The sequence below is a fragment of the Glycomyces rhizosphaerae genome, from assembly GCF_042647865.1.
Lineage (GTDB): Bacteria > Actinomycetota > Actinomycetes > Mycobacteriales > Micromonosporaceae > Glycomyces > Glycomyces rhizosphaerae.
Genome location: NZ_JBHRWO010000010.1, coordinates 643,826 through 841,600, shown reverse-complemented (window position 1 = coordinate 841,600; position 197,775 = coordinate 643,826). Strand labels below are relative to the sequence as shown.

Sequence of the window (197,775 nt, the reverse complement as noted above, 5' to 3'; positions counted from 1 at the left end):
CGGGCCCCCGCCGCCGGTCCCCCACCACCCTCCCCCCGGGGCGGACGCCGCCAAGCAGGCGGACACCCCGACAACCGAAGGAGTTCCGTCTTGTCAACGGCAGGAACGAAACGGCGCATTCGAGCCGCAGCCGCGATCGCCATCGCGGGCGCGGCCGCCGGAGGCTCGCTCGTCGCGGCCTCCACATTCGCCAACGCTGAAGAGACCCCGGCACCCGCCGCCAGTGACCTCATCATCGGCGCCGACTCCCCCGACGCGATCGCCGGCGAGTACATCGTCGTCCTCGAAGACCAGGCCGCAGGCGCCACCGACGGCCTGAACGCCCTCGCCGACGACCTCGGTGTGAGCGTCGACGTCGAGGACACCCTCGGCATCGTCGACGGCTACGTCGCGGAGATGAGCGAGTCCGAGGCCATCGAGCTCGCCTCCGACGACGCGGTCGCCTACGTCGAGCAGAACCAGTACGCGCACGCCTCCGAGGTGCAGGCCGACCCGCCGTCGTGGGGCCTCGACCGCGTCGACCAGGACGCGCTGCCGCTCGACGCGTCCTACGAGTACACCCAGTCCGGCACGGGCGTCGAGGCGTTCGTGCTCGACACGGGCGTGAACGTCACCCACCAGGAGTTCGAGGGCCGCATCGGTGAAGGCTACGACTTCATCGACGACGACGCGGACCCGAGCGACTGCCACGGCCACGGCACCCACGTCGCCGGCACCATCGGCGGCTCGACGTACGGCCTCGCCAAGGACGTCACGATCCGTCCGGTCCGCGTCCTCGACTGCGAGGGCTCCGGCTCGTACGCCGCGATCATCGGCGGCATCGACTGGGTCGCCGAGAACGCCGGCGAGTCGGCCGTCGCCAACATGAGCCTCGGCGGTTCGTTCAGCCAGGCCCTCAACGACGCGATCGCCGGTGCGGTCGAGTCGGGCGTGACCTTCGCGATCGCCGCGGGCAACGAGGGCCAGGACGCGTGCAACGTGTCCCCGGGCTCGGAGCCGACCGCGATCACCGTGGGCGCCACCGATGAGCTCGACGCGGCCGCCTCGTTCTCGAACTTCGGCGAGTGCGTCGACATCCTCGCCCCGGGCGTGGACATCACCTCCGCGTGGATCGACGGCGACGACGCCGAGAACACCATCTCGGGCACCTCGATGGCCACCCCGCACGTCGCGGGCGTTGCCGCGCTGTTCCTCGAGGCCAACCCCGGCGCCACCCCCGATGAGGTCGCCACCGCCCTCACCGAAGGCGCCCTTCCGGACGCCGTGAGCGACGTCAACGGCAGCCCGAACCTGCTGCTGAACACCGCCTTCCTGGGTTAATCCCCAAAGAAGACGACAGGGGCCGGAGCCGAAAGGCTTCGGCCCCTTCGGCGTGCCGTCCCGGTCTGTCAGATACCGGACAGGGATGCGGAAACGCCTGAGTCGCAACGGCACCAGTGATGTCATGAGTCCGGGAACCGCACGGCGGCCTCCCGAGTTCAGGCCGGTGTGGGAGTCCGATTCCGCACCGCCGAAACGACCATCAGGGGGAACGTTCGATGAAGCGCGTCAAACAAACGACCGCGGCCGCTGCGATGACGGCCGCGCTGCTGTTCGGCGGTGCCGGCGCCGCGCAGGCCGCGATCGAGTGCGGCCCAGCCGGGGCGCACGACCGCGTGATCGTCAAGGAGATCACCGAGAACGGCTGCGAGGAGGTCGGCGGCGGCACCTGGTGCTACGGCATGGGAACCGACTCGGCGACGGGCTTGAAGAGCTGCTTCTCGGACTACTTCCATCCGAGCAGCAGGCACAGCGCCACCGCGAGCATCGCGAATGTGCAGAGCCGCGACGTCCAGGACGGCGGGGCGTGGGCGAAGGCCTACGCCGTCGGCGACCACGATTTCACCTGCTACACCCGCTACAACCCGGACGCGAGCTGACCCGCGCAAACCCGAGCCCTGGCAGGCGAACCGGCTTCGACTGCCAGGGCTCAGTCGCGCCCCGCCGAGACCCCGCTCACAGATCGCCGCCAAACCAACCAACCGGTCGGTATCTGGGCCGCGACCGGCGTGGCCCTCACCGCGATCGGCAGCCGCGTCCTGTTCAGAGAGCCGCTGACCCCGGTCATGGGCGCGGGCATGGCCCTCATCGCGGCGGGCGTCCTCCTCATCGAGCTCGGCGGTGCCCACTGATCGACGCAAGTCGATGCGATCGGTCGCATCGCCCTTGATCAATCCGCTGGTTTTCCGGTAATAATGGCTCAGACCACGCCCACCCCCGCGATCGCAATCCGGAGGCCCCGCGATGACTGTGCTCTTGGTGCCCTATCACCTCGACGAACGCCTGCCCGAAGACGAGTTCCCGGTCGCCGCAGATCGCGTCGTCACCAAAGAGCTGCACGGCGAAAGCCTCTGGCCCCGGGTCGCCGGCCTGTACGACCTGGTCGGCGACGCGGTCGCCACCGCGAAGCACCCCGTCGTGGTCACCGCCGACTGCTCGGTCGCCCTCGGCGTCGTCGCCGGGCTCCAGCGGCTCGGGGTCGAGCCCTCGGTCGTGTGGTTCGACGCCCACGGCGACCTCCACACGCCCGCGAGCAGCGCTTCCGGTTACCCCGGCGGCATGATCGTGCGCATGCTCCTTGGCGAAGGCGACCTCACGGTCGCCGAAACCACTGGCCTGACCCCGATTCCGCCCGATCGGGTGGTCCTGGTCGACGCCCGCGACCTCGATGCTCCGGAAGCCGAATACCTGTCCCACAGTGCAGTCAAGCGCTTCCCGGTCGAAGCCGCGACCGCCCCAGACGGACCCGTCTACCTCCACATCGACCTCGACGTACTCGACGCCGATCTGGTTCCGGGCCTGCGATACCCGGTCACCCCCGGCCCCACCCCGGACCAGATCCGCGATGCCGCCCAGCGCATCCTCGCCACAGGCCGAGTCGCCGCAATGACCATCGCCTGCACCTGGCGCCCGGGCGAAGGCGCCCCGGCTGCGGCGAAGAAGGTCGTGGACGAATTGCTCACCGCCGCAAAGGCCTCTACGCACGAGCCCTAAGAGCTGATTTCAAGTTTGCTCATGGGCGCACTGGTTGTGTGGATCGGAGTCTCAGGTTTGCTCGTTGAACAGGCATGGCGAAGCCCTGGGAGATTGATGAGGAACTCTGGTTCCGAGTATCGGCGCCGCTGCCGGTTCACCGGCCTGGTAAGCGCGGGCCGGTTCCGCTGGACGACCGGAAGTGCCCGCAAGGCATCCTATTCGTGCTCTACACGGGCATCAACTGGCAGCATCTGCCAAACGAGCTCGGGTTCGGCTCCGGCATTACCTGCTGGCGGCGTTTCCGGCGGTGGTGTGAGGCCGGGGTCTGGGACCGCCTCCATCGACTGCTGCTGTCCGAGTTGCATGCACTCGGCGCGATCGATTGGTCCGCGGTCTCTCTGGACGGCTCCCATGTGCGGCCTAAAAAGGCGACGGGACCGGTCGGTCGCCGGTAGACCGCGGTCGGCCCGGCTCAAAGCACCACATCGCCTGTAACTCCTCGGGCATCCCGCTCGCGATCATCACGACCGCGGGCAATGTGCCCGACATCAAGGCCGCGCCCGACCTGGTCGAGGCGATCCCGCCGGTAGCGGGGCGTACCGGCCGCCCGCGCCGCAGGCCCGACACGATCCTGGCGGACGGCGGCTACGACTCGGCCGCCTTCCGCGATTGGCTGCGTCCCAAACGGATCGAGCCGATCATCTCCCGCAACGGAGTCGCAAGAAGATCATCGGTTTTGGCACCATCCGGTGGGTGGTCGAACAAGCCATTGCCCACCTCCACCAGTTCAAGCGCCTCGCTCTCCGATGGGAACGTTGTCTGGACCTGCATGAGGACTTCATCAAGCTCGCGGCATCGCTGATCTGCTGGAGGCGCTTGGCGCGCAACGTCATTCGGACCTGCTAACACGATTCCAAGCGGGAATTCCCTGGCCCGACCCACCTCCGATTGCTACATTCAGGCGATGGAGGACACGACACCCGTGATCACGATTCGCCCGGCTACCGGCGCTGATGCGGCCGAACTGGCTCGGCTGCGGTGGGAATTCAAACTCGAAGAGGAGCCGGTGGCACCGGAGGTCGGAGCGCAGCAGGCGTTCCTCTCCAACTGCGAGGCATGGCTGCGCACCCGGCTTGCCGGCACCTGGAAGGCGTGGGTCGCCGAGACGGCCGACCAAATCATCGGTCATGTCTTCGTTTCGGTCGTCGAGCGGATGCCGTCACCCACCGGTATCGATGCACCGATCGGATACCTCACCAACTTCTTTGTCGTACAACAGCATCGCGGTCGAGGCGTTGGCGCCAGTCTGCTGGAAGCGGTCAACGACCACGCCAGGAAGGTACCGCTATGCACCATGATCGTCTGGCCATCGGAACGCAGCGATCCCCTCTACCGGCGCCACGGGTATGCGGTCAGCGACGAGCTACTGGAACAACACCTCATCCACGACTGACAACTGGAAATACGTTCAAAGAGCTCGTTTCAAGTTGCTTGGGTGAGGCGTCGCCAGCAGATGAGGGCGAGGGTCCAGAACGGGCTTGAACCCGCTGCTTGAAAACGGTTCCGGCTGGGGCCAGAACACACGCGAATCAGACCGCAGCGACCGCGCCGGACGGGCACGTCGACGCTCCCACCAAACCTGGCTGCCCGGTTAGGATCACGGCATGCCCCACACCATTCAAGACGCCTTCAGTGACTGCTGACAAGGCCACACGCTACAGACGCGTCCACTTCAACCCCGGCCCGTTCGTCATCGTGTGCTCGCTGATGTTCCTGGCGGTCTTCTTCAGCACGGTGTTCCGGGACTTCGACAAGCCCGACGTCGCGCCGATCATGGGGTGGCTCCTCGGCACCTCCGCAATCGTCATGAACTTCCAGGTCATTCTGAGGATTCCCGCGGTCGAGACCAGCGAAGAGGGCATCACGCTGCGGCCCGCACTCGGGTGGGGTCGAGTGTTCGTGAAGTGGGAGGACGTCAAGGGCGTCGTGATCTGGCACAGCCAGACCGGCGGGAAGCGATCGACCATGGTCGCCGTCGACACCAGGGAAGGCTTCCCATACGACAACTACGGGCTCTATCACCCGATCCACCCCACCAGGAATCCTCCCGTCGGCTCAAAGGTGAAGCGACGTCTCCGATCATGGTCGGTGAACACGGGCAAGACCAGTCCGCGGAAGATCGCCAACCTGGTGAACGCGAGCGGCAGGAGCATCCCTGTCGTTGAAAAGCGGCCTGCAGGCGACACCTGGAACCACTCAGGAACACAGTGAGACCGAGCGGCCGCTCAGCTTCATCTCTCAAACGATGCGGGCAACAAATCCACCCGCTCAAGGCAGACCGCTTCCGAGTGGAGCCACATCTCCTTCAGACCCGAGATTGAGAACCGCGCCTATCCAGGGCCACTTCACTCTCGAATTCGGGGCCAACTCACGCTGGCGAAGCCACACCGCTCTCTCGCTGCTGCCGGCCCTGTCCGCGAGCGGTTCACGCCCTCGCATGAACCGCTCGCGGTGCGCCAGGGTCAGTTGACGGGCAGACCGGTGAGGCCGAGCGCGGCGACGACGCCGAGAACGCGCAGGGCCGACCATTTCAGGGCGGAGACGAGGACGGGCGCGATGGCGGTGATGGCCAGGGAGACCGGCTGGAGGTCGCGGCTTCAGGCGAGGTAGTCGAGCACTGTCTGGAAGTTGGCCTCGACGGGGTCGACCGCGTCGATCTGGAGGCGTTCGACGGTGATCGCCGGGAACTCGTCGCGCATGCGCTCGACGTGCGCCCAGTCGATCTCGTGCCAGCCGGGCCGTCGGTGATGGCGGATTGGTCGAGCAGGAGCTGGCGGACGACGAGGGTCTCGAGGATGCTGTTGTGCAGCGCAAGGCAGGCGGCGCGGTCGAGGTCACCGAGGATGCGGTAGGGCGTGAGGGCGCCCAGCATCCAATCGCCGGCGAACGCGGGGGTGCGCAGGGCGCGCGCGAGTCGTTCGGCGAAGACCGCCTTCACCGTCTGCTGCTCTCCGAGCTGCACGCACTCAATGAGTTCGACTGGTCGGCGATCTGCCTCGACGGCTCCCACATCAGGGCTGGGGGCGAGGGCACCGGGCCATCGCCGGTAGATCGTGGCCGCGCCGGCACGAAGCACCACATCGCTTGCGACTCGGCCGGCATCCCACTTGCGATCATCACCACCGCAGGGAATGTGCCCGACATCAAGGCCGCCCATGACCTGGTCGAAGCGATCCCGCCCGTAGCCGGACGGGTCGGCCGCCCGCGTCGCAGACCCGATGCCATCCTGGCCGACGGCGGCTACGACTCCCGAGCATTCCGCGACTGGCTGCGCTCCAAGCGGATCGAGACGATCATCCCGCAGCGCGGCCGCAAGAAGATTATCGGTCTCGGGACCATCCGGTGGTCGTCGAGCAGACCGTCGCCCACTTTCACCAGTTCAAACGCCTTGTCATCCGCTGGGACCGGCACCTGTTCATGCATGAAGGCTTCACCGAACTCGCCGCCGCACTCATCTGCTGGAGACGACTTGCACGGTGCGGATAGCGTTTGACATGATGGCCTGCGGCAGTGCAGCATCTGTTGTCGACTAGGAGGAGGCATGTTCAGGATCGAGTGGACCACCCACGAACCGAAGCCCCAGGCTGAGATCGATGAACTCTACGGGGAACTCCTCGAATCGATCGAGATCGACGGTCCCTACGAGTTCTCCACCCTGGTATGCGCTGCCCGGCTCCTGGAGACGCGATACACCATGGCCCGCCTCCTCGGGTACACCGATCGCGAACCGACCCTGGACTACACGGACATCGTCGACCTCTTCGAGAGCATGGATGAAGCGCTTGAAGCACTGGAGGGACACCGAACGGGAGTCCTCGAGTTTTACCCGGCATCCGCCGCTGAGTACATCGTCTTCGATGCCAGCCGCGACCCGGTCCGGCTCTTCCGGGTGCCCTGGCCCGAAGCGACCCAGATCGAGATCGAGGATTCGCTGCCCCCGCACATCACTGCACGCCCAGAGGCTGTCTGCAAGCACAGCGTGCTCACCGGCCACCTCAGGGACCTTCGCCGAGAGTTCGCCCAGGCCGCAATCGGGAACGACCCTCGACTCGCAGCCCACGAACCCCTCCGCCGATGGTCGCTCAACGAACGACCCGGCAGCAAACCGTCTGCATAACGTTCGCCGAAGAACTTGAAACCAGTTCTATGATCCGCAGCATGACCGAAACCGAGGATCGCTCCCCTGAAGACATCGAGAGCGCCTGGATCCGAGTCGAAGCGGCCTTGAGCCGTGTCCTGCCCGATTCCCTGCCGCTGCTCGCGGGGCCGGCCGAGGCGTCGGAGATCGATGCGATCGAGGCGGCGTTGGGGGTGAGCCTGCCGCCGGATTTCCGGGCCAGTCTCCGCATCCACAACGGATCGAATTACGGCAACCCCACTCCGGTGCCACTCGAATGCCTGTTCAGCACAGGCGAAATCGTCAAGCTGACGCGGGCATGGGACTCCGAAGAAGACCCGGACATCGACAATCCTCCCGTCATGGCCTGCCTGATCGATGAGGGCATGATCCACGTGAGCGGGCCGGTGCGACCGACCTCGAGCCTCAAGAACAGGGTGGTCGTGGGCGACATGAACGGCGATGTCACCTGGATCATCGACCTTGACCCGCCGGAGGGAGGCACTCCCGGACAAGTGGTTCGGGTCGACCTCGAATGCGGCCAGTGGGACGTCCTGGCCCCGTCGTGGACAGCACTGCTGGTCCGCTACGCCGAGGATCTGGAACGGTTCGCCGATGATCCCGAAAGTTCCACGCTCGAAATCGATGAGGAATACGGCCCCATGAGCGAATGGGGCATCGATCCCGTCGATGAGCCCCCGCGTCCGGCATGGCTACGAGACGTGCAGGCGCGCCAGCCGAATACCTGGACCCGATGACCGCGGGCGGCGGATCCGCCACCGCAAGGTGGGTCGAGCGGCTTCTAAGAGGAGCAGATCTTCCATAACCTGGATACATGCGCCTCCCCCTCCCGCGACCCCTCGCCAGGCTGAACGCCCTCATCGGGTTCCGGTCCCGCTGGCGACGCATGACCGGCTACCCCGCTTCCCGCCGACACCGCTCGCTGGATGCCCAACCCCGCGCGCCCTGGAGGCCGCGCCCGATTCGGACTTCGTTGCTGTACTTCGTATTCGCCTCGATCGTCCTTGGCGGATGGTGGTACTACTCCTTGCAGGCAAATCAGATCGACGCGGCACGCATCCCGGGCGACCCCCAGGCCGAACTCGAGATCACCAAGATGCGGCTCGACACGATCCGCAACACCCTCACGGTCGCAGCCGGACTCGGCGGCGCTGCGGCACTGATCCTGAGCTTCCGCAGGCAGCAGCACGAGGAGTACCACTCGACGCAGCAGCGCATCACCGAGCTGCGCATCCAGGCGGTCGCCCAGCTCGGATCGGAGAACGCCACGGTCCGCATCGGCGGACTGCACAATCTCGAGCGACTGGGCGAGCAGCACGACGAGCTCCGGCAGATCGTGCTCGACGAGATCTGCTCGTACCTCCGTTTGCCTTATCTCCCGATACAACCTGCGGCGAGAGACGAAGACAGCGCGGACCGAGGCATCGCCATCTCCGAAGTTCAGGCGAATCGCGCGGAGCGCGAAGTGCGGCTCATCGCGCAGGAGATCCTTCAACGCCACTTGAACACCGCAACCGCCTCCCGCAGGTACTGGTCACATGCCCGCCTCAATCTCAGGAACGCCTTCCTGGACGGCATCGACTTCAGCGCTTGCCGCCTGAATGCGGCGGACTTCCACAGCGCGACCTTCTCCGGTCCCGCATCGTTCAAGGAGACTTCGTTCGAAGGTCCGGTGACCTTCGACGAATCGATCTTCCAGGGTAACGCCGACTTCGCACGGGCGAACTTCGGAGACGGCGCGAGCCTGGCTGCAGTGACCTTCAACCAAGTTGCGAACTTCGAGCACACTTCGTTCGCCATGGGGCTGGACTTCACCACCACGGTTTTCAAGGCTTTCGCGAGCTTCGAGTACGCGGCGTTCATCAAAGGAGTCGCATTCCGCAACACGCGATTCGAGAGCCACGCCGAATTCTCCGGCGCCATCTTCAACCGCAATGCGAGTTTCACCAGTTCGATTTTCGGCAAAGTCACCGCATTCTCGTCCGCCCGCTTCCGGAAGTTCGCCGATTTCGAGAATGCCCGATTCGAAGGACTGGTGTTCTTCTCGGACACGGTGTTCGACGCCTCGACCGGGTTCTACAAAGCCACCTTCCGGATGTGGAGCGAGCCCGGGGAGCTACTGGAGGGCTGGACGATGGTGCCGACCCTCGATGACGCCGCCCGCTGGCAACTGGTCCCAGACGACGCCGTACCGCAAGTGCCGTCTACCAGCCAGGTCAGCCACGGCGACGAGGACAAGGAAGCGAGTTCCACTGGATAACTTAGAGGCCGGTCGAGGTCCCACCTGACCTCGACCGGCCCTTCGGAGCTCCACGATCCTCCTGGGGCAGGTTGACCGGATCGCGGAGCGGTACTTGTGCCGCAGCCCTTAGGCGGCTGTTATTTGCTGGCAGCCTTGGCGATCAGGGCCTTGGCCTGCTTTAGGATCGCCGGGCACCACGGGTCGCCGCGCCAGGAGCCGTTCCACTCCGGGACGTCGTCGGGCCCCTCGGTGAAGCGGCAGCACTCGCGGGCGCCCACGCCGTCATCCACGTCGATCAGGTAGAAGCCGGGCAAGTTCGGGTAGCAGCCCTGGTCCGGCGGGATCTTGTAGACCGTGAACAGCGCTGGGCCCCTGGCGAAGTCACCCAAGTAGCCGTGAGTGCTGGAGCTGCCGTCGGAACGCAGGCCATGGCGACGGTTGGCTGGAGGTTCAGCGGGGCCGGCCGGGGTAGCCGTCTTAGCCATTGCAGAACCTCACCGAGGGCGGGGTCGAGCCGACCGGCGTCTGGGCGCGATGGAAGACCCGGAAGGCCGACTCCTCGACCCAGATCTTCCAGTTGGGTTTGAAGGACCGCCAGAACGGACCCCAAGTTGCCTTCAGCTCCTGGGAATTGAGCCCGGAGACAATCAGCACGATGTCTTCACGGTCCCCGGTGAGCACCTGGAACGAGTCCGGCGCATCGGCGCTTGAGACGCGGACTTTGTAGGTGCGGTAGTCATCGCGGAACGACCCACGCACAAGGGCCGCAGGATCATTCGCGCCCGGTTGATTCGGACTGCTCATCGCCTCTCCTCCACTTTCGGGTATCGGATTTCCGACAGAAGTGACGCCCGGGGCCGCCGCGAGCGGGAGACGCCCTGCGGCCCGAGGCTGCCACTTCGATCGCGGCCCAGCTCTTCTGGAACACGACACCCATGAATCTAGGCGATGTTTTCGCAGGTCACAAGATGAAAATCGCTGCGCCACAACAAGACCGTGAGAATCGAGCCGTAGACTTCCAGCAGGGCAAATTGCACGGTCGTTCTCCCACACCGCGATTCTCACACATGTCGGATCGTTGTGGACTGTGCGATAGTGAGAGTTCGTTTGCAGGATCGCGAAACGTGGGGGGCACGTATGGCGAGGACCGAACTCGGTGCCTGGTTCATCCAGATGATGATGAGGAAGGGTCGCATCAGGCAGGATTTGACTCAGCGGGAAATCGCGGAGGAAGTGCACATCGCGACCGACACCTACCGGGCTTACGAGGCCGGTCGAAGCTGCCCGACTCCCGCAAGCATCAAGGCGCTGGCGAAGGCCTGCGGCATCAGCGATGAGATTGCCGAGTACATGGTGAACGTCGCCGTCGCACGCAGGAAGGGGCACGCCATCGAAGCCGATACTCGATTCAACACGTTGTTCATCGCCCTGGCCGAGGCTCACTACGGGTTCTTCTTCAAATTCGACGCTTCCATGATTCCCGGACCACTCCAACTGCAGGAGTACCACTACATCGTTGTGCGGCTGTCCGAGCCACTCGCCACCGAGCACTTCCTCGATGGCGGTTGGAAATTCAAGGATGAGCGCCAGCAAACCATCGAAGCTCGTACCGACCGACCGGTGATGCAGTTCCTCATCGGCGAGACCGCGCTCCTCCAGCTCCGGGCGATTTCCGAGGAGCTCTACCAGGATCAGATGGCCCACCTGCGCCGATGGGCGCGCAGGCCGGGGGTCTTCATCCGCGTCCTCCGAGGTCCTGTGCCTGCTCAGCGAAGCAACTTCAGCATCTATATGGAAGGCGAAAGCGATCTCGCCGGCCCCTCGATCGCATACACCGAGACCATCGACTCGAGCTGGGTGATCGACGACTCGCTCCGTATCGCGCGTTACGATGAGTTCCGCAAGGCCCTTTGGAAAAAGGCGATCCGGATCGAGGTCTACCACGATGACGACAGGCGTGACCGTTTGGCGTAAGAGCACCCGCAGCGCTGGCGGCAACAACTCTGACTGCGTTGAGATTCGCCGTGCCTGGCGCAAGAGTGCCCGCAGTGGTGGGGGGAACAACACCAACTGCGTCGAGGTCGCCTTCTGCTCCGACGACGATGGCTTCCACCTGCGGGACTCGAAGCTCGACACCGCATCCCCGGTGTTCGACCTGTCCCCCAAGGACTTCACGGCCCTGATCAGCGCCGCAGGCTGACAACTCAGACTCCAGAACACCAAGGGGCGCCGTCCATGTGGACGGCGCCCGTTGGTTACTCAGAAGTTGTTACAGCGAGGTGTAGCCGAGGGAGATGGCGATGATGCCGATGACCGTGGCCAGGGCCGCCGAACCTGGGTGCATGCCGATCGAGATGCGGATGTCCTGCTTCTTGTAGGCGAGCCAGATGCCGGGGAAGAGGAAGATCAGCTTCGACACGACCGTCCAGGGCGCCCAGAAGTGGTAGACCGAGAACAGGAACATGTTGAAGATCGGCGCCCAGTTGCCCAACTGCGGCAAGCGGGGCAGCAGGAAGCCGCGGAAGTAGTACTCCTCGATGAGCGGCAGGATGAAGCCGGTGAACGGCCCGCAGATCAGGAGGGTCGTGAGCAGCATCTGCTGGGAGTAGCCGTCGAGGTAGCCAACGCCCGAGGGGTCGGCGCCTTCGTACTGGACCCAGGTGAAGAACGCGTTGTAGATGGGCGTGTCCAGGACGGGCAGCAGCGCGAGCGACACGATGAACATCCACAGGAGACAGAAGATGATCATCCCGGTGACCTTGCCGCGGGTGACGGGCCGGTCCATGTAGCTCAGGGCACCGCGCAGCGAGTATTTCCCGGTGCGGTACTTGCCCAGCCAGAGCAGCCCGAACTGGATCGGGAACAAGATCACGCACAGGGCGATGGCCCAGGCGAGGAACGGCGGGTATTCGATCGCACGGACCAGGGGCGCGGCGACGAACGCGTACACGGCGACGATCAGGGCGCCGGGGACGAGGTGGAGGGCGATGGACAGCGGGATCGAGTGCTTCTCGGCGAGAAGCAGTTCGGCGAATCGGTTGGGGCGGCGGTTCGAGTGGGCGGCTTTCCCAGCGGCCAAGGGGTTCTGCGTCGTGTTCATGTGGGAAAGCTTCGTCGGGTGCCCTGTCGCGGGCCTGTCGTCGCGCTGACGCCGCTCCTGACACGCGACAGGGCCGACGCTTGTAGCGTCGGCCCTGTCGGATCTCGTTGCGCGGTATTACATGTCGCGGTAGCGCTTGGCCGCCTTGAGCAGCGGTTCGATGTCGGCTGCGGTGACCTGGCCGCCCGGGGAGTTGAAGCCGGCATTCGGGTCCGAGAAGTACGGCACCGCGTAGGCCGGGGTGTCCCGCTGGAAGCGCCAGCCTTCGGCTAGCGGGCCGACATCGTAGGCGTCCCAACCGATCGAGTCGAGGAAGATCGCGACGGTCTGCTTCGCTGCCTCGTCGTCACCGGCGATCGCGAGGACCGAGCGTCCGGCGTCGCCGCTCGGGCGGGCCAGCTCGACAATGTGCTTGAAGTAGATGTTGTTGAAGCCCTTGACGACCGACGACTCCGGGAGGTGGGCCTGCAGGAGTTCGCTCGTGGTGGTGGACTCGTCGTCGAGCTCGGCGATCTGCTCATCGCGCTGCGGGTAGTAGTTGTTGGTGTCGACGACGACCTTGCCGCGCAGCTCCTCGACCGGGACGGTCTTGTAGGCGTGGAGCGGCACGGTCACGATGACGAAGTCGCCGGCGGCGGCGGCCTCGGCGGGCGTCGCGGCGCGGGCCTTCGGCCCGAGTTCGGCGACGAGGTCGGCGAGCGAGTCGGGCCCGCGCCGGTTGCTGAGGACGACCTCATGCCCTGCCGCCACCGCGAGGCGCGCGATCGTGCCGCCGATATTGCCACTGCCGATGAATCCGATGGTGCTCATGCCTGGTCACAACGAGCGACCGGTCGGGACCATTCCCTCAGTTTGCGGTGATACGGGCCATCCCCCGGCGGTCCGGGGGTCGGGCGTGTCGATGCTTCGGGCCCCCGATACCAGGGTGGCACCGGGGTACGACATTTTCGATCGGGCTCGAAGACGGGGAGAGCCGGCCGGTCCCCGGGGGGAGGACAGGCCGGCTCGGCTTCGGTGGCGGGGGCGCTAGCCGCGCTTGTACTTCTCCCACCAGGTGAAGGTGCCCTTGTAGGCCGCCGGGGTGTTGTCGGCGGCGTGGCTCGCGAGGCCGTTCTTGCCGTAGAAGTAGTCGTGCACCTGGGCTTGCGCGACTCCGGCCATGTCCGTGTCGCCCACGGCGTTCGCGTGGATGTGGTAGCTGAAGCCCTGCTCGGGGGTGCGCAGCCAGGCCGCGAAGCCGACGTCGCGCAGGGCCTTCACAGTCTGCCAGCGCTGCGTGGTCGTCATGGAGTTGACGGCGATGTCGACTACGCCGCCGCCGTCATGCGTGCCGGCGGAGTCCGGATTGCCGATGGTGTACGAGCCCTGGCTGAGGGTGAGGCTCCAGGAGAGTTTGCCGTCGGCGGCGGCGAGCATGTTCCTGGTGCGGGTGTTGACCCGCTTGCCGCCGTAGGAATCGGTGGAGGAGCCGACGCTGACGGGGCGGGTGACGGTGAACAGACCGGTGTCGGTGCCGAGCTTCGTGAGCGAGGTGGGTCCGGGGATGCCGTTGGCGTCAAGTCCGGTGTAGCCGAGGGATTTCTGGTACGCGGAGTAGGCGCTGATGGTGGTGGTGCCGTAGTGGCCGTCCACTGAGGATGCGGCGAGGAAGTTCTTGGCGTCGAGCGCCTGTTCCACGATCTTGACGTGGGGTCCGGCGGTGAGGGTGGTGCCGGTGCCGGTTTTGGGCGGGTCGACCATGGCGGCGACGAGCACGAGTTCCATGTCGATGGCCGTGGCGGCGTTGGCCGATCCCATGGCGAAGACGGTGGTGGCGGTGGCGGCGGTGGCGGCGCCGATGCCTCCGGCGGCCATGATCGCGCGGCGCAGGAGCCAGCGTCGTGAGCGGGTTCCGGGCATTGCTTGGTCGGTCATGTACTTGGGTCCCTTCCAGGAGCGTCGCACCGAGGGGTGATGTACGCGACATTCAAGCCGTGTCACGAAACCATATCGGAGAAATCTTTCGTTGAGAAGTCCTCTGGTGAAACAAATCTCCACTTTCGGCGGCTAGGTCTCGGATCGGCGGTCCGACCGGGAGCGTCGCTGGTCAGGCCGCCGATCCCGCCCCGGGTAGGGCTGCGATTCGTCGCTAATCGGTTGGGAGCGAGGCGATCTGGTCGGCGCCGCCGTCCTTCAGCCAGGTGTCGAAGGTCCGCAGTCGGGGGTGGATTTCGCGGAGCGCGGGAAGGTCGGCGGCCCACGATCGGTCGCCGTTCAGGACTTCCCGGATCGCGCTGATCTCCGGTCCGAGGGCGTCCGCCTCGTCTTGCGGGACCTGCTCGTAGTGGACGGTACGGTTCGTGGCGCCGGTGATGGCCGCCGCCGCTGCCGTAGGTGTCAGTTCATCTCCTGCCAGTTCGAGTGTCAGGCCGTGGAAGCGGTCGCGGTCGGCGAAGGCCAGCGCGGCGAACGCGCCGATGTCGTCGACGGCGATGACCTGCATCGGATGCTGCGGGTGGAAGAGGTGGCGGTGGAGGCCGCCGTGGATGCCGTCGATCGGCGAGTCGCGGAGCAGGTAGTTCTCCATGAAGCGGACCGGGCGGAGGTGGGTCCAGTCCATGCCGCTGGCTTCAATGCGCTTTTCGATGCGGCGCTTGCCTTCTTCGCCTCTGAAGATGTGGCCGGGCATGGACGCGATCGAGGTGAAGACGACGTGCCGGACGCCGGCCGCGGTCGAGGCGTCGACGAGGGCGGCGCCTCGAGTGAACTCGAGTTCGAGGTCCCAGCCGTTCGCGCCGTAGCTGGCTGGCGGGACGAGGAAGACGCCGTGCACGTCTTTCACTGCGGCCGTGATGGTCTCGGGATCGTCGAAGTCACCGCGGACGAGGCCGGCGCCGGCCTCGGCCAGTGCCCGGGCGGCTTCGGAATCGGTGTCGCGGACCAGTGCGCGCACGGTCCGGCCGTGGTGGAGCAGGTGTCGGGCGGCGGCGGCGCCCTGTTTGCCGGTGGCGCCGGTGACCAGGATGGTGCCGTTGGGTGCGGTGCTGTCGTGACGGGTCATGTCGTCCTTCGGTGGTGGTTCGGTTGGGTGCGGGCCGATAGAATCGGGTTGAGCCACCCGCTTGGCCACGATAGGAACGGGGTCGCGCGGCCGTCCAGGACCGGAATCGAGGATTCGTAACATGCAGCGCACCGATGCCCCGTCCCGAACGGCCGCAACGCAAGGTGGTTCTCAGCCGATGCCCCAGGTCGGCGGCGAGTTGTCGCGGGCGGACGCGCGCCGGAACCGGGCGAAGGTCCTGGCCGCCGCCCAGGCGGCGTTCGCCAAGGAGGGCACGGGCGTGTCGTTGGGCGAGATCGCCCGCCGGGCGGGCGTCGGCGCGGGCACGGTCTACCGGCACTTCCCGACCAAGGACGTCCTGCTCGAAGCGGTGATGGCGCAACGGGTCGAGCGGCTGACACGTCTGGCCGTCGAGTACGCGGCTTCGAGCGACCCGGGCGCGGCCTTCTTCGACTTCGTGACCGAGGTCGTCACCTCCACCCCCGGCAACCAGGACATGTGCGACCTGCTGGAATCCGAGGACGGCTGGCCGCGTTCCGTTCTGCTCTCCACGGGCCGCCGGTTCGCCGAAGCCTTGGAAGCCCTGCTCAGTTCCGCCCAGGAACGCGGCGAGGTACGGGCAGACCTCGACGTCGAAGGCGTCAAGGCGATCTTCACCGGCTGCGTCGCCATCCAACGGCTGCAACAGGACCCGCGGACGCTGGCACCCATGAGCGCCCTGGTGATCGACGCGCTGCGACCGAACGGCGGCGCCGTTACGGATACCGACAAAGCCCGAAAGATCCGTGACGAAAACCCATCAGCGACAGGAAAGCGTAACGACGAGTCGGCCGCCTGCGGCGTCTGCGGATCCCCGCTCGCCCGCACCGGCCCCGGCCGCCCACCCCGCTTCTGCGGCCCCGCATGCCGCCAGAAGGCCTACCGCCAGCGCCGCACCATCGCCGCTATTCGATGACCAGTCCCCTGCCGTCGCCCTCCGAGCAGAACGGCACGGACAGCCACGGCGAGACCCGTTGCGGTTTCAATGGACCGGTGATCGATACCGAAACCGTCGCAACTGACGCGGAGGGCGACCCCTCGCTGCCGCGATCGATCCTCCTCGCGCCCCACGATTGCGGGCCTTCACGCTGAGCGTCCGGCAAATATCATTGAGCGACACTCGTCTGAGAGGTGGACATGTCCTCGACCGTCGACGTCGTGATCTCCACGGAGACCGCCAAATACGCCCCCGACAGCCCCCAGTGGCGACGCGAGACCGCCGCCCTCCACTCTGAACTGCAGCGCGAGACCGGCGCTGTCACAACGCAAACCACGCCCGCGCCCGGCACGAAGGGCGGCATTGCAGAGATCATTCTGGCGCTCGGCACTTCGGGTGCCCTCGTCTCCGCCGTGCAAGTCTTCCGAGCCTGGCTCGGACGCGACAAGACCCGCTCGATCACGGCCACCTGGACCGACGAGGACGGCAAGGAACGGCGATTCACCCTGACAGGTGAGAACGTCGACCAGCAGTCGCTCAACACCCTGAGCGAATCGATCGGCCGAATGATCGAAGGCCCCTGATGCCCGAACGCCGATACCGCGCGCTCCTCATCGGCAATGCCGTCTTCAGGCGAGACCCGCAGGGACTCCCAAGGCTGCAGGGGCCTCGCGCAGATGTGGACGCCCTCAGTGAGGCGCTGGCCGACCCCGAGTCGGGCATGTTCGCCGCAGAAGACATCAGCATGGAGATCGACCGACCCCTCCAAGGACTTCGCGAAGAGCTGTACCGCTTCCTCATCACGGATGTCGAGCCCAGCGACGTGTTGCTCCTCTACTACAGCGGCCACGGCAAGCTCGACCTCATGGGACGACTTCACCTGTGCACCAGCGATACTCTGCTCAGTGCATTGCCGGTGACCGCGCTTCAGTACAAGGAGCACATCGACGCCCTCATCAAGGAATCACCGGCGGACTCGATAGTCACGGTCCTCGACTGCTGCCACAGCGGCGCATTCCGAGGCGGCGAGCTGAAGGTCAAAGCGACCGGCAGCGGCCGATGCGTCATCACCAGTGCCAGCGCGAACGAACTCGCTCTCGACGCAATCGGACCGGGCGGCACGAGCCCCTTCACGAACGCATTGGTCACCGGTCTCCGGTTCGGTGCAGCGGACGGCCAACTGACCGCCCAGGGCCTGTACGACTACCTGGAAACCGAACTGAGCCTGCCGGGCAACGCCAGCCCCCAGTTCTACTTCGACGGCGAGGGCTCGATCGCCCTCGCCCGCAGGCAACATCGCCCCTCCCCCGCGAAGGCACCAGAGGAACCGGTCGCCGACCGGCCCGCTGACGCACCTGACGTCGACCAAGCGGAAGCCGCGCCTTCCGGATTGATACTGCCCGAACCCCGGACGCTCCTCTGGAAGCTGCTCAACGAAGCGGCGACCTCCAGGCGGTCCGACGTCTCGGACCAGGAGAGGAGCGAGCTCTTGAGCGAAGTCGTGGAAGAGGCGGCCCAGATCGATGTGCGGTGGCCCAAGGCAGTGCTGAAGCGGCTCGCCAAGGGTCCCGAACAACAGGTGGTCCTCGAGGCCCTGGCCGCCGGACTCGCAAAGCGCGACCCCGCCCAGGCGATCGAGTTCACCGAAGAATTCGAGTTGGGAAGCTTGGAGCGCACCGGTGCCAACCTCGCCATCGCCGCGGCACTGCCCGAATCCGATCAGGCACTGGCACAGCAGGTACTGCAGGAGGCGATCTCCTACTTCACGCCGTGGGGAAGCGAGCAGGCGGCACAGATGGCCGTGCGGCTCTTGGAGATCCGGTCCTACGTTGACCTGCCGGAGCCTCCGGAGGCCGATGCGGCATTGGCCCGTCTCGCGAACAGAATCACCCAAACCGACCCGAGGGCCTGGGGCGACCTTGTCGAAGAGTTGAGCTCCTACCTGCAGCAGGAGCAGGATCGGGTGGTGAGGGCCCCGATCCAGGCCGGCGTCGCTCTGCGACTGGCGAGGTTCAACCCCGAGGTCGCACGGGCTTTCTTCATTCTAGAAGGTCACTTTCTCTTCCAGTCCGATTTCGAACGGCTGCCGATCGCGGACATCACCAGGGGCGCTATGGCGATGCTCGCGGCCGATCCGTCGACAGGCCACCGCCTCCTCGAAATCGCCGAGCGACGCTGCCACTCCCCATCGGAATGGACCGAGTTCTTCGACACTCTGATTGAGCTGCTCCAGACATCGCCCGGGCTCTCACCGGCGAACGCCGAACACCTGATCAACAGTGCGGAGCGGGCCGTCGACCGAGGAGTGCCGGACGACGAATGGCGGCAGCTGTCGTACGCCGCCGAACAGCTGGTCGCCTCCGCCCCAGCGGCAGCTGGGCGCCTCCTGCGGCTCGATCCCGACGAAGACCGGATGCGCCGGAGCTTGATCAGGGTCGCGAAGAAGGCCGCCGCGGTCGATGCGGCCTCGGCCGGGGACATCGCCACGGCGGCAGAACGACTGGTCCTGTCGATCTTTGACGAATCCGAGCAGTCCAATGAGCTCATTGGCCTCGCCGAGGCCTTCGCCGCGTTCGACCCCGAACACGCGATCCGGCTGCTCAAGTCGATGCCTGCGACCGGCGTCCTCCGGTCGATCGCGATCTCGAGGGTCGCTGCGGTGTTCGCATCGGCATTCCCGGATCGGATCGGGATGCTCATCGACACACTCGACACCGGCGACGGAACAGCGAGTCTGATGACCGACGTATTTGAGGGAGTCGCGAAGGTCGATCCCGATCGGGCGATGCGGCTCGTGGCGCCACTGCCGGATTCACCGCATAAGAACTTGGTCATTGCGAGTGCCGCCGAGACCATGGCCGAAACAGCGCCGGGCCGATCTGCGGAGCTCGCGTTCGAAATCGATGACGAGTTTCAACGCGCCAATGCTCTGGAAACGATCGTGCGCAAGATCGTGGCGGACGATCCCGAACAAGCGGCGGCACTCGCCCGCCGCATTCCGGACAACGACCGTGGCGACTACGCCCGGATCTCCGCACTCTGCGCGGCAAGCGAGGCTTTCATCGCGCAAGATCCGAACCAGGCCGAGGAACTGCTCGTGCTGGCGGAGCGAACGGCCGACTCGATGGACGACGGCTGTCTCAAGGGCTCCCTGCTGCACGACATCGCCAGCGCCTATATCGAGATCGGTACCGCGCCACTGCGAGTCTCCAAGCTGCTCACCCGCGCTGAAGCCTGCGCTTCGGCGAGCGGCGACGACGACGCCGACCGGCGGACATCGCTGCTGGCCGAAGTCATGATCGGCTGGGCCGCGATCGCGCCCAAGAGAGCTGAGCGGATCGCCGAGTCACTGCCCGACCAGTGGAGCGGTCGCGACGCGGACCTCGGCAGCGCCGCAATAGCCATGGCGGCCGCCGATCCCCGCCGAGCAGAGCAGTTCGCTGCGATGATCGGCGATAAGTGGGAGCTGCTGCGGACGCAGAGCGCGCTCGTCGAAGAGTTCTGCAAGTCCGCGCCAGCGCGTGCCGAGCGGTTGGCCCTTTCGATGGCGCCCGGCTCATATCGGACCCGGGCACTGCTCAAGGTCGCTGACGCGGAGGTTCGACGGCAGTCCTGGTAGCCGGGGACATGCCAAGGGCGGCACCGCTGTTCGCGGTGCCGCCCTGATGTGTCTCAAGCTCGGTCAGGCGATGAGGAACCCTTGCCAGCCCGTGCTCAGTTGCGCCCAGAAATCCACCCCGCCCTTGCCGTCACCGCGGAACGAGAAGAGCTTGCCGTCGGACGGGTCGCGTGCGACGAAGTCAAGGTGCCCGTCATCGTCGACGTCGCCTGAATCGGCGAGGGCGTTCCAGTTGGAGGACCAATCGCAGGTGAGCTCCACGCCCTTCTTGAAGTAGTCGGCGCCTCCCTGGCCGGCGACGAATACCAGGCAGTCGTTCGCATTGACGGCGAGCAGGTCGGCGACGCCGTCATGGTTGAAGTCGCCGATCGAGGAGAACCGCCCCAGACCCGCGATGTCGACGGTGTCGAGGGCACTTCGCGCGCCGATCTTCCCCTCGCCCAAGCCTGGATAGAGCCACAGGGTGCCGCCGCCCTTTTCGCGGGCGAGGATGTCGGTCTTGCCGTCGTAGTTGTAGTCGTATCCGCCAAGGATGGCGTCCATGGCGTTCCAGCCGGTCCCGATGCGCACCCGCGGTTCGTAGTCGACACCATTGCCGGAGTACAGGTAGAGCGCTCCGGTCGAGGGGACGCGGCCGATCAGGTCCGGGCGGCTGTCCCCGGTGAAGTCCCCGGCGTTCTCGACCAAGTCCAGGTCGTCGAACGCCGAACCCCACGGCTGCCTGTCGAAGAACGAGCTGTACATGAAGGAGGTGTCGTTCGAGCGGCGGACTGCGACCCCGTCTGAGTCCCCGTCCATGTCGTAGTCGTACGTGCGCTCGGGGACCACCGCGGGCAGGCGGTACGCGTTCCAGCCCGAGGTCTTCACGGTCGTGAAGCCTCCCACCGAACCGGAATCGTCGAACGACTGCCGATACAGTGCGCCGGTCAGCGCATCGGTGGTGAGCAGGTCGAATGAGCCGTTGCCATCGACGTCGCCGGCGCTCACGACCTGGCGGTAGTGCCGGCTCTGCGTCGGGTCGCCCAGCCACTGGCCGAGCTCCACCCGTTCTTCATTGTGGCTCAGATGAAGCCGGTATTCCTGGGTCGGTCCGATTCGGACCAGGAAGTCGCCGAAGCCGTCACGGTCGACGTCCCCAGGGGAGACGAGCATGTCGACCAGGCCGAGATCGTCGGCGATCTGCACACCCGTGTCGAATGTGCCGTCGCCCTTGCCCGGATAGTGGATCAGCGTGCCGCCGGACCACTTTCCGCCGTCTGCGGACAGCAGGTCCGGGTTCCCGTCGCCGTCGTAGTCGAGCACTGTGAAGACGCTCACGTGGTAGAAGGCGAACCCGGCGTAGATCCGGGTGCCGAACCCGCCCGCGCCGTCGCCCGGATAGGTGTACAGGTTCCCGTTCTTGTTGTCGCGGGTGAGCAGATCGGCGAACCCGTCACTGTTCAGGTCCCCGGCCATGACGACGTCCATCTTGCCGAAACCGGAGAGGACGGCCTGCGCCGAGCCGTAGTTCCCGGAGCCGTCGCCCGCGCGGAAGTACAGCTTGCCGCCCTCCTTGCGGACGTAGACGAGGTCGTTGAAACCGTCACCGTTGTAGTCGAACCGGCGGGACTGGGCCAGCGATTCGACGCTGTCGGGGTCTTCGGCGGAGGCGGGGGCCGTGAACGCGCCGGCGATCATCAAGCCGATCGCCGCACCGGCCACGACGCGAGCGCGTATGCGCTTGAGGGATTCGGGAGGCATGGAACTCCTGTTCAGGTCGGGATGTGGTGCTGCGAGCCGGTTATGCGACGAGGAAGCCTTGCCAGCCGGTGCTGACTTGCACGGGCGCGGCGAACCCGCCCTTGCCGTCTCCCTTGTAGAAGAAGACATTGCCGTCGGACTCCCGGCGGGCCATGAAGTCGTTGTGGCCGTCGCTGTCGGCGTCGCCCATGTCGAACATCAAATCCATGGCGTCCGCGGAACCCATCCCGAACCAGTCGCAGGAGAGCTCCGTGCCGTTCTTGAAGTAGTCGGCGCCGCCTTGACCGAGGACGAGCTGCAGGCAGCCGTTGTCATGGACGGCGAGCAGGTCGGGGTAGCCGTCATGGTTGAGGTCGCCGGCCGAGGTGATCCGCCCCAGCTCCGCGATGGCGACGGCGTCGAGGGCGGTTCGCGCGCCGAGCCTCCCATTGCCCAAGCCCGGGTAGAGCCACAGCGTGCTGCCGTCGGTTTCGCGGGCGAGGATGTCAGGTTTGCCGTCGTAGTTGTAGTCGTATCCGCCCAGGATGGTGTCCATGACGTTCCAGCCGGTCCCTATGCGCTCCCGCGTGAGATGGTTGATGCCGTTGTTGGGGTATACGTACAGCCACCCGGTCGCGGGGGCGCGGCCGATCACGTCCGGGATGGCGTCGCCGCCGGTGAAGTCCCCGCCGTTCTCGATCAGGTTCAAGTCGTCGAAATCGCCTCCATACGACGTCCGGCCGAATCCGCCGCGCCCATTGCCGTTGTAGTCGAACGAAGTGTCGTTCGAGCGGTGGACCGTGATCGCGTCGCTGAAACTGTCCAAGTCGTAGTCGTACGTGCGGTCGACGACCACCGCGGGCAGGCGGTAGGCGTTCCAGCCCGAGGCCTTCAAGGTCGTGAAGCCACCCAGCTCACCGGTGGAGTCGATCGACTGGCGGTACAGGGCGCCGGTCAGCGAATCGGTCGTGAGCAGGTCGTAGGTGCCGTTCCCGTCGAGGTCGCCGACGCTCACGACCTGCATGTGGCTGTGGGTCATGCTGGGGTCGCCCAGCCAATGGCGATACTCGATCTCTCTGCCGCCGCTGAGATGGAGCACGTACATGTCCGATACGCGGCGGACCAGGAAGTCACCCAAGCCGTCCCCGTTGACGTCCCCGGGGGAGACGAGCATGTCGGTGTGGCCGAAGCCTTCGGCGACCTGAACGCCCGCACCGAACGTGCCGTCGCCGTTGCCCGGATAGTGGCTCAGAATGCCGCTCCGCTGGCCCACGGCAAGCAGATCCGGGTTCCCGTCGCCGTCGTAGTCGAGCACGGCGAAGACGCTCTTCCCGCCGAAGTCCAGACCGACGCTGGACCGGGTGCCGAACCCGCCCGCCCCATTGCCCGGGTAGGTGTACATGCTCCCGTTCCTGTTGTCGCGGGCGACCAGGTCGGCGAACCCGTCACCGGTGACGTCCCCGGCCATGACGACGTCCATCTTGGCGAATCCGGAGAGCAGATACCGGGGTGCGCCGAGGTTCCCCGAACCATCGCCCGCGCGGAGGTACAGCTTGCCGCCGTTGTTGTGGATGTAGACGAGGTCGTTGAAGCCGTCGCCGTTGTAGTCGAACCGGCGAGACTGGGCCAGCGATTCGACGCTGTCGGGGTCCTCGGCGGCGGCGGGGACCGCGATCGCACCGGCGAACATCAGACCGATCGCCGCGCCGGCCACGACGCGAGCGCTAACGCGCTGAAGGGATTCGAGTGGCATGGGGCTCCTGTCCGGTTCTCGCGCGCAGGGGTTCATGGGTTCGTTGGAATCCGACATGGACAACACGAATCGTAATCGGAAACGGTTGCGCCATGGGGTCCTCGGCATCGTCCGGAACGGACAGACAGAGACGAAGGAGGGCGGCACCGCATTCGCGGTGCCGCCCTCCTGGTTCGTTTGGGTTTAGACGATGCGGTCGAGGATGATCGGGCCGCGCTTGGCGGGCTCCGCTCCGACCTTCCACTGGCCCGCAAGGGTCTCCATCGCGGCGGGGAAGCGCGCCGGGGTGTCGGTGTGTAGGCGGAAGACCGCCTCGCCCGCCTCGACCCGCTCGCCGACGGTCTTGAGGATCTCGATGCCCGCGCCCGCCTGGACCGGCTCGCCCTGGCGTTCGCGGCCGGCGCCGAGGCGCCAGGCGGCCACGCCGACCGCGTAGGCGTCCATCTCCGAGACATAGCCGCCGACTTCGGCCTTGATCTCCTCGGACTCGAGGCCGGACGGCAGCGGCGCGTCGACCTCGCCGCCCTGGGAGGCGATCATCTCGCGCCACTTGTCCATCGCGCGGCCGTCCTTCAGAGCGGCCGCCGGGTCGACGTCCATGCGGCCCGCGGCGGCGAGCATCTCCTTGGCGAGCGCGACCGTGAGCTCCACGACGTCTTCGGGGCCGCCGCCGGCGAGGACCTCGATGGACTCGCGCACTTCGAGGGCGTTGCCCGCGGTGCGGCCCAAGGGGATCGACATGTCGGTGAGGAGCGCGCGGGTGTCGACGTCGTGGTCTCTGCCCAGGCGCACCATCGTCTCGGCGAGTTCCCTCGCCTGCTCGAAGTCCTTCATGAACGCGCCCGAGCCGACCTTGACGTCGAGCACGATCGCGTCGGCGCCCTCGGCGATCTTCTTGCACATGATGGAGGAGGCGATGAGCGGGATCGCCTCCACAGTGGAGGTGATGTCGCGCAGGGCGTACAGCTTCTTGTCCGCGGGCGCGAGGTCGCCGGTGGCGGCGCAGATGACCGCGCCGATGCGCTTGAGCTGGTCGATGACCTGGGATTCGGACATGTCGACCTGGAAGCCGGGGATCGACTCGAGCTTGTCGAGCGTGCCGCCGGTGTGGCCGAGGCCGCGCCCCGAGAGCTGCGGGACCGCGACGTCGAAGACGGCGACGAGCGGCGCCAGCGGCAGGGTGATCTTGTCGCCGACGCCGCCCGTGGAGTGCTTGTCGACGCAGGGCTTCCCGACCTCGGAGAGGTCGAGGGTGATTCCCGAGTGGATCATCGCGGCGGTCCAGTCGGCGATCTCGCGCGGCTTCGCTCCGTTGAGGAAGATCGCCATGGCGAGGGCGGACATCTGCTCGTCGGCGACGACACCCTTGGTGTAGGCGTCGATGACCCAGTCGATCTGGGCGGTCGAGAGTTCGCCGCCGTCCCGCTTGGTGCGGATGACGTCTACAGCGGTGATCATTGGGTTTCCCTCACAGACAATGGAATTCGAGAACCGGACGAGTGAGGGCGAACCTTTCGGCCCGCCCTCTCCCTACAGGTATTCCGGGCCGAACGCCCCCGGGAGCAGTGCTCCCACGGTGGTCGGCTCGGGCGCGGCGTCCACAAGGCACTCGGCGCCGCCGTGCTCGTAGAGGAGCTGTCGGCACCGGCCGCAAGGAGTGAGGGGTTCGCCCGCGCGGTCGACGCAGGCGATGGCGACCAGTCGCCCGCCGCCGGTGGCGGCGAGGTCGGAGACCATGCCGCACTCGGCGCACAGGGTCAGGCCGTAAGAGGCGTTCTCGACGTTGCAGCCGGAGACGATCCGGCCGTCGTCGACGAGTCCGGCGACACCGACCGGGAAGTTCGAATAGGGGGCGTAAGCGCGGCCCATGGCCTCGCGAGCCTTGTTCCGCAACGCTTCCCAGTCGATGTCGCGCATTACTTGTCCCCCGGGTTGTACGGCACGCCGTCCGCGGCAGGGGCCTTCGCCTTGCCGATGAGGCCGGCGACGACCACGAGCGTGACCGCGTACGGCAGCATCTGCAGGAACTCGCCGGGCACCACCGAGCCGCCCGAGGCGTCAAGGTCGCGAGCGACCTGCGTGGTGAAGCCGAAGATGAGCGCGCCCGCGAGGACGCCGAGCGGGTTCCAGCGGCCCACGATCATGACGGCGAGCGCCACGAAGCCGAGCCCGGCCGTCATGTTCTTGCTGAACGCCAGGGAGTTCGCGATGGTGAACCAGGCTCCGCCGAAACCGGAGATGAGGCCCGCGAGCGTGACGTTCCAGTACCGCAGGCGGTTCACGTTGACGCCCATGGAGTCCGCCGCCGCCGGGTGCTCGCCGACCGCGCGGGTCCGCAGACCCCAGCGGGTGCGGTAGAGCAGGAACCAGATCACGAACACCAGAACGAGTCCGATGTAGACGAAGATCTTCTGATTGAACAGGACCGGGCCGATCACCGGGATGTCCGCCAGCGGACCCCACGTCAGGGTCGGCACCGAGAAGGCGCTGTTGAGGCCCTCGGCCTTCTTCAACTGGTCGTACATGAAGCTGGTGAAGCCCAGCGCCAGCAGGTTGAGGATGACGCCCACGACGACCTGGTTGACCTGGTACTTCGTGGCGAGCAGCGCCAGCAGCATCGTCGAGAGGAGCCCCGCGACCATCGCGCCGACCATGCCGGCGTAGACGTTCCCGGTGATGTTCGCGACCAGGACACCGGTGAAGGCGCCCATGAGGAACTGGCCCTCGATGCCGATGTTGATCACGCCGGAGCGCTCGCACACCACGCCCGAGAGCGCACCGAACAGGTAAGGGAGCGAGAGGAACAGCGCACCGGCGAGGATCGACTCCGCCCGGAACACCGTGCCCGGCTGCGAGTACGCCCAGAACAGCAGGCCCAGCACGAACGCGGTCACCGCGATCGCCGAGACCGGCTTGAGGCGGCGCTTCTGCAGGCCGACGAGCATCCAGACGCCCGCCGCGGCAGTGAGCGCGCCGAGGCCCGCCACGACGACCGAGGTGGGCAGCGCCCAGTCGACGTCGGTGAGGGTCCGGTCGAACGCGATCGTGGTGGTGTCCCCGCCGCCGACCACCGCGAACGCGATGACGACCAGGAGCAGGCCGAGCAGCGTGAACGCGATGCCGGGCTTCAGGAAGCGGGCCGGGGCCCTCTCGTCCACGACCGCCGGAGCGGGCGCTGACATGGTGTCCACTGCCATGGGGCTCACCAGCCTTTCGCTTCGAGGGTGACCAGGCCGCCGCGCGGCGTGCGCAGATGCAGGATCGCCTTGACCAGTGCGGGAGCGGCGATGAAGAGCACGATCGTCGCCTGGAGCAGCGTCGAGATGTCCACGGGCACATCGGGCTGGGCCGACAGGGCCCCGGCCTTCAGCGCGCCGAACAGGAGCGCGGCCCCGACGATGCCGCCGGGGTTGGCGCGGCCCAGGAGGGCGACGGTGATGCCGTCGAACCCGTACTCCAGGGCCGTGTTCGTGGTGATGCCCGCGGAGCCGACGCCCAGCGACAGCGCCGCGCCGGCGAGGCCCGCGAGGCCACCCGCGACGGCCATCGTGGTCGTGTACGTCGAGCCGATGCGCATGCCCGCGGTCGCCGAGGCGTGCTCGTTGAAGCCGACCGCGCGGATGCGGAACCCGAACGTGGACCGCGAGAGCAGCCACCAGGTGAAGACCGCCGCGGCGATGCCGAGCAGGAGCGCCCAGTTCACGCGCAGGCTCTCACTGAGCCCGGAGAGCAGCTTCGGCATGACCGCCGAGGCGTCCACCGGCTTGGTGATGAGGTCGGTCTTCGTCTCCGAGTGCAGGAAGCCGGTGCCGATGGCCCACACCAGGAACAGGCCCGCGATGTTGTTGAGCATGATCGAGGAGATGACCTCGTGCGCGCCCGTCGTCGCCTTGAGGACACCGGGCACGGCGCCGAACGCGGCGCCCGCGACCGCACCGGCGATGATCGCCAGCGGCAGGTGGATCACGGCCGGCAGGTCCAGGGCGAAGCCGACGATCAGCGCGCCGAGCATGCCGAAGATCATCTGGCCCTGAGCACCGATGTTGAACAGCCCCGCGCGGAACGCCAGGCCGACGGCGAGGCCGGTGAAGATCAGCGGCGTCGCGTACGTCAGCGTCTCCGACAAGGGCCGGAGCAGGTCGCCGAACTCGGCGGTCCCGGTCGAGTACCGGTCGAGGGTGTTCAGGTTGAGGATCGCGCCCTCGAACAGCGCGAGGTAGGAGTCGCGCACCAGGTACCAGGAGGCCGAGAGGGCGTCTTGGGGGCGGGCGAAGAAGTACGTGTAGGTGGAGCGCACGTACTCGTCCGAGACGATGAGGAGGATCGCGCCGATGAGGAAGGCCAGCAGCAGCGAGTAGACCGTGACCATGACCGAGTTCGCCTCGGTCAGGTAGCGGCCGAAGAGCCGCATGAAGTTCGGCTTCGCTTCGGGGGAATCGCCCGTGTCGTTCGAAGACTCAGCAGGCTGGTCTGCGTTCGGGGCAGTCGTATCCGTGCTCATCGGTCACCTCCATTGGCTTCCTCGTCGGCGTCGGTCTCGGTGGTCTCGGGGGCATGCGCGGCGATGTCGGCGCCGACCATCAGGCGGCCGATCACCTCGCGCGGTGTGTCCGGAGCGACCTCGCCGACGATGCGGCCGTTGTAGATCACGGCGATCCGGTCGGCCAGCGCGTAGATCTCGTCCAGTTCGGACGAGATGAGCAGGACCCCGGTGCCGGTGTCGCGCTCGGCGATCAGGCGCGAGTGAATGAACTCGGTCGCGCCGACGTCCACGCCGCGGGTCGGCTGCGCCGCGACGAGGAACCGGCGGGGCCGGGAGAACTCGCGGGCGATGATGACCTTCTGCTGGTTGCCGCCCGAGAGCGACGAGACGGACTCGTCCGGGGACTGCGTGCGGATGTCGAACTCGGCGATCGAGTCGACCGCGCGCTTGCGCACTGCCCCGGCGTTGACCGCGCCGCGCTTGGAGAACGGGGCCTCGCGGTACTGGTTGAGCACGATGTTCTCGGAGACCGTGAACTCGGCGACCAGGCCGTCGCGGCCGCGGTCCTCGGGGATGTAGCCGAGGCCGTCGGCGATGCGGTGGGCCGGGCCGATGCCGTGCACGTCCTTGCCGTCGATCGCGATGTGGCCCTCGTCGGGCTTGATGAGGCCGAGGATCGAGCGGGCCAGTTCGGTCTGGCCGTTGCCCTCCACACCCGCGAGACCGACGATCTCGCCGGAGTGGACGGTGAGTCCGAGTCCGTCGAGGACCTTCACGCCGGCGTCGGAGACGACGGTGAGGTCCTCGACTTCGAGGCGCGCCTCGCCCGGCTCGGCCGGGGTCTTGTCGACTTGGAGCGTGACGGCGCGGCCGACCATCGCCGAGGCCATCTCGGCCTCCGAAGCGGTCGGCTCAAGCTCGGCGACGACCGTGCCGCGCCGGATCACCGTGATGGTGTCGGCGACGGCCTGGACCTCTTTGAGCTTGTGGGAGATGAACAGGATCGACGTGCCCGCTGCGGCGAGGTTCCGCATGATCTGCAGGAGCTCGGTGATCTCCGCGGGTGTGAGCACCGCGGTCGGCTCGTCGAGGATGAGCAGTTCCGTCTTCGGCCCCGAGAGGGCCTTGACGATCTCGACGCGCTGCTGGACGCCCACGGGCAGGTCCTCGCAGATCGCGTCGGGGTCGAGCTTGAGGCCGTACTCCTCGGAGACCGACTGCACGGCCTTGCGCGCGGCCTTGGCCGAGAGCACGCCCATTCCCTGGGTGTGCTCCCGGCCCAGCTGCACGTTGTCAGCGACGCTGAAAGGCCCGACGAGCTTGAAGTGCTGGTGCACCATCCCGATCCCGGCGGCGATCGCGTCGCCGGGGCCGGTGAAGGTCACCGGCACGTCGTCGATGAGGATCTCGCCGCTGGTGGGCGTCAGGATCCCGTAGAGCATGTTCATGAGCGTCGACTTGCCCGCGCCGTTCTCGCCGAGGATGGCGTGGATCTGGCCGGGCTCGACCACGAGGTCGATGTCGTCGTCAGCGGTGAACGAGCCGAACTTCTTCGTCAGGCCCTTCAGTTCGAGTCGCAATGCGTGTCCTTAGCTTCGATCCACTCGCTTACGAGGCGGCAGGGCTGGCCGGCGATTCGACGACGAGCGAGCCGTCGATGATCTGCTGGGTCAGCGCGTCCAGCTCGGCCTTGGTCTCGTCGGAGACGGCCGAGTCGAAGTCGTGGAACGGCGCGAGCGAGACACCGTCGTTGGCGAGCGTGCCCACGTAGGAGCCCGAGATGGCCTCCCCGCCGTTGGCGGCGTCGTAAGCGGCGAGCACCGAGTCCTTGACCGCGGTCGCGAGACCCTTCTCGGCCGAGGTGATGAGCTCGGCGCCGTACTCGGTGGACTCGTAGCCGTCGGTGTCGACCCAGATCGCGTTGACCGCGTCGTTCTCCTGGGCGGCCGTCAGAGCGCCGAGGCCGGCGGGGCCGGCGACCGGGAAGATGATGTCCGCGTTCTGCGTGATGAAGGTGTCAGTGGTGCTCTTGCCCGCGGCGGTGTCCTCGAAGCTGTTGAGGAAGGTGCCTTCCTGGGTCTCGGCGTTCCAGCCGAGGAGCTGGACGTCGGTGCCCTTGTCGGCGTTGTGCTTCTCGATGCCCTCGGCGAAGCCGTCCATGAAGATGGTGACCGGCGGGATCTGCATGCCGCCCCAAGTGGCGACGGTGCCGGTCTTGGTCTGGGACGCGGCGACGTAACCGGCGAGGAAGGCCGACTGGGCGGTGTCGAACTGGATCGAGTAGACGTTCGCGACCTCGGAGAAGCCGTCGACCGTGGCGAAGGGGATATCGGGGTTCGCGGTGGCGGCGGTGTTCACGTTCTCGGTCATGAGGCCGCCGACGCCGATGATGAAGTTGCAGCCGTCGTCGACCGAGGCCTGCAGGTTCGGGTCGTAGTCGGTCTCAGAGGAGGACTCTTTGAAGTCGACCTTGATGTCGGAGTTCTCTTCGGCGGCGGCTTCCATGCCGGCCCAGGAGGACTCGTTGAACGACTTGTCGTCCACGCCACCGGAGTCGGTGACCATGCAGGCGAGGAACGACGCGTCGGCATTGTCGTCGCCGCCGTTCTCGGACGGGGCCTCGCCGCAAGCGGCGAGAGCGGCAAGGCCGACGGCGGAGAAGCCCGCCAGGGCCATCTTGAACGGCTTGACAGCCATCTCGGTCTCCTTTGACAATTCCAAGGGGTAAGTCGATACCCGCATAATCATGGCCGCAGTAGATGGCCTTTGACACCGACCTTGATGATTTCGTTACCGAAACATCCTATGACTGAGACCAGCGGTGAACAGGTGTTTCGTTCGCACTACGGCGCGATTGCAGCTCGCAGGCCCTCGAACGGTCACAATTCGGTCCTGCGGAGGGGCCTGTCCGGCCTCGGCGAAGCTTGCGAGCCGTAAATGTGTCAGACCCAGAAAACGGCCACGCCCGCGGTGACCGCGATGAGCGCGCCGGTCGCGTAGAAGTGCCCGGCTGCGACCTTCTCACGCTTCTTCCACACCGGAATCGCGATCATGACGGCGAGCATGAGCGCGAGCAGGAACTTCACGCCGAGCTTGGCGTGGTTCGCGTCGCCGTCCGCGGCGACGATCCCGTACAGGACGATGCCGGTGGCGAGCTGGGTGGCGATGCCCCAGAGCATCGCGGCGTTGAAGTTGAACTTCTTGGAGAGCAAGGAGACCAGCCATCCGCCGAAGACGGCGGCGAAACCGAGCAGGTGGAGATAGCGCAGCAGCAAGTGGACGAATTCCATGCTCAGGAGTATTGCAGAGCAAAGGACCGGCTCCGCTCTGGCGCAGCCGGTCCTCTGTTCGCTGTCACAGCAGTGGCATCAGGCCACTCGGTGCGCTCCCGCAGCGGCGCGGGCGACGAAGATCCGCGGGGTCGGGAGGCCCTTCGCGGCGGCGGCCTCGAGCACGGCGGCCTCCACCTTCGCGACCGCGGCCGACTCGACGAGGGCGATGGCGCTGCCGCCGAACCCGCCGCCGGTCATGCGCGCGCCCAAGGCCCCGGCTCCGAGCGCGGCGTCGACGGCCGAGTCGAGTTCGACCGAGGAGACCTCGTAGTCGTCGCGCAGCGACACGTGCGAGGCCGTGAGCAGGTCGCCGATCCCGGCCACCGATCCGCCTTTGAGGATCGCCACGGTCTCCAGGACGCGCTCGTTCTCGGTAAGGATGTGGTGCATCCGCCGGTTCAGGCGTTCGTCGTCGAGCTTCGCGTCCCTCGGGGCGTCCCGCAGGAACGGCACCCCGAGTCGGCGGGCCGCCTCCTCGCAGTCGGCGCGGCGCAGGCCGTACTCGCCGTCGACGTGCCGGTGCGGGGCCTGCGTGTCGATCACGAGCATCGTCAGGTTCTCGGAGGCGAGGTCGAACGGCACCTGCTCGCGGGAGAAGTCCCGGCAGTCCAGGAACATGACGTTGCCTTCGGTGCACAGCAGCGAGGCCGACTGGTCGAGCACGCCCGTGGGCGCGCCGACGTACTCGTTCTCCGCCTTCTGCGCGATGCGCGCGGCCTCGGCCCGGTCGATCTCGTGGCCGTAGAGGTCGGCCAGCGCGATCAGCGTCGCGCATTCGAGCGCGGCGGAGGAGGAGAGGCCCGCGCCGTGCGGCACATCGGAGTTGATCGCGATGCGCGCCGGTGCGACCGGGTAGCCCGACTCGTTCATGGCCCAGGCGACGCCGGCGATGTACGCGGCCCATCCTTCGACGCCCTCGAGCGAGTCGGCGCGGACGGTGTCGCCCTCGCCGTACGTCGAATAGAACTCCCAGGCCTCGGACTTGGCGACGGCCACCGCGGCGTAGAACGGCAGCGCGAAGGGCATCACGAAGCCCTCGTTGTAGTCGGTGTGCTCACCGATGAGGTTCACGCGGCCGGGTGCGGCCCACAGGCCTTCGGGCTCGGCGCCGAACACGTCGCGGAAGGCGGCCGCGGCGGCCTCGGCGAGTTCGATGGCGTGGAGGTCAGGCGTGGGCATGCTGGTAGTACTCCCAGGCGTCGGCGACCATGCGGTCGAGGGTGTCGCGGCTGGGCTTCCAGCCGAGTTCGGTCTTGGCGCGCTCCGAGGAGGCGACGAGTTCGGCCGGGTCCCCGGGGCGGCGAGGCCCGATCTCCACCGGGAAGTCCACCCCGGTGACCTGCTTGACGGTGGCGACGACCTCTTTGTTGGAGAAGCCGTTGCCGTTGCCGAGGTTGTAGATCTTGTGCTCGCCGGCTTCGGCGGCCTTGAGGGCGAGCAGGTGGGCGTCGGCGAGGTCGGCGACGTGGATGTAGTCGCGGATGCAGGTGCCGTCGGGGGTCGGGTAGTCGTCCCCGAAGAGCCCGAAGGAGGCGCGCTTCCCGGCGGCCGCGTCGAACGCGATCGGGATGATGTGCGTTTCGGGCTCGTGGTTCTCGCCGTGCCAGATCCCGGACTGGTCCTTGTAGGCGCCGACGACGTTGAAGTAGCGCAGGGAGACCGCGGCGAGGCCGTAGGCGGTGACCTCGGAGGCGATCGCCATGTCGCTGGCGAGCTTGGTGGCGCCGTAGGTGGAGGTCGGGGCCTTGGCGGCGTCCTCCTTGATGGGGACCTCGGTCGGGTTGCCGTAGACGGCGGCGGTCGAGGAGAAGACGAGGGTCTTCACGTTCGCTTCGCGCATGGCGGCGAGGAGCGCGAACGTCCCGGCGGTGTTGTCGCGCCAGTAGATCTCGGGCTTGGCCATCGATTCGCCCGCGGCGATGAGGCCGGCGAAGTGCAGGACCCCGTCGAAGGTGCCGTCGAGGACCTCGGCGGACTCCTGGACGGTCTTGCGGATGTGGACGGCCCCGGCCGGGACGCGCTCGGCGGCGCCGGTCGAGCAGTCGTCGAGCACGACGACCTCGTGGCCCGCTTCGAGCAGCATCGTGGCGACGATCGAACCGATGTAACCGGCGCCGCCGGTGACGAGGTATTTCACTTTGCTCCCTTGAGGATTGCGGCAGAGGCCTCGGGGCCCAAGTCGTGGACCCAGCCGCCCATGACGGACTCCGACGAGGCCAGGAACTTGACGCGGCCGGGGCCGCGGCGGATCGAGACGAGCTCCAGGCGCAGTCGGCCGAACTCGCGGTCCTCGCCGATCGGGGCCTGGTGCCATCCGGACATGTACGGCATCGGCTCGCCGGGGTAGGCCGCGTCGCAGCGCTTGAGCAGGTCGAGGTAGAGCGGCGCGAAGGAGTCGATGTACTCCTCGGGCAGCTCGGTGAGGTCGGCGAAGCGGGCCTTCGGGTAGACCTGGACCTCGAAGGGCCAGCGCGCGGCGAAGGGCGTGAAGGCGATCCAGTGGTCGCTCTCGGCGATGACGCGCTCGCTCCTGCTCTCCGACTCGATGATGTCGTCGAAGAGGTCGCGGCCGGTGGTCTCCTTGTGGCGCTTGGCCGCCGAGAGGTACTTCTGGGTCTGCGGGGTGACGTACGGGTAGCCGTAGATCTGGCCGTGCGGGTGGTGGAGCGTCACGCCGATCTCGACGCCGCGGTTCTCGAAGCAGAAGACCTGGGCGATGTCACCGCGGGCGTACAGGTCGGCGGTGCGCTGGGCCTGGGCCCGGACGACGAGGGCGACGCGTTCGGGGCTGAGGTGGACGAGCGAGGAGTCGTGGTCGTCGGAGAAGACGACGACCTCGCAGCGGCCGGACGCGGGGACGGCGGTCTCCATGGCGGCGCCGTCGACCTGCGGTGCGAGCGTTCCGGGAAGCTCGGTGCCGCCGAAGCTCGGGAAGCGGTTCTCGAAGATCGCGACCTCGTAGTCGGGGGCCGGGATCTCGGTGAGCTCGCCGTCCTCGGACGGGCACAGCGGGCAGGCGACGGGCAGCTGCGGGCGGCCGGAGCGGCCGGCGGAGACGGCCACCCATTCGTCGCGGAGCACGTCGTAGCGGATCTCTCCGGCTTGGACGCGGTCGCCGAGGTCGCGCTTGTCGGCGAAGCTGGCGCGGCCGGTCGCGGGACCGGTGCTGTAGTAGAGGATCTGGCGGCCGTCGGCGAGGCTGCCCGACTCCATGTGGAACGCGGTCATGGTCTCTTCTCGGTGTGGTTGCGCTTGACCTGGTCGGACACCGGTGCGAGCACGACCTGGTCGACGTGCTCGCGCAGTTGGCGCCGGGCCTCCTCGTCGAGGAGGGAGTCGGTGACGATGACGTCGGCTTCGTCGAGGGAGGCGACCGTGGCGATGCCGACGACGTCGAATTTGGTGTGGTCGGCGACGACCACGAGGCGGCGGCCCTTGGCGGCGAGGGTCGCGACGGTCTCGGCCTCGAGGAGGTTCGGGGTGGTGAATCCGGCGCGGACGGACATGCCGTGGACGCCGAGGAAGACGGTGTCGACGTTGACGCGTTCGAGGGAGGCGACCGCGAAGGGGCCGACGAGTGCGTCGGAGGGGGTGCGGACGCCGCCGGTGAGGATGACGGTCTGGTCGCCTCGTCCGGCGCGGTAGAAGACGTCGGCGACGGGGACCGAGTTGGTGACGACGGTGAGGTCGGGGACGTCGGTGAGGCGGTGGGCGAGGGTCCAGGTGGTGGTGCCGGCGGAGAGGGCGATGGCCTGGCCGGGGCCGACGAGTGTGGCGGCGGCGTCGGCGATGGCCTGCTTCTCGGCCTCTTGGCGGACCTGCTTGACGGCGAAGCCGGGCTCGGTGGTGGAGCCGAAGTCGACGGCGGTGGCGCCGCCGTGGACCTTGGCGACGAGGCCGCGGTCGGCGAGGGTTTCGAGGTCGCGGCGGATGGTCATGTCGGACACGCCGAACTCTTCGACCAGTTCTGCCACGCGGACCGCGCCGGTCCGGTGGACTCGTTCGGCGATCCGGCTCTGTCGCTGCTGCGCCAGCATGCCGCCTCCTAGTGTTCCCAGAGCAGAGTGCTCAAGATCCAACACAATTAAACATCAGGATCGGCGGCGCCGCAATACCGGGTGGTCGGCCTCGCATCCCGGATGTCAGAATCGGTCCATGACCACTGCCGACCGCAAGCCCCGTGTCCTGTCGGGCATTCAGCCGACCTCGGACTCTTTCCATCTCGGGAACTATCTGGGCGCGCTGCGGCAGTGGGTGGCCCTGCAGGACACCGCGGACGCGTTCTACATGGTCGTCGACCTCCACGCGATCACCGTCGATCACGATCCAAAGGTATTGCACGAACGCTCACGTGTCAGCGCCGCGCAGCTCCTGGCGCTGGGTGTCGACCCCGACAGGTCGGACCTGTTCATCCAGTCGCAGGTCCCCGAGCACGCGATGCTCGCATGGATCCTCGGGTCGGAGACCGGGTTCGGCGAGGCCAGCCGCATGACCCAGTTCAAGGACAAGTCGGCCAAACAAGAACGCACAACCGTGGGCTTGTTCACCTACCCGATCCTCCAGGCCGCGGACATCCTGCTGTACCAGACCGACCAGGTCCCGGTCGGCGAGGACCAGCGCCAGCACCTGGAGCTGACCCGCGACCTCGCGATCCGGTTCAACACCACGTACGGCCAGACCTTCAAGGTGCCGGACCCCTTCATCGTCAAGGAGACCGCGACGATCAAGGACCTCACCGAGCCCGAGAAGAAGATGTCGAAGTCCTCTTCGGGCCCGCGCGGCGTCCTGTACCTCCTCGACGAGCCGAACCAGATGCGCAAGAAGATCAAGAGCGCCGTCACCGACTCCGAGGCCGAGGTCCGCTACGACCCCGAGAAGAAGCCGGGCGTGTCGAACCTGCTGAACATCTACGCGGCGCTCGGGCACACCACGATCGAGAAGCTCGAGGCCGAGTACGCCGGGAAGGGCTACGGCGACTTCAAGGGCGACCTCGCCGAGGTCGTGACCGACTACCTGGGCCCGATCGCGGCGCGCACCAAGGAGTACCTGGCCGACAAGGCCGAGCTGGACCGCACCCTCGTCAAGGGCGCGGAGAAGGCCCGGCAGGTCGCCTCGCGCACGCTCGCCAAGGCGTACAAGAAGATCGGCTTCTACCCGCCGGTGGCGCTTTAGTGGTGCAGCCTGGTCCGGCCGAGCGGGTGATCACCGTCGGCGTGGCGATCCCCGTGCCCTCGCCTTGGCGCGAGGTCCTCGACGCGGCCCGCGCCGCCTCCGGCGACCCGCTGGGCTGGATCGTCCCGGCGCATCTCACCTTGCTGGGGCCCACCGAGATCCCCGCGTCCTCGCTCGAGGAGTACCGCGCGCATCTCGAGGGTGTGGCCGCGGCCTGCCCCGTGTTCGACCTACACTTGCGGGGCACCGGCTCGTTCCGGCCGGTGACGGAAGTGGTGTTCGTGGCGGTCGTTGACGGAATCGCGATCTGCGAGCAGCTGGAGTCGGCGATCCGCCAGGGCCCGGCCCGCCGGGAGCGGACCTTCCCGTACCACCCGCACGTGACGATCGCCCAGAACGTCGGCACCGCCGCACTCGACCGAGCCTTCGGCGACCTCGCCGCGTTCGAGGCGAAGTTCCGCGTGGACTCCTTCACCCTGTACACGCACCCGAGCCCCGGCGACTGGACCTCCGAGACCCTCACCGGCGCACCGGTTCCGTGGACCCCGAGAGCGGTCTACCGCCTCGCCGGCTGAACGAACCACCCCGCATACCAAAGCGGCCGCCGGGCTTCGCCCGGCGGCGCGTGTCGCTGCGACCGCTAGAAGTCGAAGAGGTCTTCGAAGACGCTCTTCTTTTTCTTCTTCTTGTAGTAGTAGTCGTCGTTCCGCCGGTGGTCGTCGTAGTGATCGCGGCGGTGATCGTCGTCGCGGCGACGGTCGTCGTAGCGGCGGTCATCGTGACGGCGGTCGTCGTAGCGCGGGTCGCGCGGCGGCGGACCCGAAGGCACGCCCGGGGCGACGGCGGCGGGGCCGGCGTGGAAGGACTGCTCGAACTTCATCAGGTGCTCGAGTTCACCGCGGTCGAGGAAAATGCCCTTGCACTCGGAGCACTGCTCCACTACTACGCCGTTGCGCTCGTACTGGTGCATGGGGTTCTGACATTTCGGACAGAGCATCTGCATCATGACAACAACCTATCGTGGATTGCGCATGGATGCCCAACCGCAAACGGCCACTCCACCTGTGAGTTCTCTCAGCTGGAACACCTCCGGTAAGAAACCCGACAAACGGTGTTCACCCGTCGAGAGCACCACCGGTTCATGCCAGCGCCGCCTGATGCGGGCAATCCCCGCATAACGACAGCATTGGAGTTGGACCGTGAATATACGCCCCGAGTACTTGTCTGACCTGGGCTCCCTAGCGGGAAGGGCCGGCCGCCGGAGGCTTCCGGCGGCCGGACCGGCACTAGCCGAGGAAGCCGGGGATGTACCCGTGGGTGCGGTCCATGGTGTGCTCGGGCTGCTCGAAGGGGCCGGTCACCCACCACTCGGTGAAGTACCCGTTCTGGACGTTGAAGAGGGTGACGGTGACGTTCTCGTAGCTGTCGTCGTCGATCCACAGGGCGTGGAGGTTCCCGGTCGCGATGGCGACATCGGGGCCCCACTGGACCCATTCGAGCTGGACGCCGGTGCTGTACTCGCCCAGGATCAGGTTGACCGGCTCGATGTCGTAGTGGACCTCGCCGCCGGGACCGTAGGTGTTGGTGACGACCGGCGTGTCCGTGGCCTGGAGGTCCGGGCCGCCGCCGGTCGGCGGGGCCGGGAAGCTGTTGTTGGCGGAGGCCGAGGACGCGGCGGCGATACCGCCGACGACCCCTGCGACGGCGGCGGCCGAAGCCGTGGCGAACGCTCTTCTGCGCATGGGAACACCTTTCGGTTGTGCGAAGGTTCTCGGTCTCCATACGCCGAAGGCCGTCCACAAAGATGCCGAAGGCGGGCAGGGAATCATGGTAATTCCTTGCCCGCCAACGAGTCTCACGTCACCGGTGAATATTGCGGTTAGTGCGTGAAGTGCCTGGTTCCGGTCAGGTACATCGTGATCCCGGCTTCCTTCGCCGCGGCGATGACCTCTTCGTCGCGGACCGAACCGCCAGGCTGCACGACCGCCTTGACGCCGCCGTCGATGAGGATCTGGAGTCCGTCGGCGAACGGGAAGAACGCGTCGGAGGACGCGACCGAACCCGTGGCGCGCTCACCCGCGCGCTCGACGGCGAGCTTCGCGGAGTCGACCCGGTTGACCTGGCCCATGCCGACACCGACCGAAGCGCCGCCGGAAGCGAGCAGGATCGCGTTCGACTTCACCGAACGCACCGCGCGCCAAGCGAAGGCGAGATCGGCGAGCGTCGCGTCGTCGGCGGCCTCGCCGGTCGCGAGCGTCCAGTTGGCCGGGTCGTCGCCGTCTGCGTCGATCCGGTCGGGCCGCTGCGCGAGCACGCCGCCCGAGATCGGCTTGAGCTCGAGGTCGGCCGGGACCCATTCGGGCGCGCGCAGCAGGCGGATGTTCTTCTTCGCCGTGAGAATTTCGATCGCTTGATCGGTGAACGAGGGCGCCACGATGACCTCGGTGAAGATCTCGGCGATCTGACCGGCGGCCTCGGCGTCGACCTCGCCGTTCGCGGCGATCACGCCGCCGAAGGCGCTCACCGGGTCGCACTCGTGGGCCCGGCGGTGGGCCTCGGCGATCGAGGTGCCGACGGCGATGCCGCACGGGTTGGCGTGCTTGATGATCGCGACGCACGGCTCGGTGAAGTCGTGCGCGGCCCGCCAGGCGGCGTCCGCGTCGGTGTAGTTGTTGAAGCTCATGGCCTTGCCGTGCAGCTGCTCGGCCTGCGCGAGTCCGGCGGCGCCGGGGGCCGCGTAGACGGCGGCGGCCTGGTGCGGGTTCTCGCCGTAGCGGAGGTCCGCGAGCTTGGTCATCGGGACGGCCTGGAAGTCGGGGAGCTCAGCCTCGGCGGACTGTTCGGCGAGCCAGGTGGCGACGGCCGCGTCATAGGTCGCGAGGTGCGCGAAAGCCTTGGCGGCCAGGCGAAGGCGCTCGGCGGCGGTGGTGCCTTCGATAGCGGCGGTCCGCACGAGGTCGTAATCGGCGGGGTCGACCACGACCGCGACGTTGGCGTGGTTCTTGGCCGCTCCGCGGGTCATGGAGGGTCCGCCGACGTCGATCTTCTCGACGATGTCGTCGAAGCCGGCGCCGGACGCGACGGTGTCCTGGAACGGGTAGAGGTTGCCGACGAAGAGGTCGAAGGCCTCGATGCCGAGCTCGGCGAGCTGCTCGCGGTGGGATTCGCGGCGCACGTCCGCGAGCATCCCGGCGTGGACCTTCGGGTGCAGGGTCTTCACGCGGTCGTCGAGGATCTCCGGGAAGCCGGTGAGGTCTTCGACCTTGGTGACGGGAATGCCGGCCTCACTGATACGCGCGGCGGTCGAGCCGGTCGAGACGAGTTCGACGCCCGCTTTGTGGAGGTCTGAGGCGAGTTCGACGACGCCGGTCTTGTCGAAGACAGAGATGAGGGCTCGTTTGATGAGCTTCCGCTCGGACATGAATGCACTGCTCCTGATCGAGTAATGACTGCGGCCCAGGCGTTCGACCGCAGTAACAGGTTCAGCAGTGCCGCTCCCTGGTGGTGCTCCACCTGCGAACGTCTTGAGAAGGCTCCCCCTCAACAACGAGCTGCCCGGTCCGTGCCACGGGAAACCTCGAAAGACGTCACTCGCCAGTCGCGACCAGCCGAGCGTAACACGGTCGGTTCGGGTTCCGGTTCCGCCACTGCACGCGCGCGCGAGCGCCGCCACCAGGGGCGGGACGCGAGCGCCGCCAGCACCGCTCCCAGCGCGTTCATGAGCGCGTCGTCGACGGAGACGACCCGACCGGTCAGGAGCGTGTACTGGAGCACCTCCAACGTCACTGCGGCCGCGGCGGCCCCGATCGCGATCGCGCCGAGTCCGATCCTGAACCGGAGCGGCAGGAAGAACCCCGCGGCGGCGAAGACGAGCAGGTTGCCGGCCAACTGCTCGACGATGACGCGCGGTTCCGCGGCGGCCAGGTCGGCGAGGTCGACCAGCGGGACGAGCTGGAGCGCGTTCGCGCCCTCCCGCGAGGTGAGGCCGAGGAACAGCAACGGCACGGAACCGACGACCGCGCCGACCTCGGCGAGGGAGTCCAGCCAGGCGTCCCGGCGTGGCCGGCCGCTGCGGATGCGCCGCGCGGCGAGCGCCCATGCCGCGGCGAACGCGAGTGGCAGCAGGGCGAAGGTGATGTAGAGCGTGTTCGCTTCGAGGGCGTTGACGGCGAGGGGAGCGATCATGCCCGAACCCTAACCGGACCCGGCACGTCGCTGCCGCCGTGCTCGCGCGGGGTTCGACACTCTCCAAACGCTAGGCCGTGCGGTAGCCGATCGGTTGGACCAGGCGGTTGACCGCCCGGTGCAGGTCGCTCAGCTTCAACGTCACGGTCTCGTCGCCCGCCTCCGCGGTCTTGGCTTCGACCAGGGCATCGCGGATGACGAGGCTCGGACTCACGCCGCGCCGGTCGGACTCGGCCGCGATCCACTCGGAGAGCTCCTGGTCGACGCGGACCGAGTACACGATCGAAGTCGACCGCTTGGCGTCGTCGACCACGGCCCCGGTCCAGTCGCGGGATTCGAGCGCCCGCAGCGCCTCTTCTCGGCTGGTCATGACTCGGTTCCTTCCCGGAAGACCCGCACGATCCCGGCGATCTCGGCGGCGTCCATCAGCCTGGCGGACACCACGAGAAACTCGTTGTCGCGCTCTTCCTCGATGAGTGCGACCGCGATCCACCGGTGACGACGATCCTGCGCGCCGACGCGCAGCACCGCCCCGATGTGCTCGCGCACCTTCGGCTTGCCGTGCAGGACATCCTGCACGTCCCGCCAATGGAGCCCGGCTGCCGTGATGGCGTCGTACGACGCCTCGTCGAATCGGTATCGTTCTTCCACGCTATCGATGTTTACAAGTGTAAACGCAAATCGGGCGCAGCGGAACCCTCGCCGCCGAAGCGCTGCGCGGGCCCCGAGGCGGGGCGCAGACTGATGCCATGGACCTCGACGAGCTGGTGTTCCATCCCTGGGTCGCCCAGGGGCCGCGGCAGGTGCCGACGTTCGTCCGCGGCAGCGGCAGCCACGTCGTCGACACCGACGGGCGGCACTATCTGGACTTCAGTTCGCAACTGGTCTTCGCCAACCTCGGCCATCAGCACCCGCGGATCGTCGAGGCCATCAAGGCGCAGGCCGACCGGCTCTGCACCCTCGCGCCCTCCCATGCGTCCGACATCCGCGGCGAGGCGGCGCGCCTGATCGTGGACGTCGCGCCGGAGGGGCTCGGGCACGTCCTGTTCACCACCAGCGGCACCGAGGCCATCGAGCACGCGGTGCGCATGGCACGCCTGTCCACCGGTCGGCCGAAGGTCCTCGCCGCCTACCGCTCGTACCACGGCTCGACGACGACCTCCATCCATCTCACCGGCGACCCGCGCCGCTGGGCCTCGGACACCGGCGCGGCCGGGGTCGTCCACTTCTTCGGGCCGTTCACGTACCGCTCGGCGTTCGGGTCGCGCACACCCGAGGAGGAATGCGAACGGGCGCTCGATCATCTCGAGCAGGTGATCCTGCTGGAGGGGCCGTCCACGATCGCGGCGCTGGTCCTGGAATCGGTGACCGGCAGTTCCGGGGTCATCGTGCCGCCGCCGGGCTACCTGCGGGGCGTCCGCGACCTGTGCACGCGCCACGGCATCGTCTACATCGCCGACGAGGTGCTGGTCGGGTTCGGCCGCACCGGCGCCTGGTTCGCGGTGGACCACGACGGGACGGCCCCGGACCTGCTGGCCTTCGCGAAGGGCGTGAACTCCGGGTACGTGCCGCTCGGCGGCGTGCTCGTGGGCGAGCGGATCTACGGGGCGTTCACCGAGAAGCCCTACCCGGCGGGCCTGACCTACAGCGGCAATCCGCTCGCGTGCGCCGCCGCGGTCGGCGCGATCAGCGCCATGCACGACGAGGGCACCGTAGCGGCGGCCGCCCGGCTCGGGACGGCGATCCTCGGGCCCGGCCTCGCGAAACTCGCCGCCAAGCATCCCTCTGTCGGTGACGTGCGCGGGATCGGCGCGCTCTGGACGCTCGAACTCGTACGCGACCGGGCGACCAAGGAGCCGCTCGTGCCGACGGGGGCGACGGGGTTGGCGAACGCTCCGATGGCGGCGTTCATGAAGGCCTGCCGCCACCGCGATCTGCTCACGTTGGTGCTCGGCAACCGGGTTCATGTCGCGCCGCCGCTCAATATCGACGATGCGGACGCGGCGACCGGCCTCTCAGTGCTCGACGAGGCTTTGACGGAGTCCGACGAGTTCGCGGACTAGCCGAGACGGACTCGGCGGCCTTCGACCTTCCAGCCGCCTTTGACCATGCGGCCCACGGACTCGACCAGTTGGGCGCGTTCGGCTTCCTTGATGCGTTCGGTGAGGGTGTCGACGGTGTCGTCGTCCTCCACGGGGACCGCGCACTGGGCGATGATCGGGCCGGTGTCGACGCCGGAGTCGCAGATGAAGAGGGTCGCGCCCGCGAGCTTCACGCCCGAGGCGAGGGCCTCGCCGGGACCGTTCATGCCCGGGAAGGCCGGGAGCAGCGAGTTGTGGGTGTTGATGTAGCGGCCGGGGAAGGCCGCGAGGAAGCGCGGGCCGCAGAGCTTGAGGAACCCGGCGGAGATCACGATGTCGGGCTCGTACGAGGCGACGTCCTCGGTGAGGGCCTGGTCCCAGGCGTCGCGAGTCGGGTAGTCCTTGACGCGGTGGACGAACGTCGGGATGCCGGCCTTCTCGGCGCGCTCGACACCGTACGTGCCTTCGCGGTCGGCGCCGACGGCGGCGATCTCGGCCCCGTATGCGGGGTCGGCGCAGGCGTCGATGAGGGCCTGGAGATTCGAGCCGGAGCCGGAGACGAGGACGACAAGCCTCCTCGGCGAAGCTTGCGAGCCGTAATTTGGCGCAGTGGTCACGTGAGTACGGTAACGCGTCGTCGCGGTTCGGCGCGGGTTCGGGGATGACCACCGTGTCCCTCCGCACCAGCTCGGCCTCGGCCGCGCGGCGGTGGACGGCGAACAGGCGCGCGACGAGCGCGGCCCCGACGAGGCCGATGAGGAGCTGCACCGCGCCGACGCCGGCGACGGCGAGCGGGTCGGGTCCGAGGTCGGCCAGGAGGTTCACGCCGGCGTCGCCGCCCGAGAGGTAGGCGAGGGCGCCGAGGACGACGGCGGCGGTCCCGGCGGCCACGGTCGCGGCCGTGGTGACGCGCGGGACGCGCAGGTCCGGGGACCGGTAGGTGAGGATGACGCCGAAGACCGCCGCGATCATCAGCGGGAGTCCGATGAGGATGGTGGCGTAGGTGGGCAGCGGCGCGTTCGGGACGGCGGCGAAGACCGGGAAGGCCGGGAGCGGACCGAGTTCGATCATCGAGGACTGCACGGCGGTGCCGGCGCCGACGGCGAAACCGGGACCGACGATGTACGCGGTGGCCCACACGGCGCAGTTCGGCAGGTAGAGCAGGCTCAGGAGCGCGACGATCCAGGACTCGGATCCATAGAGCCCCAACGTGTCGGCCACGACCGGGCCGCGAACGGCGAAGGCGACGCCGGTGGCGGCCGCGCCGCAGGCCAGGAGCGCCGCGGCGGTGATCATCCCGGTGCGCAGGCCGCGGCGCATCCACACCGAGGCCGCGTCCCACGGGAGGACCCCGGCTTCGCGGGCGGAGCCGTACGCGGTGGCGGCGACGATGAGCGGGACGGCCTGCAGCAGCGCCTGAAGCAGGTCGACCTTGAAGGGGCCGGTGGTGCACAGGGCGGCGACGCCTGCGACGAGTCCGGTGTAGAGGATCGTGATCAGCCCGGCGGCGGCGCGCACGGCGGCGGCGTCGCGGCCGCCGATGGCGCGGGTGGTCCCGGCGGCGGCCTTGGCGAGGCGCCAGGCGATCAGGACGGTGAGCGCGAGCGGGGCGACGCTCAGGTGGATCGGTCCGATGTCGACGGGCGCGCCGTGGCCCGAGAGCCACGCGACCCCGGCCGCTGCCGCGACCGTGGCGACCGAGCCTTCGGCTCCGGCCTGCCACCAGCCGAGGATGACGGCGACGAGGATCGGCGTGAACACGACCGTGGCGCACCAGATGGTCGTCGCGAGGGCCGACGCGAAGAGCGCTCGTGGGCGCTTCGCCTTGGCGCGCCGGGCATACGCGGCGGTGTCGACCACTTCAGTGTCGGCCGTGCGGCCCTGCGCGGGAAGTGCGTCGGAACCGCCAGCGCGCCTTCTTTCGGCGGCACCTGTGGAGCCGCCAATGCGCACAGTGTCCCGCTGTACGGACCCTGCTCTGCCAGGGCGTCGGTTCGGTCGTCGCTCCACGCCGACCAGTCTGTCACAGCGGGGCACGAGGAGGACGGTTCCCGTCCACGGCTTCGGAATGCGAGGATGGCAACGGAAAGTCCGGCTGCTGGGGCCGGCTGGAGGAGGCAGCACATGGAAGGTCCGGGCGACTTCTACGCCACCGTCGACGTGGTCGACGTGGTCGACGGGGACACGTTCCGCGCGATCATCGACGGCGAGAAGGTGCGCGTGCGCATCATGGGGATCAACTCCCCCGAGTCCGGCGGCTACCGCGAAGAGGAGGACTGGGGCGCCGAGGCGAAGGCCTACGCGAAGAAGAAGCTCGAAGGCCGCACCGTGCACCTCTTCAGCGACCCCGGCGATCCGGCGACCGACCAGTTCGACCGGCTGCTCATGCACGTGGTCATGGAGAACGGCATGAACTACGCCGTGCTCGCCGTCGCCGAGGGCATGGCCCACACGTATATCCTGCGCCACCAGGAGCTCACCATCGGCGACACGCTCCGCAAGGCCGAGAAGCTCGCCAGGGCCGAACGCAAGGGCATGTGGTCTTCTGCGGCCCACGACTGAGCCGCACGGGATCGAGAACCCCCTGAACGGGGGTTCTCAACCGCCCCTCAGGCTTCCGGGATGATCGCCAGTGCCAGGCCGATCGCCGCGCCTCAGAGCAGGCCGAGCTTCAAAAGCAGGGCGCGATCGAGCGCTTCCAGTTCATCGGGGTCGAGTGCACCCATGAAGTCCCCCGAGCCGGCCGTGGTCGATCGAGAAGATCTGGTCGGTGAGGATCCGCGACCTTGATCCGAGAAATTCCACCTCAGGGCGGTACACGGCCGCGCCCGCGCCGGTCGAGGTGAGCGCCACCGTGACTGTGCTGCATGCGAACGCGTCCGACTGAATCACGACGCCGTAGCGACGGCCCTGCTGTTCGTGCCCTGTCGTGTTCTTCGCGGGCCAGACCTCGTAGATCGCGCCCTGGAAGATCACTCCGCGATTCCCATATAGCGCTGGATCGCCAGGATTTCGGCACGATCGTCCGCGTCGGCCTCGATGTGCTCGGCATCGGCCTTGGCCTGGTCGATGAGCACCTCGCGGTAGGTCCGCAGGAGCGCGTAGCGGACGGCCTCGGTCTTGGAGCGCCCGTTCGCCATCAGAGCCGCAAGCGCCTCCTCCATTGCCGCATCCATCCGAATGCCGAGTCGTGCCACCGCTACAGCGTGCCATGGACACCGTCGAACGGTCAGGCGCGTTCCAGGTAGTGGAGGACGGCCGCGACGCGGCGGTCGGTCTGGTCGTCGGGGGTCAGGTCGAGTTTGAGGAAGATGTTGCGGATGTGCTTGTGGACCGCGTTCTCGGTGATGAAGAGCCGCTGGGCGATCGCCTGGTTGCCCAGGCCCTCGGCCATGACCGACAGGACCTCCTTCTCGCGCGGGGTGAGCCGCTCGACAGGGTCGTCGGCGCGGCGCTGCGCGAACAGCTGCGCGACCACTTCGGGGTCGATCGCGGTGCCGCCCTTGGCGACGCGGTGCAGCGCCTCCACGAACGCGTCAACGCGGCCCACGCGTTCCTTCAGCAGGTACCCGATGCTCCGCGCGCCGTCCGCGAGGAGATCGGTGGCGAAGCTCTGCTCCACGTAGGCCGAGAGGACGAGCACCGCGAGGCCCGGGTGGGCGCGGCGCGCGGCCACGGCGGCCTTGATGCCCTCGTCGGTGTGGGTCGGCGGCATGCGCACGTCGACGACCGCGAGCTCGGGCCGGTGCTCCTCGACGGCGGCGAGGAACTCCTCGGGCCCGCCCACCGAGGCCACGACGTCGAAGCCCTCGCCTTGCAGGACGAGGTTCAGGCCCTCGCGCAGGAGGAAGTCGTCCTCGGCGATCACGATCCGCATGGCAGCTCCACTCTGATCTCGGTCGGCCCACCGGGTGGGCTGTTCACATGCGCCGTGCCGTCGAGCGCCTCCACGCGGCGCGCGATCCCCGCGAGCCCCGAACCGGAGGCGGCCTCGGCGCCGCCGCGGCCGTCGTCGGCCACCGTGACGGTGAGCGTATTCCCCGTGCGGCGCACCCCGACCGAGGCACTGGACGCGCGAGAGTGCTTGGCCACGTTCGTGAGCGACTCGGCGACCACGAAGTAGGCGGTGGCCTCGACGCTCGCCGGGCACCGCCCCTCCACGTCCACTTCGACGGTGCAGGGCACGGCGCAGTCCGAGGCCAGCGCGCTGAGCGCCCCGGCCAGTCCGCGGTCCTCCAGGACCGGCGGCAGGATCGAGCGGACGACGGCCCGCAGTTCGGCGAGCGCGCCTTCGACGGTGTCCTGGGCGCGTTCGAGGATCTGGTCGGCCCGGTCCGGGGCGCGGTCGATCTCGCGGCGGGCCGCGCCGATGAGCACGTTGACCGCGACGATGCGGTTCTGCGCGCCGTCGTGCAGCGCCCGTTCGATGCGGCGCAGTTCGACCGCGTGCGCATCCAGTGCGGCGGCGCGGGTGGCGGTGAGGCGCGCGACCTTCTCGGAGAGGTCCATCCCGGGGTCGGGCCCGAGGAACGCCCGGCCGGGGCGGGTCTGGAGGTCGAGGAGCTTGGTGCCGAACAGGATCCAGAGCACGAACACGGCGACGCCCGTGGCGCAGCCGAGGAGCGCGGCGGTCGCGGTCTCGGCCCTGATCAGGCCGTTGAGGATGTTCTGCTCCGAGTCGGGGGCGAAGAACCACCACAGCGGGTAGGAGACGTCGTGGACGGCGGTGAACGGCATCTGCAGCAGCAGCGCGCCGAGGACGAGGCCCCACGTGCCGTGGATGACGAGCCAGAGGAGGTCGCGGCGCGCGCTCGGGTCCGCCTTGAGCTCCCGGAAGTTGCGCGGCGCGTCGATGTAGGGCCCGAGGTAGGGCGTCTTGACCTCGTGGCCGAGGCGGCGCAGGCGCCCGCGTTCGAGGCCGGCGACCGTGCGCACCCAGCGGGACATCGGGCGGATGAGGAAGCGGCCGATGCCGAGGAACGCGAGCACGGCCGTGAGCAGCAGCAGCGGGATCGTGTAGAGCGCGAGGAACGCGAACCCGGCTCCGACGATGCCGTACCCGGTGGCGCGGAGGGAGGCGAGCAGCAGCGCCCACGTGTCGGTCGGCTCGCCTTCGGGGCGCAGCTGCGCGTCGATCCAGGATTTCGCCTGCCGCAGTCGTTCGCGGACCATGCACGCCCCCTTCCAGGCCGATCGGTCGACCATGAAAGCTACCCGCCGCATCGCGGATCGTCGGTAGAGCTGGCTGTACCACCGGGCCTGCACCAGGCCCCACCGTGAATCGGCAAGCCAGCCGCATTGGGCCGCATCGGTTTTCGCCATAGCGTTCTGGTCATCCGATCCCGTTGGGGGGAAACACCGATGAACGACCAGTACCGCATCAGCGACCAGACGCCGCCTCGGCAGACCGTCGGCCACTTCACGATCATGTCGGTCGTGCTGTGGACCGGCCTCGTCCTCGGCATCGCCTGCAACACCGGTTTCCAGGCCGTCGGGCTTCCGCTGCTCGCCATCCCGTTCGGGGCGTTGGGGTTGGCCTGCGCGGTCGCCCTCATCGTCCGCGCGGTGAAGAACCGGTCGCGCCGATGAGCACCCTCACCGCTCCTCGCCCCGACCTCCGCAGCGACACCGGCCGGCCGCCGGCGCTGCTCCTCACCGAGGTCACGAAGACCTACGACGGCGCGCACACCGCGCTGGACCGCGTCTCGCTCGAAGTGCAGCGCGGTTCGTTCCTGGCGATCATGGGGCCCTCCGGGTCCGGGAAGTCGACGCTGCTGCACTGCGCGGCCGGGCTCGACGCACCGACCTCGGGCGAGGTCCGCATCGGCGGCACCGAGATCTCGCGGCTGTCCGAGACGCAGCGGACCCGCTTGCGGCGCAGCCGCATCGGGTTCGTGTTCCAGTCGTACAACCTGCTGCCGTCGCTGACGGTGGAGGAGAACATCACGCTGCCGCTGCGCCTGGCCGGGACCCCGGCGGACCGGAAGTGGCTGCAGGGCCTGGTCGATCGCGTGGGCATCGCGGACCTGCTGCACCGGCGCCCCGCCGAGCTGTCGGGCGGGCAGCAGCAGCGGGCGGCGATCGCGCGGTCGCTCGCGGCCCGGCCGGAAGTGGTGTTCGCCGACGAGCCGACGGGCGCGCTCGACCTGGACACGGCCGCGGAGGTCCTCGACCTGTTGCGGGAGTTGGTGGACGAGTTCGGCCAGACGGTCGTCATGGTCACGCACGACCCGTACGCGGCGGCGCGCGCGCACGCCACCGTGGTCGTCGCCGACGGCCGCATCGACGCGTACCTGCGGCAGCCCGCCGCGGCCGAGCTCGCGCAGCGGCTGACCACCCTCGGGCGGCGCTGACCATGGCCTCACGCCTGCGTGCGGGCCGGCTCGGGATGGCCGGGCCGTCGCTGCACATGGCGCGGCGGCGCCTCGCCGGGCTCGTCGCGGTCGGCCTCGCCGTCGCGGGCGGGGCCGCGCTGATCACCGTCGCCGCGGTCCTCGCCGAAACCGGCCTCACCTCGCACCTCGGCCCCGAACGGCTCGAAGCCGCCGAGATCCTGGTCGCCTCCACGCAGCGCCACGCGGTGCCCGAGGACATCGATCTGCCGCTGTCCGAACGGGAATCGATCGACGCCGACCTGATCGACACGGTCACCGAGGTGCCCGGGGTCGAGGCGGCCGCCGCGGACATCACGTTCCCCGCCCGGCTCGACGAGCCGTCCACAGACGGGCCGATCGAGGGGCACGGCTGGGACACCGCCGCGCTCACCGGCGCCGTCGTGGACGGCCGCGCGCCCGCCGGGCCCGACGAGCTCGTGGTCGACACCGCGACCGCCGAGGCCGCAGGACTGGCGGTCGGCGACACCGCCGAGGTCACCACCCCCACCGGCACGGCCACGTTCCACATCGTCGGCCTCACGGACGCGCCCGGGATCCACACCGACGCGGCGACCGCCCGCGCCCTCGCCGGCCTGGACGAGCACGCCGCCGACCTCATCGCGGTCCGCGCCGAACCGGGCGCCGACGTCGAAGCGGTCGCCGAGAACCTGCGCGAAGCGCTGCCCGGCCTCGAGGTCACCACGGGCGACGCCCGCGGCGACGTCGAACGCCTCGCCGATGCGACCGCCACCGCCGACCTCGTGGCCATGGCCATCGCGATGGCCGGCACCATCGTTCTTCTCGTCGGGTTCATCACCGCCGGAGCGCTCGCCGTCAACGTCGCGAACCAGCGCCGCGACCTCGCACTCCTGCGCGCCGTCGGCGCCACCCCGCGCCAAGTGCGGCGCCTCATCGCCACACAGGCCAGCGCCGCCGCCGCGGTCGCGCTCATCCCCGGCATCGCCGCCGGGCAACACCTCGCCGGCCAGTTCACCGGATTCCTCACCGACTCCGGAATGCTCCCCGCGGGACTCCCGTTGGCGCGCACACCGATCAGCGTCCTCATAGTCGCGTTCCTGGTACTGCTCACGGTCCAGCTGGCCGCGCGGGGCGCCGCCATGCGCGTTTCGCGACTGCCCGCGACCGCCGCAGTCGCCGAAGCCCGGGTCGAACCCAAGTCCCCAGGCCGCGTCCGCACCGCCATCGGCCTCGTACTGCTCCTGCTCGCCACCGTCCAGTCGCTCCTGCCGCTCGCGATCCCCGGCGAGACCGCGTTCGTCTCCGCCGCCACCGCCACGATCACCGCCGTCATCGGCTTCGCACTCGCCGGGCCGGTCCTCATCGGCGCGCTCACACGGCGTGCCGCGCGGCGCCTCGACGACCGGACGCCCGCGCCGATCTGGTTGGCGGTCAAGAACAGCCGCGCGTTCGCGCGCCGCACCGCCGGGGCCGTCGCGGTCCTCGCGCTGGCCGTGGGCCTCACCATCACGCAGGTGTTCGCGCAGACGACTTACACGGAGGTGACCGCCGCCGAGATCGAGGACGGGGCGATCGCCGACGCCACCGCCACCGGACCCGTCAGCGCCGCCGACCTCGCCGAGCTCGAAGGGCGGCCAGGCGTGGACGCCGCCGTCGGCGTCGCGGGCACCACCGTCATGCGCGTCATCGACGACGCCGGGAGCGCGGAATCCTATGCGGCCCTGGCGTTCACGCCCGGCGTCGCAACGGTCGCCGACCTCGGTGCAGCCGAAGGCGACCTCGACGACCTGCACGGTGAAACCGTCGCGCTCAGCGCCGACGCCGCCCGCCTGTGGGGCGTCGGCCCCGGCGACCGCGTCGACCTCATCCTCGCCGACGGCACCGAAGTCAGCCCCGAGATCGCCGCAACCTACGAGCGCGGCTTCGGATTCGGCTCCGTGGTCCTCGCCGCCGACCTCCTTACCGGACCGCGGTTCTACGACGCCGCACTCGTCGCGGGCGACCCAGCGGCCGTGACCGACTGGGCCGCAAGCGTTCCAGGGATTGCGGTCGAGACCGGCGCCGCGGTGCCGCAGGCGCCCTCGGGGATGACGCCGGACCAGTGGATCAGCCTCATGGCGACACTGGCCATGACCGGGTACGTCCTGCTCGGCACCGCCAACAGCCTGGTGGCCGCCACGTCGCGCCGCCGCGGCGAGTTCGCTTCCCTGCGCGCCGTCGGCGCCACCGCCCGCCAGGTGCGGGCCATGGTCCGCCGCGAAGCGCTGATCACCGCCGCCATCGCGGTCGGCGCCGGGCTCGCGTTCTCGGTCCTGCCGATGGCGGTGCTCGGCCTCGGCTTCCTCGGCGAGCCCTGGCCGCAGGGACCCCTGTGGGTCATCCCGGCCACCTCAGGCGTCGCCGTGCTCCTGGCGTGGGCCGCCACCGCGATCCCCGCCCGCCAGGCACTGCGGATCCCGCCGCCCCGGCTGCTCGCCTCCGTGGACTGAGAGAGCAAGCGGGACGACACATGAGGGGCCGCCTTTCGGCGGCCCCTCATGTGCGGGTGTTGTTTCCTTCTATGCGGTTAGGCGGCTTCGACCGCCGGCTGGCGGCGGCCCAGCAGCGCGGTGGCGCTGGCGAGCAGGCCGACCACGGCGACCACGGTCACCATGTAGAGGCCGGGCGTGTACTGGCCGATGCCGGTGGCGGCGCCGCCGGAGATCAGGCCGGTGACGATCGCCAGGACGACCGCGCCGCCGATCTGGCCGGAGGTCTGGACCAGGCCGGAGGCCAGGCCCTGCTCGTCGTCGGCGATGCCTTCGGTGGCCTGCACCATGACGGCCGAGAAGCCGATCGCGAAGCCGAGGCCCAGCAGCAGGAACGAGGGCAGGTAGTCGGCGAAGTAGTTCGGCTCGGCGCTGCCGCCGCGCACGATGAACCACAGGTATCCGAGGACGAACGAGCCGAGCGCGGCGATGATCATCGACTTGGTGCCGTAGCGGTCGATGAACCTGCCGGCGAGCGGCGAGAGGATCGCGACGATGATCCCGGCGGGGGCCAGGGCCAGCGCCATCTGGATCGGCTCCCACTGGAGCGTGTTCTGCAGGTACAGCGACACGATCGTCTGGAAGCTGATGTAGGAGCCGAAGATCGCCAGCGCGGCCAGGTTGGCCCGCACGATCGACTTGACCTTGAAGATGCTCAGGCGGACCAGCGGGTGGGCCACCTTGTTCTCGATGACGAAGAACGCGCCGAGCAGGACGACGGCGGCGGCCGTGGTGGTGATGACCACCGGCGTGAACCCGGTCTCGGGGGCGGTCACGATCGTGTAGACGGCGGCGAGCATGCCGCCGGTGAGCGTGATGGAGCCGGCGAAGTCGATGCGGCCCTTCTCGCGTTCGGTGGTCCGGGGGACCACGAAGAAGGCGGCGATGATGACGCCCGCGACGACGACGGTCGGCACGTAGAAGGTCAGTCGCCAGTCGACGCTGGTCAGCAGGCCGGAGGCGATGAGGCCCGAGGCGTACCCGGTGGCGCCGAAGACGGTGAAGATCGACAGCGCCTTGTTGCGGTCGTGGCCTTCTTTGAAGGTGGTGGTGATGATCGAGAGCGCGGCCGGGGCGGTGAAGGCGGCGGCGACGCCCTTGACGATGCGCGAGGCGATGAGGAGGCCCTCGTTGTCGACGAGGCCGCCGACGAGGGAGGCGAGGCCGAAGACGACGAGCGCGGTCAGGAAGACCTGGCGACGGCCCAGCAGGTCGGCCATGCGTCCGCCGAGGAGGAGGAGCCCTCCGTAGCCGAGGATGTAGCCGTTGACGATCCACTGGAGCGAGCTGGTCTCGAGGCCGAGTTCGGCGCCGATGGACGGGAGCGCGACGCCGACCATGGAGACGTCGAGCGCGTCGAGGAACATCGCGAGGCCGGCGACGAACAGGACGGCCCAGAGCTTTGGCCCCCATCGGCTCGGGGCATGTGCGTCGGTATCGGGGAGTGCTTCGGTGTTGTCGGGGTGGGGTTTGGCTTCGGTGATCGTCATGCCGAGAAACTTACATGCGCGCGCATTCAATGTCAAGACATCAATTGCATGGACATTAAATGTCTTGACATGGTAATCTCCTGGTCATGGAGGCTGCATCAGACGTAGACGTGTGCACGAAGTGGTCTGAGACACTGCGTGTGTACCACAACACATCCTGCGAGCTCGAGAACGAGCTGCAGGCCCGGCACGACTTGGGGCTCAGCGAGTTCGAGGTGCTCTTGGCCTTGGGCCGCACCTGCGGCGACCAGGCCGGGGGCAAGGCGAAGATGAAGGACCTCGAGGCCGAGATGTACCTCAGCCAGAGCGCCCTCTCGCGCACCGTCACGCGGCTGGAGAAGGCCGGGCTCGTGACCCGGGCCGCCTGCGACTTCGACCGCCGCGCGAACTTCCTCATGCTCACTCCCGCGGGCAGGGAGCGCTTCGAGGCCGCGAAGCCGACCCACCGTGCCGTCCTCGTCAAGCACCTGAGCGATCCTGGTTCCTCCGAACGCGAGGAGGCGTGCCAGTAGGACGCAATATCCCTGAGCGCGTGGCGTTCACGTCCCGGGCTGGACGGCTTTCCCCGACTCCGGCCCACGGTCGGTATGGTGTGAAGACGAGAGAAGTCACGACCGGATCCGGCATGGAGCGTGGATGCAATGACTCCCCCAGACAATGAACGACCCGAAGACGAGGACGGCGGCACCTTCAAGTTGAAGCCCGGCGCCGCCGGCGCAGCCCCTTCACCGGCCCCGGCCGGCGAGGAACCCGGCCTCGACAGCACGATGAAGATCCAGCGCCAGGGCGGCGCACCGGCGGGCGCTTCGACGCCGCCGCCTCCGCCCTCGCCGCTCGGCAACCCGACCGGCCCGGCCGAACCTGGCGTCGCCTCGTTCGCCGAGACCACCGTGATGCCGCAGCAGGGCGGCTCGCAGACCGGCTTCCAGCCGTCCCAGCAGCCCCCGCCTCCGAACCCGCTCGGCAGCGGGCCGATCCCGCAGCCGCAGCAGCCTCAGCAGCAGTACGGCCAGCAGCAGCCCTACCCGGGCCCGCCGCCCGGCCAGCAGCCCCCGGGCTACCCGCAGGCCCAGACCGCCCCCCAGGGCGAGGCTCCCGCGGGCATCAAGCGCATCGGCCTCATGGTGCTGATCGCCGCCGGCGTCGGCCTGCTCGCCAACATCGTCTCCATCGCGATGAACCCGCTCGGCGCGGCCTTCGCGGTCATCGGCATCCTGTTCGCCGCCGCGTGGGGCCTGTACGGCTGGGCCCTGCCGCAGGGCAAGATCACTTCCGGCGGCCTGCGCATGACCGGCATCGTGTTCATCATGATCGGCGCGGGGTTCTCGATCATCGGCCTCTTCAGCTCGTTCGCCACCATGGCGATCTTCCCCGCCGCCGGCGCGATCGCGCTCATCCAGAGCCTCATCCTCGCCGGCGCCCTGGGCTACGCGAGCTTCATCTACTTCAAGGACCAGGCGGTCAAGGACTACATCAAGGGCGCCCCGGCCATGGCCGGCGGCTACCCGCCCGCCGGTTACCCGCAGCAGCCGCAACAGCAGTACGGGCAGCAGCCGCCGCCCGGCTACGGCCAGCCCGGTCCGCAGCAGCCCCAGCAGCAGCCGGGTGCGTACCCGCCGCCGCCTCCGGGCTACCCGCAGCAGGGCCACCAGCCGCCGCAGCCTCCCTACGGCGGTTAGGCCTTCCGCCACACGCCGGTCGCGACTAAGCTCACTCGTAAGCAACGGCCGCGGCACGCACGGTTCGCCAAGAGCGCCGTGGGTGCCGCGGCCTCCTGTACGAGGAGGTACATCAATGTCCGCAACTGGCGCACCGATCAGGGTGGTCGTGGCGAAGGTCGGGCTCGACGGGCACGACCGGGGCGCGAAGGTCGTGGCGCGCGCGCTGCGCGACGCGGGCATGGAAGTGGTCTACACCGGCCTGCACAACTCCCCCGAACAGGTCGTCGCGACCGCCCTCGCCGAGGACGCCGACGCGATCGGCCTGAGCATTCTCTCCGGCGCCCATATGACGCTCTTCCCGCGAGTGCTGCGACTACTCGATGAGGCCGATGCGCGCGACATCATCGTCTTCGGCGGCGGCATCATTCCCGATGAGGACGCCAGGGAACTGCGAGACGCCGGAGTGGCCGAGATATTCGGCCCCGGCGCCTCGACCCAGGTGATCGCCGAATGGGTGCGCGGCCATGTTCCGGCCACCGATGCCGCCTCACCCGATCAGGGCCGTCCTGCGGCCGTTTGATGGGCATCTGCCTGGGGAAACGCTTCCGGCAAAAAATTCTCTGAGAAGACCGTAACCGCCCGCGAGCGCTCTCGTTCTTATAAGTGTCGGACGCAGTGCAATACGGCGCGAGACACATCGGCAGCGGGCCGAAAGGCCGCTATTGAGAAAGGCCGCCGCGGCATCCGGAGTTCACTTCCGGTCGGGATCGCGGCAATACCGCACGGCTCATTGAGCTGTGCCACATACTGCCGATGCCCTGTCGATTGAGGGGTGGCGATAGGGCATCGTGCCTAAGGGAGTCAAGCCTTTGAGGGGTGGGCTTGATTCCCGCTAAGGGGACCGGACGCCTGAGGGGTGCGTCCGGTCCCCGCCTCTCTGCCCCCACCAGCCTCACGATCCGCCGCGCTCTTCGTGCGATCCGCGATCGCGTCACACCGGTCGCCCACCGGAAGCTTCGCCCGTCCGCTAAGGGTTACCCTGCGATAACGGGTACCTGTACGCCCTCTCCGCTCGCCGCGGGAGGGACAGGCCGCCCGGTCAAAGCAGACTAGCTAGCGGAGCGGACTCTACAGTGGATCTGTACGAATACCAGGGCCGCGCACTGTTCGCCCGGCACAACGTGCCGGTGTTGGACGGCGGCGTCGCCACCACCACGCAGGAGGCCGTGGCCCTCGCTGAGCGCCTCGGTGACCGGGTGGTCGTCAAAGCGCAGGTGAAGGTCGGCGGCCGAGGCAAGGCGGGCGGCGTCAAGCTCGCCGACAACGTCGACGAGGTCAAGACCCACGCCACGAACATCCTCGGCATGGACATCAAGGGCCACACCGTCGAGAAGGTCATGCTCACCGTGACCGCCGACATCGACGAGGAGTACTACTTCTCCTACCTGCTCGACCGGGCGAACCGCACGTTCCTGTGCATCGCCTCGACCGCGGGCGGCATGGAGATCGAAGAGGTCGCGCACACCGCGCCCGAGAAGGTCGTGAAACTCCCGATCGACGCCGGCGTCGGCGTCAACGCGGACATCGCGAACGACATCGTCACCCGCGCCGGGTTCCCCGAGGACCTGCGCACCCAGCTCGTCGACGTGTTCGTCAAGCTGTGGGACGCGTTCGTGACCGAAGACGCCACGCTCGTCGAGGTCAACCCGCTCGTGCGCACGCCCGAGGGCAAGGTCCTCGCGCTCGACGCGAAGGTCACCCTCGACGAGAACGCGGACTTCCGCCACCCCGAGAACGCCGAGTTCGAGGACAAGTCGTCCGTGGACCCGCTCGAGCAGCGCGCCAAGGACTCCGGCCTGAACTACGTGAAGCTCGACGGTTCCGTCGGCATCATCGGCAACGGCGCCGGACTCGTCATGTCGACGCTCGACGTCGTGTCGTACGCCGGTGAGAACCACGGCAACGTCAAGCCCGCGAACTTCCTCGACATCGGCGGCGGCGCCTCCGCCGCCGTGATGGCGAACGGCCTCGAAGTGGTCCTTTCGGACCCGCAGGTCAAGAGCGTGTTCGTGAACATCTTCGGTGGCATCACCGCTTGCGACGAGGTCGCCAACGGCATCCTCGGCGCCCTCAAGACCCTCGCCGACCGCGGCGAGGACGTCACGAAGCCGCTCGTCGCCCGCATCGACGGCAACAACGCCGAGGCCGGTCGCAAGATCCTCGCCGACGCGAACCACCCGCTCATCACCGTGGTCGAGACCATGGACGCCGCGGCCGACAAGGCCGCCGAGCTCGCGAACAAGGGGGCCTAGTCCAATGGCGATCTTCCTCAACGAGAACAGCAAGGTCATCGTCCAGGGCATGACCGGCTCCGAGGGCATGAAGCACACCCGCCGCATGCTCAAGGCCGGCACCGAGGTCGTGGGCGGCGTCAACCCGCGCAAGGCCGGCACCAAGGTCGACGTCGACGGCGTGAGCCTGCCGGTGTTCGCCTCCGTGGCCGAGGCCATGGCCGAGACCGGCGCGAACACCTCCGTCGTGTTCGTTCCCCCGGCGTTCTGCAAGTCCGCCGTGATCGAGGCCGTCGACGCCGAGATCGGTCTCGCGATCGTCATCACCGAGGGCATCCCGGTGCACGACTCCGTGACCTTCTGGAACTACGCCGAGTCCAAGGGCAACAAGACCCGCATCGTGGGCCCGAACTGCCCCGGCATCGCCAGCCCCGGCAAGTCGAACGCGGGCATCACCCCGGCCGACATCACCGGCACGGGGCCCATCGGCCTCGTCTCCAAGTCGGGCACGCTGACCTACCAGCTCATGTACGAGCTGCGGGACCTCGGCTTCTCGACCTCCGTCGGCATCGGCGGCGACCCGGTCATCGGGACCACCCACATCGACTGCCTCAAGGCGTTCGAAGAGGACCCCGAGACCAAGGCGATCGTCATGATCGGCGAGATCGGCGGCGACGCTGAAGAGCGCGCGGCCGAGTACATCAAGAACCACGTGACGAAGCCGGTCGTCGGCTACATCGCGGGCTTCACCGCCCCCGAGGGCAAGACGATGGGCCACGCGGGCGCCATCATCTCCGGTTCGGCCGGCACCGCCGAGTCGAAGAAGGAGGCCCTCGAGGCCGCCGGCGTCAAGGTCGGCAAGACCCCGAGCGAGACCGCGCGCCTCATGCGCGAGGTCATCGAGAACCTCTAAGGGACGCATAGCGAGACGAGGGCCGGACAGCAGTCCCAACACAGCTTGCGAGCTGCACGTTGGCACCGCCGTCCGGCCTTCGTCGTGTCCGGCGCCGGTCGTGCATGAGGTCGTTACGATCGGTGAATGCCCTCGACTCCTCCCGCCCCCGCAGTCCGGCCGCACTCGCGACCGGCCACACCGACCGGACCCGGCGCGGCCACGATCCCATGGGCGCTGCTGCCGATACTGGTCCCCGGGGCGGGCGCGCCGCTGGCGTTCGGCGTCGCCGCCGGGCGGCGCCCTTCGCCGAAGACCGTGGTGCCTGCGGTCGTCTACACCGCCGCGTTGGTCGGGATCTTCGCGTTCATGCTCCCGTTCGACGTCGGCGAGACACCGGAGTGGGCCCTCTGGTCCGCGTTCCTGTCGCTGCTGACCGGTACGTTCGGCGCCTCCGTCCACCTGTTCGCGATCCGCCGATATGTCTGGGCCCCAAGGGAGGCCACGGCGGCTCCGAAGGCGCCGAAGTCTGCCCCTCGCGAGGCGGGGCCGGACTGGGTCGCACCGGCGCTCGACCGGTCCTCGCGGCTGCGCGAGGACGCCAGGCGGCTCGCCGAAGGGGACCCGTCGCTGGCGAAGCGCAGCGGCGTCGGACGCCCCGACCAGCCGCGGAACCTCGACGACGGCGGACTGATCGATGTCAACCACGCGCCGGTGGAAGTGCTGCGGGACCTGCCGGGCTTCAACGAGTCGACCGCTCGCCAGGTCCGCGAGCGCGTGGACCGCCTGGGCCCGTTCCAGAGCCTTGACGAGGTGATCCTCGAAGTCGACGTCTCCCCCGCGTTCGAGCGGCATCTGCGCGAGTACGCGGTGCTCATCCCGTAGGGCGCTACTCCTCGATCCAGAAGTTGTCGTGGCGGGCGAAGAAGGCCCTGCGCTCCTCCTCGGACAGCTCCCCCACCGTCAGCAGGCCCTCGAAGTACTCCTCGCGCGGCGCGCCGGGGTGGAACATCAGCAGCATCGAGGCGGGCTCGCCGGACTCGTTGCGGAAGCCGTGGATCCCGCCTTCGGGGACGTGCACGAAGTCGCCGGGCTCGTGGTCGACCCACTTGGCGCCGTTGTAGATCGCGATGGTCCCCGAGAGGATGTAGAAGGACTCCGAGATGGTGCGGTGGAAGTGCGGCTCGGGACCGGAGCGGGCCCCGCTCGTGTTCCACTGGTAGAGACCGAACTGGCCGTTCGTGGTCGCACCGGTCGCGAGGTAGCCGACGGAGACGCGGTCCGGGTAGGTCAGGTCGGGCAGGGCCGACGCGGGCCGGAAATAGGCGCTCATCTCGCCGTCGTCGCCGAAGTACCTCGGTTCGGGATAGGTCACGTCGCTCGCTCTCTCATGCGCCGCAGGTGTCACCGATGTGGACGGGGCGCGGGAACTCATCGCCCGCCGGCCCGGACCCGCGTCCGACGGTACCGGGTGGTCCGGCATATTGGTACCCGGCGCTAGCCGTGCGGCAAGCGCGCGGAGCCCGCGAAGTGTTGGGAGAGGCCGATGACCGAGACCGTGCTGTTCGACCGGGCCGCCGTGCTCGATCCCGTTGCGGGCGTGCTGGTCCGGGGCCAGCGCGTGCTGGTGCGCGGAGAGGCGATCGCCGCCGTCGGTGCCGATCTCGCAGCGCCCGAAGGCGCCCGGGTGATCGACCTCGCCGGGAAGACCCTCATGCCCGGGCTCATCGACTGCCACGCGCACGTCAACGCCCACAGCGCGAATCTCGCAGGCCTGGCCGACGAGTCGCCCGCGTACGTCGCTTTGAAGGCCGCCAAGGAGATGCGGGAGATGCTGCATCGCGGCTTCACCACGGTGCGCGACCCCGGCGGCGCGGACTTCGGGCTGTACGAGGCGGTCGCCGAAGGGGTCGTCGAGGGTCCCCGCCTGTACTTCGGCGGCAAGGCGCTCTCGCAGACCGGCGGGCACGGTGACGGACGCCCGCGCGGCCGAAGTGTGCGCGAGGAACACCAGTGCTGCCCCGACCTGAGCACGGTCTGCGACGGCGTCGACGAGGTCCGCAGGGCCGCACGCGAACAGCTGCGCACCGGCGCGTTCCACGTCAAGATCATGCTCTCGGGCGGGGTGGCCTCGCCGACCGACCGGGTCGACTCGACGCAGTTCTCGATCGAGGAGATCCGCGCCATCGTCGAGGAGGCCGAGGCCGCCAACCGGTACGTCGCCGGACACGCCTACACCGCGCGGGCCATCAACCGGGGCCTCGCGGCGGGCGTGCGGTCGATCGAGCACGGCAACCTGCTCGACGAGACGAGCCTCGAGCTGTTCCTGGAGCACGACGCGTTCCTGGTGCCCACCTTGGTGACCTACCAGCGCATGGCCGTCGAGGGCGCCGCGCACGGGCTGCCCTCGGGCAGCCTCGCGAAGAACACCGTCGTCCTCGAAGCCGGGCTGCGGGCCCTGGAATCGGCCCACAAGGCCGGGGTGAACCTCTGCTACGGCTCGGACCTGCTCGGCGGGATGCGCCGGCACCAGTTGGAGGAGTTGACGATCCGCGGTGCCGTACTGCCCGCCGCCGACGTGATCCGCTCAGCGACCGTGACCGCCGCGAGGCTCCTCGGCGAGGAAGGGCGGCTCGGCCGGATCGTCCCGGGCGCGCTCGCCGACTTGCTCGTGGTGGACGGCGATCCGCTGGCGGACCTCAACGTCCTGACCGACCCTGAACGCAACCTGAACCTGATCATGCAGGGCGGCAAGGTGAAAGCCGACCGACTCCATTCCTGAGCCCCGACACGGCACGCCTCACCTGCCGCGACTGATCGGGACGTCAGCCTCGTTTGAGCACCGCCGCACCGGTCGCCCACAGCGTTGCCGCGCTACCGAACCCGGCCACTGCGCCCGCGAGCACGACCCCGCCGGTTCCGGCGGCGACGCCCGCGAGACCCGCGGCGATCATGGCGTACCCGGTCCACCGGTACTTGGGCTCGTCGAACGCGGGCGCCAGCGGGATGAAGTGCGCGCCGACGATCACCGCGATCGTGCCCGGCAGGAAGTCGGCGAGATCCAAAGCCCGCAACAGGAACACGGCCGCGGTTATGAGCACGACCTCGAATCCGATCCAGATGCCGTAGCGCCGCTGCCAGTCCTTCGGCAGTTCGCGGGGGCGTTCACGACCGGATTCGATCCTGGGCACCAAGACGATGAGCGCGACACTCACGGCGGCGGCCACCGCGAGTCCGATCCAATAGCCGGCTCCGTCGCCGAGCACGCCGGCGCCGCCGACGAACCAGCCGAAGCCGAACAGCGCGCAGATCGTCACGCCGTTGCGGCGCATGTCCCGGCTCATCTTTGAAGGGGCGGTGAAGGTTTCCACGGATCCATTGTGACGGAACGACACCAGCGCTCACGATCCGGTGGTGCCGACTGCAGTCGCTACGCCATCGCGTTGCACTGCTTGTTGACAACCCTGTGAACGAATCGCGGACCCCCGAATTGGCGTCGATTTGTTAAATTCGAGCGGTTCCGTAGCGTCATCTCGAGCCATCGCACCCTTGAGGAGCCTCAATGAGCGCTGAACCCAACGCATCCGGCATCACCGACGCACTCGCCAAAGCGCTCCAGGTCGCGCAGGACGGCCAACGCGCGCAAGAGGAGGCCGGCAACCAGACGGTCGAGGTCGAAGTGGCCGAGGGCATGATCCGGGTCTCCGCCTCCTTGGCGGGCAAGGTCACCGTGAGACTCGTCGATCCGCGCTCGGCCCGGCTCGGCGTCGAGGTCTTGAGCGAGGAGATCACGAACGGCGTCAACGCCGCACTCGACGCCGCCCGCGAGCAGGCCGGGATGCCCGGGGCCATCGACTTGGCCGGGCTTTCGGAGAAGGTCGAGGAGATGCAGCAGCAATCGGTGCAGCGGCTGAGCTCGTTCATGTCGAGTCTGGCCGACTCGCAGGCGAAGATCGTCCGGGCCGCGGCCGAAGCCAAGGGAGTCGAGTGATGGGGAACCTGCAGATCGACCCGGACGGCCTCGACCAGGCCGGGCAGAGCATCGAAGGGACCGCTGAGAAGTTCTTCGCCGCCGTGGACCGCTTCTCCTCCAGCATCGAAGGAGTGTCCGAGGCCTGCGGCAGCGATGAGATCGGCGGCCTGATCGAGCAGGCGCACACCGAGGTGTTCGAGTGGGCCAAGGAGTGCTTCCTGGAGGCGGCGCAGTCGATGGCCGACGCCGGATTCGACGTCCGCGATTTCGCCGCCCAGCACCTGGCCGCCGACGACGAGATCGCGCAGATCTTCACCCAGCTCAGCAGCGAATTGGGGGGCGGTTCCTGATGGCGATCATGCTTCCTTCGGAGCTGGCGAGCCTGCTGGGAATTCTCGGTTTCGACTGGCCGCAGTCGAACGAGGACAACCTGATGGACTTCGGCCAGGCCTGGATGGACTTCGGCAACGAGCTGTCGGAGATCGCCGGCGAAGCGGGCGGCAACGCCGCGCAGGCCTGGACCGACCAGATCGGCAAGGACATCGACGCCTTTCAGACCTGGTGGGAGAGCGAAGACGGCCCCGCGAAGATCCTCGACACGGGCTCGATCGGCGCGATGATCGCCGGCGTCGGCCTCATCATCTGCGCAGTCATCGTCCTATGCCTGAAGATCATGGTGATCGTGCAGCTCGTGATCCTGGCGGTACAGATCGCCATCGCCATCGCCCAAGCAGCGGTGACCTTCGGTGCCTCGCTCTTGCAGGTCCCGATCTTCCAGCAGCTCGCCCGCACGGTGGTCAGCAACCTCATCCAAGAGGCCGTCTTCAAACTCCTCGAAGCTTAAGGGGCAAGCATGGGAAGGAAGAGCGGTGGCAAACTCATCGGAGCGGCACTCGACTTCTTGAAGAAGGCCCAGAAGCAGCGGCCCGCTCGTCGGTTGCAGCGCAAGATGGACGATCACGGCCTCGAGCATGTGTTCAAGGGCCACACCAGACCTGGCAGGAACAGCGGAACTGGCTACCACTATCGGCCAGGGGGCAACGATATGCCTGACCGCCGGATCAAGCCCGACACTCGAAAAGATGTCGGCGATAACGGCGTCTACCAGGCAGAATCTGAGTTCTTCGACAGCACGATGCCGCCTCCTCCCGGACAATGGAAGCCTAAGGCCGGAGAGAACGGCGTTGCGACATTCTTCCCTGATGACTGGACCCCGGATCAAGTCGACCGGAGCATTGCATCCGCTTTTAGGAAGAGCAGCCCGCACCCGGATGATCCTGATGCCTGGATCGGAGAATCAGACGGTATCAAGATCATGGGATACTATGACAGCGCCGCGCCGCACGGCTATACGCACGGATTCCCGTATAAGGTCCAATAATCCCGAAGGGCACGATTGTAATGCGATTTCGCATGGACGACTTCTTTGGTCCAGTGACCGAAGACAAGGCGCCCGGACAAGAAGTCCTGGCGGGATGGATTGCCACTGATATCGGCCCGAGTTTTCGCGTCCTCCTCGATGCCCTCGCCATGATCGATGACGTTCAATCGGGACGGCCACCGTTCGAGGAGTGGTCCAGTGACGGCTACGATGTCCAGTTCAGCCCAAATGGCGTGACAGTTCAGTCGCTTCGCGGAAGTCGTCGCCGAGCCGAGTACCCTCTTGCCGAGGCCCGGCAGGCACTGGAGGATTTCTGGAGTTTCCTGTCGGGACAACCGGAACGCTCCAATGTTCGAAGGCAGTTCCGACCTGATCTTCCCGAGTGGAAGGCAGATCTGCTCCAATGGGAGCGGACCTGGAACCTCCGGCATCCGTATCGCGGAAGGCTGGGTATCCCGGCTCAAGGCCCGGAGTAGCTTTCGGTCGGCGTTACGGTCAAGGCGCGGACGGCATGTGCCGTCCGCGCCTTTCGTTTCTTGTTAGAGGTCGAAGTGGCAGGCGACTTTGTGGCCGCTGGCCGCTTCTCTCCATTCGGGTTCGACTTCGGCGCAGATGTCCTCGGCCCAGGGGCATCGGGTGCGGAAGCGGCAGCCTGAGGGCGGGTTTGCCGGGCTCGGCAGGTCGCCCTTCAGGATGATGCGTTCACGGTTGGCCTCGACCTCCGGGTCCGGTTGGGGCACAGCTGAGAGCAGGGCCTTCGTGTACGGGTGCCGCGGGTTCTCGTAGATGGTCTCCGAGTCGGCCTCTTCGACCAGCTTGCCGAGGTACATGACGCCGACGCGCTCGGAGAGGTGGCGGACCACCGCGAGGTCGTGGGCGATCACGAGGTAGGTGAGGCCGAACTCGTCCTGGAGTTCATCGAGCAGGTTCATCACCTGCGCCTGGATCGACACGTCCAGGGCGCTCACCGGCTCGTCGCACACGATCAGGTCGGGCCGCAGCATGAGCGCCCGGGCGATGCCGAGGCGCTGGCGTTGGCCGCCCGAGAACTCGTGCGGGTAGCGCTCCAGGACCGACTTGGGCAGGCCTACCGCGTCGAGGGTCTCGACGGCGAGCTTGCGGCGCTCGGCCTTCGAGCCGACGCCGTGGACCTTGAGCGGCTCCGAGAGGAGCATGTCCACATTGTGCCGCGGGTTGAGCGAGCCGAGCGGGTCCTGGAAGACCATCTGCATCTTGGACCTGAAGCGGCGCAGCTTCTCGCCCTTCATGGCCGTCACCTCGTCGCCGCCGAGCCGCACGCGGCCGGCGGTGGGTTCTTCGAGGCGGAGCACGGCGCGGCCGAACGTCGTCTTGCCGCAACCGGACTCGCCGACGAGGCCGTACGTGTCGCCCGAGTCGATGCTCAGGCCGACGCCGTCGACCGCCTGGACGTGGCCGACGACGCGTTCGACGACCAGGCCGCGCCGGATCGGGAAGTGGACCTTGAGGTCCTCGACTTCCAGGAGCGGCGCGGTGGAAGCCGTTGCGGTGGTTGACAAGTCCGGTTCCTCAGTGCGCTGCGAGGGGACTCGCGGCTCCGGTTGCGACGTGCTCATGCGACCTCCTCGGCCATGACGCAGCGGTGGGCGTGCACGGCCCCGACCAGCGGGGGTTCCCCGTCGACGCAAGGAGCGGCGACGCGGTCGCAGCGGGGTGCGAACGCGCAGCCGTCGTGCCAGCGGATGACGTCCGCGATCGAGCCGCGGATCGGCGTGAGCGGTTCGTGGATCGGCAGGTCAAGGCGCGGAATGGAACCGAGCAGGCCCACGGTGTACGGGTGCGTCGGTGCGGCGAACAGTTCGCGCACCGGCGCGGACTCGACCACGCGGCCCGAGTAGAGCACGTTCACCTCGTCGCAGATCCCGGCCACGACGCCGAGGTCGTGCGTGATCATCAAGAGCGCCGTGCCCTCGGTCTCCACGAGGTCCTTGAGGAGCTCGAGGATCTGCGCCTGGATCGTGACGTCCAGCGCCGTGGTCGGCTCGTCCGCGATCAGGAGCCTTGGGGCGCAAGCGACCGCGATAGCGATGAGCACGCGCTGCCGCATGCCGCCCGAAAGCTGATGCGGGTACTCCTTGAGGCGCCGGGCCGGGTCGGGGATGCCGACGCGGTCGAGCAGGTGCGCGGCCTCCTTCGACGCCTTGTCGCCCTTGAGGCCCCGGTGGCGTTCGAGGACCTCGGTGATCTGCCTGCCGATCGGGACGACCGGGTTGAGGCTCGACAGCGGGTCCTGGAACACCATCGCGAGGTCCTTGCCGCGGCGGCGACGCATCGCGGCGGGCGCGAGCGAAAGGAGGTCGGTGCCGTCGAACGCCGCCCGGCCCGAGACGTCGGCGCCGCTGCCGCGGCGCCTGAGGACGGGTGCGGCGGCCGTCGCCGCAGGCGGCGGACCGCTCGGTGCGGCACCGGCGCCGTCGGCCGCCTCCACGGTCACCGGCCGGCTCGCCGTGGCGGCGGCGGCTTTGCCGTTGCGCCGCTTCGGCAGCAGCCCCATGATCGCCAGGCTCGTCACCGACTTGCCGCAGCCGGACTCGCCCACGAGCCCGACCACTTTGCCCTCGTCCACCGAGAAGGAGACGCCGTCGACCGCGGTGGACGCGCCGAAGGCGACCCGCAGGTCTTCCACTTCGAGCAGTGCCACTACTCCTGCCTCCTCAGCCTCGGGTCGAGCGATTCGCGCATGGCCTCGCCCAGGAGGGTGAAGCCGAGCGCCGTGACGATGATGCCGACGGCCGGATAGATGGCCAGTTGCGGTGCGCCCGAAAGGAACCGCTGCGCGTCGGCGAGCATGGTCCCCCATTCGGCGCTGCCCGGGTCGGGATTGCCCAGGCCCAGGTACGAGAGCGCGGCGGCCTCGATGATCGCCGTCGCCAGGACCAGGGTCGCCTGGACGATGACCGGGCCCAGCGAGTTCGGCAGGATGTGCGAGACCACGATCCGTCCCTTGGGGACGCCGATCGCGATCGCCGCGAGCACGTAGTCCGAATGGGCCTGCGCCAGCATCGAACCGCGCAGCAGCCGCGCGAAGATCGGGATCTGCGCGACCCCGACCGCGATCATCACCGTGCGCAGCGACGGACCCAGCAGGGCCGCGACGCTCAACGCCAGCAGCAGCATCGGGATCGCCAGCGCCACGTCGACCGAACGCATGATGACCGCTTCGAGGCGTTCGCCCCAGCGGCCCCCGAAGGTGCCCGCCGCGGCCGCGACGCCGCCGATGAACGCCCCCGCGATGAACCCGATGAACGTGGCCACGACACCGACCAGCAGCGTCTGGCGGGCCCCGACGATCATGCGGGAGAACATGTCCCGGCCCAGGTGGTCCAGGCCGAACCAGTTCTCCGGGCGCGGCCCGGGGAAGATGTTCTGGTTCAGGAACACCTCGCGGCCCCAGGTCTGCGCCGTCGGGTCGTGCGGCGCGACCCAGGGGCCGATGACCGCGACGACCACGAACAGGCCCACGATGACCGCGCCGATGATCGCCATCGGCGAACGGCGCATCCGCCGGATCGACTGGCGCCACAGGGAACCGGTCTGCGCGTCCCGCGCGGACGTGGTGGCCGCGACGAGCCGGTCGAGCTTCTCGATTTTCGCGATGGTCATTTGCGCACCCGCACTCTCGGGTCGAGCAGGCCGTACGACAGGTCCACGAGCAGATTGATGACCACATAGAACACGGCGATGACGAGGATGAAGCCCATGAGCGCCGGATAGTCCCGCTCGGTCGTCGCCTGGTAGACGAAGGAGCCGATCCCGCCGAACGCGAACACGCTCTCGGTCAGCACCGCGCCGGCGAACAGGCTCCCGAGCAGGAGGCCGATGATCGTGGCGATCGGCAGCATCGCGTTGCGCATCACGTGGCGGCCGCGGATCGTGGAGGGCTTGAGGCCCTTCGCGTCAGCGGTGCGCACGTAATCCTCGCCCACCACGTCGAGCACGCTCGCCCGCGTGATGCGGACGATGACCGCGAGCGGGATCGAGGAGAGCGCGATCGCCGGCAGGACGAGGTGCAGGACCGCGTCCCAGGCGATGTCGAGCTCGCCGGTGATGAGCCCGTCGAACACGCGCAGGCCCGTCACCTCCGTGAACTGGGACCCGGCGGTGAGCCGGAAGGTGGTCGGCAGCCAGCCGAGCTCTTGGGCGAACACGACTTTCAGCATCGCGGCGAGGAAGAAGATCGGGATGCAGGTGCCCAGCAGCGAGCCGGAGACCGTGCTGAAGTCGATCCAGGTGCCGCGGCGCTTCGCCGCCAGGTACCCGAGCGGGATGCCCAGGCCCACGGCGATGAGCATGGCGGCCATGGAGAGTTCGATGGTGGCGGGCAGTCGGTCGGCGAGCTCGGTGGCGATGGGACGCCCGCTCGACAACGAGGATCCGAAGTCGAGGCGGACGATCCGGCCGAGGAACTCGCCGTACTGGGTCCAGACGGGCTCGTCCAGACCCAGGGAGGCCCGCAGCGCCTCCCGCTGCTGGTCCGTGGCGTTCTCGGGAAGCAGCCGGTTCTCGGGTCCGCCCGGAAGGGCTTTGAACCACGCGAACAGCAGCAGCGAGAGTCCCAAGAGCGCCACGGACAACTGCAGGAGGCGCTTAACGGTGTAACGCAGCATGTTTCGCTGTCAGACGTTCCTGTTAGGAGGCGGTGGTGAAGTAGACCTGCGAGAAGTCCTCCCGCGTGAGCGGGGAGACGTCAGGCGGGTACACGTTCGCCGCGAACGCGATCGACGGCGGCGAGGACGAGATCGGCAGACCCGGCAGCTCCTCCATCACGGTCTCGTTCGCGGTCTTCCACAGCTCGACGCGCTTGGCCTCGTCCGGTTCGGTGTTGGCCGCGGCGATCGAGTCGAAGACCTCCTGGTTGTCGAAGCCCCACTCGGTCGAGGGAGCGGCGAACCAGGTGCCGAGGAAGTTGTACGGGTCGGCGAAGTCGCCGGTCCAGCCCAGCAGGTACAGCGGGCATTCGCCGCTGCGGGTGGTCGGGATGTAGTCGACCCACGTGATCGGCTTGGCCTCGACGGTGACGCCCGCGGCCTCGAGGTCGGAGGAGATCATGTCGAAGATGTCCTTCGGCGCCGGCATGTACGGCCGGGTCACGTCGGTCGGGTAGCAGAACGTGAGGGTCAGGTCCTCCGCGCCCGCGTCGGCGAGCATCTGCTTGGCCTTCTCGGCGTCGTACTCGTAGGTCTTGACGTCCTCCGAGTAGCCCTCCAGACTCGGCGGGATGAACTGCGTCGCCTCCATGCCGCCGGCGGGGAGCACGTTGTTCACGATGCGCTGGCGGTCGATCGCGTAGGATAGCGCCTCGCGGACCGCGTGGTCCTCAAGGGGGGCATGGCCTTGCGTGTAGGCGAGGTACAGCAGGTTGAAGACGCCGCGGACGGGGACCTGGAAGCCCGCCTCGGTGAGCCCCTGCGCGTCGGCGGGGGCGGCGAGGTCGTAGCCGTGGATGTCGCCGGCCTCGAGGGCCTGGCGGCGGGCGGTCTCGTCCGAGATGGTCTTGAAGATGACCGTCTTGACCTTGGCGGGCTCGCCGAAGTAGTCGTCGTTGCGCGTCAGGACGACCTCTTGCGAGCTGTGGTCCCAGTTCTCGAGCTTGTAGGGCCCGGTGCCGGCGAGGGTGCCGACGGTCTGGGTGTACTCCGGCAGCGGCGAGTCGGCCGCGGGGAGCGCCACGTCGGCGACCGCGTCGATCGACTGCGGGCTGATGATCGAGAGCGATTCGAGGGTGAACGCGCCCGGGAAGCTCGAGGTGTACTTGCTCAAGCTGATGGTCGCGTCAAGACCGTCTGCGGTGCAGCCCTTGTAGATCGACTCGGTCTCAACACCCATCGCCGGGTCGTTCTCGGCGAAGCCGCCGAACACCGACGAGTAGTAGTACGTGAAGTTCGGGGACTGGAAGCCGCCCTTGAAGTTCGCCCAGCGCTCGAAGTTCTTGCACACCGCGGCGCCGTCGAGGACGGCGCCGTCGTGGAAGGTCACGCCCTCACGCAGGTGGAACGTCCACTCCGTACCTTCTTCGTTCTGCTCGTAGGACTCGGCGAGACCGGGGACGGTGTCGGTGCAGTCGGCGTCGAGGAGCGTGTCGAAGACCTGGCGGTTGACACGGAAGGTCTCACCGTCGGAGGCGAGGATCGGGTCGAGGCTGGTGGGGTCGCCGGGCGTGCCGAAGACGAAGGGCTGCGACTCGTTGAGCGCCGCGTCGGCCTCGGGGGTGCCGTCGGTGCGTTCGGGACACGAGAAGTCGAAGTCCTCGGCGGTGTCGGCGTCGCCGCCGCCATCGCCGTCGGAGCCGCAGGCAGTGAACAGGCCCAAGGCCATGGCGGCGCCGGCCGCTGCGGCGAGGGCGCGCCTGATTGGGGTTGGTGACGTGCGCATAGGTTGTTCACCCGTCGGTCGTTGGGTATTCGGAGGTTTCTACAGAGTATGGTGCCGTGAGCTACGCCACCGTTGTGCGTTATCGAACCGTGATGTTATTGACGGCTATCGTTACCGAAGTGTCGGAACCGTCCCCCACCGCTGAAACGTTGCGCCACAGCGCGATCGCGTCGAATGCAAAACCGCCGGGCCGCCTGGGCGGACGACCCGGCGGGCACGCTACGACCCGGTGAAGTACACCTGCGCGAAGTCCTCCGCGGTCATCGGCGAGACGTCAGGCGGATACACGTTGGGCGCGAAAGCGATCGACGGCGGCGAGTTCGAGATCGGCAGACCCGGGAGCTCCGCCATGATCAACTCGTTGGCGGCCTTCCACAGTTCGACGCGCTTCGCCGCGTCCGGTTCGGAGTTCGCCGCGGCCACAGCCTCGAACATCTCCGCATCGCTGAAGCCCCACTCGGAACTCTCACGGGCGAACCAGTTCCCGAGGAAGTTGTACGGATCGGCGTAGTCGCCCGTCCAGCCGATGATGTACGCCGGGCACTCCCCCGCGCGGGTGCTCGTGAGGTAGTCGACCCACGTGATCGGCCGGGCCTCCACCGTGACCCCTGCAGCCTCCAGATCGGACGTGATCATGTCGAAGATGTCCTTCGGGGCGGGCATGTACGGACGCGACACATCGGTCGGATAGCAGAACTCGAGCGTCAAGTCCTCCTGGCCGGCCTCGGCCAGCAGCTCCTTGGCCTTCTCCGTGTCGTAGTCGTAGGTCGCCACGTCCTCAGACCAGCCGTCGAGACTCGGCGGGATGAACTGCGTGGCGACGCCGCCGCCGGGCGGCAGGATCGAGTCGACGATGCGCTGGCGGTCGACCGCGTGGGCGAGCGCCTCGCGGACCGCGTGGTCCTGCAGCGGTTCGTACTCCTGCTGGAACGCCATGTACAGCACGTTGAACACGCCGCGGACGGGCACCTGGTAACCGGCGTCGAGCAGCGGCTGGACGTCGGCGGGCGCGGCGAGGTCGTAGCCGTGGATGTCGCCCGCCTCCAGGGCTTGGCGGCGGGCGGTCTCGTCGGGGATCGTGCTGAAGATCAGGGTCTTGACCCCGGCCTTCTCGCCCCAGTAGGCCTCGTTGCGCGCCAAGGTGACCGAGCCCTCGGAGTGGTCCCATTCGGTGAGGGTGAACGGGCCGGTGCCGGCGAGCGCGCCGACCTCCTGCGTGTAAGCGGGGAGGGGGTCGTCGGCGGACGCGATGGCGACGTCCGCGACCGCCTCGATCGACTTGGGACTGATGATGGCCAGCGCCCGCTGCGTGAACGCGCCGGGGAAGCTGGAGGTGTACTTGCTGAGGCTGATGGTCGCGTCGAGGCCGTCGGCGGCGCAGCCCTCGTAGATCGACTCGGTCTCGATCCCGCTCTCCGGGTCGTTCTCGGCGAAGCCGCCGAACGCGTTCGAGTAGTAGTAGGTGAAGTTCGGCGATTGGAAGCCGCCCTTGAAGTTCGCCCACCGGTCGAAGTTCGCGCAGACCGCCGCGCCGTCGAGGGCCTCGCCGTCATGGAAGACGACGCCTTCGCGCAGATGGAAGGTCCAGGCGGTGCCCTCCTCGTTCTGCTCCCAGGACTCGGCCAGGCCGGGCGAGGGGGTGGTGCAGTCGGTGTCGAGGAGGGTCTCGTAGATCTGGTGGGTGACGCGGAAGGTCTCGCCGTCGCGGGCGAACACCGGGTCCATCGTGGAGGGATCGCCGGGGGTGCCGAACACGAACGGGGTCTCCTCATTCGCGGTCGCGTCGGCGGCCGGTTCGCCGTCGGTGCGCTCGGGGCAGGAGAAGTCGAAGTCCTCGGCGGTCTGGGCGCCCTCGGCGGTCCCGCCGTCGGATCCGCAGGCGGCGAGCGCTGACAAGCCGAGGACGGCCGCGGCGGCAAGAGCGGTGGCGCGCCAGGTCGCAGGGGGCGGGGAGGCGTACTGCAAGTGATCACCAACCAGTCATCGGGCTTTCGGAAGTCCGAGACTAGGGTCGGGTCGTTTCACCGCCGTTACGAACGAAGGTTCGCGCGCTATCGCGCGCTAGTCGTTACAGTTTGCACATTCGCCACAATCACGGCACTTACCGTGAACATGGCGCCGCATGATGGTGGCGGCCTTCTGAAGGCCGGGGACGGTGGGCGTTCTGAGGAAGGCCGACTCAGTCGACGTCGCGGCGGCCGGAGAAGGCGCGCCCGAGGGTCACCTCGTCGGCGTACTCGAGGTCGCCGCCGACGGGCAGGCCGCTGGCCAGGCGGGTCACCTTGAACCCCATGGGCTTCACCAGCATCGCCAGATATGTGGCAGTGGCCTCGCCCTCGGTGTTCGGGTCGGTGGCGAGGATCAGCTCCTTCGTCTCTCCCTTTTGGAGGCGAATCATGAGCTGGCGGATCCGCAGGTCGTCGGGGCCGATGCCCTCCAGCGGGTTGATCGCACCGCCGAGCACGTGGTAGCAGCCGCGGAACTCGCCGGTCCGCTCGACGGCGAGGACGTCCTTGGGCTCCTCGACGACGCAGATGAGCGTCTCGGAGCGACGGGGGTCGCGGCAGATGGCGCACTGCTCGGCCTCGGTGACGTTGCCGCAGGTCTCGCAGAACCGGACCTGCGCCTTGACGCGCTCGAGCGCGGAGGTGAGGCGCTCGACGTCCGCGCTCTCGGAGGCGAGCAGGTGGAAGGCGAGCCGCTGGGCGCTCTTCGGCCCGATGCCCGGAAGCTGCCCCAGCTCCTCGATGAGGTCGCCCAATGCCCCGTCGTACAAGGATTTCTCTTTTCCTGCGGCTCGAAAGTGGTCGGTGTGCAAGCGGTGGCTGCGCAGCGGGCCGTCTCAGGTGGTCCCGAACGCGCGATTCGCCCGGTTGTCGTTGCGGCCCTGGCGTTACCGGGCTACATGCCGGGGAGGCCGAGGCCGCCGGTCATGCCGCCGAGGGCGTCGCCGAGCGGGCCCATCTTGTCGGCGGCGAGGCGCTTGGCGTCCTCGGTGGCCGCCTGGACGGCGGCGAGGATGAGGTCTTCGAGGGTCTCGACGTCTTCGGGGTCGACGGCCTTCGGGTCGATCTTGACGCCCTTGAGCTCACCGTCGCCGGTGACCGTGGCGCTGACGAGCCCGCCGCCCGCGGAAGCGGTGACCTCGGACTCGGCCAGTTCGGCCTGGGCCTGCATCATGTCGGCCTGCATCTGCTGCGCCTGCTGCAGCAGCTTCTGCATGTCTCCGCCTGGGAACATCTCGCTCACTCCTCGCCGGTCGGCTCCGGGTTTCTTGGTGTCCCGCCAGCCTAGCCGCCTGGCCGGTGTGGGCTGTGGTGGCGGGGCGGTCGGGCTGGTGCGCCCGGCCGCCCCGCGCGATCTCCGCGGAGGGAGGCACCTGGCGGGGGCCGCGCGCGGGTGGCTTCCCGCGCGCGGCCTCGGTATGGCGACGTTCGCGAATCCCCTTGTGTCGCCGCCATCCCGCCGGTGCCGGACGGCGTTTTTTGCTATCTACTACAACACGTGGGGTAGTCGAGCGGCAACAAGAGTTTCGCGCCTGTGGATAACTCTGTGTCTGCGCAGGTGGCGGGCTTACGGTTCAGGCGATCTGCTTGGCGCCGAACGCGGTCGTCAGGAGCTTCACGGCCTGCTCCTCGCTCGTGCCGAAGCCGCCCGGGGCCACCGGGTCGTCAGGGCTCGGCTCGCCGTACTCCTCCGCCGGGGGCTCGTCGAAGACCTCGGCAGCGGGTGCGGTGGCCTGCCTGGCCGGGACGCTCTTGGACGGCGCGGGCGCGGAGCGGCTCGGCGCCGGGCTAGGCGCCGGTCCCGTCCCCGCTTTTGGGAGGCTCCCCGCCTCCCCTACCTCGCACCGGATCTTCCAGTTCCCGCCGAGCACCTCGTTGAAGACCCCCACGACGATCCCGTACGCGGGCTCCTTCTGCAGGTTCTCAGCGTGGAAAGAGTGCTTGAACGCCAGCACCACTTCGTTGTCGGTGGCGTCGGCGATCGTCGCGTCCTGCAGCAGCGCTGCGGTGGTGCGCTTCTTGTCCTTGACGGCCATCATGATCCGGTCCCACTGGCGCCGGATCGACGCGGCGGTCATCCCGCCGCCGTCGGCGGCGGGGGCGTACGTCGGCGCAGCCGGTTCGGCCGCCGGGACGGGCTCGGCGTCGGACCAGTCGTCGGCGGGCGCCGCGACCGGTTCCGGCGTGGCCGCGGGTTGCGGCGGGTTCGCTTGCGGGGCTTCGTCTTCCCAAGGCGGCACGGCCGCCGGTTCGGACGGCGCGGTGGCCTCAACGGCAGGTGCGACCACGGGTGCGGCCGGCGCGGGAGTCGGGGCGGCTTCGGCGGGCGCGGTGGCCTTGGCCAGCGCGGCTCGTGCCGCCGCCGCTCCGGTGGCGCCGGCTTGGCCGCCCGCCGCGGCTTCGCGAGCCGGTACGGCGAACGCGGCGCCGGCCGCGCGCTGTTCGAGGGTCTCCAGGCGCTGCATGAGCCCGGCCATCGACTCGTCGGAGCCGGGGAGGATCGCGCGCACGCACGCGAGTTCCAGCAGCAGGCGCGGTGCGGTCGCGCCCCGCATTCCGGCGAGTCCGGCGGCGACGACCTCGCCCATGCGCATCAGCGTGGACGTGCCCATGCGGGTGGCCTGGCTGGTCATCTTGGCGAGCTGGTCGGCGGGGGCGTCGACGAGTCCGGCCGAGCCGGCGTCGGGCACCTGGGTGAGGACGATGAGGTCGCGGAGGCGTTCGAGGAGGTCGCCGGCGAAGCGCCTGGGGTCGTGGCCGCCTTCGACGACGCGTTCGACCACTTCCATCACGGCGGCGCCGTCGGCGGCGGCGAAGGCCTCGCACATCTCGTCGAGGAGGCCCGCGTCGGTGACGCCGAGGAGCGCGGCGGCGCGCTCGTAGGTGACGCCTTCCGGGCCGGCGCCGGCGATGAGCTGGTCGAGGACGGAGAGGGTGTCGCGGGCGGAGCCGCCGCCGGCTCGTACGACCAGGGGGAGCACGTCGTCGGCGACGACCGCGCCTTCTTCGTCGCAGAGTTTGCGGCAGAGTTCGCGCATCGCGGGCGGGGGGATGAGGCGGAACGGGTAGTGGTGGGTGCGCGAGCGGATGGTCGGCAGGACCTTGTCCGGTTCGGTGGTCGCGAAGATGAAGAGGACGTAGTCCGGGGGTTCTTCGACGAGTTTGAGCAGGGCGTTGAAGCCTGCGGCGGTGACCATGTGGGCTTCGTCGATGATGTAGATCTTGTACCGGGAGTCGACGGGCGCGAAGACGGCGCGTTCGCGCAGCTCGCGGGCGTCGTCGACGCCGCCGTGGCTGGCCGCGTCGATCTCGATGACGTCGACCGAGCCGTGTCCGTCGGCGGCGAGGGCCTTGCAGGAGCGGCATTCGCCGCACGGTTCGGCGGTGGGGCCCTGGGCGCAGTTGAGCGAGCGGGCGAGGATGCGCGCCGAGGAGGTCTTGCCGCAGCCGCGCGGCCCGGAGAACAGGTAGGCGTGGTTGAGGCGCCCGGCGCGGATGGCGTTGATGAGCGGTTCGGTGACGTGCTCTTGGCCGACGACCTCGGCGAAGGTCTGCGGCCGGTATTTGCGGTACAGCGCGAGTGCCACGTCATCCTCCAGCTGGCCGGGGCTCTTCCGTCCTTGCCAGGGTACGGCGTGGGTCCGACGTTCGACGGCGCGACCGCCGGTCTCGGTGCGGGCGACACATCTCGGCGTGCTTGGTGTCGGTCGGTGTCGCGAACTCGGCGATTTCGGGCGTTCGGAGGGGTGGCCTCGCTCACGTGTAAGCGGTATCCTCAAATCGTACCAACGCATTTAAACGTTTCAATAGATTGAAGGAGTTCCCCTTGCGCACTCCCGCTCCTCCCCGCCGCAGACTCACGCGGTGGCTCGCCGCCGCCGCGGTCGCCGTCTGCGCCGCCGCGGGCCTCACCGTCTTCTCCGCCTCCCCGGCCGCCGCCGTGGAGACCAACACCTGGTACCGGATCGTCAACGACCATTCCGGGCTCGCCGTCAGCATCCAGAACAGCGGCACCGCCACCGGCACGGCCGCGGTCCTGGCCAACCAGGGCACCGCCGAGAACCAGCAGTTCCGCTTCGTCGACTCGGGAGGCGGCTACTACCGGATCCAAGCCCGGCACTCGAATCAGGTACTCGACGTCTACGCCAAGTCCACCGCCAACGGCGCCGACATCGTCCAGTGGACCGACAACAACGGCACCAACCAGCAGTGGCAGGTCAACACCCAGTCCGACGGCAGCGTCGAACTGGTGAACCGCAACTCGGGCAAGGCCCTCGACAACTGGGAGTGGGCGACCACCGCGGGCAGCCGCATCTCCCAGTACGACCGCAACAACCTCGAATCGCAGCACTGGAAGCTCGTGCCGGTCGGCTCGACCGGCGCGGCCGGGAACGGCTCCCTCAGCGACGGGAACGTCCAGTTCTACGGGCGCTGGGACAAGGACGACCCCACCTGGTACCAGATGGGCTGGGCCGGCGGCTACGTCGAGACCGCCTTCAGCGGCGCCTCGATCGGCGTGAAGCTCCGCAACACCATCGACATGTGGTACTCGATCGACGGCGGCGCGGAGACGTGGATGCGCGCGGTCTCGGGCAACGTGACCGTCCGGAGCGGCCTGAGCGGCACGCACACGATCCGCATCGGCTTCCGCGAGCGGGCGGGCTCCTACACCGGGGACCCGTCCTTCGGCGGGTTCATCCTCGCCTCCGGCGGCGCGACCAGCTCGACCGTGCGTCCTGACAAGCACATCGAGTTCATCGGCGACTCCATCACCGTCGGCCAGCCGAACGCGAACCGTCCCTTCTCGACTTACGCGTGGAACTCGGCCGAGGCCCTCGGCGCGTCCCACATGCAGGTCGCCGAAGGCGGCGCGTGCGTCTCGACCACCGACTGCCGAGGCATGGTCGACTGGTTCCTGCGCACCACCAACCAGGACGCCAACGACATGTGGGAGTTCAACACCTACGAGACCGACCTCGTCGTGATCAACCTGGGCACCAACAACAAGGTGACCGCGGCGCAGTTCCAGGCCGACTACATCCTGCTGCTGCAGCGGGTCCGCCAGTCGTACCCGAACGCGGAGATCCTCGCGATGGGGGTCTTCCGGGAGCGGCTGCTGCAGGAGGTCCAGAACGCCGTGGCGAACCGCAACAACGCCGGGGACGCGAAGGTCCACTATGTCAACACCGTCGGCTGGGTCGACCCGGCCACCGACACGAGCGACAACGTGCACCCGCACGACGCGGGCCACGCGAAGATCGCGGGTCTGCTGACGCCGGTCCTCGACCGGTACATCTAGGAGCGCGCCGCCCGGTACAGGCGGCCGCATGACGGCGGCGGTGCCCGGCTCGAACGAGCCGGGCACCGCCGGTTTCACTGGGTCGCAAGGGCTTCGGTAGGCGAAAGCCGCGAGGCCCGGATCGCCGGGTAGAGGCCGGCGACCGCGCCGATGAACAGCGTGGCGCCCACACCCCCGACGCTCGCCCAGTACGGCACCACCGCGGGCCAGCCCTGCGAGGACGCGTACCCCACGGTCACCGCCGTCCCGATGAGCACCCCGCCCAGGCCCCCGAGGGCGCTCAGCAGCAGCGACTCGGCGAGGAACTGCGTGCGCACCTGGCCCCGCGTCGCCCCGAGCGAGCGCCGCAGCCCGATCTCACTGCGCCGCTCCAGGACCGAGATCACCATCGTGTTCGCGACCCCGACCCCGCCGACGAGCAGCGCGACCGCGCCGAGCCCCAGGAGCATCCCGGTGAACGCGCTGTCGACGGCCTGCTGCGCCTCGAGCGCATCCGAGGGCCGCGACACCGACATCTCATCGGGCGCAGAGGGATCGGCCGTCGCCGCGAGCACGCCCGCCACGTCCAGGACGTACGCGTCCTCGGCACGGGTGTAGACAGTGGTCGCATGCCCGTCGAAACCGAGGTAGGCCTCGGCGGCCCCCCAGCCGATGAGGGCGGTGAGATCGAGTTCGGGCGCCAGCGCCACGGGTTCGAGCACGCCGACGACGGTGAACCATTGACCTCCCATGTAGACGTCGACTCCGGCGCCGGTGATGCCCAGTTGCTCGGCGGCGCTCGAACCGAGCACCACCGCCGGGTACTGCGACGTGGCCTCGTTGAGCCACATCCCGTCTGCCAGTTCGGCGCCCACGGTGTCGAGCATGGCGAGTTCGGCGGCCTGGACGGTCATGCCGCCGCTCTGCCCCTCGGGGATCCGGTCGGAGCGGTAGACGTTCACGTCCGGCACCTGCCCGGTCGCCGCGACCTGGGTGACCGGCCCGATCCGGGCGATCATCGGCACCGCCTCGTACGGCAGCACCCCGACCTCGCCGCTCATCATCGATGTGCCCGGCGAGACCGTGAGCAGGTTCGTGCCGAGCGCGGCGAGCTGGCGGTCGAGCTCGGCCCGGCTCGACGAGGAGATGCCGACGACCGCGATCATCGCAGCGATGCCGATGGCGATCCCCAAGGCGGACAACCAGGCCCGCAGCGGCCGCGTCCGCAGACCGGTGGCCCCGACCCGGAGCACGTCGCCCAGGCCCATCCGGGCGGCCCGCAGCGACTTCGCGGACGGTTCGGCCGGCGTCGCCGGATCGGACCGCCGCGAGGATCGCCGTCGGGCGGAGCGCTTCGGCGACGCCGGGTCGGCGTCCGGCCCCGCACCCGGCCCTTGAGGCGAAGGCGCCCTTGCGGAACGCTCCGCCGCATCGGCCTCGGCCGGATCGACCGGTGCCGCCGCCCCGGGCCGACGCGGCCGAGGCGACCTCGCCGACCGCCCCGCCGAGTCGGCCTTCGGCGCCGGTGGCGCGGGGATCGGCGGGGGCGGCCAGCCGCCCGGCGGCGGTTCGTCGCCGCCGCGCTCGGAACCCGTTGCGGCCATTCAGACCACCTCCCCGTCGCGCATCGCGACCTGCCGCGGCAGCGAGCGCGCGATGTCCTGATCGTGCGTGATGACCACGACGGTGGTGCCGGCCTCGTGCAACTCGTGCAGCAGCGCCATCACGCCGGACCCGGACACCGAGTCGAGGTTCCCGGTCGGCTCGTCCGCCAGCACGACCGCCGGCCCGCCCACGATCGCCCGCGCGACCGCGACCCGCTGCCGCTCGCCGCCCGAGAGCTCGTTCGGCAAGTGGTCCAATCGATGTGCGAGACCGACCCGGTCCAGCGCCTCCGCGGCGCGGGCGCGGCGCTCAGGCCCGCGCCGCCCCGAATACAGCAGGCCGTCGGCCACGTTGTCGAGCACCTGCTGCCCCACGGCGAGGTGGAACTGCTGGAACACGAACCCGATCCTGGTGGCGCGCAGCGCGGACAACTGCTTGTCCCGCAGTCGCGCCACATCGAACCCGTCGATCCGCACCGTGCCCTCGCTCGGCCGGTCGAGCGTGCCGATGAGATGCAGCATCGTCGACTTGCCCGATCCGGACGGGCCGACGATCGCGCACATCTCCCCCGCCTCGATCCGCAGGCTCACGCCGCGCAGCGCCCGCACCCCGCCCGGATAGGTCTTCGACACCCCGTCGAGTTCGACCACCGGCCGCGGCTCGGCGGGCCGCTCGGCTTCGACCGTCGCTTCGGCGAGGGCGCTCATGAGGGCACCACCACGGCCATGCCCGCTTCGAGGCCTTCGCCGCTGACTTCCACTGAGCCGTCGGCGAACAGGCCCGTGTCGACCGCGATCACCTCGGTCGTGTCGCCGGTGGCGATCTCCAGCCCGTACCCGCCGCCGCCGAGGCCGAGCAGCGCCTCGACCGGGACGGTGAGCACGGCCTCGGCGGTCTCCCCGGCGAACCCGACGTCCACGGCGGCCTGGTCGAGGCCGTCGAACACCGCCGGATCCTCGGCGGCCACGGTGACCTCCAAGTACGTCGTGGTCTCGCCGGTCTGGGCGTCCTCCTCGCTGACCACGGACTCGGAGTCCACGATGGATCCGGTCGCCTCGGTGCCGTCCGGGAGGGTGATCGCGACGGCGTCGCCGACGGCCACCAGCTCCTGGTCCTCCAGGTCGACTTCGGCCGTGACGACCTTGTCGAGCCCGGTGTAGTCGAGCACCGGCGAGCCCGGCCGCGCCGAGTCGCCCGGCTCGACACCGACCGCGTCGACCCGCACTTCCCCAGGGGCGTAGACGATCTGGCCGAGTTCGACCGTGCCGGTCTCGGTCAGGCCCAGGTCGTCCTGCCACTCCTCGACCGCATCGGCGGTCGCGTCCGTGTACTCGTCGTCCACAGTGAACCCGTCGTAGCCGAGCTTCGACAGGTTCTTCTCGAACTGCTCGACATCCGAGCCCTCGGTGCCCGGCGTCAGGGACCGGTACGCCGGCAGGCTCCCGTAGAGGAGGGTCACCGGCTTGTCGTCGACGGCGTACAGCCGCCCGCCGCGCTCGATCACGTCGCCCACCTTCGGCAGCGCCGTGAACGTGCCGTTCAGCAGGCAGTCGAGGCCGATCACGTCGCCGAAGCCGAGATCGCCCGAGACCGTGACCGTTTCGGTGAGCGTCTGCTGCACGACCTCGGCGGTCGCCGGAGTCTCCTGCGTCGCACCGGCCTCGGCCTCCTCGAAGAACGCCCGCGGGTCGAACCCGAGGGCCGCCGCGGTCGCGCCGGCCGCGGCGATCACCACGGCGGTCACGGCGACGACCTTCCCTGCGCCGCTGCGGCGCTTGCGGGTCTTCACTCGTCCTCGCTGGTGTTCTCGGGGCCTTCGCCCTCATCGGGCCGCAGGTCCGCGCAGGCCGCGTCCGCGGCCTGGAACGCTTCACTCTCCGGGTCGACGCCCATGTCGCCGTTCATGATGATGCCGCCGTTGGGCTGGGGGTCTGGGAACTCGGTGATCCCGTTCTCCCGCATGCACTCCGAATAGTCCAGCAGCGCCTCGTAGATCTCGGGGTCGATCGTCTCGCCCTCTTCAGGGCCGGGCATCAGGTCCTTGCAGGCGTCCTCAGCGGCTTTGAAATCCTCGTCCGCGGGGTCCATGCCCTCGGGCAGGGAGAGTCCGACGCCGCCCTCGCCTTGCTGCTCAGGGTCCGGGAAGTCCGCGATGCCGTTGTCGCGCATGCATTCGGAATAGGCCAGCGCCTCTTCGAAGCCGTCTTTCTCCTCGTCTTCCTCCGCACTGGCGGATTCGGTGGCGGTGCCGCCGACGTCGGCCACGCCGCCGCCGTCGTCCTTGTCCGAGCAGGCCGCGGCCGAGAGGGCCAAGAGGCCCAGGAGGAGTGCGATCTTGTATCGCCGCATGAAAGTTCGTCCTTTCCTCGCCGCCGGGGAGGTCCCGGCGGCACCATCAGTTCAGTCGCGGCGGCGTTGCCCGGCCGTAAGCCGAAACGGCAATGCCGCGGCAATACCGGGCGGGCCATGATGGGGAGCATGAGAATCCTGGTGGTGGAGGACGAGCCGCTGCTCGCCGACGCCGTGGCCGAATGGCTGCGCGGTGACGCGCACGCGGTCGACATCGCGCTCGACGGCGACGCGGCGCTCGAACGGTTGGGCGTCAACGACTACGACGTGGTCGTGCTCGACCGCGACCTGCCCGGCGTGCACGGCGACCAGGTGTGCCGGGCCATCACGGCCGAGGGCGGCGACACGCGGGTGCTCATGCTCACCGCCGCGTCTGACATCGACGACCGCGTCACCGGGCTCTCGCTCGGCGCGGACGACTACCTGCCGAAGCCCTTCGCGTTCCGTGAGCTCGCCGCGCGCGTCGCCGCTCTCGGGCGCCGCGCCCGGCCCGCCGCGCCGCCGGTGCTCGCGCGCGCCGGCATCACTCTCGACACGCACCTGCATCAGGTCTTCCGCGACGGCCGCTACGTCCCGTTGTCCCGCAAGGAGTTCGCCGTCCTCACCGAGCTGCTGCGCGCCGACGGCGCGCCCGTCTCGGCCGAGCAACTGCTCGAGAAGGCCTGGGACGAGCACACCGACCCGTTCACGCAGGCCGTGCGCATGACGATCCTCAAACTCAGGCGCAAACTCGGCGACCCGCCGGTGGTCCTGACCGAACCCGGAGTGGGGTACCACCTCAAATGAAGCGCCGCTTCCGACTCACGCTCCGGGCCCGGTTGACCATCGTCTACGGAGGACTGTTCATCGCCGGGGGCATCCTGCTCCTGGTGCTCACGTACAGCCTCGTCGAACAGGGCGTCCCGGACGAGAACCAGATCATCCAAGGCTCGCAGAGCAGTGTCGAGGGCCTGCCCGGCCCCACGACCGATGAGGGCGTACTCGCCCAGACGCAGGACTTCAAAGTCCTCGTCACCGGTGAGGCGTGGGCCGACGCCCTCGACACGATCCGGAACGAGGGCCCGCGGGCGCTCCTCTTGGTCAGCCTCGGCACGATCGCGATCGGCTGGTTCGCGGCCGGGCGGATGCTCCGGCCGCTGCAGCGGGTGACCGACACCGCCGCCGAGATCGCCGAGTCCCCTGCGGCCGACAAGGGCCTGCACCGGCGCATCAAGGTCAGCGGTCCGCGCGACGAGCTCCGCGAGCTCTCCGAGACCTTCAACCGGATGCTGGAGCGCCTCGATCAGTCCTTCGACGGCCAGCGCGCGTTCATCTCCAACGCCTCGCATGAACTGCGCACGCCGCTGACGGTGACCCGGGCGCTGCTGGAGGTGGCCGTGCACCGCCAGGGGGCGTCCCCTGAAGTGCGGCAGCTCGGCGAGACCCTTTTGGAGGTGAACGCCCGCCACGAGCAGCTCATCGAGGGGCTGCTCCTGCTCATGCGCTCGGACCGGGAACTCGCCGAACGCTCCTACGTCGACCTCGCCGACGTGGCCGAGCATGTACTCGCCCAGACGGCCGCAGGCGCGGTCTCGGTCACTGCCGACTGCGAGGAGGCCCCGACGAGGGGCGAGCCGGTCCTTTTGGAACGGCTGGTTCAGAATCTGGTCGAGAACGCGATCCGCTACAACACGCCCGAGAACGGCTGGGTGCGCGTGACGACTCGCATGGGCGGGGACGGGAGCGCGGTCCTGGAGGTGTCCAACTCGGGCCCGGTGGTGCCCGCGTTCGAGGTCGAGAGCCTCTTCGAGCCGTTCCGCCGGCTCGGCACGGCCCGCCTCGCGACGGCCTCCAAGGGCGCGGGGCTCGGCCTCTCGATCGTGCGGGCGGTGGCGAAGGCCCACGGCGGCGAGGCCGCGGCGAAGGCCCTCCCCGAGGGCGGCCTGCTGGTCACGGTGCGGCTCCCGGCCGCGGAGGATTGATTCGGGGCAAAGAAAAAGACCCCGGGTTTCCGGGGTCTTTCTGCTGGAGCCGCCTAACGGAATCGAACCGTTGACCTATTCATTACGAGTGAATCGCTCTACCGACTGAGCTAAGGCGGCAAGGTCCCTCACGCACCCGACAGAGCCCGCTTATCCTTGCTGCCTTCCGGCCCTGGGGAGGTTCACAAGATGACGCCGCATGAGGGACGGGCGAAAGTCTACCGCACCTCGACGCCGTCGCCGAACCGGGCGAGCCCCGAAGGTCACTGAGGTCACGGACCACCGGGACCGCGAACGGTCCACCCGTTCATGGCGTGTGCATGGCCGCCGCCTCCGCTCACCGCTGCTCCTTCGGGTCCAGATCTGCGAGCGCGGTTCCCAGGCGGCGCGCGCCTTCGGTGAGTTCGGCGTGATCGGCCGCCGCCGCGAACCCGACGCGCAGGAACGCCGCCGAAGGCTCGGCCGCGAAGTATCGGCCGCCGGGGCTCACGGCGACGCCGTGCCGCCGGGCCGCACCGGCGAGGACGGTGTCGTCGACGCCGGACGGCAGGCGGACCCACAGGTGCAGCCCGCCCGCGGGCGGCCGAACCAGGGCGGCGCCGGGGAGCTCCCGGGCGAGTGCGGCGGCCAGCCCGGCGCACCGCTCACGCAGCGCCGCACCGAGGAAGCGGACGTGCCGGTCCCAGGACGGCGAGCTGAGCATCTCCAGCGCGGCCTCCTGGAGCGGGCGCGCCACGAAGAAGTCGTCGACCAGCCGCACCGCCCGCATCCGCTCCATGACCGGCCCGCGCGCGATCAGCGCCCCGATCCGCAGGCTCGGGGCGGCGGGCTTCGTGAGCGAGGTGACGTGGACGACGGTGCCGTCGCGGTCGTCGGCGACCAGCGGCCGCGGCACCGTGCCGCCGTGTCCCAGGTGCCGCGCGAAGTCGTCTTCGAGCACGAACGCGCCGGAGGCCCGCGCCACGTCGAGGACCTGGCGGCGGCGTTCGGGCGAGAGGACGGCGCCGGTCGGGTTCTGGAATGTCGGCTGGCAGTACAGCAGTCGCGCGCCGGTCATGGCGAAGGCGTCGGCGAGCATGTCGGGCCGCAGTCCGTCGCCGTCGATCGGGACGGGGACCGGCCGCAGACCCGCGGCGCGGGCGGCGGCCAGAGCGAGGGGGTAGGTCGGGGATTCCACCAGGACGGGACTGCCGGGCCCGGCGATGGCCCGGAACGCGATCGACAGGGCGCTCTGTCCGCCGGCGGTGACGAGGACGTCCTCCGGCGCGACACCGCCGCCGACGATCCGGGCGAACACCGTGCGCAGCGCGGTCAGGCCGCTAGCGGGGGCGCGGTCCCAGGCGTCCGGGTGCCGGGCCGCCCGCGCGAGCGCCGCGCTCAGCGCCCGGCCGGGCTGGAGCGAGCGGTGCACGTAGCCGCCGTCCATGTCGATCGTCCCGGCAGGCGACGGTCCCAGCGGGTCGGTGAGCAGGTGGGTGTCGACGGCGCGGTCGGTGAGGGCGACGGTCTGCCAGTCGGTGTCCGCTTCGCGTTCGGCCTCGCCGTTCCGGGGCCGCTGCGCCACGAATGTGCCGCTGCCGGGGCGGGTCACCACGGCGCCCTCGGCGGCCAGGGCGGCGATGGCCCGTGCGACGGTCGCCGGGCCGACCCGGTACTCCTTGACGAGTTCCCGGCTGCTCGGCAGCCGGTCGCCGGGCGAGAGCCGGGCCAGCAGTGCGCGGAGCCGGTCGGCCAACTCGACAGAAGTGCTACCGTCGTACATGAGAGATCATAATAGCGCTACTGCCCTGGATTCGGAAGCACTTCAGCGCGATGTGACCCCGCGTGCCGGACGGGGGCGGCGATGACCGCCACGCAGACGCGGGCCGAGGCTCGGTCTTCAGCAAGTCTTTGGCGCAACGGCGACTTCCTCAAGTTCTGGCTCGGCGAGACCCTCTCGCTCCTCGGCAACCAGGTCACCAACCTCGCCCTGCCCCTGACCGCCATCATCGCCTTCAACGCCACCGACGAGCAGGTCGGCGTCCTGCGGTTCCTGCAGCTCGTCCCGTATCTCGGCCTCGCGCTGCTGTTCGGGGTGTGGGTGGACCGGGCCAGGCGGCGGCGGATCATGCTCGGCGCCAACCTCGTCCGGATGCTCCTGCTGGCCCTCGTGCCCGTCCTGTACTGGGCGGACGCGCTCAGCCTGGTCTCGCTCCTGACGATCGCCTGCGCCGTCGGCGTCGCCTCGGTGCTGTTCGACGTGAGCTGGATGGCGTACGTGCCCACGCTCGTGCGCGACCCGAAGCACTATGTCGAAGCGGGCGCCAAGATGGGGATGAGCTCGTCGGCGGCCGACGTGGCCGGGCCCGGGCTCGCGGGCGTCCTCATCGGCGCCCTGACCGCGCCGGTGGCGCTGATCGTCGACGCGTGCTCCTACCTGGTGTCCCTGGTCTCGCTGCTGCTCATCCGCACGCCCGAGCCCCGGCCCGAACCGCCCGCCGCCCTGCGGGAGGGCCTGCGCTGGGTGGCGGGGAACCCGGTCCTGCGGTCACTCGCACTGATCGGCTTCTGCTGCAACTTCTCCATGGTCACCGTGTGGACGATGTTCCTGCTGTACGGCACCCGCGACCTGCACTTGGACTCGACGACCCTCGGCGGGATCTTCGCCACCGCGTCCGTGGGCGGCCTGATCGGCGCGGCGATCTCCCGCAAGGTCATCCGGCGCTTCCGGCTCGGCCTCGTCTACCTCGTAGCCCAGTCGGCCCTCCTCATCGGACCGGCGCTGATCGTCCTGGCCGCCGGCCCGCGGCCGGTCATGGTGGGGATGTTCGTCCTCTCCTTCTTCACCACCTACCTCGGTCTCGGCGTCGCCGGGGTCGTCATCGTCAGCCTGCGCCAGGCCAGCACCCCGCAGTCGATGATGGGAAGGATGACGGCGGTCTTCCGCACCCTGCTGTTCGGCGGCGGCGCACTCGGCGGCCTGTTCGCGGGCCTGCTGTCGGGTCGGATCGGCGCCCACGGCGCCTTGACCGTTGCGGCGATCGGCTCCGCCGCCGTCCTGGTCGCACTGGTCCTGTCCCCGGTGATCCGTCTCCGCGACCTGCCGACGGCCCCGGAGGAACCCGCCAGGTGAGGATCCGTGTCCACCCGCTTTCCCAGCGCGCGCACCGATACCCGGCTCCCCAACCGCGCGCGTGCGCCGCACGTCACCCCGGAACACCCGGATATCGACCGCTGCGGCCGTCGGGTAAGCTTCCCGGCGGAGGATTCGCATAGTGGCCTAGTGCGCACGCTTGGAAAGCGTGTTGAGTGAAAGCTCTCAGGGGTTCGAATCCCCTATCCTCCGCCACAGGCGAGAAGAAGGAAGCCGGAGCAGGCGCTCCGGCTTTTTTCGTGCCCTCATGCGGACACGCGAAAGGGGCGGGACCGCTTGGGTCCCGCCCCTGTTTCGCTTACGACGCTCCGCCGTTAAGCGGCGCCGCCCTGGCCCACCTGGCCGCCTCGCGGCCCGGCACCCGGGCTCTTCGGCGGCATGGTGCCAGTGCCCGCTCCCGGGCTCTTGGGAGCCCGCTCGCCGGCCAGTTCGGCCGGAGGCGTGTCCGGCACGCCCGCGGGCTTGTCGGCGCCCCTGAACGTCAGGTTCGTCTTCTCGATGTCCTTCGGGTCGCCGTCGACGTCCACGATGACGATCTGACCGGGCGTGAACTCGTTGAAGAGGATCTTCTCCGAGAGCGTGTCCTCGATCTCGCGCTGGATCGTGCGACGCAGCGGCCGCGCGCCCAGGACGGGGTCGTAGCCCTTGTGCCCCAGGTACAGCTTCGCGTTGTCGGTCAGCTCCAGGGCCATGTCGCGGTTCGCGAGCTGGTCCTCGATGCGCTTGACCATGAGGTCGACGATCGCGACGATCGCTTCCTGCGTGTGCTTCGGGAACACGATCGTGTCGTCGATGCGGTTCAGGAACTCGGGGCGGAAGTGGTTCTTCAGCTCCTCGTTGACCTTCTCCTTCATCCGGTCGTAGTCGCCGCCCTCGGACGCGTCCGCCTGGAAGCCCAGCGACACGGCCTTGCCGACGTCCCTCGTACCGAGGTTCGTGGTCAGGATCAGCACGGTGTTCTTGAAGTCCACGATGCGGCCCTGGCCGTCGGTCAGGCGACCGTCCTCCAGGATCTGCAGGAGCGTGTTGAACACGTCCGGGTGGGCCTTCTCGATCTCGTCGAACAGGACCACGGAGAACGGCTTGCGGCGCACCTTCTCGGTGAGCTGCCCGCCCTCGTCGTAGCCGACGTAGCCGGGAGGCGCACCAACCAGGCGCGAGACCGTGTAGCGGTCGTGGAACTCGGACATGTCGAGCTGGATCAGCGCGTCCTCGGAGCCGAACAGGAACTCCGCGAGCGCCTTCGCCAGCTCGGTCTTACCCACACCGGACGGGCCGGCGAAGATGAACGAGCCCGACGGGCGCTTCGGGTCCTTAAGCCCGGCGCGCGTACGGCGGATCGCCTTGGAGACGGCCTTGACGGCGTCCTCCTGGCCGATGATGCGCTTGTGGATCTCCTCCTCCATGCGCAGCAGGCGGGAGGTCTCCTCCTCGGTCAGCTTGTAGACCGGGATGCCGGTCCAGTTCGCGAGGACCTCGGAGATCATCTCCTCGTCGACCTCGGTGACCTGGTCGAGGTCGCCGGCCTTCCACTCCTGCTCGCGCTTGGCGCGCTTCTCGTGCAGGCGCTTCTCGGTGTCGCGCAGGCGCGCGGCGGCCTCGAAGTCCTGGGCGTCGATCGCCGATTCCTTCTGGCGACGCGTCTCGGCGATCTCCTCGTCGATCTCGCGGAGGTCCGGCGGTGCGGTCATCCGGCGGATGCGCATTCTCGCGCCCGCCTCGTCGATGAGGTCGATGGCCTTGTCCGGCAGGAACCGGTCCGAGATGTACCGGTCCGCGAGCGTCGCGGCCTGCACCAGGGCGCCGTCCGTGATGGAGACGCGGTGGTGGGCCTCGTAGCGGTCCCGCAGGCCCTTGAGGATCTCGATGGTGTGCGCCAGGGACGGCTCGGCCACCTGAATCGGCTGGAAGCGGCGCTCGAGCGCGGCGTCCTTCTCGAGGTACTTGCGGTACTCGTCGAGCGTGGTCGCACCGATGGTCTGCAGCTCGCCGCGGGCCAGCATCGGCTTGAGGATCGAAGCCGCGTCGATCGCGCCCTCGGCGGCCCCCGCGCCGACGAGCGTGTGGATCTCGTCGATGAAGAGGATGATGTCGCCGCGGGTCTTGATCTCCTTGAGGACCTTCTTCAGGCGCTCTTCGAAGTCACCGCGGTAGCGGGAGCCGGCCACCAGGGCGCCCAGGTCAAGCGTGTACAGCTGCTTGTCCTTGAGCGTCTCGGGAACCTCGCCCTTGGTGATCGCCTGCGCGAGGCCCTCGACGGCGGCGGTCTTGCCGACGCCGGGCTCGCCGATGAGCACCGGGTTGTTCTTGGTGCGGCGGGAGAGGACCTGCATGACGCGTTCGATCTCGCGCTGGCGCCCGATCACGGGGTCGAGCTTGCCGTCGCGGGCGGCCTGCGTGAGGTTGCGTCCGAACTGGTCGAGCACGAGCGAACCGGACTGCTGCGCCTCCTGGGAGGTGCCGCCGGCGGTCGCGCCCGCGGGCTCCTTGCCCTGGTAGCCCGACAGCAGCTGCAGGACCTGCTGGCGCACGCGGTTGAGGTCCGCGCCGAGCTTGATGAGGACCTGGGCGGCGACGCCCTCGCCCTCGCGGATCAGGCCGAGCAGGATGTGCTCGGTGCCGATGTAGTTGTGGCCCAGCTGCAGCGCCTCGCGGAGGCTCAGTTCGAGCACCTTCTTCGCCCGCGGGGTGAAGGGGATGTGCCCGGACGGGGCCTGCTGGCCCTGGCCGATGATCTCCTCGACCTGCTGGCGGACGCCTTCCAAGGAAATGCCCAGGCTCTCCAGGGCCTTCGCCGCCACGCCCTCGCCCTCGTGGATGAGGCCGAGCAGGATGTGTTCCGTGCCGATGTAGTTGTGGTTGAGCATCCTGGCTTCTTCTTGAGCCAAGACGACCACGCGTCGGGCACGGTCCGTAAACCGTTCAAACATGCGCTTCTGCTCCTCGCGTCCGCCGCTACTTGTCGTCGTTACTGGTCGTGGCTTGCAAAACCCTGTGGGTACACCTTATCTCCCGGTTCTGCGGACGACGGGTGCCACGTGGGTGACAACAAGCGTGCCCCTTCGACCATTCCCGGTGATAACAGGTTCGCTGTGAGCGCAATACCCGCTGTCCCGCGCCGCAATCCAATGGATGGTGCCAGGCGGGTGTGACAGTCCTTCCGAAGTCCTACCGACTGCGTCTCGACTCGCGGGACGCGAAAACACCCGCTCCCCCAGGGGAGAGCGGGCGCGGAAGTCGGGTCGCAGGACTGCCTGACTAGTTGTGCGCGGCGTTGTATTCCTCGACGATCGCCTGCGGGATGCGCCCGCGGGGCGAAACACGCTTGCCGCTGCGCTCGGCCCACTCGCGGATGGCCTTGTTCTGCTCACGGTCCACAGTCTGGCGGCGGGGGGCGGTGGCGCCGCGGACCGGGCCGCGGGGCGCGCCCAGGCTGTAACGGCCGAGACGAGTGCCGGCCTCCTGGAATTTCTCCAGAGCGTCGCGCAGTTCCTTGGCGTGCCCGGCCGAGAGGTCGATCTCGTAGGCCTGTCCGTCGATAGCGAATTTGACGGTCTCCTCAGCCTTGCTGCCGTCGATATCGTCGATCAGGATGACCTGTGTCTTCTTCGCCATGGCAAATTCCTCTCGAACTGTAGCGACTACCGCTGCCGGGACAACCGTCTTGCTAGTGCCAGAGCATATACGAGTCCATTAGCGAAGGGAAAGAGGGTGGGCGCATCTATTTGTGAATACGTCGCTACCGTCCAGGTCACCGGCGACTTGAATGCGTCCAAGTCTCCCGCGTCCGGGCAAAAAGGGACCGCGCCGGAGGGGAGGCCCTTGAATAGGCCCCACACCCCCGGCGCGGTTTCTTTGCTTTGCTATTCCGGTTTCACCAGCGGGAAGAGGATGGTCTCTCGGATACCGAGTCCGGTGAGCGCCATAAGCAACCGGTCGATTCCCATGCCCATCCCGCACAGCGGCGGGAGGCCGTACTCCATCGCGCGCAGGAAGTCCTCGTCGACGCCCATCGCCTCATCGTCGCCCTTGGCGGCCAGTCTGGCCTGGGCCTCGAGGCGCTCGCGCTGGATAACGGGGTCGATGAGCTCCGAATAACCGGTGCCGAGTTCGAAACCGCGGACGTACAGGTCCCATTTCTCGGTGAGCCCGGGAGTGGTGCGGTGACCGCGCGTGAGCGGCGAGGTCTCCTCCGGGTAGTCGAAGACGAAGGTGGGCTCGTGGAGGTGGTCGGAGACCAGCACCTCGAACAATTCCTCCGCGAGTTTCCCGGGACCCCACTTGGGGTCGACGCCGAGTTCGACTTTCTCGGCGTAAGCGCGGAGCGTCTCGAGCGGGGTGTCGACGGTCACGGTTTCTCCGAGGGCTTCGGAAAGGGAACCGAAGACGGTGATCTCGGCCCACTCGCCGCCGAGATCGTACTGGGAGCCGTCCGCGAGTTCGACGATCTCCGAACCGAACACCGATCGGGCGACGCCCTGAATGAGCGACTTGGTGAGCCCGGCGATGGTGCGGTAGTCGCCGTAGGCCTGATAAGCCTCGAGCATCGCGAACTCCGGCGAATGCGACGAGTCGGCGCCCTCGTTGCGGAAGTTCCGGTTGATCTCGAATACGCGGTCGATGCCGCCGACGACGCACCTTTTCAGATAGAGCTCAGGGGCGATGCGCATGTACAGGTCCATGTCGTACGCGTTCATGTGCGTCACGAACGGCCGCGCCGTGGCGCCGCCGGGCTGGACCTGCATCATCGGGGTCTCGACCTCGACGTAGTCGCGGTCGTCGAGCTGGTCGCGCAGGGAGCGGACCACCTTGGCGCGGTTGCGGGCGTTCGCGCGAGCCTCGGGCCGCATGATGAGGTCGACGTAGCGCTGGCGGACGCGGGTCTCCTCGGCGAGGGGCTTGTGCGCCACGGGAAGCGGACGCAGGGCCTTGCCGGTGATCTGGAACGAGTCGGCCATGACCGACAGCTCGCCGCGCTTGGAGGTGATGACCTCGCCGGTGACACCGATGTGGTCGCCGATGTCGGCCAGGCGCTTCCAGTCCGCGAGGGCTGCTTCGCCGATCTTGCCCTGGGAGAGCATCACCTGGAACTCGGTGCCGTCGCCGTCGCGCAGGCGGGCGAAGCAGAGCTTCCCGGCGGTGCGCACGAAGATCACCCGTCCGGTGGTACCGACGGTGACGCCGGAGGATTCGCCGTCGGGGAGGCCCGCGAACTGCTCGCGCAGTTCGGCCAGGCTGTGGGTGCGCGGGTAGCCGAGCGCGTACGGCTCCTTGCCTTCCGCGAGGAGGGCGGCGCGCTTCTCACGCCGGATCTGCATCTGCTCGGGAAGGTCGTCGCCGCTGTCGGTGTTCTGCTCGTGCTCGGTCACGCCTTCAAGGGTAAATGTCCCCGCCGCGGCTCAGCATGCGAGATTCGCCTCATCGCGCCGTGTCACACCGCCCTCGCGGCCGGGTGCGGCTATAGGGCATGCCCCTTCCCACCCGCATCCGCCTCCGACCAACCGAAGAAATGAGGCGACTCTCCCACACGGGTCCGACATCCCCCGAACCCGAAGCCCGTTCGCGCTCGCCTGGCAGTGGGCTACTCGGCCAGGATCGGGCGTTCGATCGCGAAGGCCGGGTAGCCGACGACGCGGTCCGGCCTGCCGACCGTGTCCGCCGAGGTGGCCAGCGCGAGCTGCCTTGGGCGCCGTCCGGTCGCGTCGGCCCAGGCGAGGGTGGCGCGCAGGGCGTACACGCCGCAGGCGTGCTGCGGTGCGATCTCGCGCGGGCGCAGGCTGCGGATCGCCTCGGCGGTCACGGCGTCGATGCGTTCGGCGGTGGCCTGGTCGTGGAAGTGCGAGAGGTCCGTCGAGCACACCAGCACCGCGTCCTCGCCGGCCTCTTCCAGCAGGGCGGCGATGACGCGTGCGCTGTCCGGGGACTGGCTCATGCCGAACGCCACCGGCGTCACCTCGATGTCCGGACCGAGTGCGACCTGCAGGAACGGCAGTTGCACCTCGAGTGAGTGCTCGGCTTCGTGCGGCAGGCGCGAGGAGCCGACGATGTTCGACGCGGCGACCCGCACCTGCCCGAGCGGGGTCTCCCAGCGCGCGTATGGCGCGGCGGCGTGCCCGCGGAGCGGGTAGTGGTGGGAGGGTCCGACGAGGACGACGCGCTTGACGCGGCCGCGGTGGGCCGCGAGCCGGGCGTAGACCTCGGCGGCGACGGGCCCGGAGTAGCGGTAACCGGCGTGCGGCACGATGTAGGCCGCGGCGAGCGGTTCGCTCACGGGGCCGACGGCGTCGATGAGCCGCTGGATGTCGGCGCGGAGCAGCCCGGGGTCGGCCGGGTAGAAGCGTCCGGCGACGGCCGCTGGCCGTACGGTGTCTGATTTGATCGAAGGCATCGCAGGTCTTCCGGTGGTGGTTCCTGTGGTCGGTGTGGAGGCTCTGGTCGGTGAGCCGGGATGTGCTCTGGTTATGCGGGTTCTCGCCTGTGTGACGGCGCGGCGACGCGGATCGGTTGTCGTTTGGGACCCCAGTCTCCCGCCGGTCCGTCGAAAACCCCGGGAACGGGCGCGCCGCAACTGTTGCAGTGTCCGCTATCCGACACTGCATATCGGTCAATTCGGTACCAATCGCGCAGGATGAGGGCTTCCCCACAGTTCGTGCAAGTCGTGGTCTGGCCTTCGGGGTCGTGCACGTTGCCGGTGTAGACGAACCGCAGTCCCGCGTCGTGCGCGATCCGCCTGGCCCGGCGCAGCGTGGCCACCGGGGTCGGCGGCACGTCGCGCATCTTGAAGTCCGGGTGGAACGCCGTGAAGTGCAGCGGGACGTCCGGGCCCAGATGTTCGCGGATCCACGCGCACTCGGCCGCGATCTCGTCGTCCGAGTCGTTGTGCTCGGGGATGAGCAGCGTGGTGATCTCGGTCCACACGTCGGTCTCGTGCACCAGGTATTCGAGTGTATCGAGGACAGTCCTCAGTGAAGCGAACGCGATCTTGTGGTAGAACTCCTCGGTGAACGCCTTGAGGTCGATATTCGCGGCGTCCATGTGCGCGTAGAGCTCTCGTCGCGCGTCGGGCCTGATGTACCCCGCCGAGACGGCCATTGCCTTGAGACCGGCCTCGCGGGCCGCGTCTGCGCAGTCGGCCGCGTATTCGAGGAACACCGTAGGGTCATTGTATGTGAACGCGATCGATCTGCAGCCCAGGCGCTTCGCGGTCGTGGCGAGCGTCTCGGGCTCGGCTTCCGAAGCGAGCGTGTCGATCTCGCGGGACTTCGAGATGTCCCAGTTCTGGCAGAAGCGGCAGGCCAGGTTGCACCCGGCGGTCCCGAAGGAGAGCACCGGAGTGCCTGGCAGGAAGTGGTTCAGGGGCTTCTTCTCGATCGGGTCGATGCAGAACCCGGACGAGCGCCCGTACGAGGTGAGGACGATCTGGTCGCCGTGGCGCGCGCGCACGAAGCACAGGCCGCGCTGGCCTTCGCGCAGGCGGCAGGCCCGCGGGCAGACGGTGCATTCGATGCGCCCGTCGTCCAAGGCCCGGTGGAACTCGGTGCCGACGGTGAACTCGTCGGCGCCTTCGACCCGTGGCCTACAGGGAGTGAGGGTGGCCATACTCACTACCGTAGCGCCCGCTCCGTTGCCGCTGCGTTTCGGTGCGGGCACAACCGAAGGGCATGGGAAAGGGGGCCGCGTGAAATCGCGGCCCCCTTCCCTATTGCGCTAGTTCAGGCGCTCGCCCGAAGCGGCGTGGAAGACGTGCTCGTGGCCCGGTTCCGGCACGACGTACACGGTCTCGGCGAGACGCGGGACGTTGGCCGACTCGGTGCGGACGACGAAGCGCTCGGAGTCGCCGTTGTACGCGGCGTGGCCGTACACGTAGGCCTCCGAACCGAGCTCCTCGACGAGGTCGACCTCGATCGGGATGCCGCCCGAGGTCTCCGTGCCGAGCTTGCAGTGCTCGGGGCGGATGCCGACGGTGACCTTCTGGTCGCCGCCGTCCTGGGTGGCGGCGTCGCGGACCTCGCGCGCGAGCGGGAGGGTCACGTCGCCGAACAGGGCGCCGGCCTCGGTCAGGTTGACCGTCTTGAGGTTCATGGCCGGGGAGCCGATGAAGCCCGCGACGAAGGTGTTGGAGGGCTTTTCGTACAGGGTGCGCGGGGTGTCGCACTGCTGCAGGAGGCCGTCCTTCATGACCGCGATCCGGTGGCCCATGGTCATGGCCTCGATCTGGTCGTGGGTGACGTAGACCGTGGTGATGCCGAGGCGCTTCTGGAGCGAGGCGATCTGCGAGCGGGTCTGGACGCGGAGCTTGGCGTCGAGGTTCGACAGCGGCTCGTCCATGAGGAACACCTGCGGCTCGCGCACGATGGCGCGGCCCATGGCGACGCGCTGGCGCTGACCACCCGAGAGGGCCTTCGGCTTGCGGCCGAGGTAGTCGGAGAGGTCGAGGAGCTTGGCGGCGTCTTCCACCCGCTGCTTGATCTCGGACTTCGGCATGCGGCGCAGCTTGAGGGCGAACGCCATGTTGTCGAAGACGGACATGTGCGGGTAGAGCGCGTAGTTCTGGAAGACCATCGCGATGTCGCGGGACTTCGGGGGGAGGTTCGAGACGTCGGTCTCGTTGATGAAGATCGAGCCTTCGTCGACCTCTTCGAGGCCGGCGAGCATCCGGAGCGAGGTGGACTTTCCGCAGCCGGAGGGGCCGACGAGAACGAGGAACTCGCCCTCCTGGATCTCCAGGTTGAGCTTGTCGACGGCGGGCTTCTCGGTGCCCGGGTAGATGCGCGTGGCACCTGCGTACGTCACTGTGGCCATGATGTGGTCCCTTTCACTGGCAGGTACGTGCCAGACGATCCGTGGTAAAAGGCGGTTGTGGCATCACAGTGCGGGACCTCACCGGGGCGCGACCCTGCGCTGTGAATTCGGCTGCGTGATGCGGAGCACCGCACAGCGTGAGCTGAGCCTAGCCGCGAGGGAATGCCTTTGCCAAGTCGGAGCCGAACGTTTGTCCGGTTTCCCACGAACGTTTACCGAAACGTTATTCCACGCGCAGGGCCTGCAGCAGGCGCTCGTCGCCCGCCACGTCGCAGATCCCGAACGGCAGCCGGCCCCACAGCGCCAGCGCGATGTCCGAGGCCGAGCCCGCGGCGCGGGCCTGCAGCTCAGTGCGCGAATCGGGATGGTCGAGCAGCGCGACGCGGCCGTCTCTGAGGCGCACGAACCAGGTCGCGTCGGCGTCCTGGGCGAAGAGCTGCACGAGCCCGGAGGTCTCGGGATGGGCGCCGCGGCGGGCGCCGACGGGCAGGAACGCCTCGAAGACCTCGGTGATCGTCTCGGAGGCGAGGGCGGCCGGCACGGGTGCGGTGGCGCCCACGGCCATCTGCACGTCCCAGCGGGCCAGTCCGGTGGCGACGGCGACGCGCCGGTGCCAGAACTCGGCATGCCACTCCACGGGCGCCCACGTCCACGCGGGCGATTCGGGGCCGCGGGCCTCGACCGCGTCGAGCACGGCGGCGAGCGCCTGGTCGAACACGTCGAGGACGGCGGCGCCCTCGGCTCTCACCGGCGGTGGCTCGGGCAGGTCCTCGTCTTCTGTGGGGCGCGTGAACACGGCCTGGACGGCCCAGCGGTACTCGCGGGCCAGTTCGAGAAGAATGTCCGCCACCGTGGAGTCCGGCCGTGAGGGGGCGACGCGGCCGAGCACCTCGGGTCCGCAAGCCGAGCGCAGGCCCGCAGCCTCGGTCTTCAACTCGGTGAGGTAGTCGGTGATGCGCAGCTTAGCCATGGTGACCGCCGTTCCTCGTAGCCTGCGTAAAGCTTAGGCTTTCCGGTGTGACACACGCCAGCCCAACGCCGAGCGAACAGGCCGCGAACGGCCCGATTCCCGGCAAATCTCTCAGCGAATACACGACGCTGCGCCTGGGCGGACCGGCCCGGGAACTGGTCGAGGTCCACTCCTCGGAGGAAGCGGTCGCGGCACTGCGTGGGGCCGAGGGCCCGACGCTGGCGCTCGCCGGCGGCAGCAACGTGGTGATCGGCGACGGGGGCTTCGACGGCACGGTGGTGCTGCTGCGCGGCGGGGGCATCGCCGAGGCCGACGGCGCGATCCGGGTCGAGGCGGGCCAGGTCTGGGACGAGTTCGTCGCGTGGACCGTGGCGAACGGCTGCTCAGGTGTGGAGTGCCTCAGCGGCATCCCCGGCTCGGCCGGGGCGACGCCGATCCAGAACGTGGGCGCGTACGGCCAGGAGGTCGCGCAGACGATCGCGGCGGTGCAGGTCTGGGACCGGGAGCAGGACGAGATCCGCGACTGGACGCCCGAGGAATGCGCGTTCGCCTACCGCCACAGCGCCTTCAAGCACAACGACCGGTATTTCGTCATGAGCGTCGACTTCCGCTTGGAGGCCTCGCTGCTCTCGCAGCCGGTCGCGTACGCCGAACTGGCAAAGCGAGTGGGCGTCGAAGTCGGCGGGCGAGTGCCGCTGGCCGACGCGAGGGAAGCGGTCATCGAACTGCGCCGGGGCAAGGGCATGGTCCTCGACGAGCAGGACCACGACACCTGGAGCGCCGGTTCGTTCTTCACGAACCCGATCATCGACGCGCACGTCTACCACGAGCTGGAAGCGCGTGCAGGAGGCGAACCCCCGCACTGGCCCTCGGGAGAGGGAAAGGTGAAGGTCTCGGCCGCCTGGCTCATCGGAGCGGCAGGCTTCGAGAAGGGTCACCAGCGGGGAAACGTAAGCCTCTCAACCAAACACACTCTGGCCCTGACGAACCGAGGCGGGGCCACGACGGCCGAACTCCTTGCCCTCGCAACCGAAGTCGCCGACAAAGTCGAGCAGGATTTCGGCATCCGCCTCCACCCCGAACCGGTCATGGTGCTCTAGTCCCGTCACGGACCATGCGCGACGGCACAACACGCGGAGGACTCCTTAGATTCGCCGAACTCCGCCGTCACGGATATACTCTGAACTACATGCGATATCAAAGTATGGAGGCGGTCATGACCAAGACTCTCGTGGACGTCGATGACGACCTGCTGGCCGATGTCATGGCCAAGAGCGGCGCCAAGACCAAGAAGCAGGCCATCAACGAGGCGCTTTCGTTCTATGCGAAGGCCCAGGACAAGAGCCCTGAGGAGGCGTGGCGCGACCTGTTCGCGATGGCCGACGAAGGCCTGATCGATCTCGAAAGCCTTGAAGCCTCCGAGGGCTGATGTATCTCATCGACTCAAGCGCCCTTGTCCGCATCCTTCGCAAGCAGGTCGACCCGGCGTGGATCGACTACGCGATATCCCGGAAGTTCGCAATCTGCGAGCCGGTCCTTTGCGAGACCATCAAGGCAGTTGGCAAGGGCCAAGCCAAACGAGCTGAGACGAACTTGCTCGCCGGCCACCGATACGTCAAGCTTCCGGACGGTGTCTGGGACTACGTGCGCGCGATGCGGCACGGCCTGATCGAGCGGAGCATGCACAACGTGTTCGGTGTTGCGGACTACCTCATCGCGGCGACAGCGATGAAACTGAAGCTTCCCGTTCTGCATGAGGACAAGGACTACACGGCCGCCGCGACGATCTTCCCGCAGTTGAGCGAACGGCGCATCAGCATGACACTCCCCGACGAGTAACGGCCTAGCGGAGGAGGGCGGCTGCTTCCAGGGCCGCGTAGGTCGCGATGACGCCTGCTCCTGCTCGCTTGATGCTGGTCAAGCTCTCCAGGATCGCCGCGTCGCGGTTGATCCAACCCCGATCCGCCGCGGCCACGATCTGGGCGTACTCGCCGCTGATGTGGTAGGCCGCAACGGGAACCGGGCTGCGCTCGGCGGCGGCCTTCACGATGTCGAGGTACGGGAGCGCGGGCTTGACCATGACGATGTCGGCGCCCTGCTCGATGTCGAGGTCGATCTCGTGGAGCGCTTCGGTGGCGTTCGCGTTGTCCTGCTGGTAAGTGCGGCGGTCGCCCTGCAGCTGCGATTCGACGGCGTCGCGGAACGGACCGTAGAACGCGCTGGCGTACTTCGCCGCATAAGCGAGCAGGCCGGTGTCGGTGTGGCCCGCTTCGTCAAGGGCGGCACGGACGTAGCCGATCTGGCCGTCCATCATGCCCGAGGCGCCGAGCAGGTCCGCGCCCGAATCCGCAAGGGCCAGGCCCATCTCCGCATAGCGCGCGAGCGAAGCGTCGTTGTCCACAGTGCCATCAGGGCGCAGGACGCCGCAGTGGCCGTGGTCGGTGAACTCGTCGAGGCACAGGTCCGGGATGACCACGAGGTCGTCGCCGATCTCCTCGCGGATCGCCCGGGTGGTGACGTTGAGGATCCCGTTCGGATCGGTTGCGGCCGAGCCGATCGCGTCGCGCACCAACGGGATGCCGAAGGGCATGAGTCCGCCGATGCCGGCCCGTGCGGCCTCGACCGCGAGCTTGCGCACCGAGTCCACGGAGTGCTGGAAGACGCCCGGCATCGAGGCGATCTCGACCGGCTCGGTCAGGCCCTCCTTGACGAAGATCGGCAGCACGAGGTCGTTCGGATGGACACGCGTCTCGGCCACGAGACGGCGAAGGGCCGCAGTGCGGCGCAGCCTCCGAGGCCGGATCACGGGGAGTTCGGAGCTGTTCGGCACTGCGGCCACTTCCCTTCGTACGTAAGAACTTCCTAACGGAAGCGCAGAGCGGTCGGGCCCTGCACCTTCTGTCCGCGGCGGGTCTTGATCGGGCCCTCGGCCAGGCGCTGCTTCAGCTCCGTGGCGTACTCGGCGAGGGCCTCGATGAGGTCCGGCACCGAAGCGTTGTCGGGCTTGGCGTCGACGCGCAGACCGAACTCGGTCGCGGTGTCGGCCGTCGCCGGGCCGATGCAGGCCACGACCGTGCGCTGGTGCGGCTTGCCCGCGATGCCGACGAGGTTGCGGACCGTGGAGGACGAGGTGAACAGCACCGCGTCGAATCCACCGGACTTGATCGCGTCGCGGATGTCGGCGGCCGGCGGCGAAGCGCGCACGGTGCGGTAGGCAGTGACGTCGTCGACCTCCCAGCCGCGCTCGGACAGGCCCTGCACGAGCGTCTCGGTGGCGATGTCGGCGCGCGGCAGGAGCACTCGGCCGACCATGTCCAGGATCGGGTCGTGCGGCGGGAAGACCTCCAGGAGGCCCTCCGAGGACTGCTGCCCGTTCGGGATCAGCTCGGGCTCGATGCCGAACTCGCGCACCGCGTTCGCGGTGGACTCGCCGATGCACGCGATGCGCAGGCCGCCGAAGGCGCGCGCGTCGAGGCCGTGCTCCTTGAACTTCTCCCAGATGGCCTTCACCGAGTTCTGGCTGGTGAAGACGATCCACGCGTAGCGTCCGTCCACAAGGCCCTTGATGGCCCGCTCCATCTGGGCGGGCGTGCGCGGCGGTTCGACGGCGATCGTCGGCACCTCGCACGGGATCGCACCGTAGGCGCGCAGGCGCTCGGACATGATGCCGGCCTGCTCCTTGGTGCGCGGGATGAGGACCTTCCAGCCGTAGAGCGGACGTCCCTCCCACCAGGCGAGCTCGTGGCGGTCGTCGACGCCGGGGCCGATGGTGAGCACGACCTGCCCGGCATAGCCGAGGGCCGCCTCCACAAAGGTGTCCACAGAGGACGTGGTGGTGTACTCGGTCTCGCCGGTCGCGTCGCCCGTGACGGCGACGGCGGTCTCGCCCGAGACCCCGCCCGCGAGCAGGATGTCGCGCAGGGACGAGAGGTCCGAGACGTCGGCGGTGACGGTGAGGCTGCCGCGCTTGATCGCGTCGGCGATCATGAGCGGCTCGATGGAGGCGATGTCGTCGATGTCGATGACCGTGCGGATCTCCCCGGGCGGCATGCCCGCGTACACCGCGACGGCCTGCGCGTGGCTCATGCCCGGGATGACCTCGAAGCGGGCCTGCTCGGCGCTGGCGGCCTTGATCTCGGCCTTCGCGAGCCGGTTCGGGTACGCGTCGCCGACGATGAGGCGGGCGATGTTCTCGCCCTCCCGCGCGGCGGCGGCCATGAGCTTGCCCTGGTCGCTCGGGGAGGACTCGATCAGCTTGATCTTCGCGTCGTCACCGTTGAGCTCCTTGGCGGTCTCGATGAGCGACTGCGGGAGCGACCGGTCGTAGTAGACCCGGTCGGCCTCGCGGATCGCGTCGAGGGCGCGCTTGGTCAGCAGTCCCGGATCGCCTGGGCCGGTTCCGACGAAACGCACGCGGCCCACCGGCTTACGGGCACTGGTCATGTTCTCTCCATCAACAGTCGTCTAGAGCTTGGGTCTAACTTCAATAGTTCCTCGGCACCGACCTCGAGCAGGTCCTCGGCGAGCGCCACCCCCACGGCGGCGGCCCGCGCGGCCAGTTCGGCGGCACCGGTGTCGCCTTCGTCAGGGAGAGCGGCGGTGGTCGAGAGCCGCTCGATGACGGAGCCGTCCTCGGCACCGACAGCCCCCCGCAGATACAGGTCGACCTCGCCCGGTGAAGCGCCCTCGGCGACATCGGCGAGTGCGGCCACGGGGGCGCTGCATCCGGCTTCGAGTCGTTGGAGAAGGGCGCGTTCGGCGGCGACGGCGGCCTGTGCGTACCGGTCGTTGAGCTTACTTGAGATCAGCGCAGATGTCATGTCGGCTTTGCGGCATTCAACCGCCAATGCCCCTTGTGCCGGAGCGGGAAGCATCACTAGCGGGTCCAGGTATTCCGTGATCTCCGCCTGGCGTCCGATGCGCTTGAGCCCGGCCGCTGCGAGAACCACCCCATCGAGGTCGGCGCCGACGCGGCCGATGCGGGTGTCGATGTTGCCGCGGATCGGCACGCACTCGAAGCCGCGCCCCAAGGCGTTCAGCTGCGCGATGCGCCGGGGCGAACCGGTCCCGATCCTCGCGCCCGGACCCAGGTCGGAGAGGGTGCGGCCGTCGGAGGCGATGAGCACGTCGCGCGGGTCGGCGCGCGGCGGCACAAAGACGACGAGGTGCTCGGGCTGGGCCGTGGGCAGGTCCTTGTACGAGTGGACGGCGATGTCGATCTCCTCGCGCTCCAGCGCTTCTCGCAGCTGGTTGACGAAGACCCCGACGCCGAGTTGGGCGACCGGCACATTGGTCCCGTCTCCTGTGGTCTTGATCTCGACGAGTTCGACCTGCTCCCCCGTGAGGCGCGCTATCTCGTCCGCGATCATCCCGCTCTGGGCGAGCGCGAGCTTCGATCCCCTGGTCCCGACTCGGATCACAGGTGCATTCCCTTCCTAAGGCCGGCGCGGCGAAGACGCTCCGGGCGGCTCTGGGGCGGTACCGAGGGCGTCGCCGATCGGCGCTTCGGCCGGGGCGACCACAGGGTTGATCTTGAGCGCCTCCGCGAGATCGCCGCTCTGCGGCTCCGCGACGGCGGCGGCGTCGAGCGCGAACAGGTCGCGCAGGGCGCGGGCGTAATCGGGCGCACCGGGCTGGCCGGCGAGCTCCCGCACGCGCACGGTCGGTTCGTGGAGGAGGCGCTGCACCACGCGATGCACGGTGCGGGCAACCTCGGCGCGCTGGTCGTCGGTGAAGTCGCCGCGGCGGCCGACACGGGAGAGTTCGGCCTCGACGATGTCGGCCGCGGCGGAACGCAGCGCGGCGACGGTCGGGGTGACGGCGTCGGCGCGCAGGCTCTCGTTGTAGGCGGCGATCTCCTCGGCCAGCAGCGCCTCGACCTCGGCGAGCGTGTCGGCGGCGGCTCCGGCGGCGTCCGCGCGCTGGATCTCGGCGATGTCGACCACGTGCACACCGTCGAGCAGCGCCACATCCTCGGCGACGTCCTTCGGCAGGGCCAGGTCGCAGACCACGAGCGGCGCGGTGCGGCCCTCGATGTGCAGGGCGCGCAGGACCGGCTCGGGCGAAGAGGTCGCGCAGACGAGGAGATCCACTTGCGCTGCAAGGGAAGTCAGGTCGTCGTAGTCGGCGGCCTCGGCGTCCCAGACGGCGGCGAGGCGCTCGGCCTTGTCGCGGTCGCGGTTGGCGACGGCGAGGGTCTTCACGCCGGAACGGGCGAGGGTCGCGGTGGCGAGGCTGCCCATGGCGCCGGCGCCGACGACGGCGGCGCGGGCCTGGGTGAGGCCGTTCGCGAAACCGGCGCGGGCGAGCTGCCGTTCGGCGAGTTCGAGGGCGGCGGTGACGACGGAGGGCGCGGCGGCGTCGACGTCGGTCTCCGCGTGGATCCGCTTGCCGACCCGCAGGGCCTGCTGGAAGAGCTCGTGGAGGTGGCGGCCCACCTGGTCGGCCTCGCGCGCGGTCTCGTAGGCGTCGCGCAGCTGGCCGAGGATCTGGGGTTCGCCGGCGACCATCGAGTCGAGCCCGGCGGCGACCCGGAAGGCGTGGGCGGCGGCGTCGGCGCCGTGGCGCACGTACCCGCAGGACGCGAAGTCGAGGGCCGCTTCGGACTCGTTGAGGCCCCAGACGCGGTGGAGCTCGTCGACGATCGCGGAAAGGCCCCCGTGGAAGGAACTGGCGGTGGCGTAGACCTCGACGCGGTTGCAGGTCGAGAGCACGACGGCCTCACGGACCTCGCCGCCGCGCAGGAGCGAGCGCGAGAGGTCGGCGGCGGCCTCGGGGCCCACCGCGAGCCGTTCCAGGGTCTCGACCGCGGCACTGCGATGCGAGATGCCTACTACCAGGAGGTTCACTTCACCGTTCCCGTCTCTCGGCCTTTTGGCTGCCGCGTCGGAGTCGCTTGGCCGATCGTCTTGTGGTGTTCGTGGAAGGAGAGGATCTGCAGCTCGACGGCCAGGTCGACCTTGCGGACCGCCACGCCCTGCGGCACGGCGAGTACACATGGCGCGAAGTTGAGAATGCTTGTGACACCAGCATCTACGAGTAGGTCGGCCACATGTTGGGCGGCCGCGCCCGGTGTGGCGATGACCCCTATGTTGATGCCTTCGTCACGTATCGCCCCTGCAAGAAGCGCCACGTCGCGCACTCGGATCCCGTCCAAGTCCTTCCCAATGATGCCCGGGTCCGCGTCGAAGAGGCCAACGATGTCGAAGCCTCTTTCGGAGAACCCGGGGTACCTGGCCAGGGCTTGGCCCAGGTGGCCCAGGCCGATGATGGCCACGCGGGAGTCTTTGGTGAGTCCGAGCACACCTGCGATGTAGGCGGCGAGGGTGCCGACGTTGTAGCCGACGCCGCGCATCCCGGAGGCCCCGAGCTGGGAGAGGTCCTTGCGGAGCATCGCGGAGTTGACGCCGGTGGCGGCCGCCAGCGTCTCAGACGAGACGGTCTCGACCCCGGACTCCGAGAGCGCGCCGAGCGCGCGCAGATACTCGGGCAGGCGCCTGACCGTGGCGGCCGGGAGGTCGGCGGCCGTCGCGGGAGGCCCGCTGGGGACCTGTTGGTCAGTGCCTTCGCCAGTGGTCGTCAATGGTGGAACTCCAGGTCCGCTCGCCTCCGCACCGTTCGTTCACCGGCGCGCCACTCAGCTTAGGAGGTGCGTTGTGCGGGAGATCGCACAGGCAGCGCTAACGAGGGAGATCGCGCCGATTGATCGGCTCGCAAGCTTCGCCGAAAAGGACTCGGCGGCTCGCGGGACCGGTGCGGTACACCCCCGTATCACTGGGCGAAGCCCAGCTGTACCGAAACCTGGTAGTTCCCGGCGAGCCGCCGTGGAAAATGATTTTGCCCGAAAAAGCCGGTGATGCCCGCAAATCAGGGTTTTTCGGCGTGTCCTGCCCGCGATCGCGCGGGATCACGAATTCGAGGAAGCCTCGAGATCACGCTTGAGGCGAGGAACGTCCACGTCCCAGTAGCTGTGCTCGCGGCCGTCGAGGAGCACCACGGGCAGGCGGTCCCCGTATTCACGCGCCAACGCAGCGTCGTCGGCGACGTCGATCTCAGTGAAGCCCAGGCCCGTCTCGCGCGCCACCCGGTCGAGATCGGCGCGCGCCGCGCCGCACAGGTGGCACTCCCTTGTAGTCAACAGCGTCAGCCTGTTCACCCTGCTCCCTCCGGTAGACAGAAGATCGCACAGCCTGTGCGACACCCTCCGTCATTCCTCCATCACTATTGAGTCAGAACCGGTCCGCGAACGCGGACCTCCAAACATTTGGGGAGGTAATGGTGGGATTCCGCCCCCGCGAAGAAGGGTACGTCGGTGCGCCGGGCGACCGCCGACATCGCCCGGGTCGAAGCCGTCACCGAGTGCGACACGCCGATCGCAAATACGCGTCGGCGGGCCTCCTGATTTCTAGACTCAAGCGGGTCAGTCCCTGCGGGACCCGATCGCATGACTCGGCCCGACCCCTCACACGAGGAGGCCACTAGTGCCCGGTATTGCACCAGCCATGACGCTTGGCAACTGCCACGCAATACTCAACGCAGACCTCGCCCCTTTCCTGCGCGGCAGCGCTTTCGCCGAAGCCCTGTCGCACCCGACCTTCGAACGGCTCCGGCAGGCCGTCTGGACGGTCTTGAGCCTGGACACCGGCACCGCCGAGCAGCACCACGTGCGCTCGGGCAGCGGTGCCGCCGGGACCACGGGCGCCGGTGGGGCGACCGCGACCTCCGTCCCGAACGGAACGGAACAGCACGACCCGAGCACCGACCAGGTCGACGGCGACGAAGTGGCCGACCTGGTGGCCCGAGCGCAGGACGGCGACCCGAACGCCTTCGGCGAGATCTACGACCGCTACAGCGACACGGTCTACCGCTACATCTACTTCCGCGTGAACAACGCCCAGCTGGCGGAGGACCTCGCTTCAGAGACGTTCCTCCGTGCGCTGCGCCGCATCTCCAGCTTCAGCTGGCAGGGCCGGGCCTTCGGGGCCTGGCTGGTGACGATCGCGCGGAACCTGGTCGTCGACCACTTCAAGTCGGGCCGCTACCGGCTCGAGATCGTCAAACCCGATGTCCTGGGGACCGACTCCCCCGACTCCGACCCGACCACCTCCCCCGAGACCGCCGCGCTGGAGAAGCTCACCAACGCCACCCTCCTCACCGCGGTCAAGAAGCTCAACCCGGATCAGCAGGAGTGCATCGTCCTGCGGTTCCTCCAGGGGTTCACCGTCGCCGAGACGGCCCGCACCATGGGCAAGAACGAAGGCGCGGTGAAGGCCCTCCAGTACCGGGCCGTGCGCACGCTCGCGCGGCTGCTGCCGGACGGCTTCCGAGGCTGATGCACGTCTACAGCTCCGCAAGCGTTCGCCGCGGCCCATCCGCAGTTGCGAAAGCATTCGCCGCGGCCGCTCTTGGGCGGCTCCGCACGCGTCCGCCGAGATAGGTCGAGCAATCCGATCCCCTATTCCCTTTCCCTTCCGGCGGCTCAGGCTGCTGTCGGAAACCCGACAAATACCCGTCTTCGCTGGCTTCGGCCCGCGAACCCGTCATCCGCGATCGGCCGGGAGCGACCCGGTCGGATCGACACTGCCAGGTCAGGGCCGCATCGTTGGCCCTTTGCCGCCGCGAAACCGAGCCAGGAGGCGGACAAAGTGGTCCGCGTCGCAAGGTTCGCGGCGAACCGTAACCTCAGGGGCTACTCGTGCGTTGTTCTCAGTACAGGAGTTGGATCCATGCAGTGAGAGGGGGTGTGCCCGGTGACTTTGAACCCTATGGAGCGCCGTCGCGCGGAGGAATTCGCGCGGCTGCTTGACTCCGAGGAACCCGCCCTCCCTCACCCGCGCGGCCGCGCTGACGCATCGGGCGCGTCAGAAGAAGCGTTTGCCGAACTCGTCGGCGTCACCGAACGACTCGGCGGCCTCGGCGAGCAGCTCATGGCCGCAAGCCGGCCGTCACAACACTGGCAGGACGCCACGAGGCGCCGCCTCATGGCCGTCGCCACCGATGAAGGCATCGGTGTCACCGCCCGGGCCCGGGCCAGCGCCGTGGTGCCGGAGACCAAGCGCGCACCGGTGCTCGACGACATGTTCCCGCGGCGTCCGCGCGGCGGGCGCCGCCTCGCGATCGTGGCTGCGTTGCTCACCGGCACCGTCGCCGTCTCCGGGGTCTCCGCCGCCTCGGGCGACGCGCTGCCCGGCGAGACGTTGTACAACGTCAAGCGCTCCACCGAGCGGGCACAGCTCGCCTTGGCGGGCAACGACCTCGGGAAGGCGCAGCTGTACCTGGAATTCGCCCGCACGCGCATCCAGGAGGCCTCCGAGGTCACCGGTGACGACGCTGCCGTGGCGAGCGCGCTCTACGACGCGGCGGGTGAGCTGCGCAGCGGCACCGCCTTGCTGGGCGAGCTCGCGGTCGCGAACGAGGACCCTTCACCGCTCGATTACGTGGACCTGTTCACCAACGAGCACCGCTGGGTGCTCGAGGACTTGGTGAGCGGGCTCGACGGCGAGGCGCTGCCGGCCGGCGAAGAGCTGGTCGGGGTGCTGGAGGAGGCGGCGGTGCGGTCGGTGGAGCTGCGCGGCGCGCTGGACTGCACCGAGCCCGGCGGCGAGACCGACGCGCTGGGCCCGATCCCGGGCACTTGCGTGAAGGACGCCGTGGACGGCACCAGCCCGGTCGAGCCGGGCGGGACCGACGGCGCCGAGAGCGGTCTCGGGGAGACCGGCAGCGGCGAGACCGGCGAGAACTCCGGTGGCGAGTCCGAGCCCGCGATGGTGGAGAGCCCGGTCGGGGAGACGGACGCTCCGGCGTCCGAGCTGCCGTCGGGAGGCGCGAGCGATCCGGCCCAGAGCGATGAGCCCACTGAGACGACCGGGGACGACGACCCCCTCGGCGAGCTGAGCGGGATCATCTCGGACTTGTTCGATTAGCGTCGCCCCTTCGGGGGTACGACATCGCCGGGTCATCGTTGGCCCGGGAGTAATACAAGGTGTGGAGTACCGGGCCGGGAAGCCGAGAGGCTTCCCGGCCCGCCGCCGTTGAGGAGGCGCGTTGCTCGAATCGCCCATCGCGGCTCAGCGGCTGCGGACCCGCGTAGGCGCACCGATCCGTAACCAGGCGCCCCTGCATAACCAAGCCCACACTGGAAATTCACCGGGCTCGAGTCCTGGCGTTACAGGGCGTCTGCCTGAGGCTTGTAGGCTTTTAGAGTGTCTGAGATCGAGGCTTCCTTCAGCGCCTCCGCCACACCCCGTCCACGAACCGTGCGGGCCGGCGGCACCGCGCTGACCCATTCCGTCGTCGTCGAGCCGGCCGCGCCGGGGGACGACGAGCTCGCTCACCTCCCCTCCGCCGCCTTCTTCGACGTCGACAACACCCTCATGCACGGCGCCTCCACGTACTGGCTCGCCCGTGCACTCGCGAAGCACGGAGTGCTCTCCGGCCGCGACATCCTCAACTTCGCCTGGAAGCAGGCCCGCTTCAAGTTCGGGGCCGAGAACCACGGCCACATCTCGTCGGTGAAGAGCTCCGCGCTCGAACTCGTCGCCGGGTTCCCGGTCGACGAGATGCGCAAGGTGTGCGAGGAGGTCGTGGACCGCGACATCTCGCCGCGCATCCTCGCGCCCGTGCGCCGCCTGGCCGAACGCCACCTCGAGTCCGACCAGGAGGTGTGGCTCGTGACGGCCAGCCCGGTCGAGCTCGCCGGGCTCCTCGCCTCGCGCCTGGGTCTGACCGGGGCGCTCGGCACGATCGCCGAGATCGAGGACGGTTGCTACACCGGCCGTCTCGTCGGCGACCTGATGCACGGCCCCGCGAAGGCCGAGGGCATCGCGCAGCTCGCCGCCGAGCGGGGCTTGAACCTGGAGCAGTGCACCGCGTACTCGGACTCGGCGAACGACCTGCCGATGCTCCGGAAGGTCGGCCGCGCCATCGCGGTCAACCCGGACGCGCGGCTCGCCCGCCAGGCCCGCCACTACGGCTGGCCGGTCCTCGACTACCGGCGCGGGCGCCGCGCCGCGAAGCTGGCGCTGCCGGCCGCCGCGGCTGCGGGAGTGGGCATGGGCCTGCTGTATCTGCACAAGTCCCGTGAGCGGGACTAGGTGCGAGCCGGTTTTGGGCCGGTAGAACAATAGGCGCATGACCGGGCTCATGGACGACGTGGCGCAGCGGCTCACCCTCGCGGGGACGGCGGTGCTCGCCGTCGCCTGGCTCGCCTGGCCCTCACCCGATCGGCCCGAGACCGCCTCAGTGCCAGAGAACATGCCGACCGTGTGGGAGACCTGGGACGCCGAGCCGGTCGAACTTCCCGGCGTGATCGACGGCGCGGCCTGGACGCCGATCTCCGTTCTCGAGCATCCGGACCCGGATGCGCAGGCGCTGCTGGGCGCCGACGAGGCCGGGAATCTGCTCTATGTGGAGCAACCCGCTGAGGGTGAGGCGGCCGTCGAGGTCGTCGCCGAGCCCGGCGGCGTGCCCGGGGTGGTCGCCGCGGCGGCCACCGAGGACCGCCTCGCGTGGCTCCAGTCGGTCCCGGACGCGCAGGGCCGGGTCGTCTCCGAACTGTGGACCGCCGAGCGCGGCGCGGACGGCAGGCCCGGTGAGGCGGCGCTGCTGACGGCCGACACCGGCGACGTGATCACCGCCGGAAGCGCGTACGACCTCCAGTTCGCCGCCGAAGGGCTGCATTGGCTCTCGACCGCTCGCGGCGACTCGCTCGTGACCGAGCACCGGTCGATCGCGGTTGCGGGCGGCGCGGTCGAGATCGTCGGCCACCGCGGCGCGTGGCAGGCCGCCGCGTGGCCGTGGCTCGCCAGCGCCGGTTCCGATTCGCTCGGCGGGGCGCAGTTGGTGCGCACCGACACGGGCGCGGGCGTCAAGGTGTTCTCCGGTTCGGACGAGTTGACGTTGTGCTCGGCGACGTGGTGCCGCCTGATCGTGACCGGTGACGACGGCTCCCGTGTCGACCTCGCCCGTCCGGACGGGAGCGGCCGTGTCACGGTCGCTGAGGGCTTCGCTTCGGCGGTGTCGCCTGACGTGGGGCTGATCGACCGGTTCGAGCCGCTCGCAGAGTCCAAGGCGGCCACGGGGGACGGGACCACGGTGACGCTCTTCGACCTCGAGGCGCAGGCCGACTACCTGGTGGCGTCGAGCGCGGGCGAGGCCGGTGCGGACGCGCGGTGCCTGTGGTGGTCGACGGGGACGGGCGAGCTGCTGGTATGGCACGTGCTGGACCTCACGGACCTCGCTTGATGCGAGGCGTTCGCGGACCGGGCACGGGTAACGTCGATGCGGTGACCACACCGTCAGACGCAACCGCGACGCAGGAGCCCGCCCGGCCGGAGATCATGGGTGTCCTCAATGTCACCCCTGACTCCTTCTCCGACGGCGGACGCTATCTCGACTTCGACGACGCGGTGGCACACGGCGAGCAGATGGGCGCCGAGGGCGCCGACATCATCGACGTCGGCGGCGAGTCGACCCGGCCCGGTGCCGACCGCGTCGATGCCGCGACGGAGATCGCGCGCGTGGTCGACGTGGTGGCGGCGTTGTCCGAACGGGGCCTGGCGGTCTCGATCGACACGACCCGGGCGGCGGTGGCGGCGGCGGCGATCGAGGCCGGCGCGGGCATCGTCAACGACGTGTCGGGCGGCCTGGCCGACCCGGACATGGCGCGGGTCGTCGCGGACACGGGCGTGCGGTGGGTGCTCATGCACTGGCGCGGGCATTCGGCGGACATGCAGCGGCTGAAGCACTACGAGAACGTGGTCGCCGATGTGAAGGCGGAGCTGGAGGACCGGGTCGAGGCGGCGCTGGACTCCGGTGTGGACCGCTCGAAGCTGATCTTGGACCCGGGCCTGGGGTTCGCGAAGTCGGCCGAGCACAACTGGCGGCTGTCGGCGCACTTGGACGAGTTCGTGGCGCTGGGCTATCCGGTGCTGTTCGGTTCCTCGCGGAAGTCGTACCTCGGGAAGCTCCTGGAGGACGAGAGCGGGAAGCCGCGGCCGGTGGGGCAGCGGGAGGCGGCGACGCTCGCGACCTCGCTGCTGGCGTTCGAGGCGGGCGCGTGGGGCGTGCGGGTGCACGACGTGGCCGGGACGGCGGACGCTCGGGCCGTGTGGCTGGCGACGCGCCGGGCCCGCTGACCGAACCGCGCTGACAGATCAGCGACGCCTCTTGGGCGGCGTTCACTCGCTCGCGGGAGGCTGACCTGGGTCGGAGCGGCTCACCGATCGGACCGGTCGGATTGCGACCCCATCTCGAAACCTGGAACAAAGGTTGCAGGTTCGGCTTTCACACCCGTAGCATTCGGCTCGTACTTCATCCAGAGCAGCTGAGGGGTCCGGCCCTGCGAAGCTGCGGCAACCACCGTTCATCGGCAGGTGCCAATTCCGGCCCGCTGCGCGGGGAAGATGAGGGAGGAGCCTTCTCGTATGTCTAATACCCTGTTCGCTGACAGCCCGGCCAAGGGTCTGGTCTGCCGCAACTGCGACGCCACGTATGACCTGATCGCCCAGCACGCCTGTTGGCAGTGTTTCGGCCCGCTCGAAGTCGACTACGACCAGGCGGAGCTCGCGAAGGTGACGCGCGAGCAGATCGAGGCCGGCCCCCAGAACATCTGGCGCTACGCGCCGCTGCTGCCCGTCGGCGTCCACCCCGAGGACCGGGTGAGCCTGAACCCGGGCCTGACCCCGCTCATCGACGCCAAGAACCTGGCGAAGGCCCTGGGCATGAGGAAGCTCTGGGTCAAGGACGACAGCGCGAACCCGACCCACTCGTTCAAGGACCGCGTGGTGTCGACCGCGGTCTCGGCGGCGATCAAGCTCGGCTTCGACCGTTTCGCTTGCGCTTCGACGGGCAACCTCGCGAACTCGGTGGCCGCGCATGCCGCCCGCGCGGGCGTCCCGTCGATCGTGTTCATCCCGCACGACCTGGAGCCGGGGAAGATCGTGCAGTCCGCGATCTACGGCGGCAAGCTCGTCGCGGTGCAGGGCTCGTACGACGACGTGAACCGGCTGTGCTCGGAGCTGACCGAGACCGACGACTTCGAGACGACCGCGTTCGTCAACGTCAACATCCGCCCGTACTACGCCGAGGGCTCCAAGACCCTCGGGTACGAGGTCGCCGAGCAGCTCGGCTGGCGTCTGCCCGAGCAGGTCGTGGTGCCGATGGCTTCGGGCGAGCTGCTCACCAAGATCCACAAGGCGTTCGAGGAGTCGGCCGAGATCGGCCTGACCGAGCCGGGCAAGGTCCGCGTCTTCGGCGCGCAGTCGGCCGGGTGCAGCCCGATCGCCGACGCGTACGCGGAGGGGACCGATGTGATCACCCCGGTGAAGCCGACGGGGATCGCCAAGAGCCTCAACATCGGCGACCCGGCAGCGGGTCCTTACGCGATCGAGGCGTGCCGCAGCACGGGCGGCGGGATGGCGAAGGTGACCGACGACGAGATCCGCGAGGGCGTGCGGCTCCTCGCCGCGACCACCGGCGTATTCGCTGAAACGGCCGGCGGCGTGGTCGTCGCTACGCTCCGTAAGCTGCTGGAGTCGGGTCAGTTGGATCCGGAGGCTGAGACGGTCATCTATAACACCGGTGAGGGTCTCAAGACGCTTGACGCAGTGTCCTCGCTGGTCGGACCCACGCACACGGTGAAGCCTTCTTTGAAGGCGGCAAAGGAAGCGGGACTTCTGGAGTCCTGAGTGGAGGAGGGAGTTATGGAAAGTGGACTTGTCAAACGCTTTCCGAACTCCCAAAATTATCACTCAGAGTGACTGGTGTGAAGTCAAGTGTCAAGTACCCGACAAAAAGAAGCGAACTTCAGGTCTTGACCGTATTCACTGAATAGGCAAGAATTCTTCTTGCGGGAGGCCGCAGCAGTCCTGTCGCCACTAAACCCGGTTGACTGCAAGTCCTGGGGCTAGAACGTGTCGAGCAGCGCCAGCCGGTGTCAGGAGTTGCGGTCTCCCGACCAATCCTTCCCCGTGCGCGGCGACGATTGCGAGCCGCAAATCGGCAGCGCTCGTGGTTCTCACGTGGCTATCGGGTTCCCGGATCTCCAGTCCCCCAAACCATTCCGCTGCTCCCAGCAGAATGGACTTGCCCGTGTCGGTCCCCTGCGCGAGACTCGGGCCATGACGCATTTCGACATCGTGCCGGTGGACCCGAACGATCACGCGCTGGTGCAGTCCTGGCTCGCGGTCCAGGAGGCCGTCGACATCCACGACCGGCCCGGGACCCGGCCCTTGAGCCCCGTACACGCTTGGGCCGGTCTGGTCCTCGGCAGCAACGACGTCCGCCGCGAGAAGTGGGCGGCGGTCTGCGACGGCAAGGCCCTCGGCTACCTCGACATCGCCATGCCGGTCCTCGACAACACGCACCTGGCCAACTTCAACCTCGGCGTCCACCCCGAAGAGCGCCACCGCGGGGTCGGCTCGGCCCTCCTGCGGCACATGGAGGAACGCGCCGCCGCCGACGGCAGGACCACCGTCTCCTCGTGGATCCCGGTGCCCGTCGAAGGCGGCGCCCCCGTCAAACCCGACGGCGCGCACTTCGCGGTGCACAAGGGCTACAAGGCCTCTCTCGAGGGCGCCACGCGCGCCTGCGACCTCGACGCGGTCGATGACGCCGAGCTCGAGCAGCTCTGGAAGGCCGCCTGGGCGAAAGCCGAGGACTTCGAACTCGTCACCTTCACGGGCGCACCGCCCGAGGAGCTCCTCGACGGCATCGCCTACATGCACGCCCGCATGTACACCGACATGCCGTTGGGCGACTGGGACCTCCAGGAGGCCGTGGTCGACGGCGAACGGATCCTCGACGGCGAGCGCGTGCGCCGCCAGCGGGGCGAGCTCCACCTCCAGGCCGTGGTGCGCCACAAGGAGAGCGGCGCGATCGCGGGACTCACCGAGCTCATCGTCGAAGCGGGCGCGGAAGAGCACTGCTGCCAAGGGGACACGATCGTGGACCCCCAGTACCGGGGTCACCGGCTCGGCACGATCCTCAAGATCGCCAACCAGCGCGCCATCCGCGAGTGGCGCCCGAAGATGAAGTACGTGTGGACCGGCAACGCCGTGTCGAACGCGCACATGATCAGCATCAACGAGGCCGTCGGCTACCGCCTGGTCTGCCACGAGAACGTCTACCAGAAGAAGCTGGCCTAAGACGCTCAGCGGATCAGGTGCTCGTGCATGCGGCGGCGTTCGGCGTGGAGCTTCGCGATCTTCCGGCGGAGCGCCGCGTCGCCGTCGCCGTTCTGGGACATGGCCTCTCGCAGGTCGTGGATCTCCTGCTCGACGTCGAGGCCGCGCCGGTTGAGCAGGTGCAGGGTCTCTTGCGGCTCGGGTTCGGGCGTGCGCCGCAGCAGGCGCGCGCCTTCAGCGGTGATGCCGAACTGGGCGAGCGCGGCGGCGTCGAGCTCGAGGGCGTGCGGGTGGTCCGCCACTTTGGACATCCGCTCGGAGCCGTCGCGCTGCTGGTCGGAGAGCCCGGTATGGGCATAAAGCCACCAGAGGGTCTCGCCGTCGATGTGCCGGACGCTGACGCCTGTGGGCGCGAGCACCTGCGCGAGCGTGGAGTGGTTGCGGCGGTAGACCGTGGCGACGCGCGCCGCCGGTTCCAGGAGGCTGAGCCCGATCGAGGGGCTGTGGTGGTAGGCGCGGTGCCCGGCAGCCTCAGACGGAACCCAGTTGCAGCCCAACGTGGGCGAGAGGATCGCGGGCGTGGCGCGGCCTTCCTTCAGGTACCTGCCGGCCTCCTGGTGAAGGCGTCCGACGAGGTCGCGGTGGAGCGCGTCGTCGTCGTCGAGCCGCGTGGTGAGGGCCCAGCCCTTGCCGCGCGCCCGCGCCTCTTCGCGGGTCCAGGCGACGAGGTCGGGGACGAAATCGCGTTTGAGCTCGGTCTCGGCCAGGCGGATCCACGGCCGCGTGGCGGCCAGGGCGTCGAGGCGCTTCCTTGCGGCGGGCGGCATGTCGCGGTCGATCGCGATGAGCCACACGAAATCGCGGTGGGTCTGGGCGTCGAGCGAGGCGAGGGTCAGGTGCTCCAGCATGAGCTGCCGGTAGGCGAACCACTGCTCGTCGAAGACGCCGATGCCGTGGCGGGTGGCGATGACGTGCAGGACCTCCGAGGAGGCCGGAAGCGGGCCGTAGGCCGCCCGGGCGAGGGAGGCGGCGCGGAGCCTGCGGCGCAGCCTCGCGGGCAGCAGTCGCGTCAGTCGCATGGCGGTCCCTCCCGAAAGCGTGCGGCGGCGGCCGAACCGGCGCATCCTCGGGCAGGCTAGTGCGCGATGGTAACGGGCGCACCAACTCCGGACGAACAGCACGGGAATGTGCCGCTCCCCTTTGGAGGATGGATGCTCAGTGTACGGGCTCGCCGCCGGACAGGGGTTCGACGCGCGGCGCCGGCACGTCCGCGGGTTCGCCGCCCTCGGGCCGCGGCACCAGGACCGCGTGGATCTCGGCGAGCTGCCGCTCCAACCGCTCCAGTCTCGTTCGCAGTTCGATGAACTCGGCGCGCTCGGTGGTCTCCTCGGCGGCCGAGACTCGGTCGACGAACCAGGACGCGAGCGACCCGCTCACCAGGCCGACCAGGCCGATGGCCGCGAACATCAGGAACGCCGCGATGGCCTTCCCCTCGACGGTCTGAGGCACCATGTCGCCGTAGCCCACTGTGGTGGCGGTGACGACCGACCACCACAGGGCGTCGCCGAAGTCGGCCACTTGCGTGTCGACCGCGTTCCGTTCGGCGTCGAGGATCGCCAGGCTGGAGACCAGCAGGATCATGCCGGTGACGCTGACGACGTAGAAGGCGGCCTGGAAGCGTTTCGAGGCCTCCGCGTGGCGGCGGAAGACCTCGGCCAGCAGCACGACGATCCGCACGACCCGCAGCGGACGCAGCATGGGCAGCAGCACCATGACGAGGTCGAGCGGATGCGAGTAGAGGAACCGGAACCGGTTCCCCCGGCCCGACATCGCGAGCCGGACGCCGAAGTCCGCCGCGTAGAGCACCCACACCAGGACGTAGACCGCGGACGCGGCGGTGCCGACCCACGCCGGAAGCCCCGGGTAGAGGATCGGGACCGCGTAGGCGGCCAGGAACAGCAGGGCGAGGGCGAACAGCGGGAGGTTGGTCGCGCGCTCCCAGGCGGTCAACTGCGGAGGCCAGCGCGGATCGTCGGCCGGGAGCGTCGAGGAATCGGGCATGGCTCCAGGCTAGCCAGCGGCGCGGGCGGGCACGGTCCTCCGGCCGGCGCTCAGGACTCGCGGTTCTGGGCGTAGTTCTCCAGGTATTCGAGCTGCTCGGGGTCGAGGCTCGGGCGGACCCGCTCCATCGCCTGGGCCACATGGGAAGCGGTCACGATACTGGCCTCCAGGGACTCGCGCATCGCGGTGAGCGCGGCCTCGCGCACGAGCGCGGCGCAGTCGGCGGCCGAGTACAGCCACAGCTCGTCGGCGACCTCGTCGAGGTTCACGTCGTCGGCGAACGGCACGTTCTTCGCGTTGGCGCGCAGGATGTCCGCGCGGCCATGGGCGTCCGGCGGCGGCACGTACACGAGGCGTTCGAGGCGGCCGGGCCGCAGCAGCGCCGGGTCGATCATGTCCGGCCGGTTCGTCGCCCCCACCACGACGACATCGCGCAGCGATTCGGCGCCGTCGAGCTCGGTGAGCAGCGCGGCGACCACGCGGTCGGCGGTGCCGCCGTCCGTCCCGCCGCCGCGCACCGGCGCCAGGGCGTCGAGCTCGTCGAAGAACATCAGGGTCGGACTCGCCTGGCGGGCGCGGCGGAACAGCTCGCGGACGTTCTTCTCGGACTCGCCGACCCACTTGTTCAAGAGCTCGGAGCCCTTGACGCTCAGCACGTTCGCGTGGCCCTCGCCCGCGACGGCGCGCACGATGTAGGTCTTGCCGCACCCGGGCGGTCCGTATAGGAGGATGCCGCGCGGAGCCTCGATGCCCAAGCGCGTGAACGCGTCCGGGTACGTGAGCGGCCACAGCACGGTCTCGGTGAGGGTCTGCTTGAGGGGCTCCATGCCGCCGACGTCGGCGAGCGTGAGGCCGCCGAGCTCGACCGAGTCGCCGGCCATGCTGGTGGGCCGCACCGATTCGAGCGCCCCGTCGAAGTCGGTGCCCTGCAGCGCGGTCGCGCCGCCGCCCTTGGCGCGCATGGCGGCCCGGACGCCGGCCTCGCGGACCATGACGGCGAGGTCGGAGGCCACATAGCCGGGCGCGCGGTGCGCCACTGACTCCAGCTTCACGTCCTCGGCCACCTTCATGCCGCGCGTGAAGTACACGAGCAGGTCCCGGCGGGAATCGGCGTCGGGCATCGGCACGACCACCTCGTGTTCGAGGCGCGAGCGCAGCGCGGTGTCCACGTCCTCGACGCGGGCCGCAGTGCAGACGACGGCGTGCTCGCCGGGCTCGGCGAGGACCTCGTCGACGAGCCGGGTGAACATGGTGCCCAACGGGGTCCGCTTCCCGGCCGGGGCGATCGCCTCGACCCCGCGGACCAGGAGCACGCCGGGAACCGCGAGCGCGGCGACGGCGGCGCGGAGCTGATCGGCCGCCGCGTTCGCCTCGAGCGCGGCCAGGTCATGGCCGGAGACCTCGCTGACGCGGGCGCCCACGGCGGCCGCGACCGAGCGCGCCACGGTGGCCTTCCCGGCGCCCGAAGGCCCCGAGACGAGCACGCCGAGCGCCATGTCGGTGCCCACCACCGTGAGCACCTCGCGGTGGTTGAAGCCCAGGTCGAGCAGTTCCCGCAGTTCCTCGGCGGGGATCTTGGCGCCGGCGAGCTCCTCGTACGGGATCGGGGCGATGCCGGGCTGGGCCTCGGGACGGCGCGCCTCGGCCCTCACGGGCTCGCGGGTCTCGGCGCGGGGGCGGGCCGCAGCGGCCTCGCCCGCCGAATAGGACGCGGGCATCGGGGCGTGGGCGCGGCCCAGGTTCGCGACCCGGCCGGACTCCAAGGGGATCTCGATCGACGCGGGGACGTCGTGCTCCCACTCCACGCGCGTGTCCGAGGTGATCATCGCCGCGTGCGCCGGACTGGCCTCGACCACGTTGAGCACCATGGTGGTCCAGCCCATGCCGAGCGTGTTGTTGAGCGTGCGGCGGGTCGCGGCGACGATCTCGCGCTGCGCGTCCCCCAGCTCGATCGGCAGGAGCGACACGTCGTCGCCCTCCCCCACGACCTTCGACAGGAGCGCCAGGCGCAGCGTGTCCGGGTCGACCACGGCCACCGCCGAAGCGGGACCCGACAGGACCACGCGGTCGGCCGCGGCCAGCGACACGGGCGCGAGACGCACCGGGTCCCCGTCGCGGGCACCGATGTTCCCCAGCGTGAGGTCGTCGGCGTACAGCGCCCGGCGCGACGCGTACCGGTCGGCGGCCAGGGCGATCGCGGCCGTCGTGCGCCGCCCCGTCAGCTCCACCGCATCGCCGGCGCGCAGGCCGAGGGCGGTGAGGGCTTCAGGGTGCAGGCGGACGATGCCGCGCCGGGCGTCGAGCCCGGCCCGCGCGCGGGTCGCTGTCAAAGTGAGGGAACCAGAGTCGGTCACGCCGCCCAGCCTATTACGGCGCGGCCGCGAACGGCGACGCTCGCACTGCGCCAGACCTGCCACACCGGCAAGACGCGGCCTCGGCGAAGCTTGCGAGCCGTAAATGAGCGCGGCCTCGGCGAAGCTTGCGGGCCGTAAATGAGCGCAGTGCGCGAGTTCCGGAAGGCGCTACTCCTCGGCGGCCGAGAGCTCCATCCGGTAGACCTGGCGGCCGTCCTCGAACAGGATCGCGGCAGAGGCGCCCTGGTCGGCGAACTCGCGCCACCGCTCGCCCAGCCACGACTCCGCGTCGCCCTGGCTGCCCAGGTCGCTGTCCGGGGTGTCGATCGCGTTGCCGTCGGCGTCTTCGAGCTTCCAGGTCCAAGTCATGGGGGCAAGGTTACGCGATCGGGTCACCAATCGAAACGGTCGTGCGACGGAGCGGTCACCGGAGTGCGCTCGACCGGCGGCGGGTCCTCCTCGCCGCGGCGCGGACCGAACGCCAGGCTCAGCGCCAGCAGGGTCCACAAGGGCAGCAAGGCGAGCCAGAACCAGGCCGGGGAGAGCGGCAGGGGCGCGATCGTCCAGACGGCGCGGTCGACCGCGTCGAGGACGGCGAGCGCCCCGATGAGCCCGGTGAACGAACCGAGCACGCGCATCCCGCAGTGGAACCAGGACCGGCCCGCGAGCAGCCACCCCAGGCCCCACAGGCCGATCGCGAGCGCCTCGTAGTCCGCCCGGCCGGACCACACGGCGAGGACCAGGAGCAGGCCGCCCGCGCCGGTCGCCATGGCCGAGAACGTCATCCGGCCCGCCCGCGGCGGTTCGGCCGCGCGGGCCGCCGCGAGCCAGCCCGCACCGGTCAGGAACAGGAGCGAGGCCGCGAAGACCACGGCCGCCCGGAACTCGATCCGGTCGGTGAAGCGCGCGCCGAACCAGTCGCAGCCCTCGGGGACGCCCGCCGAGGCGTCGCCGATGCCGCACTGCCAGTGCTTCAAGGCCCGCAAGGGGTCTCCGTAGACCCGGGAGGTCTGGTCGACCACGCCGCAACCGGGGAGGACGGCTGGGGAGGTGCGGCCGAGGTTCGGCTCCTCGAAGCAGTTGTCGGCGCCGATGCCGTCCCACCACAGGTCGAGGCGGTTGCGCTGGCGCTGGCCGTCGTCGCGGAGACCGAAGGTGTCGTCCGCGAAGCGGTTCCCGTCGGAGCCGAGCCCGTCCTGGAGTCCGGGGGTGCCCCAGATCGCGATGGCGGCGGTCTGCTGGTTCCAGATCCGGTTGGCCTCGTACGTGCCGTTGACGCCGCCTGCGACCAGGATGCCGACGCCGGAGGGCACGGTGAGACCCGGGCACAGGATCGCCTCGTCCCAGGCCCGTGCGGCGGGACCGTCGGTGCAGGCGGCGGTGCCGAGGTTCGCGTAGTGGTCGGTGTTGTTGTCGTACAGGCGGTTCGCTTCGGCGCTGAGGGGGCCCTTTTCGAAGGCGCCGGTGACGACGATGCCGGTGGTGTTGCCGTGCACGCGGTTCGCGGTGAGGGTGATGTCGTGGTCGCCGGAGGCGTGGATGCCGACGAGGTTCCCGGTGGCCTCGCATGCGTCGACGGTGGCGGTCGAGTCCTCGATCGCGATGCCGGCGGTGTCGGCGGCTTCGGCGCGGCAGCCGGTGAGGCTGACGGTGGGCGAGTCGGCGACGCGCAGCCCGTAGGCGCCGCTCTGGACGGCGGCCACGGATTCGACCGCGGCCCCCTCGACTCCGGAGAGGAGGAGGCCGTTCTCGCGGGCCTGGCCGACGGTGAACCCCTTGAGGTACAGCATGCTCGCGTCGCGCGCTTCGAGGACGGTGTCGGCGGCGAAGCGGGCGGTGAGGAGCACGTCTTCGGGGGTGTCGCCGAGGCCTTCGATCTGGAGGTCGGCCCCGCCGTCGATGAGGATCGGCTCGTCGGTCGCGTACCGGCCGGGGAGGATGAGGATGCGCGCGCCGGGTTCGGCGGCGGCGATCGCGGAGGCGAGGTCGCGGTGGCCGCCGGCGAGGCAGTCCTCATAGGTGCGTTCGTTCTCGATGCGCTGGTTGTAGTTGACGCCCTCGTTGTGCGCGGTGAAGTTCTCGGCATCGCCAGTGCAGACGAGAAGAGTGGGGCCGGAGTCGCGGTACTCGGGCGGCGCACCCGGTCCCCATTGGACGAGATCGAAGAGGCCGGAGGGGGCGCGGCTGTCGGCGACGATGCCGCCGATGAACGCGGCCGCGCCGAGCGCGAGGAACGCGACGGCCGCGAAGGCGGCCGCCGCCAGGCGGCGTTCGGCGTGGGGCGCGGGGGGCACGGCCTCAGGGTAACGCGAGCGGCATTCGATGTGAAGGGGCGAAAACGCTGGCGCGCATGAGGGTTCGGTGCGCTTCGCGCAAGCCCGTCCACAAACCCCCACCCGCCACGAGAGGGGAAGGACTGTAGCGCCCAGCCTCCCCCGCTGGTCCGACAAGAACGGTCCCCCGCGGCCCGCTTGTCACCCGAAAGCGTGACGCAAAGACGCGGCACACCGCCCTTGGAGGGGACGGTATGCCGCGCTTGCGCAGCGGACTACGCCGTCTGCACTGTAAGCCAGTACAGAGAAAGGGAGAACCACTCACTTTACAGTGAGCGGTCCTCCCTCGCAGTACTCAGTAGGCCTGAGTAAGCAACCCTGAAGGGCTGCTTACATCATGCCGCCCATGCCGCCCATGTCGGGGGCGCCGCCGCCGGCGCCTTCCTTCTCCGGGGCGTCGGCGACGACGGCCTCGGTGGTCAGGAACAGTGCGGCGATCGACGCGGCGTTCTGCAGCGCCGAGCGGGTGACCTTGGTCGGGTCGGGAATGCCCGCGGCGAGCATGTCCACGTACTCGCCGGTCGCGGCGTTCAGGCCGTGGCCGGTGGGCAGGTCGCGGACCTTCTCCACCACGACGCCGCCTTCGAGGCCGGCGTTCTCGGCGATGGCGCGCAGCGGCGCACCGAGCGAACGGCGCACGATCTCGACACCGGTCGCCTCGTCGCCCTCGGCCTCGATCTTGTCGAAGGCGATCGCGCCGGCCTGGGCCAGCGCGGTCCCGCCACCGGCGAGGATGCCCTCTTCGACGGCGGCCTTGGCGTTGCGCACGGCGTCTTCGACGCGGTGCTTGCGCTCCTTGAGCTCGACCTCGGTGGCCGCGCCGACCTTGATGACGGCCACGCCGCCGGCGAGGCGCGCCAGGCGCTCCTGCAGCTTCTCGCGGTCGTAGTCGGAGTCGGAGTTCTCGATCTCGGCGCGGATCTGGTTGATCCGGCCCTGGATCGCCTCTTCCTCGCCGCCACCGTCGACGATGATGGTGTCGTCCTTGGTGATGACGACCTTGCGGGCCTGGCCCAGCAGGGACAGGTCGGTGTTCTCGAGCTTGAGGCCGATCTCCTCGGAGATGACCTGGCCGCCGGTGAGGATGGCGATGTCGCCGAGCATGGCCTTGCGGCGGTCGCCGAAGCCGGGGGCCTTGACGGCGGCCGACTTGAAGATGCCGCGGATCTTGTTCACGACGAGGGTCGGGAGGGCTTCGCCGTCCACGTCCTCGGCGATGATCAGGAGCGGCTTGCCGGTCTGGGTGACCTTCTCCAGGGTCGGGAGCAGGTCCTTGACCGCGGAGATCTTCTGGTTGGCGACGAGGATGTACGGGTCCTCGAGCACGGCCTCCATGCGGTCCTGGTCGGTCACGAAGTAACCGGACAGGTAGCCCTTGTCGAAGCGCATGCCCTCGGTGAGCTCGAGGTCGAGGCCGAAGGTGTTCGACTCCTCGACGGTGATGACGCCTTCCTTGCCGACCTTCTCCATCGCCTCGGCGATGATGGCGCCGACGGTGACGTCGCCCGCGGAGATCGAAGCGGTGCTGGCGATCTGCTCCTCGGTCTCCACCTCGGTGGAGGTGGCCTGCAGGTGCTCGACGACGGCCGCGACGGCCTTCTCGATGCCCTTCTTGATGGCGATCGGGTTGGCACCGGCGGCGACGGCGCGGAGGCCTTCCTTCACCAGGGCCTGCGCGAGCACGGTCGCGGTGGTGGTGCCGTCACCGGCGACGTCGTCGGTCTTCTTGGCGACTTCCTTGACCAGTTCGGCGCCGATGCGCTCGTACGGGTCTTCGAGCTCGATCTCCTTGGCGACGGACACGCCGTCGTTGGTGATCGTCGGGGCGCCCCACTTCTTGTCGAGCACCACGTTGCGGCCCTTCGGGCCGAGGGTCACCTTGACGGCTTCGGCGAGGGTGTTCATGCCTCGCTCGAGCCCGCGGCGAGCCTCCTCGTCGAATGCGATCATCTTCGCCATGGTCGATGGCTTCCTTTCGGATAACGTTCGTGGTCGACGGTGAGGCGGCATCCCCGCGACGGTGGGCCCTTGTAAAGGACCCGACCACCTCATCGCGTTCTTAGCACTCGCCAGCTGCGAGTGCCAGAATCAGGTATAGCACTCTCGCCTTGAGAGTGCCAATCCGGGGCGTGAAACACGTGGTGAAAAGCGCGGACGCCCGAGCCTCGCGGCCCGGGCGTCCGATGCGTGCCTCAGTGCTTCACGTGGTCGAGCTTCCCTGGTCGGGCATGTCGGGCCGGTCGGGGCGGCCCGGGTGGCCGGGCTCGCCGGGTTCGGCGGTCGGGATGGCCACGCCGGCGGCCTCGGCCGACAGCGAAGTGGCGGAGACCGCTTCGGTGCGGCCGCGCAGCCAGGCGTAGGTGCAAAGGGACGCGGCGAGGATCCAGATCATCGGCACGAGCAGCAGCAGCGCCATGATCGCCTCGGTGAGGACGGTGAAGACCGCGGCCAGCCACGGCGCGAAGACCGCGTGCCAGACCCCGGCCAGGAGCAGGCCGCAGAGCGAGATGACGAGGTTCGCGGCGATGGCGACCAGCACCACGATGATGATGCGGCCCAACGCGGGCCAGAACGCTGAGTGCGTCAGCTGGATCGAGCGGGCGTAGGGGCTGCGGCGGGCCTCGAAGACCGCGGCGGGGGCCATGAGGCTGAGCGCGAAGATCGCCCACAGGCCCGGCAGGACGCACAGCACCAGGCCGGCCGAGATCGTGAGCCAGGCGAGCAGCAGCCACAGGAAGAACTTCCGGCCTCGTTTGAAGCCGAAGGAGAAGGCCTCGCCGAGGGCGAGGAATCCGCCCGCGGCCTCGGCGGCGGCGGTGCGCACGGCGCCGAGCACGGCCGAGCCGGCCACGTACAGCGCGGCCAGAGCCAGGATGGCGCCGATGATCCCGACCGCGATGCCCGGCGAGTACTCGCGGACGAACGCGCCCCAGTCGGTGACGACGACGTCCTTCTCGGGGGCGCGCACATTGTTGTTGAAGGCGCCGAGGATCCAGCGGGGCAGGACCACACCGATGAGCAGGACCAGTCCGACGGTGCGCCAAGAGCGTTGGACGACGTCCATCGAGGCGTGCCACCAGCCCTCGAAGGTGTCGGTCACGAGGGGGTCGCCGCCGGAGAAGCGGCCGGAGGGCTCGCCCGACGGCCCGGTGCTCCAATAGGGATCATTGCTCATAAGCCGGATCGTAATCCAATCGCATGCGCATATCAGACAAACGGCTGCAACGCATCCGTTCGGGGATGACACGTTCGCGCATTCCCCCGCCCCGGTGCTCCCGAGCCACTACCGTACGCAGGTGTCGGCGCACGTCGCGCCGCACGAACGAGCACTTTGGGAGCGCCGATGTCCCACCGCGAAACGGGTCCCGTCCTCCGCGAGAAGACCTTCTTCGGGCATCCCCGCGGCCTCGCCGTCCTGTTCGGCACCGAGATGTGGGAGCGGTTCAGCTTCTACGGCCTCCAGGGGATCCTGCTCACGTTCCTCACCGCTTCCTTGGCGCAGAACGGACTCGGGCTCGAAGACACCGTGGCCGTCCCGATCGCCTCGCTCTACTCCGGTCTCGTGTACCTCACGGCGCTGCCCGGCGGCTGGCTCGCCGACCGCATCCTCGGACCGCGGCGCGGCGTCCTCATCGGCGGCATCGTCATCATGTGCGGCCACATCTCCATGGCCATCCCCGTCGAGAGCCCCGCCACCGTGTTCTTCGGGCTGTTCCTCGTCGTCGCCGGGTCGGGCCTTTTGAAACCGAACATCTCGGTGATGGTCGGCAAGCTCTACGACGACGACACCGACGCCCGCCGCGACGCCGGGTTCTCCGTGTTCTACATGGGCATCAACCTCGGCGCGTTCCTCGGCATCCTCATCACCCCCTACCTCGCCGGGGACGACCACTGGCACCTCGGCTTCGGCGCCGCCGCAGTCGGTATGGCCCTGGGCCTGCTCTGGTACGTGCGCGGCTGGCCGCGCCTGACGCACGCCGGGATCGGGCCCGCCCGGCCTTTGAGCGAGGACGAGAAGCGGAAGGTCGGCAGGATCCTCACCGTCTCGCTCGTCGTCGCCGCGGTCATCATCGTGATCTGGGCCTGGACCGGGACGCTCACGCTCGCGACGGTGCCCACCGCCGTCACGGGCCTGTCGATCGCCGCCGCCGTCTGGTACTTCATCTACATCTTCGGTGAGGCCAAGGACATCTCGCCCGCCGAGAAGGCCGGCCTGCGCGCGTATGTGGGCCTGTTCATCGCCTCGGTCGTGTTCTGGATGCTGTACCTCCAGATGGGCTCGGTGCTCACCGCGTTCGCCGGCAACTCGGTGGACCTCGACTCGTTGGGCTTCCACCTGCCCGCCGGCGGGGTGCAGAACTTCAACTCGATCTTCATCCTGGTCTTCTCGCCGATCTTCGGCGTGCTGTGGCTCAAGGCCGGCACGCGGTTCGGGACGGCGTACAAGTTCGCGATCGGCGTGTTCCTCGTCGGCTTCGCGTACGTGTTCCTCGGCTGGCTCCAGACCCGCGCCGACGACGGCGTGCTCGTCGGACTCGCGTGGATGGCCTGGGTGTACCTGCTGCTGACGTTCGGCGAGCTGTGCGTCTCGCCCGTGGGCTTGAGCGTCACGACGCAACTGGCGCCGCCGACCCTCAAGGGCCAGATGATGGGCGTGTGGTTCCTCGGCCCGGCCGTGGGCACACCCCTTGGCGGGCAGGCGTTCGCGTTCCTGGTGCCGAAGGTCGGCGAGGCCGCGTTCTTCTACATCCTCGCCGGGATCGCGATCCTCACCGCCGTCGTGCTCGCCGTCTTCAGCCCCGCGCTGCACCGACTCATGGGCCGCGGCGGGCACGGCCCGGACGCGACGCTGGAGACGCCGCCCGAGCCGGAGTTCAACCGCGGCGGGTGACCGCGGCTCAGTCGCGCTGGTTGAACCAGTCGCCGGCTTGGGCCACCAAGCGGCGCATGGGATTCTGGCGCGGCAGCGACTCGCTGCTCGGCCCCGGATGCAGGGCCGCGAAGCCCGGCTCGATCAGGCGGGGCTTGAGCGGATCGACCGGCTTGATCCACGAATCGGTCGGCGCCCCAGCGGGGTCGGCGACCCAGCGGCGGCCCGCGCGGTCGAGGCCGATGGGGTACACGGTGACGCCGTCTGCGGCGACCTTGATGCGCAGGAAGCACTTCTGGTCGATCACCGTGAGGCCTGCGAACAGCTCGTTCGCGTTGACGCCCAAGCGGTTCGCCAGGACCAGGTAGAGGCCCACGAGCCAGGTGCCGACGAGCCCGGCGACGGGCAGGTACGCCAGGTAGGTCCAGAGGCTCACGTCGTCGAGGGACTTGATGACCTGCGCCCCGGCCCATGAGAGGGCCACCTGCGCCGCGCCGTGCAGCCCGCCGAGCACGTAATGGCGGGTGGAGCGGCTCCCCTGGCCCGGGTGCGCGAAGGCCACGCCCGCGGCGAGGAGCACGGCCGCGGCGGCCACGAACGGACCTGTGCCCTCCAGAATGGACACCGTTCCGATGAGCGCGACGACCGCCATGACCGCCACGAAGCCCTTGTTGAACCACGGCAGCCGCCCGAGGATCCCGAAGCTGTATCCCAGGGACTTCGGCTTCGACGGATACGTGTCGGTGAGCCGGTAGCGCCGTTCGCGCGCATCGGGTTCCGAGATCGACCGGCGCGGCGCCGTCAACTGCTCCGGCAGGGTGTGCGTGGGCGAGAGGTACGCGCCGCCGCCCCCGGCCGTGACCAGGTGGCGTGAGCCGTCGACCTCCTGGTAGTGCGCGTAATGGTGCCGGTCGCCGGTGATCACCAGCGGGACGCGGGCGCCCTTCGCTGCGATCACGTCCCGGATGAAGTGGTCGATCCGGTCGAACGAGCGCGGGTCGTCCTCCGTCCACAGCCACGACGGCTGCGGCACGCACAGGATCACCTGGTCGCCCTCGCGCATCTTCTCGGCCGCGCGGTGGAAGTACTCGATCTGCTTCTGGTCCAGATGCGTGTCGAACTGGGCGTCCACCGCGAACAGCCACCAGCGGTGCGGCAGCTCCAACGCGAAATAGGAGCGCTTCTGCGCCGTCTGGTACCCGCCGACCTTGCGGCCCTCGGTGAACTGCCGGGCGAACGCGGTGAGCCCGTCGAACCAGTCGTGGTTGCCCGGGATCGCGTACAGCGCCACCGGATGCCCGGGGTTCGCGGCCTCGTACGGGCCCTTCATGCGCTGCTCGTACTCGAGCCAGTCCCCCGCCGGGTACACCTCGTCCCCGCCCATGACGAGCACCGATCCGCGCGGCAGCTTCTCGCCGCCGAGCTCGATGTGGTCCTGGGCCATGAGGTACGCGATCGAATACGTGGCGTTGAAGCCGTCGCCCACGTCGGCCACGTAGTCGAGCCACAGCTCCTCGCCGCCGGAGTGATGGAACACCCCTTGTGGACGGCCGCCGATGATCTCGCGCTTGTCGACGTACCCGCCGAAGACGCGGGCGAGCCCGAACCGCATGCTCGTGTCGAGGAGCGTGCGCGGCGACAGCCAGCGCACGGGCCCCTGCGGTTTGAACCGGAGCTGTTCGGGACTGAGATCCTTGGGGCGGTGGGACATAGACCTCATCATGGCATGTTCTGCGCGCCGAGGGAACCCGCGAAATGCCCTGGGCGGCGCCGGGTCCGCGACCGTAAACTCCCGGCATGACGATTGCACGGCACGCCGACCTCGGCGACATCGAAGAGCTCGTCCGCCTCCGCGAGGTCATGATCTCGCCCTGGTTCGACATGGCCGACGAGAGCTGGAAGGCCTCGGCCGCGGAGATCCTGCGGCGCCGGATGGGCGAGGACAAGCCCACCATCGGCGTCACGGTCGTGGACGCCCCTGACGGCTCGGGCGGCCTGGCGGCGTGCGCGGTCGGGACCATCAGCGAGCGGCTGCCCGGGCCGCACAACCCGACGGGCCGCTACGGCTGGATCTTCAACGTGGTCACCGATCCGCAGTGGCGCAAGCGCGGGTACAGCCGGGCCTGCACGAAGGCGCTCCTCGACTGGTTTGGGGACCAGAACGTGCACGTCCTCGAACTCCTGGCCTCGGAGCAGGGCGAGGGCCTCTACAAGGAGTTCGGGTTCACGGTCTCCAACGAACCGGCGATGCGGTTCAACGCCGGCCGCTGATCACTTGTCGACGTTCATGGACGGCAACGTGAACCATCCGGAGGCCGCGAGCGACAGCAGCAGGAGCACCGCGAGCGCGAGGGCCGCGAGGACCAGGACGGGCAGCGCGAACGCGATGAGTGCGAGCACGACCAGGCAGCCGAGGGCGACGATGCGCGAGACGGCGATCCGGCCGCTGATGGCGCGGTTGAACACGAGGTTGCCGACCAGGTAGATCGCGGGGCCGCCGAGGACCGTCGCGATCGTGGCGGCGTCGGCGGTGTCCCAGGGGCGGGCGAGGACGAGGTCGACGCCGACGGCGATGACGACCGCTCCGGCGACCATGAGGGCGTGCGCGTACGCGTAGGCGCTGCGCGAGACCTCGGTGGCGGCCTCGACGGCGACGCGCTCGTGCTCGGCGTTCCCGAGGCGGGCGTCGAAGTAGAGCCGCCAGAGCACGACGATGGTCGCGAAGCCGAGCACCGCGGCGGCGACCGCGCCCGCGGTGAGCTCCATGCCGGTGAGCGTCGCGCCGAGGATCACGATCGATTCGCCCAGGGCCACAATGAACACGAGCCGGTTGCGTTCGGCCAGGTGGTCCTCGCTGAGCGGCCACGTCGACATCGGCGTGCCGCCGACCCTCGGCAGCCAGAAGTTCACGCGCGGCCCGAGGTAGTCGAGGACGACCGCACCGAGCCAGACCCAGACGCGGGCCTCGTCGGGCACGAACACGCCGGCGACCCACACGACTCCGGCGATCGCACTCCACGCGAGCAGCTGGGCGTAGTTGCGGCCCATGGCCTGCCCGCGCCAGGCCCGCACCATGAACGAGGCGCGGCTCAACTGCAGGAACAGGTATGCGGCGACGAACAGCCAGGCGCGCTCCCCGTACGCCTCCGGGATCGCGACGGCCATCCCGAGCGAGGCGAACATCCACAGGGCGAAGAACCCCTGCACTGTGCGGTTGTCGGGGTCGAGCCAGTTGGCGGCCCAGGCCGTGTAGTTCCAGCCCCACCACACCGCGGCGAACAGCACCGCGAACTCGAGCGCCCCCTCGACGCCGAGATGGTGCAGCAGGAAATGCGACAGCTGCGTGATCGCGAAGACGTAGACGAGGTCGAAGAACAGCTCGACCGGGCCGACCCCAGTGGATTCCCGCTCCCGCAGCACGCCCATCCGCTGATCGTAGCCACGGTCGACCGGTTCGCGCGGCTTGCCGCGGGCCGCGATTACGATCGGGCGGTGATGGATGCGGGACAGGTCGTGGGGTTGCTCAGGGCGATCGAGCGGGCCGGGCTGTCGGTGTGGATCGGCGGCGGCTGGGGGATCGACGCGCTGCTCGGGGAGCAGACCCGTCCGCATCGCGATCTCGATCTGATGCACGTGTCCGATGAGGAGCCCGGGTTGACGGCGCTGCTCGCGGCGCTCGGGTACGGCGAGACCGTCGATTGGCGGCCGGTGCGGTTCGTGATGGCGCACCCTGACGGGCTGGAGATCGACCTGCATCCCCTGGTGTTCAAGGAGGACGGTTCTGCCGAGCAGTCGTCGCTCGAACCTGGGAAGCCGTTCCGCTACCCGGCTTCGTGCTTCACGACGGGCGCGATCGCAGGTGTCGCGGTGCCATGCCTTTCAGCGGAGCAGCAGGTCCACTTCCACCAGGGTTACGAACCCTCGGAGCGGGACCTGCACGACATGGCCCGCCTGCGCGAGGCTTTCGGCGTCACGACGCACTTCTAGCGCTTCGCTCGACGAGACGCCGTTCAGCCCGTCGAAGCGACCCCGACGTATCCACAGGCTATTGACCTGGGAGTACGCCAACTCCTTCTCGAGTCATCCACAGGTGGAAACTTTCTGTTGTCGATCGACTACCCGACATGTTGTAGTAGATGGCAAAAACGCCGTCCGGCACCGGCGGGATGGCGGCGCCATACCGAGGCCGCGCGCGGGAAGCCACCCGCGCGCGGTCCCCGCCAGGTGCCACACCCCTCCGCTTCCGCGGAGGCGCGNNNNTCGGGGCCCGGGCCCCGACCGCCACGCGACTACACCGCACACCAGCGCCGCAAAGGCAGGGGCCCCAGCCGCTTGCGCGGCTGGGGCCCCTGGTGTCGAGCAGTGCCTAGGGCTTGGTGAGTCCTTCGATCGCCGCGGCGAGGTTGTCGGCCGATTGGTCGACTTCCTCTTGCGTGGCTCCCTTGTTCTCGTCGACCGCCACAGCTGTCTCTCGGGCAGCGGTGAAGGCGGCCCACGAGTCGGCCGTCCAGTCCGCTTCGGCCAGTTCGGCCGTTTCCGTGAGGTACAGGTCGAGGCCGGTCTTGTCGATCGCCGAGGCGATGAACTGGACCTCGGCGAAGTTGGTGTATCCGTCGCCGGCGCTCACGCGCAGGGCCTCGTAACGGACCGCTTCGTCGAGGGTCACCGTGTTCCAGCCCGCCACCGCGGTCCCGGTGCTCGCGAAGGTCGTCCAGGTCGCGCCGCCGTCGTTCGAGCCCTGGAGGGACACGTTGTTCGCGCGGGAGGTCGATCCGGAGCGCGGGTGGTACTTGACGCTCTCGACCGTGAAGGTCGTGCCGTCGGACGGGATCACCGTGACCCAGCCGTTCTTCGTGGTGGTGTCGGTGAACGTGGAGGTGCTGCCGTCGAACATGGCCCACCCGTTGGCGGACGCGTTCTTCGTGCCGTCCCAGGACGCCGAGCTGGCCGTGACCCAGGACTGGTCGAGGGTCGCAGCAACCGAGGTCGCCGCCGGTTCGAGCAGATCCCAAGCGTCAAGGAGCCGGTTCGCGAGCGCGGGCTCATCCGCGCCCTCCTCGGCGGCGGCCGCGCGGACGGCCTCCACCTCGCGGGTGAACAGGATCGCCGAGCCGCGCGAGTGCGCGGTCAGGTCGACCGCGTCGGCCCGCGCGAGGATCGGGTCCAGCTCGTAGGCGACCGCGCCGTAGAGGCGGAGCTCCGCGATGTAGATCGGTGCGCTGTTCGTGACCCGCAGGTAGCGGTAGTCGCCTTCGTCGGTCGCGTCGAGGTTCTGCCACGACAGCGACTTGTACGACGCGTCGGCGACGGTCGTCCAGGTGCTGAGGTCGTTCGAGCCCTGGAGCACCTGGTCGTCCATGCGGCGAACGCCCTCGCTGTCTTGGCGCGCAAGGTAATCGAAGCGATCCGCGCTGACCTGCGCGCCAGCGCCGAAGTCCCAGACAAGGTAGTACTTGCCGTCGACGGCGGGCACGTCGCTGAAGGTGGTGTGGCTGCCGTCGAGCATCTTCGCCGACTGGGCGGCCTTCGACTGGTCGGCCGTACCGTCCACTTTGACCACGGTGGCGTCGGCGAGGTCGACGAGGTTCCGTTCGTCCGAGCCGTAGAGGGCGGTGTTGTCCGTCGCGCCGTGGATCGTCGCGGCCGTTGTTCCGTCCTCAGTGGTGTGGTCGATGGCGAGGTCGAGGCGGCCGCCGCCGGTGAGTTCGCCGAGCGTGCCGGTGGCCGTCCACGACAGCGAGTCCTCGCTGGTCGCGGCGAGCTCCTGGCCGCCGATGGTCACCGTCGCATCGCTGATCGGCTTCGCGCTGGTGAAGGTCACGTTGACTTCGTCCCCCGCGTTCACCCTGCCCGCCAAGGCGTCCGGTGAGGCCACCGACACGTCGGTGATGTCCCCGGGCACTTCCGAGCGGTCGCCGAAGACGTGGAACTCGCCGATGGACCAGATGCCCGGGTAGGCGGGGTCGATCGGCGGGGCCGGATCGTCGATCTGGAGCTTCAGGTAGCGGAACTCCTTGCCGCGGTGCTCGGCGATGACGGGGATGTTCTCCATGTCGTTGGTGTCGCCGGTCGGCCGCTCGGTCAGGAGCGTCCAGGTGATGCCGTCGTTGGAGCCGTACACGTTGGTGCCCTGCGAGCGCATCGGGAACGAGAAGCGGGCCTGGAGGCCGAACGACTCGGCCGCGACGCGGTACTGGGTGCCGAAGTCGAGCGTCACGAATCCGACGCGCAGGTCGCCGAAGTGGCTGTTGTTGTTGCCGTCGGCGAGGGCGCGGGCCTGGTCCATGGTCATGTTGCCGGGCGTGACCGCGTTGCGGTAGTCGAGCGACTCGTCCGCAATGCGGGGGTTGAGCAGTTCGAGGGCCTCGATCTTGTCGAGCAGTGCCTCGAAGGCGGTGCGGAACTCCTCGTCGGTGCCGTTCTCGGACGCGTCCCGAGCGGCGGCGAGAGCGGCCTGGTACGGCTCCTTAGAGGCCGTGGTATAGACCGCGCCTTCCTCGGTGCCGTCGGCGACGGCGGCGTCGATCATCTTGGGCCGGTTCTTGGCCACGACGAGTTCGAAGGTCCGCGCGGTCACGGCGTCGCCGTCGTCGGCGATGATCTGGACCTTGTGGGTGCCGGGGTCCTGGTCGGTCGGCTTCCACGTGACGGTGCCGGTCGCGGCGTCGAGCTCCGCGCCTTCGGGCAGGCCGGAAGCGGTGAAGGCAGGAGTCCCGCCCGTGTCGGTCGCGCCGAGCTCGAAGGTGGAGGTCGCGTCGGGCCACAGGTAGTACCGGCCCCGGGCCTGCTCGAAGGCGGGCGGGGTGAGCTGGGTCTGCGCGTTGAACATGAGCGAGTCCATGTCCACAGTGGTGCCGTCGCCCGTGATCCGGTAGAACTGGGTGTTAAGGCCGGCCGCGGGATACGTGACGTACCGCCATTCACCTTGCGTGTCAGGCAGTTCGATCCGCGACAGGACTCCCGGTTCGGGTTCGATCTCGTTGCGCGGGTCGCGTTCTTCCTTGTCGATCACTTCCATGACGGCGGGGCCGTCGGTGCGCACGAGGACGCCCATCTTGCTGTTGCCGGGGTACATCACCCGGCTGACGACGCTGACGGTGCCGTCGGCGTCCGCGGTGGCGCGGGCGAAGGTGCGGTCGCCTTCGGTGACGATCTCGGTGCCGCCGTCGAGCGGGATGCCGTAGTTGCCGAAGGTGAGCGCGGTGTCCTCCACTGGGGTCGGCTCAGTGCCGGCGATCTCGGGCGGGAACGCCACCCAGTACTCGACACTCTTGTCGCCGGCTGCCCAGAAGTTGTTGACGCCGGTCCCGTAGTTGTAGAGGGGGCCGTCCATGCGCTCGTTGAGCAGTGCCACGTTCGGAGCCTCGGCCTCCACGTCCACGCCCTCGACGTACTTGTACTGGTAGTACAACTCGTTGAGCGCGTTGAACATCCGGCCGCGGTAAGCCGGGGAGATGACCCCGCCGGTGCCTCGGTCGTCGATGTACTTGGTGGGCTGTCCCATCATGTAGCCGTCGAAGGCGTCCGCGCCCGCGAGGAGCCGGTTGTCGAGGAAGCCGTAGGCGGTGACGGCGTCATCCGCGGTCGAGACGGTGCCGTCGTCGGGGTCCACTTTGGTGCCCTGTACGTGGAGGAAGCGGGCCAGCGCGGCGAAGTTGTCGAGGTTGCACTCGGCGTGGGCCTGGTCGCGGCCCATTTCGCGGAGCTGCGTGAACTCCTCCCCGTACGGGTTGCGCGGGTCATCCGCCTCGATGACCTGGATCTGCTCCCCGAGCGAGCCATTGATGTAGTCGTCGAAGCTCGAGTTCATGGTGAACCACTCGACGCCCTTGGCGTAGCCCTCGGCGTCGTCGGCGTAGATCGCGGTTGCGATGCGGCCGTAAAGCCCGAAGTTGTGCTGGTTCATCCACTTCTCGTTGGAGTAGAGGAACGTGTCGACGAGCGGTCGGGCGAAGTTGCCGAGCAGGTTCTCGTCGTCCTCGGCGCTCCAGACGACGTCGTAGCCGTCCTGGGTGCCGGGGGTGTCGTCGTCGAGCGGTTCGGTGGCGCGAATGATCTCCGCGGCCATGAGGAACTGCGACAGCGGCTTGCCGGTGTGGATGTGGGCGTCGGGGAAGTAGACGTACCCGTCGGGGTTCATGCTCGCCCAGGTGCGAAGGGCCTGGATCGCGTTCTTGCGGTAGACCTCGTTGCCGGTCATGACCCACATGAGGGATTGGGTGAGCGCGCCGAACGAGTCGTTGGTCTCGCGGCCGCGCAGGCCCCCGTGGTCGAAGTCCGGGTCGAGCGCGACGTCGGGCTGGGCGGCCGACTTCGAGTTGGCCGCGCGGTAGCCCTTGGAGGCGGCGCCGACCTTCGTCATGGCGTCGAAGTAGGAGGCCCAGGGCTCCTGGCCGGTGCGGACCATCTCCTGGGCGTTGCGGAGGTCGTCGGCCGTGAGGCCGACGCCGGGGTGAACGAACCCGGCGTCGCTCACGGTCTCGTTGATCGCGACTACGTTCTCGGTGAGCAGGCCGTCGTAGGGGGCCGCCTGCGCGGGTGAGGGTGGGGCGGCCATCACCGCGATTCCTGCGGCTAGCGCGGCCGTCAGCGCTGTGAGGCGCGACCGCTTTCGTTGCCCGACGTGCGTCATTGCAGGCGTCCTTTCAAGGTAGGGCCTTCCGGGTCTGCCGATGCGAGGTGCGGACGCCGGGGTGGACCAGTCACGCACCGAAGCAGTCTGGATATCGGAATCCGTCTATGCGGACCATAGCGGCTCGTAGGACGAGAATCAAGGCTCAAGCAGATAACGTTCTCTGCTTGATCTGTCCGCCCCTCAGGTCTCGTGCAATTCGGTTATCAAATCGTTACTTTCTTCGATCATGTTGTCTACCTGGGCGATTGGCGCATTCATCCGCATCGTGGGTATCGACCGATGGGTATTGGTCGATGTCGGGGTCTCGACAAACCAGGAACTGAGATCTAACTTAGAAACCGATATCTATCCGGCGACCACCGAAGGACCCCGAGTGGCAGACCGACCACGAGCCCTCCTGGCCATGAGCCCCGAGTTCCTCCCCCAACTCTTCCCCGAGCCGCTGATGCGGCGGCTCGACGCCGTGCTCGACTTCGACCCGGCACTCATCGCCCGGGACTACGCCGACCCCGCCGCGAAGGCGGCACTGGGCGAGGCCGAGGTGATCGTCTCCAGTTGGGGCGCACCGCCACTGAACGACGAGGCGCTGGCCGCGGCGCCGAACCTCAAAGCCGTGCTGCACGCCGCGGGCACGGTCAAATGGATCATCTCCAAGGCCGGCTGGGAACGGGGCCTGGCGGTCTCGAGCTCGTCGGGGGCGAACGCGCTCCCGGTCGCCGAGTACACGCTCGCCTCGATCCTCATGGCGGGCAAGGGGATCTTCCAGCTGCGCGAGGACTTCCGCAAAGCGCGGAACTTCACGCTCGGCTACATCCACCCCCAGGTCGGCAACTTCGGCCGCACCATCGGCATCGTGGGCGCCTCGAAGATCGGGCGGCGCGTGGTGGAGCTGCTGCGGCCCTTCGACTTCACCGTGCTCCTGGCCGACCCGTTCGTGGAGGCCGCCGAGGCCGCCGCGCTCGGGGCCGAGCTGGTCCAGCTCGACGAGCTGGTGGCGCGGGCCGACGTGGTCAGCGTCCACGCGCCCGACCTGCCCGAGACCGAGCACCTCATCAACGCCGACCGCCTCGCGAAGATGCGGGACGGCACCGTCGTGGTCAACACCGCGCGCGGCCGCCTCGTCGACACCGAGGCGCTCACCGTCGAGCTGCTCAGCGGGAGGCTCTCGGCGGTCATCGACGTGACCGAGCCCGAGCCGCTCTCCGCGCACTCGCCGCTGTACGACCTCCCGAACGTCTTCCTCACCCCGCACGTGGCCGGCTCCCACGGCAACGAGCTGTCCCGCATGGGGCTGTTCATGGTCGAGGAGGCCGAGCGCTACGTCGCGGGCGAGCCGCTGCTCCACCGTGTGGATCCCGAGACACTCTGGAGGCAGGCCTAAAAAGGACGTTATAGAAACCGGTCTCTATCCGTTATCGAAGCGATGCGGGAGACATCGAACCTTCGCCAATGCGGCATCGCAACCGTCTCTTACTGCGGATACGTCGCGCCGCAATCGAACACAACTCGCCGAGAACCGAGATTCCAGGCCACGAAGCATTGACTCATTTCCATAGCTAGTGATACCGTTATCTCCCCGGCGACCAGGAGCAAGACCCCGGCAGGCCACCACACCGGTCGCCGCCATAATCTTCACACCAGCCTCATCCCTCACCCCTGTATCAACGTTGATTTAAGGAGGCCCCTCATGGCCGAAGTAACTCGCCGCAAGCTTCTCGGCGCGGCAGGCGCCGCAGCCGCAGTCACCGCTCTCGGCACCACCGCCGCCTGCTCGGACAACTCCGGCGGCGCCTCGGGCGGCGGCGACTACGACATGCCGACGTACCAGCCCGCACCGGAACTGGACGCCCAGCCGTTCTACTCGACCGAGACGCCCGGCATGGAGAGCGTCTACACCGAGTACCCGAAGAGCTACTTCAAATCGGTGAACCGCGAGCCGGGCTCCGGCGGCAAGGTCACGACCTTCCAGCTCACCTGGGGCGACCCCGCGACCCCGCTCGAGGAGAACCCGTACTGGCAGGAGCTGAACGAGCGCCTCGGGGTGAGCTTCGAGCCGCAGTTCGTGCCGCAGCCGGTGTTCGACCAGAAGTTCGCGACCATGCTCGCCTCGGGCGACGTCCCGGACCTGGTCTTCGTCAACGACCAGTCCGCGGGGAACCTCCAGGGCATCCGCGACGGCGCGTTCGCCGATCTCTCCGAGACCCTCTCGGGCGACAACATCCTCAAGTGGCCCAACCTGGCCGCGCGCAAAGAGGAGATCTGGCAGGCCAGCCTCAAGGACGGCCGCATCTACCAGATCCCCTCGATCGTCTGGGCCCTCACCAACCTGCCGACGATGCGCACCGACCTGGTCGACCAGACCTCGATCGGGCGCGCCCCCAAGGACGCCGACGAGCTGTTCACCATGCTCAAGGAGGTCTCGGCCCTCGGCACGGGCCCCGGCGGTCAGAAGGTCTACGGGCTCAACAAGTACGACGCCCATCCCGGAACCGCGTCGATGTTCCAGCGCCTGTTCAAGACCGGCGCCGAATGGCAGCTGAACGGCGACGGCGACCTGGTCCACATCACCCAGACCGAGAACTACAAGGCGATGCTCGAATGGCTCGCCCGCGCCTGGGCCGAGGGGATCTTCGACCCGGTCTCCATGTCCCCCACGGCTACCGACATCGTCTCCGGTGCGGCCCTGCGCTACGACGCGGTCGGCGCGGCCATCGGCGGGGCCGGCCTGTCCCAGTGGGAGGCGGACCTGCCGGGCGCGACGTACGACTTCTTCGACATGCCCGGCTTCGACGGCTCCTCTCAGGTCGTCGTGCGCAACGTGCCCTACGGCAGGTCGACCTGCGTCTCGGCCGCTGCGGCCGAGGACGAGGACCGCCTCACCGAGATCCTCAACGTCCTCGACTACCTCTCGGCCCCGTTCGGCTCCGAGGAGCAGTACTTCATCGCCAACGGCACCGAGGGCGTCCACCACACGGTCGACGCGCACGGCATCCCGATCGTCAACCCCGACAGCATGATCGACCTGTCCGTCCAGTACGTCGGCGTCACCTCCGGCGACAACGGGTACCGCATCCACCCGAACGCGGCCCCCTGGGCCGACTCGTTCGTCACCGTCATGGAGGCCCTGGCCCAGAACTCGATCGCGCGCCCCCTCGAAGGGCTCGAGGCCGCCTCGCAGACCTTCGTCACCAAGGGCGCGCAGCTCAAGCAGCTGTGGACCGACTACGAGAGCGGCGTCATCACCGGCCGCGAGAGCATCGACGATCTGCAGTCCTTCGTGGACAACTACATGTCGCAGGGAGGCACCCAGGTCCGCGACGAGTACACCCAGGCGTTGAAGGACGCGGGCAAGTGAGCGTGAGCACCACGGACGCCGGCCCCGGGACCCGCACTGAGCGGGCCCCGGGGCCGTCCGCGCGCCCGAAACGACGCAAACTGACGCTGCGCCAACGCATCTGGCGTGAACGCTGGTCCTACACCTTCATCGTCCCCGGCGCCGCGTTCTTCCTGGTCTTCATGTACGTGCCCATGGCCGGCAACGTGGTCGCGTTCCAGGACTACTCGCCGTTCCGCGGCATCGAGGGCTCGCCGTGGGTCGGCTTCGCGAACTTCAACGCGATCTGGACCGACCCCGAGATCATCACCGCGCTGCGGAACACGCTCATCATCGCGTTCCTCCAGCTGGCCTTCGCGTTCCCGGCACCGATCGCCCTCGCACTCCTGCTGCACTCGTTGCTGTCGAACAAAGTGAAGCGGCTCGTCCAGACCATCGTCTACCTGCCGAACTTCCTCTCCTGGGTCATCGTCATCTCGGTGTGGCAGCAGGTCGTGGGCGGCGGCGGTCTCGTCGCGGGGCTCCTCGACGGGATGGGCGTACACGGCTTCGACCTGATGACCGACGCCGACAACTTCAAGTTCCTCGTCGTCGCCCAGAACATCTGGAAGGACGCCGGCTGGGGCACCATCATCTTCTTCGCCGCGATCGCCGGCATCCCTTCCGAGCGTTACGAAGCCGCGGCGATCGACGGCGCGTCCGGCTGGCAGCGCACCTGGCACATCACGCTTCCGGCGCTCGTCCCCGTCGCGACGCTCCTGCTCATCCTGAACATCGGCTCGATCCTCACCGTCGGCTTCGAGCAGCTCCTGCTCCAGCAGCCGATGGTCGGCGCCGACGCCGCGCAGGTGCTCGACACGTTCGTCTACTTCAGAGGCGTCCTCGGCGGCCAATGGGGCATCGCCACCGCCGCGGGCCTGCTCAAGGGCATCATCGGCACCATCCTGGTCCTGTCGGCCAACAAGCTCGCCAAGAAGATGGGCGGAGAGGGGATCTTCTAATGGCCACCGCAACAGTAAGCCGTCCACCATGGATGAACCCGCCCTCGGTGTGGGTCAGGGCGATCAAGGCGATCGTCATCGTCTGCATCGTCATCACGATGATCTACCCGCTGGTCTACGTCATCGCGATGAGCTTCGCCGCACCCGCGCAGGCCCGGGCCGGCGTCGTCTTCCCGACGGAGTTCTCGCTCGACGCCTACCGCGCGATCTTCAACGGCGGCACCGTGGTCGACGGCCTCCGCAACTCGCTGTTCATCACCGTCGTCGGCACGCTCCTCTCCCTCGCGGCGACCTCGATGCTCGCCTGGGGCCTGGTGCGCACCCGCCAGGTCCCCGGCGCCAAGATCGTGCTCGTCGGCATCCTCGCCACGATGTTCTTCAGCGCCGGGATCATCCCGAACTTCATGCTCATCAAGTACCTCGGTCTACTGGACTCCACCTGGTCCCTGATCATCCCGGGCCTCATCTCGGCCTTCAACATGATCGTGATCCGGAACTTCTTCCAAGGCCTCCCAGAGGAACTCATCGAAGCGGCGCGCATCGACGGCGCGGGCGAATGGCGGATCTTCCTCCAGATCGTCCTGCCCCTCTCCAAACCCGTGCTCGCCGTGATGGGCCTGTTCTACGCCGTGGCCTACTGGAACACCTACTTCAACGCGCTGCTCTACATCAACGACAGCGAGAAGTGGCCCATCCAGGTCGTCCTCCAGCAGTACGTCCTCGCCGGCGTCGCGATCCCGGGAGCCGTCGTCTCCCCCGACCAGCCCCCGCCGCCGGGCGTGACCCTCCAGATGGCGGTCATCGTCCTCGCGACGATCCCCATCCTGGTGGTCTACCCGTTCCTCCAGCGCTTCTTCACCTCCGGCGTCCTCACCGGCGCCATCAAGGGCTGACTCAGCGAGTCGCGAACGACTGCACGCCATCGGGCCGGTCACCGCTGTTGCGGTGACCGGCCCGTTCGCTGCGCGCAGGCACGACCGGCGCCCCCGCGCGACACGCCATGGTCGACTGATTGATTTTTGTAGGGTTCCGCAGTCGGAGTGCTTCAACGTCGCGCTCTTGTCGCTTACGATGCAGCCGTTGCCTAGCGCTCCTCGTGCGAATTCCACAAAATTCCCAAGTCAGGCACGGATTCATCACTATTGGTATTCTTGACTTCACTGATAGTGATGAATAGATTCTTCTCCAGAACCGATCCTCCACCGATCGATTTAAGGAGCAATCATGAACTGTCGCAATGACTTCCCCGAGTCCCCGAATCGATTCTCACCTCGCCAGGCCGTTTCCTACTCGGCCTTTTTCCTGAACGTCCTCACCGGTCGGAAATCGGCCGCCGAGGCCCGGCTGCTCGCCACCGATGCGGGATGGGCGGCCTTTTCCAGGGTGCGGAGGCGGGTGCCGTCGCGGTTCCGGCAGGTGCGGGTCGTGCGGGCGAACTGCCCGACTCGCGATTCCACCGAGATCGTCGCCATGGTCGAGAACGGTGCGGCACACCAGGCGATGACCTTTACTTTCCGTGCGACACCGCACGGTTGGCGGCTCGACCACTGCGACCTCATCCATGCCAATCAACGCCACCGGCCGATGCATCGGCTTTGAGGCAGTGAGAAGGCCCCCGGCAACACCGGGGGCCTTCTCGTTGGCGGGGCTACGAGGCGACTCGGAACGTGGCGTCCGCGCGGCCGGTCGCGTCGCTGATCGGGTCGATGCGCAGAAGGTAGTTGTCATGCCGCAGATAGCGGGTCGGGAAGTTGTACGACTGGAACGAGGACCATGAGGCGTCCGCTAGACCGGCCACTTGGCGGAACGTCGCGTCCTGGGCGAACAAGGCGGTGCCGTTGTCCGGCGCCAGCACCATGTCGTAGTTCGAATGTCGCAGGTAGTGGCCCGGGAAGTTCACCGACTCGAACGAGACGTACCCCGTCCCGTCGTTCGCCAGGCCGGGAACGAGCCGGAAGCGTCCGTCCTGGGCCGGTGAGACCGCCGGGTCGATGCGCACGTCGTAGTCGGCGTGGCGCACGTAGCGGTCCTGGAAGTTGTAGGACTGCAAGCGGCTCGAAGGTGGTTCCGATTCGCCGGAAGGCACGGGGAGCACTGTGGAAGTCGAGACCGGAGTCCCGAAATTCGGTGTGCCGTCCGGGTTCCAATTGAACTCCTGGATGCGGGTGTTGCGGGTGTTGCCGCAGCCGTCGGTGGCGGAGTCGTTGGCGTGGTAAACGATCCAGTCCTCGGTGCCGTCGGGCGACTTGAAGAAGCCGTTGTGGGCGGGACCGTAGACCCCGGCCGCGTCGTTGCGTTCGAAGACCGGTTCGGGATCCTTGGTCCACGCGTTCGCGTCGAGCGGGTTCGAACCGGTCAGCTCCAGGAGCCCGAGTCTGTAGTCGGGCGTCTGGCAGTTGCTCGCGGAGTAGGTGACGAACGTGCGGCCGTCGTGCTGCAGTGCGGCGGGCCCCTCGTTCATCGGTGTGCCCACGTTCTCCCAGTCGTACTCCGGCGTCGAGATCATCGTGCGCGCACCGGTCACGGTCCAGGGATCGCTCAACCGGACGATGTAGACGCTCGGGTCGTTGCCGGTCCATCGGCCGGGCACGCCCGACCAGAGGAGGTACAGGCTCCCGTCGATGGTGACGACGTTGCCGTCGATCCCCCACCAGTTGTTCGCGCCGAAGATCATGCCTTTGTACGTGTAGGGCCCCATCGGGTCGGTGCCCGCGCTCTCGGCGACGTGAATGCGCTGGTCCTCGATGCCGGCGGCGCCGGCGGAGTAGTAGATGTACCATCGTGGACCGTTGGGGCCGTTGAGGAAGTGGAACTCGGGCGCCCAGACGTAGTGGTCGCGGTCGGCCGGGAAGTCGGTGAAGACCGGCACCGCGGCGGCGTTCTTCAACCCCGCGATGGTCGGTGCCTTCTTCATGGTGAGCGGCCCGGTCCAGGTCGTGGTCATCAGGTAGTAGTTGCCGTCGTGGTAGGTCATCCACGGATCGGAGCCGGAGCCGTTGAGCGGGTTGGTGAACGTGGCCTGCTGCGCCTGAGCGCTGGATGCGGTGATCATGGATCCGAAGAGCAGCAGGAGGATTGACGCCAGGCACAGGGCCGTCCGGCGGAACGCCGACATCACGGCCTCCTAGTAGGTGATCTTGAAGGTCGCGTCCTGGCGGTCCGTCGCGGGCGAGGCACTGGTGAGCGGGTCGATCCGCAGCACGTACCCCGAGTGGCGCAGGTACCGGTCCGGGAAGTTGAAGGACCGGAACGAGGTCCACGCGCCGTCGGCCAGGCCCGCGGCGCGGGTGAAGGTGGCGTCGGCCGCGAACTGCGCGGTGTTGTCGTTGGGGTCCAGGCGGACCGCGTAGCCGGAGTGCCGCAGGAAGCGGCCGGGGTAGTTCACCGACTCGAACGAGACGCCGGCGGCGTCGGCAAGGCCGGCACGGAGTCGCCACTGCTGGTCGGCGGGCGGCTCCATCGGGAACGGGTCGAGGCGGCCGATGCCGCCGGCGTGCCGCACGTACCGGTCGGGGAAGTTGTAGGACTTGAGGCGGTTCCATTGCGGTGCGCCCCAGCGGGTCACGAGCGCGGCCCGTTCGGCTTCCGTGATCGGAAGGATCCCGGCGTGCTTGCTGCTGATCGGCGCGGTGTAGTCGCGCTGGTTCAGGGCCGTCCAGGAGTCGCCGCCGATGTCCGTTGAACGCCAGGCGTAGAAGACGGCATTGGCGGGGCTGAAGGAGTCGCCCCAGAGCCAGAAGGCGTTGGCGCTGTTGGACTTCACGAGGATCGGCGCCTCGATCGCGCTGCCTTGGCGCAGGCCGCCGGTCAACGTGGTGAAGGTGTTCGGCTGGCCGGAGGTCGACCGGGAGACGTAGAGGTTGCCGTTCGCGAGGTTCTTGTACGCCAGGTAGAAAGCGCCGTTGTGGACGAGCACGTCCCCGTCGAGCACGTTGAATCCCGGGTCGAAGAACACCTGCGCGGCGCCCATGTTCACGAAGTCGGTCGTGTAGTTGACCATGAAGACGTCGCGGGTGCCGTTGTTGGCCGAGTAGACGACGGCGTAGCGCCCGCGGGTCGGGTCCCAGAACGCGGTGGGCGCCCAGGAGTGGGTAGCGAGGTCGTGGAGCTTGACGCGGCGGTACCCGGTGAAACTGCGCAGGTCCGCGGAGTCCCACACGTGGATGTACTGGTTGTTGAGGTTGAACACGCGTCCTTTGAGGTCGGTCGCGAGGACCGCGAACGTGCCGTCCTGCTTGCGCAGGATGAACGGGTCGCGCAGGCCCTGCATGCCGGCGGTCGGCGTGGCGACCGGGTTGTTCTGGTTGAGCGGCGTCCAGTCGAGGCCGTCGCCGCTGACGGCGAGGTGCAGCGCGTAGCTGTCGTCGGTCAGGTCCGGCGACTCTTTGAAGTAGGCCATGGCGTAGGCCGCGTAGGTCTGGGCGTGCGCGGCGTTCGGCAGACCGACGGCGCCGGCCACGGCCGAGGCCATCGCGGTGGTGAGGAGCATGCGACGTGAGGGCATCGTTCAATGCCTTTCTGCGGTGAGGAGCAAAACGGAAGATGCGGTGGCAGCCGGGGGTGACCGCTAACATGAGCGCTTCGACCCAGTGTGATCATTAACATTGAGAAAGTCAAGACCATCGATGTATTTGGCGCTCGGACACCCGGCCGCTCGGACTCAGCGGCGGGTGATCGGGGTTGGGGCGGTGAGGCGGGCGGCGTCGGCCGCTGCGAGGCCGGCGATGTGGCCCTCGTAGTTGGTGATGCGGGTGGAGCGGCCGAACTTGAGGCGGGGGAAGAGCGCTTCGGTGCGGGCGTCGACGCGCTGGTCGCGTTGGCGCATGACCGGAACGAGGTCGGTACCGGTCTCCTCGGCGACCTCGCGCTCGGTGTCTTCGGCGGATTCGCGGAGGCGTTCGCCGATGCGCATCGCGAAGGAGGCGAGGAAGGACTGGCGGAAGGAGCGGGTCTGGGACTTGCCGCGCTTGGCGGAGATCGAACCGGCCCTGGCCATCGCTCCCGTGGCTTGGACGAGGAGCGAGTTGAAGAGGAGCTCGACCGAGCGGAGGTCGCCGCGGTCCCCGATCAGTGTGGTGAAGCCGCCCTCCGGCCAGTAGACGGAGCGGCAGTGGTTGGCGTCGGCGATCTGGGCGAGGAGCTCGGACTTGGGCTGCTCGTAGGGGCGCTCGATGATGACGCGAAGGGCTTCGGGTTCGCGCTTGTCCTGGCCCGCTTCGGAAAGCAGGGCCTCGCTGATGCTGTGGCGGGCGATGAGCTGCTGCGCCTTGGCGGTGAACGCTTCGGCCTCCGCGTCGGAGTCGGTCGACTCGGCCTTCGCCAGGAGCGCGCGGATCTTCTCGTACACGCGGGAGGATTCGGCCACGCCGAGGCCGTGCGTGATCAGGAGGTCCCCGGGCAGCGGCTCGACCTTCGCGATCTTCGGGAGGCCGCTGATCAGGTGGAACGCTTCGAGCACCGCGGCCCACAGCACGATCCGGTCCCATCGGCCCAGGCCCGCGCTCGCCTTGGCGACGCCCGCGAAGGGCACGGAGGCGGCGAGTTCCTCGCGGTGCACGTTCCAGCGGTCGCTGAGTTGGGAGTCGGGGTAGCGACCCAGCTGCCCGCGCATCATGACGGCCCCGGCCCGCACGGCCTCGGCGCTGAGTGATTTCCGCAAGGCGCTCAACACCTCTCGCGGCATCCAGCCCCACTCCCAGGCACGGAGGATCGCGTCGTCGCCGAGTTCCTCGAGGACCTTGGCGAGCGCGGCGGGCCAGCCCGGGTCGCCCGAGGCGCCTTCCAGCTCGGAGGCCGCGTCGACCCAGTCGAGCCGCACGTTCTGGGCGCGCTGCATGACGCCGAGCACCGCATAGCGCGCCCGGCTCACGAGCGGCAGCCCGTTCAGCTCGTCCTGTTCCACCGTCTCCCCCGATCCCGCGTGCGCGAAAGGCCCGCGGTCACCCGTCGGACTCTATCAAAGTCGCAGGTAGCGGGGCCAACGCCGGAGCTCGGATGGGTGCAAGGTCTCCCGAAGGGCGCGAACGCCCCGCGCGGTGTCGATCCGCGCGGGGCGCCCTGTCCGAGGCCGACCGTCAGGCATAGGTCTCGAACTCGGCGATCTTCGGTGTGCCGCTCGCGCTCGTAATGACGAAGTTGATCTTGGTCAGGGAGGTCGCGGCGAAGGAGATGACCCCTGCGCCGGTGCCGGAGGCCAGGACCGCGCCGTTGGCGTTGTTCACGACCTGCCAGTTGTCGATGTTGCCTTCGGAACCGGCGGCCTCGCGGATGTTGATGGTGTCGACGGTGACGGCGGAGCCCCACTTGACGGAGACGCGGCCGGTGGTGCCGCTCGGCGACCAGTAGGTGCTCATGTTGCCGTCGAGCACGCTGCCGTAGCTGGTCCCGTCGGCCTTGCTGGATCCGTCGGCCCCGGCTCCGACGCTGAGGTTGTTCCCGGTCGGAGGGTTGGTCGGACTCGTGCCGGGGTCAGTCGGACCGGTGGTGGGGTTGGTCGGGTTCTGCGACGGGGTCTGGACGCTGCAGCTGCCGTCCGAGACCTGCAGGCCCTTGTTCGCGCCCGCCGTCTGGCTCACGACGCTCGGGACGCACGAGGCGTTGTCGAGGGCGAAGTTGTAGGGGATGCTCACCGTGGTGGTGGACGGCATGCTCGGGCCCGCTGGGTGGTTGTCGGTGCCGTCGCTGGACCAGGTCACGTTGTCGAGGATGTTCCCGCTGGTCTGCCAGGTGCCGCGTTCCTCGGTGTAGAAGGTGCCCAGCACGTCCTTCGAGTCCTCGAAGTAGTTGTTGTCCACTTTGGCCTTGCCGCCGGCGCGGGAGTTGATGCCGGACTCGACGATCCCCACGTAGTGGTTGTTGTAGACGTGCGCCGTACCGCCGCGCAGCAGCGGGACCCGGGAGTTCAGGTTCTGGTACAGGTTGTGGTGGTAGGTGATGAAGCTGTTCGTCAGGTCGGTCTCGCTGGAGCCGACCAGGCCGCCGCGCTCGGAGTTGCGCAGGATGCTGTACGAGAGCGTCACGTACTTGGTGTCGTTCTTCATGTCGAAGAGGCCGTCATAGCCCTCGGCCTCACCGCCCGAAGCCTCCAGAGTGGTGTGGTCGACCCACACGTTGCGCACCCCGGCCTCCATGCCGATGGCGTCGCCGCCGTTGGAGATCGGCGAGCCCGACTTCTTGACGTTCTTCACCGTCACGTTCTGGATGATGATGTTGCTGGCTTCGCGGATGTGGATGCCGATCTGGTCGAAGACCGCGCCGGCGCCCACGCCGATGATCGTGACGTTGCTGATCTGCTTGAGTTCGATGACGCTCGCGGCGGTGTTGCAGCTGTCGCCGGAGACCGCAGTGGTGTTGCCGTGGTTGATGGTGCCCTCGACCTGGATGGTGATCGGGGTGCTGGAACTGGCCCGGTTGCACAGGGCCGCATGGATCTGGGTTCCGGTGGTGGCCTTGACCGTGGCGCCGCCGGCGCCACCGGTGGTCCCGCCGTTCTGCGTCGCGTAACCAGTGACGCCACCGGTTGCCGCAGAAGCGTTGTTGATCGACAGTGCGACACCTGCCACGATCACGGCGGCGGTGGCGAGCACCGCCGCGAATCGACGTGCGACTGAACGTCTCATCGGCACATCTCCTAAGCATCGAGGGGAAATTGATGTATGTCGATGAGTCTAGGAAAGCCTTTTCCCTGGGTCAAGGCCTTCTCTGCAACCGTTTGCGATCAGATTCGGACATTCCTCCTTCTGACGAGGCCACTGTGGCGTGACGTCACGCGCGGGGCGTGCCGCCGAGGTCGGCGACCTCCCGGACGGCCTCGGCGATGGCGCGGAAGTCCTTGCTCAGGATCGCGCCGTGGTTGCTGGGCACCTTGGCGTGGATCTTGACGTTCGCGTTGCGGGCGGTGGCGTTGTCGAGCCCGGAGCGGATCTGCTCCTGCTCTTCCCCCTTGGAGCCCAAGGAGGTTCCCGAGGCGACCACGTAGCGCATCGGGACGTCGATGCGGTCCAGCACCGGACCGAGTTCGGCTTCGCGGGAGAGCTTGCCGAGCTCGATGTTGCTCTCGGCCTGCTGCGCGGCGTTCATCCGCGGGACCAGACCGGTGGGGCGCACGATCGGCATGAACCAGGCCATCCGCTTGAACAGCTTGCGGATCCGCGCCTCCATGGCGTCGTCGAGCCAGTCGTAGGGGAACGCGCCGTCGACCGCGACCGCGCCGATGGTGCGCTGCGGGTTCCGTTCGGCCCAATGGGCGGCGACGACCGCGCCGTAGGACCAGCCGACCACGACCGCCCGCTCCGCGCCCCTGGCCGCGAGCACGGCGTCGACGTCGCGGACGGCGGCCTCGAACGAGTAGTCGGCCGAGGTGCCGGACTTGCGTCCGCGGGCCCGCTCGTCGAAGGTGATGTGCCGCCACTGGGGGCCGAGCTCGGCGATGGTCTTGCGCCAGTAGCCCTGAGTGGCGAACTGGCCGTTGAGGTACACGATGGGTGTGCCCGAGCCGCCGGTGTCGGTGACGGCGAGCGCGGTGTCGTCGACCGGGACCATGCCGGTCCAGGCGTTGGCGTTGGCGTTGGCGTTCGAAGGCATCTCATGCTTCTTTCACTGTCGGGGCTTCGTGCGGGGGTTCCCGCTGAAGCCCCTGAAGCTTCGCCTCCCGGCCTGTCGCGCTTCTGTCGCGCCGCTGACAGCGCTGCCGACACGGAAAAGCGGCGCCGTCGGGGTGACGGCGCCGCCTGAGGGTGAAGCGTGCTGACCTTTAATCGTCCCTTCTGGTCATTCGCAGGAGGTTTCGGCGGCGAAGGCCTGCACCTCGGACTGCGCAGCGGTGTCCGCCTTCGCGTCCTCCAAGACGCTGACGAGCGCGTCGGCGCCCTGCCCGGCCAGGAGCTCTTCGACGCCCTCGTCGACGTGGACGTCGACGTCGGCCGCGAAGGCCGCCGCGTCCTGCACGGCCCCTTCGGATTCGCCGTTGCCGATGACGCCGTCGTCGAACGGGAACTGCGAGCCCTCGCCGAGCCCGCGCCACTGGGCCGGGAGATAGTCGCCCTCGGTGCACACGGCCGCTTCCCAGCGGACGGCCATGACGTACCGGTGCCCGACCTCGACTCGGGGGAAGTCCTGGAGCGCCATCTCCACGGCGTCCTCGGGGTCGCCTTCGTCGAAGGCCCAGCCGGCGGCCGGGTAGGCCCACGTCTCGGGGGCGGCCATGGGGGCGCCCTCCCGCGACCAGAGCACGTCCTCGACCTCGAGTGTGACGGTGCGGCCGATGATGCCCTCGCCGCGTTCGAGTTCCGAAGCCGCCGGCGGGACGGCCTCCTCGGCCACGGCGTCGACGACGATGACGTAGTCGGCGTAGGTGACCCAGTCAGAGGCCGTCACGCTCGGCAGGTAGTCGCTGCCGAGCGCCATCAGCGTCTCCGGTTCGGGCGCGGACCGGTCGTCGGATGCGGGCGCGGCGATCGCCGCTACTGCGATGCCGGTGGCGGAGGCGGCCGCGATGAGGCCGACCGCCGCTGCGATACGGGTGCGAATGCGCATGGGTTCCACCTCAGTACGTGCCGTTGATGTTGTCGATCTGGTTGTCCTGCAAGACCTCACCGTCGCTGGTGGGCGTCTCCATGCAACCCAGGCGCTCGTCGGTGTTGGCCACCAGGGGGTCCGATTTGTTGCCGTGCTGGAGGCCCACCGCGTGGCCGGTCTCGTGGCACGTGAGGCCCTGGACGTAGTGGCCGCCGCCGAGGATGCGGATGTACTGCTGGTCGCAGCGGAGGTCGCTCACTGCGTCATTGCAGAAGGTGACGCCGGAAGAGCCTGAGGGGACGCCGATGCCGCTCTCCTCGTAGACGATGTCGGTCTCGGCGCTGCCGGAGAACTCGGGCGAGGTGTCGAGGGAGACGGAGAAGTCGGTCGGGGCGTAGATGTCCGACATGACGTCGATGACGACCCGGCGGTCCTCGCCCTCCAGCTCGTTGGTGCCGGCGCTGTCCATGTAGTACGTCAGGGTCGCGTTGTCGGTAAGGCAGGTGACCCGCCCGTCGGGGCCGCTCTCGTCCCTGCAGGGCGCGGTCTGGTACGTCGTGGGGTAGATGTTGTCCGTGAACGCCGCCCAAGCGGCGCCTGCCGTGACCGCGATGAGCGCGAAGACGACGGCTCCGAAGACCGTCGACCTGACGCTCAATCGCCGCAATGCTTTGTTCGACATAGGAGCATTCCCTTCTGGCCGGCCAAGGGGGTGAACCGGCCTCCGTCAGCGTAGATACCCGCCTGCATAAGCGGCGCATACGGAACGCATACACGGCCACCTGACGCATGCGAACGCACTGGTCACAGAGGCTGTCGCCCACAGTGCACCGTTGGGTTCCAGGACGGATCCTGTCGACCATCCCGGAGTCGAGGGCGTCCGCACCCGGCCCGACGGTCTCGACGCGGGCGAACAGTGAGAGACGAGAGCACCGATCAGGGCCAGGCGTCCGTAAACGAACACTTGTTGTTTTACTGACACTCGTCTACGATCGTTCGCATGGAACGCGAATCCGCGAGCGAGCCCTCGTCCGACCGGCGGGTGCGGCGGTCGCGGGCCGCCTTGATGCGGGCCGCCGTCGAGTTGGTGAGCGAGCGCGGCACGTCCGGCGTGCCGGTGGCCGACATCGCCGAGGCCGCCGACGTCAGCAGGCAGGTGCTCTACCAGCACTTCGGCGACCGCGACTCACTCCTGCTGGAGGCCGCGCTCGACCTCTTGGAGCGCGCGCTGACCCCTTCGCTCCCCGACGAGCTCTCGGCCGTGAACAGCCGCGACCACGTACTGGTCCTCGCCCGGCACTTCGTCGAGCACCGGTCCTTCTACCGGGCGATGCTCACCGGTCCGAGCGGGTTCGCGCTGAACCGCGCGCTGTCCGAGTTCTTCCTCCCGATCAACCGCGCCAACGTCACACGCCACTTCGGCGACGAATTGGAGCCGCGGACCGCCGACGATCTCGCGGCCTTCATCACCGGCGGCGCGTCTGCCTTCTTCAACGTCTGGGTCGTCGAGGCCGACGACCCGCTCGATCCCGAGGCGCTCGCCGACCGGCTCATGCGTGTCACGATCGCATTGGGCGCCATCGCAACAGAGGAGTCGCACCCGTGAAGCTCATGAGCCGCATCCTGGAACGGTCGCTGAAGCTGCCGCCGCCGCAGACCCGCGACCTCGCCGTCCACCGGGACCTCCAAGTGCCGATGCGCGACGGCGCGGTGCTCCTCGCCGACCGCTGGGCGCCCCGTTCGGGCGCCGAAGACCTGCCGACCCTCCTCATCCGCACGCCGTACGGCCGGGCCGGACTGTTCGGCAAGGCCATGGTGATCCCCTTCGCCGAACGCGGATTCCAGGTCCTGGTCCAGAGCACCCGCGGCGGTTTCGGCTCCGGCGGCGTATTCGACCCGCTGCGCCAGGAGCGCGAGGACGGCCTCGACACCCTGGACTGGGTGATCGCGCAGCCCTGGTTCGGCGAGGCGATGGTGCTGTTCGGCCCCAGCTACATGGGCTTCGTGCAATGGGCGGTCGCAGACGAACTGCCGCCGCAGGTCAAGGCCATGATCCCGCAGGTGACCGAGTCCGCCCTCACCCGGGAGTTCCTGCGCGGCGACGGCTTCTCGCTGGAGACGCCGTTCGGGTGGGGCGCCATGGTCGCCACCCAGGAGCGCTCATTTCCCCTGCTGCGCCAGCATTCCCAACACCGGCGCACCGAACGTGCAATATGGACTCTTCCGCTGAAGGACGCCGACGTCAGGGCGATCGGCGAGCGGTCGCAGTACCTTCAGGACATTCTCGTGCACGACGCCGACGACCCGTTCTGGTCCCGGCTCGACCACCGCGAGCGCGTGGCGACGACCGCCGCCCCGGTGAGCTCCATCGGCGGCTGGTTCGACATCTTCCTTGACGGCCAGCTGCGCGACTTCAAAGCGCTGCAGGAGGCGGGGAAGGACGCTCGCCTGACCATCGGGCCGTGGACACACGCGGAATTCAACAACGTGTCCATGATGGAAGTCCTGGAGTTCGGGCTCGCGCACGCCCGCGGCGAGGCGCCTCCCGAGCGAGACCCGGTGCGGCTGTTCGTGATGGGCGAGGAGGCCTGGCGCGACTTCCCGTCCTGGCCCCCGCCCGGCTATGAGCCGCAGCGGTTCCACCTGCAATCCGGCGGCCGGCTCTCGGCCGCGGCGCCGCCGGAGGGCGGGCCCTCCCGGTACCGGTACGACCCGGCGGATCCGACGCCCTCGGTGGGTGGCACCAGCATGATGCAAGGCGGGCGCAAGGACAACCGCGAACTCGAGTCGCGGCCCGACGTCCTGACCTTCACCACCGCACCGCTCGACGCGGACGTCGAGGTCGTCGGCGAAGTGAGCGCCGAGGTCTGGTTCCAGTCGAGCCTGCCGTTCGCGGACGTCTTCGTCCGACTGTGCGATGTGGACGAGGAGGGCGTGTCCTCCAACGTGTGCGACGGCCTGACGAGCCTCACCGGCGCCGACGTCCCGACGCTCGCCGAGGTCAACCTGTGGGCGACGGCCCACCGCTTCAAGCGCGGCCACCGCATCCGCATCCAGGTCTCGAGCGGCGCCTTCCCCCGCTACGCCCGCAACCACGGCACCGGTGACCCGATCGCCACCGCCGTCGAACTCCGCGCCGCCGACCAGACCGTCCACCACGACCCGGAACGGCCCTCGGCGATCATCCTGCCCTGCGCCACAGCGACACCGAAGCCATGAGCATCATCCTTCGGCGAGGAGGACCTGCCGGTCGGGGTCGTCCGGCGCGATGAACTCGAGCAGGCGCGCCCCTTCGTCGAGGACGGCGGCCGCGTCGGCCTCCCGGAGCGGCCGCGTCGGTGTCACGGTGACCGTGGCGCCCTGCACCGACCAGGTCCCGGCGACGAAGCCGTCGACCAGGAACATGGGGACGCCTCCGGAGGCGCCGACCGAGTACCGCTTCCGGTCGGCGTCGCTGATGATCCTGGTGCGGTCGCGGTGGCCGAGGATCGCGTTGTCGAAGGACGGCAAGAACCGAACGGGGACAGGCCGATCGGCGTCGCCGAGGGGCGCGTCGGGCAGATCGAACAGCTCCGCGCCCTCCTCACTCCGGTACACCCGAAGGTCGGCGCGCATCGCGTCGACCGGCTCGCGCAGCCGGGTCAGGCCCGACCACGCCTGCACGTCCATGACGCTCGCAGGCCCGAACGCCGCCAGGTAGCGCCGGATCAGCGTCTCCAGATCGGGCGTCCCGCTCATCTGCAGACCGATCTGCTCCTCCGCCAAGGCGACGGCGACGTTGCTGGGGTGGCGCCACCCGCCCCACGCGCCGTTCCGCGGGGCGTGGGTCAGCGCTTCGGTGATCTCCACGGTGTCGGCGAGCCGGCTCCCATGCCGACCGGGGTAGCGCTCGGCGAGCATGCCCCCGAACGCCTTGCGGGTGAGCGTCTTTCCGGCGAGCAGTTCACGGCCGGTGCGGGACAGTTCGTCGACGTCGAGACCTTCGATCTCGTCGGCGTAGTACGCCGATTTCAACGCGTTCTGCACGACGGGCTGCACCGTCGGCCGAAGCCACGCGTAGTCGCAGCCCGCGGAGAGATGGACGGTCCGCCGCAGCGACACGGAGCGCACGACCTTCCCCTCCCGCAGCAGCACGGCGAGATCGTCATGCCCGAACGCCTCCAGCCGCGCCCAGAGCCCCACATACGGGCTGTTCGGGTGCTGCCCTTGCATCGCAACGAGATGCCTGACGGTCTCCAGCGGATCGAGCTGGACGCGCTCGGCCAGGAACTGGCGGGCGAGCAGGGTTCGGTTCAAGGTGCGGACGCTGAGTGTGGACACGCAGGCCATTAAACCGCCTGGAGGCAAGACCTAGGCGCCCCAGGGGATCTGAGCGAGCGCGGCGACTCCCGCGACGAGCCCGCCTACTGCCGCCAAGGCGATCACCGCACACCCCGGATTTCCCTTAGTCGAGGCGCTCCGGCTCCCGAAGCGCCGCAATAGGTCTTCCCGGTCAGCGTCGAGGTAGAGCGCGCCCGCCTGAGCCGGTGAAAGCAGACATGAACGCAAACAGCCCCGCCGGCCCTGCGTTCACACAGGTCAGCGGGGCTACTTGACGGCGGCTCTACTGCGCTAGGGGGTGTTGCTGGTCCAGATGCCGCCGTCGACCACGAAGCTTCCCGGGGGACAGCTCACGATCGAAGGCACGTTGGAGGTGGTCTGCCAGACGGACGGGTTGCGGGTGAACTTGGGGCCGCCGCCCTCGGTCTGGCACACCGCGAAGACCATCCAGGACCCGCCGTTGGCCTTGGTGCAGCGTGCCAGCCAGCCGTTGTAGTACTGGTAGTCGCCGCAACCCGACGGCCAGCCCATGATGGACACGTCCTCGGTGGCCCGGTCCGGTACGGGTTCCGCCGCGTTGGCGGCCCCTTGGACTCCGACCAGGACGCTTCCCGCCATCGCCATCACGGCGAGCAGGTTGAAGATCATCTTCTTCATCGGTGTCGATCCTTTCTCAGTCGATCCGCGTGGGGAGCGGGTCAGGGCGTCGGCGAGGTCCAGACATTGGCGCTCACGGCCTGGGAGCTGCCGGGGCAGAACGCCCTGGACCACCCGGTCTGGCGCCAAGTGCCGTTGACGATGAACGTGTTCCCGTTGCTGTCCTTGCAGGTCGCCACGGCCTGGTAGGAGCCGCCGTTGTGGCTGGAGCACGAGGCGACCCCGCCCCAGGTCTGCACCTGGGCGGTGCACCCCGTCGGCCAGCCCTGGGCGGACACGTCATCGGCGTTCGCAGGCGCGGCCGCGCCGAGCGCGAGTGCGACGGCGGTCATCGTTCCGATCAGCGCCGCGGCGGCGGTCCTCCGGAGGCGAGTATTCTTGAGCACCGATTTCACCTTCTTTCTCTTGCTGCGCACCGACTCGAGCCGGTGTCTGATTTCACATCCTGCCCTTGGAGAGTGGTGAAAAAGTGGTGAATCCATGGCCTCGGAGGCAACCGCCCGCCTCGGTCGCGGCGTATCGCAGGCAACCGGGTCTCCCGGTCCGCACGGAACTCTCCGATGAGGATTCGGCATGGCTGAAAACACGGTTAGGTTTCGGATCCTGGGCCCGCCCGAGCTGGACGTGGGCGGCCGGACGGTGACGCCCCGGGCGGCGAAACCGAGGGCGCTGCTGGCCCTGCTCCTCCTCGATGTGAACCGGGTGTCCGAACGCGACTGGCTCATCGACCAGCTGTGGTCGGGGACACCCCCGCAGGCGGCCGCGGCGACACTGCGGGCCTATGTCTACCAGCTGCGGAAGGAGCTGAGCGGGTTCGATAACGGTGTGGCGCTTCGTGCCCGGGCCGGCGGCTACGTTCTGGAGGCGGCACCCGAATCGGTGGACGCGCACCGTTTCGCCTCCCTCGCCGCCCGAGGACGGGCGGCACTGCGCGACCGCAGGTTCAAGGAGGCCGCCACCGCGTTTCGGGAAGGACTCGACCTGTGGCGCGGGCCCGCCTCGTTCGCCGGCATCGATGTCCCGGCGGTGCGGGACAAGGCCCGGCTGCTCGACGAGTTGCGCATGGACGTCACCGAGCAATGCCTCGGTGCGGAGCTGGAGCTGGACGCGCCCACCTCGGCGGTGGCCGAACTGGAGCAGTTGACCGCCGCATACCCGCTGCGTGAGAGCCTGTGGCGGCTGCTCATGCTCGGCCTCCACCGGGCCGGACGGTCCGGCGAGGCACTGGAGGCGTACCAGCGCCTGTATCGCCTGCTGGACGACGAACTGGGCATCGCGCCCTCGCCGGCGGTCGAACGCCTGCACCGCCAGATCCTCGACTGCGACCCGGCCCTGCAACGCCGCGCCGACGCCGCCCCTCCCCGCTCGCAACCGCCCGAGGACTGGGCGGTGCCCCGGCAGCTCCCCGCTGCCCCCGCCCATTTCACCGGACGCGCCGCCGAACTGTCCGTAATGGATGAACTGGTGTCGGGCGTCGGAGCCGACGGGATCGGAGCCGTCGCGATCTGCGGCTCCGGCGGGATCGGCAAGACCGCGCTGGCCGTTCACTGGGCGCACCGCGCCGCGGCCCGCTTTCCCGACGGGCAGCTGTACATCGACCTGCGCGGATTCGACCTCGGACCGCCGACGGCATCCGGCGAGGCCGTGCGCGCCTTCCTCTCCGCGTTCGGCGTGCCGTCCGAACGAGTCCCGAACGAATTCGACGCCCAGATCGGCCTGTACCGAAGCCTGCTGGCCGACAAGCGAGTCCTGATCATCCTGGACAACGCCCGCGACGCCGAGCAGGTCCGCCCGCTCCTGCCGGGCCAGGACGGCGCCCTGGCCGTCATCACCAGCCGCGACCAACTCTCCGGATTGATAGCCCAAGGCGCGCAACCGATCACACTCAGCCAGCTCGACGCCGACGACGCTGGTCTACTGCTGGAGCGGCGACTCCACAAGCACCGGACCGCCGCCGAACCCGACGCCACCGACCAGATCATCGACGCCTGCGCCGGACTGCCACTGGCACTGACCGTGGTCGCCGCCCGCGCCGCGGCGAACCCGACGTTCACCCTGACCGCGCTCGCCGCCGACCTGCGGAAGGCGGCCGACCGGTTCGAGGCCCTCACCGGGTTCGACCCGGCTCTCGACGTCCGCGCCGTGTTCTCCTGGTCCTACCGCGCCCTGTCCGCTGAAACGGCGCGAATGTTCCGGCTCCTCAGCGCGCACCCCGGGCCGAACCTCGCCCCCGCCGCGGCCGCCGCAGCCGCCGGGATCGCCCCGCACCAGGCCCGCCGACGGCTCGCCGAACTCGCGCGCGCCAGTCTCCTGATCGAACAGGTCCCGGGGCGGTTCGCGTTCCACGACCTTCTACGCGCCTACGCGGCCGAGCTCGCCGCCGCCGAGGACGGGCACGACGGCCTTGCAGCCGCTGGACGCCGCGTCCTCGACTACTACCTCCACACCGCATACGCAGGCCACCGGCTGATCAATCCGATCCAGGACCCGATCGAGCTCGTCCCGGCCGCCCCCGGCGTCACCCCGGAACACTCGAAGGACGGCGACGCCGCGATGACCTGGTTCGTCGCCGAAAACAGGGTGCTGCTCGCCGCCGTCCACCATGCGGCGTCGCGCGGGTTCCAGGACCACTGCTGGCAATTGGCCTGGGCCGTCACCGACAATCTGCACCGCACGGGGCACTGGCACGACCTGGTGGACTGCTGGCAGACCGTCTCGGAAGCCGTCCGAGCACACGACGACGGGACCGTGCGGGTCCGGGTGCAGCGCCGACTCGCACTGGCCTATTCCCTCATCGAACGCTTCGAGGAGGCCCACCGGCTGCTCGACGAAGTGCAGATCCTGTGCGGGGAGCTGGACGACCGCGCCGGACAGGGCCACCTCTACCAGCTCCGCGGCTACATGTGGCGCCGGCAGGAGCGGTTCGACGAGGCGATCGAATGCAACCGGCGCGCCCTCGACCTGTACAGGGACGTCGGGCACCAAGGCGGCCAAGCCGTCGCGCTCAACTCGATCGGCTGGCACCATGCCCTGGTCGACGGGGACTACGAGAAGGCGCTGGCGTGCTGTGAGGAGGCGCTGGTCCTCGCGCGAGCCACCGGCGACCGGGCCGGCCAGGCCGCCACTTTGGACAGCCTCGGATACATCCGCCTCCGTCTCGAGCACCATGAACAGGCCATCAGCCACTACCGGCACGCCGTCGACCTGAGCCGGGAGCTCAGTTTCCGCTCCGGCGAGGCCGCTTCGCTCGCCAACCTCGGGGACGCTCAGCGCACGGCCGGGGACGACGCCGCGGCCCGGGACTCATGGCGACGGGCGCTCGAGATCTTCGACGACCTCGGCCACCCCGACGCCGATCAGATCCGCGTCAAGCTCGCCGGGAAGGCCTAGACGGCGTGCTATCGCAAGGCAGTACCACCCGTAACCGACTGCAATGAGCCTCCGTTGGAGATCGGGTAGGGTGTGGCTTGGTGTGCCGGGAAGTCTGGTCGGCGGGAATTCGCCCTGCCTTCTGATCGGAGCCCCCACCCGTGCAGTCCACGAAAGAGCCCTGGACCTCGCCCCTGTGGCGTTCGCGCCCCGCGTTCCTCTACTCCCGCAGGCCGCTCGCCCGCTTCGTCGGCCGCCCGGCCGCCGCGTTCCTCCACATCGAACCCGCTTCGGGGATCGTGCTGCTGGCGTGCGCGGTCGTCGCGATGGTCTGGGCGAACTCTCCCTGGGCCGCGTCGTACGAGTGGCTGTGGGGCCTGGACATCAGCCTGCACATCGGCGGCTTCGAGCTGCACCACTCGCTGCGCGACTGGATCAACGACGGGCTCATGGCGATCTTCTTCTTCGTGGTGGGCATGGAGATCAAGAGCGAGATCGTCTCCGGTGAACTGCGAAGCATCCGCAACGCGGTCGCCCCGATCGCGGGCGCGATCGGCGGCATGGCCGTCCCCGCCCTCATCTACGCGGCCCTCAACGCCGGCGGAGAGGGCGCAGTCGGCTGGGGCATCCCCATGGCCACCGACATCGCGTTCGCCGTCGGCGTGCTGGCGCTGTTCGGTTCCCGGATCCCTTCGGCGGCACGGGTGTTCCTGCTGACCCTCGCGATCGTCGACGACCTGGGCGCGATCGCCGTCATCGCCGTCTTCTACACCGAGGAGGTGTCCCTGGGCTGGCTCACCGCCGCCGGGGTCATCCTCCTCGTCGCGATCGGGCTGCGCCTGCTCAACGTCTGGTCCGCGCCGGTCTACCTCATCGTCGGCGTCGCCCTGTGGCTGGCGATGCTCGAATCGGGGATCCACGCCACCATCGCAGGCGTCATCATGGGCCTGATCATCGCCGCCAAGCCCCTGTTCGACCCGGCCGCCGCGCACGCGCGGGCCCAGGAGCTGGCCAAGGAAGGGCTCACGGCCGAGGAGACCGAGCAGCTCGTGCGGTTGCGCCGCGACGCCCTCGCGCCGACCGACCGCCTGCAGGCGGCCAATCACCCGTTCTCCTCGTTCGTGGTGCTCCCGCTGTTCGCCCTCGCCAATGCCGGGGTCGCCCTTTCCGGCGATCTGATCGCCACTGCCGCGACCTCGGCGGTCACGCTCGGCATCGTCCTGGGGCTCGTGCTCGGCAAGACGGTCGGCATCACGCTCGCCACGTGGATCGCGGTCAAGCTCGGTGCGGGCCGCCTGCCGAACGGGACCGGCTGGCCGCTGCTGGTCGGCATCGCGGCGGTCGCCGGGATCGGGTTCACGGTGGCGCTGTTCATCACCGAGCTCGCCTTCCGCGGCGAAGGCACCGAACTGCTCACCGCTGAGGCGAAGATCGGCGTGCTCGCCGGGTCCCTGATCGCCGCGCTCCTCGGGGCGGGCCTCGTAGCCCTCACCGCCCCCAAGCACCGGCACGCCCCGGAGGGTTCCCAGGCGGCCCCCGCCGGCCCTTGAGCCGATCCGGCTATCCTGGAGGTCCTGTGTGGCGCAGGCCACGCTTACCTCAGCGGCCAGGAGGACGACCATGCAGCGCATCGACTTCCGCGTCACCGTCGACCTCGGTCCCGACGCCGACGAGCAGGAGCACAATGACGCCGTCGCGGCATTGCGGAGGATCCTGATCGCCAAGCAGGTCGGCACCGTCGTTCGTTCGCGCAGCGGCGCGGCGACCGATGATGCGAAGTCCTTCGATGCGCTCAACGACGCCGCACTGATCGCCACCGTGGCGACCTCGGCGTTCGGCATTCTCCGAGAAGCCATAAGGGCCTGGGAACGACAGCGGTCCGGGCGCACCGCCAAGGTCACCCTCGGCGAGCACTCCCTCGAACTGAACGGGATCACGCAGAAGCAGGCCGCGAAGATCGCCGAGACATTCTGGGAGAGGACCGACTCATCGCAAGGTGCCGATGGTGAACTCCCGTAAGGCCCTCCTGGTCGGCACCGCAACCTACGGGCACGACGGGCTGCGGCCGCTCAAGGCCCCGCTCAACGACCTCGACGCGCTCGCGGAGGTGCTGGGCGATCCCGACATCGGCGGCTACACGGTCATCGAAGTGCGCGATCGCCCCGTGCACCTGATCCAACGCGCGGTCCAGCGGTTCCTCGTCCATTCCGAACCCGACGACGAACTGCTGCTGTACTTCTCCTGCCACGGCCTCAAAGACGACGAGGAACTGCTCTACTTTGCCGGCACCGACACCGAACCGGAACCCGAACTGCTCGAGTCCCACGCGGTCCCAGCGGAATTCGTCAGCAAGTATCTCCAAACCGCGATCGCCCGCAGGAAGATCCTGCTGCTCGACTGCTGCTTCAGCGGAGCGTTCCGGGCCGGAGCCAAGAGCGCGAACCCGCGACTCGACATCGGCGGGACGTTCACCGAGTCCGGTACCTACGTCATCAGCGCCAGCGACCGCATCCAGCAAGCCTTCGAACTCAAGTCGACGGCTGATCCGAAACCGCTGTCGGTCTTCACCGACGCCGTCGTTCGTGGTCTGCGATCCGGCGACGCCGATCTGGACGGCGACGGCCAGGTCTCCGCCGACGACCTGTACAAATACGTCAGCGAGTCGCTGCGGGCGGCAGGATCAAGGCAGAACCCCACCCGCTCAATCGTCGGCGGCATCGGCGACCTCAAACTCACACTGCAGCGCAAACCGCAGGAGCCGACCCCCGGAGCAGTGTCAGCGAGCCCGCCATTCGATGCAGCCGCCGTTCGTCGAGTGCTTGCAGAGGCCCCCTTCGCACTCGACGCCATCATCGACCCCGCCCCCGACCACCCCGTCCGTCAGAGGTTTCACGAGCATCAAGACCAAACCCGCAGCGAGCACTTGATCGCATACGTCAATCGCGGTCACCACAATGACTGGTTCGGGTTCAAGTCGCGCGAATACGAGCCGGTCGCGTTCACCGATGGCGCCGTTTACTTCCCTGGTGCAGTGCGTATGACCTACAGCGAGCTCGCCGCCCACGACATCACCGTCGATCGGAAGTGGCACAAGGCGTATCGCGGCGGCTTCCACACCTCACACCTCGTGCTTCAGCGACCCGGCCGAACCGTCTCCGTCAACGGCGCCTTCCATCAGGGCCTGGAAGCTCTTGCCGCGGTACTGACCGAGCTCGGACGACTCGCCACCGAAGCATCGGCCTCGCCCCCGCCCACCCCTGAATGAGACCTGCAGCGCCCACGAGTCGCCGCCGACGGGTCGTCGAGCGGGCATCGCCCCAGGGCTTGTTCAAGTTCCTGAGGTGATCGCTTCCGCCTATTTGAAGCTCTTTCCGCCCCGGGCACGCAGTTCGTTGAGAATCTCGGCCGGGCCGTCGCCGGCAAGGTCGGGCCGAATCGGTCTCGCGAGTTGATGTGTGCGCGGTGATCGAGCAGGGCCTTGGAACCTGTTCAAGCTCGTGGGCGGTCGGACCGGTTGTGCGTTGCGGGCTTCGGGTTTGCTCGTTGAACGGTCATGGCGAAGCCGTAGCAGATCAACGAACTCTGTGGATGCGGATCGAGTCGCTGCTGCCGGTCCATCGTCCCGGCACGCACGGCCCGGTTCCACGCGGCGACCGGCAGTGTTTGCAAGGCATCCTGTTCGTGCTCTATACCGGGATCAGCTGGAAGCACCTGCCACCCGAGCTCGGCTTCGGATCAGGGATCACCTGCTGGCGGCGATTCCGCCGCAAGGCAATCTGCGCCGCAAGGGCCTGGTGGAGTCTCGCGCGAACGACACATCGCGGTTTGACGGGCAGGTTGTGAAATCTCGAATGCTTCCACGAGATGCAGCGGGATGTAGTCCGACTCCACATCGATGGACCAACCGGTATCGCAGCGGAGGTTTGTAATGGCCAAGAGCGGGAGGGAAACGAGCCCTTGGATCTCATTCGCTCGGTCCTCGGTCTCTGCGTAGTAGCTCTGGTGAAGTTCGAGAGCCTCGACCAGAGCGGCGTCGAACCCTTCCTCCTCGTCCAGCACGATGAACCGGTAGAAAAGGTCCATGGGCGGGTGCACGATCTTGAGGACATGCTCGGCTTCAGTGATGCGCAGGGCGTTGGGCGCGCAGCCTTCAACTGCCGCCACGAGCTTGTCGCCCAATGCCTGATCCGGATCGCCACGCCAGAACGCCTGAAGCGCTTCCACCCAGTCATAGATGTAGGGATCGCAGACTGCCCCTGAGGCGCGAAGGAGCGAGACCGGGATGTCGGCGAGCATGTCTGCATTGTTCAGGTCGCGGCAGATGACGGCAAGCCAGAAGGCATCGACCCACGTAGCCGCGTCTGCGTACGGCTGCGGTCCTGTGCTTGCGATCTCGCGCAGGCTCCCCGCAATCGCCGCGCGGATGCTGCCCTTGCTGGAATTCGCCGATCGGAACAACGCGGCGCCGACCTCGGCCGCCGTTGCATAGCTCTCCAAGGTATGTTCGCTCTCGGCCGACGGATCGATGATAGAGCGGCCCTTCGCGGCGGCCAGCGCCGAAGAGAACGCGTCGGCGAAGTCAGAGGGTGCCTCCTCCAAGCATTCGATGGCCCTCTTAGCATCCTCCGTGAGCATCTCGACATATGCATCTGGGGCGACTGTCGGGGAGGAGTGTCGAGCAACGTTGGTAATCACCGGGTAAATCGCCTCTTCCGAATGCCAACAGGGTTGCAGGGCTTGATCATGTTCCGAGCTCGTGTGGATGATCGGGCTGGGACGGTTTGGGGCGCAGAGCGAAGCAGGCACGAAGTTCGTGATCATTGTGGCGTCTTATGCCCGATGATCATGAAAGAGTGCCGTGCCTGCCGATGTATCCTCACAGGTCCCAGTCGTGCTCGCGAACCTGGGTCCCCTCAACCCCGACCGGGTCGCTGACCTGCGCCCCTACCTCGACACGGTCCCCGATCCGAGATCGCGGCGGGGCCGCTGGTACTCCCTGACCGCGATCCTGCTGGTCTGCGCCTGCGCGACGGTCTCAGGCGCGAAGAGCATCGACGAGCTTGCCGAATGGGGCGAGCGGGCCGCAGCAGAAGTGTTGGCGGCCATCGGCATCCGGCGCCACCCGCTGCGCTGGCGCCGCTCCTCCTCGCGGGCAGCTATCGGCCGCGTCCTCGAACGCCTCGACGGGGACGCGCTCGATGCCGCGGTCGGCGCCTACCTCGCCGACCAGCACCACAGCGCCACCGAGCCGGACACCGCTGAGACCGGCCAGGCCAAGAACCTGCGTGCGGTCAGCCTGGACGGCAAGGCGTTGAAAGGCTCGGCCCGGCTCGATCAGAAGCACCGCCATCTGCTCTCGGTCGTCACCCAGGGCATCGTCGCCACCATCGCTCAGGCCGAAATCGGAGCGAAAACCAACGAGACGAAGCACTTCCGGCCCCTGCTGGAAGCGCTCGACCTGGCCGGCTCGGTGGTCACCTTCGACGCCCTCCACTCGGTCAAGGCCAACATCACCTGGCTCGTCGAGGAGAAGCAAGCACTACGTCGCCGTGATCAAGTCGAACCAGCCGCTCGCCTACGCCCAGATCAGCGCCCTCCCCTGGAACGAGGTGTCGGTTGCGTATTCGGCTTCCGAGACCGGACACGGACGCCGGGAGTCTCGCTCGATCAAGACGATGGCGGTGGCGGACAACCTCGGCGGCATCGCCTTCCCCCACGCGACGCTCGCGATCCGCCTGCACCGCCGCCGCCAGGAGACCGGGAAGAAAGAGTCCCGCCGGACCGACTACGCCGTGACCAGCCTCGACGCGCACCAGGCCACACCCGCCCAGATCGCCGCGTTCATCCGCGGCGAGTGGGGCATCGAGAACTCAAGCCACCACATCAGAGACGTCACCTTCAGCGAGGACGCCTCGACCGTTCACGCCGGGACCGCGCCCCGCGCCATGGCCGCGTTCCGCAACCTCGCCATCGGCGCCCTCAAGATCCTCGGCGCGGTCAACATCGCCAAGACCACCAGAGCGATCCGGGAAGAACCCGAACGAGCCCTCCCAATCCTGGGCATCACACACAACCCGAACCCTCAGGGAACTTGATCAAGCCCTGGCATCGCCCACCTCAGGACCATCCAGGTCCTGAGGTGGGCGACGCCCGCTATGCACCGGCGTCACTCGAAAGAGGCATGAGGTTGCTGAACGATCATCCATCCCGCCAGTGCCGCAAGGTCCCCATTTGATATTCGTCGCGAATACCGGGATGCGCAAAGAAGATCACAGTCTTGATTTGGGGCCCTTCAGGCCAATCGAAGTCACATACCTTTGTGCTTCCACCGCCTGAATGGTTATAGCAAAACCAATACTTCACCTGTCCGTTGACTTCCATCTGCACCCGTGCCATGACCGAGTTCCCGTCAGCGCAGTGGTCGTTCACCGTGACGTAGTCCCCGTTGAGGGTGACCCACGCATTACCCACCGACGATCGATCCCCGTTGCACGTCATTGATGTGGCCATGCTGACAGGTCCAACATCGACACTCTTGAGCGCAGATGCATCGTCACTCTCAGATGCTGCGGCGATGCCGCCCGTAGTGAGCACCTGCGATGAAAGCACCAGCATTGCTGCCGCGATCAGCGCAAGAAGGCGTGAAATAGAAGGCATGGAATCTCCTTCGAATCGGGTATTCAGACGTTGTCCGGTTGGCGGCTTGCCCAGTGGTTGTCCTTTGGGGATGAACCCCTCTCGTTGAGTCGGACAGCGGTCGGCCAAACGAAGTCGTAGTACCCGTTCCAGACGACGCGGCCTCTGTTCAGGATCATTTTGGCAGCGAGAGACGGCCTTTACAAGGCGGGACACCGGCAGAACAGAGGCAGAAATACGGGATCAACCGGGCCGCGATTTCCCAAATCCCTTCGGGCACAGGACGTTCGTTGAAAGTGGTTGCCCTGCAGCCTCGGGCAGACCGCTTGGAGTAAACCGAGAAGAAACGAGAGCGGCGAGGGTAGAACGCAGGGACTTGAAGACGCCCGCCCGTGCAAGAGAATGGGCGACGTCTCGGCCCCTGGACGAATGTCACTGAGCGGTCCGGGGACGCCCGAAGGCGTCCCCGGTCCTGTCTCCTTGGGTCGCTTAGCGGATGCCGAACGATCGGATGGTCTCGTGCATGACGGTGTTGCCGGCCTCGTCGGCGGCAGTGAAACGCACCGAGCCGAACGCGGCCTCGGCGGGGAGTTCGACCGAGGCGTCGGCGGTGTCGCCGACGAGGCGGATCGGGACGGCGGTCCAGGTCGCCCCGTCGTCAAAGGAGATCTCGAAGGTCATCGCAGCGCAAGCCTGGTCGTCGCCGCCGGGCTGCTGTACGAACTCGAGGGCGAACTCCTGGGTCGTGCCGGCCTCGGCGTAGCCGTTCTCCAGCCCCGGGGTGCTGAACTCGACGACCGAGACCGGAAGGACCGGGTCGGCCGCAGGGTCGTACGCGAAGTCCCAGGCGGCGGTCGAGCGGGTGCCCAAAAGGGACCAGTCGACGCCGCGCTCGAAGTCGGCGGTGACGGTGAGCCGACCGGGTCGGAGCGCAGCCGACTCGACGGCGAGGCCCATGTCGTCGCCGGACGCGATGAGGGTCCCGTTGTTGGACAAGGTCATCGCGCCGTCGTAGAACTCGCCCTGGACCGCCTCGTCGCCGGACGCGGTCGAGAACATCCACGGCCCGAAGAAGACCCCTTCGTACTCGTCCCACCGGTAGAACATCGCCGGAGGGAAGTCCTGGCCGAGGTTCTCGAGGCCGACCGAGATCGGTGCGTCGTTCCAGACGGCGGTCGCGGTCTCGCCGGCTTCGAGGACGCCCGCGTCGCGGTACGCCCAGTCCGAGGCATCGCCGATCCGCCCGTAGGGGAAGACACCGCGCTGTTCCCAGTAAAGGTCCTCGTCAGCGGTGTAGAACTCGGTGCGCTCGGACGGCAGGGCGATCTCGCCGGTCCCAGTGAAGGCCCATGGCTCGTACACGGGGTGAACGGCCATGTCCATGCGCGAGAACGACGACTTCGTCCCCAGGGCCTGGTACTCGCTCTCGACCGCCGCGAGGTCCTCGTCGTGGACGGTCTCGACCATGTCGCACGGGATGCCGCCGAGCTCGGTGCGGAACAGGTTGTAGCTGTACGCCTCAGTCGCATCCGCGGGGCTCGAGTAGCCCGCGCGGATCGTGAACCCGACGTCCCGGCCGCCGGTGAGACGCCCGGTAGGCACCGCGTAGACGTCGCCGCCAGGGAAGGCCCACAACGCGATCCAGGCCCCGTCCTCAGTGTCCGGCTCGTAGCTGAAGGCCTCGAAGATGAACGCTTCGGCGACCACCTCTCGGTCGAGGTCGAAGCCGACCGGCTCGGCCCTCGTCCCGTCGACCACCACGGTCGACGGCCGGGCGCCGACGCGGATCTCCTGGATCGCGAAGAGCGAGTCGTAGTCCTCGGACTCGAAGTCGTCGTGGAGCATCGCGAGCAGCTGGTAGCGGCCGGGCGGGAGGTCGAGGGTGCCGGTGCCGCCGTCGAAGTAGTACGGACCGCCCCGTTCGCCGGTCGCCACGTTCACCGCTGAAACGCCGAGCACGTCGGGCGCGGACCCGTCGAGCCACTTCGATTCGATCGTGACCTCGGTGCCGGGCTCCGCGGGCTCCTCCGGCTCCTCTCCCGGATCATCCACATTGAACGAACCGAGTTCGAGCCCGCCCGAAGCGACCTTGTCGATCGTGTCGAGCGGGACCGCGATGCGGTCGCCGTCCACGCTGCGCGTCAGCGCGTAGCCCGGCCCGGTCCCGTCGGACACGAGCATGCCCTCCGCATCGACGGCCAGGGCGTCGCCGGTCGGCAGCGCCACCGACTCCAGCCCGACCGCGATCGCCGCCTCCGGGGCGGTCTCGGCGGCCGCGGCCCCCGGGACGAGCCCCGTGGCGGCCATGGCGACGGCCACTCCTATCAATTTCTGGCGCATGGCATCTCCAATGTCTTCGGAATCGTCTGGCAACGGTCCATACGCGCGCACCGACGCGGCCCGTTGGCATCCGGGAGGCGGCCGGTTGAGTGCGCCTATCTTGACAACGGTCGTGCCGCGGACCGCGTAGTTACGGGTGCAGGGCCTCGAGGCACCACCGCGCGGCCCGCACCCCGACCCGTCACCCGAAAGAGGCCCTAGTTGGAGAGCAAGGAGCAACGCGAGGCCGAATTCCAGTCGTTCGACCGCGAACATCGCGACCGCCTCAGGCGGTACGCGTACTACCTGAGCGGGGACTGGCACCAGGCAGACGACATCGTCCAGAAGGCGCTCACGAAACTGTTCGCCGCCTGGAACCGCGTCGATCCCGGCGGCGCGCCCGCATACGCGCGCCGCATCGTCACCAACGTGTACCTGTCCCACCGGCGGCTCGCCTGGGTGCGCCGCGAGCGCGTCACCGACAACATGCCGGTCCAGCGCATCGAAGGGCCTCAGGAGGAGGTCGAGCTGCGCCTCACGATCGCGGAGGCGCTCGACACGCTCTCGACCCGCGAGCGCGTGACGATCGTGCTCCGTTACTGGGAGCAGCTTTCGGTCGACGAGACGGCCGCCGCCATGGGCTGCTCCGCCGGGACCGTGAAAAGCCAGACCTCAAGGGGCATGGGCAAACTGCGCCGACTGCTGGACGGGACCCTCGTCCCCGTCAGCGCGTAAGGAAGGACACCGATGGAACACCACGACCACACCGAGCAACTGCTGCTGCGGGGACGTCCCGACGACCCCGCCCCGCCATCCGCAGTGGACGTCAAGCAGGTCATGCGCCGCGGCTACCGCGCTCAGGCCCGCCGCACCGCGGCGATCGGCGCCGCCTCGACCGCGGGAGTCGCCGCGATCGCCGCCGTCCTCGCCTTGTCGCTCAACGGGTTCGGCGACGGCAGTCAGGCGCCGGACGCCGCCCAGTCGTTCCCGGCCGGCGAGAGCTTCGACTTCGACCCGGCCACTGCCGCCTACCCGCCCGTCCACCCCCAGTACGACAGCCCCGACCCGGTCGGCCGGGAACTCAACAGCGCGGCCAAGGACGCGTTCGGCGAGCTCGCGGTGAACGCGGGGATCTTCGACGCGGACGCGCTCGACTACGAGTTCCCCTCCGACGAAGCCGCCCTGGAGATCATGGACGAGCACGGCGGGGACTACTACGCCGCGCTCTCCGAACTCGGATTCAACCAGGAGCAGTTCAACTTCGCGCCCCGCGCGATCGACGCCGAAGGCGGGCAGGCGTCCCTGCGCGCCTATGTCGCGCTCGACTCCAACGAAGAAGCCGAAACCCTGGCCTACCGCATCGCCGGCTACCAGCCCGGCGGCTGGACCGCCGAGCCCGGCCCCACCGGCGACGTCTCGTTCCCCCAGCACCTCATCAGCGACGAAGCGTCCTGGACCGACGAGGCCCCCGAATTCGCCACCGAGACCCTCGACGACGGCCGCACCCTCATGACAGCCGACCACGGCTGCGCGCTCGAAGCCGCCGTCGTGTACCCGAACGGATCGGCGCTCACCTCGTGGTGGGACCTCGACTGCGAGGGGCAGGGCCACGAGATGTCGCTCGAGGACCTGACCGACGCGATGCTCGCCATGCCGCAGATCGAATACGACACCGGCGAACTCGCGCCGGTCGAGTTCCTCGACATGCAGCCCGGCTGGCCCTCCGACGATTCCTGGGTCCAGTCCGCGGCCCCTGACGCGCAGGCGAGCCTCGACGCAGCGGTCACCGTGATCGAGGGCGTCTACGGCGCCACCGAGCGGCACGGCGGCAGCGCCGTCGGGCTCCACACCGACTCCGCCGAAGTCGTGCAGCGCACCTACACCACCGACGTCACGTTGCCCTTCGACGACGGCATCGGCACCCCGATCAGCATGAACGTCCGCTACTTCCTGCCGGGCGGGTGGCTCCCGGGCCTGCCGCCTGAGGGCGCCGGCACCGGCCCGTACCTGGTCGAATGCGGCGCCCCGGGCGACGACAAGGACGACCAATGCGCCCAGACCGACGTCGACGGCCGCACCGTCGCCACTCGGACCTGGTGCATCGACGAAGCGACCTGCTCCTGGACCATCGGGGTCTTCGACGACGCCGGATGGGCAGTCCTGATCGAAACCAGCGTCGACGGCGGCACGGTCGACGGCTACGGCCTCGAAGCACTCACCGCGCTGGCAGCCTCCCTGCCCGCGCCGGTCTACGACCCCGCCGAGTACGAAACCGATTGACCCACAACTGAAACCGCCAGGGCGACGTCTTAAGAGACGCCGCCCTTCGCGGCGTGAGACCAGCGGCGAGGGTGCCGCTGCACCGCGATGGCGGCCGACGGGCTGAGACGCACGAGGCCGGGACCGAGACTCGCCACGGACCGGCGAGGCCGCCGGGACCGGTCCCGGTCGGTACGCCGCATCATTCGTCGACCCCGAACGATCCGACTGCCGAGGAGATCCGATGGCTAAGCGGCTCTTGATCCTTGCGATGGCCTTGGCCGCGCTCGCCGGATGCACCGACGGCAGCGCCGAAGGCGAGAGCGGCCAGACCGCGGAGCAGGCAACGGAATCCGGGCCTGATGCCGACCTGGTCGCGTGGCTCGACGGGTTCTGCGCGGCCTACACCGCGGCGGTACCGGAGCCGTTCGACGGCACGGTCCCGGACACGACGACCGAGGAGGATCGAGCCCCCTTGCTCGAGTTCATCGGCGACACGCTGAGCCTCATCGGGACATGGGAAGGGCAGGCCGCCGCGGTCCCGGACGCCCCAGGCGATGACGCCCAGGTGATGCTGGAGCAGTACCGGACCGAGCTCGGGGAGCTGCGCGTCAAGTTCGAGGAGCACGCCGATCATGCGGCGTCCTATCCCGCAGGCGAGGGCCTCACGTCGGTCCACTTCCTGGCCGTCTGGGACCTCGCCGGGTTCAGGCCATTGAGCATCGGCGCCGACGGCACCGGGTTCACGACCTATGTGGAGCAGTATCCGGAACTCGAAGAGGCTGCCGCGCTGGCCCCGGCCTGTCCGGGCAGCGAGGCGATCGAGACCGCCTCCGATTGAAGGGCCTCAGCGAAATCCGGGACCGGTCCCGACGAGTCGTTGCTATACAGGAACTCCCCTTGGAAGGAGGCACGATGACACACAAGCGCTTGATCGCCGTCGCGGTCATCGTGGCGGCCGTGATCGTCCTGTCGGTCGTCGCGGTGATCACCGTCGTCATCGACGACTTTCGCAATCCCCCGGACTCCCATGCCCGAGCGAGTCGCAGGTGCCGCAGCGGCAGATATGCTCTCGCCTCCTGACTGAAGACCGTCCGTATGAGGCCTTGAGCGGTCGGCCCGCCAATCGGGTCGACCGCTCTATCCCAGACGCGAAGACGGCCTCACTGGAGCAGCGACTGCCCGTTGGATCGCAGGCATCAGCGCCGATCGGCGGTCACAGCCCGACGACGATCAAGGCGATGTCGTCGCGTGCAAGGCCGCTACCCACACCGAGATCGGACAGCAGCGCATCGGCCAGGAGTTCCGGGTCGTGGGTTCTGTGGCGTCCCAAAGTCGAGATGAGGCGGTCGAGCCCCACGTCGATGTCCTCCCCGCGGCGCTCGATCAACCCGTCGGTATAGAGCACGAGCGTGTCGCCGGGGATGTAGGCCTGCCCGGCCTGTGAGTAGGGGACGGGCTGGGGGCGAGCGCCCAGCGGCGGGTCGAGGGCCTGGTTCAGCAGCTCGCACTCGCCATCCGAGTGCAGGAGAATAGACGGCGGGTGCCCCGCGTTGCTGTAGGTGATCAACCGGCTGTCGGGGTCCACCAGCGCGTTGATGGATGTGGTGTTCATGGCGCCCTCGATCGAGCGGGCGAACAGGCCCAGGACCTCCAAGGCATGGGCAGGGCGCTCCAAGGTGCGGACAGCGGCGTTGAGCACACTTCGCAGCATGCCCATGACCGCGGCGGCTTCCAGTCCGTGCCCGACGACGTCGCCTATCGTCAGTGCGAAGCGGCCGCCTTTCAGGTCGATCAAGTCGTACCAGTCCCCCGACACTGCCAGCGAGTCGTCGGCGGGCAGGTAGCGCACCGCGACGTCGTCGTGGTGCTCGAAGTCCGGCGTCATCAGCATGGTCCGCTGCAGAGTGACCGTCATTTCATGCTCGCGCATGTGGGCCAGCCGCAGCTCCTGGTTGAGGTGGTTCAGCTCGAGGGCCCGCGCGTACAGTTCGGTCTCCTCCGCCGCCCTCTCGATCGACGGTCCGTCGCCGGAGGCGATGGCCTTGATGAACGGGGTCACGTCCTCCGCCCGAATGACGATCCACTCGACTGCGCGGTCCGGGCCCAGGATCGGCGTGTTGACCGGCAGCCACCAGCGCTCCTCGAACACGCCGGGCCGGCCCAAGGGGATGCCGCACTTCTGCAGCGCCATCGTGTCCGGCTCCCGCGACTGAAGAACTCTGTCCAGCGAGGCTCTCCAGTCTTCCATCCAGTCCGGCTCGGGATCGGCCCGGTTCTCCGGGGAGGAGTCGAAGATGTACCGCCCGAGCAGTTCCGCGCGAGTGCGGCCGGCGGCTTTGAGATAGGCCCGGTTGACCTCGACGATCACCAGATCCGGTCCGAGCACCGCACACGGGCTCGGTGTCGCCTCGAAGAGCGCGGCGTAATCCAGCTCCGTCGTCGCCGACCGGCTCTGCGCCCCATGCGTCCTATCCACGAGCTTTGACCCCCTTGCTTAAGCTACCCTCGCTCACCTGCGAATAAGCGCTTGATCGCACTTGAAAGGCAGCGCCGACGGCAATCGGGCCCGATCTCGATGTGATGGTCAGGGAGGCCGGCCACCAGTCACCCGACTGACCAACCTCCCTGAACACCACACCTAGCCCTGCCCGAGCGCCCGTGCGGTCGCGGTGCCTCGCATGTCCGCCACGGGGCCCTCGTACAGGACCCGCCCGCCGTGGCGGCCCGCGCCCGGGCCGAGGTCCACGATCCAGTCGGCGCGGCGGATCACCTCGACGTTGTGTTCGATGACCACGACGGTGTGGCCGCCCTCGACCAGTAGGGACAGCACCTCCATGAGCGTGTCGATGTCGCGCAGGTGCAGCCCGGTCGTCGGCTCGTCGAGCACATACAGCGACGGCTCGGCGACTTCGCGCAGCTCCCGCGCGATCTTGACGCGCTGGCACTCCCCACCCGAGAGCGTCGTCAGCGGCTGCCCGAGACGCAGGTAGCCGAGCCCGACGCGGTCGAGGTGGTGCAGACCCCTGCGAATGGCCGGATCCGCGAGACGGTGCAGCGCATCCGAGATGGTCAGGTCCCCCACATCGGCGATGGTGAGCCCGTCGACACGGTGCCGCAGCGCCTCCTCGGTGAACCGGCGCCCGCCGCACGTCTCGCACACGGCCTCGTGCCCGTCCATGAACGCGAGATCGGTGTAGACGACGCCGAGGCCTCTGCAGTCGGGGCAGGCTCCTTCGGAATTGGCGCTGAAGTACTTGGCGGGCAGGCCGCTCGCCTTCGCGAACAGCCGCCGGATCGACGCGGCGATCCCGGTGTAGGTGATCGGCGTGGACCGGCGGTTGGCGGAGACGGGGCGCTGGTCGACGACGATCGCGCCGTGCTGCTCGACGAGTTCGGCCGCCAGGCTCGACTTCCCAGACCCGGCGACGCCGGTGAGCGCGGTCAGCACCCCGGTCGGGAGGTCGACGGTGACACCATGAAGGTTGTTGCGCTCTGCCTGTTCGATGGTGATCGTCTCGGCGGCTTCTCGCGGCGCGGCGTCGGCCGGGGCGGCTTTCGCGAGCGCGAGCGCGGTCGGTGTGTCGGCCTCGCGGAGCTGGTCGAACGTCCCGTGGAAGACCACCCTGCCGCCGGCGGTCCCCCCATCCGGCCCGATCTCGACGATCTGGTCGGCGACCGCCATCACGGCCGGATCGTGTTCGACCACGAGCACCGTGTTCCCCTTGTCCCGCAGCCGCTTCAGCAGTCCGATCATGGCGTGGACGTCCTGCGGGTGCAGGCCCACCGTGGGCTCGTCGAAGATGTACAGCATCTCGATCAGGCTGCTGCCCAGGTGCTTCACGGTCTTCACCCGCTGCGACTCGCCCCCGGACAGGCTCGTCGTGGCCCGTCCCAGGTGCAGGTAGCCGAGCCCGATCGCATCCATCGCACGCAGCCGCTCCACGAGCGCCGACGCCACCGGCGCCACGGCCGCCTCCTGAACGCCCGCAACGAGGTCCGCGAGTTCGGCGACCTCCATGAGGGCCATCTCGCCGATGGTGCGGCCGAGCACGGTGACGGCCCGGGCCTCGGCGTTCAACCGGTCACCGCCGCAATCCGGGCACGTGCCCGATCTCGTGAACCGGTCGATGGCTTCCTGTTTGCGGTCCGACAGGCTGTCCGAGGTGTGCAGGTAGATCCGCTCGAACCACTCCACCAGGCCCTCGAAGTCGGCCGGCGGCGTCACGCCGAGCCGGGCGGCGTGCGCGCCGCCGTACAGCAGCGCGCTGCGCTCGTCCTCGGTCCAGGACCGCAGCGGCGCGTCGACCGGGAGCCACCCGAGGTCGGTGTACTTGGAGAGCCAGTAGCCGCCGTCCACGAAGCCGGGCAGGAGGATCGCGCCCTCCTTCAGCGACCTGCCGGGGTCGAGGAACGATGCGACGTCGATCTCCACAGCCTCGCCCAGGCCGGAGCAGGTCGGGCACATGCCCGCGGTTTCGTTGAAGGAGAAGCGGTTCGACTCGCCGAGTTGCGGCTCGCCGATCCGCGAGTAGAGCAGCCGCAGGTACGTCCACGTGTCGGTGATCGTCCCGACGGTCGACCGGGCGTTGCCGCCGAGACGGCGCTGGTCGATGACGACCACGGGAGACAGGCCCGAGATCTCGTCGGCCTCGGGCCGCGTCCACTTCGGCAGCCGGTTCCGCAGGAACGGAGGATACGTCTCATTGACCTGGTGACCGGCCTCGGCGGCGATCGTGTCGAACACCAGCGACGACTTCCCGGAACCGGACGGCCCAGCGAACACGGTCAGGCTCCCGCGCGGCACTTCCAGGTCCACCGACTTGAGGTTGTTGGACCTGGCGCCGCGAATGCGGATCATGCGTTCGTTCATGCCTCCGACGCTAGGCGCAGATGCGGCCGGTTTCTGACCGCATTTTCAGGCACACTGGGAACATGTCCGATGTCACCTCCAGGATGCTCTCGCTCCTGGCGTCACTGCAGACCGGCCGCTCGTTCGGCGGAGGTGAACTCGCCTCGCGGCTGGGAGTGAGCCCGCGGACGCTGCGGCGGGACATCGACCGCCTGCGCGAGTACGGCTACCCGGTCGAGACCCGCCCGGGCCCCGGCGGCCACTACCGGCTCACCGCCGGCACCGTGATGCCGCCGCTCATGCTCGAGGACGACGAGGCCATCGCGATCCTGCTCGGCCTCGCCGCGCTCGCGGCCGCCGGCCGCGCCGATGAAGGCTCGGTCGACGAGGCCGCCACCCGCGCTTACGGGAAGGTCGAGCAGTACCTGCCGAAACGCCTCCGCCACCGGATCGCACGGGTCCGCTCCAGCCTGGAGACCAGTGAGGTCCACGCCCCGAGCACCAGCACCGGAGACCTCGGCGAACTCGCCGACGCGATCGCGGACCGGCAGGTCGTCGCCTTCGACTACGTGCGCAAGGACGGCGCGGCCTCGTCCCGACGCGTCGAGCCCTACCGCCAGGTCCTCCACCTCCAGCGGTGGTTCCTCCTCGGCTGGGATCTCGACCGCGGCGACTGGCGCGTCTTCCGCACCGACCGCCTTTCCGGCTTGCGTCTGACCACGACCCGATTCGAACCGCGGCCCGCCCCGCCCGCCGTCGACTACCTCATCGAGGGCATCGGCAAGCACCGGCAGCCCGTCGCGTTCACCATCGAGGAACACCCCGGACCCGTCGCCGAGGCGTTCCGCCACGACACCGTGGAACTGAGCGCGCTCGACGACGGGCGCACCCGCGTGGCCCTGCGCCTCGACTCGTGGGAGTGGCCGCTCGTCACGCTCGCCTTCCTCGACGCCGACTTCACGATCGAGGCCCCTGACGCCTTCCGGGAGGGGTTCCGCCGCTTCGCCGAGCGCCTGCATGCGGCCGCCGTCTGAGCCTGACGGACACGTCGCCCGAGCCCTGCGGTGCCAGGGGCCGCAGGGCTTCGGGCTCGACGTCCTCTTGCTGCGCCGCCGGACTCGACCGCCCGACGCCCTAACCGCTGCACGCGTCAGCGGTAATTGCTGGCATCGGCCGGCTTGCCGGCGTCCTGGACTTCGGGGATGTACCGCCATGCGTCGGGCTGCGAACCGTCCAGGTCCGTGAAGCCGTACTCCTTCGCCAACTCCCCGCTCGATACCGACCGGCCGTTCCACCGCGCGCGGTCGGGGTCCCCCGCGAGCGCCGCGGCGGCGCGCCCGAGATAGCGCGGCGTCTCGGAGATCGCGAAGTGCGGTTCCCGGGCGACGGCGTCGCGCCAGTTCTCCTCGGTGACGCCGAAGACGTCGAGCATCATCTCCGACCGCATCCAGCCCGGGGTCAGCGAGACCGCTGCGGCCCCGTACTTCTCGAGGTCCTTGGCGTGCACCCAGGCCATGCGGTTGACCGCCGTCTTCGCCACGTCGTAGAACGGCGAGTTGCGGTAGTGCCGGGCGTTGTACTCCGTCGTCCCGTCGGTGACCTCGATCAGGAGGCCGCCCGGACGTTCGATGAGCAGCGGGAGCGCGTGGTGGGCGGTGACCAGGTGAGTGTCGACCGCCAGGCGGAGCAGGCGCAGGCCCTTGTCGAGATCGTGCTCCCAGACGGTCTTGTCGAACTCGAACAGGTGCTCGCCGCCCCAGATGTTGTTGACCAGCACGTCGAGGCGGCCCCGCTCGTCGCGGATGCGGTCGACCAGCGCCCTCACCTCCTCCGAAACGAGATGGTCGACGGAGACGGGAATGCCGACACCGCCGGCCCGCTCGACCAGTTCGGCGGTGTCCTCGATGGTCTCCGGTCGGCCGTACTCGGAGGTTCGGTCGCGCGTCGTGCGGCCGGTCACGTACACCGTGGCTCCCGCCGCGCCGAGCTCGACGGCGATGCCTCGGCCGCCGCCTCGCGTTGCACCGGCAACCAGTGCGGTCTTTCCCTTGAGATGCAAGGCAAGTCTCCTCTCGAGTTTATAAACGTACGTTCGGTTATAGTATATGCATGACTCGACCGAAGACCCAGACCGACGCCCGAGTGCTCGACGCCGCCCTCCTGCTCGTTCGCACAGGCGGCGTCGCCGGCTTGACCTTCGCGGCACTCGCGAACCGATGCGGGCTCTCTGCGGCGACCCTCGTCCAGCGCTTCGGGAACAAGGCGGCGCTCACTCAGCGCACCCTGCTGCACGCGTGGGACGAACTCGACGCCCGAACCCGGGAACTGGCGTCGAGTACGCCGCTCACCCCCAGCGGCGCAGTCGAACTCCTTATCGGACTGCCGGAGGGCTACGAGGGCGTCGATTCCTACGCGGAGGGCCTGCTCCTCCTGCGCGAGGACGTTCGCGACCCGATCCTCCGCGCGCGCGGCGCCGCATGGGAATCAGCGCTGACCTCGGCACTCGAAGCACGCTTCACGTCGGTCCCGGGAGCCCCCGCGGGCATCGGCTTCGCGATGGCCGCGTACTGGCAAGGGTCGCTGACGTGGTGGGCCTTCCGCGCGACACCGCCCCTTCGCGACTACCTGGAGGCCAAGCTGACCGACTTCCTCGAAATGACCACTGCGAAGTCTTCAAGCCCCGCGGCATGACCCGCTACGGCCAGCGCAAGCGCCGCCGCGTCGTCATTGGGAGCCCTGCGGCATTATTGAAAACTATTTTCAATATGGGTAGGGTGAGCGGATGGAGATCGATCACGTCGTACTCGCCGCCCGCTCCAAGCACGAGGCCGAGCAGGCGCTCGACCAGGCCGGACTGGGCATCGCCCGCGGGCGGGTCATACCGGGCCTCGGGCTCTCGAACCTCGTCGTGCCGCTGCGCCACGGCCAGCTCCTGGAGATCCACTACCCGAACGGCGAGGACCCCGCGCCCGGTGCCCCGCCGTTGCTGCGGTTCGACATGGAGGCACTCGACGCCCATCCCTCACAGGCGCTGATCCCGGTGGCCTGGCTCGTGACGGTCGAAGAGGAGCAGCGGCTTCGCGAGCTCGCTGCCAGGAACGAGATGTCCCTGATCGCGGCGCCTGCCGAGGGACCGGGCTTCCCGCCGTACCTGCTGGCCGGCTTCGGTCAGAACTTCGCTCGGCGCTTCCTGCCCTGCCTGATTCACTGGTCGGAGGGCTTCCCGCCGCTTGCAGCCGAGCATCGTCGCGCGCCAGTAGGCATCACCGGCATCGAGGTCGCCGGTCCGGCCGACGTGATCGAGGACTGGTGCGGAACGAAGCCCGAGGGCCTGCGCACCGTGACCGGCACGTCAGGCCCTCTGCGCGTCGAAATCGGATTCGCCGACGGGGAGTCCGCCACTCTGGGCATCCCCGAGTAGGCCCTTGTCGCGCGGGCCGCAGACCGTCATGGTCTGCGGCCCTTCGCCTCTCAGGATTCCGGCGTCAGCTTGACCCGGCGCAGCAGCTGGGCGTTGAGGGCGACCACGATCGTGGAGGCCGACATCAGCACCGCGCCGACCGCCGGACTCAGCGTGAGTCCGGCCCAGGCCAGGACTCCCGCGGCAAGGGGGATCGCGACGATGTTGTAGCCCGCGGCCCAGCCGAGGTTCTCGATCATCTTGCGGTAGCTCGCCTTCGACAGCCGCCGGACGCCTCCGACGCCGCGCGGGTCCGAGGAGGCCAGGACCACCCCGGCGGACTCGATCGCCACGTCGGTGCCCGCGCCGATCGCGATGCCGACGTCGGCCCGCGCCAGGGCCGGCGCGTCGTTCACGCCGTCTCCCACCATCGCCACCCGCAGCCCGCGCTTTTGGAGCTCGGCCACGGCCTGGTCCTTGTCGGCGGGCAGCACTTCGGCGAAGACCTCGTCGCGGCCTTCGACAAAGCCGAGGTCAGCGGCGACCGCTTCGGCGACGGCGCGGGCGTCGCCGGTGATCATCGCGATCTTCTGCACGCCCTGGGCGCGCAGGTCGGCGATGGCCTGCCGCGCCTCGGGCCTGATCTCGTCCTCCAACGCGAGCGCACCGAGCATCTTCGTCTTGTCGCCGAGGGCGATGAGGTAGAGGACGGTCGCACCGCGGCCCGACCAGGTGTCGATGTCACCCTCCAGCTCGTTCGGAGGCTCGATGCCGAGTTCACGAAGTAGCGCCGGTCCGCCCACCGCGTAGTGGCGGCCGTCGACGGTGGCCTCGACGCCCTTGCCGGTGCGGGAACGGAAGTCGGAGGCGTGCGCGCCTTCGCCGTGCGCATGGCCGTGGTGCGCGACGATCGCGCGGGCGAGCGGGTGCTCGGAATCGGACTCGACCGCCGCGGCCAGGTGCAGCACCTCGTCGCGGTCCACACCCTCGGCTCCGGCGATGCCGGCGACGGTGTGCTCGCCCTTGGTCAGCGTCCCGGTCTTGTCGAACAGGACGGCGTCCACAGTGCGCATCCGCTCGATCGCGAGCCGGTCCTTCACCAGGATGCCCGCCTTGGCCGAGACCGCAGTAGTAATTGAGATGACCAGCGGAATCGCCAGACCGAGCGCGTGCGGGCAGGCGATGACGAGGACGGTCACCGTCCGGACGACAGCTGAAGTGTTGTCGCCGAGGAGCGACCAGACGATGAAGGTGAGCACACCGGCGCCCATGGCGATATAGAACAGCAGAGCGGCGAACCGGTCGGCCAGGACCTGCCCGCGCCCGCGGGACTCCTGCGCCTGCGAGACGAGCCGCTGAATACCCGCCAGGGCGGTATCGTCGCCGACCGCGTTGATGCGCACCCGGATCGCCGAGTCTGTCGCGACGGTCCCGGCCACGACGCGCTCACCCGGGCCCCTGGGGACCGGGCGGGATTCGCCGGTGATCATGGACTCGTCCATCTCGGCTTCGCCCTCGGTGATCTCACCGTCGGCCGGGACGCGGGAACCGGAGCGGACCAGCACCACGTCGCCGACCCCCAGGTCGCTCGCGGGGACGGTCTCGGTCGAGCCGTCCTCGCGGACGCGTTCGGCCTCGTCGGGCAGCAGCGCCGCAAGTGCGGCGAGGGCTCCCTGGGCCTGGCCGATGGCCTTCATCTCCTGCCAGTGGCCGAGCAGCATGATCGACACCAGCGCGCCCAGCTCCCACCAGAACTCGAGGTCGAACAGGCCGAAACTGGTCACCAGTGAGGCCACGTAGGCGACGGTGATAGCGGTGGCGATCAGGAGCATCATGCCTGGGGCTCGGTCGCGGACCTCGCGGACGCCGCCGGCGAGGAACGGCCAGCCGCCGTAGAGGAACACGGCCGAGCCGAGGACGGGCCCGACGAGTTCCATACCGGGGAAGTCCAGTGTGTACCCGAACCAGTCCATGATCATGTGGCTGGTGATGATCAGCGGGATCGTAAGGATCAGGCTGAGCCAGAACTTGCGGCGGAACATCTCCGGGTCGTGGCCGGCGTGCTTGTCATGCCCGCCGTGACCTTCATGAGCCCCATGGCCGCCGTGAGTTCCGTGCCCCTCATGCGCACCGCGGGCTTGGAGATTCACGGGTTCCCGGGCAGTCGTCGTGCTGTGCCCGACATGGTCCGCGTGCTCGCCGTGTGCGGCATGACCGCCGTGATGGGAATGATCGTCGTGGTGTTCGTGGTGCCTCGCGTCGTCGCCCTGGGCGTGGTGACCGTTCACTTGAGGCTCCTTCCGTATCGTTGACCGTCGGCCTGACCTTATACCCCCTGGGGGTATGTAGGCAAGCCGGTTCAACTCCGCTGCTCGCTGCGGTATTCCCGGCTGGAGACCGCCGAAACGAGCACCGCCGATCTGGTCGGCGAAGGCAGCCAGGACACGATGGGTTTCACCGTCGCCGGCCCTGACCACTTCCTGGCGTCCGGGCATCCGGCCCCGGGGGGAGGACGGCCCCTCCTCGCTCGGCCTGATCGAGTCGACGGACGCGGGCACCACCTGGGAACCGGCGATCGAGACTCCGGGCGTGGCACCGGCGGCGTTCACCGCCGCCGGTGACGAGTTGTTCCTCGCCACCGACGACGGCCGAATCCTCACGAGCGACGATCGGGGCTGCACCTGGCAGGAGGCCTTCCGCCCGGTCTCATGAGCGACCTGGCGTCGGCTGCCCGGTCAGGACCGCGCCTGTGCCAGCTCCTTCTCCGGGACGGCGGAGGTTTCGCCCGGTCCGATCACCCGCAGTGCCACCGCGCAGCAGATGCCCACCCCGGCCAGGCCGATCCACGTCAGCGCGGGTGCTCCCGCCGTCGCGTCGAGCGCCGCTCCGACGGCGAGGTTGCCCACGGTGATCCCGATGCCCGCCATGGTGTTGTACAGGCCGTAATAGGTGCCCACGTTCCGCTCGCCTGCGAGGTCCACGATGGCGTCCATCTCGAACGGGTAGACGACCATGGTCCCCAGCGCTAGCAGGAGGGCGCTGAGCATCGCCGCCGCGACAACCGGTGCCGGCGTCGGTGCGAGCCACAACACCACGGCCGGGGGGAGGAAGGCCGCGGCCAGCAGGCACATGCCGCTGGTCAGTGACTGCCGCCGGTCCAGATGCTCTTTGCACCACTTCGTGATCCGCACTTGGCCCACCAATGTGGCTATTCCCGAGACAGCGAATAGCGCGGTGGTGGCTGCCGCGGCCACCGAATCGGCGTGCTCTTGGAGCAGGAGCGGCAGTGCCAGGTAGACCTGGAAGTTCAGCACGTAGGAGCCGATCATGGCGAGCCCGAACAGCAGGAACACGCGGTTCGCGAAGACCGTCCTCCACGTGCGCCACACCCCTTCGGTGTTCCCGGCCTCGCCTGGCCCGTGTTCGGGGCGGTGGGGCGGCAGCGCCCGCAACTGCAGCACCGTGAGCACTGCGAAGATCGCGGCGGCGACGGCGCAGGCGAGCCGGAAGTCCGCCACCGCCACGAGGACCAGACCGATGATCGGCCCGGCCAGGATGCCCGATTGGTAGAACACGTTGAACACGGCGAACGACTCCACCCTCCGGTCCCCGGCCCGGTGCGCCAGGTAGGCGCGGACGGCCGGGTTGAACAGCGCCCCCGCCAGACCGGTCGCGGCCATGCCGACGATGAGCCCCGGCAGCGATCCGGTGATCGCCAGCAGGGCGAAGCCGATGGTGCGCAGCGCGCATCCGGCGATGATCATGGGCCGGTAGCCGAGCCGGTCGGCCATGGTGCCGCCGAGGAAGAACATGCCCTGCTGGCTGAGGTTGCGCACGCCGAGCAGCAGCCCGGCGACGCCGGCCGCCAGGCCCAGGTCGCCGGTCAGGTAAGCGGCCAGGTAGGGCATGAGCATGTAGAAGCCGACATTGATGCCGAACTGGTTGACGCACAGCAGCCGCACGACCGGATCGGTGGCGCGCACCTGGCTCCACAGGCCGGTCACGCGCTCACCCCCGCTGCCAGCGGGTCGACCACGGTGGTCGATCGCGTCCACGTGACCGCCTCGGTCCGGAGCGGATGGTCGATGGTCTCGGGCTCGTCGGCGAGCGGGACGTCGAGGAGACCGTGCGTGCGGCAGTAGTCGTCGTTGAACACTGTGTCGGCGTAGCGGTGCGGGCCGTCGGGGAAGACCGCCACGATCCTGGTCCCGGGGTCCGAGGTGCGGGCGATCCAGTCGGCCACGAGGGCGACGGCGCCGACGCTCCAACCACCGGTGGCGTAGGAGGTTCGCGAGAGCTTCCGACAGGTCGCGACCGCCTCGGCCGGCGGCACCCAGTGGACCTCGCTGAAGGAGTCGTAGTCGACGTTCCGCGGGTAGATGCTGCTGCCCAGTCCGCGCATCAGGCGAGTGCGTGCGGGTTGGCCGAAGATGGTCGACCCGATCGTGTCGACGCCGACCAGCCGCACGTCGGGACACAGCTTGCTCAGCATCCCGAAGATCCCGGCCGAGTGCCCGCCGGTCCCGACCGCGCACACCAGCACGTCGACCCTGCCGAGCTGGCAGGCCAGCTCCAATGCGAGGGGCTCGTAGGCGGTGACGTTGTCGGGGTTGTGGTACTGGTCGGGGCACCAGGCCCCGGGCCGCTCTGCCAGGATCTCCCTGACTCGGAGCCGGCGGGCCTCCTGCCAGCCACCCACCGGGTCGGGCCGGTCGACGAGGTCGACGGCCGCGCCGTAGGCGGTCAGGAGCTGGACCATCGACGGCTCCATGCCCGGGTCGGTGATCACCGTCAACGGATGGCCCAGGGACATGGCGGTGAGCGCGAGGCCGAGACCGAGTGTGCCGCTGGTGGACTCGACGATCGGCGCGCCGGGCGCGAGTTCGCCGCGGCGGCGGGCACAGGTGACCATGTGGAAGGCCGCGCGGTCCTTGATGCCGCCGGGATTGCGCTCTCGAGCTTGGCCCAGAACCCGCGGGGACCTGGCGTGAACCCGGTGCCGATGTGGAGCAGCGGGGTGTTCCCGATCAGGTCGAGCGGACTGTCGTATCGCTTCTGGGACGTCAGCGGCTGAACGAACCGCAGGTCCTCGTGTTCGATGGTGCGCATGGCGAAGTCAGCGGACATGACGATGTCTCCCTTGACGTTTGAGTGAGCTTGGCCGTTGAGCGGGCCGCGCAGTTCGCGGCTCAGGCAGGTGAATCCGAAGGCGCACAGGTGGTCGGGAAGGCGTCCTGGGCAGGACGTGGTGACGGCTCGACTCGCTGCAGGCAGCCTCGACGGCAGGCGGCGAACCGGGCCTGCGAGATCGATTCAGCCGATCATTCGCGAATGAAAATCGTATTCGTATGCGAAGGACAAAGACGGCAGGCCCGTATCAGTGGCGACCCAGTAGTGAGATGGTTCGCGATTCTTGCATCGTGGGGCTCGGGGCGCGGATATCCCCCCGGATGCCGCGCCCCGAGCCGGATCGGTTACAGCCTGGCCTGGATCTCCTGCAGCGTCGCGATCTCGGCGGTCTGCGCGTCGATGACCGCGGTGGCGATCGCGGCGGCATCGGCGTTCTGGCCTTCGGCGTGGTGCTCTTCGGCCATGGTGATAGCACCCTCGTGGTGGGCGATCATCAGCTCCACGAAGAGCTTGTCGAAATCGGCGCCTTGGGCGGCTCCGAGTTCGGTCATCTGCTCCTCGGTGGCCATGCCGCCCATGGACATGCCCTCGTGGCCTTCCATCTCGAGCGGCTGGCCCCACTCCTCGAGGAGGGCGGTCATCTGGTCGATCTCGGGCTGCTGCGCTGCGGCGATCTCGTCGGCCAGCGCGATGACCTCGGCGTCGGCGGCCTGCCCCTGGGCGAGCTCCGCCATGTCGACGGCCTGCTCGTGGTGGGGAATCATCATCTGCGCGAAGGTGACGTCCGCGTCGTTGAACTCGGCGTCGGTGGCCGACTCGGACTCCATCGAGTCCATGTCGTTGCCCTCCTCGCCGGAGTCATCGGAGCATGCGGCGGCGAAAACCAGCGCGGCGAAGGCGGCGATACCCGCGGACAGCGCACGGCGCGCAGTAAAGGTCTTGCTCATGGTTTTGGAACTCTCCTGTCAAAGGTGTTGTCGCATGGAAAGGTCGAAGCGGTCCGGTGGACCAGCGGTTCGGCCTAAATGCGGAACACCGAGAGTTCGATGAAGGACAGTCTGCCGCCGGAAGGCAGCGAAACCGGCACGTCCCAGGCGGTGCGTCCGATGCGCATCGCCCAGTGGCTGTCCGCGACGAGTCGGGCGAGCCGCCCCAACGCCCACAGCGACACCGCCAGCGCGAGCCCGGAGAGGATCGCCATGCACACCTGCATGACGTTCATGTCGGAGCCGAAGGGGTGGTCGTGCTGGCCTTCATGCTCGTGACCAGTCGACGAAGCATGTGGATCGATCGCGGCGGCGACGGCGGAAACCTCAGGATGGCAGACGTTCTCGGCGCAGGCGTGCCCGGTGGAATGCATGAGCGCCACTCCGACGGCCACCACGATCAGTGTGGCCTTCCAGAGGGCGTGCAACCAGGTCACCGCGCCAACCTTCCTGCGGCCCTTGGGAAATGGGCCACGTGGTTCCTGCCGGTCCGATGCTTCCAGGACGTAGGACGCGCTCATGGTAGCCGATCAGCCGGTACTGCCGCGCGGACCCCATGCCCCTTTTGTCACCCGCTGTTCAGTGGGGTGCACGGCGTTCGGGGCCAGGATATCGACGTCGGCGACCCTGCGCGCGAAATCGGAGGCGTCCGTCGCCTGGCGCCTGCCGCCGGAGAGGGGCTGGCCGCCGTCGCGTCCGCGGGTCGGCAGCGTCACTCGACGGAACGGTCAGGGAGCTCCGTCGCCACCGATTCCGGAGATCCCCACGGCTCCTCCAGCGCGGCCCGGAGCGCGTTGACGGTGTCTACACCGATGCGTTCGGCGAGCGCGGTTTCGAGCCCGGCGAGCATCTGCATCGCCTCGGAGCGGCGCCGAGCGCCGGCCGCCGTGAGGCGCACGAGCTTCGACCGGGCCGACCGCGGATCGCTCTCCACTGTGACCACGCCGAGGGCGACGAGTTCATGGACCCACTGGTGCGCGGTCGGGGCACTGACGCCCAGGCGCCGGGCCAACTCGGCGATGCTCACCCCCTCTGACGGGAGCTGACTCAGCAGGGTCACGTGTGCCGCACTGATGCTCGTGCCGTCTCCCTCAGTCTCGAACGCAGCGGTCAGGGCGGCCCGGAACCAGTGGTGCGCGCGCCACAGCAGCCGGATGAGCGGCTCGGATTCGGACGGTGAGGAGGACATGGCGGTTCTGCTTTCGCTGTGGGACGTGCGATTGGGCGCGGAGTGCCGATGGTAGGCCGGTCGGCTTCGGTGATTGACATCACTGGCATTTCGAGACCATCGACAATCATTAGGTAACCTATGATTAGGTTACCTACTGGCTAGCCCGGGTCGATCCCCGGGGCTCGCCATCGAGGGAGCTGCATCGCGATGACGACAGCACCGTCCGCATCCACGCCCGCCGCGCACGCCTCAAGCCGGGCAGTTGACCTCATTGGGCCGCAACATGTTCGACACAACGCTCGAATCGCTTTCGAGCCTCCCGATTGGAACACCATGATCGCCGCGAAAGGCCTCCATAAACGCTACAAGCAGACCGTGGCGGTGGACGACCTGTCGTTCGAAGTCCGCCCCGGCGTCGTCACCGGCTTCCTCGGCCCCAACGGCTCGGGGAAGTCCACCACCATGCGGCTGATGCTCGGCCTCGACCACGGCGAAGGCGAGACCACCTTCGACGGCGAGCAGTTCACCGACATCCGCCGGCCGATGAACCGCGTCGGCACCCTGTTGGAGGCCAAGCCCTTCCACCCCACCCGATCAGCTCGCAACCACCTGAAGATGATCGCCTCGGCCAACGGCATCACCGACGCCAGGATCGACGAGGTCCTGGAGACAGTCGGCCTCGGCCCGGTCAAGCGCAAGCAGCCCAAGGGCTACTCGCTGGGCATGGCGCAGCGGCTCGGCCTCGCGCAGGCGCTCCTCGGCGACCCCCGCACGCTCCTGCTCGACGAGCCGACCAACGGCCTCGACCCCCACGGCATCCACTGGATGCGCGACCTCCTGAAGCAGCTGGCCGCCGAGGGCCGCACCGTGTTCGTCTCCAGCCACCTGCTCTCGGAGATGCAGCTCATGGCCGACGAACTGGTCGTCATCGGCCGCGGTCAGATGATCTTCAACGGCGACGTCGACGATTTCGTCCGCGAGTTCACGCAGTCGAGCGTGATCGTCCGCGGTCCCGACGCCGACGCCTTCGTCCCCGTCCTCGAAGCCGAGGGCGCGACCGTCGCCGAGGGCGGCGACGGCGAACTCGTCGTCTCGGACATGGCGATCGGCGCGGTCGGACACCTCGCGTTCACCGAAGGCGTCGAGCTGTCCGAACTGTCCACTCGCAGCGCCTCGCTCGAAGAGGCCTTCATGTCCGCTACCGGCGCCGCCGAGCAGTTCGTCGCCCGAGAACCCGTCCCCGCCACGACCACCGGAGGTGCCCGGCATGCTTGACGCGCTCAGATTCGAATCGACCCGGCTGCGCACGCTCCGCTCGACCTACTGGATGGTCGGCTCCGGCCTGGTGGCCTCCGCCGCGATCCCGCTGACCCTCGGCATCGCCGCCGGCAGCGAGCCGCTCAATGCCGACTCCGTGAACCTCGGCCTCAACGGCGGGGCCTCCTTCGTGATCCCGTTCCTGGCGGTGTTCATGGCCGTCGTCGGCATCTTTGCCACCGGCCACGAATACCGGCACGGCACGATCCAGCCGACCCTGACCGCGCTGCCGCAGCGCTCGCGCCTGATCCTGGCGAAGATCCTCACGGTCGCAGGGCTGACGGCCGCGGTCACGCTGGTGTCGATCGCGATCAACGCGGCCCTGATGCTCGCATTCTGGGGCGGAGTACCAGGACTGTTCGACGACCCGGTGCGCTCGGCGCTGCTGGGATACGTGGCCTACAACGTGATCTACGCACTGGTCGGGCTCGGCCTGGGGCTGCTGTTCCGCGGCGTCCCCTCGGCGCTGGTGGTGATCTTCCTGATGCCGTTGATCATCGAGACCCTGTTCGTCGGGCTCACCATGGTCCCGGCGCTCGACTGGCTGGCGCCGGTGGTGCGGTTCCTACCGTTCACCGCCGGGTCGGAGCTGATGCTGACCAGCGAGGCGGAGTTCGGTCCCGCGGCCCCGGACTACGACTTCTTCGACCGCTGGGCCTCGGGCGGCGTCTTCGCGGCCTTCGCCGCCCTGATCATCATCGTCGCCTGGACCCAGTTCAAAAAGCGCGACGCCTAGATGTTCGATCCCAGACGTTCAGCGGCCGTATGCGGTCGGTGATCGAAGGGCCGGCCTTCCCGGTTGAACGTTGTGCGAGACGGCGGCGGTGAGGGCCAGTTTCCGCTGCGGGCGCATATCCTCTGAGGTGTGCGCCCGCTCCGGCGTTCGAGGTCGCGCTGAGTTCCGAAGTCCTTGGGGCAGTGGTGCTCATCGGCGATGACGGCCTGGATGACCTTCCACGCGAGCTGGACCAGCAACCCGTCCGCGACCGATTCAGGCCGCCTGGGGCTTTCCCACTTCCCTGCACCACATGAAGGTCGTTTCAGCCTTGGCGAGTTCGGTTGCCGTGCAACATGTTTGATGGCGATTGCGCTGATTCCGGTCGCGGGCAGTGAAGGGAGACCCTGGTAGAACCGCGGGTGCTGAATCCTTCGCTTTGCCAGGAGCTTCTTTGTTGGTTTATCCTGCCTCGCTGCCTTTGTCGACGTCTACCCTCACTCGTGTGGCCGCTCTTGTCCGCACCCACCGTTCGCAAATCGGCTCCCGCTGGCGGGTCATCGACCCCGGCCGCCAGGCCCTCCTCACCCTCGCCTACCTCCGCGAAGGTCCGGCCAAGGGTTCCTCATCCTCGACGGCACTCTCGTCCGCATCCGGCGCAATGCCGCCGGACGGCCCTACTCCGGGAAGCACCGGATGCACGGCCTCCCGGCCTTCAACCGACCCCGATTCGACTCCCCGGCGCATCCGGGCTGACGTCAGTGAGGAACGCCATCAGCTGGCGCGCCGCGTCCTCGGTGTCGGTCATGCGGACAAGGTACGGCGCCCCTTCCGGGACCGGTCCCGTCCACACAGGGCCGATGTCGCGGCGGGCCGAACGACACGGGATCCGAGCTGCCGGGCCATAGGATGCCACCATCGAGGTATGACCTCTACTGACCTCACTACTGCTGTTGGGATGGTGGCGTAGTTGGAGCGCACGCGTCCATTGAACGAGCGGCAGCTCAAGGTGCTTGGACTCGTCGGTGGTCACGACGACCTCGGCGACAACGCGTCTGTGCACGGCGCGGTACACAGCTAGCGACGAAGAATCAGACAAGCGGTGCTTCAGCAGGTCATAGACCGCGAACGTCAGACTTTCGTACATAGTCGCGGATGTTCGAAGACGACTGCGGGGACACTGTCCTTTGTGACAGTGTCCCCGCAGGTCATGTACGTCGCTTTACGCGAAAGTGGCGGAGGATATGGGATTTGAACCCATGATCGGGTATCACCCGAAACCCGCTTAGCAGGCGGGCGCACTAGGCCACTATGCGAATCCTCCAGGACGCGCCGGGGCGCGTACCAAGCACAGAGCATACCGGGCCGATCCCTGAAACCCCAAGCGGGTTCGGATCGATCAGAGCCAGCTCACGTGGGGTGCGACCAGGAGGTATCCGACGAAGGCGGCGATGTCGAGGACGGTGTGGGCCACGATGAGCGGGCCGGTGCGCTTCCAGCGGAGGAAGAATAGCGCGAAGACCGCGCCCATGACCATGTTGCCGATGAAGCCGCCGAAGCCCTGGTAGAGGTGGTACGTGCCGCGCAGGAAGGCGTGGGCGGCGATGATCGCGGGCGGGCGCCACGCGAGCTGGCGCAGGCGGGTGACGAGGTAGCCGAGGCCGACGACCTCTTCGATGACGGCGTTCTTGAGTGCGGCGAGGACGAGGATCGGGACGGCCCACCACACGTCGTGGAGGTTCGCGGCGGCGATCGCGGCGTTCAGGCCCAGCGCGCGGGCGGTGAAGTAGAGGGCGAGACCGGGGATGCCGATGCACGCGGCGAGGCCGGCGCCGCTGAGCAGGTCGAAGCCGGGGCGGCGGGTGTCGAGGCCGATGGCGCGGAAGGGATTGCCGCGGTCGAGGCTGAGGAAGTGCAGGGCGAGCGCGACAGGGGCCATGGCGAGGGCGAGGCTGACGAGCTGCTGCGCGAGGTCGTACCAGGGCCGTTCGGCTTCGGCCTTGGCCGAGTTCATGGACTGGACGCTGTCGGCGAGGCCGCCCGGTTCGGTGAGGGTGCCGATGATGTCGACGATCGACCAGATCGCGGAGGCGCCGAGGGAGAGGGCGAGGACGATCCAGATCTCGCGCCGGATGACGCGGGGCGCGAGGAGCGGCGCGGTCGCCGGTTCGTCGGCGAGCGCGGTCTCGGTGCGGTTGGACATGCGTTCCAGCCTGCCAGAGGACGCGTGAGGCCGCATCGGCCGGATGGCCTCGCGACACGCCCGGGGCGCTTCTTGCGATGTCACCGGGTCGCACCGCGTGTGCGACGTGGCGGGCCCTGGTGCGGGGATGATCATTTTTCGAGGCGAGGTGCTGTGAAACTCATCCCACTCGGCGACGCTCACCATTCACGGCACCTCGCTTTCCTACCCCCTGTCGCGGCCTCGTGCCTGTCGGTTTCTTGACACTCGGCGATACCGATCAGGTAAGGTTAGCCAGTCCTTACCTGAGAGGGGTACGCTATGCGGCTCGCGACTGCGGAGGCTCATGTCCTGAGCGCCACCGCGATCGACCGCAGGCCCGTGCTCGACCTGCTCCCCGAGCCGATCGGCGCGCTCCGCGCCGTCGCCGACCGGGTCGAGCACGAGGTCAGCCCCCACTCGCTCGCCGGCGTCCGCGCCTGGCTGGACGGTGAAGCTCCTCAGGACGCGATCGAATTCCCCGCCGCCGAGCTGGCCGCGGGCGAGCGGATCGAAGAGCTCATGGGTACGGCCGCCGCGTTGTGGGGCGGCTCGGCGCACGCGAACGCGGCCCTCGCCTGGAAGACCTACTGCTACTGGACGCTCGCGCCGGTCGTGCTCGGCTACGTCGCCGCCCGCCGCGTCCCGGTCATGGACGCCTCCAACGCCGTCTTCAGTGTCGCCGAGGACGCCTCGATGTTCTCGGTGCGGCAGATCCGCCCGCGTTTCCTGGCGCTGCCGCACGATCCGTGCGCGGCGCACCCGGACGTCGAGGTCGTCGCCAACGAGGCGGTCCTGCTGGACCGCTTGCGCGCCACCGTGTTCGACGCCCACCTCGCCCCGGTCCTGGACGCGTTCCTCGCGCGGGCGCGGGTCGGTCGGCGCACCCTCATGGGCTCGGTCGCCTCGGGGATCGCCTACGGGGTGGCCTCGATCGCACAGGTCGTGCCCGACCCGGACGACGTGCTCGCCAAGACGCTGCTCGACGCGTTCGACGTGAGCGCGCTGGTGGACATCAGGACCGACGAGGCGGGCCGCCTGGTCTACCAGCGCCGCACCTGCTGCCTGGCGCTCACCATCGAGGGCAACCGCACCTGCTCCACCTGCTGCGTCCAGACCGAACGGCGCTGACCGCGGTTTGGTAGATTGGCGCTTGCCTCAAGGGGCCCTGGAGGGGTCGCATAGTGGACTAGTGCAGCGGTCTTGAAAACCGCCGTGGGTGTCAAAGCTCACCGTGGGTTCGAATCCCACCCTCTCCGCCACATGTCATCGCGATTGCGTGACATAACTGGCGAATTGCGCATTCTCGCGAGATCTCGATCGCACGATCCCCGGCCACCGCTGTGCGCCTGGGGTGATCCCGTGCCCGGGACATGAAAAAGGACTCAGCACCCCGGCACGGTGCTGAGTCCACGATTAGGGTAACCCCATGGCGCAACATGCTTCACTTCCGGGTCGGGATATTCACAGAATCGTTACGATGGCGCACCGCTGCGAGGAGGCGGACGGCATCGCCCCGTTCAACGAGCAGACCACCCTCTCGCTGTCCCGGCATCCCGATAAGCATCGCAGGCATTTCCTTGTGCCCCTTAATGAAACGGTCATCGCCTACGCGGGCGTGGAGAAGGTCGGGGACGTCGCGGAGGCGGAGCTGGCGGTCGATCCGGCCCACCGGGGCAAGGGGGTCGGCCACAGATTGCTCAACGCCGTCTTGGATTGGATTGAGGCGGACATCACTGAATTGCGGGTGTGGTCGCACGGCGATCTTCCCGTTTCAAGCCGTTTCGCGGCCGCACACGGCTTTTCGCGGGACCGCGTGCTGTACCAGTTCTCTCGGGACCTCGACGGATTCGCATGGCCCTCATCCTGGCCGGAGGGCATCGGCCGGAACTGGCCGATCGGCGAAGGCCCGGCGGCCACGCTCCCCGAAGGGGTGCGCTTGCGGCCCTTCAGGGTCGGGAGCGATGAGGCGGAGTGGCTGCGGGTGAACGCGGCGGCGTTCGCGTCGCACCCGGAGCAGGGGCGTTGGACCGCAGCGGATCTGGCGGCGCGCGAGGAGGAGACCTGGTTCGACCCCGACGGTCTGCTGGTGGCCGAGGACGAGACGGGCATGCTCGGCTTCCACTGGACCAAAGTGGAGGAAGGGGTGGGCGAGGTGTACGTGCTCGGCGTCGACCCCCGGGCCCAGGGCATGGGCCTCGGCCGGACGTTGACGCTCGCGGGGCTCGCACACCTTGCGGCGCATGGGATCCGCCAGGTCGACCTGTACGCCGACGAGTCGAACGCCAAGGCGGTCAAGCTGTACCGCTCGCAGGGCTTCGCGATCGTGCGCACCGACGTGCAGTGGGTGAAGCGCCTGCGCTGATCCCGGCTCAGGCCGAGGCGAACGCGTCCCTCGGGTAGCCCTCTTCGCCCGGCAGCACCAGGCGGGCGTCGTCGCCGCCGACCGCCACGCGCGGCAGGATCGGCGACATGTCCCGCTGCTCGGCGGCGGCGAAGACCTCGCCGACGGTGGAGTAGCGGGCGAGCTCGGCGAGCGTGGTGGCCTCGGGGATCGACATCTGGCCGCCGTACTGGCACACGGCCTGCTCGGGACCGATCCAGGTGGCGTACTCGGGTTCCCGCACGCGGATGCGCGGCTGGAAGCCCTCGGCGAGGGTGGCGACGTAGATCCACGAGTCGAAGCGCACGGGCTCGTACTCGGGAGTGACCCAACGGGACCAGGCCCGCTGGAGGGCGACCATCGCGCCGGTCTCCTCCTCTACGGCCCGCAGGCCCGTCATGGCCACGTCGGGGTCGTCGGGCTTGTGCCGCCCGCCGGGGAACCCGTACTGGGCGCCCCTGGGGCCGTTCATGGCGTTCTCGTAGTGGTCGACGTCGAGGTGCGCCCAGCGCTCGCGCACCTGGAGCGTGTCGGCGCGGCCGATCGAGGGGAGCGTGAACGGCTCCTTCGCGGCGTGGCGCAACAGGAAGACCCGCAGCGGGGCTTCACGGAGCAGGACGACGGCAGCGGCGCGCTCGGGCTCTGCAGGGGCTCCCTGCTTGCGGAGGCGGGCGAGAGCACGAGCGGCCGACTCGGAGTCGACCGCTCTGAAGTCCCATTTCCCGAAGCGCTGGATGGACATGCCCTCACGCTAACCCAAGATCGGGCGATTCCAGTGCGCAACGACTGAAACGAAGGCGGCCCGGCCGAAGCCGGGCCGCCTTCGCGTCGCTGCGCTAAGCGAGGAACTGGATCGGCAGGTAGAACAGGGCGCCGACGAGCGCCGCGATCGGGAACGTGATGATCCAGGCGATCACGATCGAGCGGGCCACGCCCCACCGGACGGCGCGTTTGCCGCCGGTCGAGCCGACGCCCATGATCGCGGACGTGATGGTGTGGGTGGTCGAGATCGGGGCGCCGAGCAGGAACGTGTTCGCGTACAGCACGGCGCTGGCGACGGTCTCGGCCGCGAAGCCCTGGGGCGGGCCGAGGTCGATGATCTTGCGGCCCATCGTCTTGATGATGCGCCAGCCGCCCGCGTACGTGCCGGCGGCCATGACGGCGGCGCTGGCGAGGTACACCCATTCGGGGATGGGCGCGCCTTCGGTGTAGTACCCGCCGACCGACAGGGCCAGGATGATGATGCCCATGACCTTGGCGGCGTCCTGCATGCCGTGGCCGATGGCCATCGCGGCGGCGGAGGCGGTCTGCGCGTGGCGGAAGCCGCGGTTGAGCTTGTCGGGGCGGCCGCGCCGGAAGAGCCAGTACACGGCGATCATGACGAGGAAGCCGAGGGTGAAGCCGACGAGCGGGGAGACGATCGTGGGGAGCACGATCTTGTCGACGATGCCGTCCCAGAGGACGACCGCGCCGCCGGCCATGGTCGCGCCGACCATGCCTCCGAATAGGGCGTGCGAGGAGGAGGTCGGGAGGCCGAAGTACCAGGTGGTGAAGTTCCAGGCGATCGCGCCGAGGAGGCCGGCGATGACGATCAGGATGCCGTCGATGCCGCCGGGGAGCTCGACGAGGCCGCTGGCCACCGTCGCCGCGACCTTGCCGCCGAGGTGGGCGCCGACGAAGTTGCCGAGCGCGGCCATGCCGAGCGCGACCCGGGGCCTGAGCGCCCGGGTCGAGATGGAGGTGGCGATGGCGTTCGCGGAGTCGTGGAACCCGTTGGTGTAACCGAAGAGGAGCGCCGCGCCGATACAGACGGCGACGGCGATGAACACACTGTCCACGTTCAGGATTCCTTGACGTAGACCGACTCGACGACGTTGGAGACCGACTCGAAGGAGTCGCAGGCGGCTTCGAGCTCGTCGGCGACCTCTTTGAGCTTCATGACCGTCAGGGCCGGGTACTCACCGGAGTACAGGCGCACCAGGAGCATGCGGTAGGCGCGGTCGCCATCGTTCTCGAGGCGGTTGCACTCGACCCAGAACTCCCGCATCCCGGCGTTGAGGCCCTTGAGCTTCGGCATGGCCTCGGCGAGGAGGTCGGCCTGGGCGACGAGGACGGTGATCTGCTCGATCATCTCGCGGGGCAGGTCGGGGAGCTCGGAGAGGCCGTAGAGGTAGACGAGGTTCGCGGCGGCCTCGATGTGGTCGAGGATGTCGTCGAGCTTCCCGGCCAGGTGATACATGTCGGTGCGGTCCATCGGGGTGACGAACGTCGAGTTGATCTTGTTGAACAGCCGGTGGGTGAGCTGGTCGTTGTCGTGTTCGACGTCGACCAGGCGCTCGGAGATCTTCTGGTAGTCGGCGCCCTCGTCGCCCAGTTCGGCCAGGATTCCCACGCCGCGGCGGATGTTGTCCGCAGCGTCGTTGAAGAAGGCGTAGAACGTGTCGTCCTGAGGCTTCAGTGAGAACCGCACCGGGCACCCCTGCTTTCGGTCGTTTTTGACTGTCCTCACTGTACCGATAGGCTCAGGGGACGGCTGGAAATCGTCACCGCGAAGTTAACATCCAGGTGAACACGAAGCAAGCTTGTGAAGTGGCCTGTGTGAGACTCCACGAAACCGCTCTAAGCTGGGGTTATGCAAAGGTTTCACTCGAATTCATCTGGTGTTCACTTTGCGGCGGATGTCAATCCGTTGCCGTCTCGGCGAGGCGCCCCAAAGCGCCCACGACCGAATCGGATTTCGTCGTGTACCAGAACGGCGGCAACGAGTCCCGCAGGAACTTCCCGTACGAGCGGCTCGACTCCAGCCGCGAGTCGAGGATCGCGACCACGCCTTTGTCGGAGGTGCGGCGGATGAGCCGCCCCGCCCCCTGCGCCAGCCGGATCGCCGCGGCCGGGACCGAGACCTCCGTGAAGCCCGAGCGGCCCGCCGCGTCGGCGGCCTCCGACCGCGCCGCCGTCAGCGGCTCGGTCGGGCGCGGGAACGGGATCCGGTCGACCACCACGAGGCGGCACGTCATGCCCGGCACGTCCACGCCCTGCCACAGGCTCATGACCCCGAGGAGGCACGTGGACTCCTCTTCCTTGAAGCGCTTGACGAGGCTGCCGAGGGTCTCCTCGCCTTGGAGGAGGATGTCGAAGTCGGTCTGGGCACGCAGCAGCTCGGCGGCGGACTCGGCGGCCTTCTTCGAGGAGAACAGGCCGAGCGTCGCCCCGCGGCTGGCCTCGACGAGCCGCAGCAGCTCCTTGCCGGACTCTTCGGACAGCCCCGAGGCGGTCGGGCGCGGCAGCGAGGCCGCGACGTAGAGGATGCCCTGCTTGCGGTAGTCGAACGGGGAGCCGACGTCCAGCGACGACCAGCCCTGCTCGTCGGCGGGCAGGCCGAGGTTCCGGGCCACGATGTCGAACCGGCCGCCGAGCGTCAGCGTCGCGGACGCGGCGATCACGGTGCGGTCCTCGTACAGCATCGCCGAGAGCAGGCCGCCCACCGAGAGCGGCGCGGCCACCAGCTGCGGGCCGTTCGGCTCCGACCAGATCACGTCGTCGCCGGCCGGGCCGATGCAGCGGCCGGCCATCTCGATCGTCTCGACCAGTCCGGCCTTGAGCTGCTGGGCGCTGAGCTGCTTCTTCGTCTCCGAGTCGAGCGTGCTCAAGTGGGTGGTGGCCTTGACGCAGGCGGCGTTGATGAGGTTCAGGGCCTCGACGAGCGGGGCGGGCAGGTCGCCGCTGAACCGGCGCTCCCCCGCCGCGTTCAAGGCGTTCTCGAGAGCGTCGGCCGACTCGCGGACCTGGTCGGCCACATCGGGATCGATGAGGCGGCGACCGCGCTGCGCGAGCCAGCGCAGCCGCGCCGGATGCAGCTCGGCGCGGGCGGCGGCGGTGACTCGGTCGACCAGCTCGTGCGCCTCGTCGACGATGAGGACGGCGTGCTCGGGCAGGACGCTGCGCTCGTTCATCATGTCGATCGACAGGAGCGCGTGGTTGGTGACGACGATGTCGGCCTCGTGCGCGCGGGCGCGCGCCCATTCGGCGAAGCAGTCCTGGCCCTGCGCGCAGTCCTTCGCACCCGGGCACTCCGAGGAGGTCGTGGAGCCCTGCTTCCAGGCCCGGTCGGACACGCCCGGGTCGAGGTCGTCCCGGTCGCCGGTGTCGGTGTCGTTCGCCCAGTCGAACAGGCGCTGCACCTGCTTGGAGAAGGAGGCCTGCTGCCCGGCCCACTTCAGGGTCTCGGTGCCTTCGATCGCGCCGTCGTCCTCTTCTTCATCGCCCGCGATCTTGCGCTTGCAGATGTAGTTGTGGCGGCCTTTGAGGAGCGCGAACGTGGGTCTGCGGCCGAGCACGGGCGCGACGGCCTCGACCAGGCGCGGCAGGTCGACGGCGACGAGCTGGTGCTGGAGCGCGAGCGTCGCGGTCGAGACCACGACGGGCTTCCCGGCCGCGATCGCCGCGCACAGGTAGGCGAGGGACTTGCCGGTGCCGGTGCCCGCCTGGACGAGCAGGTGCTTCCCGTCCTCGACGGCGGTGGCGACGGCCGCGCACATCTCGCGCTGGCCTTCGCGGGCCTGCCCGTGCGGGGTGGCGGCGACGGCGGCGTCGAGGATCGCGAGGGCCTGCTTCTCGGCGTTGGTGGTGGCGGTGACGGTGCTCATGCTTCCTGGGCCGCCCGCTCGCCGGCGGTGGCGGTGTCGTCTTCGGTGCTGTCGGATCCGCCGGAGCTGACGCGGACGGCCTCGACGGAGGCCTCCTCGCCTTCCAGCCCGCGAGCCTGGGCTTCGCGGCGGGCCGCGCGGTAGCGGTTGAGGGCGCGGACGGTGCCGTTGACGATGGCCAGCAGCGGGACGGCGACGAGCGCGCCGATGATGCCCCACACGAAACCGCCGGCGGTGACGGCGAGGACGATCGCGAGTGGATGGAGTTTCACGGCGCGGCTCATGAGGAAGGGCTGCAGCAGGTTCGATTCGAGCTGCTGGACCGCGAGGACGATGCCGAGCACGATCAGGGCGGTCACGAGGCCGTTCGGGGTGCCGACGAGGGCGACGACGACGGCGACGATGCCGGAGATCGTCGCACCGACGATCGGGATGAAAGCGCCGAGGAAGATCAGCGTGGTCAGCGGCAACCACAGCGGGACGTCGAGCAGCCACAGGCCGAGGCCGATGAAGATCGCGTCGACGGCGGCCACGACCACGATGGTGCGCATGTACTGCACGAGCGTCGACCAGCCCGCGCCGCCCGCGTAGCGCAGGGGTTCAGAGGCGGTGCGCGGCAGCATGCCGGTGATGAACGTCCAGATCTTGCGGCCGTCGCGGATGAAGAAGTAGGTGGTGAACAGGACCAGGAACAGACCGGCGGCGAAGTTCCCCAGCCCCGAGGCGGTGGAGCCGGCGACGTCGAGTCCGGTTTGGACGATCGTCTCCTGGTTCTCGTTGTACCACTCGGTGATGTTGCCCTGGATGTCGCCGAGGAACACGGCGACCTGCGCGCCGTCGAGGCCCCACGGGCCCGATTCCAGCCAGGCCTGCGCGTCCCTGAGGCCGGTGACGATCGAGTCGTAGAAGTCGGGGATGCCGGCGATGAACTGCTGGACCACGAACGTGAGGATCGCGGCGACGGCGGCGAGGCCGGCCACGAGCATGAGGATCGAGGCGAGGGACTTGTTCCAGCCGTGGCGCATCAGCCAAGCCGCGGGCGGTTGGAGCATGGCGGCGAGGAGGAACGAGATCGCGACGGGGATGATGACCGTGGTGACCTGGCTGAGCAGGTAGAGGACGACGGCGATGGTGACGCCGATGACGAGGAGCCGCCAAGACCAGGCGGCGCCGACGGCGAGGCCGACGGGGACGTGACTGCGATCGCCGTCGCGGGACCGGTCGAGTTCGGGTGGCATGTCGTCGCCTTCGGCGACGGGGGGCACGGGCTCGTCATCGGGGGGTTCGAGTCCGGCCAGCGCCCGTTCGCTGACCGGGTTGAGGCGCATGCCGATCCACAACTGGCGTGCCCGGGCAGTGGTTCGGCGGAATCGACTCACGAAATCTCCAAGGGACGCGGGTGCAACGTCAACACGTACCGTACCGGTTCGGTGCGGCTAGGCCGATACAGCAGGCTGTACCGAGTGCCCGCCGGCACCCGCGGAGGGACTGGGCGGAAACGGGCGGGCGGCGGGCGTCCCGCCCGCTTCGCGACCGGATCGTCGTACCCGGGCGGCATCGTTGATTCGGGGGCGTTCGCGCCCACCACACCCTGGGGGGCCGGGGCCGCCATCGGATTGTCGTACCCGCAGGGCACCCTTGTGTTCAGGGGTGCCCGATGCCGCCACACCCGACTTCGGGGGCCGGACTTCGGGAGCCGGGTGCGGGACTCTCCGCTCGCGCTGCGCCCGCGACTCCCGCTGGCGGTAAGCTGGGGTGTTGTGACCGATACACCGATGGACTCAACGTCCGGCCTGCCGGTCCGGCTCCTGCACGACCGCCTGCTCGTGCGCGAGGATGCGGACTCCGAGCGCCGCTCCGCCGCCGGGATCGTCATCCCCGCCACCGCCGCGATGGGCCGCCGCCTTCACTGGGCCGAAGCCGTCGGCGTGGGCCCGCTCGTGCGCTCGGTCGTGGCCGGCGACCGGGTCATGTTCGACCCCGAGGACAAGGCCGAGGTCGAGATGCAGGGCCGCACGTTCATCCTCCTGCGCGAACGGGACATCCACGCGGTCGCCGCCAAACGCGTCGACAACGACGGCACCGGGCTCTACCTCTAATGCGCGTCGCGGTCCTCGGGCTCGGCCTCATCGGCGGCTCGGTCGCGCTCGCGCTCGCCGAGGCCGGGCACGACGTGCTCGGTTTCGACACCGACCCCGCGACCCGAGCATCGGCCGCCGCGCACTTCCCCGTCACCGCCGACCCGTCCGAGCTCCAGGACACCGACCTCGCGGTCGTCGCCGCCCCGTACCGGCACCTCGCCGCGGTCGCGGCTGAGACCCTGCGCGGCTACCCGGGCCTGGTCACCGACGTCTCCTCAGTGAAGGCCGAGCCCGCGCGGCTGTTCGCGCAGCACCGGTTCGTGGGCGGGCATCCCATGGCGGGCAAGGAAACCGCCGGGTTCGCCTCCGCCGAGCCGGGTCTTTTCCAGGACCGAAAGTGGGTGCTGTGCCTCGAAGCGGACACCGAACTGGCCGAGTGGACGACCCTCGCCGGGCTGTGGACGTCGATCGGCGCGCACGTCGTGCCCGCCACCGCCGCCGACCACGACCGGGCCGCCGCCCGCATCTCGCACCTGGAGCACCTGGTCGCGGCCGCGCTGGTGCGCGTCGCCGACGAGCCGCTCGCCCGGACGCTCGCGGCCGGATCGTTCCGCGACGGCACTCGCGTCGCGGCCAGCCCGACCGCCCTGTTCACCGGCATGGTGGCGGGCAACCGGGCCGAGCTCATGGCGGCCCTCGAAGACCTCGGCACCGAGCTCGACTCGGCTCGGCAGGACCTCGACGCCTACACCGATCGGCCAAACCCAATCAGTGAATGGTTCGACGGGGCCCGCGCGAGTCGCGCGGCCTGGCCGCCCGAACCCGATGCGACCCAACGGATCCCGCTGACCAAGGCCGCGCTTGTGGAGTTGGGCGCGGCCGGCGGCTGGGTCGAAGCGGTCGAAAGCGAGGTCGCGCTGGCCCGGCGCCCTCGCGTAAAGTCCACTCCATGAGAAGCATCGATCGCATCGCCGACCAGTACGTAGAGGACGTCATCGCCCTGAGCCCCCTCACGGCCACGAGCATGGGCGTCCCCGGACACGACCACGAGATCGACGATCTCTCGCCCGCCGGGCTCGAGGCCGAAGCCGCCCTGACCCGGAAGGCGATCGCCGACCTGGAAGCGGCAGAACCGGTCGACGAGCGCGAGCGCGTCGCCAAGGAAGCCATCCTCGAACGCCTGCAGCTGCAGATCGAGCGGCACGACGCGGGCGACACCTACTTGAGCCTCAACGTCCTCGCCTCCCCCGTGCACGGCGTGCGCCAGATCTTCGACCTCATGCCGAAGGACGGCGAGGAGGCGGCGAAGAACATCGCGGCCCGCCTCACCGCCATCCCGGACGCGTTCGCGCAGTACACCGAGACCCTGCGGGCCGAGGCCGCCGAGGGCCGCGTGGCCGCGAAGCGGCAGGTCCTCGAAGTCGCCACCCACTGCGACAACTGGAACGGCGCCAAGGGCCTCGACACCGACTTCTGGATGGGCCTGAACAAGTCGGTGACGATCGACGGCGAGCCGATCACGACCGGGCCGCTGCGGATCGCATTGAGCAACGGCGCGGCCGAGGCGCGCAGGGCGACGGACAACTTCGCGCGGTTCCTGCGCGAAGAGCTGGCCCCGCAGGCGAAGGAGAAGGACGCGGTCGGCCGCGACCGGTACTCCCGGGCGTCCCGGTACTACATCGGCGCTGCGATCGACCTCGAGGAGACCTACGCGTGGGGCTGGCAGGAGCTGGCCCGCATCGAGGAGGACATGCGGAACACGGCCGCCCGGATCAAGCCGGGCACCGGTCTCAAAGAGGTCGTCGAGTTCCTCGACCAGGACACCGACCAGAACCTCGACGACAAGCTGGCGTTCCGCGACTGGATGCAGGACCTGGCGGACTCGACGATCGCCGAGCTGGCCGACAAGCACTTCGACATCCCCGAGAAGATCCGCACAATCGACTGCAAGATCGCGCCGACCGAGGACGGGGCGATCTACTACACCGGGCCGAGCGAGGACTTCAAACGACCGGGCGCCATGTGGTGGTCCGTGCCGGCAGGCCAGAAGCTGTTCGGCAAGTGGCGTGAGAAGTCCACTGTGTACC

173 protein-coding genes, 4 tRNA genes, 1 other RNA gene, 9 pseudogenes and 2 riboswitches (1 of these 189 running past the window's edge) are annotated in these 197,775 nt (G+C 68.7%); of the genes and pseudogenes, 85 read left to right on the top strand and 102 right to left on the bottom strand.

The genetic code is table 11. The features are described from left to right. Positions 1 to 90: 90 nt before the first annotated feature. The 11 genes and pseudogenes from ACFO8M_RS13710 (at position 91) to ACFO8M_RS13660 (ending at position 9,473) form a co-directional block, all read left to right on the top strand. Positions 91 to 1,320 (top strand): S8 family peptidase, encoded by a 1,230-nt coding sequence (locus tag ACFO8M_RS13710; RefSeq protein ID WP_387976042.1) that lies wholly within the window; start codon positions 91 to 93, stop codon positions 1,318 to 1,320. Positions 1,321 to 1,538: 218 nt separating this feature from the next. Further along, complete coding sequence (locus ACFO8M_RS13705; RefSeq protein ID WP_387976040.1) at positions 1,539 to 1,919, top strand: lactococcin 972 family bacteriocin; 381 nt, start codon at positions 1,539 to 1,541, stop codon at positions 1,917 to 1,919. A 108-nt stretch (positions 1,920 to 2,027) separates the two neighbouring features. After that, positions 2,028 to 2,171 (top strand): annotated as a pseudogene (locus ACFO8M_RS13700) (QacE family quaternary ammonium compound efflux SMR transporter); the annotation flags it as partial. A gap of 112 nt (positions 2,172 to 2,283) precedes the next feature. Further along, the gene (locus ACFO8M_RS13695) at positions 2,284 to 3,033 is read left to right on the top strand and encodes an arginase family protein (protein WP_387976037.1); all 750 of its coding nucleotides are present in this window, start codon (positions 2,284 to 2,286) and stop codon (positions 3,031 to 3,033) included. 74 nt (positions 3,034 to 3,107) lie between these two features. Then, a pseudogene (locus ACFO8M_RS13690) lies at positions 3,108 to 3,921 on the top strand (IS5 family transposase). A gap of 58 nt (positions 3,922 to 3,979) precedes the next feature. Next, on the top strand, positions 3,980 to 4,468 hold the full coding sequence (locus tag ACFO8M_RS13685; RefSeq protein WP_387976035.1) for a GNAT family N-acetyltransferase: 489 nt from the start codon (positions 3,980 to 3,982) through the stop codon (positions 4,466 to 4,468). 239 nt (positions 4,469 to 4,707) lie between these two features. Next, a complete protein-coding gene (locus ACFO8M_RS13680) occupies positions 4,708 to 5,286 on the top strand; it encodes a hypothetical protein (protein WP_387976032.1) in 579 nt (192 codons plus the stop codon). A 544-nt stretch (positions 5,287 to 5,830) separates the two neighbouring features. Then, positions 5,831 to 6,568, top strand: coding sequence for a transposase (locus tag ACFO8M_RS13675; RefSeq protein ID WP_387976029.1), 738 nt, complete (start codon positions 5,831 to 5,833; stop codon positions 6,566 to 6,568). Between the two features lie 48 nt (positions 6,569 to 6,616). Beyond that, positions 6,617 to 7,192 (top strand): hypothetical protein, encoded by a 576-nt coding sequence (locus ACFO8M_RS13670; RefSeq protein ID WP_387976026.1) that lies wholly within the window; start codon positions 6,617 to 6,619, stop codon positions 7,190 to 7,192. Between the two features lie 41 nt (positions 7,193 to 7,233). Next, a complete protein-coding gene (locus tag ACFO8M_RS13665; protein WP_387976023.1) occupies positions 7,234 to 7,950 on the top strand; it encodes an SMI1/KNR4 family protein in 717 nt (238 codons plus the stop codon). A gap of 149 nt (positions 7,951 to 8,099) precedes the next feature. After that, positions 8,100 to 9,473 carry a pentapeptide repeat-containing protein gene (locus ACFO8M_RS13660; protein ID WP_387976020.1) on the top strand — a complete coding sequence of 458 codons (1,374 nt, stop codon included), beginning with the start codon at positions 8,100 to 8,102 and terminating at the stop codon, positions 9,471 to 9,473. 119 nt (positions 9,474 to 9,592) lie between these two features. Here the strand turns inward: ACFO8M_RS13660 and ACFO8M_RS13655 are convergent, their stop codons facing one another. Together ACFO8M_RS13655 and ACFO8M_RS13650 are read right to left on the bottom strand one after the other, a co-directional pair. After that, a complete protein-coding gene (locus tag ACFO8M_RS13655) occupies positions 9,593 to 9,844 on the bottom strand; it encodes a hypothetical protein (RefSeq protein ID WP_387976017.1) in 252 nt (83 codons plus the stop codon). Between the two features lie 88 nt (positions 9,845 to 9,932). Further along, on the bottom strand, positions 9,933 to 10,259 hold the full coding sequence (locus ACFO8M_RS13650) for a hypothetical protein (protein ID WP_387976015.1): 327 nt from the start codon (positions 10,257 to 10,259) through the stop codon (positions 9,933 to 9,935). A gap of 333 nt (positions 10,260 to 10,592) precedes the next feature. Between ACFO8M_RS13650 and ACFO8M_RS13645 the strand changes: the two genes are divergently transcribed. Then, the gene (locus ACFO8M_RS13645) at positions 10,593 to 11,429 is read left to right on the top strand and encodes a Scr1 family TA system antitoxin-like transcriptional regulator (protein ID WP_387976012.1); all 837 of its coding nucleotides are present in this window, start codon (positions 10,593 to 10,595) and stop codon (positions 11,427 to 11,429) included. Continuing rightward, positions 11,401 to 11,655: a DUF397 domain-containing protein gene (locus ACFO8M_RS13640; RefSeq protein WP_387976009.1), complete on the top strand. Its 255-nt coding sequence runs from the start codon at positions 11,401 to 11,403 to the stop codon at positions 11,653 to 11,655. The genes ACFO8M_RS13645 and ACFO8M_RS13640 overlap by 29 nt, the downstream gene beginning before the upstream one ends. A gap of 69 nt (positions 11,656 to 11,724) precedes the next feature. Here the strand turns inward: ACFO8M_RS13640 and ACFO8M_RS13635 are convergent, their stop codons facing one another. From ACFO8M_RS13635 to ACFO8M_RS13620, 4 genes are all read right to left on the bottom strand, one after another. Continuing rightward, positions 11,725 to 12,555: a CPBP family glutamic-type intramembrane protease gene (locus ACFO8M_RS13635; protein ID WP_387976006.1), complete on the bottom strand. Its 831-nt coding sequence runs from the start codon at positions 12,553 to 12,555 to the stop codon at positions 11,725 to 11,727. Positions 12,556 to 12,672: 117 nt separating this feature from the next. Further along, on the bottom strand, positions 12,673 to 13,365 hold the full coding sequence (locus tag ACFO8M_RS13630) for an NADPH-dependent F420 reductase (protein ID WP_387976003.1): 693 nt from the start codon (positions 13,363 to 13,365) through the stop codon (positions 12,673 to 12,675). Positions 13,366 to 13,581: 216 nt separating this feature from the next. Next, entirely contained in the window at positions 13,582 to 14,469 is an 888-nt protein-coding gene (locus ACFO8M_RS13625; protein ID WP_387976000.1) for a peptidoglycan-binding domain-containing protein, read from the bottom strand. A 214-nt stretch (positions 14,470 to 14,683) separates the two neighbouring features. Then, positions 14,684 to 15,595 carry an NmrA family NAD(P)-binding protein gene (locus tag ACFO8M_RS13620; RefSeq protein WP_387975998.1) on the bottom strand — a complete coding sequence of 304 codons (912 nt, stop codon included), beginning with the start codon at positions 15,593 to 15,595 and terminating at the stop codon, positions 14,684 to 14,686. A 121-nt stretch (positions 15,596 to 15,716) separates the two neighbouring features. On the opposite strand from ACFO8M_RS13620, the gene ACFO8M_RS13615 reads away from it, so the two are divergent. The 4 genes and pseudogenes from ACFO8M_RS13615 to ACFO8M_RS13600 all read left to right on the top strand — a co-directional run bounded on the left by ACFO8M_RS13615 (position 15,717) and on the right by ACFO8M_RS13600 (position 20,190). After that, on the top strand, positions 15,717 to 16,550 hold the full coding sequence (locus ACFO8M_RS13615) for a TetR/AcrR family transcriptional regulator (RefSeq protein WP_387975995.1): 834 nt from the start codon (positions 15,717 to 15,719) through the stop codon (positions 16,548 to 16,550). A 221-nt stretch (positions 16,551 to 16,771) separates the two neighbouring features. After that, positions 16,772 to 17,155: an effector-associated constant component EACC1 gene (locus ACFO8M_RS13610; protein WP_387975993.1), complete on the top strand. Its 384-nt coding sequence runs from the start codon at positions 16,772 to 16,774 to the stop codon at positions 17,153 to 17,155. Further along, a pseudogene (locus ACFO8M_RS13605) lies at positions 17,155 to 17,781 on the top strand (caspase family protein); the annotation flags it as partial. The gene ACFO8M_RS13610 and the pseudogene ACFO8M_RS13605, both read left to right, overlap by 1 nt. A gap of 279 nt (positions 17,782 to 18,060) precedes the next feature. Beyond that, positions 18,061 to 20,190 (top strand): hypothetical protein, encoded by a 2,130-nt coding sequence (locus tag ACFO8M_RS13600; protein ID WP_387976403.1) that lies wholly within the window; start codon positions 18,061 to 18,063, stop codon positions 20,188 to 20,190. Between the two features lie 63 nt (positions 20,191 to 20,253). Here the strand turns inward: ACFO8M_RS13600 and ACFO8M_RS13595 are convergent, their stop codons facing one another. The 13 genes from ACFO8M_RS13595 to ACFO8M_RS13535 form a co-directional block, all read right to left on the bottom strand. After that, the gene (locus ACFO8M_RS13595; RefSeq protein WP_387975991.1) at positions 20,254 to 21,930 is read right to left on the bottom strand and encodes an FG-GAP repeat domain-containing protein; all 1,677 of its coding nucleotides are present in this window, start codon (positions 21,928 to 21,930) and stop codon (positions 20,254 to 20,256) included. A 40-nt stretch (positions 21,931 to 21,970) separates the two neighbouring features. Further along, entirely contained in the window at positions 21,971 to 23,662 is a 1,692-nt protein-coding gene (locus tag ACFO8M_RS13590; RefSeq protein WP_387975989.1) for an FG-GAP repeat domain-containing protein, read from the bottom strand. 183 nt (positions 23,663 to 23,845) lie between these two features. After that, entirely contained in the window at positions 23,846 to 25,120 is a 1,275-nt protein-coding gene (locus tag ACFO8M_RS13585) for a thymidine phosphorylase (RefSeq protein WP_387975986.1), read from the bottom strand. A gap of 72 nt (positions 25,121 to 25,192) precedes the next feature. After that, positions 25,193 to 25,579 carry a cytidine deaminase gene (locus ACFO8M_RS13580; RefSeq protein WP_387975983.1) on the bottom strand — a complete coding sequence of 129 codons (387 nt, stop codon included), beginning with the start codon at positions 25,577 to 25,579 and terminating at the stop codon, positions 25,193 to 25,195. Next, a complete protein-coding gene (locus ACFO8M_RS13575; RefSeq protein ID WP_387975980.1) occupies positions 25,579 to 26,859 on the bottom strand; it encodes an ABC transporter permease in 1,281 nt (426 codons plus the stop codon). The genes ACFO8M_RS13580 and ACFO8M_RS13575 overlap by 1 nt, the downstream gene beginning before the upstream one ends. 5 nt (positions 26,860 to 26,864) lie before the next feature. Further along, positions 26,865 to 28,163 carry an ABC transporter permease gene (locus ACFO8M_RS13570; protein ID WP_387975977.1) on the bottom strand — a complete coding sequence of 433 codons (1,299 nt, stop codon included), beginning with the start codon at positions 28,161 to 28,163 and terminating at the stop codon, positions 26,865 to 26,867. Next, the gene (locus ACFO8M_RS13565; protein ID WP_387975974.1) at positions 28,160 to 29,725 is read right to left on the bottom strand and encodes an ABC transporter ATP-binding protein; all 1,566 of its coding nucleotides are present in this window, start codon (positions 29,723 to 29,725) and stop codon (positions 28,160 to 28,162) included. Before ACFO8M_RS13565 ends, ACFO8M_RS13570 begins: the two co-directional genes overlap by 4 nt. Before the next feature lie 28 nt (positions 29,726 to 29,753). Beyond that, positions 29,754 to 30,821 carry a BMP family lipoprotein gene (locus ACFO8M_RS13560; protein WP_387976394.1) on the bottom strand — a complete coding sequence of 356 codons (1,068 nt, stop codon included), beginning with the start codon at positions 30,819 to 30,821 and terminating at the stop codon, positions 29,754 to 29,756. 266 nt (positions 30,822 to 31,087) lie between these two features. Next, positions 31,088 to 31,435, bottom strand: a complete 348-nt coding sequence (locus ACFO8M_RS13555) for a hypothetical protein (protein ID WP_387975971.1) — start codon at positions 31,433 to 31,435, stop codon at positions 31,088 to 31,090. 78 nt (positions 31,436 to 31,513) lie between these two features. Then, complete coding sequence (gene galK / locus ACFO8M_RS13550; RefSeq protein WP_387975968.1) at positions 31,514 to 32,656, bottom strand: galactokinase; 1,143 nt, start codon at positions 32,654 to 32,656, stop codon at positions 31,514 to 31,516. Then, positions 32,643 to 33,614: a UDP-glucose 4-epimerase GalE gene (gene galE, locus ACFO8M_RS13545; RefSeq protein ID WP_387975965.1), complete on the bottom strand. Its 972-nt coding sequence runs from the start codon at positions 33,612 to 33,614 to the stop codon at positions 32,643 to 32,645. Before galE ends, galK begins: the two co-directional genes overlap by 14 nt. Beyond that, positions 33,611 to 34,705, bottom strand: coding sequence for a galactose-1-phosphate uridylyltransferase (galT, locus tag ACFO8M_RS13540; protein ID WP_387975962.1), 1,095 nt, complete (start codon positions 34,703 to 34,705; stop codon positions 33,611 to 33,613). The genes galE and galT overlap by 4 nt, the downstream gene beginning before the upstream one ends. Further along, on the bottom strand, positions 34,702 to 35,514 hold the full coding sequence (locus ACFO8M_RS13535) for a DeoR/GlpR family DNA-binding transcription regulator (RefSeq protein ID WP_387975959.1): 813 nt from the start codon (positions 35,512 to 35,514) through the stop codon (positions 34,702 to 34,704). Before ACFO8M_RS13535 ends, galT begins: the two co-directional genes overlap by 4 nt. Positions 35,515 to 35,632: 118 nt before the next feature. On the opposite strand from ACFO8M_RS13535, the gene trpS reads away from it, so the two are divergent. Together trpS and ACFO8M_RS13525 are read left to right on the top strand one after the other, a co-directional pair. Next, the gene (gene trpS, locus ACFO8M_RS13530) at positions 35,633 to 36,649 is read left to right on the top strand and encodes a tryptophan--tRNA ligase (protein ID WP_387975956.1); all 1,017 of its coding nucleotides are present in this window, start codon (positions 35,633 to 35,635) and stop codon (positions 36,647 to 36,649) included. A gap of 2 nt (positions 36,650 to 36,651) precedes the next feature. Then, positions 36,652 to 37,224, top strand: coding sequence for a 2'-5' RNA ligase family protein (locus tag ACFO8M_RS13525; protein WP_387975953.1), 573 nt, complete (start codon positions 36,652 to 36,654; stop codon positions 37,222 to 37,224). Between the two features lie 65 nt (positions 37,225 to 37,289). On the opposite strand, the gene ACFO8M_RS13520 is transcribed toward ACFO8M_RS13525, so the two are convergent. The 6 genes and pseudogenes from ACFO8M_RS13520 to ACFO8M_RS13495 form a co-directional block, all read right to left on the bottom strand. After that, positions 37,290 to 37,655 carry a TFIIB-type zinc ribbon-containing protein gene (locus tag ACFO8M_RS13520; protein WP_387975950.1) on the bottom strand — a complete coding sequence of 122 codons (366 nt, stop codon included), beginning with the start codon at positions 37,653 to 37,655 and terminating at the stop codon, positions 37,290 to 37,292. A gap of 280 nt (positions 37,656 to 37,935) precedes the next feature. Continuing rightward, positions 37,936 to 38,391 carry a hypothetical protein gene (locus ACFO8M_RS13515; RefSeq protein WP_387975948.1) on the bottom strand — a complete coding sequence of 152 codons (456 nt, stop codon included), beginning with the start codon at positions 38,389 to 38,391 and terminating at the stop codon, positions 37,936 to 37,938. A 137-nt stretch (positions 38,392 to 38,528) separates the two neighbouring features. Then, positions 38,529 to 40,070, bottom strand: a complete 1,542-nt coding sequence (gene purH / locus ACFO8M_RS13510) for a bifunctional phosphoribosylaminoimidazolecarboxamide formyltransferase/IMP cyclohydrolase (protein WP_387975945.1) — start codon at positions 40,068 to 40,070, stop codon at positions 38,529 to 38,531. A 26-nt stretch (positions 40,071 to 40,096) separates the two neighbouring features. Further along, positions 40,097 to 40,261, bottom strand: a riboswitch (ZMP/ZTP riboswitch). 84 nt (positions 40,262 to 40,345) lie between these two features. Beyond that, positions 40,346 to 40,834, bottom strand: a pseudogene (locus ACFO8M_RS13505) (VanZ family protein); the annotation flags it as partial. 70 nt (positions 40,835 to 40,904) lie between these two features. After that, positions 40,905 to 41,204 carry a ribbon-helix-helix domain-containing protein gene (locus tag ACFO8M_RS13500; RefSeq protein ID WP_387975940.1) on the bottom strand — a complete coding sequence of 100 codons (300 nt, stop codon included), beginning with the start codon at positions 41,202 to 41,204 and terminating at the stop codon, positions 40,905 to 40,907. Then, positions 41,201 to 41,485 carry a hypothetical protein gene (locus ACFO8M_RS13495; RefSeq protein ID WP_387975938.1) on the bottom strand — a complete coding sequence of 95 codons (285 nt, stop codon included), beginning with the start codon at positions 41,483 to 41,485 and terminating at the stop codon, positions 41,201 to 41,203. Before ACFO8M_RS13495 ends, ACFO8M_RS13500 begins: the two co-directional genes overlap by 4 nt. Before the next feature lie 98 nt (positions 41,486 to 41,583). On the opposite strand from ACFO8M_RS13495, the gene ACFO8M_RS13490 reads away from it, so the two are divergent. After that, positions 41,584 to 42,897, top strand: a complete 1,314-nt coding sequence (locus ACFO8M_RS13490) for an aspartate aminotransferase family protein (protein ID WP_387975935.1) — start codon at positions 41,584 to 41,586, stop codon at positions 42,895 to 42,897. On the opposite strand, the gene purN is transcribed toward ACFO8M_RS13490, so the two are convergent. Next, positions 42,894 to 43,532, bottom strand: coding sequence for a phosphoribosylglycinamide formyltransferase (gene purN / locus ACFO8M_RS13485; protein WP_387975932.1), 639 nt, complete (start codon positions 43,530 to 43,532; stop codon positions 42,894 to 42,896). The two genes, ACFO8M_RS13490 and purN, sit on opposite strands and share 4 nt — an antisense overlap. A 169-nt stretch (positions 43,533 to 43,701) precedes the next feature. Next, positions 43,702 to 44,676 (bottom strand): annotated as a pseudogene (locus ACFO8M_RS13480) (cell division protein PerM); the annotation flags it as partial. Between the two features lie 363 nt (positions 44,677 to 45,039). Between ACFO8M_RS13480 and ACFO8M_RS13475 the strand changes: the two are divergent. Next, positions 45,040 to 45,477 carry a thermonuclease family protein gene (locus ACFO8M_RS13475; protein WP_387975929.1) on the top strand — a complete coding sequence of 146 codons (438 nt, stop codon included), beginning with the start codon at positions 45,040 to 45,042 and terminating at the stop codon, positions 45,475 to 45,477. Positions 45,478 to 45,618: 141 nt separating this feature from the next. Here the strand turns inward: ACFO8M_RS13475 and ACFO8M_RS13470 are convergent, their stop codons facing one another. The 4 genes from ACFO8M_RS13470 to ACFO8M_RS13455 all read right to left on the bottom strand — a co-directional run bounded on the left by ACFO8M_RS13470 (position 45,619) and on the right by ACFO8M_RS13455 (position 48,087). Further along, positions 45,619 to 45,891 carry a type II toxin-antitoxin system PemK/MazF family toxin gene (locus tag ACFO8M_RS13470; RefSeq protein ID WP_387975926.1) on the bottom strand — a complete coding sequence of 91 codons (273 nt, stop codon included), beginning with the start codon at positions 45,889 to 45,891 and terminating at the stop codon, positions 45,619 to 45,621. Further along, the gene (locus ACFO8M_RS13465; protein WP_387975924.1) at positions 45,888 to 46,079 is read right to left on the bottom strand and encodes a hypothetical protein; all 192 of its coding nucleotides are present in this window, start codon (positions 46,077 to 46,079) and stop codon (positions 45,888 to 45,890) included. Before ACFO8M_RS13465 ends, ACFO8M_RS13470 begins: the two co-directional genes overlap by 4 nt. Before the next feature lie 65 nt (positions 46,080 to 46,144). Further along, a complete protein-coding gene (locus ACFO8M_RS13460; protein WP_387975921.1) occupies positions 46,145 to 46,792 on the bottom strand; it encodes a response regulator transcription factor in 648 nt (215 codons plus the stop codon). Next, positions 46,780 to 48,087: a sensor histidine kinase gene (locus ACFO8M_RS13455; RefSeq protein WP_387975918.1), complete on the bottom strand. Its 1,308-nt coding sequence runs from the start codon at positions 48,085 to 48,087 to the stop codon at positions 46,780 to 46,782. Before ACFO8M_RS13455 ends, ACFO8M_RS13460 begins: the two co-directional genes overlap by 13 nt. A 189-nt stretch (positions 48,088 to 48,276) precedes the next feature. Between ACFO8M_RS13455 and ACFO8M_RS13450 the strand changes: the two genes are divergently transcribed. The 3 genes from ACFO8M_RS13450 to ACFO8M_RS13440 are packed head-to-tail and all read left to right on the top strand — an operon-like array spanning position 48,277 to position 51,757. Further along, on the top strand, positions 48,277 to 48,504 hold the full coding sequence (locus tag ACFO8M_RS13450) for a hypothetical protein (RefSeq protein ID WP_387975915.1): 228 nt from the start codon (positions 48,277 to 48,279) through the stop codon (positions 48,502 to 48,504). Then, positions 48,501 to 49,268: an ABC transporter ATP-binding protein gene (locus ACFO8M_RS13445; protein WP_387975913.1), complete on the top strand. Its 768-nt coding sequence runs from the start codon at positions 48,501 to 48,503 to the stop codon at positions 49,266 to 49,268. Before ACFO8M_RS13450 ends, ACFO8M_RS13445 begins: the two co-directional genes overlap by 4 nt. 2 nt (positions 49,269 to 49,270) lie before the next feature. Further along, positions 49,271 to 51,757, top strand: a complete 2,487-nt coding sequence (locus tag ACFO8M_RS13440; RefSeq protein WP_387975910.1) for an ABC transporter permease — start codon at positions 49,271 to 49,273, stop codon at positions 51,755 to 51,757. Between the two features lie 77 nt (positions 51,758 to 51,834). Here ACFO8M_RS13440 and ACFO8M_RS13435 read toward each other — a convergent pair whose 3' ends face one another. Further along, positions 51,835 to 53,286, bottom strand: a complete 1,452-nt coding sequence (locus ACFO8M_RS13435; RefSeq protein ID WP_387975908.1) for an MFS transporter — start codon at positions 53,284 to 53,286, stop codon at positions 51,835 to 51,837. Positions 53,287 to 53,426: 140 nt separating this feature from the next. On the opposite strand from ACFO8M_RS13435, the gene ACFO8M_RS13430 reads away from it, so the two are divergent. The 6 genes from ACFO8M_RS13430 to ACFO8M_RS13405 all read left to right on the top strand — a co-directional run bounded on the left by ACFO8M_RS13430 (position 53,427) and on the right by ACFO8M_RS13405 (position 59,015). Further along, positions 53,427 to 53,798, top strand: a complete 372-nt coding sequence (locus ACFO8M_RS13430; RefSeq protein WP_387975904.1) for a MarR family winged helix-turn-helix transcriptional regulator — start codon at positions 53,427 to 53,429, stop codon at positions 53,796 to 53,798. Between the two features lie 129 nt (positions 53,799 to 53,927). Then, entirely contained in the window at positions 53,928 to 54,965 is a 1,038-nt protein-coding gene (locus tag ACFO8M_RS13425; RefSeq protein WP_387975901.1) for a hypothetical protein, read from the top strand. A 115-nt stretch (positions 54,966 to 55,080) separates the two neighbouring features. After that, entirely contained in the window at positions 55,081 to 55,527 is a 447-nt protein-coding gene (locus ACFO8M_RS13420) for a cobalamin B12-binding domain-containing protein (RefSeq protein ID WP_387975898.1), read from the top strand. Between the two features lie 553 nt (positions 55,528 to 56,080). Beyond that, complete coding sequence (sucC, locus tag ACFO8M_RS13415; protein ID WP_387975896.1) at positions 56,081 to 57,259, top strand: ADP-forming succinate--CoA ligase subunit beta; 1,179 nt, start codon at positions 56,081 to 56,083, stop codon at positions 57,257 to 57,259. A gap of 4 nt (positions 57,260 to 57,263) precedes the next feature. Then, positions 57,264 to 58,151: a succinate--CoA ligase subunit alpha gene (sucD, locus tag ACFO8M_RS13410; RefSeq protein ID WP_387975893.1), complete on the top strand. Its 888-nt coding sequence runs from the start codon at positions 57,264 to 57,266 to the stop codon at positions 58,149 to 58,151. A gap of 126 nt (positions 58,152 to 58,277) precedes the next feature. Continuing rightward, on the top strand, positions 58,278 to 59,015 hold the full coding sequence (locus tag ACFO8M_RS13405; RefSeq protein ID WP_387975890.1) for a hypothetical protein: 738 nt from the start codon (positions 58,278 to 58,280) through the stop codon (positions 59,013 to 59,015). Between the two features lie 4 nt (positions 59,016 to 59,019). Here the strand turns inward: ACFO8M_RS13405 and ACFO8M_RS13400 are convergent, their stop codons facing one another. Continuing rightward, positions 59,020 to 59,505 (bottom strand): cupin domain-containing protein, encoded by a 486-nt coding sequence (locus tag ACFO8M_RS13400; protein ID WP_387975887.1) that lies wholly within the window; start codon positions 59,503 to 59,505, stop codon positions 59,020 to 59,022. 171 nt (positions 59,506 to 59,676) lie between these two features. On the opposite strand from ACFO8M_RS13400, the gene ACFO8M_RS13395 reads away from it, so the two are divergent. Continuing rightward, on the top strand, positions 59,677 to 60,912 hold the full coding sequence (locus tag ACFO8M_RS13395) for a metal-dependent hydrolase family protein (protein WP_387975884.1): 1,236 nt from the start codon (positions 59,677 to 59,679) through the stop codon (positions 60,910 to 60,912). A 43-nt stretch (positions 60,913 to 60,955) separates the two neighbouring features. On the opposite strand, the gene ACFO8M_RS13390 is transcribed toward ACFO8M_RS13395, so the two are convergent. Next, the gene (locus ACFO8M_RS13390; RefSeq protein ID WP_387975881.1) at positions 60,956 to 61,501 is read right to left on the bottom strand and encodes a hypothetical protein; all 546 of its coding nucleotides are present in this window, start codon (positions 61,499 to 61,501) and stop codon (positions 60,956 to 60,958) included. A 191-nt stretch (positions 61,502 to 61,692) separates the two neighbouring features. On the opposite strand from ACFO8M_RS13390, the gene ACFO8M_RS13385 reads away from it, so the two are divergent. Genes ACFO8M_RS13385 through ACFO8M_RS13365 form a run of 5 tightly spaced genes read left to right on the top strand, consistent with a single transcriptional unit; the run spans position 61,693 to position 63,960 of the window. Continuing rightward, positions 61,693 to 62,121: a YbaB/EbfC family nucleoid-associated protein gene (locus ACFO8M_RS13385; RefSeq protein WP_387975878.1), complete on the top strand. Its 429-nt coding sequence runs from the start codon at positions 61,693 to 61,695 to the stop codon at positions 62,119 to 62,121. Then, on the top strand, positions 62,121 to 62,453 hold the full coding sequence (locus ACFO8M_RS13380) for a hypothetical protein (RefSeq protein WP_387975876.1): 333 nt from the start codon (positions 62,121 to 62,123) through the stop codon (positions 62,451 to 62,453). Before ACFO8M_RS13385 ends, ACFO8M_RS13380 begins: the two co-directional genes overlap by 1 nt. Further along, complete coding sequence (locus tag ACFO8M_RS13375; protein WP_387975873.1) at positions 62,453 to 62,947, top strand: WXG100-like domain-containing protein; 495 nt, start codon at positions 62,453 to 62,455, stop codon at positions 62,945 to 62,947. Before ACFO8M_RS13380 ends, ACFO8M_RS13375 begins: the two co-directional genes overlap by 1 nt. Positions 62,948 to 62,956: 9 nt before the next feature. Next, entirely contained in the window at positions 62,957 to 63,484 is a 528-nt protein-coding gene (locus ACFO8M_RS13370; protein ID WP_387975870.1) for an EndoU domain-containing protein, read from the top strand. A gap of 32 nt (positions 63,485 to 63,516) precedes the next feature. Next, positions 63,517 to 63,960: a hypothetical protein gene (locus ACFO8M_RS13365; protein ID WP_387975867.1), complete on the top strand. Its 444-nt coding sequence runs from the start codon at positions 63,517 to 63,519 to the stop codon at positions 63,958 to 63,960. Between the two features lie 63 nt (positions 63,961 to 64,023). Here the strand turns inward: ACFO8M_RS13365 and ACFO8M_RS13360 are convergent, their stop codons facing one another. The 9 genes from ACFO8M_RS13360 to ACFO8M_RS13320 all read right to left on the bottom strand — a co-directional run bounded on the left by ACFO8M_RS13360 (position 64,024) and on the right by ACFO8M_RS13320 (position 75,488). After that, on the bottom strand, positions 64,024 to 65,022 hold the full coding sequence (locus ACFO8M_RS13360) for an ABC transporter ATP-binding protein (protein ID WP_387975864.1): 999 nt from the start codon (positions 65,020 to 65,022) through the stop codon (positions 64,024 to 64,026). Between the two features lie 53 nt (positions 65,023 to 65,075). Beyond that, positions 65,076 to 66,164: an ABC transporter ATP-binding protein gene (locus ACFO8M_RS13355; RefSeq protein WP_387975861.1), complete on the bottom strand. Its 1,089-nt coding sequence runs from the start codon at positions 66,162 to 66,164 to the stop codon at positions 65,076 to 65,078. Then, positions 66,164 to 67,126 (bottom strand): ABC transporter permease, encoded by a 963-nt coding sequence (locus tag ACFO8M_RS13350; protein WP_387975858.1) that lies wholly within the window; start codon positions 67,124 to 67,126, stop codon positions 66,164 to 66,166. Before ACFO8M_RS13350 ends, ACFO8M_RS13355 begins: the two co-directional genes overlap by 1 nt. Then, the gene (locus ACFO8M_RS13345; protein WP_387975855.1) at positions 67,123 to 68,130 is read right to left on the bottom strand and encodes an ABC transporter permease; all 1,008 of its coding nucleotides are present in this window, start codon (positions 68,128 to 68,130) and stop codon (positions 67,123 to 67,125) included. The genes ACFO8M_RS13350 and ACFO8M_RS13345 overlap by 4 nt, the downstream gene beginning before the upstream one ends. Positions 68,131 to 68,152: 22 nt before the next feature. Next, on the bottom strand, positions 68,153 to 69,895 hold the full coding sequence (locus ACFO8M_RS13340) for an ABC transporter substrate-binding protein (protein ID WP_387975852.1): 1,743 nt from the start codon (positions 69,893 to 69,895) through the stop codon (positions 68,153 to 68,155). Positions 69,896 to 70,114: 219 nt separating this feature from the next. After that, entirely contained in the window at positions 70,115 to 71,860 is a 1,746-nt protein-coding gene (locus tag ACFO8M_RS13335; protein ID WP_387975850.1) for an ABC transporter substrate-binding protein, read from the bottom strand. A gap of 214 nt (positions 71,861 to 72,074) precedes the next feature. Then, complete coding sequence (recR, locus tag ACFO8M_RS13330; RefSeq protein WP_387975847.1) at positions 72,075 to 72,671, bottom strand: recombination mediator RecR; 597 nt, start codon at positions 72,669 to 72,671, stop codon at positions 72,075 to 72,077. 125 nt (positions 72,672 to 72,796) lie between these two features. After that, positions 72,797 to 73,135, bottom strand: a complete 339-nt coding sequence (locus tag ACFO8M_RS13325) for a YbaB/EbfC family nucleoid-associated protein (protein WP_387975844.1) — start codon at positions 73,133 to 73,135, stop codon at positions 72,797 to 72,799. Between the two features lie 340 nt (positions 73,136 to 73,475). Then, positions 73,476 to 75,488 (bottom strand): DNA polymerase III subunit gamma and tau, encoded by a 2,013-nt coding sequence (locus tag ACFO8M_RS13320; protein WP_387975841.1) that lies wholly within the window; start codon positions 75,486 to 75,488, stop codon positions 73,476 to 73,478. Between the two features lie 239 nt (positions 75,489 to 75,727). Between ACFO8M_RS13320 and ACFO8M_RS13315 the strand changes: the two genes are divergently transcribed. Further along, positions 75,728 to 77,200, top strand: a complete 1,473-nt coding sequence (locus tag ACFO8M_RS13315) for an RICIN domain-containing protein (protein ID WP_387975839.1) — start codon at positions 75,728 to 75,730, stop codon at positions 77,198 to 77,200. A 74-nt stretch (positions 77,201 to 77,274) separates the two neighbouring features. Here ACFO8M_RS13315 and ACFO8M_RS13310 read toward each other — a convergent pair whose 3' ends face one another. The 4 genes from ACFO8M_RS13310 to ACFO8M_RS13295 all read right to left on the bottom strand — a co-directional run bounded on the left by ACFO8M_RS13310 (position 77,275) and on the right by ACFO8M_RS13295 (position 81,133). Next, positions 77,275 to 78,447, bottom strand: a complete 1,173-nt coding sequence (locus ACFO8M_RS13310) for an ABC transporter permease (RefSeq protein WP_387976392.1) — start codon at positions 78,445 to 78,447, stop codon at positions 77,275 to 77,277. Between the two features lie 336 nt (positions 78,448 to 78,783). Then, the gene (locus tag ACFO8M_RS13305; RefSeq protein WP_387975837.1) at positions 78,784 to 79,491 is read right to left on the bottom strand and encodes an ABC transporter ATP-binding protein; all 708 of its coding nucleotides are present in this window, start codon (positions 79,489 to 79,491) and stop codon (positions 78,784 to 78,786) included. Then, the gene (locus tag ACFO8M_RS13300) at positions 79,488 to 80,573 is read right to left on the bottom strand and encodes a peptidoglycan-binding protein (protein WP_387975834.1); all 1,086 of its coding nucleotides are present in this window, start codon (positions 80,571 to 80,573) and stop codon (positions 79,488 to 79,490) included. The genes ACFO8M_RS13305 and ACFO8M_RS13300 overlap by 4 nt, the downstream gene beginning before the upstream one ends. After that, positions 80,570 to 81,133: a hypothetical protein gene (locus tag ACFO8M_RS13295; RefSeq protein WP_387975832.1), complete on the bottom strand. Its 564-nt coding sequence runs from the start codon at positions 81,131 to 81,133 to the stop codon at positions 80,570 to 80,572. The genes ACFO8M_RS13300 and ACFO8M_RS13295 overlap by 4 nt, the downstream gene beginning before the upstream one ends. A 129-nt stretch (positions 81,134 to 81,262) precedes the next feature. On the opposite strand from ACFO8M_RS13295, the gene ACFO8M_RS13290 reads away from it, so the two are divergent. Beyond that, positions 81,263 to 81,919 carry a response regulator transcription factor gene (locus ACFO8M_RS13290; protein ID WP_387975831.1) on the top strand — a complete coding sequence of 219 codons (657 nt, stop codon included), beginning with the start codon at positions 81,263 to 81,265 and terminating at the stop codon, positions 81,917 to 81,919. Further along, positions 81,916 to 83,094, top strand: coding sequence for a sensor histidine kinase (locus ACFO8M_RS13285; protein ID WP_387975829.1), 1,179 nt, complete (start codon positions 81,916 to 81,918; stop codon positions 83,092 to 83,094). Before ACFO8M_RS13290 ends, ACFO8M_RS13285 begins: the two co-directional genes overlap by 4 nt. A gap of 44 nt (positions 83,095 to 83,138) precedes the next feature. Here ACFO8M_RS13285 and ACFO8M_RS13280 read toward each other — a convergent pair. The 3 genes from ACFO8M_RS13280 to ACFO8M_RS13270 all read right to left on the bottom strand — a co-directional run bounded on the left by ACFO8M_RS13280 (position 83,139) and on the right by ACFO8M_RS13270 (position 84,856). Further along, a tRNA-Thr gene (locus ACFO8M_RS13280) sits at positions 83,139 to 83,214 on the bottom strand. Further along, an RNA gene (gene ffs / locus ACFO8M_RS13275) (signal recognition particle sRNA small type) lies at positions 83,212 to 83,305 on the bottom strand. Before ffs ends, ACFO8M_RS13280 begins: the two co-directional genes overlap by 3 nt. A gap of 126 nt (positions 83,306 to 83,431) precedes the next feature. Beyond that, entirely contained in the window at positions 83,432 to 84,856 is a 1,425-nt protein-coding gene (locus ACFO8M_RS13270) for an aminotransferase-like domain-containing protein (RefSeq protein WP_387975827.1), read from the bottom strand. A gap of 81 nt (positions 84,857 to 84,937) precedes the next feature. Between ACFO8M_RS13270 and ACFO8M_RS13265 the strand changes: the two genes are divergently transcribed. Next, positions 84,938 to 86,206 carry an MFS transporter gene (locus ACFO8M_RS13265; protein WP_387975825.1) on the top strand — a complete coding sequence of 423 codons (1,269 nt, stop codon included), beginning with the start codon at positions 84,938 to 84,940 and terminating at the stop codon, positions 86,204 to 86,206. A 128-nt stretch (positions 86,207 to 86,334) separates the two neighbouring features. Then, positions 86,335 to 86,422, top strand: a tRNA-Ser gene (locus ACFO8M_RS13260). Positions 86,423 to 86,646: 224 nt separating this feature from the next. On the opposite strand, the pseudogene ACFO8M_RS13255 reads toward ACFO8M_RS13260, so the two are convergent. From ACFO8M_RS13255 to ACFO8M_RS13225, 7 genes and pseudogenes are all read right to left on the bottom strand, one after another. Next, positions 86,647 to 89,157: pseudogene (locus ACFO8M_RS13255) on the bottom strand (ATP-dependent Clp protease ATP-binding subunit); the annotation flags it as partial. A gap of 328 nt (positions 89,158 to 89,485) precedes the next feature. Beyond that, on the bottom strand, positions 89,486 to 89,842 hold the full coding sequence (locus ACFO8M_RS13250) for a histone-like nucleoid-structuring protein Lsr2 (RefSeq protein WP_387975822.1): 357 nt from the start codon (positions 89,840 to 89,842) through the stop codon (positions 89,486 to 89,488). 248 nt (positions 89,843 to 90,090) lie between these two features. Beyond that, positions 90,091 to 91,545, bottom strand: coding sequence for a lysine--tRNA ligase (lysS, locus tag ACFO8M_RS13245; protein ID WP_387976389.1), 1,455 nt, complete (start codon positions 91,543 to 91,545; stop codon positions 90,091 to 90,093). A 263-nt stretch (positions 91,546 to 91,808) separates the two neighbouring features. Then, positions 91,809 to 92,615 carry an AmmeMemoRadiSam system protein B gene (gene amrB, locus ACFO8M_RS13240; protein ID WP_387975820.1) on the bottom strand — a complete coding sequence of 269 codons (807 nt, stop codon included), beginning with the start codon at positions 92,613 to 92,615 and terminating at the stop codon, positions 91,809 to 91,811. A 71-nt stretch (positions 92,616 to 92,686) separates the two neighbouring features. Further along, the gene (gene amrS / locus ACFO8M_RS13235; protein WP_387975817.1) at positions 92,687 to 93,826 is read right to left on the bottom strand and encodes an AmmeMemoRadiSam system radical SAM enzyme; all 1,140 of its coding nucleotides are present in this window, start codon (positions 93,824 to 93,826) and stop codon (positions 92,687 to 92,689) included. 108 nt (positions 93,827 to 93,934) lie between these two features. Next, positions 93,935 to 95,029 (bottom strand): ABC transporter ATP-binding protein, encoded by a 1,095-nt coding sequence (locus tag ACFO8M_RS13230; protein ID WP_387975814.1) that lies wholly within the window; start codon positions 95,027 to 95,029, stop codon positions 93,935 to 93,937. Positions 95,030 to 95,252: 223 nt separating this feature from the next. Next, positions 95,253 to 95,999: a hypothetical protein gene (locus ACFO8M_RS13225; RefSeq protein WP_387975811.1), complete on the bottom strand. Its 747-nt coding sequence runs from the start codon at positions 95,997 to 95,999 to the stop codon at positions 95,253 to 95,255. A 47-nt stretch (positions 96,000 to 96,046) separates the two neighbouring features. On the opposite strand from ACFO8M_RS13225, the gene ACFO8M_RS13220 reads away from it, so the two are divergent. From ACFO8M_RS13220 to ACFO8M_RS13210, 3 genes are all read left to right on the top strand, one after another. Further along, positions 96,047 to 97,099, top strand: coding sequence for a UDP-N-acetylmuramate dehydrogenase (locus ACFO8M_RS13220; RefSeq protein ID WP_387975808.1), 1,053 nt, complete (start codon positions 96,047 to 96,049; stop codon positions 97,097 to 97,099). 116 nt (positions 97,100 to 97,215) lie between these two features. Further along, positions 97,216 to 97,428, top strand: a complete 213-nt coding sequence (locus ACFO8M_RS13215) for a type II toxin-antitoxin system VapB family antitoxin (protein ID WP_387975805.1) — start codon at positions 97,216 to 97,218, stop codon at positions 97,426 to 97,428. Continuing rightward, complete coding sequence (locus ACFO8M_RS13210) at positions 97,428 to 97,838, top strand: PIN domain-containing protein (protein WP_387975799.1); 411 nt, start codon at positions 97,428 to 97,430, stop codon at positions 97,836 to 97,838. Before ACFO8M_RS13215 ends, ACFO8M_RS13210 begins: the two co-directional genes overlap by 1 nt. A gap of 4 nt (positions 97,839 to 97,842) precedes the next feature. Here the strand turns inward: ACFO8M_RS13210 and hemB are convergent, their stop codons facing one another. From hemB to ACFO8M_RS13180, 6 genes are all read right to left on the bottom strand, one after another. Next, positions 97,843 to 98,829: a porphobilinogen synthase gene (gene hemB / locus ACFO8M_RS13205; RefSeq protein WP_387975796.1), complete on the bottom strand. Its 987-nt coding sequence runs from the start codon at positions 98,827 to 98,829 to the stop codon at positions 97,843 to 97,845. Between the two features lie 32 nt (positions 98,830 to 98,861). Continuing rightward, positions 98,862 to 100,442 (bottom strand): bifunctional uroporphyrinogen-III C-methyltransferase/uroporphyrinogen-III synthase, encoded by a 1,581-nt coding sequence (locus ACFO8M_RS13200; RefSeq protein WP_387975793.1) that lies wholly within the window; start codon positions 100,440 to 100,442, stop codon positions 98,862 to 98,864. Then, positions 100,439 to 101,419, bottom strand: a complete 981-nt coding sequence (gene hemC / locus ACFO8M_RS13195; RefSeq protein WP_387975790.1) for a hydroxymethylbilane synthase — start codon at positions 101,417 to 101,419, stop codon at positions 100,439 to 100,441. Before hemC ends, ACFO8M_RS13200 begins: the two co-directional genes overlap by 4 nt. Before the next feature lie 15 nt (positions 101,420 to 101,434). Continuing rightward, a complete protein-coding gene (locus ACFO8M_RS13190) occupies positions 101,435 to 102,847 on the bottom strand; it encodes a glutamyl-tRNA reductase (RefSeq protein WP_387975787.1) in 1,413 nt (470 codons plus the stop codon). Next, complete coding sequence (locus ACFO8M_RS13185; protein WP_387975784.1) at positions 102,844 to 103,581, bottom strand: redox-sensing transcriptional repressor Rex; 738 nt, start codon at positions 103,579 to 103,581, stop codon at positions 102,844 to 102,846. The genes ACFO8M_RS13190 and ACFO8M_RS13185 overlap by 4 nt, the downstream gene beginning before the upstream one ends. Before the next feature lie 324 nt (positions 103,582 to 103,905). Then, on the bottom strand, positions 103,906 to 104,154 hold the full coding sequence (locus ACFO8M_RS13180; RefSeq protein WP_387975781.1) for a glutaredoxin family protein: 249 nt from the start codon (positions 104,152 to 104,154) through the stop codon (positions 103,906 to 103,908). Positions 104,155 to 104,500: 346 nt separating this feature from the next. Between ACFO8M_RS13180 and ACFO8M_RS13175 the strand changes: the two genes are divergently transcribed. From ACFO8M_RS13175 to ACFO8M_RS13145, 7 genes are all read left to right on the top strand, one after another. Then, positions 104,501 to 105,331, top strand: coding sequence for an ECF subfamily RNA polymerase sigma factor, BldN family (locus tag ACFO8M_RS13175; RefSeq protein ID WP_387975778.1), 831 nt, complete (start codon positions 104,501 to 104,503; stop codon positions 105,329 to 105,331). Between the two features lie 417 nt (positions 105,332 to 105,748). Then, positions 105,749 to 106,921 (top strand): DUF5667 domain-containing protein, encoded by a 1,173-nt coding sequence (locus ACFO8M_RS13170; protein WP_387975775.1) that lies wholly within the window; start codon positions 105,749 to 105,751, stop codon positions 106,919 to 106,921. Between the two features lie 279 nt (positions 106,922 to 107,200). Then, complete coding sequence (locus ACFO8M_RS13165) at positions 107,201 to 108,091, top strand: HAD family hydrolase (RefSeq protein WP_387975772.1); 891 nt, start codon at positions 107,201 to 107,203, stop codon at positions 108,089 to 108,091. Positions 108,092 to 108,128: 37 nt separating this feature from the next. Beyond that, positions 108,129 to 109,241 carry a hypothetical protein gene (locus ACFO8M_RS13160; protein ID WP_387975770.1) on the top strand — a complete coding sequence of 371 codons (1,113 nt, stop codon included), beginning with the start codon at positions 108,129 to 108,131 and terminating at the stop codon, positions 109,239 to 109,241. 95 nt (positions 109,242 to 109,336) lie between these two features. Continuing rightward, complete coding sequence (gene folP / locus ACFO8M_RS13155) at positions 109,337 to 110,134, top strand: dihydropteroate synthase (protein ID WP_387976386.1); 798 nt, start codon at positions 109,337 to 109,339, stop codon at positions 110,132 to 110,134. Between the two features lie 172 nt (positions 110,135 to 110,306). Continuing rightward, positions 110,307 to 110,408, top strand: a riboswitch (SAM riboswitch). 14 nt (positions 110,409 to 110,422) lie between these two features. Then, a complete protein-coding gene (gene thrC, locus ACFO8M_RS13150; protein ID WP_387975768.1) occupies positions 110,423 to 111,685 on the top strand; it encodes a threonine synthase in 1,263 nt (420 codons plus the stop codon). 432 nt (positions 111,686 to 112,117) lie between these two features. Then, positions 112,118 to 113,143 (top strand): GNAT family N-acetyltransferase, encoded by a 1,026-nt coding sequence (locus ACFO8M_RS13145; RefSeq protein ID WP_387975766.1) that lies wholly within the window; start codon positions 112,118 to 112,120, stop codon positions 113,141 to 113,143. 5 nt (positions 113,144 to 113,148) lie between these two features. On the opposite strand, the gene ACFO8M_RS13140 is transcribed toward ACFO8M_RS13145, so the two are convergent. The 7 genes from ACFO8M_RS13140 to ACFO8M_RS13110 form a co-directional block, all read right to left on the bottom strand. Then, entirely contained in the window at positions 113,149 to 114,201 is a 1,053-nt protein-coding gene (locus ACFO8M_RS13140) for a glycosyltransferase (protein WP_387975765.1), read from the bottom strand. A 136-nt stretch (positions 114,202 to 114,337) separates the two neighbouring features. Beyond that, on the bottom strand, positions 114,338 to 115,183 hold the full coding sequence (locus tag ACFO8M_RS13135; RefSeq protein ID WP_387975762.1) for a potassium channel family protein: 846 nt from the start codon (positions 115,181 to 115,183) through the stop codon (positions 114,338 to 114,340). Between the two features lie 50 nt (positions 115,184 to 115,233). After that, the gene (locus ACFO8M_RS13130; protein WP_387975760.1) at positions 115,234 to 117,537 is read right to left on the bottom strand and encodes an AAA family ATPase; all 2,304 of its coding nucleotides are present in this window, start codon (positions 117,535 to 117,537) and stop codon (positions 115,234 to 115,236) included. Between the two features lie 168 nt (positions 117,538 to 117,705). After that, on the bottom strand, positions 117,706 to 117,906 hold the full coding sequence (locus ACFO8M_RS13125) for a hypothetical protein (protein ID WP_387975758.1): 201 nt from the start codon (positions 117,904 to 117,906) through the stop codon (positions 117,706 to 117,708). A gap of 23 nt (positions 117,907 to 117,929) precedes the next feature. Next, the gene (locus ACFO8M_RS13120) at positions 117,930 to 119,831 is read right to left on the bottom strand and encodes a right-handed parallel beta-helix repeat-containing protein (protein ID WP_387975755.1); all 1,902 of its coding nucleotides are present in this window, start codon (positions 119,829 to 119,831) and stop codon (positions 117,930 to 117,932) included. A gap of 369 nt (positions 119,832 to 120,200) precedes the next feature. Further along, a complete protein-coding gene (gene groL, locus ACFO8M_RS13115; RefSeq protein WP_387975752.1) occupies positions 120,201 to 121,829 on the bottom strand; it encodes a chaperonin GroEL in 1,629 nt (542 codons plus the stop codon). Positions 121,830 to 122,070: 241 nt separating this feature from the next. Further along, positions 122,071 to 123,045, bottom strand: a complete 975-nt coding sequence (locus ACFO8M_RS13110; protein WP_387975750.1) for a hypothetical protein — start codon at positions 123,043 to 123,045, stop codon at positions 122,071 to 122,073. Between the two features lie 168 nt (positions 123,046 to 123,213). On the opposite strand from ACFO8M_RS13110, the gene ACFO8M_RS13105 reads away from it, so the two are divergent. Continuing rightward, entirely contained in the window at positions 123,214 to 124,761 is a 1,548-nt protein-coding gene (locus ACFO8M_RS13105; protein WP_387975747.1) for a peptide MFS transporter, read from the top strand. Positions 124,762 to 124,768: 7 nt separating this feature from the next. On the opposite strand, the gene ACFO8M_RS13100 is transcribed toward ACFO8M_RS13105, so the two are convergent. After that, positions 124,769 to 126,451 (bottom strand): metallophosphoesterase, encoded by a 1,683-nt coding sequence (locus ACFO8M_RS13100; protein ID WP_387975744.1) that lies wholly within the window; start codon positions 126,449 to 126,451, stop codon positions 124,769 to 124,771. Positions 126,452 to 126,537: 86 nt separating this feature from the next. On the opposite strand from ACFO8M_RS13100, the gene ACFO8M_RS13095 reads away from it, so the two are divergent. Then, entirely contained in the window at positions 126,538 to 127,011 is a 474-nt protein-coding gene (locus tag ACFO8M_RS13095; RefSeq protein WP_387975741.1) for a GNAT family N-acetyltransferase, read from the top strand. Here the strand turns inward: ACFO8M_RS13095 and ACFO8M_RS13090 are convergent, their stop codons facing one another. Continuing rightward, positions 127,012 to 128,166, bottom strand: coding sequence for a low temperature requirement protein A (locus ACFO8M_RS13090; RefSeq protein ID WP_387975738.1), 1,155 nt, complete (start codon positions 128,164 to 128,166; stop codon positions 127,012 to 127,014). Positions 128,167 to 128,235: 69 nt separating this feature from the next. On the opposite strand from ACFO8M_RS13090, the gene ACFO8M_RS13085 reads away from it, so the two are divergent. Continuing rightward, positions 128,236 to 128,727, top strand: a complete 492-nt coding sequence (locus ACFO8M_RS13085) for a nucleotidyltransferase domain-containing protein (protein WP_387976384.1) — start codon at positions 128,236 to 128,238, stop codon at positions 128,725 to 128,727. A 379-nt stretch (positions 128,728 to 129,106) separates the two neighbouring features. On the opposite strand, the gene ACFO8M_RS13080 is transcribed toward ACFO8M_RS13085, so the two are convergent. Beyond that, positions 129,107 to 133,297: a putative Ig domain-containing protein gene (locus tag ACFO8M_RS13080; RefSeq protein ID WP_387975735.1), complete on the bottom strand. Its 4,191-nt coding sequence runs from the start codon at positions 133,295 to 133,297 to the stop codon at positions 129,107 to 129,109. 451 nt (positions 133,298 to 133,748) lie between these two features. Between ACFO8M_RS13080 and ACFO8M_RS13075 the strand changes: the two genes are divergently transcribed. The 5 genes from ACFO8M_RS13075 (at position 133,749) to ACFO8M_RS13055 (ending at position 139,309) form a co-directional block, all read left to right on the top strand. Beyond that, complete coding sequence (locus tag ACFO8M_RS13075) at positions 133,749 to 134,756, top strand: hydroxyacid dehydrogenase (RefSeq protein WP_387975733.1); 1,008 nt, start codon at positions 133,749 to 133,751, stop codon at positions 134,754 to 134,756. 306 nt (positions 134,757 to 135,062) lie between these two features. Beyond that, a complete protein-coding gene (locus ACFO8M_RS13070; RefSeq protein WP_387975731.1) occupies positions 135,063 to 136,730 on the top strand; it encodes an extracellular solute-binding protein in 1,668 nt (555 codons plus the stop codon). Next, entirely contained in the window at positions 136,727 to 137,710 is a 984-nt protein-coding gene (locus ACFO8M_RS13065; RefSeq protein WP_387975728.1) for an ABC transporter permease, read from the top strand. Before ACFO8M_RS13070 ends, ACFO8M_RS13065 begins: the two co-directional genes overlap by 4 nt. A 32-nt stretch (positions 137,711 to 137,742) precedes the next feature. Next, positions 137,743 to 138,603 (top strand): carbohydrate ABC transporter permease, encoded by an 861-nt coding sequence (locus ACFO8M_RS13060; RefSeq protein WP_387975725.1) that lies wholly within the window; start codon positions 137,743 to 137,745, stop codon positions 138,601 to 138,603. A 331-nt stretch (positions 138,604 to 138,934) separates the two neighbouring features. Continuing rightward, positions 138,935 to 139,309, top strand: coding sequence for a hypothetical protein (locus tag ACFO8M_RS13055; protein WP_387975722.1), 375 nt, complete (start codon positions 138,935 to 138,937; stop codon positions 139,307 to 139,309). Positions 139,310 to 139,358: 49 nt separating this feature from the next. Here the strand turns inward: ACFO8M_RS13055 and ACFO8M_RS13050 are convergent, their stop codons facing one another. The 7 genes from ACFO8M_RS13050 to ACFO8M_RS13020 all read right to left on the bottom strand — a co-directional run bounded on the left by ACFO8M_RS13050 (position 139,359) and on the right by ACFO8M_RS13020 (position 147,908). Beyond that, a complete protein-coding gene (locus ACFO8M_RS13050) occupies positions 139,359 to 140,825 on the bottom strand; it encodes a family 43 glycosylhydrolase (protein ID WP_387975719.1) in 1,467 nt (488 codons plus the stop codon). A gap of 9 nt (positions 140,826 to 140,834) precedes the next feature. Then, positions 140,835 to 142,214, bottom strand: coding sequence for an AbfB domain-containing protein (locus tag ACFO8M_RS13045; protein WP_387975716.1), 1,380 nt, complete (start codon positions 142,212 to 142,214; stop codon positions 140,835 to 140,837). A 156-nt stretch (positions 142,215 to 142,370) separates the two neighbouring features. Continuing rightward, positions 142,371 to 143,612 carry a DUF2786 domain-containing protein gene (locus ACFO8M_RS13040; protein WP_387975714.1) on the bottom strand — a complete coding sequence of 414 codons (1,242 nt, stop codon included), beginning with the start codon at positions 143,610 to 143,612 and terminating at the stop codon, positions 142,371 to 142,373. Positions 143,613 to 143,784: 172 nt separating this feature from the next. Further along, on the bottom strand, positions 143,785 to 145,329 hold the full coding sequence (locus ACFO8M_RS13035) for a pectate lyase family protein (protein WP_387975711.1): 1,545 nt from the start codon (positions 145,327 to 145,329) through the stop codon (positions 143,785 to 143,787). 145 nt (positions 145,330 to 145,474) lie between these two features. Beyond that, positions 145,475 to 146,293: an alpha/beta hydrolase gene (locus tag ACFO8M_RS13030; RefSeq protein WP_387975708.1), complete on the bottom strand. Its 819-nt coding sequence runs from the start codon at positions 146,291 to 146,293 to the stop codon at positions 145,475 to 145,477. Between the two features lie 186 nt (positions 146,294 to 146,479). Next, positions 146,480 to 147,244, bottom strand: coding sequence for a hypothetical protein (locus ACFO8M_RS13025; protein ID WP_387975706.1), 765 nt, complete (start codon positions 147,242 to 147,244; stop codon positions 146,480 to 146,482). Between the two features lie 10 nt (positions 147,245 to 147,254). Beyond that, positions 147,255 to 147,908: a hypothetical protein gene (locus ACFO8M_RS13020; RefSeq protein ID WP_387975703.1), complete on the bottom strand. Its 654-nt coding sequence runs from the start codon at positions 147,906 to 147,908 to the stop codon at positions 147,255 to 147,257. Between the two features lie 318 nt (positions 147,909 to 148,226). Between ACFO8M_RS13020 and ACFO8M_RS13015 the strand changes: the two genes are divergently transcribed. Further along, entirely contained in the window at positions 148,227 to 148,832 is a 606-nt protein-coding gene (locus ACFO8M_RS13015) for a TetR/AcrR family transcriptional regulator (protein ID WP_387975701.1), read from the top strand. A gap of 5 nt (positions 148,833 to 148,837) precedes the next feature. Beyond that, positions 148,838 to 150,445, top strand: a complete 1,608-nt coding sequence (locus ACFO8M_RS13010) for a CocE/NonD family hydrolase (RefSeq protein ID WP_387976381.1) — start codon at positions 148,838 to 148,840, stop codon at positions 150,443 to 150,445. Between the two features lie 3 nt (positions 150,446 to 150,448). Here the strand turns inward: ACFO8M_RS13010 and ACFO8M_RS13005 are convergent, their stop codons facing one another. The 3 genes from ACFO8M_RS13005 to ACFO8M_RS12995 all read right to left on the bottom strand — a co-directional run bounded on the left by ACFO8M_RS13005 (position 150,449) and on the right by ACFO8M_RS12995 (position 152,589). Continuing rightward, positions 150,449 to 151,555: a winged helix DNA-binding domain-containing protein gene (locus ACFO8M_RS13005; protein ID WP_449267471.1), complete on the bottom strand. Its 1,107-nt coding sequence runs from the start codon at positions 151,553 to 151,555 to the stop codon at positions 150,449 to 150,451. 282 nt (positions 151,556 to 151,837) lie between these two features. Continuing rightward, a complete protein-coding gene (locus tag ACFO8M_RS13000) occupies positions 151,838 to 152,203 on the bottom strand; it encodes a hypothetical protein (protein ID WP_387975695.1) in 366 nt (121 codons plus the stop codon). Between the two features lie 41 nt (positions 152,204 to 152,244). Next, positions 152,245 to 152,589, bottom strand: a complete 345-nt coding sequence (locus ACFO8M_RS12995) for a hypothetical protein (RefSeq protein ID WP_387975692.1) — start codon at positions 152,587 to 152,589, stop codon at positions 152,245 to 152,247. 187 nt (positions 152,590 to 152,776) lie between these two features. Between ACFO8M_RS12995 and ACFO8M_RS12990 the strand changes: the two genes are divergently transcribed. The 5 genes and pseudogenes from ACFO8M_RS12990 to ACFO8M_RS12970 form a co-directional block, all read left to right on the top strand. Continuing rightward, the gene (locus ACFO8M_RS12990) at positions 152,777 to 155,593 is read left to right on the top strand and encodes an AfsR/SARP family transcriptional regulator (RefSeq protein ID WP_387975690.1); all 2,817 of its coding nucleotides are present in this window, start codon (positions 152,777 to 152,779) and stop codon (positions 155,591 to 155,593) included. A gap of 140 nt (positions 155,594 to 155,733) precedes the next feature. After that, complete coding sequence (gene nhaA / locus ACFO8M_RS12985) at positions 155,734 to 157,122, top strand: Na+/H+ antiporter NhaA (protein WP_387975687.1); 1,389 nt, start codon at positions 155,734 to 155,736, stop codon at positions 157,120 to 157,122. Positions 157,123 to 157,192: 70 nt separating this feature from the next. Beyond that, positions 157,193 to 157,591, top strand: a complete 399-nt coding sequence (locus ACFO8M_RS12980; protein ID WP_387975684.1) for a hypothetical protein — start codon at positions 157,193 to 157,195, stop codon at positions 157,589 to 157,591. After that, entirely contained in the window at positions 157,575 to 158,837 is a 1,263-nt protein-coding gene (locus ACFO8M_RS12975; RefSeq protein WP_387975681.1) for a caspase family protein, read from the top strand. Before ACFO8M_RS12980 ends, ACFO8M_RS12975 begins: the two co-directional genes overlap by 17 nt. 323 nt (positions 158,838 to 159,160) lie before the next feature. Further along, positions 159,161 to 159,337: pseudogene (locus tag ACFO8M_RS12970) on the top strand (transposase); the annotation flags it as partial. Here ACFO8M_RS12970 and ACFO8M_RS12965 read toward each other — a convergent pair. Then, positions 159,308 to 160,207: an immunity 49 family protein gene (locus ACFO8M_RS12965; protein WP_387976378.1), complete on the bottom strand. Its 900-nt coding sequence runs from the start codon at positions 160,205 to 160,207 to the stop codon at positions 159,308 to 159,310. The pseudogene ACFO8M_RS12970 and the gene ACFO8M_RS12965 overlap by 30 nt on opposite strands. A gap of 223 nt (positions 160,208 to 160,430) precedes the next feature. Here ACFO8M_RS12965 and ACFO8M_RS12960 point away from each other — a divergent pair. Together ACFO8M_RS12960 and ACFO8M_RS12955 are read left to right on the top strand one after the other, a co-directional pair. Then, positions 160,431 to 160,730, top strand: a pseudogene (locus ACFO8M_RS12960) (transposase family protein); the annotation flags it as partial. Positions 160,731 to 161,121: 391 nt separating this feature from the next. Beyond that, positions 161,122 to 161,667: an ISAs1 family transposase gene (locus ACFO8M_RS12955; RefSeq protein WP_387975678.1), complete on the top strand. Its 546-nt coding sequence runs from the start codon at positions 161,122 to 161,124 to the stop codon at positions 161,665 to 161,667. Positions 161,668 to 161,770: 103 nt separating this feature from the next. Here the strand turns inward: ACFO8M_RS12955 and ACFO8M_RS12950 are convergent, their stop codons facing one another. Next, positions 161,771 to 162,229, bottom strand: coding sequence for a hypothetical protein (locus ACFO8M_RS12950; protein ID WP_387975675.1), 459 nt, complete (start codon positions 162,227 to 162,229; stop codon positions 161,771 to 161,773). 468 nt (positions 162,230 to 162,697) lie between these two features. Beyond that, positions 162,698 to 164,548, bottom strand: a complete 1,851-nt coding sequence (locus ACFO8M_RS12945) for a hypothetical protein (RefSeq protein ID WP_387975673.1) — start codon at positions 164,546 to 164,548, stop codon at positions 162,698 to 162,700. A 201-nt stretch (positions 164,549 to 164,749) separates the two neighbouring features. On the opposite strand from ACFO8M_RS12945, the gene ACFO8M_RS12940 reads away from it, so the two are divergent. From ACFO8M_RS12940 to ACFO8M_RS12925, 4 genes are all read left to right on the top strand, one after another. Beyond that, positions 164,750 to 165,262, top strand: coding sequence for a SigE family RNA polymerase sigma factor (locus ACFO8M_RS12940; protein WP_387975670.1), 513 nt, complete (start codon positions 164,750 to 164,752; stop codon positions 165,260 to 165,262). A gap of 12 nt (positions 165,263 to 165,274) precedes the next feature. Next, the gene (locus ACFO8M_RS12935; RefSeq protein WP_387975667.1) at positions 165,275 to 166,807 is read left to right on the top strand and encodes a hypothetical protein; all 1,533 of its coding nucleotides are present in this window, start codon (positions 165,275 to 165,277) and stop codon (positions 166,805 to 166,807) included. A gap of 223 nt (positions 166,808 to 167,030) precedes the next feature. Further along, the gene (locus ACFO8M_RS12930) at positions 167,031 to 167,627 is read left to right on the top strand and encodes a hypothetical protein (RefSeq protein WP_387975665.1); all 597 of its coding nucleotides are present in this window, start codon (positions 167,031 to 167,033) and stop codon (positions 167,625 to 167,627) included. Positions 167,628 to 167,701: 74 nt separating this feature from the next. After that, positions 167,702 to 167,869: a hypothetical protein gene (locus tag ACFO8M_RS12925; RefSeq protein WP_387975662.1), complete on the top strand. Its 168-nt coding sequence runs from the start codon at positions 167,702 to 167,704 to the stop codon at positions 167,867 to 167,869. Between the two features lie 133 nt (positions 167,870 to 168,002). On the opposite strand, the gene ACFO8M_RS12920 is transcribed toward ACFO8M_RS12925, so the two are convergent. Beyond that, the gene (locus tag ACFO8M_RS12920; protein WP_387975659.1) at positions 168,003 to 169,265 is read right to left on the bottom strand and encodes a PP2C family protein-serine/threonine phosphatase; all 1,263 of its coding nucleotides are present in this window, start codon (positions 169,263 to 169,265) and stop codon (positions 168,003 to 168,005) included. A 162-nt stretch (positions 169,266 to 169,427) separates the two neighbouring features. Then, on the bottom strand, positions 169,428 to 171,659 hold the full coding sequence (locus tag ACFO8M_RS12915) for an ATP-binding cassette domain-containing protein (RefSeq protein WP_387975656.1): 2,232 nt from the start codon (positions 171,657 to 171,659) through the stop codon (positions 169,428 to 169,430). A gap of 62 nt (positions 171,660 to 171,721) precedes the next feature. Between ACFO8M_RS12915 and ACFO8M_RS12910 the strand changes: the two genes are divergently transcribed. After that, positions 171,722 to 172,672 carry a helix-turn-helix transcriptional regulator gene (locus ACFO8M_RS12910; RefSeq protein ID WP_387975653.1) on the top strand — a complete coding sequence of 317 codons (951 nt, stop codon included), beginning with the start codon at positions 171,722 to 171,724 and terminating at the stop codon, positions 172,670 to 172,672. A gap of 116 nt (positions 172,673 to 172,788) precedes the next feature. Here the strand turns inward: ACFO8M_RS12910 and ACFO8M_RS12905 are convergent, their stop codons facing one another. After that, on the bottom strand, positions 172,789 to 173,697 hold the full coding sequence (locus ACFO8M_RS12905; RefSeq protein ID WP_387975651.1) for an SDR family oxidoreductase: 909 nt from the start codon (positions 173,695 to 173,697) through the stop codon (positions 172,789 to 172,791). Positions 173,698 to 173,747: 50 nt separating this feature from the next. Between ACFO8M_RS12905 and ACFO8M_RS12900 the strand changes: the two genes are divergently transcribed. Together ACFO8M_RS12900 and ACFO8M_RS12895 are read left to right on the top strand one after the other, a co-directional pair. Continuing rightward, positions 173,748 to 174,329, top strand: coding sequence for a TetR/AcrR family transcriptional regulator (locus ACFO8M_RS12900; RefSeq protein WP_387975648.1), 582 nt, complete (start codon positions 173,748 to 173,750; stop codon positions 174,327 to 174,329). A 91-nt stretch (positions 174,330 to 174,420) separates the two neighbouring features. Then, complete coding sequence (locus ACFO8M_RS12895; RefSeq protein ID WP_387975645.1) at positions 174,421 to 175,059, top strand: VOC family protein; 639 nt, start codon at positions 174,421 to 174,423, stop codon at positions 175,057 to 175,059. A gap of 50 nt (positions 175,060 to 175,109) precedes the next feature. On the opposite strand, the gene ACFO8M_RS12890 is transcribed toward ACFO8M_RS12895, so the two are convergent. Beyond that, positions 175,110 to 177,080 (bottom strand): heavy metal translocating P-type ATPase, encoded by a 1,971-nt coding sequence (locus ACFO8M_RS12890; protein WP_387975642.1) that lies wholly within the window; start codon positions 177,078 to 177,080, stop codon positions 175,110 to 175,112. 9 nt (positions 177,081 to 177,089) lie between these two features. Between ACFO8M_RS12890 and ACFO8M_RS12885 the strand changes: the two genes are divergently transcribed. Continuing rightward, the gene (locus tag ACFO8M_RS12885) at positions 177,090 to 177,350 is read left to right on the top strand and encodes a hypothetical protein (protein WP_387975639.1); all 261 of its coding nucleotides are present in this window, start codon (positions 177,090 to 177,092) and stop codon (positions 177,348 to 177,350) included. Positions 177,351 to 177,627: 277 nt separating this feature from the next. Next, positions 177,628 to 177,750 (top strand): hypothetical protein, encoded by a 123-nt coding sequence (locus tag ACFO8M_RS12880; RefSeq protein ID WP_387975636.1) that lies wholly within the window; start codon positions 177,628 to 177,630, stop codon positions 177,748 to 177,750. A gap of 23 nt (positions 177,751 to 177,773) precedes the next feature. Here ACFO8M_RS12880 and ACFO8M_RS12875 read toward each other — a convergent pair whose 3' ends face one another. From ACFO8M_RS12875 to ACFO8M_RS12855, 5 genes and pseudogenes are all read right to left on the bottom strand, one after another. After that, a complete protein-coding gene (locus ACFO8M_RS12875; RefSeq protein ID WP_387975633.1) occupies positions 177,774 to 179,042 on the bottom strand; it encodes an MFS transporter in 1,269 nt (422 codons plus the stop codon). After that, positions 179,039 to 180,147 (bottom strand): annotated as a pseudogene (locus ACFO8M_RS12870) (PLP-dependent cysteine synthase family protein). Before ACFO8M_RS12870 ends, ACFO8M_RS12875 begins: the two are co-directional and overlap by 4 nt. A gap of 365 nt (positions 180,148 to 180,512) precedes the next feature. Further along, positions 180,513 to 181,115 carry a DUF305 domain-containing protein gene (locus tag ACFO8M_RS12865; RefSeq protein ID WP_387975630.1) on the bottom strand — a complete coding sequence of 201 codons (603 nt, stop codon included), beginning with the start codon at positions 181,113 to 181,115 and terminating at the stop codon, positions 180,513 to 180,515. Positions 181,116 to 181,189: 74 nt separating this feature from the next. Continuing rightward, positions 181,190 to 181,675: a hypothetical protein gene (locus ACFO8M_RS12860; RefSeq protein ID WP_387975628.1), complete on the bottom strand. Its 486-nt coding sequence runs from the start codon at positions 181,673 to 181,675 to the stop codon at positions 181,190 to 181,192. A 191-nt stretch (positions 181,676 to 181,866) separates the two neighbouring features. Then, positions 181,867 to 182,343: a MarR family winged helix-turn-helix transcriptional regulator gene (locus ACFO8M_RS12855; RefSeq protein ID WP_387975626.1), complete on the bottom strand. Its 477-nt coding sequence runs from the start codon at positions 182,341 to 182,343 to the stop codon at positions 181,867 to 181,869. Positions 182,344 to 182,658: 315 nt separating this feature from the next. On the opposite strand from ACFO8M_RS12855, the gene ACFO8M_RS12850 reads away from it, so the two are divergent. Together ACFO8M_RS12850 and ACFO8M_RS12845 are read left to right on the top strand one after the other, a co-directional pair. Continuing rightward, complete coding sequence (locus ACFO8M_RS12850; RefSeq protein ID WP_387975623.1) at positions 182,659 to 183,600, top strand: ABC transporter ATP-binding protein; 942 nt, start codon at positions 182,659 to 182,661, stop codon at positions 183,598 to 183,600. Then, a complete protein-coding gene (locus ACFO8M_RS12845; RefSeq protein ID WP_387975620.1) occupies positions 183,593 to 184,378 on the top strand; it encodes a hypothetical protein in 786 nt (261 codons plus the stop codon). Before ACFO8M_RS12850 ends, ACFO8M_RS12845 begins: the two co-directional genes overlap by 8 nt. Before the next feature lie 1,212 nt (positions 184,379 to 185,590). Here ACFO8M_RS12845 and ACFO8M_RS12840 read toward each other — a convergent pair. Beyond that, positions 185,591 to 185,681 (bottom strand) — tRNA-Ser (locus tag ACFO8M_RS12840). A gap of 75 nt (positions 185,682 to 185,756) precedes the next feature. Next, positions 185,757 to 186,560, bottom strand: a complete 804-nt coding sequence (locus ACFO8M_RS12835) for a CPBP family intramembrane glutamic endopeptidase (protein WP_387975617.1) — start codon at positions 186,558 to 186,560, stop codon at positions 185,757 to 185,759. Positions 186,561 to 186,860: 300 nt separating this feature from the next. On the opposite strand from ACFO8M_RS12835, the gene ACFO8M_RS12830 reads away from it, so the two are divergent. The 3 genes from ACFO8M_RS12830 to mshD all read left to right on the top strand — a co-directional run bounded on the left by ACFO8M_RS12830 (position 186,861) and on the right by mshD (position 188,943). Continuing rightward, positions 186,861 to 187,709 (top strand): hypothetical protein, encoded by an 849-nt coding sequence (locus ACFO8M_RS12830; RefSeq protein WP_387975614.1) that lies wholly within the window; start codon positions 186,861 to 186,863, stop codon positions 187,707 to 187,709. Positions 187,710 to 187,748: 39 nt separating this feature from the next. Further along, positions 187,749 to 187,840, top strand: a tRNA-Ser gene (locus ACFO8M_RS12825). Between the two features lie 167 nt (positions 187,841 to 188,007). Next, entirely contained in the window at positions 188,008 to 188,943 is a 936-nt protein-coding gene (mshD, locus tag ACFO8M_RS12820) for a mycothiol synthase (protein WP_387975611.1), read from the top strand. A gap of 7 nt (positions 188,944 to 188,950) precedes the next feature. Here the strand turns inward: mshD and ACFO8M_RS12815 are convergent, their stop codons facing one another. The 5 genes from ACFO8M_RS12815 to ACFO8M_RS12795 all read right to left on the bottom strand — a co-directional run bounded on the left by ACFO8M_RS12815 (position 188,951) and on the right by ACFO8M_RS12795 (position 194,986). Continuing rightward, positions 188,951 to 189,703: a hypothetical protein gene (locus ACFO8M_RS12815; RefSeq protein ID WP_387975608.1), complete on the bottom strand. Its 753-nt coding sequence runs from the start codon at positions 189,701 to 189,703 to the stop codon at positions 188,951 to 188,953. A 94-nt stretch (positions 189,704 to 189,797) separates the two neighbouring features. Then, on the bottom strand, positions 189,798 to 190,799 hold the full coding sequence (locus ACFO8M_RS12810) for an inorganic phosphate transporter (protein WP_387975605.1): 1,002 nt from the start codon (positions 190,797 to 190,799) through the stop codon (positions 189,798 to 189,800). Positions 190,800 to 190,801: 2 nt separating this feature from the next. Then, positions 190,802 to 191,431 (bottom strand): DUF47 domain-containing protein, encoded by a 630-nt coding sequence (locus ACFO8M_RS12805; RefSeq protein WP_387975602.1) that lies wholly within the window; start codon positions 191,429 to 191,431, stop codon positions 190,802 to 190,804. 211 nt (positions 191,432 to 191,642) lie between these two features. Then, positions 191,643 to 193,607: an ATP-dependent DNA helicase gene (locus ACFO8M_RS12800; protein ID WP_387975599.1), complete on the bottom strand. Its 1,965-nt coding sequence runs from the start codon at positions 193,605 to 193,607 to the stop codon at positions 191,643 to 191,645. After that, positions 193,604 to 194,986 carry an AI-2E family transporter gene (locus ACFO8M_RS12795; RefSeq protein ID WP_387975596.1) on the bottom strand — a complete coding sequence of 461 codons (1,383 nt, stop codon included), beginning with the start codon at positions 194,984 to 194,986 and terminating at the stop codon, positions 193,604 to 193,606. Before ACFO8M_RS12795 ends, ACFO8M_RS12800 begins: the two co-directional genes overlap by 4 nt. A 396-nt stretch (positions 194,987 to 195,382) precedes the next feature. Between ACFO8M_RS12795 and ACFO8M_RS12790 the strand changes: the two genes are divergently transcribed. The 3 genes in view from ACFO8M_RS12790 to ACFO8M_RS12780 are tightly spaced (each overlapping or abutting the next) and all read left to right on the top strand, a layout consistent with a single transcriptional unit that may run on beyond the window. After that, positions 195,383 to 195,706 (top strand): GroES family chaperonin, encoded by a 324-nt coding sequence (locus ACFO8M_RS12790; RefSeq protein ID WP_387975593.1) that lies wholly within the window; start codon positions 195,383 to 195,385, stop codon positions 195,704 to 195,706. Continuing rightward, on the top strand, positions 195,706 to 196,641 hold the full coding sequence (locus ACFO8M_RS12785; protein ID WP_387975590.1) for a prephenate dehydrogenase: 936 nt from the start codon (positions 195,706 to 195,708) through the stop codon (positions 196,639 to 196,641). The genes ACFO8M_RS12790 and ACFO8M_RS12785 overlap by 1 nt, the downstream gene beginning before the upstream one ends. Continuing rightward, positions 196,638 to 197,775, top strand: the 5' portion of a protein-coding gene (locus ACFO8M_RS12780) for a DUF885 domain-containing protein (protein WP_387975587.1). 560 nt of this gene lie beyond the right edge of the window; the window shows 1,138 of its 1,698 coding nt (coding positions 1-1,138); the start codon lies at positions 196,638 to 196,640; its stop codon lies off the right edge, out of view. The genes ACFO8M_RS12785 and ACFO8M_RS12780 overlap by 4 nt, the downstream gene beginning before the upstream one ends.

Bases quoted from the DNA above. Each gene is read 5' to 3' on its own strand.
- ACFO8M_RS13695 (WP_387976037.1), top strand. From the start codon at position 2,284: ATGACTGTGCTCTTGGTGCCCTATCACCTCGACGAACGCCTGCCCGAA.
- ACFO8M_RS12895 (WP_387975645.1), top strand. From the start codon at position 174,421: ATGGAGATCGATCACGTCGTACTCGCCGCCCGCTCCAAGCACGAGGCC.
- amrS (WP_387975817.1), bottom strand. From the start codon at position 93,826: ATGGCCACCCTCACTCCCTGTAGGCCACGGGTCGAAGGCGCCGACGAG.
- ACFO8M_RS12990 (WP_387975690.1), top strand. From the start codon at position 152,777: ATGGCTGAAAACACGGTTAGGTTTCGGATCCTGGGCCCGCCCGAGCTG.
- ACFO8M_RS12930 (WP_387975665.1), top strand. From the start codon at position 167,031: ATGGCTAAGCGGCTCTTGATCCTTGCGATGGCCTTGGCCGCGCTCGCC.
- galT (WP_387975962.1), bottom strand. From the start codon at position 34,705: ATGACCGCGTTCCACATGGAGTCGGGCAGCCTCGCCGACGGCCGCCAG.
- ACFO8M_RS13135 (WP_387975762.1), bottom strand. From the start codon at position 115,183: ATGCCCGATTCCTCGACGCTCCCGGCCGACGATCCGCGCTGGCCTCCG.
- ACFO8M_RS13620 (WP_387975998.1), bottom strand. From the start codon at position 15,595: ATGACCCGTCACGACAGCACCGCACCCAACGGCACCATCCTGGTCACC.
- ACFO8M_RS13095 (WP_387975741.1), top strand. From the start codon at position 126,538: ATGACGATTGCACGGCACGCCGACCTCGGCGACATCGAAGAGCTCGTC.
- ACFO8M_RS13500 (WP_387975940.1), bottom strand. From the start codon at position 41,204: ATGACCAGCCGAGAAGAGGCGCTGCGGGCGCTCGAATCCCGCGACTGG.
- ACFO8M_RS12800 (WP_387975599.1), bottom strand. From the start codon at position 193,607: ATGAGCACCGTCACCGCCACCACCAACGCCGAGAAGCAGGCCCTCGCG.
- ACFO8M_RS13685 (WP_387976035.1), top strand. From the start codon at position 3,980: ATGGAGGACACGACACCCGTGATCACGATTCGCCCGGCTACCGGCGCT.
- thrC (WP_387975768.1), top strand. From the start codon at position 110,423: ATGTCTAATACCCTGTTCGCTGACAGCCCGGCCAAGGGTCTGGTCTGC.
- ACFO8M_RS12965 (WP_387976378.1), bottom strand. From the start codon at position 160,207: ATGCTCACGGAGGATGCTAAGAGGGCCATCGAATGCTTGGAGGAGGCA.
- ACFO8M_RS13635 (WP_387976006.1), bottom strand. From the start codon at position 12,555: ATGAACACGACGCAGAACCCCTTGGCCGCTGGGAAAGCCGCCCACTCG.
- ACFO8M_RS13435 (WP_387975908.1), bottom strand. From the start codon at position 53,286: ATGACGATCACCGAAGCCAAACCCCACCCCGACAACACCGAAGCACTC.
- ACFO8M_RS13425 (WP_387975901.1), top strand. From the start codon at position 53,928: ATGACTCCCCCAGACAATGAACGACCCGAAGACGAGGACGGCGGCACC.
- ACFO8M_RS13070 (WP_387975731.1), top strand. From the start codon at position 135,063: ATGGCCGAAGTAACTCGCCGCAAGCTTCTCGGCGCGGCAGGCGCCGCA.
- purH (WP_387975945.1), bottom strand. From the start codon at position 40,070: ATGTCCGAGCGGAAGCTCATCAAACGAGCCCTCATCTCTGTCTTCGAC.
- ACFO8M_RS13640 (WP_387976009.1), top strand. From the start codon at position 11,401: ATGACGACAGGCGTGACCGTTTGGCGTAAGAGCACCCGCAGCGCTGGC.
- ACFO8M_RS13705 (WP_387976040.1), top strand. From the start codon at position 1,539: ATGAAGCGCGTCAAACAAACGACCGCGGCCGCTGCGATGACGGCCGCG.
- ACFO8M_RS13370 (WP_387975870.1), top strand. From the start codon at position 62,957: ATGGGAAGGAAGAGCGGTGGCAAACTCATCGGAGCGGCACTCGACTTC.
- ACFO8M_RS13625 (WP_387976000.1), bottom strand. From the start codon at position 14,469: ATGACCGACCAAGCAATGCCCGGAACCCGCTCACGACGCTGGCTCCTG.
- galK (WP_387975968.1), bottom strand. From the start codon at position 32,656: ATGCCCACGCCTGACCTCCACGCCATCGAACTCGCCGAGGCCGCCGCG.
- ACFO8M_RS13440 (WP_387975910.1), top strand. From the start codon at position 49,271: ATGGCCTCACGCCTGCGTGCGGGCCGGCTCGGGATGGCCGGGCCGTCG.
- ACFO8M_RS13405 (WP_387975890.1), top strand. From the start codon at position 58,278: ATGCCCTCGACTCCTCCCGCCCCCGCAGTCCGGCCGCACTCGCGACCG.
- lysS (WP_387976389.1), bottom strand. From the start codon at position 91,545: ATGCAGATCCGGCGTGAGAAGCGCGCCGCCCTCCTCGCGGAAGGCAAG.
- ACFO8M_RS12845 (WP_387975620.1), top strand. From the start codon at position 183,593: ATGCTTGACGCGCTCAGATTCGAATCGACCCGGCTGCGCACGCTCCGC.
- ACFO8M_RS13200 (WP_387975793.1), bottom strand. From the start codon at position 100,442: ATGACCAGTGCCCGTAAGCCGGTGGGCCGCGTGCGTTTCGTCGGAACC.
- ACFO8M_RS13110 (WP_387975750.1), bottom strand. From the start codon at position 123,045: ATGAGCAATGATCCCTATTGGAGCACCGGGCCGTCGGGCGAGCCCTCC.
- ACFO8M_RS13585 (WP_387975986.1), bottom strand. From the start codon at position 25,120: ATGATCACCGCTGTAGACGTCATCCGCACCAAGCGGGACGGCGGCGAA.
- ACFO8M_RS12890 (WP_387975642.1), bottom strand. From the start codon at position 177,080: ATGTTCCGCCGCAAGTTCTGGCTCAGCCTGATCCTTACGATCCCGCTG.
- ACFO8M_RS13175 (WP_387975778.1), top strand. From the start codon at position 104,501: ATGACGCTTGGCAACTGCCACGCAATACTCAACGCAGACCTCGCCCCT.
- ACFO8M_RS13580 (WP_387975983.1), bottom strand. From the start codon at position 25,579: ATGCGCGACATCGACTGGGAAGCGTTGCGGAACAAGGCTCGCGAGGCC.
- ACFO8M_RS13650 (WP_387976015.1), bottom strand. From the start codon at position 10,259: ATGAGCAGTCCGAATCAACCGGGCGCGAATGATCCTGCGGCCCTTGTG.
- ACFO8M_RS13325 (WP_387975844.1), bottom strand. From the start codon at position 73,135: ATGTTCCCAGGCGGAGACATGCAGAAGCTGCTGCAGCAGGCGCAGCAG.
- ACFO8M_RS12925 (WP_387975662.1), top strand. From the start codon at position 167,702: ATGACACACAAGCGCTTGATCGCCGTCGCGGTCATCGTGGCGGCCGTG.
- ACFO8M_RS13460 (WP_387975921.1), bottom strand. From the start codon at position 46,792: ATGCGGATCGTGATCGCCGAGGACGACTTCCTCCTGCGCGAGGGCCTG.
- ACFO8M_RS13030 (WP_387975708.1), bottom strand. From the start codon at position 146,293: ATGCCTTCGAACGCCAACGCCAACGCCAACGCCTGGACCGGCATGGTC.
- ACFO8M_RS13050 (WP_387975719.1), bottom strand. From the start codon at position 140,825: ATGTCGGCGTTCCGCCGGACGGCCCTGTGCCTGGCGTCAATCCTCCTG.
- ACFO8M_RS13630 (WP_387976003.1), bottom strand. From the start codon at position 13,365: ATGAGCACCATCGGATTCATCGGCAGTGGCAATATCGGCGGCACGATC.
- amrB (WP_387975820.1), bottom strand. From the start codon at position 92,615: ATGCCTTCGATCAAATCAGACACCGTACGGCCAGCGGCCGTCGCCGGA.
- ACFO8M_RS12835 (WP_387975617.1), bottom strand. From the start codon at position 186,560: ATGTCCAACCGCACCGAGACCGCGCTCGCCGACGAACCGGCGACCGCG.
- ACFO8M_RS13100 (WP_387975744.1), bottom strand. From the start codon at position 126,451: ATGTCCCACCGCCCCAAGGATCTCAGTCCCGAACAGCTCCGGTTCAAA.
- ACFO8M_RS13090 (WP_387975738.1), bottom strand. From the start codon at position 128,166: ATGGGCGTGCTGCGGGAGCGGGAATCCACTGGGGTCGGCCCGGTCGAG.
- folP (WP_387976386.1), top strand. From the start codon at position 109,337: ATGGGTGTCCTCAATGTCACCCCTGACTCCTTCTCCGACGGCGGACGC.
- mshD (WP_387975611.1), top strand. From the start codon at position 188,008: ATGGCGCAACATGCTTCACTTCCGGGTCGGGATATTCACAGAATCGTT.
- ACFO8M_RS13295 (WP_387975832.1), bottom strand. From the start codon at position 81,133: ATGCGGCGATACAAGATCGCACTCCTCCTGGGCCTCTTGGCCCTCTCG.
- ACFO8M_RS13395 (WP_387975884.1), top strand. From the start codon at position 59,677: ATGACCGAGACCGTGCTGTTCGACCGGGCCGCCGTGCTCGATCCCGTT.
- ACFO8M_RS12790 (WP_387975593.1), top strand. From the start codon at position 195,383: ATGGACTCAACGTCCGGCCTGCCGGTCCGGCTCCTGCACGACCGCCTG.
- ACFO8M_RS13615 (WP_387975995.1), top strand. From the start codon at position 15,717: ATGCAGCGCACCGATGCCCCGTCCCGAACGGCCGCAACGCAAGGTGGT.
- ACFO8M_RS13020 (WP_387975703.1), bottom strand. From the start codon at position 147,908: ATGTCGAACAAAGCATTGCGGCGATTGAGCGTCAGGTCGACGGTCTTC.
- ACFO8M_RS13380 (WP_387975876.1), top strand. From the start codon at position 62,121: ATGGGGAACCTGCAGATCGACCCGGACGGCCTCGACCAGGCCGGGCAG.
- ACFO8M_RS13560 (WP_387976394.1), bottom strand. From the start codon at position 30,821: ATGGCCCTGGCGGGCTTCTCCGCCGTCGGCCTTGCCGCTCTCGCCGCT.
- ACFO8M_RS13670 (WP_387976026.1), top strand. From the start codon at position 6,617: ATGTTCAGGATCGAGTGGACCACCCACGAACCGAAGCCCCAGGCTGAG.
- ACFO8M_RS13225 (WP_387975811.1), bottom strand. From the start codon at position 95,999: ATGGCTAAGCTGCGCATCACCGACTACCTCACCGAGTTGAAGACCGAG.
- ACFO8M_RS13570 (WP_387975977.1), bottom strand. From the start codon at position 28,163: ATGAGCACGGATACGACTGCCCCGAACGCAGACCAGCCTGCTGAGTCT.
- ACFO8M_RS12900 (WP_387975648.1), top strand. From the start codon at position 173,748: ATGACTCGACCGAAGACCCAGACCGACGCCCGAGTGCTCGACGCCGCC.
- ACFO8M_RS13660 (WP_387976020.1), top strand. From the start codon at position 8,100: ATGACCGGCTACCCCGCTTCCCGCCGACACCGCTCGCTGGATGCCCAA.
- ACFO8M_RS13215 (WP_387975805.1), top strand. From the start codon at position 97,216: ATGACCAAGACTCTCGTGGACGTCGATGACGACCTGCTGGCCGATGTC.
- ACFO8M_RS13465 (WP_387975924.1), bottom strand. From the start codon at position 46,079: ATGGAGGAGGCGCTTGCGGCTCTGATGGCGAACGGGCGCTCCAAGACC.
- ACFO8M_RS13085 (WP_387976384.1), top strand. From the start codon at position 128,236: ATGGATGCGGGACAGGTCGTGGGGTTGCTCAGGGCGATCGAGCGGGCC.
- ACFO8M_RS13310 (WP_387976392.1), bottom strand. From the start codon at position 78,447: ATGGGCCTGGGCGACGTGCTCCGGGTCGGGGCCACCGGTCTGCGGACG.
- ACFO8M_RS13445 (WP_387975913.1), top strand. From the start codon at position 48,501: ATGAGCACCCTCACCGCTCCTCGCCCCGACCTCCGCAGCGACACCGGC.
- ACFO8M_RS12830 (WP_387975614.1), top strand. From the start codon at position 186,861: ATGCGGCTCGCGACTGCGGAGGCTCATGTCCTGAGCGCCACCGCGATC.
- ACFO8M_RS13575 (WP_387975980.1), bottom strand. From the start codon at position 26,859: ATGGCAGTGGACACCATGTCAGCGCCCGCTCCGGCGGTCGTGGACGAG.
- ACFO8M_RS13010 (WP_387976381.1), top strand. From the start codon at position 148,838: ATGAGCCGCATCCTGGAACGGTCGCTGAAGCTGCCGCCGCCGCAGACC.
- ACFO8M_RS13230 (WP_387975814.1), bottom strand. From the start codon at position 95,029: ATGGCCACAGTGACGTACGCAGGTGCCACGCGCATCTACCCGGGCACC.
- ACFO8M_RS13210 (WP_387975799.1), top strand. From the start codon at position 97,428: ATGTATCTCATCGACTCAAGCGCCCTTGTCCGCATCCTTCGCAAGCAG.
- ACFO8M_RS13385 (WP_387975878.1), top strand. From the start codon at position 61,693: ATGAGCGCTGAACCCAACGCATCCGGCATCACCGACGCACTCGCCAAA.
- ACFO8M_RS12910 (WP_387975653.1), top strand. From the start codon at position 171,722: ATGTCCGATGTCACCTCCAGGATGCTCTCGCTCCTGGCGTCACTGCAG.
- ACFO8M_RS12865 (WP_387975630.1), bottom strand. From the start codon at position 181,115: ATGAGCAAGACCTTTACTGCGCGCCGTGCGCTGTCCGCGGGTATCGCC.
- ACFO8M_RS13125 (WP_387975758.1), bottom strand. From the start codon at position 117,906: ATGACTTGGACCTGGAAGCTCGAAGACGCCGACGGCAACGCGATCGAC.
- ACFO8M_RS13590 (WP_387975989.1), bottom strand. From the start codon at position 23,662: ATGCCACTCGAATCCCTTCAGCGCGTTAGCGCTCGCGTCGTGGCCGGC.
- ACFO8M_RS13420 (WP_387975898.1), top strand. From the start codon at position 55,081: ATGTCCGCAACTGGCGCACCGATCAGGGTGGTCGTGGCGAAGGTCGGG.
- ACFO8M_RS12850 (WP_387975623.1), top strand. From the start codon at position 182,659: ATGATCGCCGCGAAAGGCCTCCATAAACGCTACAAGCAGACCGTGGCG.
- ACFO8M_RS13035 (WP_387975711.1), bottom strand. From the start codon at position 145,329: ATGAGACGTTCAGTCGCACGTCGATTCGCGGCGGTGCTCGCCACCGCC.
- ACFO8M_RS13060 (WP_387975725.1), top strand. From the start codon at position 137,743: ATGAACCCGCCCTCGGTGTGGGTCAGGGCGATCAAGGCGATCGTCATC.
- ACFO8M_RS12950 (WP_387975675.1), bottom strand. From the start codon at position 162,229: ATGCCTTCTATTTCACGCCTTCTTGCGCTGATCGCGGCAGCAATGCTG.
- ACFO8M_RS13375 (WP_387975873.1), top strand. From the start codon at position 62,453: ATGGCGATCATGCTTCCTTCGGAGCTGGCGAGCCTGCTGGGAATTCTC.
- ACFO8M_RS13140 (WP_387975765.1), bottom strand. From the start codon at position 114,201: ATGCGACTGACGCGACTGCTGCCCGCGAGGCTGCGCCGCAGGCTCCGC.
- ACFO8M_RS13455 (WP_387975918.1), bottom strand. From the start codon at position 48,087: ATGGTCCGCGAACGACTGCGGCAGGCGAAATCCTGGATCGACGCGCAG.
- ACFO8M_RS13145 (WP_387975766.1), top strand. From the start codon at position 112,118: ATGACGCATTTCGACATCGTGCCGGTGGACCCGAACGATCACGCGCTG.
- ACFO8M_RS13015 (WP_387975701.1), top strand. From the start codon at position 148,227: ATGGAACGCGAATCCGCGAGCGAGCCCTCGTCCGACCGGCGGGTGCGG.
- ACFO8M_RS13350 (WP_387975858.1), bottom strand. From the start codon at position 67,126: ATGACCATCGCGAAAATCGAGAAGCTCGACCGGCTCGTCGCGGCCACC.
- ACFO8M_RS13365 (WP_387975867.1), top strand. From the start codon at position 63,517: ATGGACGACTTCTTTGGTCCAGTGACCGAAGACAAGGCGCCCGGACAA.
- ACFO8M_RS13490 (WP_387975935.1), top strand. From the start codon at position 41,584: ATGGACCTCGACGAGCTGGTGTTCCATCCCTGGGTCGCCCAGGGGCCG.
- ACFO8M_RS13080 (WP_387975735.1), bottom strand. From the start codon at position 133,297: ATGGCCGCCCCACCCTCACCCGCGCAGGCGGCCCCCTACGACGGCCTG.
- ACFO8M_RS13610 (WP_387975993.1), top strand. From the start codon at position 16,772: ATGTCCTCGACCGTCGACGTCGTGATCTCCACGGAGACCGCCAAATAC.
- ACFO8M_RS13345 (WP_387975855.1), bottom strand. From the start codon at position 68,130: ATGCTGCGTTACACCGTTAAGCGCCTCCTGCAGTTGTCCGTGGCGCTC.
- sucD (WP_387975893.1), top strand. From the start codon at position 57,264: ATGGCGATCTTCCTCAACGAGAACAGCAAGGTCATCGTCCAGGGCATG.
- trpS (WP_387975956.1), top strand. From the start codon at position 35,633: ATGACCACTGCCGACCGCAAGCCCCGTGTCCTGTCGGGCATTCAGCCG.
- ACFO8M_RS13000 (WP_387975695.1), bottom strand. From the start codon at position 152,203: ATGAAGAAGATGATCTTCAACCTGCTCGCCGTGATGGCGATGGCGGGA.
- ACFO8M_RS13515 (WP_387975948.1), bottom strand. From the start codon at position 38,391: ATGCGCAGAAGAGCGTTCGCCACGGCTTCGGCCGCCGCCGTCGCAGGG.
- ACFO8M_RS13475 (WP_387975929.1), top strand. From the start codon at position 45,040: ATGGAAGGTCCGGGCGACTTCTACGCCACCGTCGACGTGGTCGACGTG.
- ACFO8M_RS13045 (WP_387975716.1), bottom strand. From the start codon at position 142,214: ATGCCCTCACGTCGCATGCTCCTCACCACCGCGATGGCCTCGGCCGTG.
- ACFO8M_RS12975 (WP_387975681.1), top strand. From the start codon at position 157,575: ATGGTGAACTCCCGTAAGGCCCTCCTGGTCGGCACCGCAACCTACGGG.
- ACFO8M_RS13535 (WP_387975959.1), bottom strand. From the start codon at position 35,514: ATGCTGGCGCAGCAGCGACAGAGCCGGATCGCCGAACGAGTCCACCGG.
- ACFO8M_RS13265 (WP_387975825.1), top strand. From the start codon at position 84,938: ATGACCGCCACGCAGACGCGGGCCGAGGCTCGGTCTTCAGCAAGTCTT.
- ACFO8M_RS13555 (WP_387975971.1), bottom strand. From the start codon at position 31,435: ATGGAATTCGTCCACTTGCTGCTGCGCTATCTCCACCTGCTCGGTTTC.
- ACFO8M_RS12945 (WP_387975673.1), bottom strand. From the start codon at position 164,548: ATGCGCCAGAAATTGATAGGAGTGGCCGTCGCCATGGCCGCCACGGGG.
- ACFO8M_RS12915 (WP_387975656.1), bottom strand. From the start codon at position 171,659: ATGAACGAACGCATGATCCGCATTCGCGGCGCCAGGTCCAACAACCTC.
- ACFO8M_RS13270 (WP_387975827.1), bottom strand. From the start codon at position 84,856: ATGTACGACGGTAGCACTTCTGTCGAGTTGGCCGACCGGCTCCGCGCA.
- ACFO8M_RS13305 (WP_387975837.1), bottom strand. From the start codon at position 79,491: ATGAGCGCCCTCGCCGAAGCGACGGTCGAAGCCGAGCGGCCCGCCGAG.
- ACFO8M_RS13595 (WP_387975991.1), bottom strand. From the start codon at position 21,930: ATGCCTCCCGAATCCCTCAAGCGCATACGCGCTCGCGTCGTGGCCGGT.
- ACFO8M_RS12785 (WP_387975590.1), top strand. From the start codon at position 195,706: ATGCGCGTCGCGGTCCTCGGGCTCGGCCTCATCGGCGGCTCGGTCGCG.
- ACFO8M_RS13665 (WP_387976023.1), top strand. From the start codon at position 7,234: ATGACCGAAACCGAGGATCGCTCCCCTGAAGACATCGAGAGCGCCTGG.
- ACFO8M_RS13450 (WP_387975915.1), top strand. From the start codon at position 48,277: ATGAACGACCAGTACCGCATCAGCGACCAGACGCCGCCTCGGCAGACC.
- ACFO8M_RS13645 (WP_387976012.1), top strand. From the start codon at position 10,593: ATGGCGAGGACCGAACTCGGTGCCTGGTTCATCCAGATGATGATGAGG.
- ACFO8M_RS13250 (WP_387975822.1), bottom strand. From the start codon at position 89,842: ATGGCGAAGAAGACACAGGTCATCCTGATCGACGATATCGACGGCAGC.
- groL (WP_387975752.1), bottom strand. From the start codon at position 121,829: ATGGCGAAGATGATCGCATTCGACGAGGAGGCTCGCCGCGGGCTCGAG.
- ACFO8M_RS13520 (WP_387975950.1), bottom strand. From the start codon at position 37,655: ATGATGCAGATGCTCTGTCCGAAATGTCAGAACCCCATGCACCAGTAC.
- ACFO8M_RS13160 (WP_387975770.1), top strand. From the start codon at position 108,129: ATGACCGGGCTCATGGACGACGTGGCGCAGCGGCTCACCCTCGCGGGG.
- ACFO8M_RS12860 (WP_387975628.1), bottom strand. From the start codon at position 181,675: ATGAGCGCGTCCTACGTCCTGGAAGCATCGGACCGGCAGGAACCACGT.
- ACFO8M_RS13055 (WP_387975722.1), top strand. From the start codon at position 138,935: ATGAACTGTCGCAATGACTTCCCCGAGTCCCCGAATCGATTCTCACCT.
- ACFO8M_RS13005 (WP_449267471.1), bottom strand. From the start codon at position 151,555: ATGGCCTGCGTGTCCACACTCAGCGTCCGCACCTTGAACCGAACCCTG.
- ACFO8M_RS13285 (WP_387975829.1), top strand. From the start codon at position 81,916: ATGAAGCGCCGCTTCCGACTCACGCTCCGGGCCCGGTTGACCATCGTC.
- ACFO8M_RS12815 (WP_387975608.1), bottom strand. From the start codon at position 189,703: ATGTCCATCCAGCGCTTCGGGAAATGGGACTTCAGAGCGGTCGACTCC.
- ACFO8M_RS12980 (WP_387975684.1), top strand. From the start codon at position 157,193: ATGCAGCGCATCGACTTCCGCGTCACCGTCGACCTCGGTCCCGACGCC.
- ACFO8M_RS13105 (WP_387975747.1), top strand. From the start codon at position 123,214: ATGTCCCACCGCGAAACGGGTCCCGTCCTCCGCGAGAAGACCTTCTTC.
- ACFO8M_RS13290 (WP_387975831.1), top strand. From the start codon at position 81,263: ATGAGAATCCTGGTGGTGGAGGACGAGCCGCTGCTCGCCGACGCCGTG.
- ACFO8M_RS13025 (WP_387975706.1), bottom strand. From the start codon at position 147,244: ATGCGCATTCGCACCCGTATCGCAGCGGCGGTCGGCCTCATCGCGGCC.
- ACFO8M_RS13340 (WP_387975852.1), bottom strand. From the start codon at position 69,895: ATGCGCACGTCACCAACCCCAATCAGGCGCGCCCTCGCCGCAGCGGCC.
- ACFO8M_RS12855 (WP_387975626.1), bottom strand. From the start codon at position 182,343: ATGTCCTCCTCACCGTCCGAATCCGAGCCGCTCATCCGGCTGCTGTGG.
- ACFO8M_RS12935 (WP_387975667.1), top strand. From the start codon at position 165,275: ATGGAACACCACGACCACACCGAGCAACTGCTGCTGCGGGGACGTCCC.